198 protein-coding genes, 1 tRNA gene, 4 pseudogenes and 1 riboswitch are annotated in these 226,529 nt (G+C 71.6%); of the genes and pseudogenes, 89 read left to right on the top strand and 114 right to left on the bottom strand.

Annotated elements, in window-relative coordinates:
• The 3 genes from J4709_RS35175 to J4709_RS35165 all read left to right on the top strand — a co-directional run.
• On the top strand, positions 1–3,263 hold a 3,263-nt coding region (locus J4709_RS35175), incomplete at its 5' end, for a hybrid sensor histidine kinase/response regulator (protein ID WP_208247417.1).
• A gap of 86 nt (positions 3,264–3,349) precedes the next feature.
• A complete protein-coding gene (locus J4709_RS35170; protein ID WP_208247415.1) occupies positions 3,350–4,009 on the top strand; it encodes a response regulator in 660 nt (219 codons plus the stop codon).
• Positions 4,010–4,104: 95 nt separating this feature from the next.
• Positions 4,105–5,151: an urease accessory protein UreH domain-containing protein gene (locus J4709_RS35165; RefSeq protein WP_208247413.1), complete on the top strand. Its 1,047-nt coding sequence runs from the start codon at positions 4,105–4,107 to the stop codon at positions 5,149–5,151.
• A gap of 12 nt (positions 5,152–5,163) precedes the next feature.
• Here the strand turns inward: J4709_RS35165 and gltX are convergent, their stop codons facing one another.
• Positions 5,164–6,564, bottom strand: coding sequence for a glutamate--tRNA ligase (gltX, locus tag J4709_RS35160; RefSeq protein WP_208247411.1), 1,401 nt, complete (start codon positions 6,562–6,564; stop codon positions 5,164–5,166).
• A gap of 90 nt (positions 6,565–6,654) precedes the next feature.
• On the bottom strand, positions 6,655–7,233 hold the full coding sequence (locus tag J4709_RS35155) for a TIGR03086 family metal-binding protein (RefSeq protein WP_208247409.1): 579 nt from the start codon (positions 7,231–7,233) through the stop codon (positions 6,655–6,657).
• 96 nt (positions 7,234–7,329) lie between these two features.
• On the opposite strand from J4709_RS35155, the gene J4709_RS35150 reads away from it, so the two are divergent.
• The gene (locus tag J4709_RS35150; RefSeq protein ID WP_208247407.1) at positions 7,330–8,202 is read left to right on the top strand and encodes a helix-turn-helix domain-containing protein; all 873 of its coding nucleotides are present in this window, start codon (positions 7,330–7,332) and stop codon (positions 8,200–8,202) included.
• A complete protein-coding gene (locus J4709_RS35145; protein ID WP_208247405.1) occupies positions 8,165–8,809 on the top strand; it encodes an NUDIX hydrolase in 645 nt (214 codons plus the stop codon). The genes J4709_RS35150 and J4709_RS35145 overlap by 38 nt, the downstream gene beginning before the upstream one ends.
• Before the next feature lie 31 nt (positions 8,810–8,840).
• Here the strand turns inward: J4709_RS35145 and J4709_RS35140 are convergent, their stop codons facing one another.
• Positions 8,841–9,602: an SDR family NAD(P)-dependent oxidoreductase gene (locus J4709_RS35140; RefSeq protein ID WP_208247403.1), complete on the bottom strand. Its 762-nt coding sequence runs from the start codon at positions 9,600–9,602 to the stop codon at positions 8,841–8,843.
• Positions 9,603–9,855: 253 nt separating this feature from the next.
• Here J4709_RS35140 and J4709_RS55065 point away from each other — a divergent pair, with 253 nt between their 5' ends.
• Positions 9,856–10,509 carry an HNH endonuclease family protein gene (locus J4709_RS55065; protein WP_307801818.1) on the top strand — a complete coding sequence of 218 codons (654 nt, stop codon included), beginning with the start codon at positions 9,856–9,858 and terminating at the stop codon, positions 10,507–10,509.
• Positions 10,510–10,579: 70 nt separating this feature from the next.
• Here the strand turns inward: J4709_RS55065 and J4709_RS35130 are convergent, their stop codons facing one another.
• Positions 10,580–11,080: an HAD domain-containing protein gene (locus tag J4709_RS35130; protein ID WP_208247401.1), complete on the bottom strand. Its 501-nt coding sequence runs from the start codon at positions 11,078–11,080 to the stop codon at positions 10,580–10,582.
• A 136-nt stretch (positions 11,081–11,216) separates the two neighbouring features.
• On the opposite strand from J4709_RS35130, the gene J4709_RS35125 reads away from it, so the two are divergent.
• The 3 genes from J4709_RS35125 to J4709_RS35115 all read left to right on the top strand — a co-directional run bounded on the left by J4709_RS35125 (position 11,217) and on the right by J4709_RS35115 (position 14,466).
• Positions 11,217–12,671 (top strand): amino acid permease, encoded by a 1,455-nt coding sequence (locus J4709_RS35125; protein ID WP_307801817.1) that lies wholly within the window; start codon positions 11,217–11,219, stop codon positions 12,669–12,671.
• Between the two features lie 57 nt (positions 12,672–12,728).
• Complete coding sequence (locus J4709_RS35120) at positions 12,729–13,583, top strand: class II glutamine amidotransferase (RefSeq protein WP_208247399.1); 855 nt, start codon at positions 12,729–12,731, stop codon at positions 13,581–13,583.
• Positions 13,584–13,650: 67 nt separating this feature from the next.
• Positions 13,651–14,466 carry a PIG-L family deacetylase gene (locus J4709_RS35115; RefSeq protein ID WP_208247397.1) on the top strand — a complete coding sequence of 272 codons (816 nt, stop codon included), beginning with the start codon at positions 13,651–13,653 and terminating at the stop codon, positions 14,464–14,466.
• 99 nt (positions 14,467–14,565) lie between these two features.
• On the opposite strand, the gene J4709_RS35110 is transcribed toward J4709_RS35115, so the two are convergent.
• The 5 genes from J4709_RS35110 to J4709_RS35090 all read right to left on the bottom strand — a co-directional run bounded on the left by J4709_RS35110 (position 14,566) and on the right by J4709_RS35090 (position 19,760).
• A complete protein-coding gene (locus J4709_RS35110; RefSeq protein ID WP_208247395.1) occupies positions 14,566–15,732 on the bottom strand; it encodes an ARPP-2 domain-containing protein in 1,167 nt (388 codons plus the stop codon).
• Positions 15,729–17,177, bottom strand: coding sequence for a hypothetical protein (locus J4709_RS35105; RefSeq protein WP_208247393.1), 1,449 nt, complete (start codon positions 17,175–17,177; stop codon positions 15,729–15,731). The genes J4709_RS35110 and J4709_RS35105 overlap by 4 nt, the downstream gene beginning before the upstream one ends.
• A 170-nt stretch (positions 17,178–17,347) precedes the next feature.
• Entirely contained in the window at positions 17,348–17,710 is a 363-nt protein-coding gene (locus tag J4709_RS35100; RefSeq protein WP_208247391.1) for a VOC family protein, read from the bottom strand.
• Between the two features lie 86 nt (positions 17,711–17,796).
• On the bottom strand, positions 17,797–18,471 hold the full coding sequence (locus tag J4709_RS35095; RefSeq protein ID WP_208247389.1) for a TetR/AcrR family transcriptional regulator: 675 nt from the start codon (positions 18,469–18,471) through the stop codon (positions 17,797–17,799).
• On the bottom strand, positions 18,468–19,760 hold the full coding sequence (locus J4709_RS35090; protein WP_208247387.1) for an acyl-CoA dehydrogenase family protein: 1,293 nt from the start codon (positions 19,758–19,760) through the stop codon (positions 18,468–18,470). The genes J4709_RS35095 and J4709_RS35090 overlap by 4 nt, the downstream gene beginning before the upstream one ends.
• A gap of 117 nt (positions 19,761–19,877) precedes the next feature.
• Between J4709_RS35090 and J4709_RS35085 the strand changes: the two genes are divergently transcribed.
• The 3 genes from J4709_RS35085 to J4709_RS35075 all read left to right on the top strand — a co-directional run bounded on the left by J4709_RS35085 (position 19,878) and on the right by J4709_RS35075 (position 23,155).
• On the top strand, positions 19,878–20,942 hold the full coding sequence (locus J4709_RS35085; protein WP_307801814.1) for a phosphotransferase family protein: 1,065 nt from the start codon (positions 19,878–19,880) through the stop codon (positions 20,940–20,942).
• 129 nt (positions 20,943–21,071) lie between these two features.
• Entirely contained in the window at positions 21,072–22,613 is a 1,542-nt protein-coding gene (gene qcrB / locus J4709_RS35080) for a cytochrome bc1 complex cytochrome b subunit (RefSeq protein ID WP_208247384.1), read from the top strand.
• A 29-nt stretch (positions 22,614–22,642) separates the two neighbouring features.
• On the top strand, positions 22,643–23,155 hold the full coding sequence (locus J4709_RS35075; protein WP_208247383.1) for a GNAT family N-acetyltransferase: 513 nt from the start codon (positions 22,643–22,645) through the stop codon (positions 23,153–23,155).
• Positions 23,156–23,307: 152 nt separating this feature from the next.
• Here the strand turns inward: J4709_RS35075 and mctP are convergent, their stop codons facing one another.
• Both mctP and J4709_RS53895 read right to left on the bottom strand, forming a co-directional pair.
• Positions 23,308–24,942 carry a monocarboxylate uptake permease MctP gene (gene mctP, locus J4709_RS35070; protein ID WP_208247381.1) on the bottom strand — a complete coding sequence of 545 codons (1,635 nt, stop codon included), beginning with the start codon at positions 24,940–24,942 and terminating at the stop codon, positions 23,308–23,310.
• Positions 24,939–25,184: a DUF3311 domain-containing protein gene (locus J4709_RS53895; protein ID WP_208247379.1), complete on the bottom strand. Its 246-nt coding sequence runs from the start codon at positions 25,182–25,184 to the stop codon at positions 24,939–24,941. Before J4709_RS53895 ends, mctP begins: the two co-directional genes overlap by 4 nt.
• A 170-nt stretch (positions 25,185–25,354) precedes the next feature.
• On the opposite strand from J4709_RS53895, the gene J4709_RS35060 reads away from it, so the two are divergent.
• The gene (locus J4709_RS35060) at positions 25,355–26,344 is read left to right on the top strand and encodes a TIGR03621 family F420-dependent LLM class oxidoreductase (RefSeq protein ID WP_208247377.1); all 990 of its coding nucleotides are present in this window, start codon (positions 25,355–25,357) and stop codon (positions 26,342–26,344) included.
• Between the two features lie 25 nt (positions 26,345–26,369).
• Here the strand turns inward: J4709_RS35060 and J4709_RS35055 are convergent, their stop codons facing one another.
• From J4709_RS35055 to J4709_RS35045, 3 genes are read right to left on the bottom strand one after another with little or no spacing between them, the layout of a single operon-like run.
• Complete coding sequence (locus J4709_RS35055; protein WP_208247375.1) at positions 26,370–27,875, bottom strand: sugar ABC transporter ATP-binding protein; 1,506 nt, start codon at positions 27,873–27,875, stop codon at positions 26,370–26,372.
• 1 nt (position 27,876) lies between these two features.
• Positions 27,877–28,950, bottom strand: coding sequence for a sugar ABC transporter substrate-binding protein (locus J4709_RS35050; RefSeq protein ID WP_208247373.1), 1,074 nt, complete (start codon positions 28,948–28,950; stop codon positions 27,877–27,879).
• On the bottom strand, positions 28,947–30,020 hold the full coding sequence (locus tag J4709_RS35045; protein WP_208247371.1) for an ABC transporter permease: 1,074 nt from the start codon (positions 30,018–30,020) through the stop codon (positions 28,947–28,949). Before J4709_RS35045 ends, J4709_RS35050 begins: the two co-directional genes overlap by 4 nt.
• Positions 30,021–30,122: 102 nt before the next feature.
• Here J4709_RS35045 and J4709_RS35040 point away from each other — a divergent pair, with 102 nt between their 5' ends.
• The 5 genes and pseudogenes from J4709_RS35040 to J4709_RS35020 all read left to right on the top strand — a co-directional run bounded on the left by J4709_RS35040 (position 30,123) and on the right by J4709_RS35020 (position 35,677).
• Positions 30,123–30,878: an SDR family NAD(P)-dependent oxidoreductase gene (locus tag J4709_RS35040; RefSeq protein WP_208247369.1), complete on the top strand. Its 756-nt coding sequence runs from the start codon at positions 30,123–30,125 to the stop codon at positions 30,876–30,878.
• Positions 30,879–30,895: 17 nt separating this feature from the next.
• A complete protein-coding gene (locus J4709_RS35035) occupies positions 30,896–32,563 on the top strand; it encodes a thiamine pyrophosphate-binding protein (RefSeq protein WP_208247366.1) in 1,668 nt (555 codons plus the stop codon).
• A 53-nt stretch (positions 32,564–32,616) separates the two neighbouring features.
• The gene (locus tag J4709_RS35030) at positions 32,617–33,429 is read left to right on the top strand and encodes an IclR family transcriptional regulator (protein ID WP_208247364.1); all 813 of its coding nucleotides are present in this window, start codon (positions 32,617–32,619) and stop codon (positions 33,427–33,429) included.
• A 79-nt stretch (positions 33,430–33,508) separates the two neighbouring features.
• Positions 33,509–34,223 (top strand): annotated as a pseudogene (locus J4709_RS35025) (response regulator transcription factor).
• Positions 34,220–35,677, top strand: a complete 1,458-nt coding sequence (locus J4709_RS35020) for a HAMP domain-containing sensor histidine kinase (protein ID WP_208247362.1) — start codon at positions 34,220–34,222, stop codon at positions 35,675–35,677. Before J4709_RS35025 ends, J4709_RS35020 begins: the two are co-directional and overlap by 4 nt.
• Here J4709_RS35020 and J4709_RS35015 read toward each other — a convergent pair.
• The 9 genes from J4709_RS35015 to J4709_RS34975 form a co-directional block, all read right to left on the bottom strand.
• Positions 35,574–37,301: an ABC transporter ATP-binding protein gene (locus J4709_RS35015; protein WP_307801812.1), complete on the bottom strand. Its 1,728-nt coding sequence runs from the start codon at positions 37,299–37,301 to the stop codon at positions 35,574–35,576. The two genes, J4709_RS35020 and J4709_RS35015, sit on opposite strands and share 104 nt — an antisense overlap.
• Positions 37,302–37,709: 408 nt before the next feature.
• Positions 37,710–38,336 (bottom strand): TenA family protein, encoded by a 627-nt coding sequence (locus tag J4709_RS35010; RefSeq protein ID WP_208247358.1) that lies wholly within the window; start codon positions 38,334–38,336, stop codon positions 37,710–37,712.
• On the bottom strand, positions 38,333–39,079 hold the full coding sequence (locus tag J4709_RS35005) for a glutamine amidotransferase (RefSeq protein WP_208247356.1): 747 nt from the start codon (positions 39,077–39,079) through the stop codon (positions 38,333–38,335). The genes J4709_RS35010 and J4709_RS35005 overlap by 4 nt, the downstream gene beginning before the upstream one ends.
• Positions 39,080–39,133: 54 nt before the next feature.
• Positions 39,134–40,195, bottom strand: coding sequence for a phosphotriesterase family protein (locus J4709_RS35000; RefSeq protein WP_208247354.1), 1,062 nt, complete (start codon positions 40,193–40,195; stop codon positions 39,134–39,136).
• Positions 40,192–41,208: an ABC transporter permease gene (locus J4709_RS34995; RefSeq protein ID WP_208247352.1), complete on the bottom strand. Its 1,017-nt coding sequence runs from the start codon at positions 41,206–41,208 to the stop codon at positions 40,192–40,194. Before J4709_RS34995 ends, J4709_RS35000 begins: the two co-directional genes overlap by 4 nt.
• The gene (locus J4709_RS34990) at positions 41,208–41,963 is read right to left on the bottom strand and encodes an ATP-binding cassette domain-containing protein (RefSeq protein WP_173100694.1); all 756 of its coding nucleotides are present in this window, start codon (positions 41,961–41,963) and stop codon (positions 41,208–41,210) included. Before J4709_RS34990 ends, J4709_RS34995 begins: the two co-directional genes overlap by 1 nt.
• Positions 41,964–41,965: 2 nt before the next feature.
• Positions 41,966–42,982: a substrate-binding domain-containing protein gene (locus J4709_RS34985; RefSeq protein WP_208247351.1), complete on the bottom strand. Its 1,017-nt coding sequence runs from the start codon at positions 42,980–42,982 to the stop codon at positions 41,966–41,968.
• Positions 42,979–43,959 (bottom strand): carbohydrate kinase family protein, encoded by a 981-nt coding sequence (locus J4709_RS34980; RefSeq protein ID WP_208247349.1) that lies wholly within the window; start codon positions 43,957–43,959, stop codon positions 42,979–42,981. The genes J4709_RS34985 and J4709_RS34980 overlap by 4 nt, the downstream gene beginning before the upstream one ends.
• The gene (locus J4709_RS34975) at positions 43,956–44,831 is read right to left on the bottom strand and encodes a BtpA/SgcQ family protein (RefSeq protein WP_208247348.1); all 876 of its coding nucleotides are present in this window, start codon (positions 44,829–44,831) and stop codon (positions 43,956–43,958) included. The genes J4709_RS34980 and J4709_RS34975 overlap by 4 nt, the downstream gene beginning before the upstream one ends.
• A gap of 141 nt (positions 44,832–44,972) precedes the next feature.
• On the opposite strand from J4709_RS34975, the gene J4709_RS34970 reads away from it, so the two are divergent.
• Positions 44,973–45,992, top strand: coding sequence for a LacI family DNA-binding transcriptional regulator (locus tag J4709_RS34970; protein WP_208247346.1), 1,020 nt, complete (start codon positions 44,973–44,975; stop codon positions 45,990–45,992).
• A gap of 44 nt (positions 45,993–46,036) precedes the next feature.
• The gene (locus J4709_RS34965; protein WP_208247344.1) at positions 46,037–47,143 is read left to right on the top strand and encodes a M20 family metallopeptidase; all 1,107 of its coding nucleotides are present in this window, start codon (positions 46,037–46,039) and stop codon (positions 47,141–47,143) included.
• Between the two features lie 61 nt (positions 47,144–47,204).
• On the opposite strand, the gene J4709_RS34960 is transcribed toward J4709_RS34965, so the two are convergent.
• The 4 genes from J4709_RS34960 to J4709_RS34945 all read right to left on the bottom strand — a co-directional run bounded on the left by J4709_RS34960 (position 47,205) and on the right by J4709_RS34945 (position 50,338).
• Entirely contained in the window at positions 47,205–47,852 is a 648-nt protein-coding gene (locus tag J4709_RS34960) for an RlpA-like double-psi beta-barrel domain-containing protein (protein WP_307801809.1), read from the bottom strand.
• 794 nt (positions 47,853–48,646) lie between these two features.
• Complete coding sequence (locus J4709_RS34955) at positions 48,647–49,102, bottom strand: hypothetical protein (RefSeq protein ID WP_208247341.1); 456 nt, start codon at positions 49,100–49,102, stop codon at positions 48,647–48,649.
• A 297-nt stretch (positions 49,103–49,399) separates the two neighbouring features.
• Positions 49,400–49,711 carry a hypothetical protein gene (locus J4709_RS34950; RefSeq protein WP_208247339.1) on the bottom strand — a complete coding sequence of 104 codons (312 nt, stop codon included), beginning with the start codon at positions 49,709–49,711 and terminating at the stop codon, positions 49,400–49,402.
• Positions 49,712–50,068: 357 nt separating this feature from the next.
• Positions 50,069–50,338, bottom strand: coding sequence for a hypothetical protein (locus J4709_RS34945; protein WP_208247337.1), 270 nt, complete (start codon positions 50,336–50,338; stop codon positions 50,069–50,071).
• Between the two features lie 8 nt (positions 50,339–50,346).
• On the opposite strand from J4709_RS34945, the pseudogene J4709_RS56220 reads away from it, so the two are divergent.
• Both J4709_RS56220 and J4709_RS34940 read left to right on the top strand, forming a co-directional pair.
• Positions 50,347–50,553, top strand: a pseudogene (locus tag J4709_RS56220) (helix-turn-helix domain-containing protein); the annotation flags it as partial.
• Positions 50,554–50,907: 354 nt separating this feature from the next.
• Entirely contained in the window at positions 50,908–52,005 is a 1,098-nt protein-coding gene (locus tag J4709_RS34940) for a winged helix DNA-binding domain-containing protein (protein WP_232384502.1), read from the top strand.
• 13 nt (positions 52,006–52,018) lie between these two features.
• Here J4709_RS34940 and J4709_RS34935 read toward each other — a convergent pair whose 3' ends face one another.
• On the bottom strand, positions 52,019–53,542 hold the full coding sequence (locus J4709_RS34935; RefSeq protein WP_208247333.1) for a long-chain-fatty-acid--CoA ligase: 1,524 nt from the start codon (positions 53,540–53,542) through the stop codon (positions 52,019–52,021).
• Positions 53,543–53,782: 240 nt separating this feature from the next.
• On the opposite strand from J4709_RS34935, the gene J4709_RS34930 reads away from it, so the two are divergent.
• Both J4709_RS34930 and J4709_RS55860 read left to right on the top strand, forming a co-directional pair.
• Positions 53,783–54,052, top strand: a complete 270-nt coding sequence (locus tag J4709_RS34930; RefSeq protein WP_208247331.1) for a hypothetical protein — start codon at positions 53,783–53,785, stop codon at positions 54,050–54,052.
• 140 nt (positions 54,053–54,192) lie between these two features.
• On the top strand, positions 54,193–55,515 hold the full coding sequence (locus J4709_RS55860; RefSeq protein WP_208247329.1) for a DUF2786 domain-containing protein: 1,323 nt from the start codon (positions 54,193–54,195) through the stop codon (positions 55,513–55,515).
• Positions 55,516–55,611: 96 nt separating this feature from the next.
• Here the strand turns inward: J4709_RS55860 and J4709_RS34920 are convergent, their stop codons facing one another.
• Both J4709_RS34920 and J4709_RS34915 read right to left on the bottom strand, forming a co-directional pair.
• Positions 55,612–55,824: a helix-turn-helix domain-containing protein gene (locus J4709_RS34920; protein WP_173100683.1), complete on the bottom strand. Its 213-nt coding sequence runs from the start codon at positions 55,822–55,824 to the stop codon at positions 55,612–55,614.
• 166 nt (positions 55,825–55,990) lie between these two features.
• On the bottom strand, positions 55,991–56,929 hold the full coding sequence (locus J4709_RS34915; protein ID WP_372442182.1) for a class II glutamine amidotransferase: 939 nt from the start codon (positions 56,927–56,929) through the stop codon (positions 55,991–55,993).
• Positions 56,930–57,314: 385 nt separating this feature from the next.
• Between J4709_RS34915 and J4709_RS34910 the strand changes: the two genes are divergently transcribed.
• Both J4709_RS34910 and J4709_RS34905 read left to right on the top strand, forming a co-directional pair.
• Complete coding sequence (locus J4709_RS34910) at positions 57,315–58,268, top strand: hypothetical protein (protein ID WP_208247325.1); 954 nt, start codon at positions 57,315–57,317, stop codon at positions 58,266–58,268.
• 1,229 nt (positions 58,269–59,497) lie between these two features.
• Positions 59,498–60,277 carry a hypothetical protein gene (locus J4709_RS34905; RefSeq protein WP_208247323.1) on the top strand — a complete coding sequence of 260 codons (780 nt, stop codon included), beginning with the start codon at positions 59,498–59,500 and terminating at the stop codon, positions 60,275–60,277.
• Between the two features lie 102 nt (positions 60,278–60,379).
• On the opposite strand, the gene J4709_RS34900 is transcribed toward J4709_RS34905, so the two are convergent.
• From J4709_RS34900 to J4709_RS34890, 3 genes are all read right to left on the bottom strand, one after another.
• Entirely contained in the window at positions 60,380–61,210 is an 831-nt protein-coding gene (locus J4709_RS34900) for a hypothetical protein (RefSeq protein ID WP_208247321.1), read from the bottom strand.
• A 129-nt stretch (positions 61,211–61,339) separates the two neighbouring features.
• Entirely contained in the window at positions 61,340–62,563 is a 1,224-nt protein-coding gene (locus tag J4709_RS34895) for a cytochrome P450 (RefSeq protein WP_208247319.1), read from the bottom strand.
• Positions 62,564–62,725: 162 nt separating this feature from the next.
• Complete coding sequence (locus J4709_RS34890) at positions 62,726–64,009, bottom strand: citrate synthase (RefSeq protein WP_208247317.1); 1,284 nt, start codon at positions 64,007–64,009, stop codon at positions 62,726–62,728.
• 129 nt (positions 64,010–64,138) lie between these two features.
• Between J4709_RS34890 and J4709_RS34885 the strand changes: the two genes are divergently transcribed.
• On the top strand, positions 64,139–64,801 hold the full coding sequence (locus tag J4709_RS34885) for a thiaminase II/PqqC family protein (RefSeq protein WP_208247315.1): 663 nt from the start codon (positions 64,139–64,141) through the stop codon (positions 64,799–64,801).
• A 21-nt stretch (positions 64,802–64,822) separates the two neighbouring features.
• On the opposite strand, the gene J4709_RS34880 is transcribed toward J4709_RS34885, so the two are convergent.
• Entirely contained in the window at positions 64,823–65,731 is a 909-nt protein-coding gene (locus tag J4709_RS34880) for a serine/threonine-protein kinase (protein WP_208247313.1), read from the bottom strand.
• Between the two features lie 65 nt (positions 65,732–65,796).
• Positions 65,797–66,735, bottom strand: a complete 939-nt coding sequence (locus J4709_RS34875; RefSeq protein WP_208247310.1) for an aldo/keto reductase — start codon at positions 66,733–66,735, stop codon at positions 65,797–65,799.
• Between the two features lie 203 nt (positions 66,736–66,938).
• Between J4709_RS34875 and J4709_RS34870 the strand changes: the two genes are divergently transcribed.
• On the top strand, positions 66,939–67,841 hold the full coding sequence (locus J4709_RS34870; protein ID WP_208247308.1) for a hypothetical protein: 903 nt from the start codon (positions 66,939–66,941) through the stop codon (positions 67,839–67,841).
• A gap of 66 nt (positions 67,842–67,907) precedes the next feature.
• Complete coding sequence (locus J4709_RS53885) at positions 67,908–68,561, top strand: nucleoside triphosphate pyrophosphohydrolase (RefSeq protein ID WP_232384501.1); 654 nt, start codon at positions 67,908–67,910, stop codon at positions 68,559–68,561.
• A 63-nt stretch (positions 68,562–68,624) separates the two neighbouring features.
• Here the strand turns inward: J4709_RS53885 and J4709_RS34860 are convergent, their stop codons facing one another.
• The 3 genes from J4709_RS34860 to J4709_RS34850 all read right to left on the bottom strand — a co-directional run bounded on the left by J4709_RS34860 (position 68,625) and on the right by J4709_RS34850 (position 70,698).
• Positions 68,625–68,861, bottom strand: a complete 237-nt coding sequence (locus J4709_RS34860; protein WP_208247306.1) for a hypothetical protein — start codon at positions 68,859–68,861, stop codon at positions 68,625–68,627.
• Between the two features lie 456 nt (positions 68,862–69,317).
• On the bottom strand, positions 69,318–69,908 hold the full coding sequence (locus J4709_RS34855; RefSeq protein ID WP_208247304.1) for a DUF4291 domain-containing protein: 591 nt from the start codon (positions 69,906–69,908) through the stop codon (positions 69,318–69,320).
• Positions 69,909–69,942: 34 nt separating this feature from the next.
• Positions 69,943–70,698: a TetR/AcrR family transcriptional regulator gene (locus tag J4709_RS34850; protein WP_208247302.1), complete on the bottom strand. Its 756-nt coding sequence runs from the start codon at positions 70,696–70,698 to the stop codon at positions 69,943–69,945.
• Between the two features lie 93 nt (positions 70,699–70,791).
• Between J4709_RS34850 and J4709_RS34845 the strand changes: the two genes are divergently transcribed.
• Positions 70,792–71,700, top strand: coding sequence for a TIGR03620 family F420-dependent LLM class oxidoreductase (locus J4709_RS34845; protein ID WP_208247301.1), 909 nt, complete (start codon positions 70,792–70,794; stop codon positions 71,698–71,700).
• Positions 71,701–71,784: 84 nt separating this feature from the next.
• Here the strand turns inward: J4709_RS34845 and J4709_RS34840 are convergent, their stop codons facing one another.
• Together J4709_RS34840 and J4709_RS55060 are read right to left on the bottom strand one after the other, a co-directional pair.
• Positions 71,785–72,441, bottom strand: coding sequence for a response regulator transcription factor (locus J4709_RS34840; RefSeq protein WP_232384500.1), 657 nt, complete (start codon positions 72,439–72,441; stop codon positions 71,785–71,787).
• A 7-nt stretch (positions 72,442–72,448) separates the two neighbouring features.
• Complete coding sequence (locus tag J4709_RS55060) at positions 72,449–73,564, bottom strand: sensor histidine kinase (protein ID WP_208247299.1); 1,116 nt, start codon at positions 73,562–73,564, stop codon at positions 72,449–72,451.
• A gap of 157 nt (positions 73,565–73,721) precedes the next feature.
• Between J4709_RS55060 and J4709_RS34830 the strand changes: the two genes are divergently transcribed.
• From J4709_RS34830 to J4709_RS34820, 3 genes are read left to right on the top strand one after another with little or no spacing between them, the layout of a single operon-like run.
• Positions 73,722–74,627: an ABC transporter ATP-binding protein gene (locus J4709_RS34830; protein ID WP_208247296.1), complete on the top strand. Its 906-nt coding sequence runs from the start codon at positions 73,722–73,724 to the stop codon at positions 74,625–74,627.
• A complete protein-coding gene (locus tag J4709_RS34825) occupies positions 74,624–75,400 on the top strand; it encodes an ABC transporter permease (protein ID WP_208247294.1) in 777 nt (258 codons plus the stop codon). The genes J4709_RS34830 and J4709_RS34825 overlap by 4 nt, the downstream gene beginning before the upstream one ends.
• Complete coding sequence (locus tag J4709_RS34820) at positions 75,400–76,179, top strand: ABC transporter permease (RefSeq protein WP_208247291.1); 780 nt, start codon at positions 75,400–75,402, stop codon at positions 76,177–76,179. Before J4709_RS34825 ends, J4709_RS34820 begins: the two co-directional genes overlap by 1 nt.
• Before the next feature lie 52 nt (positions 76,180–76,231).
• Here the strand turns inward: J4709_RS34820 and J4709_RS34815 are convergent, their stop codons facing one another.
• The gene (locus J4709_RS34815; RefSeq protein ID WP_208247290.1) at positions 76,232–76,537 is read right to left on the bottom strand and encodes a hypothetical protein; all 306 of its coding nucleotides are present in this window, start codon (positions 76,535–76,537) and stop codon (positions 76,232–76,234) included.
• 135 nt (positions 76,538–76,672) lie between these two features.
• Positions 76,673–77,068 (bottom strand): PPOX class F420-dependent oxidoreductase, encoded by a 396-nt coding sequence (locus J4709_RS34810; RefSeq protein ID WP_208247288.1) that lies wholly within the window; start codon positions 77,066–77,068, stop codon positions 76,673–76,675.
• Between the two features lie 703 nt (positions 77,069–77,771).
• Between J4709_RS34810 and J4709_RS34805 the strand changes: the two genes are divergently transcribed.
• On the top strand, positions 77,772–78,638 hold the full coding sequence (locus J4709_RS34805) for a Sco1979 family transcriptional regulator (protein WP_208247452.1): 867 nt from the start codon (positions 77,772–77,774) through the stop codon (positions 78,636–78,638).
• A gap of 7 nt (positions 78,639–78,645) precedes the next feature.
• On the opposite strand, the gene paaI is transcribed toward J4709_RS34805, so the two are convergent.
• Positions 78,646–79,053, bottom strand: coding sequence for a hydroxyphenylacetyl-CoA thioesterase PaaI (gene paaI, locus J4709_RS34800; RefSeq protein WP_208247450.1), 408 nt, complete (start codon positions 79,051–79,053; stop codon positions 78,646–78,648).
• A 160-nt stretch (positions 79,054–79,213) separates the two neighbouring features.
• On the opposite strand from paaI, the gene J4709_RS34795 reads away from it, so the two are divergent.
• From J4709_RS34795 to J4709_RS34755, 9 genes are all read left to right on the top strand, one after another.
• On the top strand, positions 79,214–79,615 hold the full coding sequence (locus tag J4709_RS34795; RefSeq protein WP_208247286.1) for a nitroreductase family deazaflavin-dependent oxidoreductase: 402 nt from the start codon (positions 79,214–79,216) through the stop codon (positions 79,613–79,615).
• A gap of 149 nt (positions 79,616–79,764) precedes the next feature.
• Entirely contained in the window at positions 79,765–80,898 is a 1,134-nt protein-coding gene (locus J4709_RS34790; protein ID WP_307801807.1) for a phosphotransferase enzyme family protein, read from the top strand.
• Between the two features lie 169 nt (positions 80,899–81,067).
• Entirely contained in the window at positions 81,068–81,934 is an 867-nt protein-coding gene (locus tag J4709_RS34785; RefSeq protein ID WP_208247284.1) for an NAD(P)-dependent oxidoreductase, read from the top strand.
• 64 nt (positions 81,935–81,998) lie between these two features.
• A complete protein-coding gene (locus tag J4709_RS34780) occupies positions 81,999–82,388 on the top strand; it encodes a VOC family protein (protein WP_208247281.1) in 390 nt (129 codons plus the stop codon).
• 11 nt (positions 82,389–82,399) lie between these two features.
• A complete protein-coding gene (locus J4709_RS34775; protein WP_208247279.1) occupies positions 82,400–83,014 on the top strand; it encodes a class I SAM-dependent methyltransferase in 615 nt (204 codons plus the stop codon).
• Between the two features lie 68 nt (positions 83,015–83,082).
• A complete protein-coding gene (locus J4709_RS34770) occupies positions 83,083–83,913 on the top strand; it encodes a serine/threonine-protein kinase (protein WP_208247277.1) in 831 nt (276 codons plus the stop codon).
• On the top strand, positions 83,910–85,016 hold the full coding sequence (locus J4709_RS34765; protein ID WP_208247275.1) for a hypothetical protein: 1,107 nt from the start codon (positions 83,910–83,912) through the stop codon (positions 85,014–85,016). Before J4709_RS34770 ends, J4709_RS34765 begins: the two co-directional genes overlap by 4 nt.
• Before the next feature lie 7 nt (positions 85,017–85,023).
• Positions 85,024–86,496, top strand: a complete 1,473-nt coding sequence (locus J4709_RS34760; RefSeq protein WP_208247273.1) for a hypothetical protein — start codon at positions 85,024–85,026, stop codon at positions 86,494–86,496.
• Positions 86,493–87,845 carry an AAA family ATPase gene (locus J4709_RS34755; protein ID WP_208247271.1) on the top strand — a complete coding sequence of 451 codons (1,353 nt, stop codon included), beginning with the start codon at positions 86,493–86,495 and terminating at the stop codon, positions 87,843–87,845. Before J4709_RS34760 ends, J4709_RS34755 begins: the two co-directional genes overlap by 4 nt.
• A 12-nt stretch (positions 87,846–87,857) precedes the next feature.
• On the opposite strand, the gene J4709_RS34750 is transcribed toward J4709_RS34755, so the two are convergent.
• A complete protein-coding gene (locus J4709_RS34750) occupies positions 87,858–88,661 on the bottom strand; it encodes an ABC transporter ATP-binding protein (protein WP_208247269.1) in 804 nt (267 codons plus the stop codon).
• Positions 88,662–88,877: 216 nt separating this feature from the next.
• On the opposite strand from J4709_RS34750, the gene J4709_RS34745 reads away from it, so the two are divergent.
• From J4709_RS34745 to J4709_RS34735, 3 genes are all read left to right on the top strand, one after another.
• Complete coding sequence (locus J4709_RS34745; RefSeq protein ID WP_173100653.1) at positions 88,878–89,393, top strand: hypothetical protein; 516 nt, start codon at positions 88,878–88,880, stop codon at positions 89,391–89,393.
• Positions 89,394–89,479: 86 nt separating this feature from the next.
• Positions 89,480–90,169, top strand: a complete 690-nt coding sequence (locus tag J4709_RS34740) for a hypothetical protein (protein ID WP_208247267.1) — start codon at positions 89,480–89,482, stop codon at positions 90,167–90,169.
• Between the two features lie 146 nt (positions 90,170–90,315).
• A complete protein-coding gene (locus tag J4709_RS34735; RefSeq protein ID WP_208247265.1) occupies positions 90,316–90,531 on the top strand; it encodes a hypothetical protein in 216 nt (71 codons plus the stop codon).
• A 121-nt stretch (positions 90,532–90,652) separates the two neighbouring features.
• On the opposite strand, the gene J4709_RS34730 is transcribed toward J4709_RS34735, so the two are convergent.
• Both J4709_RS34730 and pip read right to left on the bottom strand, forming a co-directional pair.
• Positions 90,653–92,407 (bottom strand): coiled-coil domain-containing protein, encoded by a 1,755-nt coding sequence (locus J4709_RS34730; protein ID WP_232384498.1) that lies wholly within the window; start codon positions 92,405–92,407, stop codon positions 90,653–90,655.
• A gap of 107 nt (positions 92,408–92,514) precedes the next feature.
• Positions 92,515–93,474, bottom strand: a complete 960-nt coding sequence (pip, locus tag J4709_RS34725) for a prolyl aminopeptidase (protein WP_208247264.1) — start codon at positions 93,472–93,474, stop codon at positions 92,515–92,517.
• A 61-nt stretch (positions 93,475–93,535) separates the two neighbouring features.
• Between pip and J4709_RS34720 the strand changes: the two genes are divergently transcribed.
• Entirely contained in the window at positions 93,536–93,751 is a 216-nt protein-coding gene (locus tag J4709_RS34720) for a hypothetical protein (protein WP_208247443.1), read from the top strand.
• Between the two features lies 1 nt (position 93,752).
• On the opposite strand, the gene hrpA is transcribed toward J4709_RS34720, so the two are convergent.
• From hrpA to J4709_RS34695, 5 genes are all read right to left on the bottom strand, one after another.
• Positions 93,753–97,691, bottom strand: coding sequence for an ATP-dependent RNA helicase HrpA (hrpA, locus tag J4709_RS34715; protein WP_208247262.1), 3,939 nt, complete (start codon positions 97,689–97,691; stop codon positions 93,753–93,755).
• A 175-nt stretch (positions 97,692–97,866) separates the two neighbouring features.
• On the bottom strand, positions 97,867–99,351 hold the full coding sequence (locus J4709_RS34710; RefSeq protein ID WP_208247260.1) for an NADH-quinone oxidoreductase subunit NuoF family protein: 1,485 nt from the start codon (positions 99,349–99,351) through the stop codon (positions 97,867–97,869).
• On the bottom strand, positions 99,348–100,127 hold the full coding sequence (locus J4709_RS34705; RefSeq protein WP_208247258.1) for a ferric reductase-like transmembrane domain-containing protein: 780 nt from the start codon (positions 100,125–100,127) through the stop codon (positions 99,348–99,350). The genes J4709_RS34710 and J4709_RS34705 overlap by 4 nt, the downstream gene beginning before the upstream one ends.
• A gap of 210 nt (positions 100,128–100,337) precedes the next feature.
• Positions 100,338–101,246: an SDR family oxidoreductase gene (locus J4709_RS34700; RefSeq protein WP_208247256.1), complete on the bottom strand. Its 909-nt coding sequence runs from the start codon at positions 101,244–101,246 to the stop codon at positions 100,338–100,340.
• The gene (locus tag J4709_RS34695; RefSeq protein WP_208247254.1) at positions 101,243–102,010 is read right to left on the bottom strand and encodes an SDR family oxidoreductase; all 768 of its coding nucleotides are present in this window, start codon (positions 102,008–102,010) and stop codon (positions 101,243–101,245) included. Before J4709_RS34695 ends, J4709_RS34700 begins: the two co-directional genes overlap by 4 nt.
• A gap of 64 nt (positions 102,011–102,074) precedes the next feature.
• On the opposite strand from J4709_RS34695, the gene J4709_RS34690 reads away from it, so the two are divergent.
• The 4 genes from J4709_RS34690 to J4709_RS34675 are packed head-to-tail and all read left to right on the top strand — an operon-like array spanning position 102,075 to position 105,467.
• Entirely contained in the window at positions 102,075–102,821 is a 747-nt protein-coding gene (locus J4709_RS34690; RefSeq protein WP_208247252.1) for an enoyl-CoA hydratase family protein, read from the top strand.
• The gene (locus J4709_RS34685) at positions 102,818–103,678 is read left to right on the top strand and encodes a CoA transferase subunit A (RefSeq protein ID WP_307801803.1); all 861 of its coding nucleotides are present in this window, start codon (positions 102,818–102,820) and stop codon (positions 103,676–103,678) included. The genes J4709_RS34690 and J4709_RS34685 overlap by 4 nt, the downstream gene beginning before the upstream one ends.
• Complete coding sequence (locus tag J4709_RS34680; RefSeq protein WP_208247250.1) at positions 103,675–104,406, top strand: CoA-transferase subunit beta; 732 nt, start codon at positions 103,675–103,677, stop codon at positions 104,404–104,406. Before J4709_RS34685 ends, J4709_RS34680 begins: the two co-directional genes overlap by 4 nt.
• Positions 104,406–105,467, top strand: coding sequence for an NAD(P)H-dependent flavin oxidoreductase (locus J4709_RS34675; protein ID WP_208247248.1), 1,062 nt, complete (start codon positions 104,406–104,408; stop codon positions 105,465–105,467). Before J4709_RS34680 ends, J4709_RS34675 begins: the two co-directional genes overlap by 1 nt.
• Here J4709_RS34675 and J4709_RS34670 read toward each other — a convergent pair.
• A complete protein-coding gene (locus tag J4709_RS34670) occupies positions 105,464–106,078 on the bottom strand; it encodes a TetR/AcrR family transcriptional regulator (RefSeq protein ID WP_208247245.1) in 615 nt (204 codons plus the stop codon). The genes J4709_RS34675 and J4709_RS34670 overlap by 4 nt on opposite strands.
• A gap of 68 nt (positions 106,079–106,146) precedes the next feature.
• On the opposite strand from J4709_RS34670, the gene J4709_RS34665 reads away from it, so the two are divergent.
• The gene (locus tag J4709_RS34665; protein WP_208247243.1) at positions 106,147–106,722 is read left to right on the top strand and encodes a peroxiredoxin-like family protein; all 576 of its coding nucleotides are present in this window, start codon (positions 106,147–106,149) and stop codon (positions 106,720–106,722) included.
• 46 nt (positions 106,723–106,768) lie between these two features.
• Here the strand turns inward: J4709_RS34665 and J4709_RS34660 are convergent, their stop codons facing one another.
• The 4 genes from J4709_RS34660 to J4709_RS34645 form a co-directional block, all read right to left on the bottom strand.
• Positions 106,769–107,746 carry a quinone oxidoreductase family protein gene (locus J4709_RS34660; protein ID WP_208247241.1) on the bottom strand — a complete coding sequence of 326 codons (978 nt, stop codon included), beginning with the start codon at positions 107,744–107,746 and terminating at the stop codon, positions 106,769–106,771.
• Complete coding sequence (locus tag J4709_RS34655; RefSeq protein WP_208247239.1) at positions 107,746–108,747, bottom strand: aldo/keto reductase; 1,002 nt, start codon at positions 108,745–108,747, stop codon at positions 107,746–107,748. The genes J4709_RS34660 and J4709_RS34655 overlap by 1 nt, the downstream gene beginning before the upstream one ends.
• Positions 108,748–108,792: 45 nt before the next feature.
• Positions 108,793–109,551 (bottom strand): glucose 1-dehydrogenase, encoded by a 759-nt coding sequence (locus J4709_RS34650; RefSeq protein WP_208247236.1) that lies wholly within the window; start codon positions 109,549–109,551, stop codon positions 108,793–108,795.
• Positions 109,552–109,633: 82 nt separating this feature from the next.
• Positions 109,634–110,494: a helix-turn-helix transcriptional regulator gene (locus tag J4709_RS34645; protein ID WP_208247234.1), complete on the bottom strand. Its 861-nt coding sequence runs from the start codon at positions 110,492–110,494 to the stop codon at positions 109,634–109,636.
• An 80-nt stretch (positions 110,495–110,574) separates the two neighbouring features.
• Between J4709_RS34645 and J4709_RS34640 the strand changes: the two genes are divergently transcribed.
• The 4 genes from J4709_RS34640 to J4709_RS34625 all read left to right on the top strand — a co-directional run bounded on the left by J4709_RS34640 (position 110,575) and on the right by J4709_RS34625 (position 114,178).
• Positions 110,575–111,162 (top strand): hypothetical protein, encoded by a 588-nt coding sequence (locus tag J4709_RS34640; RefSeq protein WP_208247232.1) that lies wholly within the window; start codon positions 110,575–110,577, stop codon positions 111,160–111,162.
• Positions 111,163–111,235: 73 nt separating this feature from the next.
• On the top strand, positions 111,236–112,318 hold the full coding sequence (locus J4709_RS34635) for an ABC transporter substrate-binding protein (RefSeq protein ID WP_208247230.1): 1,083 nt from the start codon (positions 111,236–111,238) through the stop codon (positions 112,316–112,318).
• Positions 112,311–113,405 (top strand): FecCD family ABC transporter permease, encoded by a 1,095-nt coding sequence (locus J4709_RS34630; protein WP_208247228.1) that lies wholly within the window; start codon positions 112,311–112,313, stop codon positions 113,403–113,405. Before J4709_RS34635 ends, J4709_RS34630 begins: the two co-directional genes overlap by 8 nt.
• Entirely contained in the window at positions 113,405–114,178 is a 774-nt protein-coding gene (locus J4709_RS34625; RefSeq protein ID WP_208247226.1) for an ABC transporter ATP-binding protein, read from the top strand. The genes J4709_RS34630 and J4709_RS34625 overlap by 1 nt, the downstream gene beginning before the upstream one ends.
• Before the next feature lie 35 nt (positions 114,179–114,213).
• Here J4709_RS34625 and J4709_RS34620 read toward each other — a convergent pair whose 3' ends face one another.
• The 4 genes from J4709_RS34620 to J4709_RS34605 form a co-directional block, all read right to left on the bottom strand.
• Positions 114,214–115,425: a CaiB/BaiF CoA transferase family protein gene (locus tag J4709_RS34620; RefSeq protein WP_208247224.1), complete on the bottom strand. Its 1,212-nt coding sequence runs from the start codon at positions 115,423–115,425 to the stop codon at positions 114,214–114,216.
• A 7-nt stretch (positions 115,426–115,432) separates the two neighbouring features.
• Positions 115,433–116,608, bottom strand: coding sequence for an acyl-CoA dehydrogenase family protein (locus tag J4709_RS34615; protein ID WP_208247222.1), 1,176 nt, complete (start codon positions 116,606–116,608; stop codon positions 115,433–115,435).
• A 49-nt stretch (positions 116,609–116,657) separates the two neighbouring features.
• Positions 116,658–117,473 (bottom strand): enoyl-CoA hydratase/isomerase family protein, encoded by an 816-nt coding sequence (locus J4709_RS34610; RefSeq protein WP_208247220.1) that lies wholly within the window; start codon positions 117,471–117,473, stop codon positions 116,658–116,660.
• A 66-nt stretch (positions 117,474–117,539) separates the two neighbouring features.
• The gene (locus J4709_RS34605; protein WP_208247219.1) at positions 117,540–118,229 is read right to left on the bottom strand and encodes a GntR family transcriptional regulator; all 690 of its coding nucleotides are present in this window, start codon (positions 118,227–118,229) and stop codon (positions 117,540–117,542) included.
• Positions 118,230–118,391: 162 nt separating this feature from the next.
• Here J4709_RS34605 and J4709_RS34600 point away from each other — a divergent pair, with 162 nt between their 5' ends.
• Positions 118,392–119,543: an acyl-CoA dehydrogenase family protein gene (locus J4709_RS34600; protein ID WP_208247217.1), complete on the top strand. Its 1,152-nt coding sequence runs from the start codon at positions 118,392–118,394 to the stop codon at positions 119,541–119,543.
• A 13-nt stretch (positions 119,544–119,556) separates the two neighbouring features.
• Here the strand turns inward: J4709_RS34600 and glpK (J4709_RS34595) are convergent, their stop codons facing one another.
• A complete protein-coding gene (gene glpK / locus J4709_RS34595; RefSeq protein WP_208247215.1) occupies positions 119,557–121,083 on the bottom strand; it encodes a glycerol kinase GlpK in 1,527 nt (508 codons plus the stop codon).
• A gap of 117 nt (positions 121,084–121,200) precedes the next feature.
• A complete protein-coding gene (locus tag J4709_RS34590; protein ID WP_208247212.1) occupies positions 121,201–121,968 on the bottom strand; it encodes an IclR family transcriptional regulator in 768 nt (255 codons plus the stop codon).
• Between the two features lie 250 nt (positions 121,969–122,218).
• Between J4709_RS34590 and J4709_RS34585 the strand changes: the two genes are divergently transcribed.
• The 3 genes from J4709_RS34585 to J4709_RS34575 all read left to right on the top strand — a co-directional run bounded on the left by J4709_RS34585 (position 122,219) and on the right by J4709_RS34575 (position 126,435).
• On the top strand, positions 122,219–123,043 hold the full coding sequence (locus J4709_RS34585; protein WP_208247210.1) for an MIP/aquaporin family protein: 825 nt from the start codon (positions 122,219–122,221) through the stop codon (positions 123,041–123,043).
• A 102-nt stretch (positions 123,044–123,145) separates the two neighbouring features.
• Entirely contained in the window at positions 123,146–124,663 is a 1,518-nt protein-coding gene (gene glpK / locus J4709_RS34580; RefSeq protein WP_208247208.1) for a glycerol kinase GlpK, read from the top strand.
• 107 nt (positions 124,664–124,770) lie between these two features.
• Positions 124,771–126,435, top strand: a complete 1,665-nt coding sequence (locus J4709_RS34575; RefSeq protein WP_208247206.1) for a glycerol-3-phosphate dehydrogenase/oxidase — start codon at positions 124,771–124,773, stop codon at positions 126,433–126,435.
• Here the strand turns inward: J4709_RS34575 and J4709_RS34570 are convergent.
• The 12 genes from J4709_RS34570 to J4709_RS34515 form a co-directional block, all read right to left on the bottom strand.
• Positions 126,432–127,244: an HTD2 family dehydratase gene (locus J4709_RS34570; protein ID WP_208247205.1), complete on the bottom strand. Its 813-nt coding sequence runs from the start codon at positions 127,242–127,244 to the stop codon at positions 126,432–126,434. The two genes, J4709_RS34575 and J4709_RS34570, sit on opposite strands and share 4 nt — an antisense overlap.
• A 71-nt stretch (positions 127,245–127,315) precedes the next feature.
• A complete protein-coding gene (locus J4709_RS34565) occupies positions 127,316–128,302 on the bottom strand; it encodes an SDR family NAD(P)-dependent oxidoreductase (RefSeq protein ID WP_208247203.1) in 987 nt (328 codons plus the stop codon).
• 34 nt (positions 128,303–128,336) lie between these two features.
• On the bottom strand, positions 128,337–129,497 hold the full coding sequence (locus tag J4709_RS34560) for an NADH:flavin oxidoreductase (protein ID WP_208247201.1): 1,161 nt from the start codon (positions 129,495–129,497) through the stop codon (positions 128,337–128,339).
• A gap of 413 nt (positions 129,498–129,910) precedes the next feature.
• Entirely contained in the window at positions 129,911–131,065 is a 1,155-nt protein-coding gene (locus tag J4709_RS34555; protein WP_208247199.1) for an acetyl-CoA C-acetyltransferase, read from the bottom strand.
• 20 nt (positions 131,066–131,085) lie between these two features.
• Entirely contained in the window at positions 131,086–131,703 is a 618-nt protein-coding gene (locus J4709_RS34550; RefSeq protein WP_208247197.1) for a TetR/AcrR family transcriptional regulator, read from the bottom strand.
• A gap of 9 nt (positions 131,704–131,712) precedes the next feature.
• On the bottom strand, positions 131,713–132,492 hold the full coding sequence (locus tag J4709_RS34545; protein WP_208247196.1) for an SDR family oxidoreductase: 780 nt from the start codon (positions 132,490–132,492) through the stop codon (positions 131,713–131,715).
• Entirely contained in the window at positions 132,489–133,670 is a 1,182-nt protein-coding gene (locus J4709_RS34540; RefSeq protein WP_208247193.1) for an acyl-CoA dehydrogenase family protein, read from the bottom strand. Before J4709_RS34540 ends, J4709_RS34545 begins: the two co-directional genes overlap by 4 nt.
• Before the next feature lie 24 nt (positions 133,671–133,694).
• Positions 133,695–135,002 (bottom strand): glycosyltransferase, encoded by a 1,308-nt coding sequence (locus J4709_RS34535; protein WP_232384497.1) that lies wholly within the window; start codon positions 135,000–135,002, stop codon positions 133,695–133,697.
• On the bottom strand, positions 134,980–137,883 hold the full coding sequence (locus J4709_RS34530) for a bifunctional glycosyltransferase/CDP-glycerol:glycerophosphate glycerophosphotransferase (protein ID WP_208247192.1): 2,904 nt from the start codon (positions 137,881–137,883) through the stop codon (positions 134,980–134,982). Before J4709_RS34530 ends, J4709_RS34535 begins: the two co-directional genes overlap by 23 nt.
• 203 nt (positions 137,884–138,086) lie before the next feature.
• Positions 138,087–138,896 carry a CHAP domain-containing protein gene (locus J4709_RS34525; RefSeq protein WP_232384496.1) on the bottom strand — a complete coding sequence of 270 codons (810 nt, stop codon included), beginning with the start codon at positions 138,894–138,896 and terminating at the stop codon, positions 138,087–138,089.
• A gap of 12 nt (positions 138,897–138,908) precedes the next feature.
• Positions 138,909–139,063, bottom strand: a riboswitch (cyclic di-AMP (ydaO/yuaA leader).
• A gap of 481 nt (positions 139,064–139,544) precedes the next feature.
• On the bottom strand, positions 139,545–141,437 hold the full coding sequence (locus J4709_RS55055; RefSeq protein WP_307801799.1) for a PP2C family protein-serine/threonine phosphatase: 1,893 nt from the start codon (positions 141,435–141,437) through the stop codon (positions 139,545–139,547).
• A gap of 135 nt (positions 141,438–141,572) precedes the next feature.
• A complete protein-coding gene (locus tag J4709_RS34515) occupies positions 141,573–142,307 on the bottom strand; it encodes a serine hydrolase family protein (protein ID WP_208247191.1) in 735 nt (244 codons plus the stop codon).
• A gap of 47 nt (positions 142,308–142,354) precedes the next feature.
• On the opposite strand from J4709_RS34515, the gene J4709_RS34510 reads away from it, so the two are divergent.
• Positions 142,355–142,428, top strand: a tRNA-Pro gene (locus J4709_RS34510).
• A gap of 451 nt (positions 142,429–142,879) precedes the next feature.
• Here the strand turns inward: J4709_RS34510 and J4709_RS34505 are convergent.
• The 7 genes and pseudogenes from J4709_RS34505 to J4709_RS34475 all read right to left on the bottom strand — a co-directional run bounded on the left by J4709_RS34505 (position 142,880) and on the right by J4709_RS34475 (position 156,306).
• The gene (locus tag J4709_RS34505) at positions 142,880–144,502 is read right to left on the bottom strand and encodes a relaxase/mobilization nuclease domain-containing protein (protein WP_208247190.1); all 1,623 of its coding nucleotides are present in this window, start codon (positions 144,500–144,502) and stop codon (positions 142,880–142,882) included.
• A 213-nt stretch (positions 144,503–144,715) separates the two neighbouring features.
• Positions 144,716–145,048: a hypothetical protein gene (locus tag J4709_RS34500; protein ID WP_208247189.1), complete on the bottom strand. Its 333-nt coding sequence runs from the start codon at positions 145,046–145,048 to the stop codon at positions 144,716–144,718.
• Between the two features lie 1,028 nt (positions 145,049–146,076).
• A complete protein-coding gene (locus J4709_RS34495; RefSeq protein WP_232384495.1) occupies positions 146,077–147,321 on the bottom strand; it encodes a TIGR02679 family protein in 1,245 nt (414 codons plus the stop codon).
• Positions 147,308–151,369 (bottom strand): annotated as a pseudogene (locus J4709_RS34490) (TIGR02680 family protein); the annotation flags it as partial. The gene J4709_RS34495 and the pseudogene J4709_RS34490, both read right to left, overlap by 14 nt.
• Before the next feature lie 53 nt (positions 151,370–151,422).
• On the bottom strand, positions 151,423–152,652 hold the full coding sequence (locus J4709_RS34485) for a TIGR02678 family protein (protein WP_208247187.1): 1,230 nt from the start codon (positions 152,650–152,652) through the stop codon (positions 151,423–151,425).
• Positions 152,649–154,196: a TIGR02677 family protein gene (locus J4709_RS34480; RefSeq protein WP_208247185.1), complete on the bottom strand. Its 1,548-nt coding sequence runs from the start codon at positions 154,194–154,196 to the stop codon at positions 152,649–152,651. Before J4709_RS34480 ends, J4709_RS34485 begins: the two co-directional genes overlap by 4 nt.
• Before the next feature lie 61 nt (positions 154,197–154,257).
• On the bottom strand, positions 154,258–156,306 hold the full coding sequence (locus J4709_RS34475) for a UvrD-helicase domain-containing protein (RefSeq protein ID WP_307801797.1): 2,049 nt from the start codon (positions 156,304–156,306) through the stop codon (positions 154,258–154,260).
• Positions 156,307–156,485: 179 nt separating this feature from the next.
• Here J4709_RS34475 and drmD point away from each other — a divergent pair, with 179 nt between their 5' ends.
• From drmD to drmC, 7 genes are all read left to right on the top strand, one after another.
• On the top strand, positions 156,486–159,698 hold the full coding sequence (drmD, locus tag J4709_RS34470) for a DISARM system SNF2-like helicase DrmD (RefSeq protein WP_208247181.1): 3,213 nt from the start codon (positions 156,486–156,488) through the stop codon (positions 159,696–159,698).
• A gap of 59 nt (positions 159,699–159,757) precedes the next feature.
• A complete protein-coding gene (locus J4709_RS34465) occupies positions 159,758–163,936 on the top strand; it encodes an Eco57I restriction-modification methylase domain-containing protein (protein ID WP_307801795.1) in 4,179 nt (1,392 codons plus the stop codon).
• Between the two features lie 845 nt (positions 163,937–164,781).
• Positions 164,782–165,645, top strand: a complete 864-nt coding sequence (locus J4709_RS34460; protein ID WP_208247177.1) for a helix-turn-helix domain-containing protein — start codon at positions 164,782–164,784, stop codon at positions 165,643–165,645.
• The gene (locus tag J4709_RS34455; protein WP_208247175.1) at positions 165,605–165,874 is read left to right on the top strand and encodes a DUF397 domain-containing protein; all 270 of its coding nucleotides are present in this window, start codon (positions 165,605–165,607) and stop codon (positions 165,872–165,874) included. The genes J4709_RS34460 and J4709_RS34455 overlap by 41 nt, the downstream gene beginning before the upstream one ends.
• Positions 165,875–165,947: 73 nt before the next feature.
• A complete protein-coding gene (drmA, locus tag J4709_RS34450; RefSeq protein WP_208247173.1) occupies positions 165,948–169,481 on the top strand; it encodes a DISARM system helicase DrmA in 3,534 nt (1,177 codons plus the stop codon).
• Positions 169,478–171,316, top strand: coding sequence for an MrfA Zn-binding domain-containing protein (gene drmB, locus J4709_RS34445; RefSeq protein ID WP_208247171.1), 1,839 nt, complete (start codon positions 169,478–169,480; stop codon positions 171,314–171,316). Before drmA ends, drmB begins: the two co-directional genes overlap by 4 nt.
• Positions 171,313–172,110, top strand: a complete 798-nt coding sequence (gene drmC, locus J4709_RS34440; RefSeq protein ID WP_208247169.1) for a DISARM system phospholipase D-like protein DrmC — start codon at positions 171,313–171,315, stop codon at positions 172,108–172,110. Before drmB ends, drmC begins: the two co-directional genes overlap by 4 nt.
• On the opposite strand, the gene J4709_RS34435 is transcribed toward drmC, so the two are convergent.
• The 3 genes from J4709_RS34435 to J4709_RS34425 form a co-directional block, all read right to left on the bottom strand.
• Positions 172,107–173,240, bottom strand: a complete 1,134-nt coding sequence (locus J4709_RS34435; RefSeq protein WP_208247167.1) for a hypothetical protein — start codon at positions 173,238–173,240, stop codon at positions 172,107–172,109. The genes drmC and J4709_RS34435 overlap by 4 nt on opposite strands.
• The gene (locus tag J4709_RS34430) at positions 173,237–173,749 is read right to left on the bottom strand and encodes a DUF4365 domain-containing protein (RefSeq protein ID WP_208247427.1); all 513 of its coding nucleotides are present in this window, start codon (positions 173,747–173,749) and stop codon (positions 173,237–173,239) included. The genes J4709_RS34435 and J4709_RS34430 overlap by 4 nt, the downstream gene beginning before the upstream one ends.
• A 152-nt stretch (positions 173,750–173,901) precedes the next feature.
• Positions 173,902–176,565, bottom strand: coding sequence for a DEAD/DEAH box helicase (locus J4709_RS34425; protein ID WP_208247165.1), 2,664 nt, complete (start codon positions 176,563–176,565; stop codon positions 173,902–173,904).
• Positions 176,566–176,685: 120 nt separating this feature from the next.
• On the opposite strand from J4709_RS34425, the gene J4709_RS34420 reads away from it, so the two are divergent.
• The 5 genes from J4709_RS34420 to J4709_RS34400 all read left to right on the top strand — a co-directional run bounded on the left by J4709_RS34420 (position 176,686) and on the right by J4709_RS34400 (position 185,609).
• On the top strand, positions 176,686–179,670 hold the full coding sequence (locus J4709_RS34420; RefSeq protein WP_208247163.1) for a DEAD/DEAH box helicase: 2,985 nt from the start codon (positions 176,686–176,688) through the stop codon (positions 179,668–179,670).
• Between the two features lie 644 nt (positions 179,671–180,314).
• Entirely contained in the window at positions 180,315–181,583 is a 1,269-nt protein-coding gene (locus J4709_RS34415; protein ID WP_208247161.1) for an HsdM family class I SAM-dependent methyltransferase, read from the top strand.
• Positions 181,580–182,749 carry a hypothetical protein gene (locus J4709_RS34410; RefSeq protein ID WP_208247159.1) on the top strand — a complete coding sequence of 390 codons (1,170 nt, stop codon included), beginning with the start codon at positions 181,580–181,582 and terminating at the stop codon, positions 182,747–182,749. The genes J4709_RS34415 and J4709_RS34410 overlap by 4 nt, the downstream gene beginning before the upstream one ends.
• Entirely contained in the window at positions 182,740–183,663 is a 924-nt protein-coding gene (locus tag J4709_RS34405; RefSeq protein ID WP_208247157.1) for a hypothetical protein, read from the top strand. The genes J4709_RS34410 and J4709_RS34405 overlap by 10 nt, the downstream gene beginning before the upstream one ends.
• 83 nt (positions 183,664–183,746) lie before the next feature.
• Positions 183,747–185,609, top strand: a complete 1,863-nt coding sequence (locus J4709_RS34400; protein WP_208247155.1) for a DUF262 domain-containing protein — start codon at positions 183,747–183,749, stop codon at positions 185,607–185,609.
• A gap of 172 nt (positions 185,610–185,781) precedes the next feature.
• Here J4709_RS34400 and J4709_RS34395 read toward each other — a convergent pair whose 3' ends face one another.
• The 3 genes from J4709_RS34395 to J4709_RS34385 all read right to left on the bottom strand — a co-directional run bounded on the left by J4709_RS34395 (position 185,782) and on the right by J4709_RS34385 (position 188,726).
• Positions 185,782–186,810, bottom strand: coding sequence for a tyrosine-type recombinase/integrase (locus J4709_RS34395; RefSeq protein WP_232384492.1), 1,029 nt, complete (start codon positions 186,808–186,810; stop codon positions 185,782–185,784).
• A gap of 37 nt (positions 186,811–186,847) precedes the next feature.
• Complete coding sequence (locus J4709_RS34390; RefSeq protein ID WP_208247151.1) at positions 186,848–187,279, bottom strand: tyrosine-type recombinase/integrase; 432 nt, start codon at positions 187,277–187,279, stop codon at positions 186,848–186,850.
• Positions 187,280–187,811: 532 nt separating this feature from the next.
• Positions 187,812–188,726 carry a LysR family transcriptional regulator gene (locus tag J4709_RS34385; protein ID WP_208247148.1) on the bottom strand — a complete coding sequence of 305 codons (915 nt, stop codon included), beginning with the start codon at positions 188,724–188,726 and terminating at the stop codon, positions 187,812–187,814.
• Positions 188,727–188,844: 118 nt separating this feature from the next.
• Here J4709_RS34385 and J4709_RS34380 point away from each other — a divergent pair, with 118 nt between their 5' ends.
• From J4709_RS34380 to J4709_RS34365, 4 genes are all read left to right on the top strand, one after another.
• Positions 188,845–189,351 carry a nuclear transport factor 2 family protein gene (locus tag J4709_RS34380; protein ID WP_208247147.1) on the top strand — a complete coding sequence of 169 codons (507 nt, stop codon included), beginning with the start codon at positions 188,845–188,847 and terminating at the stop codon, positions 189,349–189,351.
• Positions 189,352–189,412: 61 nt separating this feature from the next.
• Positions 189,413–190,879: an MFS transporter gene (locus J4709_RS34375; protein WP_208247145.1), complete on the top strand. Its 1,467-nt coding sequence runs from the start codon at positions 189,413–189,415 to the stop codon at positions 190,877–190,879.
• A gap of 24 nt (positions 190,880–190,903) precedes the next feature.
• The gene (locus tag J4709_RS34370) at positions 190,904–192,211 is read left to right on the top strand and encodes an FAD-binding oxidoreductase (protein WP_232384491.1); all 1,308 of its coding nucleotides are present in this window, start codon (positions 190,904–190,906) and stop codon (positions 192,209–192,211) included.
• A gap of 191 nt (positions 192,212–192,402) precedes the next feature.
• A complete protein-coding gene (locus J4709_RS34365) occupies positions 192,403–193,320 on the top strand; it encodes a hypothetical protein (RefSeq protein ID WP_208247143.1) in 918 nt (305 codons plus the stop codon).
• 115 nt (positions 193,321–193,435) lie between these two features.
• Here J4709_RS34365 and J4709_RS34360 read toward each other — a convergent pair whose 3' ends face one another.
• Both J4709_RS34360 and J4709_RS34355 read right to left on the bottom strand, forming a co-directional pair.
• The gene (locus J4709_RS34360; RefSeq protein ID WP_208247141.1) at positions 193,436–193,900 is read right to left on the bottom strand and encodes a helix-turn-helix domain-containing protein; all 465 of its coding nucleotides are present in this window, start codon (positions 193,898–193,900) and stop codon (positions 193,436–193,438) included.
• 390 nt (positions 193,901–194,290) lie between these two features.
• The gene (locus J4709_RS34355; RefSeq protein ID WP_208247139.1) at positions 194,291–194,782 is read right to left on the bottom strand and encodes a pyridoxamine 5'-phosphate oxidase family protein; all 492 of its coding nucleotides are present in this window, start codon (positions 194,780–194,782) and stop codon (positions 194,291–194,293) included.
• A gap of 228 nt (positions 194,783–195,010) precedes the next feature.
• On the opposite strand from J4709_RS34355, the gene J4709_RS34350 reads away from it, so the two are divergent.
• Positions 195,011–195,217, top strand: a complete 207-nt coding sequence (locus J4709_RS34350) for a hypothetical protein (protein WP_208247138.1) — start codon at positions 195,011–195,013, stop codon at positions 195,215–195,217.
• Here the strand turns inward: J4709_RS34350 and J4709_RS34345 are convergent.
• Positions 195,201–195,578 (bottom strand): hypothetical protein, encoded by a 378-nt coding sequence (locus J4709_RS34345; protein ID WP_208247136.1) that lies wholly within the window; start codon positions 195,576–195,578, stop codon positions 195,201–195,203. The two genes, J4709_RS34350 and J4709_RS34345, sit on opposite strands and share 17 nt — an antisense overlap.
• A gap of 556 nt (positions 195,579–196,134) precedes the next feature.
• Between J4709_RS34345 and J4709_RS34340 the strand changes: the two are divergent.
• Positions 196,135–196,743, top strand: a pseudogene (locus tag J4709_RS34340) (IS110 family transposase); the annotation flags it as partial.
• 283 nt (positions 196,744–197,026) lie between these two features.
• Here J4709_RS34340 and J4709_RS34335 read toward each other — a convergent pair.
• From J4709_RS34335 to J4709_RS55855, 3 genes are all read right to left on the bottom strand, one after another.
• On the bottom strand, positions 197,027–197,968 hold the full coding sequence (locus tag J4709_RS34335) for a glycoside hydrolase family 113 protein (RefSeq protein WP_208247134.1): 942 nt from the start codon (positions 197,966–197,968) through the stop codon (positions 197,027–197,029).
• Between the two features lies 1 nt (position 197,969).
• On the bottom strand, positions 197,970–198,578 hold the full coding sequence (locus J4709_RS34330; RefSeq protein WP_208247132.1) for a TetR family transcriptional regulator: 609 nt from the start codon (positions 198,576–198,578) through the stop codon (positions 197,970–197,972).
• A 368-nt stretch (positions 198,579–198,946) separates the two neighbouring features.
• Positions 198,947–199,336, bottom strand: a complete 390-nt coding sequence (locus J4709_RS55855) for a DUF3761 domain-containing protein (RefSeq protein WP_208247131.1) — start codon at positions 199,334–199,336, stop codon at positions 198,947–198,949.
• A gap of 50 nt (positions 199,337–199,386) precedes the next feature.
• Here J4709_RS55855 and J4709_RS34320 point away from each other — a divergent pair, with 50 nt between their 5' ends.
• Positions 199,387–199,662 carry a hypothetical protein gene (locus tag J4709_RS34320; RefSeq protein WP_208247128.1) on the top strand — a complete coding sequence of 92 codons (276 nt, stop codon included), beginning with the start codon at positions 199,387–199,389 and terminating at the stop codon, positions 199,660–199,662.
• A gap of 146 nt (positions 199,663–199,808) precedes the next feature.
• On the opposite strand, the gene J4709_RS34315 is transcribed toward J4709_RS34320, so the two are convergent.
• On the bottom strand, positions 199,809–200,903 hold the full coding sequence (locus tag J4709_RS34315; protein ID WP_208247126.1) for a hypothetical protein: 1,095 nt from the start codon (positions 200,901–200,903) through the stop codon (positions 199,809–199,811).
• A 38-nt stretch (positions 200,904–200,941) separates the two neighbouring features.
• On the opposite strand from J4709_RS34315, the gene J4709_RS34310 reads away from it, so the two are divergent.
• Positions 200,942–201,235: a Rossmann-fold NAD(P)-binding domain-containing protein gene (locus J4709_RS34310; RefSeq protein WP_208247124.1), complete on the top strand. Its 294-nt coding sequence runs from the start codon at positions 200,942–200,944 to the stop codon at positions 201,233–201,235.
• A gap of 213 nt (positions 201,236–201,448) precedes the next feature.
• Here the strand turns inward: J4709_RS34310 and J4709_RS34305 are convergent, their stop codons facing one another.
• A complete protein-coding gene (locus tag J4709_RS34305) occupies positions 201,449–201,898 on the bottom strand; it encodes a nuclear transport factor 2 family protein (RefSeq protein ID WP_232384511.1) in 450 nt (149 codons plus the stop codon).
• A 328-nt stretch (positions 201,899–202,226) separates the two neighbouring features.
• Between J4709_RS34305 and J4709_RS34300 the strand changes: the two genes are divergently transcribed.
• Both J4709_RS34300 and J4709_RS34295 read left to right on the top strand, forming a co-directional pair.
• On the top strand, positions 202,227–202,796 hold the full coding sequence (locus J4709_RS34300; RefSeq protein WP_208247122.1) for an RNA polymerase sigma factor: 570 nt from the start codon (positions 202,227–202,229) through the stop codon (positions 202,794–202,796).
• Positions 202,789–203,919 (top strand): hypothetical protein, encoded by a 1,131-nt coding sequence (locus J4709_RS34295; RefSeq protein WP_208247120.1) that lies wholly within the window; start codon positions 202,789–202,791, stop codon positions 203,917–203,919. Before J4709_RS34300 ends, J4709_RS34295 begins: the two co-directional genes overlap by 8 nt.
• Before the next feature lie 65 nt (positions 203,920–203,984).
• Here the strand turns inward: J4709_RS34295 and J4709_RS34290 are convergent, their stop codons facing one another.
• Complete coding sequence (locus tag J4709_RS34290; RefSeq protein WP_208247118.1) at positions 203,985–204,185, bottom strand: hypothetical protein; 201 nt, start codon at positions 204,183–204,185, stop codon at positions 203,985–203,987.
• A 43-nt stretch (positions 204,186–204,228) separates the two neighbouring features.
• Here J4709_RS34290 and J4709_RS53865 point away from each other — a divergent pair, with 43 nt between their 5' ends.
• A complete protein-coding gene (locus J4709_RS53865) occupies positions 204,229–204,696 on the top strand; it encodes a hypothetical protein (protein WP_232384490.1) in 468 nt (155 codons plus the stop codon).
• Between the two features lie 119 nt (positions 204,697–204,815).
• On the opposite strand, the gene J4709_RS53860 is transcribed toward J4709_RS53865, so the two are convergent.
• The 3 genes from J4709_RS53860 to J4709_RS34275 form a co-directional block, all read right to left on the bottom strand.
• The gene (locus J4709_RS53860) at positions 204,816–205,016 is read right to left on the bottom strand and encodes a hypothetical protein (RefSeq protein WP_232384489.1); all 201 of its coding nucleotides are present in this window, start codon (positions 205,014–205,016) and stop codon (positions 204,816–204,818) included.
• Between the two features lie 408 nt (positions 205,017–205,424).
• Positions 205,425–206,774 (bottom strand): glycosyltransferase 87 family protein, encoded by a 1,350-nt coding sequence (locus J4709_RS34280; RefSeq protein WP_208247116.1) that lies wholly within the window; start codon positions 206,772–206,774, stop codon positions 205,425–205,427.
• Positions 206,775–206,828: 54 nt separating this feature from the next.
• On the bottom strand, positions 206,829–207,602 hold the full coding sequence (locus tag J4709_RS34275) for a class I SAM-dependent methyltransferase (protein WP_208247114.1): 774 nt from the start codon (positions 207,600–207,602) through the stop codon (positions 206,829–206,831).
• A 254-nt stretch (positions 207,603–207,856) separates the two neighbouring features.
• Between J4709_RS34275 and J4709_RS34270 the strand changes: the two genes are divergently transcribed.
• Positions 207,857–208,330: a GtrA family protein gene (locus J4709_RS34270; RefSeq protein ID WP_208247112.1), complete on the top strand. Its 474-nt coding sequence runs from the start codon at positions 207,857–207,859 to the stop codon at positions 208,328–208,330.
• Between the two features lie 203 nt (positions 208,331–208,533).
• Here the strand turns inward: J4709_RS34270 and J4709_RS34265 are convergent, their stop codons facing one another.
• From J4709_RS34265 to J4709_RS34255, 3 genes are all read right to left on the bottom strand, one after another.
• Positions 208,534–209,235, bottom strand: coding sequence for a class I SAM-dependent methyltransferase (locus J4709_RS34265; protein WP_208247110.1), 702 nt, complete (start codon positions 209,233–209,235; stop codon positions 208,534–208,536).
• A 223-nt stretch (positions 209,236–209,458) separates the two neighbouring features.
• The gene (locus J4709_RS34260) at positions 209,459–211,147 is read right to left on the bottom strand and encodes an MFS transporter (RefSeq protein ID WP_208247108.1); all 1,689 of its coding nucleotides are present in this window, start codon (positions 211,145–211,147) and stop codon (positions 209,459–209,461) included.
• 537 nt (positions 211,148–211,684) lie between these two features.
• On the bottom strand, positions 211,685–212,545 hold the full coding sequence (locus J4709_RS34255) for a class I SAM-dependent methyltransferase (protein ID WP_208247106.1): 861 nt from the start codon (positions 212,543–212,545) through the stop codon (positions 211,685–211,687).
• A gap of 157 nt (positions 212,546–212,702) precedes the next feature.
• Here J4709_RS34255 and J4709_RS34250 point away from each other — a divergent pair, with 157 nt between their 5' ends.
• On the top strand, positions 212,703–213,173 hold the full coding sequence (locus tag J4709_RS34250) for a SnoaL/DnrD family polyketide biosynthesis methyl ester cyclase (protein ID WP_372442184.1): 471 nt from the start codon (positions 212,703–212,705) through the stop codon (positions 213,171–213,173).
• 62 nt (positions 213,174–213,235) lie between these two features.
• Here the strand turns inward: J4709_RS34250 and J4709_RS34245 are convergent, their stop codons facing one another.
• Together J4709_RS34245 and J4709_RS34240 are read right to left on the bottom strand one after the other, a co-directional pair.
• Complete coding sequence (locus J4709_RS34245; protein ID WP_208247102.1) at positions 213,236–214,429, bottom strand: FAD-dependent oxidoreductase; 1,194 nt, start codon at positions 214,427–214,429, stop codon at positions 213,236–213,238.
• A gap of 54 nt (positions 214,430–214,483) precedes the next feature.
• Positions 214,484–215,305: an SDR family NAD(P)-dependent oxidoreductase gene (locus J4709_RS34240; RefSeq protein WP_208247100.1), complete on the bottom strand. Its 822-nt coding sequence runs from the start codon at positions 215,303–215,305 to the stop codon at positions 214,484–214,486.
• Positions 215,306–215,511: 206 nt separating this feature from the next.
• Between J4709_RS34240 and J4709_RS34235 the strand changes: the two genes are divergently transcribed.
• A complete protein-coding gene (locus tag J4709_RS34235; RefSeq protein WP_307801791.1) occupies positions 215,512–216,252 on the top strand; it encodes an SDR family NAD(P)-dependent oxidoreductase in 741 nt (246 codons plus the stop codon).
• Between the two features lie 56 nt (positions 216,253–216,308).
• Positions 216,309–216,749, top strand: coding sequence for an ester cyclase (locus J4709_RS34230; protein WP_208247098.1), 441 nt, complete (start codon positions 216,309–216,311; stop codon positions 216,747–216,749).
• A gap of 94 nt (positions 216,750–216,843) precedes the next feature.
• Here J4709_RS34230 and J4709_RS34225 read toward each other — a convergent pair whose 3' ends face one another.
• Positions 216,844–217,677 carry an NAD(P)H-binding protein gene (locus J4709_RS34225; protein WP_208247096.1) on the bottom strand — a complete coding sequence of 278 codons (834 nt, stop codon included), beginning with the start codon at positions 217,675–217,677 and terminating at the stop codon, positions 216,844–216,846.
• A 125-nt stretch (positions 217,678–217,802) separates the two neighbouring features.
• On the opposite strand from J4709_RS34225, the gene J4709_RS34220 reads away from it, so the two are divergent.
• Complete coding sequence (locus tag J4709_RS34220) at positions 217,803–218,237, top strand: ester cyclase (protein WP_208247094.1); 435 nt, start codon at positions 217,803–217,805, stop codon at positions 218,235–218,237.
• A 60-nt stretch (positions 218,238–218,297) separates the two neighbouring features.
• Here J4709_RS34220 and J4709_RS34215 read toward each other — a convergent pair whose 3' ends face one another.
• From J4709_RS34215 to J4709_RS34175, 9 genes are all read right to left on the bottom strand, one after another.
• Complete coding sequence (locus tag J4709_RS34215; RefSeq protein WP_208247093.1) at positions 218,298–219,584, bottom strand: NsdA family TPR-like regulatory protein; 1,287 nt, start codon at positions 219,582–219,584, stop codon at positions 218,298–218,300.
• 239 nt (positions 219,585–219,823) lie between these two features.
• The gene (rfbB, locus tag J4709_RS34210) at positions 219,824–220,822 is read right to left on the bottom strand and encodes a dTDP-glucose 4,6-dehydratase (protein WP_208247091.1); all 999 of its coding nucleotides are present in this window, start codon (positions 220,820–220,822) and stop codon (positions 219,824–219,826) included.
• Between the two features lie 10 nt (positions 220,823–220,832).
• Positions 220,833–221,159, bottom strand: a complete 327-nt coding sequence (locus J4709_RS34205) for an antibiotic biosynthesis monooxygenase family protein (RefSeq protein WP_208247088.1) — start codon at positions 221,157–221,159, stop codon at positions 220,833–220,835.
• Entirely contained in the window at positions 221,156–221,521 is a 366-nt protein-coding gene (locus J4709_RS55050; protein WP_208247086.1) for a hypothetical protein, read from the bottom strand. The genes J4709_RS34205 and J4709_RS55050 overlap by 4 nt, the downstream gene beginning before the upstream one ends.
• Entirely contained in the window at positions 221,518–222,432 is a 915-nt protein-coding gene (locus J4709_RS34195) for an NAD-dependent epimerase/dehydratase family protein (protein WP_208247084.1), read from the bottom strand. Before J4709_RS34195 ends, J4709_RS55050 begins: the two co-directional genes overlap by 4 nt.
• Positions 222,429–223,517, bottom strand: coding sequence for a glucose-1-phosphate thymidylyltransferase (locus tag J4709_RS34190; protein ID WP_307801790.1), 1,089 nt, complete (start codon positions 223,515–223,517; stop codon positions 222,429–222,431). Before J4709_RS34190 ends, J4709_RS34195 begins: the two co-directional genes overlap by 4 nt.
• 104 nt (positions 223,518–223,621) lie before the next feature.
• A complete protein-coding gene (locus tag J4709_RS34185) occupies positions 223,622–224,791 on the bottom strand; it encodes a glycosyltransferase (RefSeq protein WP_208247080.1) in 1,170 nt (389 codons plus the stop codon).
• A gap of 83 nt (positions 224,792–224,874) precedes the next feature.
• Positions 224,875–225,132: an acyl carrier protein gene (locus J4709_RS34180; RefSeq protein WP_208247078.1), complete on the bottom strand. Its 258-nt coding sequence runs from the start codon at positions 225,130–225,132 to the stop codon at positions 224,875–224,877.
• A gap of 35 nt (positions 225,133–225,167) precedes the next feature.
• Entirely contained in the window at positions 225,168–226,418 is a 1,251-nt protein-coding gene (locus J4709_RS34175) for a ketosynthase chain-length factor (protein ID WP_307801819.1), read from the bottom strand.
• Positions 226,419–226,529 lie beyond the last annotated feature (111 nt).

The raw sequence follows: 226,529 nt of genomic DNA, 5'->3' as shown, positions 1-226,529 counted from the left end.
TCACCGTCGACGCCCAGGGCGAGATCCTCGAACTCAAGGACACCGTCAACACGATGGTCGACACCCTCTCGGCCTTCGCCGACGAGGTCACCCGCGTCGCCCGCGAAGTCGGCACCGAAGGCCGCCTCGGCGGCCAGGCGAACGTGCCCGGCGCCGGCGGCGTCTGGCGCGATCTGACCAACAACGTCAACGGCATGGCGTCCAACCTGACCTACCAGGTGCGCAACATCGCGCAGGTCACCACCGCGGTCGCCGAGGGCGACCTGGGCAAGAAGATCACCGTCGACGCCCAGGGCGAGATCCTCGAACTCAAGGACACCGTCAACACGATGGTCGACACCCTCTCGGCCTTCGCCGACGAGGTCACCCGCGTCGCCCGCGAAGTCGGCACCGAAGGCCGCCTGGGCGGCCAGGCGAACGTCCAGGGCGTGAGCGGGGTCTGGAAGAACCTGACCGACAACGTCAACTCGATGGCGAACAACCTGACGGTCCAGGTCCGCGGGATCGCGCAGGTCACCACGGCGGTCGCGCAGGGCGACCTGACCCGCAAGATCGAGGTGGACGCGCAGGGCGAGATCCTGCAGCTCAAGGACACCCTGAACACGATGGTCGACACCCTGTCGGCGTTCGCCGACGAGGTCAGCCGGGTCGCCCGCGAGGTCGGCACCGAGGGCCGCCTCGGCGGCCAGGCGCACGTGCCCGGCGCGGGCGGCATGTGGAAGGACCTGACCGACAACGTCAACGGGATGGCCTCCAACCTGACCTACCAGGTCCGCAACATCGCGCAGGTCGCGACGGCGGTCGCGCACGGCGACCTGACCCGCCGCATCGACGTCGACGCGCAGGGCGAGATCCTCGAGCTGAAGACGACGCTGAACACGATGGTGGACACGCTGTCGTCGTTCGCGTCCGAGGTGACCCGCGTCGCCCGCGAGGTCGGCAGCGAGGGCCGGCTCGGCGGGCAGGCCGAGGTCGAGGGCGTCTCGGGCACCTGGAAGCGGCTGACCGAGAGCGTGAACGAGCTGGCCCGCAACCTGACCACGCAGGTCCGCGCGATCGGCGCGGTGGCCAGCGCGGTCGCCACCGGCGACCTGACCCGGACGATCACCGTGGAGGCGCGCGGCGAGGTCGCCGAGCTGTCCGACAACGTCAACCTGATGGTCGCCACCCTGCGCGAGACGACCCGCGCGAACGAGGAGCAGGACTGGCTGAAGACCAACCTGGCCCGGATCGGCGGGCTCATGCAGGGCCACCGGGACCTGATGCAGGTCGCCGAGCTGATCATGCGGGAGCTGACGCCGACGGCGAGCGCCCAGTACGGCGCGTTCTACCTGGCCGAGGGCGGCGAGGAGGCCGAGCTGGTGCTGATCGCCGGGTACGGGACGCGGCGCAGCCGGATCGGGACGGTCCGGTTCGCGCTCGGCGAGGGCCTGGTCGGGCAGGCGGCGCAGGAGCGCCGGCCGCTGCTGATCAACGACGCGCCGGCCGACTACGTCCGGATCGGGTCGGGGCTGGGCGAGTCGTCGCCGGTCAACATCATCGTGCTGCCGATCGTGTTCGAGGACGAGGTGCTCGGCGCGATCGAGCTGGCCTCGTTCGGCCGGTTCACCGACGTGCACCTGGCGTTCTTCAGCCAGCTGATCGAGACGATCGGGGTGACGCTGAACGCGATCCGCGCCAACACCCGTACCGAGGCGCTGCTCGGCGAGTCCCAGCGGCTCGCGCAGGAGCTGCAGGAACGCTCCGACGAGCTGCAGCGCCAGCAGGGCGAGCTGCGGCACTCCAACACCGAGCTGGAGGAGAAGGCGGCGCTGCTGGCCCAGCAGAACCGCGCGATCGAGATCCAGAACTTCCAGATCGAGCAGGCGCGGCGGACGCTGGAGGAGCGCGCCGAGCAGCTGGCGATCTCCTCGCGGTACAAGTCGGAGTTCCTGGCGAACATGTCGCACGAGCTGCGGACGCCGCTGAACAGTCTGCTGGTGCTGGCGAAGCTGCTGTCGGAGAACCAGGGCGGCAACCTCACCGACAAGCAGGTGGAGTTCGCGCGGACGATCCACGAGTCCGGCACCGACCTGCTGGAGCTGATCAACGACATCCTCGACCTGGCCAAGGTGGAGGCCGGGAAGATGGAGGCGCACCCGCAGCGGCTGTCGGTGCCGGCGCTGGTGGACTACGTGGACGCCACGTTCCGCCCGCTGTCGGTGGACAAGGGCCTGCACTTCGGGGTCGAGGTCGCGCCGGACGTTCCGCCGACGCTGAACACCGACGAGCAGCGGCTGCAGCAGGTGCTGCGCAACCTGCTGTCGAACGCCGTGAAGTTCACGGCGGAGGGCGAGGTCCGGCTGGTGATCGAGCGGGCCGGGGACATCGACTTCACGCTGCCCGCGCTGTGGAACACCCCGGACGTCATCGCGTTCCGGGTGATCGACACCGGCATCGGGGTGAGCGCCGACAAGCTGCAGGAGATCTTCGAGCCGTTCCAGCAGGCCGACGGGACCACCAGCCGCCGCTACGGCGGCACGGGCCTGGGCCTGTCGATCAGCCGGAACATCGCTCGGCTGCTGGGCGGGGAGATCCAGGCGGAGAGCCAGCCGGGCCGCGGCAGCGTGTTCACGCTGTACCTGCCGGCGCAGTACAGCGAGTCCGAGGGGCGGCGCCGGGCGGCGGCCCAGGAGGAGGCGGACGGCGCGGCGGAGGCCCTGCCCGCGCTGCCGGCGGCCGGCTCCGCGGACCGCGGCGCCGCGGCGGACGCGGCGGCCGGCCGGGAGAACGGGCTGCCCGCCGACCAGCGGCCCCCGGGCGAGGGCCAGGGGCGGCCCGAGCCCGCGCTGAACGGGATGCTGGCCGAGCCGCCGGCGGACTTCGTCGACCGGGTGCTGTCGGGCCGCAAGGTGCTGATCGTCGACGACGACGTCCGCAACGTGTTCGCGCTGACGTCCGTCCTGGAGGGGTACGGGATGGAGGTCCTGTACGCCGAGGACGGGCAGGCGGGGATCGACCTGCTGCACCGCAACCCGGACGTGGCGATCGTGCTGATGGACGTGATGATGCCGGGCCTGGACGGCTACGCGACGACGGCGGCGATCCGGCAGATGCCGCAGTTCGCCGAGCTGCCGATCATCGTGATCACCGCGAAGGTGATGAAGGGCGATCGCGAGAAGAGCCTGGAATCGGGCGCGTCGGACTACGTGCCGAAGCCCGTCGACGTGGATCATCTCCTTGACGTCATGAGGAACTGGCTGCAACCCTCCATCGTCCGCTGAGAGAGGAGTCGCCTGGCAGGTAGGGTCGCGGTGGGCACGGGCGTGGCCCGCGGCGGGAGGCCGGACCGGAATCGGAGAGACGACGCGTGGACGACAAGGCGAAGATCCTGCTCGTGGACGACCGCGAGGAGAACCTGATCGCGCTGGAGGCCATCCTCAGTTCGCTCGATCAGGACCTGGTCCGGGCGCGGTCCGGTGAGGAGGCGCTGAAGGCGCTGCTCACCGACGAGTACGCGGTCATCCTGCTGGACGTCGTCATGCCGGGGATGGACGGGTTCGAGACGGCCCGCGACATCAAGCGCCGCAAGAAGACCCGCGACCTGCCGATCATCTTCCTCACCGCGGTGAACAGCGATCCCGACTACGCGTTCCGCGGGTACGCGGCGGGCGCGGTCGACTTCATCTCCAAGCCGTTCGACCCGTGGGTGCTGCGGGCGAAGGTGTCGGTGTTCGTGGAGCTGCACACCAAGAACAAGCAGCTGCGCGACCAGACGGCCCTGCTGCGGGAGCAGGCCGCGCTGCTGCGCGAGCAGTCGACGCTGCTGAAGGCGCGGGACGAGGCCGGCTCCGGTGCGGCCGGGGACGCGCCGCGGGACGGGGACCCGCAGGTCGCCGAGCGGCTGGCCGCGGTGACGGAGCAGGCCGAGACGGTCGGCAAGCAGCTGCCGGCGGCGCTGCGCGGCGAGTACGACGAGCTGGAGCGCCGGCTGGCGGCGCTGCGCGAGGTCCTGGAGCCCGGCGGCTGAACCGCCGTCCCGTTCGAGATGATCGACTGGCCGTGTCCGGTCAGTGACGCTTTGCGCCCTTCGGTCCCGGGGATGGTTCCGCCGGGAGGTGGGCCGTGGACGTCGCGGGGCTGTTCCTCGCGGGCGCCGGGGCGGGGCTGCTGGCGGGCGGCACCACCTGCGCGGCGACGCAGATCGGCCTGCTGACCGGCGCGGTCGGCGGCGCGGCGGGCGGTGCGGGCGCCGGTGCTGCGGGCGACGGTGCGGAGGGCACCGGTTCAGGGGTGGCGCGTCCGATCCGGCAGGTGTCGGTGTTCCTGGCGGCGAAGCTGGTCTCGCATGTGGCGCTGGGTGCGCTGCTCGGGCTGGTGGGCGGTGCTGTGCAGCCGGGGCCGCGGGTGCGCGGGGCGCTGCTGGCTGCCGCCGCGGCGGCCCTGGCGCTGTTCGCGCTCGATCTGCTGGGGTTCCGGCCGGTGCGCCGCCTGCTGAGACGGGACGCGGCGCCCTCGTCCGGGGACGGGGAGGACGCCTGCCACCCGCCGCGGGCCGGCCGGTCGAGGCGGCCCGCCCTGCTCGGCGCCGCGACGATCCTGGTCCCCTGTGGGCTGACGCTGTCGGCTGAACTGCTGGCCGTGACGTCGCGCTCCGCGCTCGGCGGCGCCGTCGTGATGGGCGCTTTCGTGCTGGGGACCGCGCCGCTGTTCGGGCTCATCGGCGTCACCGTCGGGCGGACGATGGAGCTGCTGCGCGGGCGGCTGACCGCCCTGCTCGCCGTGGCGCTGCTGGCCGTCTCCGGCTGGACGCTGCTGTCGGGGCTCCGGCTCGGCGGGTGGCTGCCGTCCGGCGGCGGGGCCGCGGCGGCCGATTCGGCGCGGTTCGTCCGCACCGACGCGGCGGGCACCCAGGTCGTCACGATCTGGGCCCTCGACCAGGGCTACCGGCCCGCGCTGCTGACCGCGCGGGCCCGCGTGCACACCGTCCTCGTGCTGCGGACGCGGCACACCTCGGGGCACATGCGGGTGTTCACCATCCCGAGCCGCGACAGGGACGTCTACCTGCCCGCGACGGGCGAGACCCGCGTCGACCTCGGCGCCCCGGGGCCGGGCCGGATGCCGTTCATGTGCGCGTCCGGCCACTTCCCCGGGGCGATCACGTTCCGCTAGCCCCGCGCCGGGTCAGGCGGACGCGGCGAGCTTCGCGCGGGCGGCGGCGATCCGGGCGAGGGTCCGGTCGCGGCCGAGGATCTCCAGGGACTCGAACAGCGGCAGCCCCACGGTGCGGCCGGTGACGGCGACGCGGACGGGTGCCTGCGTCTTGCCGAGCTTGAGGCCGCGCTCGGTGCCGACCCGCTCCAGCCGGTCCTTCAGCTCGCCGGCGTTCCACGGCGCGTCCTGGTAGGCCGCCTCGGCGGCGGCGAGGATGTCGGCGGCAGGCTCCTTCATCGCCTTGTTCCAGGACTGCTCGTCGGCGGGCGGCTCGTCCAGGAACGCGAAGTCGATCATCTGGACGATCTCCGAGAGCTGCGCGACGCGGGTCTGCGCGAGCGGCGCCAGCTCGGCGAACACCGCGACGTCCACGTCGAACGGAGCCTCCTGCAGGAACGGCAGGCACTCGGCGATGAACTTCTCGACGGGCAGCGCCCGGATGTACTCGCCGTTGATCGCGCGCAGCTTCTTGACGTCGAAGAACGCGGGCGAGGAGTTGACGTCCTCGATGCGGAACTCGTCGACGATCACGTCCCAGGGGACGATCTCGCGGTCGCCGGACGGCGCCCAGCCGAGCAGCATGAGGTAGTTGCGCATGGCCTCGGCGAGGTAGCCCTCGGCCCGGTAGTCCTCCAGGGCGACCTTGTCGCGGCGCTTGGACAGCTTCTGCCGCTTCTCGTTGACGATCACCGGGACGTGCGCCCAGACGGGCGGCTCGCCGCCGAGCGCCTCCCACAGCAGCTGCTGCTTGGGCGCGTTCGACAGGTGCTCCTCGCCGCGCACGACGTGGGTGATGCCCTGGCTCATGTCGTCGACGGCGTTGGCCAGCAGGAAGGTGACCGACCCGTCGGCGCGGGCGATGACGAAGTCCTCCAGCACGGCGTTGTCGAAGACGGGCTTGCCGCGCAGCAGGTCGACGACGGTGGTCTGGCCCTCGTCGGGGGTGCGGAAGCGCAGGGCGCGCCCGGGGCCGGGCTCGAGGCCGCGGTCGCGGCAGAACCCGTCGTAGCCCTTGTGCTGGTCGCCGGTGCGGGCGATGACGGCCTCGCGGGTGCAGTCGCAGTAGTAGGCGCGGCCCTGCTCGCGCAGCGTCCGGGCGGCCTCGACGTGCTTGTCGGCGTTGGCGGACTGGAAGTAGGGGCCCTCGTACTGCTCGCCGTCCATGCCGAGCCAGGCCAGGGCGCGGATGATGCCCTCGGTCCACTCGGGGCTGTTGCGCGAGGCGTCGGTGTCCTCGATCCGCAGCACGAGCGTGCCGCCCGACTGGGCCGCCATCGCCCAGTTGAACAGCGCGGAGCGGGCGCCGCCGACGTGGAACATGCCGGTCGGCGACGGCGCGAAACGTACCCGGATCGAAGAGCTCGTTGACATGCCCTCAAGGGTAGAGCGCGCGGGCCCCCGCTCGCGCCCGGACAACGGCGCGGCGCGCCGCCCGCCGCGCCGTGCCGCGCCGGACGTCCGTCAGGGCTTCCAGTGCGGGTCGCGGCCGGCGAGCCCGAGCACGCGGTCGAGCAGCGGCGCGTCCTCGGGGACGGCGACCTCGGGACCGAACGCGCCGTACTTGCGGCTGATCTCCGCGGTGGGGACGAGCTGCTCCCAGGCGGCCTCGACGACCTCCGGCGGGAAGCCGGGCTCGCGGCCGGTGGCGACGGCGAGGTCCCATCCGTGCACGACGCACTCGCCGAAGACGATCCCCGCGATGAACTCGGCGGGCATCCCCTCCTTGTTGCCGGTGAGGCTGGTGCTGCCCTCCCACGCGGCCGGGTCGCTCCAGGCGTCGGCGGTCCTGCGGGCCTGCTCCGCGAACCGCTCGGCCCAGCCCGGCTCGGCGGTGAAGTCGTGGTCCTCGCCGGGCCCGGTGACGGGCTCCTTGCGCGCGGCGGTCTCGCCCCGCGCGTTCCAGAGGATCAGGTGGTCGACCAGCGCGCGCACGTCCCAGCCCGGGCACGGGGTCGGCGCGTCCAGCCGGTGGTGCGGTATCTCCAGGACGATCCGCGCCGCGGCGTCCGCGGCGGGCCGCATCCGGCTCCGGACATCCATGACGACTCCTTCGCTCATTCGTTCGACCATGGTCCCACGCTAGGCCGGGCGGCGACAGCCGGTCTTGAACAAACGCGACACCGCTAGCCTGGGCCGATGGGCCCATCCCTACCCCGCGGGACGCGCGGAATCGTGCACGCGCGGACGGGCCTGGAGCGCTTCCGTGTCGAGCGGATCGCGCCGGCGCCGAAGCCGGCGGCGTTCGTGGAGTTCTTCTGGGTGCTGCGCTGGGACCTGCGGGGACGCCCGCCGCACCGGCAGCGGGTGCTGACCCGGCCGTCGGTGCACGTGACCTTCACCAGCTACCTGACGAGCGGCGCGACGCGGGCGCGGATCGTCGGGGTGGTGCGCGACGACTTCGTCGAGGAGATCGCGGACGAGGGCCGGGTGATCGGCGCCGCGTTCCGCCCGGGCGGGTTCCGGCCGTTCCTGGACGGGCCGGTGTCCGCGCTGAGCGGCCGGTTCGCGGGCGTGCACGAGGTTTTCGGCGAGGCGGGCCTCGCCCTGGCGGCGGACGTCTTCGCGACGCCCGGCGACGCGGACGCCGTCGCGCGGCTGGAGGCGTTCCTCACCGGGCTGGGGCCCGAGCCCGATCCGGCGGCCGAGCGGGCCGCGGCGATCGTCGGGCGGATCGCGGAGCGGCCGGGGGTCGTCCGCGTCGGCGACCTGGCCCGGGACGAGGGCGTGAGCCCGCGCAGCCTGCAGCGGCTGTTCCAGGAGTACGTGGGGATCGGCCCGAAGTGGGTGATCCGCAGGTTCCGGATGATGGAGGCGGCCGAGCGGGCGGCGGCGGGCACGCGGGTCGACTGGGCCGGGCTGGCCGCCGAGCTGGGCTACGCCGACCAGGCCCACTTCACCCGCGACTTCACCGCCGCCGTCGGCACGCCCCCCGCCCGGTACGCGCGCGAGGAGGGGCTGGCAGGATCGGGCCATGACGGACCCCCGCCCGGCCCCCGGCCCCCTCGATGACCTGACGGCCTTCCGGCGGCTCGCCGCCGAGCGGCTGCGCCGGTTCGGGCACACCACCGTCCCCGACGCGCCGGGCCTGCGCCGCGCCGGGGTCGTGCTGTGCGCGGTGAAGGACGAGGGCGCCCCGTCGGTGATCCTGATCAAGCGCGCGTTCCGGGGCCGGAACGCGGGGCAGTGGGGCCTGCCAGGCGGCCGGCTGGAGGACGGCGAGACCGCCGAGGAGGCGGCGCTGCGGGAGCTGCGGGAGGAGATCGGGCTGGCCGCGGGCCCCGCCGACGTGCTCGGCCGGCTGGACGACTTCCCCGCCGCGTCCGGCTTCGCGATCACTCCGATCGTGGTCGCGCTGGACGATCCGGGGCCGCTCGCGCCGAACCCGGACGAGGTCCATTCCGTCCACTACACGAGCCTGCGCACGCTCGCCGCCGACGGCACCCCGAGGTGGGTGGAGAGCCCGGACGGCGGCAGCATGCTGCAGATGCGGCTCGCGCCGGGCTGGCGGGTGCACGCCCCGACCGGCGCGATGCTGTGGCAGTTCCGCGAGGTGGTGCTGTTCGGCCGCGAGGCCAGGGTCGCGGACTTCGCGCAGCCCGACTGGACCCGCAACTAGCGGGCCCGGCCGGGCGGCGCGGGCCGGCGGGCTAGAAGGTGCCGCCGTCGACGACGATGCGCTGCCCGGTCACGTAGGACGCGCCGTCCGACACCAGGAACCGGACGACGTCGGCGACCTCCTCGGGCGAGCAGACGTGCCCGTAGGGCGACGCCGCGTCCTGCTGCCTGATGTCCTCGACGCCCATGGTGGCGCGCACCAGCCGCTGCCCCATCTCGGTGTCGACCAGCCCGGGCGCGACCACGTTGACGTGCATGCCGTGGCTCCGCTCCTCCTTGGCGATGGTCTGCGCCAGCGCCTCCGCCGCGGCCTTGCCCATCGAGTAGGGGCCGCTGAACGCCGGCATCATGTCGGTGACCACGCTGGACACGAAGACGATGTCGCTGCGCTCGGCGCGCCGCAGCAGCGGGATCAGCGCCTGGCTGAGGTGGTGCGGGCCGAAGGCGTGCACCCGCAGCACGCGCTCCAGTTCCGCCGGGTCGGTGTCGGCGACGGTGTTGCCGCGGCTGGCGATCCCGGCGCTGTGCACGAGGATGTCCAGCTCGCCGAACTCCTCCTCGACCCCGGCGGCGAGCGCGCGGCAGGCGTCCAGGGAGTCGACGGACGCCTGGAACGCGTGGCCGCGCGACCCGGCGGCCTCGATGTCGGCGACGGTCTTGCGGGCCGCCTCCTCGTCGCGCCGGTAGGCGATCGCGACCCGGGCGCCGTCGGCGGCGAGGGCCAGGGCGATGGCGCGGCCGATGCCCCGGCTGCCTCCGGTGACCAGGGCCGTACGGCCGGCGAGAGAACTCATGGACACTCCTTCGTCAGGTCGCGGAACGCGGAGCACCATCCTGCCCGCCGCGCGGCCGGGCCCGTAAGCGGCCCCTGACAAGAGCCCGCCCGCGGGTCGTGCACCGGCGATGTGGCGCCGGGCGGCGATGTCGTGGCGCGATCAAGGGACGACCGTGACCTGATCGTGATCTCCGCTAACCAAACGGACATATCCGGTTTATGCAAGTATTCAAGACTTGGTGGCTCGTGCTCCCGAGCGAAAAGGAGTTCCCGTGAAACGCACGGGGATCACCGCCACCGCCACACTCACCACCGTCACCGCTCTCGCCGGCGCCTTCCTCACCGGCACCGTCCTGCTCGCGCCCGCCGCCGACGCCGCTCCGCCGCCCCCGCCCGCCGCGAGCACCGCGTCCGCGCACCTGGCCACGCTCACCGTCGCCCCCGAGGGGTCGGAGTCGGGCTACAGCCGCGACAAGTTCCCGCACTGGATCACCCAGTCCGGGACGTGCAACACCCGCGAGGTCGTGCTCAAGCGCGACGGCGTGAACGTCAAGACCGACTCCTCGTGCGCCGCCGTCTCGGGCACGTGGAAGAGTCCCTACGACGGCGCCACCTGGACCAAGGCGTCCGACCTGGACATCGACCACATGGTCCCGCTGGCCGAGGCGTGGCGGTCGGGCGCCTCGGCCTGGACGACCGCGCGCCGCCAGGCGTTCGCCAACGACCTGGACTCCTCGCAGCTGTGGGCCGTGACCGACAACGTCAACCAGGCCAAGGGCGACAAGGACCCCGCCGAGTGGACCCCGCCGCTCGCGAGCTTCGACTGCATGTACGCCCGCTCGTGGATCGACGTGAAGTACCGCTACGGGCTGACCGTCGACTCCGCGGAGAAGACGGCCCTGGGCCGGCTGCTCGGCACCTGCTGAGGCGCCCCGGCGGTGCGGGCCGCGCCGGCCCGCACCGCCCGGCCGTCCGCCCGCCCGCCCGCCCGGCGGATCAGCGGGCGAGGGCGCGCAGCCAGGCCGCGCCGCGCTCCATGTCGTCGTCGGTCAGGCCCACCATCGGGTCGACGGCGACGAGGAGGTGGTCGGCGACGCCCTCCTCCGCGGCGATGCACGCGGTCGCGTCGGGCTCGTCCTCGAACCACACGAACGGCCTGCGCTCGACCCAGGCCGCGACGTGCCGCGCCTTCCACGCGCCGAGGGTGCGGCCCTCCTCGATGCCCGGGAACCGCGGGATCGGGACGAACGGCAGCCGGGGCAGCCCGACCCGGGGCGAGATCCACTCGTTGGCGTTGTCGCACCAGTAGCTCGCCCAGGCCAGCTCGGCGCCGGCGGACTCGACGAGTTCGAGCAGCGCCGGCCCGTGCGCCGCGTTCAGCCAGAGGCGAAATGTGACGCCGTTCGGCGAGCAGCGATGCCGCCGGAACCCCCGGTGCGGCCTTTCGAACGGATTGAGCACCCCGTCAACGTCCAGCAGCACCAGCGGCGACCCCATACCCGAGAACCTACGGCATGCGGCCCGGAAGTTACATCAAGGTCATTTTGGGCAACGTTTTGACAGTTTTGGATCCATGACCGAAACTGCACCGGGCCCATCGAGGCGACACCCCGTGGAAAGGCGGTAACGAGGCGTGAGCGAGCAGGATTTGAGGACGGCACCGGCCGAGCCGTCGCACGTCGACGCGGGCGACGCCGGCTACCGCAAGTCCCTCAAGACCCGTCACGTCAACATGATCGCGATCGGCGGCGCCATCGGCACCGGGCTGTTCCTCGGCGCCGGCGGGCGGCTGGCCAGCGCCGGCCCGTCCCTCGCGATCGCCTACGCCGTCTGCGGGTTCTTCTCGTTCATGGTGGTGCGGGCGCTCGGCGAACTGGTCCTGCACCGCCCGTCCTCGGGGTCCTTCGTCTCCTACTCGCGCGAGTTCATGGGCGAGAAGGGCGCGTTCGTCGCGGGCTGGATGCACTTCCTGAACTGGTCCACGACCGGCATCGTCGACATCACGGCGATCGCGCTCTACATCCACTACTGGAAGATGTTCACCAGCATCCCGCAGTGGGTACTGGCATTGATCGCGCTCGCGGTCGTCGTCACGATCAACCTGATCTCGGTGCGGATCTTCGGCGAGCTCGAATTCTGGTTCTCCATCGTCAAGGTGGGCGCGCTCGTCGCGTTCATGTGCATCGGCATCGTGCTCGTCGTCAGCGGCCACAAGGTGGGCGCGCAGGACGCCGGGCCGCTGATGATCTTCCAGCACGGCGGGATCTTCCCCAAGGGCGTGCTGCCGGTGCTCGTGGTCGTGCAGGGCGTCGTGTTCGCCTACGCCTCCACGGAGCTGGTCGGCGTCGCGGCCGGGGAGACCGAGAACCCCGAGAAGGTGATGCCGAAGGCGATCAACTCGATCGTCTGGCGGATCCTGGTCTTCTACGTCGGCTCGGTGCTGCTGCTCACGATGCTGCTGCCCTGGAGCGCCTACAAGGACGGCGAGAGCCCGTTCGTCACGGTGCTGTCGAAGCTCGGCGTGCCCGCCGCGGGCGGCGTGATGAACCTCATCGTGCTCACCGCTGCGCTGTCCAGCCTGAACTCGGGGCTGTACTCCACCGGCCGGATCCTGCGCTCGCTCGGCGCCTCCGGCTCGGCGCCCCGGTTCACCATGGCGATGAGCCGGTCGCAGGTGCCCTACGGCGGCATCCTGATGACCACGGCGATCTGCGTGCTCGGCGTCGGGCTGAACGCGTGGGTCCCCAAGGACGCCTTCGAGATCGTGCTGAACTTCGCCGCCATCGGCATCCTCGGCACCTGGGCGATGATCATGATCTCGCACCTGCTGTTCGTGCGGCGGACCCGCACCGGCGCGCTGTCCCGGCCGTCCTACCGGCTGCCCGGCTCGCCGGTCACCGAGATCGTCACGCTGGCCTTCCTCGCCGCGGTCGTCGTGCTGATGTGGTTCGACTACGACGGCGAGGGCCACAAGACGGTGCTGGCCGTGCCGGTGATCATCGCCGCGCTGGTGGCCGGCTGGTTCTGCGCGCGGGGCCGGGTCGCGTCGATCGCGGCCGGGCGGACGGCGGACCCGGCCGAAGAATGACCGATCCCTGACCCGCCGGGATCGGTTCGGTCCCGGCGGGCCGGGCATCGTGCAGGCATGTGCCGACTGTTCGGGATGACGACCGGCGGGCCGCGCGTGCACGCCAGGTTCTGGCTGGTGGACGCCCCGGACAGCCTGTCCTCGCAGAGCCGCCGGATGCCCGACGGGACGGGGCTCGGCTGGTTCTCGCTCGGCGAGGAGCCCGTCCGCGACCGGGCGCCGATCGCGGCGTTCGAGGACGCCGACTTCAACGCCGAGGCCCGCGACGTCGTCTCGCACACGTTCATGTCGCACGTCCGGTACGCCTCGACGGGCAAGCCGCAGGTGCACAACTCCCACCCGTTCGTCATGGACGACCGGCTGTTCGCGCACAACGGGATGGTCCGCGGCCTCGACGTGATCGGCTCCTGGCTCACCGACGTCGAGCGCGCGCCGATCCAGGGGCAGACCGACTCCGAGCTGGTCTTCGCCTACGTCACGGCGGAGATCCGGCGGCGGGGCGACACCACCGCCGGCCTGATCGCGGCGGTCCGGCGGATCGCCGCCGAGGTGCCGGTGTTCGCGCTGAACGTCCTGCTCGCCGAGGCGGGGCGGATCTGGGCGCTGCGCTACCCCGACACGCACGAGCTGTGGGTGCTCAAACACGACCTCGGGGAGGAGGGGGCGGCCCGCAGCATGGCGTCCGACCGCGAGCCCGGCCGCGTGCACGTGTCGGCGCACCGCGAGCCGGCGGCCGCCCACGTGCTGGCCAGCGAGCGGATGGACGACGCCCCGGGCTGGCGGCTCCTCGACCCCGGGGAACTGCTGGTCGTGGACGGCACGGAGGCGGCCTCGCAGTACCCCTTCGATCCGCCGGCGCACCGGATCTCCCGCGACGATCTCTCGGTGACCGAGGCCACGTCGCAGACGTGATCTGCTTCACCGCCCGCCGCGTAGGGTTGGTCGGGTCGAACGAGCGCCCCCGAGGAGTCCCGGAGCAATGGAGCACGAACTCACCCTGATGGCGGTCCACGCCCACCCGGACGACGAGGTCCTCAGCACCGGCGGGCTGCTCGCGCGCTGCGCCGCGGAGGGGATCCGGACCGTGCTGGTCACCTGCACCAACGGCGAGCAGGGCGACGACTCCGGCGGCGTGAAGCCGGGCGAGCCGGGCCACGACGCGCAGGAGGTCGCGCAGCGGCGGCTGGCCGAGGTGCGCGAGTCCGCCGGGATCCTCGCGGTCGAGCACCTGGAACTGCTCGGCTACCGCGACTCCGGCATGGAGGGCTGGTCCACCAACGAGGACCCGCTGGCGTTCGCGAACGTCCCGCTGGAGGAGTCCGCCGGGCGCCTCGCCGAGCTGATGGAGAAGTACCGGCCGCAGGTCGTCGTCACCTACGACGAGAACGGCGGCTACGGGCACCCCGACCACATCCAGGCGCACCGCATCGCCGTCGGGGCCACCGAGAAGACCGGCATCCCGGACAAGCTGTACTACACGGCGATCCCCCGGTCCGGCATCGCGCAGATGTTCGAGTTCGCGAAGTCCGCCGGCGTGGACCTCGGCTTCGAGCCGCCGGACGACTTCGGCGTCCCGGACGAGATGATCACCAGCACGGTGGACGTCGCGCCCTACGCCGCCCGCAAGGTCAAGGCGCTGGAGGCGCACGCGAGCCAGGGCGAGAACATCTTCTTCCTGCGCCTGCCCGAGGAGGTCCAGCACATGGCCTTCGCGAGCGAGACGTTCATCCGGCACTTCAACCGCGTCGAGGCCGCCCCCGACCACGAGGACGACCTCTTCGCGGGCCTGCACTGACCCGCACTGACCCGTACTGACCCGCGCCGACCTGCGCCGCCCGGCGGGGAACGCCCCGCCGGGCACGGTTCAGGTCAGCACGGTTCAAGTCAGCACGGTTCAGGTGGACGCCGCGCGTTCCGCCTGGGCCCGGTAGCGGTCGAGGACGTCGGGGCGCAGCAGGTTGCCGAACCCGGCCTGTTCGAGCCGTAGGGCTAGGGCGTGCTCCTCGATGCCGAGGGCCTCGGCCGTCGCGTCCAGCCGCCAGGCGCGCGCGGCGAGCCGCTTCAGCAGGTAGCCCCGCCGCACCTGCGAGTCCGAGAGGCGGAAGCTCTTCAGGTAGGCGACGCGGCCGTCCTCACCGGTGATCGTCTCGCCGATGTGGTTCTCCTTGCGCAGCCCGAACGACGGCAGGAACCGCGACAGGACGAACCCGTGCAGGCGCTGCACCCGCTGGGTCACGCCCTCCTCGTCGAACAGGTCCCACGCCATGACCCGGTCGTGGAAGGCCGCCCATTCCTCCCGGTAGAGGGTGGCGGCGGCGCGCAGGTCCGCGAGCGACCGGATGCCGGCGCCGTCGATGCCCATCGTCAGGTCGCCGGCGGGGGCGCCGAGCAGCCCGTACTTGTAGATCAGCTCACCGAACAGGTCCTCGACCAGCGTGGCGTGCAGGGCCCGGTAGTCGTCCGGGTGCGGCACCACGAACGCGCTCGCCAGCGAGTCGGCGACGTAGACGAGCACGCCGCACTGCCCCGGATGGATCTCGAAGATCCGCAGCGCGTCCTCGAGCCCGCGCACCTGGAGCCCGAGGTAGGTCTCCTCGCTGCGCGGCGACAGGCCGCGCGACACCGCCCGCCGCGACCACTCCTCCCAGGCGATCTCGGGGCCGCCGAAGTGCAGCGCGAGGTAGCCCTCGACGGCCAGGTGCAGCGGCAGGAACCGGAGCCGGTCCTTCCCGGCCTTGCGCGCCATGCGCCGGGTGAACCGCACGGGCATGCGCGGTGGAGCGGCGGCGGTCTGCGCCGCCGTGTCCTGCTGCAGCAGGCGCGTCCCGTAAGCGGCCGCCTGCCCCTGGTCGCCGTCGTTCCACGTCGCGACGAACGCGTGCGGGACGAACGCGATGTAGGAGGTGCCGTCGCCGACGTCCACAGCCGACACCGGCTCCTCGTAGGCCTTCCGGTGCAGCCTCAGGTGCGGGACGGGCTCGTCCCGGATGAGGGGGACGAGCCGCACGGAGTTCCACAGCTGCGCGGGCCCCGTCTTCAGCCCGTCCAGGATGAACGTCATGCGCGCTCCTTCAGGAAGCGGGCGGTCCGGTCGTCCAGGTGGGCGCGCAGGCCGGCCAGGCCGACCCGTCCCTCGGCGAACCGGGCCAGCTCGACCAGCGTCGGCAGGTCCTCGGCGTTCCTGATGCCCGCGGTCGGCACGGCCGGCGAGAGCCGCCGCACGTTGAAGTCCTCGGCGTCGTACACGGGGTTGAGGTGCGCGATCAGCACCCGCTGGCCGGGCGCGTACCGGTGTCCGGGGTCGAGGCGCGTCCGCCAGATCCGCAGGACGTCCGCGGCGAGGCCGGGCGGTGCGTTGTCCCAGCCGTCGGAGACGATGAGGAGCCGCTCCGGCCCGGTCTCCAGCGCGTCGATGATCCGCTCCCCCAGCGGGGTGGGGCCGAACGGGTAGACCAGGAGTTCGTCGGTGCGGCCCGACGTCCACAGCGGCGTGTACTCCTTCGCCAGCGCCTCCAGCAGGTAGTGGGCGGCGAGCGCGACCGCGAGCGGCCGGCGGCGCTTGTGGCCGGAGCCCGTGGCGGAGTATCTGTCGTCCAGCACGGCCGCGACCTTGCCCCACGAGCCGCGCGCCGCTCCGGCCACGCGCCGGGCGGCGGTCCGCAGGGCCTCGGTCAGTTCCGCGCGGCGCGCGGCGCGGTCGTCGAGCGGGAGCGAGAGCACGTAGGACGCCAGGCGGGTCAGCGGCATCGTGGTCAGGTCCGCGGCGACGGCGACGGCGCCGGCCTTCGCCTCCCGCGCGCTCTCCTGCAGGCGGAGCCGCTCCAGCCGGGTCAGGCGCGGCGCGATGCGCTCGAGGAAGTCTTCGCGCGCGATGCCGTGCTTGGCGGCGAAGCCTTCGGCGACCGTGTAGGGCAGTTCGTACAGCGCGGCCTTCTCGTAGTGCGCGCGGCGCCACTGCTCGAAGATCGGCGTCTCGTAGGCCTTGACGCGGAACGGCGCGAACAGGAAGGTGCGCAGCTCGCCGCCGGGCTCGATGTGGGCGTGCCGGATCGCGGCCTTCACGCCGTTGCGGTACTTGACGGCGTCGAAGGCGGGGGCGGCGCGCCCGGCCAGCCAGTCGCGGACGATCGCGCGCGTGCGCCGGTTGTTGACCTTGAGCCGGCGCAGGTCGCGGAAGAGCCGGTAGACCCGCTGCTGCGGCATCAGGTCGAGGCGCCGCGCGATCAGCCGCCCCTCCAGCCGCCGCCGCTCAGCGCCGGCGTCGCCGGCCCGCACCAGCAGGTTGCGGACGATCATCGCGGCGTTGTGGTCGTTGACGTCGAGCGCCAGCGCCGCCGCGTAGACCTCCCGGTAGTTCTCGAGCATGTAGGAGTGCAGGAACTCCAGGGAGAGGCGCTGCCCGCCGGCGTCGTGGTGGAACTCCCGCTGCCCGGTGGAGGTGATCGCGGCGTTGACGAACATCAGCGCGTCCTCGCAGGCGATCAGGTCCGCGAACGTCTCGCTCATCGCATTCCACCGGAGGCAGGGGGTCGGGGGCGGGGGTGCCGGCCGGGGAAGGGGGGCGCGAGCAGCGAATCATCGCGTGAAAGGCAAGTTCCGGAAGTCGCACCGGAGTCCCGCGGCCGGCCCCCGCACCGTAGCACCGCGATACGGGGGCGGGCTCCGCATTTTCCGCGTCAGGGACGGTAGGTGCCGAAGTACCACTCGTTGCCGTCCAGGTCGCGGGCGGCGTAGTCGCGCGAGCCGTAGTCGGTGTCGGCGAGCTCGCGGAAGATCTCGGCGCCCGCGGCCTTCGCGCGGTCGTGGTGGGCGTCCGGGTCGTCGATCGCCACGTACACGGCCGCCTTGACCGACACGCCGGAGCCGAACATGAAGAGCCCGGTGTCGTACCCCATCTCGGCGTGCACGATCTTGCCCGAGTCGTCCCGGTACACCTCGCGCGGGACGAACCCGAAGGCCTTCTCCAGCCACTCCATCGACCTGTCCGGGTCGGCGGTGGCGATCAGCGGGTAGAACGTCCGCCGGATCTCACTGGTCATGTCGTCCTCCTCGGTCGCCGGTCAACATGCCCAGTCTCCGCCGCTCCTCCCCCGCCGGTCTTGGACGAATGGGAGGTCCGGGGAGGTCAGCGGCGTGCCGCGTCGCGCTCGTCGGCGAGGCGGCGGGTCTCGTCCGAGACCGGCGCGCCCAGGATCGCGGCGACGACGTCGATCAGGTAGCTGGTGAACAGCCGGTCGTCGGTGCGCGGCCCCGAGCGGGCGCGGCGGGCCAGCTCCGTCGCGGTGTAGAGGATCGCGGTGAAGCGGCGGTGCAGCCGCGCCGCGTCCTCCTCCAGAACGGGTTCCACGAGGTTCCGCCACCGGCACAGGCTGTCGGGCTTCGGCCAGGTCGCCTCTCCCCCGGCGGCGGGCTCCGGCGGGTCGTCCAGGACGGCGAACGTGACGAGCGGGCGCGGCCGGTTCACCGCGTCCGCCCAGACCTGCAGGAACGCGCGGCCCGACGCGTCGCCGAGGCAGGCCGCCATCGGGCGGACGAGCGCGCCGGCGAGCGCGCGCCCGCCCGGCACTCCGTCCGCCTCGTAGGCGTCGAGCAGCGCGTGCCGGCGCGCCTCGATCTCCGGGGCGTGCCGGGCGAGGATCGCGCGCACGATCCCCGCCCGGTCGCCGAAGTGGTACTGCACGGCCGTGGCGTTGCGGGCGCCGGCGGCCTGCACGATCTCGCGCAGGCTGACGGCGTCGAGGCCCCGCTCGGCGTAGAGCCGCTCGGCCGCGTCCAGCAGCCGCTCCCGCGTCTCGTTCATTCGTTACCTATAGCGTGTTCCAGGGCGTCGGCGAAGCGGGCGCGGGCCGCCTCGCGGCGGGTCGGCAGGTGGCCGGACGGCCACAGGCCCTCGACGGGCTCGACGTCGCGCAGCAGCTGCCGCGCCACGGTGATCTTGTGGACCTCGGTGGGGCCGTCGGCGATGGCCATCGCCTGCGCGCCCATCATCATGGCGGCGAACGGCATCTCGTTCGACACGCCGAGGGCGCCGTGCAGGTGCATCGCGCGCTGCGCGACGTCGTGGTACACCTTCGGCATCGCGGCCTTGACCGCGGCGATGTCCTTGCGGACCTTCTTGTAGTCCTTGTGCTTGTCGATCAGCCAGGCGGTGCGCAGCACCAGCAGCCGGAACTGCTCGATCTCGATCCAGCTGTCGGCGATCTTCTCCTGGGTCATCTGCATCTTCGCCAGCGGCCCGAACCGGGTCTGCCGGGAGACGGCGCGCTCGCACATCATGTCGAACGCCTTGCGGACCTGCGCGATCGTGCGCATCGCGTGGTGGATGCGGCCGCCACCGAGGCGCGTCTGCGCGATGACGAACGCGCCGCCCTCGTCGCCGAGCAGGTTCTCGGCCGGGACGCGGACGTTCTCGTAGCGCAGGTAGCCGTGCGAGCCCTCGCGCTCGCCGCCGACGCCGACGTTGCGGACGGTGGTCAGCCCGGGCGTGTCCGCGGGGACGATGAACATCGACATGCCCTCGTAGGCCGACACGTCCGGGTTCGACACCGCCATGACGATCAGGAACTCGGCGTGCCGCGCGTTGGAGGAGAACCATTTCTCGCCGTTGATGACCCAGCCGTCGCCGTCGCGGACGGCGCGGGTGGTGAACAGGGTCGGGTCGGCGCCGCCGTGCGGTTCGGTCATCGAGTAGGACGAGGAGATCTCGCCGTCGAGCAGCGGGCGCAGGTAGCGCTCCTTCTGCTCGGGCGTGCCGAAATGGGCGATGATCTCGGCGTTGCCGGAGTCGGGCGCCTGGCACCCGAACACCGACGGCGCCCAGCGGGACCGGCCGAGGATCTCGTTCAGCAGCGCGAGCTTCACCTGCCCGTACCCCTGGCCGCCGAGTTCGGGGCCGAGGTGGCATGCCCACAGGCCCTTCTCGCGGACCTGGTCCTGCAAGGGCCGGACCATCGTCTTGTAGCGGGGGTCGGACTTGTCGTAGGGGTCGCCGAGCACCAGGTCGAGGGGCTCGACCTCGTCGCGGACGAAGGCGTCCGCCCAGTCGAGAAGTTCCTGGTAGGCGGGGTCGGTCTCGAAGTCCCAGGCCATGGCGAGCCTCCTGCGGTCGGTGCGCTGCGTCCCGTGAATAATCGAGCCATCTGAATGAATAATGCAAGTGCATGACTGTTACTCTCCGGTAGACCGCCGTAGCCGAAAGGACCGCCCGTGCAGCCTGAGCAGATCGACGCCGCGCTCGTGGACTTCGCCGTCCTGGCCGCGTGGATGGACGGGCAGGGCCTGCCGGGCGGCGCGTTCGAGGACGTCGAGCCGCTGACCGGCGGCACGCAGAACACGCTGGTCCGCTTCCGGCGCGGCGGCCGGGACTACGTGCTGCGGCGCGGCCCGGCGCACCTGCGCGCCAAGACCAACGACGTGCTGCGCCGCGAGGCGCGGGTGCTCGCGGCGCTCGACGGCACCGACGTGCCCGCGCCCCGCGTGATCGCCGCCTGCCCGGACGAGTCGGTCATGAACGGCGCCGTGTTCTACCTGATGACGCCGGTCGAGGGCTTCAACGCCTCGGTGGCCCTGCCGGACCTGCACGCCGGCGACGCGTCCGTCCGGCACGCGATGGGCCTGAACGCGGCGCGCGCACTGTCCGCGCTGGGCGCGGTCGACCACGAGGCGGCCGGGCTGGCGGACTTCGGCAAGCCGGACGGGTTCCTGGAGCGGCAGGTCAGCCGCTGGCTCTCGGAACTCGACTCCTACGGCGCGCTGGACGGCTACCCCGGGCCGGAGATCCCGGGCCTGGACGACGTCGCGCGCTGGCTGGAGGAGCGCCGTCCCACGACGTGGCGTCCGGGCGTCCTGCACGGCGACTACCACCTGGCCAACCTGATGTACTCCTTCGGCGGCCCGGACGTGGCGGCGATCGTCGACTGGGAGATGTGCACGATCGGCGACCCGCTGCTCGACCTCGGCTGGCTGCTGGCGACCTGGCCGCAGCACGGCGACGAGAGCGCGCAGCTGGCCGGCCCCCTCGGCGCGGCGGGCGGCCTGCCGACGACGGGCGAGCTGGTCACCGCCTACGCCGAGCGCGCGGACGCCGTCGCCGGGCGCGACCTGTCGTCCATCACCTGGTACGCGGTGCTCGCCTGCTTCAAGCTCGGCATCGTCCTGGAGGGCACGCACGCGCGGGCGTTCGCCGGGAAGGCGCCGAAGGAGACCGGCGACCTGCTGCACGCCATCACACTCGGGCTGTTCCGGCGGGCGCAGGCGTTCATCGCCTCCTGACCCGCGGCCGCCGGAACGCGGCCATCCGATTCGCCACTCCTCGTAGTACTACCTCTTGTAGAACTACACGGCGTCGTACTACGTTCGGTCGTATTGGTCACCGGCGACCGACCCCCCTGGGAGTGGCGCATGTCCCTGACCGAACAGCGCGGTTTCACGACCCGACAGGCCCTGGACGCCCTGGACGACCGGCTCGGCACCACCGGCTTCGTCCGGCGCGCGGCCCGCAAGGCGTTCCCCGACCACTGGTCCTTCCTCATCGGCGAGATCGCCCTCTACTCCTTCCTCGTCCTGCTCGCCTCCGGCGTCTTCCTCACCTTCTTCTTCAAGCCGAGCATGACCGAGGTCGTCTACCACGGCTCCTACGTCCCGCTCCGCGGCGTCGAGATGAGCGAGGCGTACGCCTCGACGCTGCGCCTCAGCATGGACGTGCGCGGCGGCCTGCTCATGCGGCAGGTGCACCACTGGTCCGCGCTGATCTTCGTCTCCGCGATCCTCGCCCACATGCTCCGGGTGTTCTTCACCGGAGCGTTCCGCAAGCCCCGCGAGCTGAACTGGCTGCTCGGCATCGTGCTGTTCACGCTGGCGATGGCCAACGGGTTCACCGGCTACTCGCTGCCGGACGACCTGCTGTCCGGCACCGGGCTGCGGCTGGTGCTCGGCGCCGTGCAGTCGATCCCGCTCGTCGGCAGCTACCTGTCGTTCTTCCTGCTCGGCGGCCAGTTCCCGGGCACGGATCTCGTCCCGAGGCTCTACGTCGTGCACGTGCTGCTGGTGCCGGGCCTGATGGCGGCGCTGGTGCCGCTGCACGCGATCGTGCTCCCGTGGGTGCAGAAGCACACCGACTTCCGGCGCGGCCGCAGCACCGAGCGGACCGTCGAGGGCAAGCCGTTCTACCCGGTCTTCATGGCCAAGACCTCGGCGTACGTCCTGTTCACCGCCGGCGTGACCGTCCTGCTCGCCGCGCTGCTCCAGATCAACCCGGTCTGGCTGTACGGCCCCTACTCCCCCAGCGCGATCAGCGCCGGGTCGCAGCCCGACTGGTACCTGGCCTTCGGCGACGGCGCGCTGCGGCTGATGCCCGGCTACGACGTCACCGTCGCCGGGCACACGCTCTCCTTCGGCATCCTCGTCCCGCTGCTGGTCATCACCGTGTTCTTCGCGCTGCTCGCGCTCTACCCGTTCATCGAGCGGCGCGCGACGGGCGACGCCGCCTTCCACCATGTGCTCGACCGTCCGCGCGACGCCGCCACGCGGACGGGCCTCGGCGCCGCGGGGATCGTCTTCTACGGCGTGCTGTGGGCCGCTGCCGGCAACGACGTCATCGCCGACCGGTTCGACGTCTCCCTGTTCGCGACCACCTGGTTCTTCCGCGTCGCGCTCCTCGCCGGACCGGTCCTGGCGTTCGCGGTGACGCGGCGGCTCTGCCTCGGGCTCCAGCGGCGCGACCGGCTGCTCCTGGAGCACGGCGTCGAGACCGGGATCATCGTCCGCGACCCGTCCGGCGGGTTCCGCGAGCGGACCCGCCCGCTGCCGGCGGAGGCGGCGGAACGGCTCCGCGCGCGGAGGGCCGCCGCGCGGCCGCCGGGCGGGCCGCTGGCGCGGCTGTTCGCCGGAGGCGAGCCGGAACGCCCTGCTGAGGAGAACGAGCGCCGTCCGGTCCCCCGCTGATGCGATGATCACGGGTGGGAGGTGCCGCGATGGAGATCCGCAGCGGCGGACCGGACGACGTGCCCGTGATCATGGCGATGCTGGACGGCGCCGTCGCGTGGCTGGCGAGCAACGGCCGCACCGGCCAGTGGGGCGCGGACCCCTGGTCGCTCGACCCGCGCCGGGTCGAGCGGATCGCCGGCATCGCCCGCGACGACGAGATCCTGGTCGCGGAGGCGGACGGCCGCCCAGCGGGCGTCATGGCCGTCGCGCCGCGCCCGCCCTCCTACGTCGGCGCGGCCGACGAGCCGGAGCTGTACATCACGCTGCTGGTCACGGGCCGGGAGTTCGCCGGACGCGGCGTCGGCGCCGCGCTGATCGGCGAGGCGAGGCGGCTGGCGCGGGCACGGGGCGCCGGGCTGCTGCGCGTCGACTGCTACGGCGGCGGCGACGGGAGGCTCGTCGGCTACTACCGCGGCCAGGGGTTCGAGACCGTCGCCGAGTTCAAGGTCGGCGACTGGCCCGGGCAGGTGCTGGCGCAGCGCATCGACCCCGCCCGCTGAGCCCGCCTTGCGGATCGCGGCGGGCCGGGCGCAGTCTGGAAGGGACCGGTGGGAGCGGGGCAGTCGGTGACGCCCTTACGCCGCACGGACGGCGACCGAGCCGCTCGCCCCGTCCCACCGGTCTGCGCGGGTCCGCGGACCCGCGAGCCCCCTCAGGCGGACTGACCCGTAAGCTCGCCCGCCGGGTCCTCCGGCGCGGCCAGCCGGTCGCCCGCGTCCGCCGTGTAGTCGTCGGCGGTCGTCTCGTCCGTCCCGGACGGCACCTTCAGCGCCCGCGCCACGAGGGTGACCGCGACCGCGACGACCATGTTCAGGACGAACGCGGTCAGCGCGATGTAGCCGGTGTGGCCGATGAACGGGATGTCGGCGAGCGGCGACCCGAAGTGGCTCTGCGCCGGCGACGACTGGTCGTAGGCGGTGTAGGTGCCGTAGGCCATGCCCGCGGCCCAGCCGGCGAGCAGGCCCCAGCGGTCCAGCCACCGCGTGTACAGGCCGATGCCGATGGCGGGGAACGTCTGCACGACCCAGATGCCGCCGAGCAGCTGCAGGTTGATCGCCAGCGACTTGTCGAAGCCGAGCACGAACACCAGCGCGCCCAGCTTCACCAGCAGCGACACCAGCTGCGACACCCGGGTCTCCTCCTCGGGCGAGGCGTCCGGCCGGATGAAGGAGGTGTAGACGTTGCGGGTGAACAGGTTGGACGCGGCGATCGACATGATCGCGGCGGGCACCAGCGCGCCGACCCCGATCGCGGCGAACGCGACGCCGGCGAACCAGTCCGGGAACACCTGGTCGAACAGCTCCGGCACCGCCAGCTGCGGGTTGCCTGCGTGCTTGACGGCGGCGACGACGCCGGGGTGGGCGAGCGCCATGTAGCCGAGCAGCGCGAGCAGGCCGAGCAGCAGCGAGTACGCGGGCAGCAGCGCCGCGTTCCGGCGGATCACGTCGCGGCGCCCGGCGGCGAGCGCGCCGGTCACGCTGTGCGGGTAGATGAACAGCGCGAGCGACGAGCCGAGCGCCAGCGTCCCGTACGCCCAGTGCGTCATGTCGTTGGTGAACAGCGATCCGGCGGGCTTGCCGGTCGCCGGGTTCGGCTTGGCGAGCGCGGCGCCGGACTTGCTGAAGATGCCGTCCCAGCCGCCGAGCTTGGTCGGGATGTAGACGACCGCGACGATGATGACGATGTAGATCAGCGCGTCCTTGACGAACGAGATCAGCGCGGGCGCCCGCAGCCCCGAGGTGTAGGTGTAGGCGGCCAGCAGCGCGAACGCGATGAACAGCGGCAGGTCCTTGGCCCAGCCGGACCCGGACACGCCCATCACCGTCAGGACGGCCTGGATGCCGACGAGCTGCAGCGCGATGTACGGCATCATCGCCAGGATCCCGGTCAGCGCGACGGCGAGCCCGAGCGACCGCGACCCGTACCGGCCGCGGACGAAGTCCGCTGCGGTCACGTAGCCGTGCCGCTGCGCGACCGACCACAGCCGCGGGCCGATCAGGAACACGATCGGGTAGGCGATCGCGCCGTAGGGCACCGCCCAGAACCCCATCGCGCCGCCCGCGAACACCGCCGACGGCACGGCGACGAACGTGTAGGCGCTGTAGAGGTCGCCGCCGAGCAGGAACCAGGTGATGAACGTGCCGAAGCTGCGCCCGCCGAGGCCCCACTCGTCCAGGTGCATGATGGTCTGGCCGCGCCGCCAGCGGGCGGCCGCGAAGCCGACCACGGTGACCACCGCGAAGAAGACGATGAAGATGGTCAGCTCGACGCCGTTGACGTCCTTCACTTCGCCTCACCCCGCTTGCGGGTGAGCAGGTGCGCGCTGCCGATGCAGACGGCCGTCAGCACCACCCACAGCAGCTGCCACCAGTAGAAGAACGGGAAGCCCGCCACGTGCGGGCCGCCTTTGGCATAGGTCGGCACCGCCAGGTAGACGGCGAACGGGATGACCAGCAGGACGCCCGCCACCACCTTCCGCGCCAGGGACGGGCCCGGTGGGGATGTGGGGGCGGGGGACGTTTCACTCACGGACTGACCTCCAGGGCCGGGGGAACGAGCGGCCGGGGCGACTCTCGCCCCCGCAATATTGCGATCTTCGAACGGCGGGCACCAGCCCCCGGGGCCATTTGTTGACCAAGTCGAGCCCTGTGTCGTTTTCCTGCCAGCGGAACGGTCCACGGGCACGGCATGCTCGGCTCATGGACGAAGCCCGCAACGATCAGCACGGCACCGGCCCGGACGGCACCGGCCGGACGCCCCGCCCGTTCCGCTTCGGCGTGGTCGGCGAGTCGATCCGCTCCGGCGCGGAGCTGCTCGCGACGGCGCGCCGCGCCGAGGACCTCGGGTACTCCACGCTGGTCCTGCGCGACCACTTCGTGGCCGAGCCGTTCGGCGACCAGCTCGCCCCGATGGTCGCGCTGGCGTCGGCCGCCGCCGCGACGAGCACGCTGCGGGTCGGCACGATGGTGCTCTGCAACGACTACCGGCACCCGGTGATGCTCGCCAAGGAGGCCGCGACGCTCGACCACCTGTCGGGCGGCCGGTTCGAGCTCGGCCTCGGCGCCGGCTGGCTCCGCGAGGAGTACGAGGCCGCCGGGATGCCGTTCGACGCGGCGGGCGCGCGGGTGGGCCGGCTGGAGGAGTCGCTGCGGATCCTGCGGAGCCTGCTGTCCGGCGACAAGACGACCTTCGCGGGCGAGCACTACCGGACCGACGGCCTCACGGTGTTCCCGCGCCCGGACCGGTGCCCTCCCCTGGTCGTCGGCGCGGGCAGCCGCCGCATGCTGGGCATCGCCGGCCGCCTCGCCGACACGGTCGGCATCCTGCCGCGCGCACTCCCGGACGGGACGATCTCCGAGGAGATCACCGAGCGGCTGCCCGAGACCATCGAGCGCAAGGTCGGCTGGGTGCGGGAGGCCGCCGCCGGCCGCGACGTCGAGCTGAGCATGATGGTGACGCCCACGTTCGGGCCCGATCCGCGCCGCGCCGCGGCGAAGGTCGCGGTCACCCGCGGCTGGGGCACCGCGTCGGCCGGCCTGGTGCTGGACATGCCGTCGCAGTTCGTCGGGCCGCCCGAGCACATCGCCGAGCAGATGCTCGCGCGCCGCGACCGGTACGGCTTCACCTACTACCAGGTGTCCGACGAGGGGATGGACGCGTTCGCGCCCGTCATCACGCACCTGGGCTGAGCCGGGCGCGCGGGCGTGCGGCGCGTCAGCGGGCCGGTCCGGCGAAGCCCGCGTTCATCGCGACGCTGAGCTCGGGCTCGGTGAGCCGGGCGCCCGCGAGCGACCCGACGATGCGCCCGCGCTGGAACACCACCACCCGGTGGCAGAGCTCGACCAGCTCCGCGAGGTCCGACGACGCGATCAGCACCGCCTTCCCCTCCGCGGCCAGGCCGCGGACGATGGCGTGCAGTTCGGCGCGGGCGCCGACGTCCACGCCGCGCGTCGGATCGTCCAGCGCCAGGACGGACGGGGCGGCGTCCAGCCACTTGGCGAGGACGACCTTCTGCTGGTTGCCGCCCGACAGCCCGCCCGCGCCGGCGCGCACGTCGCCGCGGACGCGCAGCCGCTCCAGGTGGCCGCGCGCCCGGTCGACGAGGCGGGCGCGGCGCGGCAGGAACCCGCCGCGGCCCTGCCCGAGCCAGCTCACCGCCGTGACGTTCTCCCACAGCGGCTTGTCGAGCATCAGGCCGCGGCCCTTGCGGTCGCCGGAGACGAACGCGACGCCCGAGGTGACGGCGTGCCTGGCCGAGCGGGGCGCCCGTCCGTCCGGGAGCCGCACGGACCCCGACGCCGGCCGGACGCGCCCGCACACCGCGTCCAGGACGGCGAGGTGCCCGGCGCCCTGCAGCCCGGCGAGCCCGACGATCTCCCCGCCCGCCGCCGTCAGCGAGACGTCCCGCAGCCGGCCGGGCACGGTGACGCCGGTGAGGGAGACCGCCACCCCGCCGGGGCTTCGCGGGGCGGCGGGCATTGCGCGAGGCGCGGCGGCGAGGGCACCGGGCTCGCCGAGCATGGCGGCGACCAGGGAGTCGAGGCTGACGTCCGCGGCCTCGGCGCCCGGCCGCACGACCCGTCCGTCGCGCAGCACGGTGACCCGGTCGGCGATCCGCATGACCTCCTCGAGGAAGTGCGAGATGTACAGGACGGCGAGGCCCCGCCCGGCGAGGCGCCGGACGACGCCCGCGAGCCGCTCGGCGGCGTCGCGGGGCAGCGCGGACGTCGGCTCGTCGAGGATGAGCACGCGGGGCTCCTGGAGCAGCGCGCGGCAGATCTCCAGCATCTGCCGGTCGGTGAGCGGCAGGTCGCCTGCCCTGGCGTGCGGCGGCGGGTCGATGCCCAGCTCGCTGAGGACGGGCCGGGCGAGCCGCCGCATCTCGCGGGTGCTGACCAGCCCGCGGCGGCGGGGCGCGCCGTAGGGGAAGAGGTTCTCCAGCACGGTCAGGTCGTCGTAGGTCATCAGCTCCTGCGAGACGATCGCGACGCCCTGTGCGGCGGCGTGCCGGGCGCCGGCGAACCGTACGGGTGCGCGGTCCAGCGCGATGGTCCCGCCCTCGGGCCGCACCACTCCGGAGACGATCTTCACAAGGGTGGACTTGCCCGCGCCGTTCTCGCCGACGAGCGCGTGCACCTCCCCCGCGTCCAGGGTGATGCCGACCCCGTCCAGCGCGGTGACGCCGCCGTAGTGCTTGACCAGGCCGGAGGCGACCAGCATGTCAGCGGGCCTCCTTGAGCGGCCGGATGCTCCCGTTCGGGTTCGCCAGCAGCCTGTCGAGCTGCGGCTTGTACCAGGCGTAGGCGTTCTGCACCGACTGCTGCCGCTTGAGGATGTCGTCGATGTTGGCCGAGTCCATCACCAGCCCGGGTGTCTTGAACCAGCCCGACGGCAGCTTCCCCTTGCCGTCGCGGACCGCCTTGATCAGCAGCGCGGTGGCGATGTAGCCCTTGAGGTAGTGCTCGGGGTCGATGCCGGCGAAGTTGGTGCCGCGCTTGATGGCGTCCAGCGTCTTCGGGTCGACGTCGAACCCCGCGGTCAGGTACTTGCCGTGCCGCTGCTCCTTGAGCCGCGCGAGGTTGTAGCTGTCGGCGTCGCCGACGCCGAGGAACGCCAGCGCGTCCGGATGGGCGTTGACCTGCGACTGCCAGGCGCCGTAGTTCTGCGCCGGGTCGCTGTAGGTCTGGAACGGGCCGATGACGCGGATGCCCGGCGCCTGCTGCGCGAAGGCGTCCTTGATTCCCTTCGCGCGGCTGTCGAGGACGGGCGTGCCGGGATTCGGGACACCGACGACGACGGTGCCCTTGGCGTCCTTGCCGAGCTTCTTCACCGTCGCCTGCGCGAGCATCGCGCCGAGTTCGTAGTTGTCGTTGCCGACGTAGAAGCCGACCCTGCTGCCGTCGGTGGGCGCGGTGTCGAGCGCGACGACCGGGATGCCCTTCTGGACCGCCTGCGCGGCGGGACGGGTGAAGATCGGCGGGTCGAGGTTCTCCAGCACGATCCCGTCGGGATGGGTGACGGTGAGGTTCTGGAACAGCTGCTGCTCGGCGGGCCCGTCGGTGTTCGGCGGGCCGACCACCTTGAAGTCGATGTTCCCGGCCTGCTCGGACGCCTCCGTCGCGCCCTCGTACATCTCGCGGGCGAAGTTGAGGCTGTAGTTGGCGACGGCGATGCCCATCTTCAGCCGGCCGCTCTTGCCGCCCGTCCCGCCGCTACCGCAGGACGCGGTGGCCAGGGCGGCGCCGAGCATCAGCGCGGCGGCCGCGGCGAGGGGCCCGCGGGGACGCGGGGTCATGGGTTCCTCCCAGGTGGGCGCGGGTCGCGGTCCGCGCCCGGGGCGCGGGCCGGACGCAGGTCACGGACGCGGCGCAGCAGCGGCGCGGCGCCGACGGCGACGAGGATGACGCCGCCGGTCGCGAAGGTCGTCCAGTTGATGGGGACCTCGAAGAACACCAGCGCCGCGGTGACGGCGCCGAGGATGAGCGTGCCCGCCGCGGCGCCGAGGACGGAGCCGCTGCCGCCCTTCAGCGGGGTGCCGCCGATGATGGCCGCGGCGATCGCGGTGAGCTCGTAGCCCTGCCCGATCGTGGGGTCGCCCGCGATGAAGAACGCCAGCGCCAGCACCGCCGCCAGGCCGGCCATCAGCCCGGACAGCGCGAGCGCCGCGATCCGGGTGCGGGTGACGGGCAGCCCGCCGAACTCGGCGGCCTCCGGGTTCGAGCCGATCGCCCGGACGCGCGCGCCGAACCTCGTCCGGGTGAACAGCACGCTCAGCGCGGCGACGGCGAGGACGAACACCCACACCGCGTCCGGCACGCCGAGCAGCTCCCCGCCGCCGAGGACGCGGAACAGCGCGTCGCCCTGCGGCAGGTCGGTGATCTGCTTGCCCTCGGCGAGCGCCAGCCCGACGCCGCGCAGCAGCATCGCGGTGGCGAGCGTGACGATGAACGACGGCAGCCGCAGGTACGTCGTCACGGCGCCGTTGAGCGCCCCGACCAGCGCCGACAGCGCCAGCACGGCCAGCGCCGCCAGCCAGGTGTTCCAGCCGTCGCGGATCAGCAGCGCGCCCACGACGACGCCCATCGCGTACATCCCGCCGACCGACAGGTCGACCTCCCGCATCGCCAGGGCGAACACCATCCCGAGCGCCATCAGCCCGACGTAGACCGAGTTGTGCGCGGTGGTGAGCAGGTTCCCGGTGCGTAGGAAGTCCGGCTGGAAGAGCCCGACGCCGAGCACCAGCAGCACCAGCACACCGACGACGCCGGCCTCGTCGGGGACCGGGCGGCGCGTCCGGCGCCGATGGGCGGCGTCGCCGTCTTCGTTCGCCGGCGGCGCGGCGGCCGAGGGCTGTGGAACTGACATGCGGCGAGCATGTGACCGGCCGCTTCGCACGACAAGGACGCCGTTTCAATGAGTGAAAACGGCGCCTTGTCGGGGCCGCCGCGGTGACGCACGCTGCCGTCCATGACCGAGACGCCGTCCTTGGACGCAACGCAGCGGGTCGCCCTCGTCACCGGAGCCGCGGGCGGCCTCGGCCGGGAGTTCGCGGTCGCGCTCGCCGCGCGCGGCCACCTGGTCGCGGGGCTGGACCTGGCCGACCTGTCGGGCACCGCGGAGCGCATCCCCGCCGACCGGTTCCTGCCGGTGCGCGCGGACGTGACCGACCCGGACGAGGTCGGGGCGGCGGTCGAGGAGACCGCGGCCCGCTTCGGGGGCCTGCACATCGTGGTCAACAACGCCGGGATCTACCCGCCGCTCCCGTTCGAGAAGACGACGCTGGAGGACTGGCGCCGGATCATGCGGGTGAACCTGGACGGCCCGTTCCTGGTCTCGCACGCCGCGCTCCCCCACCTGCGCGCGGCGGGCTGGGGACGGATCGTCAACATCGTGTCGGCGGTGGTGTTCCTCGGGCCGCCCGACCTGGTCGCCTACACCACGTCGAAGGCGGGGCTCGTCGGTTTCACGCGCGCGCTGGCGAGCGTGGTGGGCGCCGACGGGATCACGGTGAACGCGATCGCGCCCGGCCTCACCCGCACCGCGACGGCCGCCCGCACGACGGGCGCGGACGGCGGCTTCGACCGGGTCCGAGGCCTGCAGGTCGTCCCGGCGACGGAGGAGCCGCGCGACCTGCTGTCGACGCTGCTGTACGTGGTCGACGAGGGCAGCGGGTTCCTCACCGGGCAGACCATCAACGTCGACGGCGGCTCCGCCAAGCACTGACTCCGGGAAGGCGGGACATGAGGCCGATCGAGGCGCTGCTGGAGATCGCCCGGGACGAGGGCGTCACGCGGATCTTCGGCAACCCCGGCACGACCGAGCTGCCGCTGATGGACGCGCTCGTGGAGGCGCCGGATCTGCGGTACGTGCTGGGTCTGCAGGAGGCGTCGGTGGTGGCGATGGCGGACGGGTACGCGCGCGCCACGCGGCGGACGTCGATGGTCAGCCTGCACGTCGCGGCGGGCGTCGCGAACGGGCTCATCGGGATGCTGAACGCGCTGCGGTCGCGGACCCCGATGGTGGTCGTCGCGGGGCAGCAGGACCGGCGGCACCTCGTGCAGGACCCGATGCTGTCGGGCGATCTGGTGGGGCTGGCGTCGGCGGCGACGAAGAGCGCGGTCGAGGTGCAGCACGCGCGCGACCTGCCCGTCGTGCTGCGGCGCGCGTTCGCGCTGGCCGCGCGTCCGCCGGCGGGGCCGGTGCTGGTGTCGGTGCCGATGGACCTGCTGGAGGAGGACTGCGACGTCACCGTCCCGGCCCGCTCCCCGGTGAGCGGCCCGGGACCGGCGGAGGTCGCGGACGCGGCGGCGCTGCTCGCGGCGGCGGAGCGTCCGGTCGTGATCGCCGGTGACGGGGTGGGGCGGGCGGGCGCGGTCGCGGAGCTCGTCGCGGTCGCCGAGCGGCTCGGCGCGGCCGTCCACCACCAGCCGATGAACGACGGGATCGACTTCCCCACCGGCCATCGGCTGTACGCGGGGATGCTGCCGCCGCGCAACGCGGCGATCCGGGAGGCGCTCGGCGCGCACGACGCGGTGCTGATCGCCGGCTGCCACGCGTTCATGCCGCACCACTACACGCCGGGGCCCGCCGTCCCGGACGGCCTGCCGATCGTGCAGGTGGACGAGGACGCGGCGGAGATCGGCCGCAACTTCGCCGCCCGGCACGGGCTCGTCGGCGATCTGCCGGGGACGCTGCGCGCGCTCACCGTCGCACTGGACGGGCGCGTGCCGTCCGCGCCCGAGCGGATCGAACGCCTCGGCGCGGCGCACGCCCGTGCCCGCGCGCAGACCGAGGAGCGGGCGCGTGCGGCGTACGGCCCCGCGCCGATGGACCCGGGCGCCGCGGCGCACGCGGTCGCCGCCGGGCTGCCGGACGGCGCCGTCGTGGTGGAGGAGGCGATCACCGCGGGGCTGCGGCTGCGCGCGGTGCTGCGCCAGGACCGTCCCGGCTCGTACGTGCACACCGTCGGCGGCGGGCTCGGCTGGGGCATCGGCGCGGCCGTCGGCACCCGGATGGCCGGCGGCGGCCGGCCGGTGGTCGCGGTCCTCGGCGACGGCTGCGCGATGTTCGGCGTGCAGGGGCTGTGGAGCGCGGCCCGCTACCGGGTGCCGGTCGCGTTCGTCGTGATGAACAACGGCGAGTACCGCACGCTCAAGGAGACCCTCGACGAGGGCGGCGGGGCGTCCGCCGAGCACGGCCGCTACGTCGGCATGGACCTGGCGCCGCCGGCGCTGGACTGGCAGGCGGCGGCGCGGCTGTTCGGCATCGCGTCGGTGCGCGCCGGGTCGGCGGCCGGCCTGGCGGAGGCGGTCGCGTCGGTGCGGGACCTGGCCGGGCCGCTGCTGATCGAGGCCCCGGTCGCCGGGCACGCCCCCTCGCCCGGCGACCGGTCTCCGGGCTCCCGGTGAGCGGCGGACCGCGGCCCCTTGCCGGGACGCGCGATCACGGTGACCATCGGGGCATGGACGCACAGGCCGCCGGATCCGGCCCGCCGGAGCAGGGACCGCCGAGGTCGGTGCTGGCGCGCGGGCTCAGCCTGCTGGACGCCTTCGGTTCCGCCGACACCGAGCTGACGCTGACCGAGCTGGCCGCCCGCACCGGGCTGCCCAAGCCGACCGCGCACCGGCTGCTGGCCGAGCTGGTGCGCTGGGGCGGTGTCGAGCGGACCGCGGCCGGCTACCGGCTGAGCATGCGGCTGTTCGTGCTCGGCCACCGGGCGCCGCGCCCGCGCGGGTTCCGCGAGGCCGCTCTCCCCCACATGGAGGACCTGTACGAGGCGACGCACGAGAACATCCACCTCGCCGTCCTGGACGGGGTCGACACGCTGTTCCTGGAGAAGGTGAGCGGCCGCCGGTCGATGCCGATCATCTCCCGGGTCGGCGGCAGGCTGCCCGCCTACTGCACCGCGACCGGCAAGCTGTTCCTCGCGCTCGGGCCGCCGGAGCGGCTGGACCGCGTGCTGGACGCCGGCCTCGCCCGGCACACCCCGCACACGATCGTGATGCCGGGGCTGCTGCGGCGCGAGCTCGCCCGCACCGCCGACCGCGGCTACGCGGTGAACCGGGAGGAGTCGGAGCCGGGGGTGTCGGCCGTCGCGGCGCCCATCCTCGACCGCCGCCGCCGGGTGATCGCCGCCCTGTCCATCACCGGCAACGTGTGCCGGCTGGACCTGGACCGCCTCGCCCCCGCCGTGCGGACCGCCGCGCTGTCGCTGTCGCGGGAGCTCGCCCGCGACGGCGCGGTCCCGCCGCTGCCGCGGTTAAGGCTCTCCTGAGCGCCGTCTAAGCGTCCTCTCACCCTCCGTTCACGATCGGTGGCCCACAGTGGTGGCCGGACCAACCGAGGGAGCGGAGATGACGGAGGCGGGCGCGCGCGCGCCGCGGATCCTGGTGGCCGACGACGACCCGGCGGTGCGCTCGGCGCTGGAGCGGGTCCTGCGCTTCAACGGCTACGAGGTGGAGCTCGCGGCGGACGGCCTGGAGACGCTCGAGGCGATCGACCGGGCCGCCCCGGACGCGGTCGTGCTCGACTGGATGATGCCGAACCTCGACGGCCTCGGCACCTGCCGGATGCTGCGCGGCCGCGGCGACGACCTGCCGGTGCTGCTGCTGACGGCGCGCGACGAGCTGGGCGACCGCGTCGCCGGCCTCGACGCGGGCGCCGACGACTACATCGCCAAGCCGTTCGAGCTGGAGGAGCTGACGGCGCGGCTGCGCGCGCTGCTGCGCCGCTCGCGCGGGTTCGGCGCGGAGCCCGGCGGCGACGAGGTGCTGCGGTTCGCGGACCTGGTGCTGAACGTCGACACCCGGCAGGTGCGGCGCGGCGGCCGGCCGCTGCACCTGACCCGCACCGAGTTCGACCTGCTGGAGCTGCTGATGCGGCGGCCGCGGCGGGTGCTGGAGCGGGCCCGGATCCACGAGGAGGTGGGGGTTCGACTTCGGCCGCTCGTCGAACTCGCTGCACGTCTACATCGGCTACCTGCGCCGCAAGACCGAGGAGCACGGCGGGCCGCGGCTGATCCACACGGTGCGGGGCGTCGGGTACGCGCTGCGGGAGGGGCCGGTATGAGGCTCCGGCCACGCCGGTGGGAGTGGCGGTGGCGCGGGCCGTCGCTGCGGGCCCGGGTGGCGGTGCTGGCCGCCGGGACGGTCATCGCCGCGATCGTGGTGACGTCGGCGGTGTCGTTCACGATGTTCACCGGGCGGCTGCGCAAGGAGATCGACCAGAACCTCATCGGGCAGGCGCAGACACTCGCCGACAACGTCAACGGCCGTCCCGGCGACCGGCACGACGGCGACCTGCTGGCGGCGCTGGACATGAGCGTCGCGACGGTCCGGGACGGCCGGGCGGTGTCGCCGCCCGGCACCCGGACGCCGCCGCCGGTCGACCGGTCCGCGGTGCGGCGGGTGTCGGCGCCGGACGGGCCGCCGTTCGTGCTGGCCGACGGCGAGGCCGGCGGCGTGCACATGCGGGTCATCACCGTGCGGGCGCAGGACGGGACGGTGATCGTGCTCGGCCGGTCGCTGACGATGGTCGACGAGACCGTCACCGGCTTCCAGTACATCACCATCGTGGTCGGGGCCGGTGCGGCGGTGCTGGCGGCCGGCGCGGGCATCGCGGTGGCGGGCGCGGGACTCCAGCCGGTGCGACGGCTCACCCGGGCCGTCGCCGCGATCGCCCGCACCCAGGACCTCAACACCGAGCCGATCCGGGTGACGGGCGACGACGAGATCAGCCGGCTCGCCGGCGGGTTCAACGCGATGCTCGCCGCGCTGAACCGGTCCCGGGAGCGGCAGCGGCGGCTCGTCGCCGACGCCGGGCACGAGCTGCGCACCCCGCTGACCAGCCTGCGCACCAACATCGACCTGCTGATCCAGTCGCGCGCCCATCCCGAGCGGACGCTCCCGCACGGCAGCATGGACGCGCTCCTCGGCGACGTGAAGGCGCAGCTGCGGGAGCTGACGAACCTCGTCGGTGACCTGGTCGAGCTGGCCCGCGACGACGAGCAGGCCGCGGTGCGCACCGAGGTCCGGCTGGACCGGGTCGTCCCGCTCGCGGTCGAGCGGGTCCGGCTGCGGGCGCCGGCGGCGACGTTCGAGACGCGGCTGGAGCCGTGGCTGGTGCGCGGCTCGGAGCCGGCGCTCGTCCGCGCGGTCACGAACCTGCTGGACAACGCGGTGAAGTTCAGCCCGCCGGACGGCACCGTCCGGGTCGTGCTGCGGGGCGGGGAGCTGCTGGTCGCCGACGAGGGCCCCGGCATCCCCCAGGAGACGCTCCCGCATGTGTTCGAGCGGTTCTACCGGGCGCCCGAGGCACGCGCGCTGCCAGGCTCGGGGCTGGGGCTGGCGATCGTCCGGCACACCGCCGAGCAGCACGGCGGCACGGTGTCGGCGTGCAACCGGCCCGAGGGCGGCGCGCTCATGCGCCTGCGCCTTCCTGGAACGCCGCGAGCGTCCGCGGTCCCGCCGGTCCGAGCGTCACGACCCGGTCCGCCTTCGGCGCGAGATGGAGGTCGTGGGTGATGAGGATGGTCGTCCGGCCCGCCATCAGCCGCCGCAGCGGGCCGAGGACGTTGCGGGCCGTGCGCGCGTCGAGGCCGGTGGTGGGCTCGTCGAGCACCAGGACGGGCGCGTCGCGCACCATGGCGCGGGCGATCCCGATCCGCTGCCGCTGGCCGCCCGAAAGCAGCCGCCCCCGCTGCCCGATCTCGGTGTCGTAGCCGTCCGGCAGCGCGCTGACGAAGTCGTGGGCGTCGGCGGCGACCGCCGCGGCGACGATCTCCGCCTCCGTCGCGCCGGGCCGCCCGTAGGCGATGTTGTCGCGGACGGTGCCGGAGAACATCAGCGTCTCCTGCTGCAGCACGGTGACGGAGTCGCGCAGCGCGGCGAGCGACAGCTCCCGCAGCGGGATCCCGTCCAGCCGGATCCCGCCGGAGTCGGGGTCGTAGAAGCGCAGCAGCAGCTTGGTGACCGTCGACTTCCCGGCGCCGCTCGGCCCGGCCAGCAGGACCAGCTCGCCCGGGCCGGCCCTGAAGCTCAGGTCCTCGACGGCGGGCCGTCCGGTACCCGGATAGCGGAACGTGACGTGGTCGAAGGCGACGCGCCCGCGCCGCGCGACGCAGGTGCGCGCCGCGGGGTCCTCGGCGACCGCGGGCGGGGTGCGCAGCACCTCCTGGACGCGGTCGGCGCCCGCCGCCGCCTCCGACGCGGTGAGCGCGACCTCCCCGAGGCTCTGCACGTTCGGGTACAGGTAGCCGAGGTAGGCAGCGAACGACAGCAGCCCGCCGAGCGTGACCCGGTGCTCCTGCAGCTCCCACGCGCCGACCCCGAGCACGACCAGCACGCAGACCGTCTCGACGACCTCGACCAGCGGCCCGTACATGCCGGACAGTCGGGCCTCCGCCATCTTCGCCGCGAGCCAGGTCCGCCCCTCGTCGTGCAGCCGCCGCGCCTGCGCCTCCTGCCGGTTGTACGCCTGGACGAGCGGCTGGTTCGACAGGCTCTCCTCGACGGTGCCGACCATCGCCCCGTTGCTCAGCCGCTCCCGCCCGGCCGCGGCCCGGAACCGTCCGGAGAACCCCCGCGTCACCAGCAGGAAGACCGGGACGAGCGCGCACGCCACGAGCGCCAGGTCCCACCGGACGGCGAACGCGGCGGAGGCGAAGAACACCGCGCTGACGACCGCCGTCACCAGCCGGACCAGCCCGGACGCGACCAGCTCCTCGATCGCCTCGACGTCGTCGGTCAGCCGGGCCATCAGGTCGCCGAGCCGCCCCCGGTCGAAGAAGTCCGGCGACAGCGTCTGGACGTGCGCGAACAGCCGGTCGCGCAGCCGCAGCAGGAACCGCTCGCCCGCCAGCGTCGTCACGTAGTCGCCGGCGAACGTCATCAGCGCGGCCGCCACCGCGATGCCGAGCCACTGGGCGGCCGGCGTCCAGAAGGCGGCCAGGTCGCGTGCGGCCAGCGCCCGGTCGGTGATCACGCCGAACAGCCGGATCGCCGCGACCTCGCAGGCCGCCGCGGCGACGGCGAGCGCGCCGCCGAGCAGCAGCAGCCTCCGGTCCCCGCGCATGAGCGGCCAGAAATGCCGGAAAGTGGTGCGCACCGACACGACGGGCGCGGCCTCGGAAAGAGTTGTACGGGCCACGTCCCCTCCCATCACTCCCGCGCGTTCCCGCGCATGAAAAAGGACGGGAGCCAGCGGGGCGAGTCCGCTCTCTCCCCCCGCCGGCTCCCGTCCGGCTCAAGTGCCGGCCGGTTACTTGCCGTGCGGCCGCGGGGCGCGCTTCGGGCGGCGGTGCTTCTTCGGCGGAACCGGCTTGACCGGGCGCTTGCGGGGCTTGGGAGTGATCTTCCTGAAGCTCATTTCGGCTTCCCCTTCGGTTTCTCCTCGCCGCCTTCGCGGCCTTGCAGAAATGAACTTAACGGGCCGACGCGAGGATAATCCGCAGGCGGAGCTGAATTGCGGCGAAGAGAAATATAAGAGAACGCTAAGCGCCATTCCGGACAGCAGGAGGCCCCCGGCGCGGCGCGCGCCGGGGGCCTCATGCCGCCGTCAGGCGTAGACGGCGTCGTGGAAGGCGATCTCCGCCTCCAGCATCCCGCCGAACCAGCGGATCAGCACGTCGTCGGGGACGCTCTCGGGCAGCGCGTCGACCTGGCGGGCCAGCGCGTCCACGCCCTCGCGGAACGCCGCGGTCGCATGCAGGGCGACCCAGTCGGCGATCGGTCCAGGCGGTGCGCCGCCCCCTTCGTGGGCGCGGGTGCACCAGGCGAGGTACAGGCTCTCGGCGGCGAAGAGCACCGTCGTCACCGCCCCGTAGCCGCCCTCGCGGGCGGCGGCCAGCGCGAAGTCGGACAGGATCCGCGCGCGCTCGACGGCGCCCGGCCGCGCCTCGGCGGGCCAGGCCGCGCGCGCGGCGCGGAAGTAGTCCGCCTGCTCGGTGGTCAGCGCATGGACGGCCCGCGCGTTGCGCTCCATCGCCGTCCAGTCCGGCGCGTCCCACACCGCGAGGCCGTGCAGCCGCGCCGCCGTCGCCACGAACGACGCCTCGATCTCCAGGTAGTCGGCGTACTCCTGGTCGCCGACGGCGCCCGACCCGACCTCCCGGACGAAGCGCATCGCCAGCGCCCGCTCCATCGTCGCGGAGCAGGCGTCGAGCAGCCGCTGGGAACGCGTCACTTCGCGAGCCACTCGACGAGGCCGCCGAACACGCGGGCGTAGCCGTCCCATTCCTCGCAGAACGGCTTCGGCGCCCAGTGCGGGGAGCAGTCGGAGGTGAACACCGCGGACCGGCCCTCGCCGTATCCGGCGACGGCGACCAGCGGGTCGCCGTTCAGCGTGGCGAGCACGTCGGTGCCGGGCCGGGGGCGGACGCGGTTGTAGCCGAGCAGCGCGGGCCACTCGCCCTCGACCCCGCCGAGCGCGGCATGGCCGGCGCCGGTGACCTCGGCGTTCGCGCCGGCGGGCAGCTCGACGCGGTCGTCCTCGGGGAGCAGCTCGACCGGCAGCACCTCGTGCAGCACGGTGTTGCGGAAGGCCGCCTTGGCCTCGAAGCCGGTGAACGACAGGTACCCGCCGACCATCAGCAGCCCACCGCCCGCGGCGACCCACGCGCGCAGCGCGCCGAGCCGATCCGTACCGGGCGTGGCCTGCTCGAACACCTGCGGGGCGAGCTGGATGGAGTTCGCGCCGATGTCGGACAGCACGACCACGTCGTAGCGTCCGAGCGCGTCCGCGTCCCCGGGGAAGTCGGCCGGCACCAGGTGCGCGGGCAGGTGCTCGACCTCGTGGCCGCGGCCCTCCAGGGCCCGGCGCAGCGGCTCGACACCGGTCACGTACGAGCTGGTGGTGAAGGAGTCCACCCCCTTGATGTGGGTGGACTGGGAGACCCAGCTCTCGCCGGCGATCAGGACGCGGCTCACTATCGATCCTCTCTTTCGGATGGGAAAACGTGGGGGACGGGGACGGGGGGCCGGTCAGGCCGCGGCCTCGAACAGCCGGGCGGGGTTGCCGCGCAGCAGTCCGTCGACGGTCTCCGGCGCGACGCCGAGCGCGGCGAGCCGCCGCGCGAACAGCAGCGGCACGTACTGGAAGCCGTTGCCCCCGTAGGTGGTGAGCATGCTCTTGAGGAACACGTCGTGGCTGAGCAGCAGCCGCCCGCCGTGCCCGCGCGCGATCAGCCCGGCGACCGCGCGGGCCGTCTCGTCCGGTGCGGGCGACTGCCCCTCCCCCGGATACAGGAACGGCATGCCGACCATGTCGAACTCGAGCCACACGCCCCGGTCGGCGACCGACAGCTGGTAGCCGACGTCGCCGCCGGACGGGTCCATGTGGCACAGCACCACCGCGCCCGGCGGGACGCCGTACTCGTCCACGACGATGTCGAGCACCTCGTGGGCGCGGCGCTGCCAGCCCGGCAGGTGGACGTACAGCGGGACGCCGGTCTCGCGCTGCGCGCGGGCGGCGGCGCGCAGCGCGAGGTGCTCGGCGGGGGTGAAGTCCGGCGACACCCCGATCTCGCCGATCACGCCGGGCCGGACGCCGGTGCCGTCCGCGCCGCCGGTGAACTCGGCGACCAGTTCGGCCGCCATCCGCTCCTCGCCCGCCGAGGCCAGGTGCGCGGGGTGGTACTGCTCCAGGTACCAGCCGGAGCCCATGACGATCCGCAGGCCGCTGCGCTCGGCGAGCGAGCGCAGCACCCCCGGGTCGCGGCCGAGGCCGCCGGGCGTGACGTCCACGACCGTGCCGCCGCCCGTCGCGGCGAACGCCCGCAGGTCCGACAGCATCGCCGCGTCGTCGTCGAGGACGCAGTGGTCGAGGCAGTCGTAGGGGCGTTCGCGCAGCAGCCACGCCAGGCCGGGCGTCGTCCGCGCGTCGCGCAGGAACGCCAGCGCCGGATCGGTGGCCGGCTCGACCGCCTTGCGGACGTCGTTGCGCAGATGCTCGTGGGTCAGGGTGAGCCCGAGCCCGTCGCTGGGGACGGGCCCGGACACCGTCATCACGGGCACGGCGCCCGGCCGGGACTCCGGGACGGTCATGTTCGTCCCAGCAGCTTGGCGCCCAGCTCGGAGAGCGTGCGGCCGCGCAGGTTCAGCCAGATCGCGGCGAGCAGCACCATGCCGGTGACGATCGGGGTGAGGAACGGGCTCACCCCGAGCAGCGTCAGCCCGTTGGCGATCACGCCGGTGATCACCGCGCCGATGATGCTGCCGATCATGGTGCCGCGGCCGCCGAACAGGTCGGTGCCGCCGAGCACCACCGCGGCGATCACGGTCAGCTCGAAGCCCTGCCCGGAGTTGGCCGAGCCGGAGCCGAGCCGCGCCGCGGTGAGCAGCCCGGCCACGCCCGCGGCGAGCCCGGCCAGCATCAGCGTGATCATCTTGATCCGGGCGGTGTTGACGCCCGCGCGGCGCACCGACTCCTCCTGCGAGCCGATCCCGTTGACGTAGTTGCCGAACCGGGTCCGGGCCAGCAGGATCCCGCCGATCACCACGGTGGCCAGCGCGATCCACGCCAGCGCGGAGAAGCCGAGGAACTTCGCCTCGCCGATCTTGGCGACGTACAGCCGCCGGTCGATCGGCACCGAGAACCCCTTGGTCCACAGCTGCGCGAGGCCGCGGATCACCGACATCGTCGCCAGCGTGACGATGAACGGCGGGATCTTCTGGTAGGCGGCGAGCCAGCCGTTGACCGCGCCCCAGAACAGGCCCGCGGCGAGCGCCGCGACGATCACGATCGAGGAGTCCCAGCCGGCCTTCAGCATCTCCGCCGTGCCGACCGCGACGAACGCGACCGTGGAGCCCACCGACAGGTCGATCTGCCCCGTGGTGATCACGAAGGTCATCGCCACCGCGACGATCAGCGTGATCGCCACCTGGGTCGCGAGGTTCGACATGTTGTCGAAGCTGAGGAAGTTGTCCGCGCCGATGCCGAAGCCGACGAACAGCGCGACGGTGACGCCGAGCATCGCCAGCGTCGCCTTGTTGGCGCGCTCCCAGCGGCTCGGGGTCTTGGCCAGGACGGTCGGGGCGGGCGGGGCCTGCACGCTCATCAGGCCACCTCCTCGGTGTGCTCGCTGCCGGAACGGGTGATCATGGCGACGAGCCGCTCGATGTCCAGGTCGGACACCGGCTCGTCCTCGACGCTGCGGCCCTCGTACATGACGGTGATGCGGTCGCAGACCTCGAACAGGTCCTGCAGCCGGTGGGTGATCAGGATGACCCCGACGCCCTGCGCCGCCACGTCCTTGATCATGGCGAGCACCTGGCGGACCTCGGCGACCGCCAGCGCGGCGGTCGGCTCGTCCAGGATCAGCACCCGCGGCTTGAACGACACGGCGCGGGCGATCGCCACGGCCTGCCGCTGCCCGCCGGACAGGTGCCCGATCTCCTGGTAGGTGGACTTGACCCGGACGTGCAGGTCCGACAGCGTCTCGGCGGCCTTCTCGTGCATCGCGCGCCGGTCGATGAAGGGCCCTTTGCGCGGCTCCCGGCCGAGGAACAGGTTGCTCGCGACGTCGAGGGTGTCGCACAGCGCGAGGTCCTGGTAGACGATGCCGATCCGCTCGCGGCGCGCGTCCGCCGGGCTGGCGAACCGCACCTCCCGGCCGTCGATCGTGATCTGCCCGGCGTCGTGCTGGACGGCGCCGGCCAGCACCTTCATCAGCGTGGACTTGCCCGCGCCGTTGTCGCCGACGAGGCCGAGCACCTCGCCCGGGGCCAGCGTCAGGTCGACGCCGCGCAGCGACTGCACCGCGCCGAACGACTTGGTGATGCCCTTCAGCGTGACCAGCGGTTGATCGCCCATGATCACTTCTCCAGGTAGTACAGGTAGTCCCCGACGTTCTCGGGGGTGACGATCTGGGTCGGGACGGGGACGTCCTTCGGCGCGGGGCGCTTGCACGCCAGGTCGATCGCGGCGTTCATCGCGTCGTAGCCGAACTGGAAGGTGTTCTGCTGGACGACGCCCTTGATCCAGCCGGCCTTCAGCCCGTCCACCGCCTGGCTGGACAGGTCCCAGCCGACGACCTGGAGGTTCTTGGTGCGCTGCTGGCTGACCACCGCGGCGGCCAGGCCGATCAGCGCGGGCTCGCCGGTGGCGTAGGCGTAGGGCAGGTCGGGGTTGCCGGTCAGCAGGTTCTCCGCCGCGGTCTGCGCGTTCTCCTGGATGTTGCGGCCGTCCACGACGTTCTTGATCTTCATGCCCTGGGCGGTGACCTCGTCGGTGAAGCCCTTCTGCCGCTCGTTCTGGATCGTGCTGTTGAGCGCGCCGACCACACCGATGTCGCCCTTGCCGCCGGAGATCTTCAGCAGCGCGTCCGCGAGCTGCTTGCCGCCCTCGGCGTTGGCGGTGCCGACCTGCGTGGACACCGCCGGGTCGCCGACCGTGGCGTCCACCGCGACGACCGGGATGCCGGCGTCCTTGGCGCGGCGGATCGCGGGCTTGATGCCCTCGGTGTCCACCGCGTCCACGATGATCGCGTCGTAGTGCCCGGCGACCATGTCGTCGATCGCGTTGGCCTGCGTGCTGGAGTCGTCGTTGCCGTTGACGACCTGGACCTGCGCGCCCGCCTTCGCCGCGACCATCTTGGCGCCCGTGTTGATCTGGTTGAAGAACAGCGCCTGCAGGTTGATCGGGACGAGCCCGATCTTGGGCGCGTGCCCCTGCACCTTGCAGGCCTGCGCGATCCGCTTCGGGGGCGGGGGCCCCTGCTCGGTCGCCTTCTTCTCGGCCGCGATCTCCTTGCGGGCCTGGACGTCGCAGGCGGTCGTCGCCGTCAGCAGCAGGCCGAGCGCGACCGCGGCCGACACCGTGCGTCGCATCATGTCTCCTCTCCATGGCGCCGCGCGAGCGCGGGTGACGCGTCCGGACGCGTTCCGGGGTGGGCCGCGTCCGGTTGAGCCGGATGTGCTTGAGCTGTGTGCGCCTGAGCGGCGTTCATGTAGGCGAGGACGGTGTCGCGATGCGGCAGCCCCGCGCGCGCCCCGGGCCGGGTGCACGACAGGCCCGCGGCGACGGCGGCGGTCCGCGCCGCCTCCAGCGGGCCGGCGCCCCGGTCCAGTTCCGCGCAGTAGGAGCCGGCGAAGCAGTCCCCGGCGCCGGTGGCGTCCACGGCGGTCACCTCGATCGCCGCCCCGGCGTGCCGGGCGCCGTCCGGCGTGAACAGCGTCCAGCCCCGGGAACCGTCCGTGACCACCAGGTTTACCCGATGTTCGGCAGCGCTCGCGGCGAGCGCGGCGTCGTCGCCGAGGAACACGGCGGCCTGCGCGCGGCCGACGATCGCGTGGTCGGCGGCGGCGAGCGCGGCGCGTGCCGCCTCGGCGTCCGCGCAGCCGTCGAGGTCGACGACGACGCCCGGCCGCCCCTGGCCGAGCACGCCGGCCGCCGCCGGGAAGCGGTAGCCGTCGAGGTAGAGCCAGTCCGCGCCCGCCGCGCGGGCCTTCGCGGCGACGGCGGCGACGTGCTCGGTGGTGACCCGGTCGTCCTGGCTGATGATGGAACGTTCCCCATCGGGGGTGAGCAGGACGACGGCGGTCGTGAGGACGCCGGTCCGGGACGTCCAGCCGGTGTCGACCCCGTCGGCGGCGAGCGATCCGAGGAAGGCGGTGCTCGCCGCGTCCGGCCCGACGACGCCCGCGAAGCGCACGTCGCCGCCCATCCGCGCGGCCGCCACCGCCGCGTTCGCCCCCATCCCGCCCTCGCCGCGGCGCACCGCGGTGGCCTGGACGCGGGCGGCGGGCCCCGGCAGCACCGGGACGGCGACCGTGAGGTCGACGTTGGCGTAGCCGCAGAACACGATCATGGCAGGACCACGCCCGCCTTCGCCGCGGCGGCGGTCAGCTCGCGCACCTTGGCGGCCTCGACCCGGCCCCACCAGCGGCCGTTGTCCTTCACCGAGGACGCGACGATCACCCCGTCGCAGGCCGGCAGCAGCTCACCGACGTTGCCGGCGCTGATCCCCGAGCCGATGACGACCGGCAGCGTGGTGTGCGCGGCGATGCCCTCGACCTCGTCCAGCGCGGCGGCGTCGCCGGTCCGCGAGCCGGTGGCGATCAGCACGTCGGCGCCGAAGAACTCGGCGTCCTCGGTCTGCTCGGCGAGGGTCCGGTCCGCGACGATCGCGTGCGCGCCGTGCTTGACGTGCACGTCCGCGAAGATCTTGACGGGGTTCGCGCCGATCCGGCTGCGGTAGCGGGTGGCGTGCGCGGCCTGCCCCTCGATGATCCCCTCGTTCGCGACGTAGGCGTTGGCCCACTGGTTGACGCGGACGAAACCGGCGCCGCCCGACCAGGCGGAGGCGATCGAGCACTCCGCGGCGTTCGACAGGATGCTGACGCCGACCCGCCCGGCGGTCGCGTGCCGGACCCGGTCGGTCACCACGGCCATCGCGGCCGCGGTCTCGTAGCCGTGCTCGCCCGGCTTGAGGAACGGGATGTCCCAGTGGTTCTCGACGATCACGCCGTGGGCGCCGCCGTCCAGGTAGGCGCGCGCCTCCTCGATCGCGAACGTGCAGATCTCGTCGAGCGGCACGCCCTCGTAGTGCGGGCTGCCCGGCAGCGGCGGCAGGTGCACGGCGCCGATGACGACCTTGGGAGTGCCGAACAGCTCCTCGACGGCGTTCGGCTTCGGCGGGAACACGCCCAGTGCCCGCTCGCTCCCCGTCGCCCTCACCATGTCGCCTCCTGTGTAATCGATTGCAGTCGTGTTGTCCTGCACCGTAAGTACAGATTCGCAGGCCGTCAAGGGGCTATCATCGGAGCAGCCGTCGACGATCCGCCCAGCACGGGGCTTCCGTGCAGCTGGAGAGGTAAACGATTGCAACGGGTCACGATCGCCCAGGTCGCCGAGCGGGCCGGGGTCTCCACCGCCACCGTGTCGCGCGTGCTGTCGGGCCGCGGCCCCGTGTCCGCGGGGGTCCAGCGCAAGGTCAGGAAGGCCGCCGACGAGCTCGGCTACCAGGTCAACTCCATCGCCCGGGCGCTGCGCAACAGCCGCACCGACACCGTCGGCATGGTCGTGCCGAGCATCTCCAACCCGTTCTTCACCTCGCTGGTGGAGAGCGTCGAGCACGCCCTCGGCCGCGAGGGCAAGGAGCTGCTGCTCTGCGACGCGCGCTCCGACCCCGAGGTCGAGGCCCGGCGGCTGGCCACCCTCGTCGCCCGCAACGTCGACGGCATCATCGTCAGCCCGAGCCACGGCACCCTCAGCGGCGCCGCCGTCCAGGAGACCGCCGGCCGGCTGCCGCTGGTCCAGCTCGACCGGTTCGTCGGCGGCACCAGCACCGACTGGGTCGGCGTCGACGACGTCGCCGCGATGCGCCAGGTCATGGACCACCTGCACGCGGGCGGGGCGCGGTCGGCGGCGTTCGCCGGCTCGCTGCTGACCAACTCCTCCACCGAGCAGCGCTTCGCCGGGTTCCGCCGCCGGTCCGAGGACCTCGGCATCGCCGTGGACCCGGACCGGATCCTGCTCGGCGACTACAGCGTGGAATGGGGCGAGACGGCCGCCGCGCGGCTGATCGCCGCCGGCGACCTGCCCGACGCGATCGTCTGCGCCGACGACCTGATCGCGCTCGGCGTGACCCGGGCGTGCCGCGCGCACGGCGTGGACGTCCCGGGCCGGGTCCAGGTCACCGGGTACGACAACATCGAGTTCTCGCGGCTCAGCGAGCCCGCGCTCACCACCGTCGACCAGCCGCGCGAGCGGATCGCGGCGGAGGCCGTGCGGCTGCTGGCCGCGGCCGCCGGCGAGGCCGACGGGGACCGCGGGCCCTCCGCGCACATCGCGCTCGTCCCGTCCCTGGTGGTCAGGGAGAGCACGCGGGCGGGGGCCTGAGACGTCCCGGCCGCCAGGCCGGGCCCGGACAGGGAGGTCAGGAGATGGGCGAGGCGCTCGAACTCGCGCGCCGGCTGGTGCGGATCGACACCCGCGGCGGCGGCGAACGGCGCGCCGCCGACGTCGTCGCGGACGTGCTGGACGGCGCGGGCTTCCACGTGCGGGTGGACGAGCCGGCCGAGGGGCGCGCGAACGTCGTGGCCCGGCACGGGCCCGCGGGGCCGCGCGTCCCGGTCACGTTCACCGGGCACCTGGACACCGTGCCCGCCGATCCGTCCGGGTGGTCGTTCGACCCGCTGAGCGGCGAGGTCCGCGACGGGCGGCTGCTCGGGCGCGGCAGCAGCGACATGAAGGCGGGCGTCGCCTGCCAGATCGAGGCGGCCGTCGCGGCCGTCCGAGAGGGCCTGCCCGCGCCGCAGCTGGTGTTCACCTTCGGTGAGGAGACCGGATGCGACGGCGCTGCGGCCCTGGATCCGGAGGCCCTCGCCGCCACGGACCTGCTGATCGTCGCCGAGCCGACGGGCAACCGGACGGTCCTCGGCCACAAGGGGACGCTCTGGCTGAAGGCCACCGCGCGGGGCGTCTCGGCGCACGGATCGCGCCCTGAGCTCGGCCGCAACGCCCTCGCCGCGCTGGCCGCCGCCGCGGTTCGCGTGCACGGCCACACGGGCTGGCCCGTGAGCCCGACGCACGGGCCCGCGACGGTGAACGTCGGCACCTTCCATTCCGGCGTGCAGCCGAACCTGGTGCCCGACCGCGCGGAGATGCGGTTGGACGTCCGCACCGTCCCCGGGTTCGGCGCGGACGAGGCGGTCGCGGCGATCTCCGCGCTGTGCGGCGAGGAGGTCGCGCTCGAACGGATCGTGGACCTCCCCGGCGTCGCCACCGACCCGGCCGCGCCCGGCATGCCGGAGGTCCTGGACCTGCTCGTTCCCGGCTCTTCCGGGGGCGCGCCCGAGTACGCGACGTACTTCACCGACGCGTCCGTGCTGGCGGGCCTGCTCGGCGGGCCGGACGTGGTGATCTACGGGCCGGGCGACCCCGAGCAGGCGCACGTGACCGACGAGACCTGCTCGGTCGCGCGGATCGGCGAGGCGTCCGAGGCGCTGTACCGCCTGCTCGCCGCCCGCGCTCGGCCCGCCGCGGGCTGACGCGAACGGGAACGCCCCGGCGACTCGTCCGAGTCGCCGGGGCGTCGCCGTCCCACGGGGGTCAGCCCAGGGGCTGGGGGTCGCCCTTGGTGCCCGCGCCGGAGCCCCACGACAGGACCTCCCACTTGACGTCCTGGAGGTGGCCCTCACCGGTGCCGGCGTCGTACTTGCTGGAGGGCTTGCCGCCGTCCAGCAGGTAGCGGAAGGTGTAGGTGTCGAGGTCGAGCATGACACCGTTGTGCGAGGGCGCACCGGGCCCGCGGTCGCCGACGAAGCCGGTGATGCTGCGGCCCTTGTAGGTGACCTTGACCTTGGTGTTCATCGGCCAGCTCGGGCTGGCGAACATGCCCTTCTGCATCGGCTTGCCACTGGCGGGGGCGCCGGTGTCGCCGTTGATGCCGGAGCCGTCGTCCCAGAAGTAGGACGCGGTGGTCGAGCCGCTGAGGATCGCCTTCGGACCCTTGTCGGCCTTCTTCTTCGTCTCCTTGGACGCCGAGGCCTTGGAGTCCTTGGCGGCGCTCTTCGAGCGCGACTCGGCCGGGGCCTTGGAGGCGGCCTTCTTCTCGGGGGCCTTCTGGTTCAGCGCGGCCATGTCCTGCTGCTGCGCGAGAAGCCTGTCGGGCTTGGGAGCGGAGTCGTCGTGGCTGGCGGCCGCCACGCCGCCCACCAGCATCCCGGCAAGAGCCGCGCCGGTGACACCGGTCAACACGCGATTGATCGTCCGCTGCTGCATGAAAATCCTTAGTTCGGCGTACAGGACAGCCGTTCCGGCGCCGGAGCACAGGGATGATCCGGGCATGCGGAACGGGTTCCGAGACTCGGGACTCGGGAATGCCGCCGCGGAAAGGGACCCCGCAGGGGACGGCCCGTGGACATGACGGGCCGGGCTCGCGCCGGAACGCGCGGACCCGTTGCGGGGCGTGCGTGACGCGGGCTTCTCAGAAGCGGGAGAGAGTGCCGACCGGGGGCTCGATGGCCCGCCCGGTCACGGCCGGTGCATGGTGCGGCCGTGGTTCGGCTGAGGGTTCCCGCCTGGCGGGCGGGAGGCGACGGCTATGCGATTGGCCAGGTCAACGGTACTTTGACCTCGACCTGGCGTTGACTATATCCGGCATTCCCGGACTTGAGTCAAATGGACGATTTCTTTACCTTTGCCAAGGTAGATCATTTCTTCTGCCGGGCGGCGGGATCGCCTTTCCCGCAAGGGATCCGGGCCGATCGCAGGGGCAGAGAAGATCTTAAAGAACGATCTTTATGTCAGCGGAGAACGATCTTTTATGCCGCCGGAACAGGGCGCGATCACCCTGGAAGTGAAGATCGGCAAAGGGCGCGCCGGGCACATCGGGGGCGGCGCACCGGCCTCGCATCACACGAAGCGCGGGCATGAGAAGACCCCGGCCGGTCATGCCGGCCGGGGCGCGTCGGGGGCGGCCGTCGGCCGCGAGACGACCCGGCGGCCACGAGGGCGGCGCCGGGCCGGGACCGCCCGCGGGCGGCCGGGAATCAGTGCGTGGGGTAGACCGACGGCACCAGCGGGGTCGGTCCCGTCCCGCCGGCGAACACCGGGTTGACGGCCGGCGCCTCGGCGAAAGGGGCCTGGGCGTAGGGGGCCTGCGCGTAGGCGGGCTCCGGGAACGGGACGGCCGCCACGATCGGCTGGTACGGGGCGGGAGCCGCCTGGGGGGCGCCCGGCGGGGGCACCGGCGGCGGGACGTGGGAGCCGTCGGCCCGGCGCGGTTCCGGCGCCGGAGGGGCCGTCCGGTCCGCGCGGCGCTCGGCCAGGAGGGCCATCAGCGCGCGGGCGGTCTCGGCGTCCATCCGGAGCAGGACGCTGGGCGTCCCTCCCTGGTCGACGAACGGGGATACCGACGGCGGGGAGGGGAGCTGGGGCAGAGCCGCCCGCATCTCCTCGCGGAGATCCTGGGCCAGCCGCAGCGCCTGTCGGTCACTGTCGCTCAAGTGTGCGGTCATCGCGATCTCCGGCGAGTTCACGTGCGGGGGTCCGGGGCAATCCTGCTAGGAATGGCGTGCAGGTGCAAGGGCTGATGCACGTGCATTTTACGAAATATCGCCCCGTAACCCCTGCCTCTGACGCTCGTTGACGATCACTCCATCCCGCCCCGGCCGGGCGCCCACTACGGCTTGACCTGCATGGATCCGCACAGCCGGCCCCGTTCGCGGACCGAGTGGGCGCGCACGGCCTGTACGGTGCGTGCTCCCCCGGCCACGCAGGCGAACCTCGACTCTCCGGGAAGCTCATCGGTCGGCGAGGCCGGTCCCCTCCGGCCGGTCCCGCCGGGAGAGTCCCGGGGCGATCAGGGCGACCACCCGGAAACCCACCGCCATCGCGTCGGTGAACGCCGAGACCACCTGGGCGTGCGCCCCCGCACCAGCGCCCGACGCGCCCGCCGCGGCGATCGCCTCACCCGCCGAGTGGGCGTAGGCGGCCGGCGCCGCCGGGAGGGCATCGGTGAAACGGCCGGTGAGCACCGTGCCCAGGACCGCGACGCCGACCGACAGCGGCGGCACGCACAGCCCCATGCCGATCGACATGACCAGCAGGTCCACCGCGTAGAACGGGTAGGGCGTGGACGCGTCGGCGAGGGAGAGCAGGCCGAGCCCGCCGGCGATGAGGAGCAGGCCCGAGGTGATGACCGCGCGGTTCCCGAACCACCCGGCCCGAGGCGCGGGCGAACAGGCGCGGGTCGAGCAGCGGGTGCGCGGCGCGCGTCGCTTGGACGGCGAACACCGCCAGCAGGACCGCGGCGCCCGCGAACCCGCCCAGCACCGGCGCGGACGTCCAGCCCCGCTCGGATCCCTCGATGATCCCGAAGAGAAGCGCGAACAGGGCCGCGGCGAGCAGCGTGGCGCCCGCCGCGTCCAGGTCGGCGTCGTGCCGCTCGCCCCGAGGGGCCGCCCAGGCCGTCAGCGCCGCCAGGGCAGCCACTCCAGCACCGCTCCCCCGGCGATGTTGCCGACGGCGCCCGCGGCGCGGGCGGGGATCAGCAGGCAGCCGAACACCAGGACGTAGGAGTCGACGATCCACAGCAGGCCGGTGGCGGACGGATGCAGGCCGCTCGCCGACAGCTTGGGGATCGAGAGGTTGATCGCCACGACCAGGACCACGCACGCCGACATCAGCGGCGCGACGGCGCGCCGGGCGGCGCGTCCCGGGTCCGGCGGCCCGGACGGCATCGATCGTCATGAGGGGTTCCTCGGAGTTGCTCGCGGGCGCGCCTCGAGCACGCCGGATGCTCGTCGCGCTCGACGTCCTGCTGGACGAAGGCAGCGTCACCGGCGCGGCCGAGCGCCTGCGCCTGTCGAGCCCCGCGATGAGCCGGAGCCTCGCGCGGATACGCAAGGCCCTCGGCGACCCCGTGCTCGTGCGTTCGGGCCGCGGCATGGTACCCACCCCGCGCGCGCTTGCGATGCGCGCGGAAGTGCACGACCTCGTCCAGCGCGCCTACACGTTGTTCTCCGCGGACGACGCCTTCTCCCCACGGACGCTGGAGGGCACCTTCACCCTGCAGGCGGAGGAGGGCGCCCCTGCGCCTCTCATTGGCCTGGCATGCGCGCTACGACGCCGACCCCGCGCACGCGTGGCTGCGCCGCTGCGTCCGAGAGACGGTCGCGGACGTGACCCGCGTTCAGGAGGCGTAGCCGGAGTCCAGGGAACGTCCGAGGGCGTCGGTAGTGTCGGGGTCCCCGAACCATCCCCGGCCTTCACCGTCCTGCTGCCGGGGCCCGGCGCAAAGGCGGACACGATGGCGGACACTCTCAGCGTCCAGGCTCTCAACAGGGCCACGTTGGCACGGCAGTTGCTGCTCGCGCGGGAGCGCGTCCCGGTCGCCGAGGCCGTCGGACGGCTGTTCGGGATGCAGGCGCAGGAGCCCAAGCCGCCGTTCGTCGGGCTGTGGTCGCGCCTGGACGGCTTCGACGCGACCGACCTGCACGCGGCCCTGCAGGACCGGACGCTCGTCCGCGCCACCATGATGCGCGCGACCCTGCACCTGATGACCGCGCCCGACTACCTGGCGTTCCGGACGTCGATGCAGCCGATGCTGACGGCGGCGATGCGCGTCCTCGGCGACCGCGCCGCAGGCCTCGACCTCGACGAGGTCGTCCCGGCCGCCCGCGCACTCCTCGACGAGCGGCCGCTCACGTTCAACGAGGTGCGGGCCCTGCTGCAGGAGCGGTTCCCGGACGTCAACGACCGCGCGCTCGGTTATGCCGTGCGCATGTGCGTGCCGCTGGTCATGGTCCCGTCCGAGGACAGGTGGGGTTTTCCGCGTTCCGCGCGGTTCGCGTCGGCGGAGGGCTGGCTCGGCTCCGGCCCGTCTCCCGACGCCGCCGACGACGATCTCGTCCTGCGGTACCTGGCGGCGTTCGGGCCCGCGTCCGCCGCCGATGCGCAGACCTGGTCGGGGCTGCGTGCGGCGGGCGAGGCTCTGGAGCGGCTGCGCCCGCGGCTGGCCGTTTTCGCCGACGACAAGGGCAGGGAGCTGTTCGACCTCCCCGGCGCGCCGCGTCCGGGCGAGGACGTCCCGGCCCCCGCGCGGTTCCTGCCGGAGTTCGACAGCCTGGTCCTCGCGCACTCCGACCGCCGGCGGATCATCGCCGACGCGCACCGGCCCTCGCTCACCACGAAGAACCTCCGCGTCCGCGCCGTGTTCCTCTGGGACGGGTTCGCGCGCGGCGTCTGGGAGACCGAGTACAAGCGCAAGGTCGCCACCCTGCGGCTGCGGCCGTTCGAGCCGCTTCCGGAGGCCGCCCTCGACGAGCTGACCGCCGAGGGCGAGGCCCTGCTGCGCTTCGCCGAACCCGGCGCCAAGGAGACCGTGGTGACCGTCGCCGAGGACTGACCGGGCCGGCCGGTCAGGCGATCGTCCGGCCGAGCCCCTCCCAGTACGGCGCCCGCAGGTCCTTCTTGAGGATCTTGCCGCTGGGGTTGCGCGGCAGCGCGTCCACGAAGTCGACCGAGCGCGGCCGCTTGAAGCCCGCCAGCCGCTCGCGGGCGTAGCCGATGACCTCGTCCTCGGTCAGCTCGGCGCCGGGCGCGAGGACGACGACGGCCTTGACGGTCTCGCCCCACCGCTCGTCGGGCACGCCGATGACCGCGACGTCGGCGATGCCGGGATGGGCCGCGAGGACCTCCTCGACCTCGATCGGGTACACGTTCTCCGCACCCGTGACGATCATGTCCTTGATCCGGTCGGTGAGGAACAGGTAGCCCTCGGCGTCGACGTAGCCGGCGTCGCCCGTGCGCAGCCAGCCGTCCCCCGCCAGCAGCCGGGCCGTCTCCTCTGGCCGGTTCCAGTAGCCGGGGGTGTTCTGCGAGGACCGGACCAGCACCTCGCCGACCTCGCCGGGCGCCCGCTCGGCGTCCCCGCCCGGCTCGACGATCTTGACCTCGACCCATGCGTAGGGCCGCCCCGCCGAGCGCATCAGGTGCGCGCGCGGGCCCTGCGGGTCGTGGTCCTCCGGCTCCAGCTGGACGATGGCGCCGGTCGTCTCCGTCATCCCGTACAGCTGGAACAGCGGGGCCTTGAACGTCTCGAGCGAGCGGCGCAGCACCTCGCCGGTGATCGGCGAGGCCCCGTAGGTGATCGCGCGCAGCGCCGAGTAGTCGCGGTCCGCCGCGCCGGGCACCTGGCACATGAACTGCAGCACCGCCGGAACGATGAACGCGTTGGTGATCCGTTCCCGCTCGAACGTGCCGACGAGCGCGACCGGGTCGATGTCGCGGACGAGCACCTGCCGGCAGCCGGCGTACAGGCCGGCGAGCGCCCAGCCGGTCCCGCCGATGTGGAACAGCGGCATCGGCACCAGGCTCACCGACGACCCGTCCAGCCGCCAGCGCCGCGCCATCCGCTCGCCGACCTCGAAGTTGGCGTTGCTGAGCTGCACGCCCTTGGGCACGCCGGTCGTGCCGGAGGTGTAGAGCTGCACGACGACGTCGTCCGGCTCGCCGGTGAACCCGGGATCGTCCGCGGGATGTCCCGCGAGCCACGCCTCGAAGTCCGCGCCGGTCACCACGGCGCGTCCGGGCAGGCCGTCCGCGAGCGCGGCGAACTCGGCGTCCACGAGGGTCACCGGCGCCTGCGCGTCCGCGACGATCGCGGCGATCTCGGCGGGGGTCAGCCGCCAGTTCACCGGCGCGGCCACCGCGCCGATCTTGGCGGCGCCGAACAGCAGGTCGAAGAACTCGGGCGCGTTCTTGCCCACGTAGGCGACCCGCGACCCGGGGCCGAGCCCGGCGGCCTGGAGGGCGCGGGCGGCCCGGCTGGAGCGCTCGTCCAGCTCGGCGTAGCTGATCGTCCGGCCGTCGCCCGTGATCGCGGGGGCGCTGCCCCGCTCCCGGGCGTGGTCGCGGACGATGGACACGACGCGGTAGTCCAACTCCGGCCCCTTCCGAATCGCATTCGGTCTGTGCGTCCGACCCTACCGACCGGATCCGCACGGATGAAAGCGTTCACTTGCCTCACGTGCGAACATGACGCTGCGCCCGTGCACGGCTTCGAATAGTGATCAATCCGAGACCTGTACTGATTGAAAGATCCACCAAATCAGCGCAAGCTGTCCCCGACGTCTGGAATGCCCCGCCCGTTCCTTCCGACCGACCGCCGACAGGACGCGACCATGTTCGAGATCTGGGAGACGAGTGAGCCGGCACGGCTCATCAGCGACGCGGGCAGCCTCAAGGTCGCGTTGGAGAAGGTCGACACCATGTGCCGGCTCCGCCACGACCAGGCCGTGGCGCACATCGGCGATGCCGCCGACGGCTACCACTTCGAGATCCGCGACCACGACGGCAAGGCCCTCGCGCGGCTGAGCTACGTGCCCGACACCACCCGCGCCTACACGAGCGTCGTGGTCGAGGAGATGCGCGGCGAGGGCCTCAGCAGGTAGCCGGTGGCCGCCACCGGCGCGGCGCACCCACGGTGAAATCTCCGTTTCGCACGGACTGTCCGCGCACGGGCACACACCCGTGCGTGGCAGTATGCCTCGTGGTCAGGTGACGTAGCCCTCGGACGACGACGGGAGTACCGGTGCGGAAGGCGTGGTGGCGGCCACGGCAGGCTGATTCCCCGGCCGAGGCGGGCCCCTGCGGCCCTGAGCCGTCCCTCCTCGACGACGCCGAGGCGCTGACGACCGAGGCCGTCCGCGCGCTGGCGCGCGGCGACACCGCCGCGTTCCGGCTCCTCGCCGCCGAGCTGGCCGGCCGCCCCGACCTGCCGGGCTGGCCCCTCGTCACCGGACGATGCCTCGCCGCGCGGCTGCAGCGCGGCGTCGCTCTCGCCTGGGAGCGCGGCTGGCAGCCCGCCGACGTCGTCCGCTACGCCTCCCGGCGCCGCACCGCCCGGCACAGCCGCCTCGCCGCCGACGCGATCGCCGCCGAGATGCGCGCCTACTCCGCCGCGACCGTGGCCGCGCAGTGGCGCGAGCAGCTCGCCCTCATCGGCGCCGAGGTCTGGTGGGAGGACGACGACGAGTACCCGGACGCCTGGTGCGAACGGGAGGAGACCGACCGCGCGGACTTCACCGCCTGCGCCGTCGAACTCGTCCACCTGCTGGAGGGCCTGCCGAGGCTGGCGAGCCTCGGCCCGCCGCCGGGGACGCCCCTGCGGGAGGCGCCCGTCCGGGACGGTTTCGAGGGCGTCGACCAGCGGATGCTCGGCAAGGTCCGCGCCCTGCTCGCGAAGGCGGAGTCAACCGAGTTCCCGGAGGAGGCCGAGGCGCTCAGCGCGCGCGCCCAGGAACTCATAGCGCGGCACAGCATCGACCACGCTCTGCTCGCCGCCGAGACCGGCGACCTCGGCGGGCCCGCGGGGCGGCGTGTCGCGGTCGACAACCCCTACGACGCACCCAAGGCGGTGCTGCTCACCGTGGTGGCGGACGCCAACCGGTGCCGTGCCGTCTGGCATCGGGAGCTGGGCTTCTCCACGGTCCTGGGATTCCCCGCCGATCTCGCGGCGGTGGAAATGCTGTTCACGTCACTGCTCGTGCAGGCGACTTCGGCGATGGTGCACGCCGGTCCTCGCCGCGACGCGCGCGGACGGTCACGAACGAGGTCGTTCCGCCACGCGTTCCTCAACGCCTACGCGGCGCGCATCGGCGAGCGCCTGCGGGACGCGGCGGGTGAGGCGGCCGATCGGGCGGCCGCGGACGCCGGCGGGAAGGATCTGCTTCCCGTCCTGGCCGCGCGCGACCTGGCCGTCGAGAAGGCCGTCGACGTGATGTTCCCCAACCTGGCCAAGGGCCGGGCGGGGTCGGTGTCCAACTACGAGGGCTGGGTCGCCGGCCGCGCGGCGGCCGATCTCGCCAGCCTGAACGGGCGCTCCGAGGTCTCCGGGGCGTCCCGCCGGTCCTAGCGCGCGGGGTCCCCCCGGGGGGCGAGGGGGACGTCCGGCCATGCTTCCTGCTTCTTTCTGCTCGTGCTCGGCTGTGCTATTGCGTCGGGAGCGAGGTCAGTCCTTCTTGCGCCGGGTGTTGCCGCCGCGGCCGCGCAGCGGGACGCCCGCCTCCTTCAGGACGTTGTAGATGAACCCGTACGACCGGCCGGTCTCGGCGGCCAGGTCGCGGATGCTCTCGCCGCCCGCGTAGCGGGGTGCGAGCTCCGCGGCGAGCCGGGTGCGTTCGGCACCGGTGACGCGGGTGCCCCTCGACAGCGTTCGGGTCACGGGGACCTCCTGTTCCGAAGCTGGGCTGTCGGGACCGTCCCCGCAGCTCACAGCAGTGTTGATCTACCCAACGTACACATTCCCCCTGAATCCGCCCCCGATGCGGCGCCAATCCACGCGAAATCGGCCGAAGCTGGTCTTTTCCATGGTCAACGGCGTGTCGGAACTAGACAGACGGCCCTCGAAGCGCCTTCGGTTGCGCGTTCCGCAGGATCAGCGGCCGGAGCGGGCCCCGGACCGGAACCGCCTGCGCCCCGGGCCGCGCCGCCGCGGCCTGGAACGAGGCGACCGCGACGCCCTGCCCCGCCTCCTCCTCGACCGCCGTCTGCTGCGACGCGGCCTCGCGCGCCGTCAGGTCCGACCGGCGCAGCGGATGCCTGGGCGGCTCGAACGGGAACAGCGAGGTCTCGGACAACCCGTCCACGACCAGCAGCTCGCCGGGCTCGAGCAGCCGCCACCCGGGCCGGTCGTCCATCGGCTCGCTGGCGATCACCACGGCGGGCACCGGGCCGCCCGCCGCGGCCGCGTCGCCGGGGCCGCTCGTCCCGCCCTTGTCCGGCGACAGCACCCACAGCTCGTTGCTCTCCGGGTAGCGCAGCGCCCACAGCCGCCCGGCCTCGGCGATCAGCAGGTTGACCGCGAACACCGGCAGCTCGGCCCCGATCCGCCGCACCGCCGCGATGATCCCCTCGGTCGTGTCGCCGCGCCGCCGGATCTCCGCGGTCACCAGCGCGAACACCAGCTCCGAGTCGGTCTCGCCCGCGACGTGCGCGCGCTCGACGTCGGTCAGCCACGTGCGGAGCGTGCCGAGCCCCTTCACCACCCCGTTGTGCGCGAACAGGCGGTCGTTCATGACGAACGGGTGGCAGTTGTGCACCGTCAGGCCGCCGACCGAGGCGTCGCGCACGTGGGAGACGAACGTGTGCGACGGGACGTTGCGGGCGTGCAGGTCGAAGTCGGCGTTCTCGAAGGCGGCGAGCGGCGCCCGGTCGCGGACGGGCTCGCCGCCGAGGGAGAACCAGCCGAGGCCCGCGCCGTGCGGCATCCGGTGGCTCTGCGCACGCAGGCTGGACGGCGCGTCCAGCAGCCAATGGGCCGCCCTCACGCGGGGCCCGCCCGTGCTCATCCCGAACAGTCGGCACATGCCGTTCGCCTTTCGATATCGGAAGTGATCCCGCGCCCCGGGTCCCCGGCCGGCGGCGCGAAAGGAAGATCATAACTGCGAGTGATGGAGATTTTACCCAACGTCGCATCGGGCGTCCGGCGATTCACGCCAGTCGGTCGCGGATGCGCGCCCACGCGGCGGGCCCGTCAGGAGCATCCGGCCGCGGCACACCCACCGGACCACGGCTCGGCGGCCGGCGGGCACCGATTTTACGCGCCGCTGTCCAGGCGTTGACCTGGTTATCCACAGAACGCAGTTTTGCTTCCGTGTGTTCCGGCGGGCCCGCAGGCTGGTCGGCGTCGGCCCCCTCCAAGCAGGAGAAACCATGATCGTCTTCCCGGTCCCCGCCACCACGACCTGCCGTTTCGCCGTGGCGGCCGAGCACGTCCCGCACGATCTCACCGGCCTGCTCCGCGACGCGGGCGGCCCCTACGCCGCGCACATCGCCGGCCGCCTCGGCTCACCCCAGCTCGAGGTCGTCCGCGAGGACGCCTCCGTCCTCCGCTGGGACCCGAGTGGGATCACAGCCTCCCGCCCGGAGGACCGGCGCCGCGCACGCGCGTTCCAGGACGCCGCCGAGTTCGCCGTCATCACCGCCTGCGCCCCGATCACCGACCAGCCCCGCGCCGTCCAGGTCGCCCGCGCCGCCGCCTTCCACCTGGCGGCCGCGCTCGGGGGCGTCCCGGCCGACCTGGTCACCGGCCACGTCCTGGCACCGCCCGCCGCGGAACGGGCCCGCTTCGTCCTCGCGGACCAGTGGCTCGGCGACGTGCTGCCGCCCTTCCGCGCCAACGGCCGCTGCACCGCGCCCGACCCCGACCGCGATCCCGACGGCGTGAACGGCTGCTCCTGCGTCCGCCTGCGGACCCGCGGCCTGCGCCGCTTCGGCCTGCCCGAACTGCAGATCACCGACGTCGCGTGCCCGCACGACCTGGCCGCGCTGAACGTCCTGCGCACCGCCGCCCGCCATCTCCTCACCGACCACTGGGCCTGGCTGACCACCGGCCCCGCCGACCGCGTCCGCGCCCTCGACACCGCCGTCCCGCTGACCGAGGCCGACTTCAGCGACTTCTGGGGCACCGGCCGCCGCGTCCACCTCACCCCCCCGGGCCCGTTCCACGTCCGCCTGACGCTCCTCACCCCGCGCCTCCTCGCCGTGTCCCCGCCGGACGACTTCACGGGCACGGTCAACGACTGGCTGTGCGGCGACACCCTCCCCCTGGGCATGTACGACCTCATCCACTCCCCCGCCGACACCCCCCGCCCCCAAGCCGCCTGACCCACCCACTACGCGACACGACCGCAACGCCGACCGGTCGGCGTTGACCTCCGCCAACCACCAGTCGACCTAACATCAACGTCCGCCGGTCGGCGTGACCTCCACCCCCGTCGGCGCAACCTCAACGCCCCGTCGGTCGGCGTGACCTCCACCCCCGTCGGTGCAACGTCGGCGGCCCACTGGTCGGGCGTAACGTCGAACCCTCGCTGGTCGGACGGAGACGCCGGGGAGCAGCGGCACGGCGCCGTCACCGGCCCGCGCGCCTGCCCGCGCCGCCCGCTTGCGCTGCGGACTCGCTCAGGCGGCCACGCGCCCTGACACGACCCGGCGCGGACGCCACAGGGCGTGGGTGGAGAGTGCGGGATCGCCGGGGCGGGCAGGCACACCCGGCCGGAGCCGTCACAGACCGGCGATCGGCGCGGGCAGAAGGGTCGATTACATGGGTTCGGTCAATGGGAGAGATTCGCCGGGCTTTGGTAGCTATTGATCACGTGTGTGGGAATTGATGGGGGAAGTTCCTCCGCGGCGGCCGGTGGACCTTACTTTCCGGTTCGCATGCGTGAACCTCGTCGTTGCCCAAGTGTGGCGGCATTCAGAGCGCCCGATCGGGCCGGTTATATCCAGACGATTGCGGATGTGCTGCACATTTACGCGGTGTGGTGATCGCTCGATCGGCGACTCGAGTGCGAGCAATGGTCAACGCTCCGTAGCCGAATTGACTACGATCGGCATTCCGACGGTGACCAACGCGATCCCCCGGGGCGAAGATGACCCGTTTCCTGGCAGATCCCAGGATGACAGACATATTTAGCGAAATCGTTCGCTGTACTTGCGGACTGCTCGGCTGCACCGCGGCGGCGGGCGTGATCTCCTTCAGCGCGGCCCCCGCCGACGCGGCGCCGGGGCCCCGGCCGGAGCCACGAAGATCGGCGGCTGCCCCCTGCCGCCACGTCCTCGACGGTGACCGGTACACCGCGCAGCTGTGCAGAGAAGCCTGGCTGGCCATGTTCGACGGCTCCAGGAAGAGGGGGGCGGGCCTCGGGGACGATGCCGCCCGCAGACGGGGACGGTTCGAGAAGGCTCCGAAGCGCGGACGGCGGCGGCCCGCACCGCCCGACCGGCCGAGTCCGCGTCCCGCCTTGAAGGCCCCGGACGGCATCCCCCCGGCCCCCGCGCCGACGCCGGTCCCGACGGCCGCTCCGTGGAGCGGAGAGAGCGAGCGGGTTCCCGTGCGCCTGCGCGAGCAGGCCGACGACGAACCGCAGATGCGTCCGGTGCAACCGGTTCTGCTGCTCGGCCTCCTCCTTCCCGCGGCCGCCGCGATCTGCTATCCGTTCCGGCACCGGATCCTCGCGGCGGCGACCGCCGGTATGCCGGTGATCGCCGCTTCGACGGGCGGGCCCGACCCACGGCCCGTCCCGTTCACCTACCGCCCCTCCCTCGACCCGTTCGCGGTGCCGGCGCTGGCGCTCGCCGGCAGCGGCGCCGTCGACAGCGCCCGGGTGCTCGCCCTGTCCGCGCTCGGCGAGCACGGGGACAGCTCCCTTGTGGTGATCCCCCGCCCCGATGCCACCCGGCTCTTCGGGCTCGCCGAGGACGAACTGCTCGACGAGAACGCCGCCGGCCTGTTCATTCCGGGCAACCTCGACGCCGCGCTGGCCTACCTGGAGACCGAACTGGCGATCCGGCGGAACACCGGTGCGGCCGTCGCCCGCCGCCTCCTGCTGGTGGCCGACTGCGCGGAGGAGGCCGGACGGATCGCCGCGCTCCTCGACCGCCACCCGGGCGCGTGGTCCACGGTGCTTCTCGGTCCGTGGCCGGGTCCCCGGGCCCGCGTGGACGACGACGGCCTGGTCGACGCCCCTTCCGCGCTGGCGGCGCATCTCCCCCAACGGCTTCCCGCGATGTCCCGGACGGAGGCGCGCGACCGTCTTCAGGCCGCCATCGCCCACCAGACCACCGACCGGAGGCGCCCGCCCGGACGGCGTTACAGCTCGCGGCGCACGTGATCGCGCGCGGAATCGCGCGCACCGGGCCGGGAGTCGTGCGGCCTCCCGTCGACGTTGCGGTCCCGCGTCGGTCTCTTCACACACCCCCCGGGGCTCTGCCGTTCACACGCTCTCGCGCTCGTATCCGGCGCTCTCGGCACGGGTGCCCACGAGGCTGCGGATCGCGCGACCGAGGAGCGCGGGGTCCGGAGGCTGGTCGGCGTCGCGGTCGAGGTAGGCGGTGCAGCGCAGCATCCAGCCCCGCACGACGTCCTCGATGTCGGTCTCGGCACGTCTGGACTTGGCCAGGGCCCGCCGGAGCTTCTCATCGCGGACCTCCTGGGCGAGATCTTCGTCCGCCGCGAGAGCATGTATGTCGGCTAGCGCGTAGCGTCCGAACCGGTCGGTCGCCAGCGCCCGTTCACCGGCGATGCGGTCGAAGGTCTTCCGCGGCCAGCCGAGGATCGCCACCGCCCCGCCGGCGTCGACGCTGTCGAACAGCGGCCCCTTCCTGGCGGAGACGACCTCGCGGACCGCGCGGGGATCGAGGGCGTCGAGGTCGCGCAGCAGATAGAGCGGATGGCCGCGGAAACTGCTGACGACGTCGAGGTCCTCCCGGGCCACCAGCACCTCGACGTCGCGGCGCTCGACGTCGAGGCCCGTCCGCACGGCCAGCCGGGAGGCGGCGCGGATCGCCCCGACCGGGGGTTCGTCTCCGAACCGGGCGGCCACCTGATCGCGCCGGTCCGCGCATTCGCCGGCGAGCCGGGCGGACCACCGTTCGCCGTCGAGGTCGGGCTCGGGGAGCAGGCCGTGCTCACGTCCGAGGCGCAACTGCCATCGGGTCAGTCCGAGCCGGACGGCGAGCTGGTTGGGGCCGAGGTCTCCGCGTGCGGCCTGGGCGGGCTTCGTCTGTGCAAGCTCGGTCTGGGCGGGCATGATCTGGGCGGGCATGGTCGCGCCTTTCCGTGTACCGGGATGTGACGCGTGACAGCCTCGCCCATCCGGCGCGCCCGCAATAGGGGAACGTCATTCTGTGGACAAGCCCCGTAAATTCGCGGCTAATGTCCTACTTTGTGGTGTTCAAAAGGCGCAGGGAAGGGACTTGATCCCGTTGATGAAGCTCGTCCGCTGCCGGACCGGGGCCGCGGTGGCGTGCAGATCGGGCAGGCGCGTGTAGAGCTCCCGCAGCAGGACCGTGACCTCGCGGCGGGCGAGATGAGCACCGAGGCAGAAATGCGGCCCTGGCGCCCCGAACCCGATGTGGGGATTCGGCGAGCGCCTGATGTCGAACGTGTGCGGGTCTTTGAACACCGTGTCGTCCCGGTTGGCCGAGTTGTAGTAGAGCACCACTCGCTCGCCGGTCCGGTACACGTGGCCCTGCAGGTCGTAGTCCTGGGAAAGCGTGCGGCGCATCCACGTCACGGGGGTCGCGTAGCGGACGACCTCCTCCACCGCCCCGGGAAGACGTCCCTCCACATCGGCCACAAGCAGTGCGTGCTGGTCCGGGTTTGCGGTGAGCAGGGCAAGCGCGTGCGACAACGCGTTGCGCGTCGTCTCGTTCCCCGCGACGACCAGCAGCGTGAAGAAGCGGGCCAGTTCGACGGTCGTGAGCGACTCCCCGTCCACGTTCGCGTGCATCAACGCCGTGACGAGGTCGTCAGCCGGCTCCTCACGGCGCAGCCGCCCCAGGTCGCCCATGAGTTCGTGCAGATGCGCGAACCGGTCGCGCAACGTCGTGATGCGGTCCTCGCCGGACGGGCCGACGTAGTCGGGATCGCCGATCGCCAGGATCATGTTCGTGGCGTCGATGACCCCGTCGTACTCCGAGTCCGGGATGCCCATCATCGAGCAGATGATCCGCAGGGGCATCGGCATGGCGACGTGCTCGACGAAGTCGCAGGGGCCCCGCTCGGCCAGTTCGTCGACGATCCGGCGGGCGAGGACGGTGACGTCCCCCGCGAACCGCTCGACCATGCGCGGGGTGAACGAGCGGGAGACGATCCGCCGGAGCCGCGCGTGCCGCGGGTCGTCCATGCTGATCATCGAGCCGGAGTACTCGGCGATCGCCTCCGGCGGATCCACGAGGCTCACCGCCGTGGGTTCCGAACTGAACACCTCGGGACGGCGGCTGGCCTCGGCGACCTGCTCGTACCGGGTGAGCGCGTAGAAGCCGGGCTCGTCCTGCAAGGGGCAGAAGACGGGATCCTTCGCGGATCTCAGGCCGGCGAACACCTCGTCGCGTTCGGCCTGCGGCGTCGCCCAGAAGTCCAGGCTGGACAGTCGCGTCTCGACTAGTGATGGCATCGGCCTGGGCCGCCTTCCGCCGGGGAATCGCCGCCCACAGGCTAACGCGGAGGCCCTGAGAATGCGATCAGCCGAGCGTCCCGAGGCCCAGCGGGGAAGGGACGTGTATCGCAAGCGCGCGCGGGCGGGCGTGAGCCCGCCCGCTGCGCACTCGGTCGTCGATCAGCGAGCGGACGGCTCCACGTAGTGGCGCTCGCCCGGGCCCACGTACACCTGCCGCGGGCGGCCGATCTTGGTCGTGGTGTCGTTCATCATCTCGCGCCACTGGGCGATCCAGCCGGGAAGCCGGCCGAGCGCGAACAGCACGGTGAAGGCGTTCGTGGGGAAACCCATCGCCTTGTAGATGACACCCGTGTAGAAGTCCACGTTCGGGTAGAGCTTCCGCTCGACGAAGTAGTCGTCGCTGAGCGCGACCTCCTCCAGGCGCATGGCCAGGTCGAGGAGCGGGTCGGCCTTGCCGAGCGCCTCCAGCACCTTGCCGGTGGCCTTCTTCACGACCGCAGCGCGCGGGTCGTAGTTGCGGTACACGCGGTGCCCGAAGCCCATGAGCTTGACGCCGGGCTCCTTCTTCTTGACCCGCTCCACGAACGACTCGATGTTGTCGCCGTTCTCGTGGATGCGCTCCAGCATCTCCAGGACGGCCTGGTTGGCGCCGCCGTGGAGCGGGCCGAACAGGGCGTCGACGCCCGCGGACACGGACGAGAACAGGTTCGCCTGGCTGGAGCCCACCAGCCGCACCGTGGAGGTGGAGCAGTTCTGCTCGTGGTCGGCGTGCAGGACGAAGAGCATGTCCAGCACCCGCACGATCTCGGGGTCGATCTCGTACGGCTGCGTGGGCAGCCCGAACGTCATGCGGAGGAAGTTCTCCACGTAGCCGAGCGAGTTGTCGGGGTACAGCAGCGGCTGCCCGTTGGAGGTCTTGTACGCGTAGGCCGCGATGGTGGGCAGCTTGGCGATGAGCCGGATGCTGGACTGGTCGACCTGCTCGGGGTCGAACGGGTCGAGGCTGTCCTGGTAGAAGGTCGACAGCGCGCTGACCGCCGACGACAGGACCGCCATCGGGTGGGCGCGGCGCGGGAAGGCGGAGAAGAACGCCCGGAACTTCTCGTCGAGCAGCGTGTGCTTGCGGACGCTGTCGGTGAACTCCTCCAGCTTGGCGGGCGTCGGCAGCTCGCCGTAGATCAGCAGGTAGGCCACCTCGAGGAAGGACGATTTCTCCGCCAGCTCCTCGATGGGGTAGCCGCGGTAGCGGAGGATGCCCGCCTCACCGTCGATATAGGTGATCGCCGATGTGGTGGACGCGGTGTTGGTAAATCCGGGGTCGAGTGTGACGTGCCCCGTCTCCTTCAGGAGGCTCCCCACCCGCAGTCCCGAAGGGCCCTCGGTCGACTCAGTGACCTCGAGGGGCATCCGGCCGCCCGCGTGGTTGAGTTCGAAATCCGACATATACGCTCGCTCCCAACTCCGTCCACACCTGCGTAGACGTTCCGGTCTTCATCGTATCGAGGTGATCACATGGGCTGATCGGCGCCCGTCTCGTTGACGCCGGAGCCGCGGGGATGTTGCGCTGGGTACATGACCGACAACAGTGCCGCGGAGTTGCTCGCGGGAGCGCGCCGGGACGTCGCGGCGAAGGCGGGCGGCAACCGCTTCCTGGACCTTCTGGAAGCGGGCGAACTGCCCCGGGAGTGCCTGGTAAGGCTGGCCGCAGAGGAGTATCGGATCGTCGGCAGCGACCAACGCAGTTTCGCGCTGCTGGCCGCGCGTTTCCCGGCACCGCCGGCCGGCGGCCTGTTCCTGGGGCTCGCGGAGGGCGAGGCGCAGGCACTCATACTGCTCGACCGTTTCGCCGACGCTCTCGGTAAAAGTGAGAAGAATCTCAGAGAGTACGACCCTCATCCGTTCGCCCAGGCTTATCCGGCGTACCTGGCACAGCGGGCCGCCTTCGGCACGTCCACCGAAGTGGCACTGGCCATGCTGGCCAACCTGGAGGAGTGGGGCGCCTACTGCGCCCGTACCGCCACGGCGCTTCGTGAGCGCTACGGGTTCGACGAGGAGGCCGTCGGGTTCTTCTCCTTCTTCGCCGAGTCGCCGCCCGGTTTCGAGGAGCAGGCTCTTTCGGTCATCGCCACGGGTTTGGCCTCTGGTGACGACCCTGTAGAAGCGTCCCGTGCGGCCCGTCTCTTGCACGCGTATGAGAACGCCTTCTGGGACGCGCTGGTGGACGACCTGCCCTGACCCCTCGAAGACGACCGTTGTCTAGGCCTGCTCAGGCTGCTCAACCAGGGTGGGCTGCTCGGCTGTCACTTCGATGAGTGTCTGTTCCGGAACGTCCATGAGGTCGACGATGCCTTCCACGAGTTCCTCGTCTCCATAGACGGCATCAAGGAGCGTGGAGAGGGCAGTGAGAACCTGCTCCGGTGTGGGCCGTTCCTCTGGATCCTTGACGAGGCAGCGTGTCACGAGGCCGCGCATGGGATCGGGCAGACCGTCGAGGTCGGGACGGCCGTACACGATGCGTCCGCGCACCTTGTGGCCGGTGCCGAACGGCGCGGAACCGGTCGCCGCGTAGACGAGCGTGGCTCCGAGCGAGAACACGTCGCTCTTCGGTGTGACGGGCTCGCCGAGGGCCTGCTCGGGTGACATGTAGGCGGGCGTGCCGACGATCTCCGATCGCGCGAGGGGCAGCGCGTCCAGCGGGCGGGCGATGCCGAAGTCGATGACGCGCGGGCCGTCCGAGGCCAGCAGTACGTTCGACGGCTTCAGGTCGCGGTGGACGATCCCCGCGCGGTGGATCGCGATCAGCGCCTCCCCCAGGCCCGCCCCCAGCCTGCACGCCGCCTGCTCGGGCAGCGGCCCCTTCTCCCGGACGACCTTGGACAGGCTCACCCCGCGGATGTACTGCGTCGCCAGCCATGGCCGGTCCGCGTCGGGGTCCGCGTCGACGACGGCCGCGGTGTAGAAGCCGCTGACCGACCGGGCGGAGGTGACCTCGCGGCGGAATCGTGCGCGCCAGCGCGGGTCGCCCAGCAGTTCCTGCCTGATGACCTTCACGGCGACCAGCCGGCGGCTCGGCGAGGCGGCGAGGAAGACCTCGCCCATGCCGCCCGAGCCGAGGCGGGCGACCACGCGGTAGGGGCCGATCGTCCGGGGGGCGTCAGGCTGCATGGGAACGGAATCCGATCTTGGTGGGCGCGCTTCATCGTGCCACGGGCGCCGCCCGCTCCGGCCGGTCAGACCCAGCGGAGCTCGCCGCGTTCCCGCCAGTAGCGTTCCGGCGTGATGCTCAGCGCGGCCAGCACGTCCTGCTCCTGCTCGTCCAGGGACACCCGCGCCGCCGCCAGGTTCGCGTCCAGCTGGCTCGGACTCACCGCGCCGATCAGGACGGTGTCCGCCCAAGGCCGGCTCAGCGCGGCGGCCAGGGCCAGCGCGTCGGTGCCGATGCCCTTCTCGGATGCCATGGCGGCCAGCGCGCTCGGGGGCCGTACCGCGAGGCGGCCGTTGGCGAGCACCTCCTTGAGCAGGACATGAAGGCCGGCCCTATGGGCTTCTTCTAGCGCCGCTCCTGCGGACGTCTCCAGGACGTTCCAGGTCGATTGCACAGTGCTGAAAAGCCGCGTGCCGGAGACCTCCAACTCCATGGCGCGACGGATGGTGGCGGCCTGCTCAGGTCCGGACGTGGAGAATCCCACGCGCACACCTTGGGCGGCCGCTTCGGCCATGGCCTCCTGCAGTTGGACGTCGTTGAAGAGCGGGCTGTCCACCGTGAGGGAATGCACCTGGTAGACCGAGAGACGCTCGCCGAGAAGCGCTCGTGTCTCCTCCCACTGGCCTCGATAGCGGACGAGGCTGTGTTCCTTGACCTCGTGCACCGGGGCGTCGAGCCTCCAGTCTCCGACGTACGTGTAGCCCCACTTACTGGAGATGGTCAGACCGGTCGGCATACGCTCGGCAAGCCATTCCCCAAGGAACTCTTCGGCGCGCCCATAGGACCGCGCGGTATCGACCCACCTAATGCCCGCCGCGTACGCGCTGTCCAGAAGAGCCCAGGTCGCATCCCGCATCTGCTCGACTCCGCGGTCAGCGGGCAGCTCAACCGTCCTGCCCACGTTGATATAGGCGGGGCGTCCCACCGCCGCCAAGCCGATGCCCAGCCGTTCCGTTGCGTCCATCCCTTCAGCGTCCCATGACGCTCGGCGCGTGTGCCGGGCGACCAGGAACGAACTCCCCATCCGATCATCACTCGGACATTTCGTCGGTTTTCGGCGGCAAATGATCGGCCTTATCCACAGAACGACGTTCTCGTTCCGTTTCCGCCGCCGCTCTCCGAGGCTTGACGGCGTCACGCGATCCCGCCAGGCCCGAGGAGGCCCCCTTGCCCATCACCGTCACCGTTCCCGAGGAGACCACCACCCGGTTCGTCGTCGCCGCCGACCGGACGCCCGACGACATCGCGGCCGCCCTCCGGCAGGGACTACCCGGCCGGCTCGGCGCCGCGATGTTCCAACGGCTCGGAACGCCCGCCCTGATGGTCGCCGTGCACAAGGCCGCGGTGTCTCCCTGGGACCTGCGGCCGGTGGCGAGCACCGATCCGGACGACGCCGAACGCGCCCGCCGCAGCGACTGGCACGTCGGGGTGACCTCGGTGCTGCCGGTCGCCGACCTGCCCATCGGCCCGCACATCACCCGCGCCACCGCCGAGGCGCTCGCCGAATCGCTCGGCGGCGTCCCCGTCGACCTCGACATCGACCAGGTCGTGCAACCGCGCTCCGCACCGCGACCGGAGGACTTCGCCCTCGCGGACGGCTGGACGGGCGCCGCGCTCCCGCCCTACCGGAACGCCGGCCGGTGCACGGCCGACGAGGACGAGATCGACGGCTGCTCCTGCGTCGGGCTCACCACTCGGGGCCTGCGCCGCTTCGGTCTCCCCGACCTGGAGATCACCAGTGTGGCCTGCCCGCACGATCTCGCCGCTCTGAACATCCTCCGCACCGCCGCGCAGAGGCTGCTGCCTCTTGGCAGGCACCGGGGCGAGCACGTCCTGCATTCGGAACTGGTGCTGACGAGCGCCGACTTCTCGGCGTTCTGGGGCAGCCATGAGCAGATATGGGACGATGGCCCCGTCCCCGTGAGGCTCGTCCAGACGGGGCCCCACCGGCTCGCCGTCCAGGCACCGGAGGACTTCCCCGGCTCGCTGAACGAGTGGCTCTGGGACGAACTGCCGCCCGTCCTGCATCACTACCTGAGTTGCGAGCCCGACGACACCGACCCGGACTGACCGTCCCGGCGACGTCACCGCCGAGCCACCGCCGGGAGGCCGCCGCGCCCGTTAGCGTCGGTCGGCATGCGGAACGAACAGGAGCCCGGTTCTCTGGAGAAGGTTCTCGCGGACATCGCGGTCGAACGCGCCGCGCAAGACCGGATGTGGGGTGTGCAGGAGTTTCCCGACGGCAGCGGGCCGGTGTTCACCGGCGATGCCGACAAGGCCAAGGGCGACTGCGCGGCCGCGTGGTCGCGCGGCGAGCTGACATGGCGGCACATCCTCGCCGAGGAGTTTCATGAGGCGATGGCCGAGGCCGAACCCGCGCCCTTGCGGAACGAACTGGTGCAGACGGCGGCGGTGGCCGTGAAATGGATCCAGGCTCTGGACCGCCGGAACGGCGCGAGCGAGCATCGCACCAAGGAAGGCGGCGGGCGGGCCGAGAAGCTCGTCCGCGATCGGATCCCCGATCTCATCCAGAGCGCGGGTCGACGACCGGAGACGCGGGTCGCCGATCGGGACGAGTACGCGTCCCTCCTCCGCGCCAAGCTCTACGAGGAGGCCGGTGAGTACGCGACGAGCGGGGACCCCGCTGAACTGGCCGACGTGCTGGAGGTCGTTCGCGCGCTCGCCGCGCTCCACGGCATGACCCCGGACGACCTGGAGGCGAGCCGCTCTGCGAAACACGCCGAGAGAGGAGGGTTCTCCGACCGCATCGTGCTGCGACTGAAGCCGTAGGCCGACCGGCCGGCGCGGCACGGTGCCCGGCACCGTGCCGAGGGGCCCGCCCGGGCGCAGGCGTCAGGACCAGATACGGCGAAGCGTCCAAGGGCCGGGCGCCCCTGCGGCCGGCCCCATCACCTCCGCGATCGCCGGTCCGTCCGGCGTCGTGACCTGCAGCCGGTAGAAGCGGGCCTCGCCGGGCTCCTGCCACTGTTCCAGCACCCGGCGCACGCGGAAGCAGCCGCGTGTCCCGGTGATCTGAGAAGGATGGCCCACCGGGGTGGTCTCCGCGGAGACGGGTTCATCGATCAGCACGAGACCAGACCCTAGCCCGAACATGTGTTCGAGCAAAGTGCGACAGGCCGCCCCGGCAGACGGCGCGCATCCGAACCTGGGACGCGTGACGGTGTCTCTGGGCGCGCCGATCGTGGCGCACGGCAGCGCATAAGGTTTCGTGACTCCAGAGCCAAATGTTTCGTGACACGCCGCGCCCCTCGGACGGCGGCGCCCCTCGGACGGCGGCGCCCCTCGGACGGCGGCGCCCCTCGGACGGCGGCGCCCCTGGGACGGCGGCGCCCGGAGGCGCCGCGACGGAAGTGCGGCAACGGAGGCGCGGCGGTGGTGGTGCGGCGGTGGTGGTGCGGCGCTGGTGGTGCGGCGGCGCTTGGTGGCGGAGGCGCGGCGGCCGCCCGAGGCTGAGGCGCGGCGGCGGAGGCGCGGCGGTACTTGGTGGCAGAGGCGCGGCGGCGCTCGGGGCTGGGGCGCGGCGGGTCAGTCGGCTCCGATGCCGTGGGCCAGGGCGGGAGGCAGCGGGTAGAGGCGTTCCTTGGGCAGCAGCGCCTTGGCCTGGGTCGTCCGGCCCGCTTGGAGGAGGCCGTGGATCCTGCGGACGAGCGGCGTCCGGTCCTCGATGCCGAGGATCCAGTCGTCGACGTAGCGGTCCACTATGTGGCGGCTCAGCCCCACCTGGATGCTCCGCGCCTCGAGCTTCCCTCCGTTCACCGAACGCTCGGGATCCCATTGGACGTGGACGTGGGCCTGCGCGAAGCGGCGGCGCCATTCGTCGGAGCTGCGGAAGACGCGACGGTCCGGGTCGGTCGGGACGGCCCGGGCGAGTGCGTCCTCCCAGCCGGCGCGGGTGATCCGGACGGCGAGCACGGTCTCCTGGCCGGGCTTGCGCGCCCAGTTGCTGCGGGCCATCAGCCACAGGAACGACGGCTTGATCCACGTCATCCGGGTGCGGGAGAACGGAGGGACGAAGGTGCCGTGCCGCGCCGCCGGAGCACCGATCTCGGGGCCGTACGCCTGGTAGACGGTGATCGAGTCGCGGTCGTGGAGGGCGCGGATCTCACGTGTGCGCATGGTGGGGCCACGGTGCCGCAGGCGCGCGGCGGGTTCAACCGGATTTCGGGGCCGCGGCCCGGCGGCGGTGGGCCTTCTGCCGGCAGGCGGCACCGCAGAACCGCGCCGGGCGCCCGGTGCGGGCAGCGGGCAGCGGAGTTCCGCAGACCTCGCAGCGACTTTCGTTACGGGACGGCGGTCGGGTTTCGTCACGAACTTTCGTTACGGCGGCGGGGCGGAGCGCGTCGCAGGCCAGCGCGGTCATGCGGCCGGGCGGCCCGTCGGCGCGCCGCATCCGCTCGGTGACCACGCAGCCGGCCATCAGGGCCCGCACATCCCGGAGGTCGACGTCCGCGCGCACGTCGCCGGCCGCCTGGGCCCGCCGGAGCAGTGCGCCGAGGGCCTCGTTGAACTCCTCCTCGACGCCGGGGGCCGCGAACGTCCTGCCGCCCTCTTCCAGCGCCAGCGCCTCGCAGAGGGCGTGGTTGAACATCGCGCGCTCGACGACCCACATCAGGAAGCCGTAGAACCGCTCCCCCGGGTCGTCGGCGTCGGCCAGCGACCTGGCCTCCTCGATGATGCTCTCGAAGCGGTCGGTGATGACGGCCGTGAACAGCGCCCCCTTGGTGGGGAAGTTGCGGTAGACCGTCCCGGCGCCGACACCGGCGCGGCGGGCGATGTCGTCCAGCGGGACGAGCCGCCCTTCGGCGGCGAACGCCTCCAGCGCGGCCTCGAGGATCCGCCGCCGGTTCCGGCGCGCGTCCGCACGGCGGGGCTCGGCGTCGGTGCGGCGGGACCGGTCGTCGGGCACGGGCGCCTCTTCCTCGTTGACAAGCGGGGCGAGCGTTCCGCTACGCTCCTAAGCGGGTTGATAGTTCCGATTGTACGGCCGAAGGAGACGGCGATGGGCGAGGAAGCGGTGCTCGAGGCGAGGCGGCGGCTGGGGCGGGTCGGGGTGGGGCTGATGACGCCCCTCGCCCCCGCGGACGAGTGGCGGCGGGCGGCCCGCCGGGTGGAGGACGCCGGCTACGGGTCGATCTGGGTGAACGAGGCGATCGGCGGGCGCGAGGTGTTCACGCAGCTCAGCGTCATGCTCGCGGCCACCGAGCGCATCGTGCTCGGATCGGCGATCGCGAACCTGTGGGCGCGGCATCCCGCCGCGATGCAGGGTGCCGCCTCGGTGCTGGCGGACGCCTATCCGGGACGGCTCGCGCTCGGCGTCGGCGTCAGCATGGGCGCGATCGTCGAGCAGAGCGGCCAGGCATGGAGCAGTCCGCTCACCCGCATGCGCGAGTACCTCGATGGGATGGACGCCGCCGTGGCGGCCGCGCCCGCGCCGGAGGTGCCGTTCCCGCGGCTGCTCGCGGCGCTGGGGCCGAAGATGCAGGGCCTGGCCCGCGACCGGGCGGACGGGATGCTGCCCGCGATGATGCCGATCGAGCACACGCGCCGTGCGCGCGAGCTGCTCGGCCCGGACAGGCTGCTGATCGCCCTGCGCCCGGTGATCCTCGAGACGGACCCCGAGAAGGCGCGGGGCATCGCCCGCCAGGTCGGTGCCTTCTCGATGCCGGGATCGCCCTATATCGACGCCCTCAAGAGGCTCGGCTTCTCGGAGGCGGAGATCGCAGGCGGCGGCTCCGACGAGGTCGTCGACGCCTGTTTCTCCTGGGGTGACGAGACCGAGATCGCCAAGGGCGTCCGGGCCCAGCTGGACGCGGGGGCCGACCACGTGTGCGTGACGGTCTTCCAGCCGGACCTCGCCTCCACCGCCGACCAGTTCGAGCGTCTCGCCCCGCACCTGCTGAACGGTTAGCCCGCCGGCCGCTCCCATCCCGCCGCCGCGCCACGGGTCCTCACCCCCGCCCTCGCGGGCTGCGCGGACGCCGAAGTGAGCAGGTCAGCGGGGGCGGACCAGGCCCGTCTCGTAGGCGGCGATCACCAGCTGGGCTCGGTCGCGGGCCTGGAGCTTGGCCAGCAGGCGGCCGATGTGGGTCTTCACCGTGGCGGGGCTGAGCTGCAGGTGATCGGCGAGTTCGGGGTTGGACAGGCCGCGGGCGACGAGGGCGAGGACCTCGCGCTCGCGGTCGGTGAGGACGTCGAGCCCGGCGGGCGGCGGCTGCGCGGGGGCGGGCCGGCGGACGAACTCGGCGATCAGCCGGCGCGTGACGGTCGGGGCGAGCAGCGACTCGCCGGAGGCGACCACGCGGATCGCCGACAGCAGGTCGGCGGGCGGGGTGTCCTTGAGCAGGAAGCCGCTGGCGCCCGCGCGCAGCGCCGCGTAGACGTAGGCGTCCAGGTCGAACGTGGTGAGGATGAGGACCCGGACGTCCGGCAGGTCACGGCCGATGCGCCGGGTCGCCTCGATGCCGTCCATCTCCGGCATCCGGACGTCCATGAGGACGACGTCGGGGCGTTCGCGCTCGGCGAGTTCGACCGCCTCCGCGCCCGTGCCCGCCTCGCCGACGGCGCACAGGCCGGGCGCGGTGTCGATCAGGACGCGGAAGCTGCCGCGCACCAGGGCCTGGTCGTCGGCGACGAGGACGCGCAGTTCCAACGGACTCCTAGGCTTCGTAGGGGAAGGCGGCGGCGACCGCGAAGCCGCCCTCGGCTCGGGGGCCGGCGGTGAAGTCGCCGCCGTACATCATGACGCGTTCGCGCATCCCGATGAGGCCGTGCCCGGGGGCGCCGGGCAGGACGCGGACGCCGGGCCCGTCGTCGTCCACCTCGATGCGCAGGCAGCCGCCGGAGACCTCGACCAGGACGCGGCAGCGCGCGGGGGCGGCGTGCTTGACGACGTTGGTGACGGCCTCCTGGACGATCCGGTAGGCCGCGAGCGCCATGCTCTCCGGCAGATCCGCCACGCGTACGTCGAGGTCGACGTGGACTCCCGCCATGGCCGCGCGCTCGGCGAGGCCAGGCAGGGAACCGAGGCCAGGTGAAGGGGCGAGGCCGGGTTCGTCCGCGCGCAGTACGCCGAGCAGGTGGCGCATCTCGGCGAGGGTTCCGCGGCTGGTGGACTCGATGACGCGCAGCGCGTCGAGGGCCTCCTGCGGGCGGGCCTCGGCGACGTGGACGGCCACCCCCGCCTTGACGGCGATGAGGCTCATGCTGTGCGCGACGATGTCGTGCAGTTCCCGGGCGATGCGGAGCCTTTCCTCGCCGACGGCGGTCTCCGCGAGCCTGCGGGCGGCCTGGGCGGTGTAGGCGCGCCGGTCGCGGACGGCGCGGCTGAGGGCCCAGGCCGCGCCGAGCACGCCGAGCCCCAGGGCCACCCGCCCGAGTTGTTCGGTGTGCCAGTTCTTGGGTCCGACCAACGCGCCGCCGAATATGACGATGGCGCTCAGGACGCCGATCACCCGTGTCGGGATCCAGCGCAGGCGCGGCAGGCTCAGCGCGAGCGGGTAGAGCGCGTACGCCGCCGCGGCGAAGAAGTCCCAGGGAAGGCCGAGGACCAGGGCCACGGTGGAGGCGGCGAGGACGGCGCCGAAGACCGGGACGGGCCAGAGCCGGCGGACGGCGAGGGGCAGGCCCATGGCGGCGGCGACGGGAACGGCGAGCAGCGCCGACGTCTCGTGGCCACCCGAGAACATCAGCAGGAACAGCGTGTAGACGACCGCGACCGCGGCGTCCAGTCGGATCCGCCGGGCGTACGGGGAGGCCGGCTCGGGTTCGTGCACGTCATGACGGTAGCCGGACGGCGCCGCCGGACGCGTCCTGCCAGGGGGCGTCAGACCACGGTCCGACGCGGCACCCCTTTCTCGGAGCACGGTCGGACCGGCAAGTCCGGACCTGGTTCCGATGTGCCGAGCGGGCTCCGGCGGAAGTGTCGACGATGTGATCGAAGTGAGGGAACTGACCAAACGCTACGGGCGGACCGTCGCCGTCGACGGCCTGTCGTTCCAGGTGCGGCCGGGAACGGTGACGGGCTTCCTCGGCCCGAACGGCGCGGGCAAATCGACGACGATGCGCGTGCTCCTGGGGCTGGACGCGCCGTCGTCGGGCGAGGCGCTGGTGAACGGCGGCCCGTACACGGCGTTGCGGCGGCCGCTGCACGAGGTGGGGGCGCTGCTGGACGCGGGCGCGGTGCACGGCGGCCGCCGCGCGTTCGACCATCTCGGCTGGCTGGCGCGCAGCAACGGCATCGGGACGAAACGGGTGGTGGAGGTCCTGGAGCAGGTAGGGCTGGCGGGAGTGGCGCGCAAGCGGGTGGGCGGGTTCTCGCTCGGGATGCGGCAGCGGCTCGGGATCGCGGCGGCACTGCTGGGCGATCCGGGTGTGCTGATGTTCGACGAACCGGTGAACGGGCTGGACCCGGACGGGGTGCGGTGGATCCGGGGACTGATGCGGGCGCTGGCCGCCGAAGGCCGGACGGTGCTGGTCTCCAGCCACCTGATGAGCGAGATGGAACTGACCGCGGACCGGCTGGTCGTCATCGGGCAGGGCCGGTTGATCGCCGACACCTCGGTGCGGGAGTTGACCGACCGGTTCGCGCGCGGGGTGCTGGTCCGGTCGCCGCGTCCCGAGGAGCTGGTCGGGGTGCTGGCGGCCGCGGGCGGCACGGTCGAGGCGGCGCCGGGCGGCGCGTTGTCGGTGGCCGGGCTGGACGTGGCGGAGATCGGCGACCGGGCCGCCGCGCACGGCATCCCGCTGTACGAGGTGACGCCGCGCAGCGCGTCCCTGGAGGAGGCGTACATGCAACTGACGGCGGGCAGCACCGAGTTCGGGGCGGTGGCGTCGTGATCGACGCGATGGCGGCGGAATGGCGGAAGCTGCGTTCGGTCCGTTCGACGTTCGCCGTCCTCGGCGTGGTCGCGGCGTTCGCGCTCTTGTGCGTGGCGTGGTCGCTGTACGCGGCCCACTACTGGGACGGCCTGTCGCAGGCCCGGCGGGCGACGTTCCGGTCCGCGCCGCCGGAGCAGCCGTTGTCGATCGCCCTGCCGGTCTGCGCGGTGTTGCTCGGCGCGCTGCCGACGACGTCGGAGTACGCGTCGGGGATGATCCGGACGAGCCTCGCCGCGACCCCACGGCATCCGATCCTGTTCTCCGCCAAGGCGGCGGTTCCGGGGATCGCGATGTTCGTCGCCGCGCTGGCGAGCCTGGCCGTCGGCGTCCTGGCGGGCAAGGCGGCCGCGGACGGCCGTCCGATCCGCGCGTTCGACGCCCCGTTCCTCGACCACGTCCCGTACCTGCTGGCCATGGCGGTGACGACCGCGGCCCTCACGCTCATGACGGCCGGCCTGGCGGCGGTGCTCCGCTCCACCGCGGGGACCATCACGACCGGGATGGCGGTGCTGTTCGTGGTGCCGCCCGTCGCGAACCTGCTTCCGGACCCGTGGAGCGAGCGGGTCTGGTCGGTGCTGCCCTCCGGCCTCGCCGACCAGATGGCGAGGCCACCAGGGGCGTCTTCCGCCCGGGACGGCCTGCCGCCGGCGGCCTCGGCCCTGCTTCTGGCGGCGTACGTGGTGGTCGCGCTGGGCGTCGGCGCCCGCGTGTTCGCGCGGCGGGACGCGTGATGCTCGACGCCGTCGCCGCCGAATGGTGGAAGCTCCGTTCCGTCCGGTCGACCCATGTGATCGTCTCGGTCGCCGCGGCGTTCGTCCTGTTCGTCGTGCTGCTTGCCGTCCAAGAAGCGCACATCTGGGACGGCCTGGACGCCGCCCGCCGCGCCCGCTTCCTCCTGCGGCCGCTGCAGGAACTGGGCGGATGGGTCGCCCAACTGTGTCTCGCGGTGCTCGGCGTGCTCGCGGCGACCTCGGAGTACCGGACCGGAATGGTGCGGACGAGCCTCGTCGCGGTGTCGTCCCGAACACGGTTCCTCGCAGCGAAGGCCGTGGTGGTGGGACTGACCGGCCTGGTCGTGGGCGAGGCGGTCTCCATCGGATGCCTCCTCGGCACCCGGTTGGCCGTCGGCGGGCGGCCGTTCCCCGACCAGCGCGCGTCCATCGCGCACGACCTGCCGGGCTTCGTGGCCTCGGGCGCCGCCGTGGCCGTTTTCGCCCTGCTCGGCCTGGCCCTCGGCGTCCTGCTACGGTCGGCGGCCGCCGCGATCGTCACGCTCGTCCTGGTGTGGCATGTGGTGCCGCTGCTGGTCTACCACCTGCCCGGCCCGTGGAACGAGCGGCTCGGATCGGTGATGCTGAGCGGCCTGCCGGCACAGATCGCCGGCCTCGGCGCGGACCACTCCATCTACGGCGAACTGCTACCGCCCGCGGCCGCCGCAGCCGTCCTGCTGGCGTACGCCGCCGTCCCGCTCGCCCTCGCAAGCGTGGCACTGACCCACCGGGACGCCTGAGACGGAAGCGGGGTGGGCGGCGGCTTGCGGCCGCCGCCCACCCCGGGGCGGGTCAGACCGCTCGTTGGTAGGACGCGCGGACGGCGATGCGGTGGCGGAGCAGGCCGATGGCCTCCTCCAGGCTCGGCGCGGCGGCCTGCGCGAGCAGGCGCCGCCCGTCCAACTCGGCGACGGCCCTGGCGAGGGCCGGCCTGGGCAGCGACGGGTCGGCCACGATGCTCAGCGTGACCTGCACGGACGTGGCACCGGTGCCGTGCAGCGCCGCGCGGACGGCGCGTTCGGCCTCCGCGCGCTGAGCGCCCGTGACCTCGCCCGAGGTGAGAAACCGGATCTCCGGTCGCTCGAGGGTCGCGTTCATGGTTCCCCCAGAGTGGATCTCGGTGATGGACCGGGAAGTGCCGGGCGCCGCCGCGTCACCGCGGTGCGCGGCGCCCTCCCGTCCAGTGAACGCCGTCCGGGACCGGGAGATCGTCCGATGGGGACGAGAGCTTGGTCACCCGCCCGCGCTGTAGAGAACCTGATCAGGCGTTATGCGGACGGTGAGGCGCACCTCACCCTCCTGGACGGGGTAGGTGTCGTTGCCGGTGTACTTCTTGGCGAGAGCGTTGATGACCTCTACGGCGCCCTCTTCCTCCAGGGTCGCCTCGCCTGAGACGCTGATCCAATGGAACGCGTCGTCGGGGTCGAGGACGCTGACCGAGACGCGCGCGTCCTTGCTCAGGTGCCGCTCCTTCGCGCGGCCCGCGGCGGTGTTGATGAGGATGTCGTCGCCGTCCAACCCGACCCATACGACGGTGTTGTGCAGCGAACCGTCCGGCCGGACCGTCGTGGCCCATCCGGGAAGCGGACGGTTCAGCAGTTCCTTGGCCTCGTCGGACAGCTTGGTCATGGAGTCCTCCTCATAGGGACGGGTACAGAGGGGACCTTCCCCGCCCGATGGCCCGCACCCGCGCACGCGGTAACCCGCGTGCGCGACCGCATGTTCCCGCGGAAGGCCCCCGGCACGCGGACGGCGGGAGGGCAGGGCTCGGGGTGTGGGGCTGAGGGGCGGGGTCGTCTGGAGGGGCTCGGATATTCATCGAACGGCGTGACCGCCGTCATTTACGCGTCATACGACGGGGTACGGAAAGCCGGTGCCGATTGGCGACCGGAAGGCCGCGAAACGCCAGGCAATTCATGTGTTCGCAGTGACTTCGGCGCCATGGAAATGACCTCCCGGTCAACGGGATCCTCACCCGACGGCCACGTTCCGCAGCCGGGCCGCCACCGACGGCACTGGTCACGGCCCGTGGTCACGGTCCAAAGCGTCGATCCGCCGCCCCGGCGCCGTCCCGCGTTCGATCCGGGGGCGTGGCGGGAGTATCCTCACCCGCGCCGATCGGCGGACGGACCGCCCGGTCCGGCCGTTCTAACACGGATGGGCCGTTTTGCCGAAGACGCGCTTTTTCATACTTCCCAAAAACGTGCTTCGATCCTCTAACATAGGGCGGTGCCGTTCCGCCCCAGAACAGACCCGTCGACTGGCTGGTGACCCCTTGCCCCAGGATTCAGCCGCCCCCACGCCTCCGGCCGAGGGCGATCAGCCCGGCAGACTGATCGACTACCCGCGGCGCGGCGGCCCCACGGTGCTCCGCATCCTGCTCGGCGCGCAGCTGCGCCGGCTGCGGGAGTCGCGCGGCATCTCGACCGAGCAGGCGGGCTACGAGATCCGCGGTTCGCACTCCAAGATCAGCCGGATGGAGCTGGGCCGCGTCGGGTTCAAGGAGCGCGACGTCTCCGACCTGCTCACGCTCTACGGCGTGAACGACGTGGAGGAGCGCGCGCCGCTGCTGGAGCTGGCCAAGGAGGCCAACACCCCCGGCTGGTGGCACCGCTACGGCGACGTCCTGCCGAGCTGGTTCGAGGTCTACCTGGGGCTGGAAGAGGCCGCGTCGCTGCTGCGGACCTACGAGCTGCAGTTCGTCCCCGGCCTGCTGCAGACCGAGGACTACGCGCACGCCGTGGTGCGGCTCGGGTACTCCGACGCCTCCGACGAGGAGGTCGAGCGGCGCGTCCAGCTGCGCACGACGCGGCAGCGGCGGTTCACCTCGCCCGGCGCGCCGACGCTGTGGGCCGTCCTGGACGAGGCGGTCGTGCGCCGCCCGCTCGGCGGCCGCGACGTCATGCGGCGCCAGCTCGAGCACCTCATCGCGATGTCGGAACTGCCGAACGTCACGCTGCAGATCGTGCCGTTCGGGGCGGGCGGGCACGCGGCCGCCGGCGGCCCGTTCACCATCCTGCGGTTCGCCGAGCCGGGCCTGTCCGACGTGGTCTACCTGGAGCAGCTCACCAGCGCGCTCTACCTGGACAAGCCGACCGACGTCGACACCTACATGCGCGCGATGAACAACCTGTGCATCACCGCAGCGCGCCCCGATGACACGGCCCGGCTGCTCACCGGCATCCTCAAGGAGCTCTGACCGTCGGCTAGGCGGGCGGCGGAGCCGCCTCGCCGAGGACGCTCTCCCTCCGGCTGCGGCTTCCGCCCCGGAACTCCGCGATGACGTCCCCGTCCGGGACGCGCCGGACCGTCACGTCGTAGACGCCGCTGCGCCCGTACCGGGTGCGTTCGACGGCCGTCGCCTCCAGGACGTCGCCGGCGCGGGCCGGTGCGACGAACACGACGTCGGCGGACGCGGCGACCGTCACGGCGCCGTGGGTGTTGCACGCGTAGGCGAACGCCGAGTCGGCCAGCAGGAACAGGTAGCCGCCGTGCGCGATGCCGTGGCCGTTCACCATCGCCGGGGTGAGCGTCATGCGCAGCACCGCCCGTCCCGGCGCGACGCCGGTGATCTCCATTCCGAGGTCCTGCGCGACCTTGTCGTCCGCGTACATCGTCTCGGCGCATCGCCGCGCCAGCTCGCCCGGATCGCTCACCGTCCCCAGCGTAATGAGCCCACGGGGATTGGGCCCCGGCGTCGGGGAAGGTCATTCTGGGTTCGGGGGTTCACACAGGTGGCCGTGGTACGGCCGGAGCCGGATTGAGGAGGACTCGATGCTGTACGGCAAGGAGCACGTCGAGCGTTACCGGGAGACGGACGGCGCTGAGGGGCACGACTGGCAGGGGACCATCACGCTGCTGCTCACGACGACGGGGCGGCGCAGCGGCAAGGAGTACACGACGCCGCTCATCTACCAGCCGGAGGGCGACGCGTATCTCATCGTCGCGTCCAAGGGCGGCGCGGACGAGCCGCCGGAGTGGTACCTGAACCTGGAGGCGGATCCGGAGGTGAAGGTGCAGGTGAAGGGCGACAGGTTCACCGCGCGGGCGCGCACCGCGACGGCGGCGGAGAAGCCCGCGTTCTGGAAGAAGATGGCGGCGACCTGGCCCGCCTACGACGAGTACCAGCAGAAGACGGACCGCGAGATCCCCGTGGTCGTCCTCGAGCGGGTCTGACCGCCGGGGTCTGAGCACCGGGGTCCGCCGGGCGCGGGCGCGAACCGCCCGGCCCGGCCGGTTCCCTTTCGCGGGAGCGCCGGGACGTGTAGCGTCGGGTGGGAACATCCGTTCGACCACCGTCCGTCCGAGGCCGCCGAGGTGCGAAGGTGCCGACGTCCCGCAGCGCTGACGAACCGAGCACTGGGCAACGCGGCGCCGCCGCGCTCGGTGCCGGTGACCGCTTCACCGCCGCGAACGGCGCGGACGAGGGTCCGCCGCCCCGGCTGCTGAAGCGCTGGGGGCTCGACGCGGTCGGGGCGCCCGAGGCGCTGGACGGTGCGTCCGGCCGGCGGTGCTGGCGGGTCGGGACGTCCGAGGGCCCGTTCTTCCTGAAGGAGTACGCCCCGCCCGAGCGCACGCGGGTCCGGTTCCAGCATGAGCTGACGGGTGCGCTCGACGCCGCGGGGCTTCCCGTGCTCGCGCCGCTGCCGGCGAAGTCCGGACGCACGCTCGTCACCGCGTCCGGGCACGCCTACGCGCTGTACCCGTGGGTCGCCGGCCGGCGGCGCGGCGGGCTCGAGCTGACGTTCCGGCAGTGCGCGGAGCTCGGCGAGCTGCTCGGCCGGCTGCACGCCGAACTGGAGCGGGTCACCGCGCCGGTGCAGCAGAGCCTGCTCGTGCCGACGCCGCGGGCCGCGGACGCCGCGGCGGCCGTCGAGGCGATGCTGGAGGCCGTCCCCGCGGACGGCGGCGGTACCGACTTCGACGCGCTGACCGGGCGCAGGCTGCGGGAGCGGCGCGCGCTGCTCGCCGAGTTCGCCGGGCACCAGCCGCCGGAGATCGAGGTCAGCACGGTCGGGCATCTGCACGGCGCCTTCCACGCGGGGCATCTGCGGTACGCGGGCGCCGGCAACGTCACGGCGGTGCTCGGCTGGGACGCGCTCACCACGGGCCCCGTCGCGGGCGAGGTCGTGCGCGCGGCGGCGCGGCTGTTCGCCTGCGAGGACGAGCGCGGGCTCGACATCGACCGGGTCCAGGCGTTCGTGCGGGGGCACCGCGCGGCGTTCCCGCTGGACGCGGGGCAGATCCAGTCGGCGGTGCACCGCGAGTGGTGGGAGCGGCTCTGCGACGTCGCGCCGCTGCGGTACCGCTACCTGGGCGAGGACGGTGCGGGCGAGCGGGGCGCCGCCGGGCTCGTGGCCTGGTGGTCCGAGCAGCTCGAACGCACGCTCGACGCGTTCGCCGCCCCGTACACCGACGCCTTCACCGAGGCTCCGGGCGACAACCCCGCCTACGGCTGAACGACCTCCTCACACACGGCTCACCCGCCGCGATGAGTGGAGCGAGCGCGCGGTGAATCCGCGACGGGCGGGTGAACGCGGGTAAGGGCCTTCCGGGATGCGCGGCGCGCGAGGGTGTGCCAAGCTCGTTCCGAGCGTTATGTATCGATCAGTTCAAAAGGAGCCGGAGATGACGCGGATCGCAATGCTCGGCACCGGGATCATGGGTGCCGCGATGGCCCGGAACCTGCTGAAGAACGGCCACGAGGTCACCGCCTGGAACCGCACGCGGGAGCGCGCCGAGCCGCTGGCCGCCGACGGCGCCGACGTCGTGGACACCCCCGCCGAGGCCGTCGAGGGCGCCGACGCCGTCATGACCATGCTGAACGACGGCGACACGGCGCTGGCCGTGATGGCCGACGCGGCGGACGGGCTGCGGGCGGGGCAGGTCTGGGCGCAGATGGGCACGGTCGGCGTCGACGACGTGCCGCGGCTCGCCGCGTTCGCCGCCGAGCACGGCACGGCGTTCGTCGACTCCCCCGTCCAGGGCACCAAGCAGCCCGCCGAGCAGGGCAAGCTGCTGGTCCTGGCGGCCGGGCCGCAGGACGCCCGGACGGTCCTGGACCCGGTGTTCGACGCGATCGGCAGCCGCACGCTCTGGCTGGACGAGGACGGCGCGAGCGGTGCGGGGACCCGGCTGAAGCTCGCCGCGGTGAGCTACGCCATCTCCCTGACCTCCGTGATCGCCGAGTCCGTCGCGCTGACCAAGGGGCTCGGGCTCGACCCGGCGCTGCTCGGCGAGGTCCTCACCGGCGGCCCGCTCGACAACGCCTACCTGCAGATCAAGATGAAGGCGATGCTCGCCGACGACTACACGACGAGCTTCGCCGTCCGCAACGCGGAGAAGAACACCCGGCTGATCCACGACGCGGCGGAGTCGGCGGGCGTCCGCGTGGACGTCAACGACGCCGCGGGCGACCGGTTCCGCCGCGTGATCGACCAGGGCCACGGCGACGAGGACATGGCGGCGACGTACCGGGCGAGCTTCGGCGGCTGATCCGTCCGGGGCCCGTGGGCGTGGCGGTGCGCCGCGGAGGCCGGCGCGGGGCGAGGATGTGCGCATGGAGGTACTGAGCAGCCGCGTCCTGCTGCGCCCGGCCGACCTCGACCGCAGCCGGCGGTTCTACCGCGACGTGCTGGGGCTCGCGGTGTACCGCGAGTTCGGGCCGCCGGACTCCCCCGGCGTCGTGTTCTTCCTCGGGTCCGGGTTCCTGGAGGTGTCGGGGCAGGGACCGGGCGGCGCCGGCCCGTCCCCGATGATCTGGCTGCAGGTCCGCGACGTCCGGGCCGAGCACGAGCGGCTCGCGGCCGCCGGCGCGCGGGTGGTCCGCGAGCCGCGCGAGGAGCCGTGGGGCCTGGTGGAGATGTGGCTCGAGGACCCGGACGGTGCGAAGATCGTCGTCGTGGAGGTCCCGGAAGGGCATCCGCTGCGACGCGACCCGCGATCCTGAGCGAAGGTGCGATGACCGAGACGCCCGCGGAGTACTGGAACCACAACACCCACTACCACGGCGTCGTGCTGCGCAACGTGCCGCGCGGCTGCGGCGAGGCGCTCGACGTCGGCTGCGGGGACGGCCTGCTCGCGCGGCGCCTGGCACCGCGCGCCCAGCACGTGACGGGGCTCGACCGGTCGGCGGAGATGGTCGTCAGGGCGAAGACGCTGAGCGAGGGCGTCGGGAACGTCGACTTCGTCGAGGCCGGGCTGCTGGAGTACGACCTGCCGGAGCGGTACTACGACTTCGTGTGCTGCGTCGCCGCGATCCACCACATGGAGTTCGCCGAGGGGATGGCGGCGATGCGCGACGCGGTCAGGCCGGGCGGCGCGCTCGTCGTGATCGGCCTGGCGAACAACGCGGGGACGAAGGACTTCCTCTACGGGGCGGCGGGCCTGCCCGGGCACCTGCTCCACAGCCGGGTCCTGAAGCGCGCGAGCGCGGGTGAACCGGGCGCGCCGCTCGCCGATCCCGACATGACCTGGGGCGAGGTGCGCGACGAGGCGGCGCGGCTGCTGTCCGGTGCGGTGTTCCGCCGGCATCTGCTCTGGCGGTACTCGGTCGTGTGGCACCGGCCGCGCTGACCTGCGCCTCCCGCCGCGAAAACTGGAAAACGCTGGAACTGTCTGGAAGCTGCTGTACTGTCTGCCGCATGCCCCCGCCCCCCGGCGTCCCGGCGCCCGACGCGCTGGAGGCGCGCATCGCCGAGCTGCGCGCCGGCGTGCGCCGCGCGATGGCCGCGGGCGACCGGCCGGCGGCCCGCGCGCTCCGCGCCGACCTGCGCCGCGCCGAGCAGGAGTGGGACGCCGCCGTCCTCGGCGACGCCGGCGAACCGGACGAGCCGGCGCCCGCCGACCGCGGGCTGCTGCCCGTCCGCGAGCAGGTCCACCAGGCGCTGACGCTGCTCGGGGTGCCCGCCGCGCCCAAGCTCATCGGGTCGGTGTACGCGGCGTTCTTCCCCGGCGAGATCCCCGGGACGCGGCTGACGAGCCTGCGCCGCGACGAGGAGCGCTCGTTCCGCACGGCGCCCTACGCTCGGCCCTACTACCTGTGCGCCGCGCTGACCGCCGACCTGCTCGCGCCCGCGCGCGGCCTCCTCACGGTGAGCACCTGGCCGCTGGAGCAGCGGATCGTCGGGCCGCTCAGCCCGCGCACCGACTTCCTCGCCTCCGCGGTCCGCCTCGCCGAGCACGCCGGGCGCACCGCGCCCTCGCCGGACGCGCAGCGGCTGCTGTGGCGGTTCGCCTCCAACATTCCCGGTGCGGTCACCGGTACGGTCGGTACAGTCGATCCGGCCGGGCTCGCCGAGGCCGCCCGAGCCGAGCTGGACGTGCACCGGGAACCCGACCGGCGGCGCCGCGCGTCGGCCGCCGGGCGCGCCCGGGCCCAGCTCGACGACGCGGAACGGCTGTTCGGCAGCCGGCTGCGGGCCCTGCAGGATTCCGCACGGCGACGTGCCAGCTCTGGAGAAACGGACCGATGACCGAGACCGCGCCGGACCTGGACCGGCTGCGCGGAAGCGCTCCGCCGCGCAACCACGACGCCCGCACGATCGCGGCCCTGACCGCCAATCCCGGCTGCGCCCGCCGCGGGCTGATGGACGCGGCGGGCGTCGACAAGGACGCGGTGGCGCGCGCGCTCGGGTTCCCCGCCCCGTTCGGCCAGTCGCAGTTCGCGATCACCCGCGGCAACGTGTTCGAGGCGCAAGTGAAGGCGGACGGCTGCGCGGAGCTGCTGACGCTGCTGCGCGACCGGATGGGCCTGGCGGTGTCCGAGGTCGCCTACGACGACCTGGAGGTCGTCGCGGGCAACGAGGGCCGGGAGCTGCGCCACACCCGGACCCGGCGGCTGCTCGCCCGCGCGCTCGGCACCGGCGAGGGCACCCTGTTCGACCATCCGCTGCTGCGGCTGGAGATCGGCGGGCAGCTCGCCTACCTGGAGCCGGACGTCATCGCGTTCCAGATCGCGGGCCGGCTGCACGTCATCGAGATCAAGTCGTTCGCGGTGGTGGACGGGCAGGCCGAGCCGGAGCAGGTCGCGGCGGCCGCCCGCCAGTCGGCGGTGTACGTGCTGGCGCTGCGCCGGCTGGTCGCCGAGCTCGGGCACGACCCGGAGCGGGTGTCGCACGAGGTGTTCCTGGTGTGCCCGGAGAACTTCTCCAACCGGCCGACCGCGACGCCGCTGGACGTCCGCCCGCAGCTGGCCGTGCTGGAGCGGCAGCTCGCGCGGCTGACCCGCGTCGACACGATCCTGGACGCACTGCCCGAGGACCTGACGTTCGAGCCCGGCGAGCACCTCGCCGACTCCGTCCGCACGGTCGAGGCGCGGTACGCGCCCGAGTGCATGGCGGGCTGCGAGATGGCGTACTTCTGCCGGGACGAGGCGCGCGGGTGCGGGGCGACGGGGGCGCTCGGCCGGTCCGTCCGCGACGACCTGGGCGGGGTGGACGCGATCGGCACGGCGCTGGGCCTCGCGGACGGGTCGCTCAGCCCGTCCGACGACCTCGCGGAGACGGCGGAGCAGCTGCGCGCCGCGGCGCGGCTGCGCGCCGAGGCCCTCGGCACCGGCGGCAGGGGCGTCGCGTGACGGCCCGATGAGCGCGCTGAGCTCGCTCGCGCGGCTGGAGGCGGTGCGGGCCGGGGCCGCGCAGCCGCTGGCGACGGTCCGGCACGTCCACGTGTCCGACGCGCCGCTGGTGCTGATCCCGCTGAAGCTCGCGGGCGAGGCGGCGGCGCCGCTGGCGGTCATGCTGGGGTCGGCGCCGGACGACCCGTCGCTGCTGGTGGTGCCGCAGCCGCGCAACCGCGACCTGCGGTTCGCGTTCGCGGCGGAGCTGGCCAAGCTGGTGCTGAACCACATCGAGACGAGCCGCGGCGAGGTGGAGGAGCTGCCACCGGGCAAGGAGGGCGACGAGCGGATCCGGTACGGGAACGCGCCGCAGCTGCTCGTGCCGAACCGCGGCGGGGTCTCGTTCCTGCGGCTGATGGGCCGCTCGACGCGGTTCCGCAGCACCGAGGGCCCGTACGCGGTCGACCCGGCGGTGCCGGTGCTCGGCCGGTGGCTGACCTGGTTCGCCGACCGGCACGACCATCCGGGGTCGTCGCTGCTGCGCGCCATGACGGAGGTGCTGCGGCTGCACTGGGCGACGGGGCAGAGCTCGGTCGAGGACGGCAACCTCGCCGCGCTGATGGGCTGGATCGACCCGCCGGACGGCCTCGACGGCCCCGCCGCCGCGGCGCGCGCCGAGGACCCGGTGGCCTTCCCGCCGGCCGGGCCCGCGACCGACCCGACGTTCGACAACGAGGTGCTCGCCCCCGCGATCACCGCCTACGACCGGTCGGGCGGCGACCCGCGCGCCGGGGACCGGCTCCGCGCGCTGATCGCCGGGCAGCTGACCCCCACCTGGGACCTGATGTGGCGCGCGGTGGGCCTGCTGCGCGCGATGCCGGAGGGCGCGAGCGTCCAGCGCCGCTGGGAGCGCGACCGGGACGCCTTCACCTATTACCACCAGACGTTCGGCGAGGCGTATCCTCAGGCGCGCCGCGACCCGCCCGTCCGGGCGGCGCGGCGGCTGCACGATCTCGAACGCGCCCAGGACGCCTACGAGGCGCAGCGGGCGTTCGACGACCCCCTGGTCATGGCCGAGCACCGGCTGGCCGGGCAGGCGTTCGGCGGGCCGGTCACCGAATGCGACCCGGCCCGGCTGGACGAGACGGGCAAACGGCCGAAGCTGCGCCCGCTGCTGCGGGTCCGCACCGAGGACCCCGTGCGGCTCGACATCGGGACGACCGTCTGCAACGCGGCGCGCCCGGCGCTGAAGGGGAGGATCGTGGAGATCGGCGACGGCGGCGTGCTGCTGGAGCTGACCGGCGGGATGGGCCGCAAGCTCACCCCCGAGCCCGGCGCCGTCCCCGAGGTCGGCGACCGGGTGTGCTTCACCTCGCTGTCAGAGGGCTCGTTCGGCGCGGCGAAGTTCCCCGACCGGGAGGACACGCCGTGGACGCACGGCGGGCCGCCCGAGGAGTACGTGCCGACCGACGAGGACGCCGAAGAGGACTGGTCATGACCGAACGCCACCTCGTCGCCCTCACCGAACCCGAGATCGACCCCGTCCTCGACCCAGGCGAGGCCGCGACGCGGGCCGTCGACGGCGTGCTCGCCGACCTCGGCGGCGGCCACCGCGGCGTGGTGGTCGACTCCCCGCCCGGCGCGGGCAAGTCGACGCTGGTGGTCCGCGCGGCCGCGCACCTCGCCGAGGCGGGCGAGCGGCTGATGATCGTGGCGCAGACCAACGAGCAGGTCGACGACCTCATCGAGCGGATCGCGACGAAGCACCCGCGGCTGACGCTGGGCCGGCTGTCGGCGTCGGGGTACCTGCCGTCCGAGCGGGTGCTGGCGCATCCGTCGGTGCGGGTCGCGCAGAAGGCCGATGACCTCGCCGAGCACACCATCGTCATCGCCACCGCCGCGAAGTGGGCGACGCTCTCGGACGGCTCATGGCCGTGGGCGATCGTCGACGAGGCGTACCAGATGCGCTCCGACATGCTGCTGCGCATCGCCGGCCGGTTCGAGCGCGCGCTGTTCGTGGGCGACCCCGGGCAGCTCGACCCGTTCTCCACCGTCGAGGTCGAACGCTGGGCGGGCCTGTCGTGGGACCCGATGCGCAGCGCCGTGTCGGTCCTGCTCGCGCACAACCCCGGGCTGCCCGTCCACCGGCTGCCGGTGTCGTGGCGGCTGCCCGCGTCCGCGGCGCCCGTCGTGTCCGACGCGTTCTACCCGTTCACGGGGTTCCGCGCCGGGACGAGCGACGGCGACCGGCGGCTGGAATACGGCGCGCGCGGCATGGGCACCACCTACGACCACGCCTTGGAGGAGGCCGCCGCGACCGGATGGGCGCTGTACGAGCTGCCCGCCCGGCACACGCTGCGCACCGATTCCGAGGCCGTCCGCGCGACCGCGGCGCTGGCGGTCCGGCTGCTGCAGCGCGGCCCGATCGCGCACTCCGAACTCGGATCCAAGCCCGTGGACGCGACCCGCGTCGCGATCGGCGCGGCGCACCGCGACCAGGTCACCGCGATCCGCGCGGCGCTCGGCGAGCACGGCGACGGCATCACCGTCGACACCGCCAACCGCCTGCAGGGACGCGAGTACGACGTCACGGTGATGCTGCACCCGCTGTCGGGGCGCCGCGACGCCACCGCGTTCCACCTGGAGTCGGGACGGCTGTGCGTGCTGACGTCCCGGCACCGGCACGCGTGCATCGTGGTGGCGCGGGCGGGCATCCCCGAACTGCTGGACGCCCACCCGTCCACCGAGCCCGTCCATCTCGGCGTGCCGGTCAAGTTCCCGGACGGCTGGGAGGCGAACCAGTCGATCCTCGCCCACCTCGCCCGCCACCGGGTCGCCGCGGACTGACGGCCGCGGCGGCTACGCGGGACCGGCGGTGGCGGCCCAGCGGCCGTTGTTCCGGGTGATCGTGATCGGGTGGTCGAAGCACGCGCTGACCAGCTCGGTCGTCAGCACCTCGTCCGCCGGGCCCGACGCCAGGACCTGGCCCTCGCGCAGCAGCAGCGCGTGGCTGGTGCTGATCGGCAGCTCCTCCAGGTGGTGCGTGACGAGCACCGTCGTCAGGTCGGGGCGCTCGCCGCGCAGCTGGTCGATGCTCGCCAGCAGCCGCTCGCGGGCGGCGACGTCCAGGCCGGTGGCGGGCTCGTCGAGCAGCAGCAGCGGCGGGTCCGGCATCAGCGCCCGCGCGATCAGCGCCCGGCCCCGCTCCCCCTGCGACAGGTTCGGCCAGCGCGCGTCGGCGCGCGCCGTCAGCCCGAGCAGCGCGATCAGCTCGTCGGCGCGGCGCAGCTCGTCCTCGGCCGGTGTCCAGCGCGGGACCAGCTCGATGGTGCCGGTGACGCCGGTCAGCACGATCTCCCGGACGGTCCGCGCCGACTGCAGCGGATGCCGCGGGTTGACCTGCCCGATCAGCCTGCGCAGCTCCTGCACGTCCACCCGGCCGAGCCGGCGGCCGAGGATCTCCGCGCCGCCGCGCGTCGGGTGGGTGTAGGCGCCGAGGATGCCGAGCAGCGTGCTCTTGCCGGCGCCGTTCGGGCCGATCAGCGCCCAGTGCTCGCCGCGGAGCACCGTCAGGGTGACCCGGTCGAGCAGGAGCCGCCGGTCCCGGACGAGGTCGATCTTGTCGGCGTTGAGCACGATGTCGGCAGGGGCGGGAAGGGACAACGGAACCTCCCTTTCGAAGGCTCGGCGGGACGGGGCTCGCGAAAGGAGCCCCGGAACGGGGTGGGGAGGCGCGCGGGGTGTGCGTCCGGACACCGGGCCGGGATTGCCGGAGCGGCGGGAGGATCTTCAACGTACCCGAACGTCCGCGCCGCCGGGTACGAGGGACCCGCCCGGACGGATACTGTGAGAGCCGTGCCTCAGCGATCAGGGAGGGACATGGAGGAGATCGGCTTCATGTGCGCCCGCTGCGGCGGCGAGGTGCACGACGTCACCCACAACCGCGAGGGCTCGCTGGACGGGGTGGGCTACCGGCACAACCGCCGGGTGGAGCCGTGGGACCACGAGCTGGAGCTCGCCGTCGGCGAGCCGTCCCCGGGCGAGCCCGCGTGCGACTTCTGCGGCGCCGACGGGCCGACGTGGCTCTACTACCCCACGCTCGACCCCGAGGACACCGACATGTTCGAGGTCGAGCTGGACACCACGCACCTGTCCGACGACGACACCGCCGTCGCCGTGCTGAACATGCTCTACCCCTGGTACGCCTGCGACACCTGCTCGGTCCTGGTCGCCGACCGCAAGGTCGACGTCCTCATCTCCCGGGCCCTGGAGCGCACCCCCGTGCCGGCGGACGCCGCCGTCGACGAGGACACCGTCCGGGCCCGCCTGCGCGGCTCCCTGTCGGTGTTCTTCACCACCCGCCCGGGCCGCCCCCAGCCGTCGCGCGCGGTCTAGGACCAGGGGCGACGGGCCGGCCTGTCGGTGCCGCTCATTATGATCGGTGCCGTTTTCGTGCGGCGGATGTGATTACGGGGGATCCAGTGATCATCGATAGGCGGTTCCACGGCCCGGACGGGTCGGGCAACGGGGGGTACACGGCGGGGCTGCTGGCCAGCCGGGTGCCGATCGACACGGTGACGGTGACGCTGCGGCTGCCGCCTCCGCTGGAGACCGAGCTGGCCGTCACCGTGGACGACGAGCGCGGGCACAGCGCGCGGATGTGGGACGGGGACGCACTGGTGGCCGAGGCGCTCGCCGGGGCGATCGTGGTGCCGCCGGTGCCGCCGGTCCCGATCGCGGAGGCGCGGGAGGCGGCGGAGAAGTTCCGGGCGATCGAGAACCATCCGTTCCCGCGCTGCTTCGTGTGCGGGCCGGATCGCGAGCCCGGCGACGGTCTCCGGCTGGAGCCCGGGCAGGTCGGCGAGGGCACCGTGGCGGCGCCGTGGGTGCCCGACCGGGTGCCCGAGCGGACGCTGGTGTGGGCGGCGCTGGACTGCCCCGGCGGCTGGTCGTTCGACGTGGCGGGCCGTCCGGCCGTCCTCGGCACGATGACCGCGCAGGTCACCGACGTGCCCGAGGCCGGCGAGGAGTGCGTGGTGATGGGCCTGGCGCGCAGCCGCGAGGGCCGCAAGATGCACGCGGCGACGGCGCTGTACGGCGCGGACGGGCGGCTGCTCGGCCGCTCCGAGCAGATCTGGATCGAGATCGACCCGGAGCGGTTCGGGCGGTGAGCGCGGGCGGGCGGCGGGCCGGTGATCCGGAGCCGCCGCCCGCCAGACCGTTTCCACCCGATCGCCGGAAATATGTCAGGCGACATGGTCCGGCGCCGGGGTTACGCTGTTCGATCTGACTTTCCGCGACAGCAGAGGCGGGTCAGATGAGCGGTACGGCGTTACTTCTCCTCGGGGTGGCGGCGCTCGCGGTGTACACCGGCAGGCACTGGGAGCGGGCGCGCCGCGCCGCCTCCGACATGCGGCTCAGCCGGCAGCGGGTCGCCGGCCTGCGGCGCACCGCGGTGCGCGAGCGCGGCCAGGCCACCATGATCGTCGCTGGGACGCTCTTCGTCCTGGTGCTCGTCGTCAAGTACGGCTGAGCCGCGGGCCCGCGCCCGTCACCCGGCCCGCGGCCATCACCGGCCCGTGCTCGTCACGGGCCGGTGCCCGTCACGGGCCGGTGCCCGTCACGGGCCGGTGCCCGTCACGGGCCGGTGCTCGTCACGGGCCGGTGAACAGCGGGTCCTCCCGGTCGGCGCCGTTGAGCGGGCGGCCGGGCACGGGCGGGCCGTCTGCGGCGAGCCCGCCCCCGGGCAGAGGGGTGCCGCCGGTCTGCGACGGCGGCGGCATCATGTGCCCGCCCGACTGCGACGATCCGGCCGGAGGGAAGCCGTGGGTCCCGTTCGGGCCCTGCGGACCGTTCGGGTCCTGCGTCCCGTTCGGCCCCTGGACACCGTGCGGGACGGGCGCGCCGAGCGGGGCGCCGGAGCCGTTGACCGGGCCGGCGGCCGCCATCGGCGGCTGGCCGCCGCCCGCGGCGTGCGCGTACCCCGGCGGCGGGACGGGGCTGCCGCCCTGCAGCCGGCCGCCCGGCGGGATGTTGGACGACAGCGTGTTGTGGGTGAGCTGGTCTATCTGGCGGCGGGCCCGGTCGGCCTCGGCGCGGGCGGCGTCGCGCTCCTCGGCGAGGGCCGACAGCGCGGCCTGCTGCTCGGCGACCGACTGGGACAGCTGGCGCAGCTGCACCGCCTGGTCGCCGACCTTCGCGGTCAGCTCGTCGCGCTCGGCGGTGGCGGTCTCGGCCTGCGCCCGCGCGGCGTCGCGGTCCTTGGCGGCCTCCTCGGCGCGGGCGTTGGCGCGGACGACCTCCGCCTCGGCCTCCGACTGGGCGCGCAGCGCGGCGGCGCGCTCCGCCTCGGCCTTGCTGGCGGCCTGCATGGCGTGCTGGCGCTGCGCCTCGGTGTCGCGCATGGCGTTGCGCAGGTCCTCGGCGCCCTGCTTGGCGACCGCGGCCTCGACCCGCTGCGACTCGGCGGCGCCCTCGGCCTCGGCGAGCTTGGCGTGCAGGCCGACCAGCTCGGCGCGGGCGGCCTCGAGCGCGGCGAGCAGCTCGGTCTCGCGGGCGGCGACGCGGTCGCGCTCGCTCTCGGCGGCGAGCTTGGCGGTCATCGACTGCTGCGCGATCTGGTGCGCCTCCTCCCACGCCTGCTGCGCGGCGTCGCGCTTGGCGGTGGCGAGCCGGGCCTCCTCGCGGGCGTCGGCGGCGGCCTTGTCGGCCTCGTCCGCGCGGCCGCGGGCCGAGGACGCCTCCTGCCACGCCTCCTCCGCCTTGCGCTGCGAGGCGTCCCGCTCGCTCTGCGCGATGGCCAGCTCGCGGGCGGCCTCGGCGCGCACCTCGGCGACCCGGCGCTCGACGCCGGCGACGCTCAGCTCGGAGGTCAGCGAGTCGGCGAGCAGGTCCGCGGCCTTCTCCAGCCGCTCGACCATCTCCCAGGCGGAGGCGACCTGCCCGGTGAGGCCCGGCGCGTCCCGGCCGCGCTCGCGGCGGTCGCGGGCCTCGCGGGCGCAGGCGCCGTCGTTGTCCTGGCAGTACCGGACGGCGCGGACCGCTCCGACCGGCTGCGGCACCGGCCGGCCGCAGTTCGCGCACGGCCAGACGGCGACCGGGTCGCCCATCCGCGCGATCACCGTCTCCGGTGCGCCGGCGGCCGCGATGTCGGTGCGCGGCCGCGGCGCGCCCTGCTCCTGTGTGCCGTGCTGCTGTCCGGTCTGCTGCTGTCCGGTCTGCTGCTGTGCGGTCTGCTGCGGCATGCCCTGCCGCGGGGCCCCCTGCTGCCCAGGCGAGCCCTGCCCGCCGTCCCCGTCGCCGTCCGCGGACGCGGCGTCCTGCGGACGCCCGCCCTCGGAGACCGCGCCCTCGGGAGCCGCGGCCTTCCCCTCGGGGCCGCTATTGTCGCGCTCTTCGCTGTTAGGCATGGAATGAACCATACGCACTAGTAGGCGGTACTGCAGTGACTTGCGAGGTACATGTGGGGCCTCCCACGTCGCACTGAAGTGAGTAGAACGGTCCCGGCGGGCCGGCGTCAGCGCGCGGCGAAGCGGTCGGTCGCCTCGATGAGCCGGTGCCGGGTGCCGGGCTCGGCGCCGCCGTGCCCCGCGTCCTCGACGATGTGGAACTCCGCCTCCGGCCACGCCTGGTGCAGATCCCACGCCTGGTCCGGCGGAGTCTTCATGTCGTAGCGCCCGTTGACGATGACGGCGGGAATGTGCCGGATCCGGTCGACGCCCGCGAGCAGCCCGCCCGCGGGCAGGAAACCGCCCGCGGCGATGTAGTGGCGGGTGATGCGCGCGAAGGCGAGGATCGTGGGCTCGTCGAGCTCGGGGGGCGTGGCGGGCAGCAGCGTGTTCGCGCACATCTCCCAGTCGATCCACGCCCGCGCCGCCGGCAGGTGGACGGCCGGGTCCGGGTCCTCGATGCGGCGCCCGTAGGCGGCGAGGAGGTCGTCCTGCTCGTCCGGCGGGATCGCGTCGCGGAACGCGGCCCACTCGGCCGGGAACAGATGGGCGGCGCCGGTCGGGGTGAACCCCCACGCCTCATCGGACGGGCGGACGAGGTAGACGCCGCGCAGCACCATCTCGGTGACCCGCTCGGGATGTGCCTGCGCGTAGGCGAGCGCGAGGGTGCTCCCCCAGCTGCCGCCGAACACCAGCCACCGGTCGACCGACAGGTGCTCGCGCAGCCGCTCGATGTCGGCGACCAGGTGCGGCGTCGTGTTGTGCTCGAGGGAGACGCCGTGGTCGCCGGCGTGCGGCCGGCTCTGACCGCAGTTGCGCTGGTCGAAAAGGACGATCCGGTACGCCTCGGGGTCGAGGAAGCGCCGGAAGGGGGGCACGATGCCGCCGCCCGGGCCGCCGTGCAGGAACACCGCGGGCTTGCCGTCCGGGTTCCCGCAGGTCTCCCAGTGGACGCGGTTCCCGTCGCCGACGTCCAGCAGGCCGGCGTCGTAGGGCTCGATCTCCGGGTACAGCTCCCTCAAGTCCATGCCCCCAGTCATATCCGACAATTGATCATGTTCGCACCGCGCTAGCATCGCGCGGGTGGAGATGACGTGCACGCAGTGCGGGGGCGGCGACTTCGAGGCCGGCTTCATCGAGGACGCCGGGCAGGCCAGCCAGGGGTACGCGCGCTGGATCGAGGGCGCGCTCGAGCTGGGCCTGTTCGGCGGCGCGAAGCGCATGGGCCGGCCCCGCCGGCAGATCGAGGCGTGGCGGTGCCGGCAGTGCGCGCATCTGGAGATGTTCGCGCGCGACCCCGCCTGAGCTACAGCTGGGCCATGGCCTTGCGGATGCGCTTGTCCGACACGGGGAAGCGGGTTCCGAGCTGCTGGGCGAAGAGGCTGACCCGCCACTCCTCCAGCATCCAGCGGATCTGCCGGGCGGGCTCCTCGTCGCGGCGCGACGGGTGCAGCCGGCGGAGCGCCTGCTCGTACTCCTGCTCCAGCACCTCGACCTGGTGCGCGAGCATCCGGTCGCGGCCCGGGTTCTCGGGCAGCTTGTCCAGCCGGATCTGCAGCGCGCGCAGGTAGCGGGGCAGGTCGGGCAGCCGCGCCCAGCCCGTCTCGGTGACGAACCCGGGATGGATCAGCTTCGCCAGGTGCCCGCGGATGCCGGTCAGCGCGGGCACGAGCGTGAGGCTGGCCGTGCCGCGCAGCCGCCGGTCCAGCTCGTGGGACTCGGCGAGGATCCGCTCGACCAGCCCGACGATCTGCGCGGTGGCGTCGTGCAGGTCGGCGCGGACCCGGTCGTACAGCGCGCGGAACCCGGCCTCGTCCCAGGCGGGCCCGCCGGCCTCGGCGATGAGCCGGTCGGCGGCGGCGGTGACGCAGTCGTCGAACAGCGCGGCGACCGACCCGTGCGGGCTGTGGCTGAGCGCGAGCTTGCCCTTGTTGGTCAGGCGGCCCTGGATGAGCTTCACCGGGGACGGCGCGTTCAGCAGGATGAGCCGGCGGGTGCCGAGCCACATGGCGCGGCGCTGCTCGGCCTCCGTCTCGTACATGCGGACGGCGACGCTCGCGCCCTCGTCGGTCAGCGCCGGGTACGCCTTGACGTCGTAGCCGGCCTGCTTGCGCTCGTAGGTGCGGGGCAGCTCGCCGATCGTCCACTCGGTGAGGCCGGAGCGCTCCACGTTGGACGCGGCCTTCGAAAGCGTGCCGCGGACCTTGCCCGCGAGCGCGCGTTTCAGCTCGTCGAGGTCGGTGCCCTCGCCGAGGGTGCGCTTGCGGTCGTCGACGACCCGGAACGTGATCCGCAGGTGCGCGGGCAGCCGCGCGGCGTCCCACGCCTCCCGCGCGACCGGGACGCCCGTCATCGCGGTCAGCTCGCGTTCCAGCGCGTCGAGCAGCGGCTCGGTGCGCGGCGCCACGCGGTCGAGGACCTTGCGGGCGTAGTCGGGCGCCGGGACGAAGTTGACGCGCAGCTGCTTCGGCAGCGACCGGATCAGCTCGGTGACCAGCTCGGTGCGCAGGCCGGGGACCTGCCACTCGAACCCGTCCGGGCGGACCTGGTTGAGGACCTGGACGGGGACGTGCACGGTGACGCCGTCGGCGTCGGTGCCCGGCTCGAACTGGTAGGTCAGGCGCAGCCGCAGCGGCCCCTGCTTCCACGAGTCGGGGTAGTCGGCCTCGCTGACGCCGCCCGCGGTCGCGTTGATGAGCATCGACTTCTCGAACCCGAGCAGGTCGGGGTGCGAGCGCCGCGCCTTCTTCCACCACGCGTCGAAGTGCCGCCCGGAGACGACGTCCTCGGGGATCCGCTCGTCGTAGAAGTCGAAGAGCGTCTCGTCGTCGACGAGGATGTCGCGGCGGCGGGCGCGGTGCTCCAGCTCCTCGACCTCGTCGAGCAGGGCGCGGTTGTCGTGGAAGAACTCGTGGTGGGTCTCCCAGTCGCCCTCGACGAGCGCGTGCCGGATGAACAGCTCGCGCGACAGCGCCGGGTCGATGGAGCCGTAGTTGACGCGCCGGTCGGCGACGATCGGGACCCCGTAGAGGGTGACCTTCTCGTGCGCCATGACGGCGGCCTGCTTCTTGGACCAGTGCGGCTCGCTGTAGTTGCGCTTGACGAGGTGCCCGGCCAGCGGCTCGATCCAGTCCGGCTCGATCTTGGCGTTGATGCGTCCCCAGAGCCGGGACGTCTCGACCAGCTCGGCCGACATCACCCAGCGCGGCGGCTTCTTGAACAGCGCCGACCCGGGGAACACGGCGAACTTCGCGCCGCGCGCGCCCAGGTACTCCTGGCCGCGGCGCGGCCTGTCCTTCTCCTTCTTGTCGGTGTCGACGAGACCGATGTGGGAGAGCAGGCCGGCGAGCAGGGAGACGTGGATCCGGTCGGGCGGCGCGTCGGCGGTGTTGAGGGTGACGCCGAGGGACTTGGCGACCTGCTTGAGCTGGCCGTGCAGGTCCTGCCACTCGCGGATGCGCAGGAAGTGCAGGAACTCGTTCTTGCACATCCGGCGGAACGCGCTGCCCGACAGTTCGTTCTGCTGCTCGCGCAGGTAGTTCCACAGGTTCAGGTAGGCGAGGAAGTCCGAGGTGGGGTCGGCGAACCGGCGGTGCCGGTCGTCGGCGGCCTGCTGGGCCTCGGCGGGCCGCTCGCGCGGGTCCTGGATCGACAGCGCGGCGGCGATGACCAGCACCTCCCGGACGCAGCCGTTGCGGTCGGCCTCCAGCACCATGCGGGCGAGCCGCGGGTCGACGGGCAGCTGCGCGAGCCGGCGGCCGAGCGGGGTGAGGCGCTTGCGCGGGTCCTTCTCGGCCGGGTCGACGGCGCCGAGTTCGTGCAGCAGGTCGACGCCCGCCTTGACGTTGCGGCGGTCCGGCGGCTCGACGAACGGGAACGCGGCGATGTCGCCGAGGCCGAGCGCGGTCATCTGCAGGATGACCGACGCGAGGTTGGTGCGCAGGATCTCCGGGTCGGTGAACTCGGGGCGGGACTCGAAGTCCTCCTCGGAGTACAGCCGGATGCACACGCCCTCGGACACGCGGCCGCAGCGCCCCTTGCGCTGGTTCGCCGACGCCTGCGAGACCGGCTCGATCGGGAGCCGCTGCACCTTCAGCCGGTGGCTGTAGCGGGAGATGCGGGCGGTGCCGGGGTCGACGACGTACTTGATGCCGGGGACGGTCAGCGAGGTCTCGGCGACGTTCGTCGCGAGGACGACGCGCCGCCCGCGGTGCGCCTGGAACACCCGGTGCTGCTCGGCGGCCGACAGCCGCGCGTACAGCGGCAGCACCTCGGTACTGCCCTTCTGCCGAGTGAAGTGCTTGGTCAGCGCGTCGGCGGTGTCGCGGATCTCGCGCTCGCCGCTGAGGAAGACGAGCACGTCGCCGGGCGCCTCGCGGCCCAGCTCGTCGACCGCCTCGATGATCGCCTGGATCTGGTCGCGGTCGGGGTCGGCGGACGGGTCGTCGGGATCGGTGACGGGCCGGTACCGGACCTCCACCGGGTACGTCCGGCCGGACACCTCGACGATCGGGGCGTCGCCGAAGTGCCGGGAGAACCGCTCGGGGTCGATCGTCGCCGAGGTGATGATCACCTTGAGGTCGGGACGCCGCGGCAGGATCTCCTTGACGTAGCCGAGCAGGAAGTCGATGTTGAGGCTGCGCTCGTGCGCCTCGTCGATGATCAGCGTGTCGTACTGGCGCAGCAGCCGGTCGGTCTGGATCTCGGCGAGCAGGATGCCGTCGGTCATCAGCTTGACGAGCGTGTCGTCGCTGGACCGGTCGGTGAAGCGGACCTTGTAGCCGACGGTGTCGCCGAGCTCGGTGCCGAGCTCCTCGGCGATCCGGTCGGCGACGGTGCGGGCGGCGAGGCGGCGAGGCTGGGTGTGCCCGATCGAGCCGAGGACGCCGCGGCCGAGCTCCAGGCAGATCTTCGGGATCTGGGTGGTCTTGCCGGACCCGGTCTCGCCCGCGACGATCACGACCTGGTGGTCGCGGACCGCGGCGAGGATGTCGTCCTTCTTCTGCGCGACCGGCAGCTCGGCCGGATAGGTGATCGCGGGCACGGCGAGGCGCCGCCGCTCGACCCGCCGCTCGGCGGCCTCGAGTTCGGCGGCGATCTCCTCGGCGACCTTCGCGCGCCGCGCCGCGTCCCGCATCTTCTGGCCGCCGTCGATACGGCGGCGGAGCCGGTGCTGGTCGCGCAGCATCAGCTCGGGCAGGCGCGCACGCAGGTCGGCGAGCGGCGATCTCACAGGCGTCCTCATAACCGTCGACAAGGATAGGGTTCCAGGCCGGCAGGTCCCGCTCACCCTCAAACCTTCGCACCGTAGCCGGATCCGCCCGCGCCGGGCGATCCATTTTCCGTCGGGCGCGCCGGTTACAACACCCGCCGCCCCGCCCGGCATTCCTGCGCCGCGAGGAGGCCGGCCCGCCTTGCCGCTAGGAGGCCCGGCCGGCCTTCTCGTGGGGCGTGCGCGGGACGAGGCGCAGGGCGAGGCCGGGGCAGATCGCGACGGCGCGCCGCGCGTCGGCCTCCAGCCGCACCGGGATGGGGTCGGTGGGGATCACCGGGTAGTTGTACTCGTCCATCCGGACGGTGCCGCGCAGCACGTCGGCGCACAGGCCGTGGCCGTCGCAGCGGCTCCAGTCCACCTCCAGCCGCAGCTCGGCCGCCTCCGCCTCGGCGGGCAGCACCCCGAGGACGGGCCGCCCGCAGCCGCCGCCCGAGGCGTGCCGGGCCACGTCGTCCGCGAAGACCTCCAGCGCGGACAGCACGAACCGGGCGGTGCCGTCGGGGTGGGCGCACGCGCCGCGCCCGGCGGCCATCCCGACGGCGCGGCGGACGGCCTCGCAGGCGGCCGCGACGCCCCGCCCGGCGGCGATGTCGGCGAGCGCGCCGGCGATGTCGGGCAGCCCGAGCCGGCACGGCCCGCACTGCCCGGCCGACTCGGCGGCCAGGTAACCGGCGACGCGCGCGCACTCGCCGAGCGGGCAGGTGCCGCGGCCGACCGGCATGACGATCCCGGCGCCGAGCGCGCCGCCCGCCGCGGCGAGCCCGGCGCGCGACACCACGGTCCGGCTCGCGACCTCGCCCTTCAGCCAGGCGCCGTGGTACCCGCCGACCAGCACTCCCTCGCCCGCCCGCGCGCCGCACAGGTCGAGCAGATGGCCGAGCGGCGCCCCGGCCGGCGTCTCCACCACGGCGGGGAAGCGGGCCGAGCCGGTCACGGTCAGCAGCACCGTGCCCGGCTCGTCGGGCGTCCCGATCCTGCGGTATTCGGCGGGGCCGAGCCCGGCGAGCACGGCCAGCTGGGCGTAGGTCTCGGCGTTGGACAGCAGCGTGGGCAGGCCGTCCACCCCGCGGGTCGAGGCGCGTCCCTTGCGGCCGGGCGGGATCGGGCGCTTGCCGTTGATGCCGCGCACCAGCGCGCCGCTCTCGCCGGTGACGAACCGCTCGGGCAGCAGCGCGACGCGGGCCCGGCCGCCGAGGTCGCGCTCGGCGATCGCGTCCCGCACCGAGCTCGCGGCCTGCCCGTCGGTCACGGCGACGATGATCTCCAGCGAGCCGAGCGCGGTCGCGGCGAGCGCGGCGCCGTCCAGGATCAGGTGCGGCGCGCCGCGCAGCAGCGCCTTGTCCTTGGCGCTGCCGGGCTCGCCCTCGGTGCCGTTGACCACCACGATCGTCCGCTTGCCGCGCCGGACGGCGCTGTCGGCGGTCGCCTGCACCTTGCGCGCGAACGGGAAGGCGGCGCCGCCGCGCCCGTGCAGCCGCCCCTCCTCGCACAGCGCGACGAGTTGGTCGGCGGTGAGAGGGCGCGGATGGGGATGGAGGGCTCGATGGGCGTCCCAGTCGAGGCGTCCGCCGTCCGCGAGCCCCTTGGTGAGGCGCGGCGGGCCGACGTGCCGGACGGCGAGCGCGCTCACGGCGTCCTCCTCTCCCGGGGCCGCAGGACGGGACGGGCGGCGAGCGCGAGCACGACCCCGGCCACGCACAGCAGGTAGCCCGCCGTCACCCACACGGCCGGGGCGCGGCCGGAGGTCAGGCCGTGCCAGATCCCGAGCGGCCACGCCGCGTAGGCGGTGAGATGCGTGGCCCGCCAGACCCACGGATGCCTGGTGCCGGCGAAGCGGCCGCGCGCGATGCCGCCGGCCACGGCGAGGAGCAGCAGGTAGAAGGCGATCACGCCGATGTCGTAGTCGGCGGCGTGCCGGCCGGGCAGCGGCAGGACCGCCTGGGCGATCCCGACCCGGTGCTCGGCGAGCTGCGAGCCGATGTGGACGGCCAGCATCGCCACGGCGAGGAACGCGGTGGCCCGGTGCACCGCCTGGGCCCGCACCCGGTGCCGGGAGGCGAGGATCGCGCGGTCGGTGGCCAGCAGCCCGATCATGACCGTCAGCGACAGCGCGACCAGCGCGAAGACCCCGCAGTAGAAGTCGAGGAACCGGCCGACCGGGTGCAGCACGGACGGCGCCCCTCCGGCCTCGGCGCCGAGGCCGAGGAGGGCGCCCGCCACGACGGCCGCCGCCGCCCCCGCGGCGATGCGGCCCCGGCGTCCGCTCCGCCCCCGCCGCGCGGGCGCGACGGCGGGCGCCGGCACGGGCCGGGGGCGTCCGCCGGGCCCGGCGAGGAACGCGCCGGTCATCTCGTGGGCGGGGCCGCGGCGCGGCACGTCCCCTGGCGGCGGTCCCTCAGGAGCCATGGCGGCACCCCCTGCCCTTCGCGTCGTCCGGGGAAGTCCCCTGGCGACTACGACGCGTGTTCGCCGCGATCCGGTTCGGTGACACGACCATCCCCCGTCCCCGCCGTTATCCGGAATGGTGGCAGGTCAGGACGGCTTCACCAGGTTCGCGACCGGAACCGGCCGCACCCGGCGTGCGCCGGATGCGGCCGGGAGGGCGGCGGGGGCGGGTCAGCCCGCGCCGTACACCGGCTCGGGCGCCGGGGACTTGGCGAGCAGGCCGGCGACGACCTCGCCGACCTCGGCCGCGTCCCAGCGGGCGCCCTTGTCGGCCGTGGGGCCGTGCCGGAAGGCGTCCATCACGCAGATCTTGCCGCCCTCGGCCTCGAAGACGCGGCCGGTGACGTCCTTGGACTGCGCGGAGCCGAGCCACACCACCAGCGGCGACACGTTCTCGGGTGCCATCGCGTCGAACTCACCTTCGGCGGGCGCGGCCATCGTCTGCGCGAAGACCTCCTCGGTCATCCGGGTGCGGGCGGCGGGCGCGATCGCGTTGACGTTCACCCCGTACCGGCCGAGCTCGGCGGACGCGACGAGGGTGAGCCCGACGATGCCGGCCTTCGCGGCCGAGTAGTTGCCCTGGCCGACGCTGCCGAGCAGCCCGGCGCCCGACGAGGTGTTGATCACGCGGGCGTCCACGGCGCGGCCCGCCTTGCTCTCGGCCCGCCAGTACTGCCCGGCGTGCTTGAGCGGCAGGAAGTGGCCCTTGAGGTGGACGCGCATCACCGCGTCCCACTCGTCCTCGGACAGGTTGATCAGCATCCGGTCGCGCAGGAACCCGGCGTTGTTCACCAGGGTGTCGAGGCGGCCGAAGGTGTCGACGGCGGTGGCGACGAGCGCGGCGGCGCCAGCGTCGGTGGCGATGTCGTCGGTGTTGGCGACGGCGCGCCCGCCGAGCGCCTCGATCTCCTTGACGACGTCCTGGGCGGGGCCGCCGGAGGCGTCTCCGCTGCCGTCGCGGGCGACGCCGAGGTCGTTGACGACGACCAGGGCGCCCTGGCGGGCGAACTCCAGCGCGTGCGCGCGGCCGAGCCCGCGCCCGGCCCCGGTGACGGCGACGACACGGTCCTTGCAGATCATCGCGACTCCTCCTTGTTGACGGTGGCGGCGTCCAGGAAGGCGGGGCGTTCTCCCCCGCCGTGCAGCAGCATCTGCGACCCGGTGACGTAGGACGCCAGGCCGGAGGCGAGGTAGACGCAGGCGGCTCCGACCTCGTAGGGGTCGCCGAGGCGGCCCATGGGGACGGTGCGGGCGACCGACTCGACGCCCGCCTCGTCGCCGTAGTGCAGGTGCGCCAGCTCGGTGCGGATCATGCCGAGGACCAGCGTGTTGACCCGCACCTGCGGCGCCCACTCGACGGCGAGCGACTGGGTGAGGCTGTGCAGCCCGGCCTTGGCTGCGCCGTAGGCGGCGGTGCCGGGCGACGGCCGGACCCCGCTGACGCTGCCGATGTTGATCACCGAGGAGCCGTCCGGCATCAGCGGCCGCAGCGCCCGCGCCATGATCAGCGGCCCGGTCAGGTTCAACTCGATGATCTTGACGTGCGTGCGCAGCGGCCCGTCGGAGACCGGCAGGAACGGCGCGCCGCCCGCGTTGTTCACCAGCACGTCGACCCGGTCGAGCCCGGCGGCGAACGCCTCCACGGCGTCGGCGTCCCGCACGTCGAGCGAGGCGAACGCCGCCGTGCGGCCGCCGGCCTCGGGCAGCGCGTCCGGCTCGCGCCGGGCCACCGCGATCACGTCGGCGCCCGCCTCCAGGAAGGCGCGGCTGATCCCCGCACCGACCCCGCGCACGCCCCCGGTGACCACGACGGTCTTCCCGGCCAGGTCCAGCGTCAGTGACATCCCGCCTCCTCCTAGCCCCTCTGCTACGGTCTGTTCTAACAAATGTTTGGTGGAAAGGTAGCGCATGGGAGTCTCCACCACGACCCTGGACGGGGTCGCCGAGATCGTCGTGGACGCGCCGCCGGTCAACGCACTGACCGTCGCGGGCTGGTTCGAGCTGGCCGACGCGGTGCTCGCCGCCGGCCGCGACCCGCAGGTCGGCGCCGTCGTGCTCCGGGCCGAGGGCCGGGGCTTCAACGCGGGCGTCGACATCAAGGAGATGCAGCGGACCGACGGCCACACCGCGCTGGTCGGGGCCAACCGCGGGTGCTTCGCGGCGTTCGCCGCCGTCTACGACTGCGAGGTGCCGGTCGTCGCCGCGGTGCAGGGCTTCTGCCTGGGCGGCGGGATCGGGCTGGCGGGCAACGCCGACATCGTCGTGGCGTCCGACGACGCCTTCTTCGGGCTGCCCGAGGTCGACCGGGGCGCGCTCGGCGCCGCGACGCACCTGGCCAGGCTCGTCCCGCAGCACCTGATGCGCGCGATGGTCTACACGTGCCGCAACGTGACCGCGGCCGAGCTGCACCACCACGGCTCGGTGCTGGAGGTCGTCCCGAAGGACGAGCTGCGCGCCAAGGCGCTGGAGGTCGCCGGGAACATCGCGGCCAAGGACAAGTACGTGATCCGGCGCGCCAAGGAGTCGCTGAACGGCATCGACCCGGTCGACGTCCGCCGCAGCTACCGCTACGAGCAGGGGTTCACGTTCGAGCTGAACCTCATGGGCGCGGGCGACGAGCACCGCGACGCCTTCGTCGCGAAGGGGGCCAAGTGAGCAAGGTTCGCTCCATCGAGGAGATCGTCGGGTCGCTGGAGAGCGGCATGACGATCGGGATCGGCGGCTGGGGCTCGCGGCGCAAGCCGATGGCCCTCGTCCGGGCGCTGTGCCGCTCCGACGTGACCGATCTGACCGTGGTGACCTACGGCGGCCCGGACGTCGGGCTGCTGTGCGCGGCGGGCAAGGTCCGCCGGCTCGTCACCGCGTTCGTGACCATGGACTCGATCCCGCTGGAGCCGCACTTCCGGCAGGCGCGGCAGTCCGGGTCGATCGAGCTGACCGAGTACGACGAGGGCATGTTCATGTTCGGGCTGTACGCGGCGGCGCACCGGCTGCCGTTCCTGCCCACCCCGGTCGGGCTCGGCTCGGACGTGATGCGGGTCAACCCGGACCTGAAGACCGTCCGGTCGCCGTACGAGGACGGGCAGGAGCTCGTCGCCGTCCCCGCCCTGACGATGGACGCGGCGCTGATCCACATGAACCGCGCCGACGCGCGCGGCAACGCCCAGTACCTCGGCGCCGACCCGTACATGGACGACCTGTTCGCCAAGGCCGCGGACCGGACGTACGTCTCCTGCGAGCGGCTGGTGGACACCGCCGACTTCGCCAAGGAGGGCCCGCCGCAGTCGATGCTGATCAGCCGGGCGCACGTGGCGGGCGTGGTGGAGACGCCGAACGGCGCGCACTTCACCGACTGCGAGCCCGACCACCGCCGCGACGAGGCGTTCCAGAAGCTGTACGCGAAGTCGGCGGCAGACCCGGAGGCGTGGGCGGCGTTCCGCGAGCGGTTCCTGTCCGGCGACGAGGCCGCCTATCAGGACGCCGTCCGGACCTGGCAGGAGGAATCCCGATGAGCGATGTGACGAGGGCCGAGGTCTGCGCGGTCGCCTGCGCGGAGCTGTTCCGGGGCGACGGCGAGATCGTCGCGGCGGCGGTCGCCGGGTTCGTGCCGATGCTGGGCTCGCGCCTCGCGCGGTCCACGTTCGAGCCGGACCTGCTGACGACCGACGGCGGGCCGACGCTGAGCGCCGAGCCCGTCCCGCTGGGCCGCACGGCCGAGGTGGCGGAGGGCTGGCTGCCGTTCCGCGACCACCTGTGGCTGGTGCTGAACGCCCGGCGGCACGTGGTGATGGGGCCGTCGCAGATCGACCGGTACGGCAACACCAACATCTCGTGCATCGGCGACTGGGAGCGGCCGGCGCGGCAGCTGCTCGGGTCGCGCGGCGGGCCGGGCAACACGCTGCTGAACCCGACGAGCTACTGGGTGCCGAAGCACTCGACCCGGGTGTTCACCGACAAGGTCGACTTCGTCAGCGGCGTCGGCTGGGACCGGGGCGCGCACGAGATCCGCGCCGTGGTCAGCAACCTGGCGGTGCTCGACTTCGACACCCCCGAGCACCGGATGCGGCTGCGCTCGGTGCACCCGGGCGTCACCGTCGAGGACGTCGTCGCCGCGACCGGGTTCGAGCTGGTCGTGCCGGACGAGGTGCCCGAGACGCGCCTCCCGGACGCCGAGGAGCTGCGGGTCATGCGCGAGGTGCTGGACCCGAAGGGCCTGCGCGAGCGAGAGGTCCCGGCCTGATGGAGCAGCGGCTCGACACCCCGCTGACCCGCCTCACGGGCGTGCGGCACCCGGTCGTCCAGACGGGCATGGGCTGGGTCGCCGGCCCGCGCCTGGTGACCGCGGTGGCGAACGCGGGCGGCCTCGGGGTCCTGGCGTCGGCGACGATGACGCTGGACCAGCTCGCGGACGCGATCCACGAGGTGAAGGACCGCACCGACGCGCCGTTCGGCGTCAACCTGCGGGCCGATGCCGGCGACGCGGGCGACCGCATCGACCTCCTGATCAAGGAGGGCGTGAAGGTCGCCTCGTTCGCGCTGGCGCCGAAGAAGGAGCTGATCGCCAAGCTCAAGGACGCGGGCCTCGTGGTGATCCCGTCGGTGGGCGCGCGGCGGCACGCGGAGAAGGTCGCGGGCTGGGGCGCGGACGCGGTGCTGGTGCAGGGCGGCGAGGGCGGCGGGCACACCGGCGCCGTCGCCACCACGCTGCTGCTCCCGCAGGTCGTCGACGCGGTCGACATCCCGGTGATCGCGGCCGGCGGCTTCTTCGACGGCCGCGGCCTGGCCGCCGCGCTGTCCTACGGGGCGGCGGGCGTGGCGATGGGCACCCGGTTCCTGCTGACCTCCGACAGCTCCGTGCCGGACGCGGTCAAGCAGGTGTACCTGAAGACGGGCGAGACGATCGTGACCCGCCAGGTCGACGGGATGCCGCACCGGGTGCTGCGCAGCGGGCTGGTGGACGGCCTGGAGTCGGCCGGCCGGGTCAGCGGCCTGGTCCGGGCGCTGCGCAACGGCGCCCGGTTCAAGAAGCTGTCCGGGATGTCGTGGCGCGCGATGATCGCCGACGGGAAGGCGATGAAGCACGGCAAGGACCTGTCCTGGTCGCAGGTCCTCATGGCGGCCAACACCCCGATGCTGCTGAAGGCGGCGATGGTGGACGGCCGTCCCGATCTCGGCGTGATGGCGTCGGGCCAGGTCGTCGGCGTCATCGACGACCTGCCGAGCTGCGCGCAACTGATCGACGGGATCGTGGGGCAGGCCGTCGAGGCCATCTCCGCGCAGCGGTCCCTGCTCGTGCGCTAGGCGCCTTCGAGGCCGCGCAGCACGGCCGCCAGTCCCCCGCGGAACTCCTCGCCGGGGCCGATGTGGCGGGCGTGCCGCGCGGTCTCCGCCATGTTCGGGAACCTCTCGGCGGGCAGCGCGGCGATGGCGGCCGTCCCCTCGCCCTCCAGCGGGCCCAGGTGCTCCAGCTGGATCGCGCCGATGATGTAGGCGATCAGCGTCCGCAGCGCGATGGCGGCGCGCGGCCCGGTGATGCCGGCGTCGTGCAGGATGCCGGCCACCGTCTCCCCCCAGCACAGCGACCCGGCCGAGTCGTGCCGGTGCGTGAGCGTCAGCGGCATGATCGCCGCGTGCGCGCCGAACGCGGCGCGCAGCCGCAGCGCCATGGTCTCGATCCGCGCCTCCCAGGGGCCGCCGGGCGGCGGCGCGGGGTCGACCTCGGCGTAGACCAGGTCGATCACGAGACCTTCGAGTTCCTCCCGGTCGCGGACGTACCGGTAGAGCGCCATGGTGCTGAGCTTGAGCTCCTTGGCGACGGCGCGCATGGACAGCCCGGTGAGGCCGTCCCGGTCGATGACGGCGAGCGCCGCGGCGGCGACCTGGTCCTGGGTGAGCGAGCGGGGTCTCGGCATGGCGCTTGACAGCGTACGGCATACGCTTACGATCGTTAGCGTATGTCGTACACCTAAGGAGCGCGCCGATGCGTCTCGTCCCCGGTTCCGACGTCCCCGCCCGCGAGCTGGCCCCGGCCGGCGGCCCCGCCGTCCCCGTGCCCGACCCGGACCGCCTCGTCCACCTGCAGTTCCGCCGGTTCGCGGGCTGCCCGATCTGCAACCTGCACCTGCGCTCGTTCGTGACCCGGCACGCCGAGATCGAGGCCGCCGGGATCCGCGAGATCGTGGTGTTCCACTCCACCGAGCAGGAACTTCGCGAGCACGTCACCGGCCTCCCGTTCCCCGTCGTCGGCGACCCGCGCAAGCGCCTGTACGCCGAGTTCGGCGTCGAGTCCGCGCGCCGCGCGCTGCTCGACCCCCGCGTGTGGGGCCCGCTCGTCCGGTCCTCGGCCGTCAAGACCTGGCGGGTGCTACGGAGTCGCGAGCGCCCGCCGGGCGCCCGCCCGACCGGCGGCCGGCTGGGCCTGCCCGGCGACTTCCTGATCGGCGCGGACGGGCGCCTGGTGGCGGCGAAGTACGGCGAGCACGCCTACGACCAGTGGTCGGTCGACGAACTGCTCGCCCTGGCCGCCGAAGCCCCCGACCCCTCGGCGCGGCCGTGACGGCGGGCCGGCGGCGCGAGGCCGCCGGCCCGCGGCCGGACGGTGCTCAGCGCACCGCGAGGACGAGCTTGCCGGTCGTCGCGCCGGACTCGATCCGCCGGTGCGCCTCCACGGCCTGCTCCAAGGGCAGTTCCTCCACCTGGACCCGCAGGTCGCCGGAGGCCGCGGCGGCCACGGCGCGGCGCAGCGCCCGGCCCGCGTCGGCCGGGAACGCGGCCGAGAACGCGGCGAGGTTGAACCCCGCCACGGACTTGTTGGTGAACCACAGCTCGTTCGCGGACACGCCCACGTCGTCCGCGCCGGACGCGTTGCCCATCACGATCATCCGGCCCATCGGCGCGAGCGCGTCGAGGCTGGCGCGGCGCGCGGGGCCGCCGACCATGTCCACGACGATGTCGAACCCGCGTCCGCCGGTGAGGTCCGCGACCCGGTCCGGCAGCTCGTCGCGGAGCACGACGTCGTCGTAGCCGAAGGCGCGCGCGGTCTCGATCTTCGCGGGGCCGCCGACGGTGCCGGCCACGCGGCCCGCGCCGAGCTGCCGGGCCGCCTGGCCGAGCTGGCTGCCCACGCCCCCGGCGGCGGCGTGCACGAGCACGGTCTCGCCCGGCTCGATGCGCGCCGCCCGGTCCAGGACGAGGAACGCGGTCGTGCTGTTGGACGGGATCGCGGCGGCGACGTCCAGGCCCAGGTCGAGGCCGTCCAGCGGCGCGACCAGGTCGGCGGAGGTGACGACGGCCTCGGCGTACCCGCCGCTGTCCACGATCGTCAGCGCGGCGACGGGCTGGCCGGGGCGCAGCCCCTCGACGTCGGGGCCGACCGCGCGGACGTGCCCGGACACCTCGATGCCGGGGACGAACGGCAGCGGCACGTCCACGACGCCCCGCCGGTACAGCACCTCGGCGAAGTTGGCGCCCGCGTAGGCGACGTCGATGGACACCTGGCCCGGCCCCGGCTCGGGGGTCTTGACCTCGTCGACGCGCAGCACGCCGGCCTCGCCGAACGCGGGAATGGTGACGGCCTTCATCAGTAACGCCCTCCAACGGCCGCGGGAACGGCGTCCAGCTCGGCCAGGTCGGTCTCGGTGAGGTCCAGGTCGGCGGCGGCGGCGTTGTCGCGCAGGTACCGCTGCTTCTTGGTGCCGGGGATCGGGATGACGTGGTCGCCCTGCGCGAGCGTCCAGGCGATCGCGACCTGCGCCGGGGTGGCGCCGTGCCGCTCGGCGACCGCCTTGACGACGTCGACGATCCGCAGGTTCGCCTTCAGCGCCTCCTCCTGGAAGCGCGGGTTGGCGCCGCGGAAGTCGGTGTCCTCGAAGTCGGCGGCGGTGACGGTCCCGGTGAGGAACCCGCGGCCGAGCGGCGAGAACGGCACGAACACCGCGCCGTTGGCGGTGCACCAGCCGACCACGTCGCCCGCGTCGCCGGCGCCTCCGACCGACCCGCCGCCGACCTGCGCCCCCGGCTGCCCCAGCGCGTCCCGCGTCCACAGCGACAGCTCCGACTGGATCGCCGCGACCGGGTGGATCGCGTGCGCCTCGGCCGCCTGCGCGACGCTCACCTCCGACATGCCGAGCCGCCGCACCTTGCCCTCGGCGACCAGCTCCGCCATCGCGCCCCAGGTGTCGGCGAGCGGCACGTCCGGGTCGACGCGGTGCAGGTAGTACAGGTCGATGACGTCGGTGTCCAGGCGGCGCAGGCTGTCCTCGGCGGACGCCTTCACATGCTCCGGCCGCCCGTTCCGGACGATGTTCCGGGTGGCGAGCGACTCGACGACCAGGCCCGTCTTGGTGGCGAGCACCGCCTCGTCACGGCGCCCGGCGAGCGCCCGCCCGACCAGCGTCTCGTTGTGGCCGTCGCCGTAGGGCTGCGCGGTGTCCAGGAACGTGACGCCCAGGTCGAGCGCCTCGCGGATCAGCGCCACCGACGCGTCGTCGTCGCGCTCGGACTCGGTGTAGGCCCAGCTCATCCCCATGCAGCCCAGCCCGACGGCGCCCACCTGCGTGCCCGCGAAATCGCGCTTCCTCATGGTGATCGGTTCCTTTCGTGAGCGGTTCGTACTGAAATGGGGGGTTCAGGCGGGGATGGCGGTGACCAGGCCGCCGTCGACCAGCAGGTCCTGGCCGTTGACGTACCCGGCGTCCGGTGAGGCCAGGAAGGCGACCGCGGCGGCGACGTCCTCCGCGGTGCCGAGGCGGCCCGACACCACCTGGGCGCCGTAGGCGGCGGCCTCCTCATCGGTGGGGGCGGCGCCGCGGAACATCGGGGTGTCGATGAAGCCCGGGCTCACCGAGTTCACCCGGATGCCGCGCGGTCCCAGCTCGGCGGCCAGCGTGCGGGCCAGGTTGTGCACGGCGGCCTTCGTCGCCGAGTACACCGCGGCGACCGGCAGGCCCCGGTGCAGCGTCCAGGACGCGTTGATCACGATGGCGGCGCCGTCGTCGAGCAGCGGCAGCGCCTTCTGCACGGTGAAGAACACGCCTTTGAAGTTGACGCCGGTGATCCGGTCGAAGTCGTCCTCGGTGACGTCCGCGGCCGAGGCGAACGCCCCGACGCCCGCGTTGGCGAACACCACGTCCAGCCGCCCGAACCGGGTGCGGATCTCCGCCATCAGCGCGTCCAGGTCGGCGAGGCTCGCCGCGTCGGCGCGCACCGCGAGGACGCGGTCCCCGCCGTCCAGGTCCTTGACGGCGGCGTCCAGGCGCCCCTGGTCGCGCCCGGTCACGACGACCCGGGCCCCCTCGTCGAGCAGCCGCCGTGCGGTGGCGAGCCCCATCCCGCTGGTGCCGCCGGTGATCAGAGCGGTCTTGCCCGCGAATCGTTCGTTCTGCATGCCCCGATCATGTCGGCGGGGCGGGAGCGCGGACAGACTCCGTTCATCCTGGGTCTGCCAACACCACCCTGGCGGGCGCGGGTCAGCTCGCGGCGGCCAGCCCGCGCCGCGCCATCAGCCGCTCCAGGCGTTCCATGGTGCCGGTGCCGGGACGCGGGTTCTGCAGCACGAGGCTGGTCCCCGGACGGTCGGCCAGCGGCAGCAGCGTGCCCTCGAAGACCAGCTCGCCGGCCTCGGGATGGCGGACGCCCTTCACCGCCTGGGTGGCCCCGCTGACCTCGTGCCGGGGCCACAGCTCGGCGAACTCCGGGCTGGCGGCCATCATGTCCCCGGCGATCCGGCCGAACTCGGGGTCGTCGGGATAGCGGGCGGCGTCGGCGCGGAACCGGGCGACGACGTCCGGCGCTGCCGCGGCCCACTCCAGGTGCATGTCCCGGTAGCGGGCGTTGGTGAAGAACGACACCAGGCAGTTGTGGTCTGTGTCGCCGAACCCGAACACCGCGCGGGCCGCGTCGTTGATCGCGACGAAGTTCCAGTGCCGGTCCCGGACGTAGGCGGGCCGCGGCGACCAGGCGTCCAGCACCCGGTGCAGCTCCGGGGTGATCGGGACGGCCGGGCCGGCCTCGGCGCGCGGCGGGTTCAGCCCGGCCAGCAGGTACAGGTGCTCGCGCTCGGCGGCGTCGAGGCGCAGGGCGCGGGCGATGGCGTCCAGCACCTCGCCGGAGACCTTGATGTCGCGGCCCTGCTCCAGCCAGGTGTACCAGGACACGCCGACGCCGGCGAGCACGGCGACCTCCTCGCGGCGCAGGCCGGGCGTGCGGCGCCGGCCCGCGTCGGGCATGCCGACGTCGGAGGGCGTGAGACGGGCGCGGCGGGTGCGCAGGAAGTCGCGCAGTTCGTCGCGGCGGCGGCCGGGGGCGGCGGCGGGGGTCGTACTGGCCATGCCGCCACGATATCCGGCGGCCGGGTCATGATCGCCGGGGGCGGCGGCGGGGCCCGGAGACCCGGCTCTAGGCTGGCCACGTGATCGGCTCGGGGACGGCGGCGGCGCGCTGGGCGCGCGGCGGGTTCCTCGCCGCCGCCTGCACGCTGCTCTCGCTCGCCGGCCACGCCCTGGGCGGCGCCTGCTGCCTGCCGCCGCTCCCGGCGGTCCTCGCCACCGGCGGCGTGGTGGGAGTCCTGTGCGTCGGGCTCGCCGGCCGGATGATGTCGTTCCGGCGGATCCTGGCCGTCGTCGGATGGGCGCAGGCCGCCTTCCACCTCGCTTTCACGGTGTCCGCGTCGTCGCCCGCCCACCACATGGCGCCCGGCGCCGAGCCGATGGCGGCGCCCGGCCTCGCGATGGGCCCGCAGATGCTGGCCGGCCATGCCGCCGCCGCCCTCGCGGCCTCGGTCCTGCTCGCCTACGCCGAGCGGGCCCTGTGGTGGCTGTACGGGGCGGTCTTCGCGACCGTCCTCACCCGGCTGATCGTCCGCTGGCCCGCCGTGTCGCACCGTCCGCCGTGGCCCGTGGTGGTCGCGGACGACCCCGCGCCGCGCCGCGGCGTCCTGCTCGCCCGCGCCGTCCGGCGGCGCGGGCCTCCTCCGGTGGTCCTGCCGCACGCCGCCTAACCGCGCCGCATCGCGCGGGTGGTTCGGCGTGCCTTCGCCATGCCCTCATGACCACCGGAAACAAGGAACTCCCATGTTCGAAGGCAACCCGTCCCGGCGGGCCGCGCTGGGCGCGCTGGCCGCCGGGACACTCCTGGGCGCCGCCGCGTGCTCGGGCTCCCCCGCCCGCGATGCGTCCGACGTCCCCACCGGAGCCCCAAGCAAGACGGCCTACCCGCTGACCGTCCGCAACTGCGGGCAGAAGGTGACGTTCACCGGGCCGCCCCGGCGCGTGCTGATCCTGAACGGGACGTCGGTCGCGGAGTCGGAGAGCTTCGTGCTGCTCGGCCTGCAGGGCCGCGTCCTCGCCAACGCCCAGTCGTACGGGGTGTCGGACGACCCGTCGATGGTCGCGGCCGTGAAGGCGCTGCCGACCGGCGGGCTCACCATGAACCGGAACTTCGAGGTGCCGGCCGAGCAGGTCCTCGCCGCCAAGCCCGATCTGGTGATCTCGACGTGGTCGGGCGGGTTCGACGCCAAGCGCGGCCTCGCGACCCGCGAGCAGCTCGCCGCCGCCGGGATCAACACCCTGGTCAACCCGGTGAACTGCGCCTATGGGAAGCCGAACGCGTCGGGTGAGGAGAAGCGCGCGTACGAGCGGATCTCCATCGCGTCGTCCTACGACTTCCTGGCCCTGCTCGGCCGGGTCTTCGACGTCCAGCGGAAGGCGGCGGACGTGTCGGCGGGGCTGCGGCGGCGCGTCGACGCGGTCCGGGCGCGGGTCGCCGGCAAGCCTGCGCGCAAGGTGCTGATCGTCTATCCCGGCATGTCGATGATGAACGCCGCCGGGCTGCCCGCCGTCATGACCGGCCGCATCACCGACGAGGTGATCCGGGCGGCCGGCGGCGTCAACGCGTTCGCCGGACGGTCGCGGGACGTCACCGCCACGCTCACCAAGGAGCAGCTGGCCATGGCGCACGTCGACGTCCTGGCCGTCGGCGCGTTCACTCCCGGCGAGGACCCCGCCGCGCAGGCGCGCAAGCTGTTCGCCGAGTACCCGCAGTGGCAGGCGTCCAAGACGCGCTCGTACGCGACCGTCGCGGACGGCGCGTTCCTCGGCCCGCTCAACGCGTGGGCCGTCGAGAAGCTGGCGAAGGCGGTGCACGGGAATGGCTGAGGGCACGGCGGTCACGGAGCGCACCGCGACCACCGAACGCGCGGGGCGGCGGCGGGGACCGCACCTGGTGCCGGGCCGGATGGTCGCCGTCCTGCTCGGCGGGCTCGCCGCCGCGCTCGCCGCCGTCGCGATGGCGGGCGTCACCGTCGGCTCGGTCGACCTGCCGCCGGGCGCGGTCTGGCGGGTGATCGGCTCCCACCTCACCGGCGCGGCGTCCCCGGACCCGCTCCGCGACCAGGTGATCTGGGAGCTCCGCACGCCGCGCGTCCTGGTCGCGGCGCTCGTCGGCGCGGGGCTGAGCGTCGCCGGCGTGGCCCTGCAGGCGCTCGTCCGCAACCCGCTCGCCGACCCGTACGTCCTCGGCGTCTCGGCGGGGGCGTCGCTGGGCGCGGTGCTCGTCGTCTCGTTCGGCGCGACCGCGTTCGGCGGGCTCGGCGTCACCGGCGCGGCGTTCGTGACGGCGCTGCTCAGCGTCCTGGCCGTCTACGCGCTCGCGCAGCGCGGCGGCCGGCTGCTGGACTCGCGGCTCGTGCTGGCCGGGGTCGCCGTCGGGTACCTGTGCTCGGCGGCGACGAGCTTCGTCCAGCTGCGGCTCGACCCGTCGGAGCTGCAGGGCCTGATGTTCTGGCTGATGGGCAGCGTCGCGGGCGCGACCTGGTCCGACCTCGGCGTGCCCGCCGCCGTGATCGCGGCGTGCACGGTGCTCCTGCTGGTGCAGGGCCGGAGCATGAACGCGCTGCTGGCCGGGGACGACGCGGCCGCCGGGCTCGGCGCGTCCGTTCCGGCGCTGCGGATCGCGCTGCTGGTCGTCGCGTCGCTGCTGACCGCCACGTCGGTCGCCGTGGTCGGCGGGATCGGGTTCGTCGGGCTGATGGTGCCGCACGCCGCTCGCTTCCTGGTCGGCGCCGACCACCGCCGGGTGCTGCCGGTCGCGGCGCTCGGCGGCGCGGTGTTCCTCGTCGCGGTCGACATCGTGGCGCGCACCGCCGACCGGCCGAACGAGCTGCCGATCGGCATCTTCACCACGGGGCTCGGCGTCCCGTTCTTCCTGTGGCTGCTGCGGCGGCGCCCGGGGGGCGCGGCCTGATGCGGCTGGACATCGCGGGCGTCACCGCCGAGATCGACGGCACCCCGATCGTGTCGGACGTGGACCTGGTCGCCGAGCCCGGCGCCTTCGTCGGGCTCATCGGCCCGAACGGCAGCGGCAAGTCGACGCTGCTGCGCACCGTGTACCGGTCCCTGCGGCCGTCCGCCGGGGCCGTCTCGCTGGACGGCGACGACCTGTGGCGGATGCGGGCGCGGCAGGCGGCGCGGCGGCGGGCGGTCGTCACCCAGCACGGCGACCTCGGCGGCGAGTTCTCCGTCGCCGAGGTGGTCGCGATGGGGCGGGCGCCGCACAAGGGCGTCCTCGAACGCGAGAACGCCGCCGACCGCGCCGTCGTGGCGGACTCGCTGGAACGGGTCGGGCTGGCCCACGCGTCCGATCGGCTGTTCTCCACCCTGTCGGGCGGCGAGCGGCAGCGCGCGCTGGTGGCGCGGGCCCTCGCGCAGGAGGCGCCGCTGCTGATCCTCGACGAGCCGACCAACCACCTGGACGTGCGCGCGCAGCTCGGCCTGCTCGACCTGGTCCGGTCGCTCGGGCTGACGCTGCTGGCCGCGCTGCACGACCTCGACCACGCGGCCGCCTACTGCGACCGCGTGGTCGTCCTGCAGCACGGGCGCGTACGGGCGTCCGGTCCGCCGCTGGAGGTGCTGACGCCGGAGTTCGTCGCGGACGTGTTCGGGGTGCGCGCCCACATCGGCGCGCATCCGATCACCGGCCGCCCGCACATCGCGGTCGCCTCGGCGAAGCCGTGGTGATCCGCTACGGCGGGTGATCTCCGGGGCCGTGCCGGTCAGGAGGCGGGCGGCGCCGCCTCGTGCAACCGCACGGTCCCGGAACCGCTCAGGCGGGCGATGGCGGCGTCGTCGCGCCCCAGCTCGCGCAGGACGGCCTCGGTGTGCTCACCGAGCGCCGGGACCGGGTCCATCCGCGCCTCGACGTCGGTGAACGTGATCGGCGGGCGGATCGCCCGGATCGCCCCGACCGGGGAGCCGACCTCCCGCCAGCGGTCGCGCTCGGCGAGCTGCGGGTGCGCGATCAGCCCGTGCCCGTCGTTCAGCGACGCGTTCGCCACGCCGGCCTCGTCCAGCCGCCGCAGCAGCTCCTCGCGGTCCATCGCCGAGGTGACGCCGGAGACGATCGCGTCGACCTTCTCGCGGTTGCGGACCCGCGCCCGGTTCGTCGCGTACTCGGGGTCGGTGACCAGGCCGGGACGGTCCAGGACGCCGTTCGCCAGCGCCGCCCAGCCGCGGTCGTTCTGCACGCCGATGACCACGTCCACGCCGTCGGCGGTCGGGTAGGCGTCGTACGGGGAGATCACCGGATGGCTCAGCCGGGTCCGCGGCGGCACCGAGCCCGTGTAGAGGGTCGTGTACATCGCCTGGCCCATCCATTCGGCGACCGCGTCGAACATCGTGACCTCGATCGAGGCGCCCTCGCCGGTGGTGCCGCGCCGGACGAGCGCCGCCAGCGTCCCGGAGAACGCGTACATCCCGGCGGCGATGTCGGCCAGCGGCGAGCCCGCCTTCACCGGCGTCTCCGGGGTGCCCGTCACCGAGATCAGCCCGGCCTCGGCCTGGACGAGCATGTCGTAGGCGCGCTTGTCGCGGTACGGGCCGCGCGTCCCGTACCCGGACATGTCGACGACGATCAGGCGCGGGTCGCGGGCGCGCAGCTCGCCGGCGCCGAAGCCGAGGCGTGCGGCGGCGCCCGGCGCGAGGTTCTGCAGGAACACGTCGGCGCCCGCGACCAGCTCGGTGAGGATCGCGCGGCCCTCGTCCTGCTTGAGGTCGAGCGCGACCGACTCCTTCGACCGGTTCAGCCAGGCGAAGTGGGTGCCGAGGCCGCCGCGCACGTTCGCGTCGTAGGCGCGGGCGAAGTCGCCGCCGTCCACGCGCTCGACCTTGACGACGCGGGCGCCGAGGTCGGCGAGCTGCCGGGTGGCGAACGGCGCCGCGACGGCCTGCTCCAGCGCGACGACCGTGATGCCTTCGAGGGGGAGCATCGCGGTCTCAGTCCTCCAGCAGCCGGCGGCCGATGATCATCTTCTGGATGTCGGCGGTGCCCTCGCCGATCAGCAGCATCGGCGCCTCCCGGTAGAGCCGCTCGATCTCGTACTCCTTGGAGTAGGCGTAGCCGCCGTGGATGCGGAACGCGTCCTCGACGACCTCCTTGCAGTACTCGCTGGCCAGGTACTTGGCCATGCCCGCTTCGAGGTCGTTGCGCTCGCCGGAGTCCTTGCGGCGCGCCGCCATCACCATCATCTGGTGGGCGGCCTCGACCTTCGTCGCCATCTCGGCGAGGCGGAACATGACGGCCTGGTGCTCGGCGATCGGCCTGCCGAACGTCTCGCGCTGCCGCGCGTAGCCGAGGGCCAGCTCGTAGGCGCGGCGGGCGACGCCGCAGCCGCGCGCCGCGACGTTCACGCGGCCGACCTCGACGCCGTCCATCATCTGGTAGAAGCCGCGGCCGGGCGTCCCGCCGAGGATCTGCGCGGACGGGATCCGGTAGGAGTCGAAGAGCAGCTCGGTGGTGTCGACGCCCTTGTACCCCATCTTCTCGATCTTGCCGGGGACGGTCAGCCCCGGCGCGACCTCGCCGAACCCGGGCGTCTTGTCGACCAGGAACGTCGTCATGCCGCGGTGGCCCGCGTCCGGGTCGGTCTTGACGAGCGTGGCGACGAGGTTGGCGGAGCCGCCGTTGGTCAGCCACATCTTCTGACCGTCGATCACGTGGTGGTCGCCGTCGGGCACGGCGCGGGTCCTGATCGCCGACACGTCGGAGCCGCAGCCGGGCTCCGACATCGAGAACGCGCCGCGGATCTCGCCGGTCGCCATCTTCGGCAGGTAGTGCGCCTTCTGCTCCGGCGTGCCGTGGTGGGTGATCATCCAGGCGACGATGAAGTGGGTGTTGACGATGCCGGACACGCTCATCCAGCCGCGCGACAGCTCCTCCACCGCGAGCGCGTAGGTCAGCAGCGACTCGCCGAGCCCGCCGTGCTCCTCGTCGATCATCAGCCCGAACAGGCCGAGGTCCTTCATCCCGTCGACGATCGCCTGCGGGTATTCGTCGGCGTGCTCCAGCCCCGTGGCGACCGGGAGGACCTCCTTGTCGACGAACGCCCGCACCGTCGCGACGATCTCCCGCTGCTCGTCCGTCAGCCCGTAGGTCTGCTGCAGCCTGCTCACGTTCCGTTCCTCCCGGGTCGGACCTCTGCGCTGGACATGTGGGGGCGGCTCAGCGGCCCTCGAAGCGGGGCGCGCGGCGCTCGGCGAACGCGGCGCGGCCTTCGGCGAAGTCGGCGGTGCCGAACAGCGCGGCCTGCTCCTCCCGTTCGGCCTCCAGCAGCCGCTTCAGGCTGTGGTCGGCGCGCGCGAGCAGCCGCTTCGCGGCGGCGACCGCGAGCGGGGCGAGCGACGCCGTCCCGGCGGCCAGCTCCAGCGCCGCGTCCAGCGCCCCGCCGGGCGGGGCGAGCGAGTCGGCGAGCCCGATCTCGCAGGCGCGCGGCGCGGGCACGGTCCGGCCGAACACGAGCATCTCCTTGGCGCGTCCCATCCCGACGCGCTGCGGGAGCGTCCACAGCAGCCCGCCGTCGGCGACGAGTCCGACCTTGCCGAACGCGGCGACGAACCGGGCGTCCTCGGCGGCCACCACGTGGTCGCAGGCGGCGGCGAGGGACACCCCGAGCCCGGCGGCGGCGCCCTCGACGGCCGCGATCACCGGCGTCCCGCAGGTCGCGATGATCCGGACGGCCCGGTGCACCGGCGCCAGCCGCTCCCGGACCTCCTCGGGGCCCGCGCCCTCCATCGACCGCAGGTCGCCGCCCGCCGAGAACGTGCCGCCCGCGCCCGTCAGCACGATCGCGCGGACGGCCGGGTCGTCGGCGGCGCGGCGCAGCTCGTCCAGGAGCCGCAGGCGCATCGGGATGTCGATGGCGTTGCGCGCGGCGGGCCGGTTCAGCGTCAGGACCCGCGTCGCGCCATGGTCGGCCGCCTCGACGACGTCGCCGGTGGAGCCACCCGCCGCGCCCGCTCCGGAGTCCCGGTCGTCCATCGATCCCTCCTCGCAATTTTTTATACGATATGGGGAGATGTTCGCCGCAGGCTAGGGGACCCCCGGTCAGTCGGCCTGCTCGGCCCAGAACCCCTGCGCCTCCAGGTGCACGACCAGCAGCGTCCCGGCGTGCCTGATGTGCGCGCGCATCGCACCGCGCGCGGCCTCGGCGTCCCGGGCCCGCAGCGCCGCCAGGATCAGCCGGTGGTCGTCCACGGACGCCTGGCTCCAGCCCTGGATGCTGGAGTAGAAGCGACGCGGCGCGTACCGCACCACCAGCTGGAGCAGCCATGCCGTCTTCGGCGACCGGGCGCAGAGGTTGATCGCCCGGTGGAACTCGTGGTTGGCCCGCTCGATGCCGTCGGCGTCCGCGGCCTTCGACGCCCGCACCAGCAGCTCCTGCCGCTGGTCGAGCGTCTCCAGCTCGTCGTGCGTGATCTTCTCGGCGGCGCGGGAGGCCAGCTCCCCGGCGAAGTACGCCTGCGCCTCGAACAGGTCCTGGACGTCCTGGCGCGACAGCGGCGCCGGCATGAACCCGCGGCGCGGCTCCAGCGTCACGAACCCCTCGCCCCGCAGCGACAGCAGCGCCTCGCGGACCGGGGTGACGCTGATCCCGAGGTCGTCGGCGATCCGCTCGAGCCGCAGGAACTCCCCGTGCCCGACCTGCCCGGACATGATCAGCTCGCGGACGTACGCGGCCACCTCGTCGCTGAGCTGGCGGCGCCTGCCGAGGGCCTGGCCATCGGAAATCGCCACTGTCATCGTCTCCCCGTGCGCCTGCGCGATCACCACATTATGTACGGGACGCCCGTCACGCCCCGCCGTTCCAGGGCCTCCCGCACGTTGACATCGGGTATTTTCAAATCAAATATATAAAAAGGCGTCCGCAGGCGCCAGGGCAGGAGGAGAGCGGCAGCCGTGATCACGCTGAACGACGAGGAGCGCGCCATCGTCGAGGTCGTCGCGGACTTCGTCGACAGGGAGGTCCGGCCGGTGGCCCGCGACCTCGAGCACGCGAACACCTACCCCGAGCACCTGATCGCCCGCATGAAGGAGCTGGGCGTCTACGGGCTCGCCGTACCCGAGCCGTACGGCGAGGTCTCGGTCTCCAAGGCGTGCTACGCGCTGGTCACCGAGGAGCTGGCGCGCGGCTGGATGTCGCTCGCGGGGGCGTTCGGCGGGCACACGGTCGTCTCGCACCTGCTCGCGGTCTTCGGCACCGAGGAGCAGAAGCGCCGCTACCTGCCCCGGATGGCGACCGGCGAGCTGCGCGCCACGATGGCGCTGACCGAGCCGTCCGGCGGGTCCGACCTGCAGGCGCTGAGCACGTCCGCGCGCCGCGAGGGCGACCGGTACGTGGTCGACGGCGCGAAGATGTGGATCACCAACGCGCGGATGTCCGGCCTGATCGCCCTGCTGTGCAAGACCGACCCGGACGCCGAGCCCCGCCACCGCGGCATCAGCATCCTGCTGGTGGAGAAGGGCCCCGGCCTGACCGTCTCCCGCGACCTGCCGAAGCTCGGCTACAAGGGTGTGGAGAGCTGCGAGCTGTCCTTCGACGGCTACGAGGCGCCCCTGGACGCGGTGCTCGGCGGCGAGGAGGGCCGCGGGTTCGCGCAGATGATGCGCGGCCTGGAGGTCGGCCGGATCCAGGTCGCGGCGCGCGCGCTCGGCGTGGCCCGGGCCGCGCTGGAGGACTCCGTCCGCTACGCGCAGGAGCGCGAGGCGTTCGGCAAGCCGATCTGGAAGCACCAGTCGGTCGGCAACTACCTCGCCGACATGGCCACCGAGCTGCGCGCCGCGCGGCTGCTCACCCTCGACGCCGCCGAGCGGCTCGACGCGGGCGAGCGCTGCGACATGGAGGCCGGCATGGCCAAGCTGTACGCCTCCGAGGCCGCGATGCGGATCGCGCTGAACGCCGTCCGCATCCACGGCGCGGCCGGGTACTCCACCGAGTTCGACATCGAGCGCTACTTCCGGGACGCCCCGCTGATGATCGTCGGCGAGGGGACCAACGAGATCCAGCGCAACGTGATCGTCAAGCAGCTCATCGGGCGGAACCGGATCTGAACGCGCGGCGGGTTCAGGGGGCCTCGCCGGGCTCCTCGCCCGCCCTGATCCAGTCGAAGGTGCGTTCCACGGCGCGCTGCCAGTTGCGGTACTCGTGGTCGCGGCGGCCCGCGTCCATCGCCGGGACCCAGCGGGCCGCGCGGTGCCAGTTGCGCCGCAGCCCCTCCAGCCCGGCCCAGTAGCCGACGGCGAGCCCGGCCGCGTACGCGGCGCCGAGCGAGACCGTCTCGACCACCATCGGCCGCGCCACCGGCACGTTCAGCATGTCGGCGACCATCTGCATCAGCAGGTTGTCGGAGGTCATGCCGCCGTCGGCCTTCAGCTCCTTCAGGCTGAGCCCGGAGTCGCGGTTCATCGCGTCGACGACCTCGCGGGTCTGCCAGCCGGTCGCCTCCAGCACCGCCCGCGCCAGATGGCCCTTGGTGATGTAGGAGGTCAGGCCGACGATGATGCCGCGGGCCTCGCTGCGCCAGTGCGGTGCGAACAGCCCGGAGAACGCCGGCACGATGTAGCAGCCGCCGTTGTCGCTCACCGTCCGGGCCAGCGTCTCGATCTCCGGCGCGGTGCCGATCAGCCCGAGCCCGTCGCGGAACCACTGGACGAGCGCGCCGGTGATCGCGATCGAGCCCTCCAGCGCGTACACGGCCGGCTCGTCGCCGATCTTGTAGCCGACGGTGGTGAGCAGCCCGTTCTCCGACCGCACCGGCTTGGTCCCGGTGTTCATCAGCAGGAACGCGCCGGTGCCGTAGGTGCACTTGGTCTCGCCGGGCGCGAAGCACGTCTGGCCGAACAGCGCGGCCTGCTGGTCGCCGAGCGCCGCGCCGACCCGCACCCCGGGGAACACCCTGCGGGCCGTCCCGTAGGTCTCGGTGGACGATCGGATCTCCGGCAGCATCGCCCGCGGCACCCCGAAGAACGCGAGCAGGTCGTCGTCCCAGGACAGGGTGTGCAGGTCCATCAGCAGGGTGCGGCTGGCGTTGGTGACGTCGGTGACGTGCACGCCGCCGTCGACGCCGCCGCTGAGGTTCCAGATCAGCCAGCTCTCCATCGTGCCGAACAGCACCTCGCCGCGCTCGGCGCGCTCGCGCAGGCCGGGCGTGTGGTCGAGCAGCCAGCGGATGCGCGGCGCGGAGAAGTAGGTGGCGAGCGGCAGGCCGCTGCGCTCGGTGACGATCGCGGCGCCCGGGGCGCGGCCCAGCTCGTCGACCAGGGTCCCGGTCCGCATGTCCTGCCAGACGATGGCGCGGCCGATCGGCACGCCGGTCAGCCGGTCCCACAGGACGGTGGTCTCGCGCTGGTTGGCGATGCCGACGGCGGCGACCTGGTTCGCGGTGACGCCCGCCTGCGCGAGGGCCTCAGGAGCGATCCGCTCCAGGTTCCGCCAGATCTCCATGGGGTCGTGCTCGACCCAGCCGGGCTTCGGGAAGTGCTGCCGGTGCTCGCGCTGCGCCACCGACACCAGCCGGCCGCCGTGGTCGAACAGGATGCACCGGGTCGAGGTGGTGCCCTGGTCGATCGACATCACGTAGCGTTCGGTCACGTTGCGCCCTCTCCCCCGCCGTGCCCCTTCCCCGTCTCCCGCTCCGGCCCCGCCTTGCGCTCCGGCCGCGTGCCGCCCGGTACCGCCGTCCGCGATGTCACCGGCATCCCCCGCGGGTCACCACCGCGAGCCGCCGAGGTCCCGGGAGACGGCGCGGGCCGCGTCCCGCACGAACGCCACCAGCCGGGGCTCGGGGACGCGGCCGGTGTCGCAGATCCGCTCGACCGCGCCGGAGATCCCGATGGCCCCGACGACGAGTCCCCCGTACCCGCGGATCGGGGCGGCGATGCCGGCCTCGCCGATGGACAGCTCCTCGATCTCGGCCGCCCAGCCGTTCTCCCGCACCCGGGTGGCGGCCCGTGCGAGCAGGCGCGGATCGGTGATCGTCCGGCGGCAGTAGGACTCCAGCTCGGTGTCGCGGATCGAGGCCGCCGCGTTGGCGTCGTGCGCCAGCAGCGCCTTGCCGAGCGCGGTGGCGTGCAGCGGCAGCAGCGACCCGACGTCCAGCGCCTGCAGGGTGTCGTCGGGCCGGAAGACGTGGTGGACGACCAGGACCTTCCCGTCGAGCAGGGTGCCGATGCGGACGGCCTCGCCGCTGCGCGAGGCCAGCGCGTCCGCCCAGTTGATCGCCCGGGAGCGCAGCTCGTTGACGTCCAGGTAGCTGGTGCCGAGGTGCAGCAGGGCGGCGCCGAGCTGGTATTTTCCGGTGCCGCCGTCCTGCTCGACGAAGCCGACCCGCTCCAGGGTGCGCAGGATGCCGTGCGCGGTGCCGCGGGCCAGGCCCAGCGAGCCGGCGATCTCACCGACGCCGAGCCGGCCGGAGCTGGCGGCGAGCAGCCGCAGGATCGCGGCGGCCCGCTCGATCGACTGCACAGGTCCGGGCATGACTCCGATGCTAGTTCTGGGGCCAGGGTGCCGACAATGTCGGCACCCGTCGTCATCACCGCCGTTTCCGTCCCGAACTGCCCGGATTCTGTGATCTGGTGCACAGGGGGGAGCGTAACCGGCGCCGGGCGGCGGGGAAAGTGTTCGACATTGTCGGCAGCCTCCCGTTGTTTCCGGGTCATCCCCGTCTTACGTTCTGGCCAGCCTCATGGGGCTTCGCGTCCACCCCCGCAGCCGAGGAGCACACGACATGGCGGAACGCCGGAAATTCCCACCGCTGGCCGGGGAGCTCGCCGCCGAGTTCGCCGGGACCATGATCCTGATCCTGTTCGGAGTCGGCGTCGTGGCGCAGGTCGCCGGCGCCGACATCGGCGACCACGACAGCATCGCCTGGGCCTGGGGGCTCGGCGTCACGCTCGGCGTCTACGTCGCCGCGCGGATCAGCGGCGCCCACCTCAACCCCGCGGTGACGGTCGCGCTCGCCGCGTTCAAGGAGTTCTCCTGGCGGAAGGTGGCGCCCTACATCGCCGCCCAGACCGCCGGGGCGTTCATCGCGGCGCTGATCGTCCGCTGGAACTACAGCGAGATCCTGGCCAAGGTCGACCCCGGCCACACCATCAAGACCCAGGGCGTCTTCTCGACGCTGCCGGGCAACGGGTCCCTGCCCGTCGGCACCTGGGGCGCGTTCCGCGACCAGGTCATCGGCACCGCCATCCTGCTGTTCGTCATCAAGGCGCTGACCGACGCGCGGAACGCGCCGCCGCTGGCCAACCTCGGCCCGTTCCTGATCGGTCTGCTGGTGGTCGCGATCGGGATGGCGTTCGGCTCGGACGCCGGCTACGCGATCAACCCCGCCCGCGACTTCGGGCCGCGGCTCGCGCAGTTCATCACCGGCTACGGCGGGGCCTGGAAGGACCAGCACGGGGACCTGTACTTCTGGGTGCCGATCGTCGCGCCGCTCATCGGCGGCGTGCTCGGCGCCGGGCTGTACAAGCTGCTGATCGGCTGGTTCCTGCCGTCCGACGACGTGGAGCCGGACGTCGCCAAGCCCGAGCCCGAGTACGAGACCGCATGAGCGAAGCGAACCGGGGGGCGCGGGGGGTCGTCCCCCCACAGGCGACCGGCATGATCGGTCCTCGTCCCCGTCCGCAGGCCCTTCCCACTGGAGATTCCGCACATGGCTGACTTCGTCGGAGCGCTCGACCAGGGCACCACGAGCACCCGGTTCATGATCTTCGATCACGGCGGCAACGAGATCGCCCGCCACCAGCTCGAGCACGAGCAGATCCTGCCGCAGGCCGGCTGGGTCGAGCACAACCCCACCGAGATCTGGGAGCGCACCCGGGCCGTCATCCAGAGCACGCTGAACAAGGCGAACCTGTCGCACACCGACCTCGCCGCGTTCGGCATCACCAACCAGCGCGAGACGACGCTGGTGTGGAACCGCCGCACCGGGCGGCCCTACTTCAACGCGATCGTCTGGCAGGACACCCGCACCGACCGCATCGCCTCCGCGCTCGAGCGCGAGGGCAAGGGCGACGTCATCCGCCGCAAGGCCGGGCTGCCGCCCGCCACCTACTTCTCCGGCGGCAAGATCCAGTGGATCCTGGAGAACGTCGACGGGGTCCGGGAGGCGGCCGAGCGCGGCGAGGCGATCTTCGGGACGACCGACAGCTGGGTGCTGTGGAACCTGACCGGCGGTCCCGACGGCGGCGTGCACGTCACCGACGTCACCAACGCCAGCCGCACCATGCTGATGGACCTGGAGACCCTCGACTGGGACGACGAGCTGCTGTCGTTCTTCGGCATCCCGCGGCAGATGCTCCCGGAGATCAAGCCGTCCTCGGCGCCCGGCGGCTACGGGGTCACCCGCGCCGACGGCCCGCTCGGCGGCGAGGTCCCGCTGACGGCCGCGCTCGGCGACCAGCAGGCCGCGACGGTCGGCCAGGTGTGCTTCTCGCCCGGCGAGGCCAAGAACACCTACGGCACCGGCAACTTCCTCCTGCTCAACACGGGCAACGAGCTGGTCCGGTCGAAGAACGGGCTGCTGACCACGGTCTGCTACCAGCTCGGCTCCGACAAGCCGGTGTACGCGCTGGAGGGCTCGATCGCGGTGACGGGCTCGGCCGTGCAGTGGCTGCGCGACCAGCTCGGCATCATCTCCGGCGCCGCGCAGAGCGAGGCCCTCGCCCGGCAGGTCGAGGACAACGGCGGCGTCTACTTCGTCCCCGCTTTCTCCGGCCTGTTCGCGCCCTACTGGCGATCGGACGCGCGCGGCGCGATCGTCGGCCTGTCCCGGTTCAACACCAACGCCCACCTGGCCCGCGCCACCCTGGAATCGATCTGCTACCAGTCGCGGGACGTCGTCGAGGCGATGCGCGAGGACTCCGGCGTCGCCCTCGACACGCTCAAGGTCGACGGCGGGATCACCGCCAACGAGCTGTGCATGCAGATGCAGGCCGACATCCTCGGCGTCCCGGTGTCGCGCCCGGTCGTCGCCGAGACCACCGCCCTCGGCGCCGCCTACGCCGCCGGCCTCGCCGTCGGCTTCTGGAACACCACCGACGAGCTCCGGCAGAACTGGAACGAGGCCAAGCGCTGGCAGCCCACCTGGGACGACGCGCAGCGCACCGCCGGGTACGCCGGCTGGAAGAAGGCCGTCAACCGCACGCTCGACTGGGTCGACGTGAACTGACCAGTGTTCCGCCACGTCGACCGGCGGCGTGTCGTCCTTCACCGGCCGCTCACGAGGACGACACGCCGCGGGCCGACGATGGAACCCCTACACCTCGGGAGCATGCAGTGACATCCGTAGCCCTCGGCCCTCGGTACCGCGAGGACACCCTGCGCGCCCTGGCCGGGAACGAGTTCGACGTCCTGGTCGTCGGCGGCGGCATCGTCGGCGCGGGCGCCGCGCTCGACGCGATCTCCCGGGGCCTGTCCGTCGCCCTGGTGGAGGCGCGCGACTGGGCGGCCGGCACCTCCAGCCGCTCCAGCAAGCTGATCCACGGCGGGCTGCGCTACCTGGAGCAGCGCGACTTCGGGCTGGTCCGCGAGGCGCTTCGGGAGCGCGCCCTGCTGCTGCACCGGCTCGCGCCGCACCTGGTGCGGCCCGTCCAGTTCCTGTATCCGCTGCGGAACCGGGTGTGGGAGCGGGCTTACGTCAGCGCGGGCGTCACCCTCTACGACACGATGGGCGGCGCCCGGTCGCTGCCCCGGCACCGGCAGCTCACCCGCCGTGGCGCGCTGCGGGAGGCGCCGGCCCTGCGCTCGGACGCGCTCGTCGGCGCGATCCAGTACTACGACGCGCAGGTGGACGACGCCCGCTACACGATGATGGTCGCCCGGACCGCCGCGCGGTACGGCGCCAAAGTCGCGACGCGCGCCGAGGTGACGGGGTTCCTGCGCGAGGGCGAGCGGGTCACCGGCGCGCAGGTGGTGGACCTGGAGGGCGGGCGGGAGATCACCGTCCGCGCCCGCCGGGTCGTCTGCGCGACGGGCGTGTGGACGGACGGCGCGCAGGCGATGACCGGCGCCCGGGCGACGTTCGCGGTGCGCGCGTCCAAGGGCGTCCACCTGGTGGTGCCGCGCGACCGGATCCCGATGGACACCGGCCTGATCACCCGGACCGAGCGCAGCGTGCTGTTCATCATCCCGTGGGGCCGGCACTGGCTGGTCGGCACGACCGACACCCCGCACGACGACGGCCCGGACGAGCCGGTCGCCGACCACACCGACATCGGCTACCTGCTGGAGCGCGTGAACGCGGTGCTGCGCACGCCGCTGACCATGGACGACGTCGAGGGCGTGTACGCGGGGCTGCGGCCGCTGCTGTCCGGCGAGATGGACGACACCGCGCGGCTGTCCCGCGAGCACGCCGTCGCCGAGCCGGTGCCGGGGCTGGTCGTCGTGACCGGCGGCAAGTTCACCACCTACCGGGTCATGGCGCGCGACGCGGTCGACGTGGTCGCCGAGGGCCTGGACGAGGCGGTGCCCGCGTCGGTCACCGGGCGGCTGCCGATCCTCGGCGCGGACGGGTTCGAGGTGCTGTGGAACGAGCGGCGCCGGCTCGCCGCCCGCTCCGGGCTGCACGTCGCGCGGATCGAGCACCTGCTGCGCCGGTACGGGTCGTGCGCGCAGGACGTCCTCGACCTGGTCGCCGCCGACCCGGAGCTCGGCGCGCCGATCCCCGGCGCGGAGGACTACCTGTGCGCCGAGGCGGTCTACGCGGTGACGCACGAGGGCGCCCTGCACCTGGAGGACGTCCTCGCGCGGCGGCTGCGCGTCTCGATCGAGGAGTGGGACGGCGGCCTCGCCGCGGCGGAGCACGTCGCCGGCCTCCTCGCGCCCCGGCTGGGCTGGAGCCGCGAGGACGCCGCCGACGAGGTCAAGCGGTACGTCCTGCAGATCAGGGCGGAGCGCCGCGACGGGCCGGCGGTCGTGGAGCCGCCCGTCACCGCGGCTTAGGCGGCGGAGAACGTCGCGGTCATCGCGGTGACGCCGCCGGGCGCCTCGATCGACAGCTCCCCGTCCGGCGAGCCGGCCGCCGCGAAGGGCTGCCGCGCGTAGACGGGCCTGCGGGCGCGGAACGACAGTTCGTTCACCTTCAGGCCCGCCCTGCGCGGCAGTTCAAGGCAGAGGATCGCCAGCAGCGGACCGTGCACGACGAGGCCGCCGTGCCCCTCGACCTCCGTCGCGTACGTCTCGTCGTAGTGGATGCGGTGGGCGTTGTAGGTGAGCGCGCTGAACCGGAACAGCAGCACCGGGTCGGCGGTCACCGGCAGCGTCCACGGCGCCTTCACCTCGGGAGCCTCGAAGGACACCTCCGGCGGGCGGGACGCCGCGTCGCCGCTGCGGTAGACGAGGTCCTGCTCCTCGACCGCGATCTCGGCGCCGTCCCGCAGGAAGGTGTGCCGGACGGTCACGAACAGCATCTCGCCGCTGCGTCCCTGCTTGACGGCCGTGGACGCCAGCTCGGCGCGGCGCGTGACGGTGTCGCCGACGCGCAGCGGCTCGCGGACGCCGAACCGGCCGCCGGCGAACATCCGCCGCCGGTCGGGGATCGGCGGCAGGAAGTGCCCGGCGAGGGGGTGGCCGTCGGGTCCGAGTTCGCGCTGCGCGGGCCGGTCGAGGAAGTGCAGCCAGTGCCACAGCGGCGGCAGCTCCTCCCCCGGCGGCTCGACGTCCAGCACCCCGGCCAGCGCGGCAGACGGCGCCGCGCCGATGACCTCGACCGCCTCCACCGGTCCCGGCGACCAGCCGCCCACGTCGATCATCGCTTCACCTCTCGGCCGTCCGCCACTCCCCAGGGATTATGCCGACGGCCGGGAACGGTGCCCTGCCCGGCCTACTTCGCGAAGGCGTCGACGCCGGTCAGCTCCGCCGAGTACGCCCACAGCCGGGTGGCCTCGTCGGGGTCGGTCGCGTAGGGACGGACGCCCACGGGCGCGGGCGCACCCGCCTTGCGGCCGCGGACCTCCGGCACGTCGTCCGGTGTGGGCTCGGCGATGTCGCAGTCCATGCAGTAGACGCCGCCCATCCCGTCGAGGCGCGGCGACGTCGCCGCCCACACCGCCGTCGCGGCGCCCTGCTCCGGCGTCTTGAAGCCCTGGGCGATCTCGTTGCCGTCCTCGTCGATCCACCCGTACGCGATCTTGTCCTCCGTCGGGATGTGCCGCTGCAGCGGCGTGAGGATGCTGCCCGGATGGAGGGAGAACGCCCGCACCGCGTCCTTCGCCAGCGCGTCCAGGTGCACGGCGAACAGCACATTCGCCGTCTTCGCCTGCCCGTACGCCTCCCACCGGTCGTAGCCGCTCGTGAAGTGCGGGTCGTCCCAGCGCATCCGCGAGAAGTGGTGCCCCTGCGAGGAGACCGCGACGACCCGGGCGCCGGGCCGGACCGCCGGCCACAGCCGGTTCACCAGCGCGAAGTGGCCGAGGTGGTTGGTGGCGAACTGCGCCTCCCAGCCCGGCCCCACCCGGGTCTCCGGGCAGGCCATGACCGCCGCGTTGCCGATGACCATGTCGATGCCGCGTCCGGACTCCAGGAACCGGTCGGCGAACCCGCGCACGCTCTCCAGGTCGCCGAGGTCCAGCTCGTCCACCTCGATGTCGCCGACGCCCGCGAGCGCCTCCTTCGCCACCGCGGGGCGCCGCGCCGGCACCACCACGTGCGCACCTGCCCCGGCCAGGGCCCGCGTCGTCTCCAGCCCGAGCCCGGAGTAGCCGCCGGTCACCACGGCCAGCCTCCCCGACAGGTCGATGCCCGCCAGGACGTCGCGCGCCGTGCTGCCGAACCCGAAACCCGAATCGATCCTGCGTTGCGGAGTGATCATGCACCGTACGCTACGAGTTCGAGCGCACTCCAGGTCAAGCCGGGATCTCGGGGCAGTGCGTGCCGGTGTAGATCGTCGGCATGCAGCGGTTGCAGTGGATGCACAGCGACCGTGTCGAAGGATCCTCCGCGATCCTGTTCACCAGGTCGGGCTCGCGCAGCAGCGCCCGCCCCATCGCGACGAACTGGAAGCCCTCCGCCATCGCCTTGTCCATCGTCTCGCGGTTGGTGACACCGCCGAGCAGGATCAGCGGAAGGTCCAGCTCAGCCCGGAACTTACGGGCGTGCTCCAGCAGGTACGCCTCCTGGTACGGATAGGCGTGCAGGAACTTCGTGCCGGACATCCGGATGCCCGTGCGCAGCGGCTGCTTGAAGTTCGCGGCGAACTCCTTCACCGGCGCCCCGCCGCGGAACAGGTACATCGGATTGAGCAGCGAACTGCCCGCCGTCAGCTCCAGCGCGTCGACGGTGCCCTCCTCCTGGAGCCACCGGGCGACCTGAAGGCTGTCGTCGATCTCCAGCCCGCCCGGCACGCCGTCCCGCATGTTGATCTTCGCGGTGACGGCGATACGGTCGCCGACCTCCTCGCGCACCGCGCGGGCGATGCCGAGCGCGACCTTCGCGCGGTTCTCGATCGGCCCGCCGTAGGCATCATCGCGCTTGTTCAGCCGCGGACTGAGGAACGAGCTGGCCAGGTAGTTGTGCCCGAAGTGGATCTCGACGGCGTCGAAGCCCGCCTCGATCGCCAGCCGCGCGGCCTCGGCGTGCGCGCGAGTGACGCGCGCGATGTCCTCGGCCGTCGCGGGCTTGGTGAACCGCATCCCGATCGGGTTGAAGAACCGCCCGGCCGACAGCCCCCGCATCTTGTTGGACGCGGCATCGGCGACCGGCCCCGCGTGCCCGATCTGCGCCGACGCGGCCGCACCCTCGGCGTGCACGGCGTCGGTGAGGCGCCGCAGCCCGGGCACGACCTCGGGCCGCATGAAGATCTGCCGCCGCTCCGTGCGCCCCTCGGGGGCGACCGCGCAGTACGCGACGGTCGTCATCGCCACTCCCCCGGCGGCGGGTCGCCGGTGGTACTCGATCAGGTCGTCGGTGACGAGGGCGTCCGGCGTCATGCCCTCGAACGTGGCGGCCTTGATGACCCGGTTCCGCAAGGTGACAGGCCCGAGCTCCGCACTTTCGAAGACGTCCACACCGACCTCCGATCGAGGATCTTCCCAGCTCAGCCACGGGTCACGGGCAGGCACGCGGAGCGAGTGCAGCGAGCGGAGCGGGCCTGCCCGACGACGGACAATGCGTTTCGCGCGGAGCGCTAGCGGAGCGGGAAACGCCTTGTCCGTCGTGACGGGGGTTCCAGGGGGTCGCCCCCCTGGGATAAGTGGGCGTTTCGCGCGGAGCGCTAGCGGAGCGTGAAACGCCTCGTCCGTCGCAACGGGGGTTCCAGGGGGTCGCCCCCTGGGCAAAACGGGCGGGCACGCGGAGCGAGCGCCAGCGAGCGCAGCGGGCCCGCCCGACGACGGACGAGGCGTTTCGCGCGGAGCGCCAGCGGAGCGGGAAACGCCTTGTCCGTCGTGACGGGGGTTCCAGGGGGTCGCCCCCCTGGGAATCACAGCCTTTCGAGGATGGTGACGTTGGCCTGGCCGCCGCCTTCGCACATCGTCTGGAGGCCGTAGCGGCCGCCGGTGCGCTCCAGCTCGTGCAGCAGGGTCGTCATCAGGCGGGCGCCGGTGGCGCCGAGCGGGTGGCCGAGGGCGATGGCGCCGCCGTTGGGGTTGACCTTGGCCGGGTCGGCGCCGGTCTCCTTCAGCCAGGCGAGCACGACCGGCGCGAACGCCTCGTTGATCTCGACGGCGTCGAAGTCGCCGATCGTCATGCCGGTCTTCTTCAGCGCGTACGCGGTGGCGGGGATCGGCGCGGACAGCATCCGGATCGGGTCCTCGCCGCGCGCGGAGATGTGGTGGATGCGGGCGCGCGGGGTGAGGCCGTGGTCCTTGACGGCCTGCTCGGACGCGATGAGCAGCGCGGCGGACCCGTCGGAGATCTGGGAGGCGAGCGCGGCGGTGAGCCGGCCGCCCTCGACGAGGGTCTTCAGCCCGGCCATCTTCTCCCGGGTGGTGTCGCGGCGCGGGCCCTCGTCGGCGGTGACGCCCTCCAGCGGGACGATCTCCCGCTCGAAGCGGCCCTCGTCGGTCGCGCGGATGGCCCGCTGGTGCGACTCGTAGGCGAACGCCTCCATCTCCTCGCGGGAGATGTCCCAGTCGCGGGCGATCATCTCGGCGCCGTTGAACTGCGACACCTCGGCGTCGCCGTAGCGCGCGGTCCAGCCCTTGGAGCCGGCGAACGGGCCCTGCGTGAAGCCGAGCGGCTCGGCGGCGGTCATCGCGAACGAGATCGGGATCTGCGACATGTTCTGCACGCCGCCCGCGACGACGAGGTCGGACGTCCCGGCCAGGACGGCCTGCGCGGCGAAGTGCACGGCCTGCTGCGAGGAGCCGCACTGCCGGTCGACGGTCACGCCGGGGACCTCCTCGGGCAGCCCGGCGGCCAGCCAGCAGGTGCGGGCGATGTCGCCGGCCTGCGGGCCGACGCTGTCGACGTTGCCGAACACCACGTCCTCGACGGCGGCGGGGTCGACCTTCGCGCGGTCCATCAGCGCCTTCAGCACGTGGGCGCCGAGGTCGGCGGGGTGGACGCCGGCGAGCCCGCCCTTCTTGCGGCCGACGGGGGCGCGGACCGCTTCGACGATGTAGGCCTCGGCCATGGGGGGTGTCTCCTTCGGGACTAGCTCGCCTGGATGCCTTCGAGGACCATGGCGAGGTACTGCTTGGCGATGTCGTCGGCGGACAGCCGCCCGCCGTGCTGGTACCAGTTGGCCGCGACCCAGACGGTGTCGCGGATGAAGCGGTAGATCAGCGTCCGGTCGAGGTCGGCGCGGAAGGCGCCCTCCTCGACGCCGCGGTCCAGCAGGGCGAGCCACATCTTCTCGAAGCGCCGCTGCGATTCGAGCAGGTAGTGGAAGCGCTCGCCGGCCGCCAGGTGCTTGGACTCGTTCTGGTAGAGGACGACGGCGGGCCGGTGCCGGTCGATCGAGCGGAACGACTCGACGATGACGCCCTCCATGGTGTCGCGGGCGCTGAGGCCGGCGGCGAGGACGCGCTCGTAGGCCGCCCACATCTCGTCCAGGAAGGTCGACAGGATCTCGTCGGCCATCGCCTCCTTGGAGTCGAAGTGGTAGTAGAGGCTGCCGCCGAGGATGCCGGCGGCGTCGGCCACCTTCCGGACGGTGGTGGCGGAGTACCCCTGCGAGGCGAACACCTCGGCGGCGGTGGCGAGCAGTTCGGCCCGCCGCTCCGCGCGGGCGGTCGCGGTGCCCTCGGCGTCGCGCCGTCGTGGACTCATGGTCGGTTCCTATGCGTGCTGGGAAGACACGGAGACGACCTCCCCGGTCATGTACGAGGAGTAGTCGCTGGCCAGGAAGACGATAACGTTGGCCACCTCCCACGGCTCGGCGTAGCGGCCGAACGCCTCGCGCCGCGTCAGCTCGTCCAGCAGGTCCTCCGAGGTCACCTTGACCAGGTGCGGGTGCATGGCGAGCGAGGGCGAGACGGCGTTGATCCGCACGCCGAACTCGGCGGCCTCCAGCGCGGAGCAGCGGGTGAGGGCCATGACGCCGGCCTTGGCGGCGGCGTAGTGGGACTGGCCCTTCTGCGCGCGCCAGCCGATCACCGAGGCGTTGTTGACGATCACGCCGGCGCCCTGGTCGCGCATGATGCGCAGTGCGGCGCGGGTGCAGCGCATGGTGCCGTTCAGGGTGATGTCGAGGACGCGTCCCCACTGGTCGTCGGTCATGTCGACGAGGTCGGCGGTGCCGCCGAGGCCGGCGTTGTTGACGGCGACGTCGATGCGGCCGAAGCGTTCGACCCCGAGCGCGTACAGCGCCTGCACCTGCTCCTCGTCGGTGACGTCGCAGGCGAGGGAGGCGACCCGGTCGGCGCCGAACTCCTTCTCCAGTTCCTGCGCGGACGCGGCGAGCCGCCGCTCGTGCGCGTCGGAGATCAGGACGCGGGCGCCCTCCTCCAGGCAGCGGCGGGCGGCGGCGCCGCCGATCCCGGCGCCGGCGGCGGCGGTGATGACGACGGCGCGGTCCTTCAGCAGGCCGTGCCCGGGGACGTAGGGGGGCGGCGTCATCCGCGAGCCTCTCTGGGGAGGCCGAGCACGCGCTCGGCGATGATGTTGCGCTGGATCTCGTTCGACCCGGCGTAGATCGTGTCGGAGCGGGAGAACAGGAACAGCCGCTGCCAGTCGCTGAGGTCGTAGGGCTCGCCGTCGGCGATCATCCCGGCGGCTCCGAGGACGTCCATGGCGAGTTCGCCGAGCTCGCGGTGCCAGGTGCCCCAGACGAGCTTGGAGATGGACGACTCGGGGCCGGGTGCGCCGGACGCGACGCCCGCCATGGTGCGCACCGCGTTCAGCCGCATGACCTCAAGGCCCATGTAGGCGCGGGTGAGCCGGTCGCGCAGCAGCGGGTCGTCGACGGCGCCGGTGCGGCGGGCGAGGTCGAGGACGCCCTCGAACTCGCGGCGGAACCCGACCTGCTGGCCGAGGGTGGCGACGCCGCGCTCGAAGCCGAGCGTGGCCATCGCGATCTTCCAGCCCTCGCCGGGCGCGCCGACGATGTCGCCGGCGTCGGTGCGGGCGCCGTCGAAGAACACCTCGTTGAACTCGGAGGTGCCGGTGAGCTGGACGATCGGCCGGATGTCGACGCCGTCCTGCTTCATCGGGACGAGCAGGTAGGACAGGCCGTGGTGGCGGGACGAGCCGGGCTCGGTGCGGCAGACGACGAAGCACCAGTCCGATTCGAGGGCGTTGGACGTCCAGACCTTCTGCCCGTCGACGGTCCAGTGGTCGCCTTCGAGCACGGCACGGGTCTGCACGTTGGCGAGGTCGGAGCCGGCGTTGGGCTCGGAGTAGCCCTGGCACCAGAGCTCCTCGACGGCGACGATCGGGGGCAGGAACCGGGCCCGCTGCTCGTCGGTGCCGAACGCGATGATGGTGGGGCCGAGCAGGTTCTCGCCGATGTGCCCGACGCGGGCGGGGGCGTCGGCGAGCGCGTACTCCTCGTTGAAGATCACTTGCTGCCGGACGGTCGCGCCGCGGCCGCCGTGCTCCTCGGGCCAGCCCACGCACGTCCAGCCGGCGGCGGCCATGTGGCGCTCCCAGGCCAGCCGCTCCTCGAACGCCTCGTGCTCGCGGCCGGGCCCGCCGAGGCCGCGCGCGTGCGCGAACTCGCCCGACAGGTTGGCCTCCAGCCAGCCGCGGACCTCGGCGCGGAACGCCCGGTCCGCAGGGGACTCGTTCTGGTTCACGCCCGGAACTCTACCAAACAGTTGTTAGAAAGAATCGGCCTCCAGGGCCGGTTCCACCTCGCCCGCCTGCGCGGCCTGCGGCGCGGGCTCCGCCGCGGGCACCGCGGCCCGCTCCCCCGCCGAGCGCTCCCGCACCGCGGGCAGGTCGCGGTGGAGCAGGTCGAACAGCCGGTCCCAGCGGGCCAGCACCGTCTCCGGCTGGAAGCGCTGCACCGACGCGCGGGCCTCGGCGCCGAGCGCGCAGCACAGCTCCGGGTCCTCGATCAGCCGCCCCAGCGCCTCGGCGAACGCGGTGGTGTCCCCCGGCCGCACGAGCAGGCCGCCCGTCTCCTCGCCCCGCTCCCCGAGCAGCATGCGGACGCCCGGCGCGCAGTCGAACGCCACCGTCGGCAGCCCGTACGCCATCGCCTCCATCACCGACATCGGCAGGCCCTCGGCGCGCGACGGGAGCGCGAACACCGACGCCTCGACCATCGCCTCCTCGACGTCGGCGACGACGCCGCGGAACTCGACCGTCCCGCACAGGCCGGCGGCGGCCGCCTGCTCGCGCAGCGCGTCCTCGTCCGGCCCGGTCCCGTAGATGTGCAGCCGCCAGTCCGGATGGTGCTCATGCACCCGCTGCCACGCCTCCAGCAGCAGGTCAACGCCCTTCTCATAGGACAGCCGCCCCACGCAGGCGACCGCGGGCAGGTTGAGCGTCGGGTACACCGACGGCGTCACGTGCAGCGCGTTCGGGATGTGGTCGGCGTTCGTCATGCCGTCCCTGGCCCAGGCGTCGGCGTCCTCCGGGGTCAGCGTGAGGAACCGGTCGGCGTCCGCGAAGTGCCGCTTCACCCGCCGGTACCGGGAGGACTTGCGGCTCGCCTTGTACGACTCGTGGCTCATCCCGACCACCCGCAGGCCCGCGGTGCCGGCCCGCCGGACCCACTCCATCGCCCACACCTGCGGCACGATCACCACGCCGCCCGGACGGGCCGCCGCGAACATCCGCGTCAGGCGGGCGGCGCCGCGCCGCTGCGCGGCCGAGCGCCACACGTCGCGTCCGCGCGCCCCCGCGTTCAGCCGGTCCCGCAGCCGATCGGGCCGCCACTCCAGCACCGGCGGACGCCACGTGTCGTGCAGCACCTCCACGGCGTAGGACCCGTCGCGGCCGTGGTGGTGCGGCGGCGCCTCCCCGCGCGTGACGCCGACGAGGGTGACGCGGTCGCCGCGCTCGGCGAGCATCCGCGCCATGTGGTGCGCCCAGCGCTGCAGGCCACCCAGTTCGTCGACGTTGTTGCACACGATGAAGACGTCGCGCGGCATGTGCTCAGCGGTTCCGGTGGGAACCATGGGCGCTCCTTTCTCCGAAGTAACGGTCCACGACGGTGCGCGCGGCGGTGCCGCGGTCGTGCTCGCCGAACCGCGCGGCGAACGCGCGGCGCCGCGCCGCGTGCGCGGCCCCGGCGGCGTCCAGGTCCGCGAGCGCGGCGATCAGCTCGTCCTCGGTCCGGGTGACCGGGCCGGGCGCGTGCTCCTCCAGGTCGAAGTAGCCGGTGGCGTGCTCGCCGTCCGGCGGCAGGTGCAGCACGATCGGCCGGTCCAGCAGCGCGTAGTCGAACATGATCGACGAGTGGTCGGTGACGAGGGCGTCGGCGAGCAGGAGCAGCAGTGTCACGTCCGGCACTCCCCCGACGTCCCGCATGACCCGCGCGGCGGACGGCGGCAGGTTCGCCCGGCACAGGTAGTGCGGGCGGACCAGCAGGACGATCTCGTCGCCGAGTTCGCGGGCGAACCGCACCGGGTCGACGGGCGGCTCCATCGGCGTGACCGGCCCGCCCGTCGGCTCGGTCCGGAAGGTGGGCGCGTAGAGGACGGTGCGGCGGCCGTCGTCCAGCCCGAGGGTGCGGCGCAGCGCGGCGACCTCGGCGGCCAGCTCGGCGTCGCCGTCCGTCCCGTTGACCAGCGGGTCGTTGCGCGGGTACCCGGCCGGCACCAGTTCCGCTCGGACGCCGAGCCCCTTGGCCAGGGTGTCCACGTCGTGGCCGGACCGGACGAGGAAGCAGTCGAAGCGGTCGACCATCCGCGCGAGCCGGGCCCTGCAGGAGACGGGCCCGCTCTTCATCCGCGGCTGGTCGAGCCCCATCAGCTTGTACGCCGACCCGTGCCAGGTCTGGATGTAGGTGGTCTCCGGCCGTTTGCGGAGGCGGTCCGGGTAGCCCTGGTTGTCGACCCAGAACTCGGCGCGCGCGAGCGCCAGGTGGTAGCGCCACGACTCCCGCCTCACCAGCTTCGCGTCGGCCGGGAAGCCCTTCGCCGACGACGCGTACGACCACACGGCCTCGACCGGGCGGCCGGAGCGGCGCAGCTCCCGGTAGATGTACTTCGGGTTGTCGGAGTAGTGCAGGCCGAGATGGCTCTCGAACACCACCAGGCCCGTGCGGACCGGCAGCCGGGTCAGGATCCGGTTGAACACCGCGGCCTTCGTCCTGCTCGAAGCGAGCGTGCGGCGCATGGACCGCTCCAGCCGGCGCGCCCGGCGCCAGCCGAGCCGCGCCGGCGGGCTCCCGGCGACGCGCGCGACGGCGGTGGCGGCGCGCCGCGTCCTCGGGTCGCCGGTCTCGAGCGTGAACGACAGATGCCCGCCCTCGGTGATGTACGAGCGGAGCGTGTCGCCCGCGAGGCGCGTCAGGCGGGGCCGGACGGGCAGCCCGACGCCGCGCAGTCCGGGTTCGCTCCCCGGGCCCGCGCCCGCCCCGGCGGGCTCGCCCGGGCGGATGGCCATCGCCTCGCCGTCCACCTTCACCAGGAGCCGGACGTCCCACACCGGATCGACGAACCCGAACGGCCGCACGCGGGTGCGCGGGTCGAACTCGGCGCGCCACGCGAGCCGGTCGCCCTCGTGGACGATCTCGGCGGGCACCCGCGCCCGGCCGGCGCCGCGCCGCCGGTCGCGGAACTCCAGCGAGGCCGACAGCCGCGCGCCGCGCGGGATCCGGCCCAGCGGGTTCAGCACGTGCCCGGCCAGGTGCGCGCGGCGGCCGCGCATCTCCAGCCGGGTCACGGTCGCGGCCGGCAGCAGCTCCCCGAGCGGGCGCTGGTGGAAGCCGAAGTCGGTGACGTCCAGGACGCGGCGGCCGAGGTCCCCGCGCGGCGCGCCCGCACCCCAGAAGATCCGCCCGTCCCGCTCCACCAGCCGGGCCTGCAGCTCCGAGGCCCGGCCCGGCAGGTACTCGGCGGCGGCCAGCGCCCCGGCCCGGTCGCCCTCCCTGACCAGGAACGCGGCGATCGCGGCCAGCGGGTTGGCCGTCTCGAACACCACCGGGTCCAGCCCGGCCAGGTAGCCCGCCGCCAGGTCCAGGAACCGGGCCCGGTACACCGGGTCGCGGTCGCGCAGTTCGCGCAGGTAGAGCAGCAGGTCGTGGTTGACGAACTTGGCGTCCTTGGCGCGCTTCAGCGCGTCCGCGCCGCGCAGCTCGAACAGCATGTCGATGCGCCGGTGGATCTCCAGCCGGTCGGCGAAGTTGGCCAGCTCGTCCCGGCGGTTGGAGATCGACGGCATCGCCCGCCGGTCCTGGACGAGCCAGTTGTAGACCCGGTGCGGGATCAGGGCCGTGCGCGCGGCGGCCATGTACGCCTCCGCGCTGAACAGCAGGTCCTCGTAGTGCAGCCGCTCGACGAAGCGCAGCGCGCCGTCCTCCAGGAGCCCCCTGCGGTAGAGCTTGTTCGTCGACAGGGTGTCGTAGAGCAGGTCGGGGTTCTCCTCCAGCGACCCGTACACGGCGCTCTGCTCGTAGAGCCACGGATACCAGGGCCGGACGCGGCCCTTCGCCTCCTTGGGCAGGTCCAGGAAGATCCGGTCGCAGCGCCCGGAGACCAGGTCGGCACCTGTCTCCTGCGCGGCCGACAGCAGGTTGAGGCAGGCGTGCCGGTCCAGCAGGTCGTCGCTGTCGAGGAACATCACGTACCGGCCCTCGGACCGCTCGACGCCGACGTTGCGCGGGCGGCCGCAGCCCCCGGAGTTGACCGGCAGGCGGACCGCCCGGACCCGGCCCGGATGCGCGGCGGCGAGCCGTTCCGCGGCCTCGCCGGTGCCGTCGGTGCTCGCGTCGTCGACGATCACGGTCTCGACGCCGCCCAGCGACTGCGCCAGCGATGAGGCGACCGCCCTCGGCAGCCGCGCGGCGTCGTTGTAGGCGATCACCACGACGCTCACATCCGGGCGCACCCGCATGGGCATCCCCTTCCGCTCCTCCGGCGTGCCAGGGATTCCTTTCCATCAAGGAGGCGTCAAGGGCCAACCCAGATCAAAAGGTGTCAATGCTTAGCATTACCCGCCAGCACGCGGCAGACCACCAGGGAACGCCAAAGGCGCCCGGCCGGGGCCGGGCGCCTTCACTCCGCACGAACAACTCGTTCTCCGTGCGGATCCGACGATCAGGACTTGGCGTAGTCGGGGTATCCGTAACCCACGACTTCGGACTTGTCGCGGATCTTCTCCTGGACGGAGTTGCCGGTGTTGCCCTCGACCGTGGTGATCGTCCCGTTGCCGTTGTCCTTGACGACGAGGCCGACGTGGTCGATGCCGTCGATCCCGCCGCTGGACCCGTTCTGCCAGTCGAAGAACACGACCGAGCCGGGCCGGGCCTTCTGGCCCCACTTGCCCTCGTCCTTGAACCAGTTGGCGTGCGAGACGGTGTAGGCGTCCCAGCCCATGTTCTTCACGCCGGTCTTGGCGCTGAGCCACGAGACGAACATGTCGCACCACTCGGCGCCCCGGTAGTCGCCCACGCTGCCGCCGTCGCGCCGGGCGGTCACCGCGGCGTGCGGGGTGGAGGCGTACCAGTCGGCGTACTTGGTGGAGCCGTCGCGGTTCGGGCCCTCGCCGATCTGCGACTTCGCCAGCTTGATCACGGTCTGCGCGTCAACGGAGCGGGCCGACTTGGCCGCGGCCGCGCGGCCCGGGCGCTCGGCCTTGGCGTGCACCGAGCGGCCGGCGCCCGCGTCCTCGCGGCTCGCCGCGGCGGCGGCCTGCGCGGGGGTCTCGGCGGACGCGGTGCCGCCGGTCAGCGGGTTGAAGATCGACAGCCCGATCGCCCCGGCCATCACGCCCGCCACGGCGACGCCCACGGCCCGGTCCTCGGGGCTCATGCGGGCGAGCGCGGCACGGGGGGCGGCGCCGGACAGGCGCAGCGCGCTCAGTCGGGGGGCGATGTTCTTGGTAAAACGATCGAAACGACCGGTCATGCAGGGAATCTCCTTGTCTCCCATGACGCCTACCGGGTTAGCTGACGGATTCGGGCATGGAAGAGCCCTACGGCGCGCCCTGCGGACGCGCCGATTCACCCCTGGAACCTTGGGTCCCCGGCTCCGTCCGGTCGGATGGACCTGGACGGACTCGGCCTCGCACCGCGGATCGCGGTGCCGGATATTCGGATGTATCTCGGCGACTGATCTCGAGGGGGCGCGCATCGTGTGGCGCGCGTCGCGTGCGGATTCCGCTCAGCGACCCTCGGCCGCGCATGGAAGCGGCCGGCGTGCAACGCATGGAACGCGCTGCGTGATTCGTGCAAGAAGGTACCAACCATCACCGGAAAAGCAAACCGGCCGCAAAAGGATCTTTTGCCTGGTCAACGCCATGGGAACCCCGGTTCAACGACCGCCCGTCGCCATACCTTCCCGATCTTTCCCCGGCCGCCCGGAAACCCTTACGGCATCGGGGATTCCCGACCTCGCCCCTTGATCGGGAAAAGGTAAAATGATCAAATGCGGGACGGCCCTCGCGCCCTTCCCGAAAGGCGCACTCATGGCGGCGCAGGTCACAACGCGCCCGCCATCCCACTGGAGAGGTGCTCTACGTCACACCCGATCAGAGGGCGCCTGACCTGCCGGTGATCACTCCACGTGCAGGGCGAACATCGTGGTGTCGTCGGCCGCCCGGTCGTGCTCCATCCGCGCGAGCACCTCGTCCAGCGCCAGCTCCGGCCCCGCCGACGACTCCCGGAGAATGCCGGTCAGCCGCGCGATCCGCTCGTCGAGATCGGTGTCCCGGCGCTCCACGAGCCCGTCGGTGTAAAGGAACAGCAGATCCCCCCGCCGCAGTTCCGTGGAGATCGTCGCGTATTCCCAGTCCGGCAGCGCGCCGAGCATCGGGTCGCGATAGACCTCCAGCGGCTCGGCGTGCCCGTCCCGCACCAGGATCGGCGGCAGATGCCCCGCGCACGTCCACTCCATGACCCGCCGGTCCGGCCGGTAATAGCCGACGATCGCGGTGCCCGTCGCCGGCGGGTCCATGCTGCCGACCAGCTCGTTCAGCCAGCCCACCAGCTGCCCCGCCGGCTCGCCCGTGCACGACAGGCCGAGCAGCCCGTTGCGGCTGCGCGCCATCGACGCCGCCGCCGGCAGCCCGTGCCCCGCCGCGTCCCCGATCGCGAACAGCGCCCGCCCGTCCGGCATCGGCCGGGTCGCGAACCAGTCCCCGCCGATCCGCGCGGTGCTCTCCGCCGCCAGCGCCCGGATCGCCACCCGCAGCCCGGGCAGCGCCTCGACCTCCCCCTCGTCCGGCAGGATCGCCCGGCGCAGCGTCACCGCCACCTTGCGCTCCTGGGCCGTGCGCGCCTGCTGCTTGAGCATCTGCCGGCGCGTCTCCGCCAGCGCCCGCTCCACCCCGCGGCGCCGGGTGATGTCCTGCGAGACGATGTTGATCGACACCGGCAGGCCCGAGTCGTCCAGCACCGGCTCGGCGAACACCCACAGGTGCCGCGGCGCACCGTCCTTGCCGATCACCCGGTGCTCGGCCTCCACCGGCTCCCGGCGGGAGAACATCGTCTGGACGGCCTCCTCGACCAGCGGCAGGTCGTCGTCGGCCACCACCTTCGGCAGGTCGTGCGGCGCCGGCGGCACCTCGTCCGGGGCCAGCCCGTAGTTGGCGAGCATCTGCGGCGTCCAGTCCGCCTGCCCGGTGACCAGGTCCCACTCCCCGAACCCGATCAGCGCCAGCCGCTCCACCCGCTCCAGCCGCCGCGCGCTGCGGTCCTCGCCCGTGTGATACCGCCAGCTGATGCCGACGCCCGTCGGTACCCGGACGCACCGCACGCTCATCCTGGACGAGCGCGACAGTCCGCCCTGGACGGTCGAGTACATGATCGAGTCGCGGTCCAGGGTCGCCCCCTCCTCGAGCACCGCGACGTACTCGTCGAACAGCCCGCTGAGCGCCGCGCCCGGATCCGTCCGCAGCAGCCGCTGCCCCTTCAGGTCCTCGGCGCCCCGCCCGAACAGGTCCCGCGCGGCCTCGTTCAGCTCGGCGTACAGGAAGTCCTGCACGTCGCCGTCCGGGCCCCGCACCGGCACCAGGTGCGCCGCCGAGTCCAGCGCCCCCTCCAGCAGGCCCCGGGCCACCGGATCCTCGGGCAGCCCGGCGATGATCTCCGGATCCCCCTCGGTGTCCTCGGCGGCCAGCTGGTGCAGCAGGTCCTCGGCCTCGGAGACCATGCCCCGCCGGGCGGGGCCCTCCGAGCGCGGCGGCCGCCGCCCGGCCACCACCGCGCCCTCGGTCCCCACACCGCCGCCCTGGACGACCATGGCCGCCGCCTCGGGCAGCTCCATCTCCAGGTCCCGGGCGAGCCAGATGAGGTGCTGCAGCGCCTCACCGGGCGGCACTCCGAGCCGCCGGGCCAGCATCACCCGCGCCTCGGCCAGCACCGCACGGTCGTGCGCCGCGCCCCGCAGGCCCTCGAGGTCCGCCGCGTGCACTCCAGGCGGCCCCCACGTGCCGTCCGCTTCCGACACCCCAGTCCCCCGTTCGGCGTTTCATGCCCTGGGAGAAAAAAGCTACATACGTCGACGAAGGTCCGTTGGCCGCCATCTTCGTTACCAGTCCGGATCTTTACCCGGCTTTTTCTTTTCGCCCCGATAAGACCGCTTTCACTGACCTTTCGGGGACGAACCCATGGCCACCTCTGTGACCCGCATCACACCCTTTGCCAGGGCCGTCACGCACGCCGCCGCCCGCTCGGCGGACGTCCCCTCCGGATGCAGCGTCAGCACCGCGACGGCCTTGCCATCCACCACCCCCGTGGTGTGCAGCGCGGGCCGCCCGAGCCCCAGCTCAGCAGGCGCCGGCCGCCGATCAGGCACGTCCTCGAACCCCGACCACCCCTGCTTGACCGCCCCCACCAGGCCAAAGACCTGATCGAACCCGTCAGCACCCCGATCCGCCATCCTCCGCAACCACCCCAGCACCAACCGCCCCTCCGGCACCCCCACCGCATACCGATAGACCCGCACCACGTCCCCCGCGCTCATCCCCACATACCCCCACCACCCGGGCATGTCCGCCGGCGGCGGCACGGTCTCCCTCAACCCGGCCCGCCGCACCATCCGCTCGACGATCTCGCCCTGCCCGCCCCGGTCCCACAACTCCGACGCCGCCGCGTCATCGCTCACCCGCAGCATCGCCTCGGCCAGCTCCAGGTCCCGCCCCCGGACCACCCTCCCCCGCAGGAAGTCGAGCGCCAGCAGAACCTTCACCACCGAAGCCGCCCGGAACACCTCGTCCGGCCGCCGCTCCGCTCGCGCACACCCGCGCGCCAGATCGAACACGGCCCACGAGGCCCGCACCCCCGGCGGCACCTCCACGCCCGAGAACCCGGTACGCACGACCCTCCAGACTGCGCTAGAGTAATCACGCCCGCTGCAGCGGGCACCGGGACGTAGCGCAGTTTGGCAGCGCACTTGACTGGGGGTCAAGGGGTCGTGGGTTCAAATCCCGCCGTCCCGACAGAGAAGTACCAGCTCAGAGGCCGTTTCCTCCACACGGAGGACCGGCCTCTTGATCGTTTGTTAGCCGTTCGTTAGTGAACCCAGCCGCCCCTGGCGGCACTCACCCGGTTCACACAGGACCAGAAGAACCGGCCCCGGCCCGCTCCAGCCCACCGGATGTTCACACATCCGGTCCCCACCCGCTCCCCCATGATCCTCATCCGATCCGGAGCGCCGCCGAGCATCAAGGCCGGGCAACCCGGGCAGCAGTGCCCTCGCGACGATCGACAAGCCAGCGCCCTGCCAGCAAGTCCGGATCCTGATCTCCGTATCCGACCTGGACGACATGCTGAGCGTGCTCCGCATCGCCGACTCCGAAGCCGTAACGCGCGATCCACCAGCTAGAAGAGCCCGACGGGCAACTGGGATGAAGTAGTCCCCCATGTTGACGATGGCCGCTGGGCGGTCGCTCACGGCCCTCGTCGCCTCGGTCGGGCTTGGGGCGCGGGTTCGGACGGCGCCGTCCGGGTTGGTGCATGCTGTGGCAGTGGAGCCCACGCGTTCGGGAAAGCCGCCATGGCCAGGCGCGCTTGTGCGCTGGGCTCAGGCGGCTGCGGCACAGGACGCTCGGCCGCGGGCCTTGCTTCTCTGGCATGGGCGGCGGCTCTTCGCGCGGCGTCGGCCTGGGCTTGGCGCTGCTGGAGATGGCGGAGTTCGGCGATGGTGTCGAGCAGGGTGACGAGGTTGGCGATGAGCAGCACCGTGGACACCACCGTCCGGTTCTTGATGACGCCGGTGCGTGCGAGCAGGCGGGCTGCAGTGCGCAAGGCGTCCCCGGCAGGAGTCGGAGTGGGAATGCGCCCATAAGGTGCGCGCGCAGCACGGTCGTAGGTGACGGCGGCGCGATGCAGATGACGGTTGCCGGTGACTTTGGCCGCGACGTGAAGGGCGTCGGACGCCGCCCAGCAGGCGTCCTGCACCGCATACGGGCTGACCGCCAGGTACCGGCGGATCTGAGCGGTGGCGTAAGCAGCGGCCCGTGCCGCATCGTCGTAGAACCCCTGACGTTCCTCCTGCGTCAGTTCGTCATGCTCGACAGCCTGTGCATGCGGCGGCCCCGGCGAGGCCCAACGCCTGAGAAGGCGGGACAGTGACAGGTCGTCGGCAAGGCGGCTGCCGGGATACCAAGTCGGTTCCACGCCAGCGCGATCGACGGGAAACGCGACCGCGTATCCGGTCACTTGCCTAGGGCTGGTCTGGCTGTGGCGGGCCTTTACCAGGAACCCGCCCTCTTGCAGCCGGTCGAAGAATTCGGTGGTCGTCCCGGACTCGTCCGCCGCGCGGCGGACGGCGGTCCGCAGCAGGACTCGTTTCGTCCGCGTGGACATGTACCGTCCGTCCAGCGGACGGACGCCGGACCGCGCCGGATCAAAGTCGTCCGCACCGGTCCACCGGCGGCGAAGCTTGGGCAGCGTGAGGTCGTCGGCGAGCTTGCCGCCGCCGAACCACACGGGTCGGCCGTCCCCGTTCACATCGCCGCGGACCGCCACCGCGTAGCCCGTGGCCTCACCGGCCGTCCGCTGACTGAAACGCCGGCGGACCAGGACACCATCGTCTTGCAGACGCTGGAAGAACTCCGCCTCACTGCTCGCCCCGGCCGCCGCCGTCTGGACTGCACGCTGCAGAAACGTACGGGACGGTACTTCCTGGCCACGGCGGACGGCCTTCTCCATCTCGCCCCGGCTCGACCGCCGCGCCGCCGTCCGGTCCGCTGGCGCCGTCCCCCGCAACCCGTACCGCCGCTCGACCGCCCGACAAGCGTCCCGGACCCGGTAACCGTCATTCCACACATCAGGCCGCCCTCCGTCCTGGCGGGCCAAGGTCGCCACGATGTGGACATGGTCGGCGGCATGCCGGACCGCCACCCACCGAACCGCCCCGAAGTCCCCCTCCCGGGCAAGCCCGACCCGGTCCATCACCTCGCAAGCGATCCGGGCCCACTCCCCATCGGACATCACCGGGTCCTCGGGCGCCGCCCGCAACGGCAGATGCCACACCGGCTGCCGATAGTTCCGCTCCCCCAACAGCGCCAACGGCTGAGTGAGCAGCGCGTCCAGGCGCCGAAAGTCCCGGCTCCCGTTTGCCCGCACACCGGGCTCCAACTCCGACGGCGTCCGAAATCCCGCGACGATACGAGGATCGCGATGCTCCTCGTTCCGCCCAGGACCGTACAGATAACGGAGCAAGCCCTGCACACGCCGCCCACGCCGTATCTTCCCGATCAACCACGGCCCCCGGCCGGCCGCTCAAGGCAGCCGATGCCGCAACTCCTGAGCCAGATCATCGAGCCGCTCAATAGCGCGCGCCGCCGCCTGGGCGTACCAGCGAAGCTGCTCGACCAGCTCACCAGAGTTCAACGCCGCAACAGCCTGATTGAGATTCACCCCGACCCGCTGCACCTGCCCGGCAGCCAGCAACACCGCCGCCAGCGCCTCCCGCAACACGGCGTACTCCGACACCACCCGTCCCTGCGCCGCCGCCAAACTCGCCTGCGCCACGAACGCCCCCAACGCCAACCCCTCGCTCGCCGCCGCAGCCGCCATCACCGCATGCTCCTGCTCCGATAAGGCGATCCTCACCGACCGGTTCCGCTGCGGCGACCGAAGCGACCGACGCCTCCGCACCCCCGAATCCGACACCGACTTGCCTACCTCAGGCGTATGCCTCACCCCCTCGGGGGATCGTGCCCGATCCCCCCTACCCGTGGCTGGACCGCGCCCGGTCCAACCACCACAAATGAACGATCTCTATTACTTGCTCCGCCACGGCGAGGCCCGGCGAGCCCGCAACGGCTTCACGCCGCCCGCCGCCTGACCGCCACCCCATCGGCGCTCCGAACCGGGGCGTTCAGAGACGAGCGCTGCCCACAGCGGCGCACCACCTCGCCCAGCCCCGCATGCAAGCAATCACAAGCAACATTCGTGGTAGTCAGCGTCTAAAGTTGCTCGCACTTTATACTGCCTGCCCCGAAGGCCGGGCATCAACTTCACGACCGGCGCGCCGCGACATCGCCACCCCCGCGATCACCTACCGGGAGATGGTGAGCGGTGTTGGGCGGGTGCTGCGGCCAGTAGCCGCCGGACATACCGGCGCCGACGTAGATGTAGTTCACCGGTATGGCGGCCAACGCCGCGCTCGAGTCTTTCCTTCTCGTCGAACAGCTCGCGATCCGCGGTGTTGCCGCTGGGGAACGTGAACCACATCTCGATCGAGCCGGGCGAAGTCTGGACCTGGTCGTCGAGAGGCAGTCGCACAAACCACGAGGAGTCTGCGAACGCGGCCAACGTCGCGTCAGGGAACGGCCCGGCCGTCCTGGGGGGTGATGTTGGAGTACCGGGAATTCTCCGCGTCGAACCCATCGAGCGCCTGGGGTGCACAGGCGACCTCCCCAACCCGCAATAGGTGACCAATGGCGACTCGGTACACCTGCAAGAAGCCGGTCGCCTTCGGCGCCGCCAGGCTCCAAGACCCGCCGTTGTCATCGCGACATGCGTGACCGTGAAGGTCACTGGATAGCAGGTCACATGGCAAGCGAGTTGGAGGGGCCGGGACCGTCACATCGGCAGACACGGAAGCTGCTCCGTATTGCCGACTCTGTGGGTCACGGCTAGCGATCGATGACCCCAACGGTGCCCGCTGCTCTCTCCAGATCGCCCAGGAGGGACTCGGCCAAGGCCTCCTCCGCGATCGCGACGTCGTGAGTGGTGAGAGACCGGGCGAGTTCGGTGTCCCAGGGACTGTCCGAGACGCGGCCCGCGGAAGAGAAGGGCCCCGACGCGTCGGCCAAGGCGGCCAGGTAGTCCGCTACGGACATCCGCCAGGGCAGCGCCCCCGTCCTGGCCATGACATAGGCGGCGATGCGCAGGCCCTCACCGTCGAAATCCCCGTGATACCGGAGCACGCGGCCGGAGGCGGCGAGGCCTCGGAGGAGACGGACGGCAGCACTGTTGGGCCAGCCCGACGAACAGACCATCGGTGGGCATCGCTTACCCAGGCGTTGGACGGCAAGAGCGACGATCGTGGGATTCTCCGTCACCCATACGGGAGATCCGACGCCTTCCAGGTCGGAGGCCTCGACGAGTTGCGCGAGCGTGACAACGCAGGCCTGTCCGGCATCCGCCCAGAGATTCAGCGAGCGCGCAAAAGGGTCTGAGCCGCTCGGACGCAATCCTGCGACGAGCACCGTGGTGGACAAGGAGTCACAGGCGATCCCGGCCCTTTCCCAAAGCGCTCGGCGTTCGGACGCGTCGCTGGGAGGGTCGATGCCGTACAGGCAGGCGAGCGCCTTCAAGACGGCACCGGACACGCGACGCCCAACGTCCAGCGCGTGCGGATCGCCGAGTGTGTCGTTCGCGAAGGCGGCGAGCGGGCGGCCGTCGGCGGGCAGCGCGACGAGCACCGAGAGAACCTGCTCCAGCATGCTACGGGTGTCTTCGAGGGAGCCCGCGACGAGGCCGCGCCGCCGGACGTCGGCGACCCAGTCGAGGAGCGCCGGCTCGGCGGCGACGACCGGATGCCCGGCCAGCCAACTCCAGAGTGCGGCGCGCTCCCGTTCCCGGTCACGGCGCTCGGCCGCCCGGTCTCCGATCGGTCCGATGATCGCTTCGGTGGCGGTCCGAGTGTCGCAGCCGGCGATCTCGCCCAGCACGGCGTTCAGCCGGACGACCGCGATGGTCAGAGTGGACGGCGGGTACCTGTCCATGCCGAGCAGGTCCGCGAGCGCGGCACGGTGATGCTCGCCAAGCCCGCTGACCGTGACTCTGCTCACCGCGGCGCCTGAGGAGAACCGTCGGTGCAGTTCCTTCCACAGTGGGAGGAGGTCGGAGGAGTGCAGCCGATCAGGAATCGCCATCGAGGTCCTCGATCGGGAACAGTCCGTCGTCGGCGGGCAGGGTGCGGTGCCCGTCCCAGATGAAGCGGGCGGTGGTGACCGCGTTGTCACCATCACCGTCGGCGCCGGTGATGAGCTGGTGGATCGCGATGCCGTCGAGCTCCTGGTAGTCGCACCACTCGTGGTCCGAGGTAAGGACCAGGTCGAGGCCCAGGCTGACCAGGAGGTCGAACACTTGACCGCGGTTGGTGGTGTCCACGCCGACGAACACCTCGTCGAGGAGGATGAACCGCGGGCAGTGGGGGTCGGTCTGGTAGTGGGCGGCCACGGCGGCGAAGAGCGGCAGGTGAAGCGCGATCGCCTTCTCTCCGCCGGAGAGCGCTCCGTGGAGTTTGCGGGTCAGGTCCTGCCACCCTTTCCCGTCGGCGCGTTCGAGACGCACGGTGAAACGGTGCCAGGCGGTGTAGTCGAGCACCTCCATCAGCTGTTCTTCCCAGCTCGCGGCGGTGTTCGCCGCTCTCGCCTCTTCAACCCGATCTCGGAAGAAGCGGTACAAGGCCTCCTTGTCCTCGTTTCCCAGCCCGGCCGGGTCGCGGAGAAGGAGTTGACGGGCCGTGCGTATACCGGCCGACTGCTGTGGGTCGACCTCCCAGACGAGTCGCACGGCAACCTGGGACGCGGTCCGCACGCGCGCGAGGCGGCGATTCATGCCGTCCACGAGGTCACCGGCCTGCCGGATCCGGTCGGCGAGATGGCGGCGGGTGTCGCCTGCGAGGGTGCGGTCGAACAGGTCGCGTTCCTTGTCCGTGATGTCGGTGCGTCGCCGATCCCGCTCCTCGGCCAGGGCGGTGCTCAACTCGGCCGCTCCGACGCGGACCCCGCTCATCGTCGCCGTGAGGATCTGAACGTCCTCATCCGGTACGAGTTCCAGGTCGGCCTGGTCCGCCAGGACGTCCCGGGCGTGGTGCATGGCCTCGGACAGGCGAGCTCCGGCATCTCTCACATGCTGGGGTTCGTGCGGCGTCCGCTCAAGCGTCGCCGCAACCGCGCGGGCGTTCTCCAAGGTCGCTTTGACACCGTCGTCGGGCGACGGCTTCGCGCCGAGGCCGGCATCGGCGGCCAGGTGCCCTGCGGCGAGATGGCGGTAACGCGTGGCCGCCCGGTCCCTGGCGGCTACGGCGTCGTCGCGTGCCTGCTCCGCGGCGGTGACCGACTCCTTCAACACGCCGATGCGCTCGCGCAGGTCGGACAGCTCGGTCCGGATGTTCTGGCAGGTGCGGCGGCATTCGCCGTGCTCCTGCCTGGTCATCGTGAGCCGTTCGAGGACCTGACGATGCTCGACCCCTATCGATGCGTCGATCGTGTCGACCCGCTCGGCGAGCGCCTCGGCTCGTTCCGCTGTTTCCGCAGCCCTCTCGGCGGACTCGGCGGCTGTATGCGCGTAGTCGTCCGACGCTCGGGACGTGGACCGTGCTCTGGCGTCGGCGGTCAGCAGAGCCGTGCAGTGCTCGATCCAGACGGTGCCGCCCTCACGCGCGTCGCGCACCGCGTCGGCGAGACCGTCGAGGACGCCGGCCTGGACGGGCAGATCGTGCTCCGCCCCCAGAAGGGCGAGTGCGTTCAGCGCCGACTTTAAGCGCGCCTCCCGATCGCCGAGCCGTTCCTCATCTCGCTTCAGCTGATCGCCATGGTCGGCGACCTTGCGTTCTTTCTCGGCCAACGCCTGGGCTGCTGTGTTGAGCGGCCGGTGGGAGGGCCTGTCGCCGAGCTCGGCGTCGAGCGCTGCCTTGGCCGCCCGCAGGCGCCCGAGGAGCCCGTCGATCTCGCTGATCTGCGCGGTCAGCTCCTCGATCTCGGCGGCGAGTTCCTGGATGCGGCGGCGCCGCGTCCGTTCCCGGGCGGTCGCCCCGATGAACGCGGGCTCGGGTTTGTTCCACCGGCCCGACGCGGGTCCGAGCCGCCAGGACCCGTCCGTCCCCACGACGGCCGGGTGATCGATGTCCGGCGCACTGGTCTCCAGGGCAACGGCGGAGAGTATGGTCCGCAACACCCCGGGTGAGACGGCGGTGCCCGGTTCGGCGACGAGTACGTCGGCGAGGCTCATGCCAGGGGTGGGGGCGGCTGGACGATCGGACAGGAACGTGTCCGGTTCGTCGGTCAGGACGGCACCGTCCGGCATCACCCATGCGTCCAGCAACCCCGAGGCCTCCAGCGCGGCCTCGATTCCGGCCTGGGCTGGCAGTGGAACCCCGTCGGCGAAGGCCACGAGCCGCCAGAGCGGTCCGCCCTGCCTGGACCTTCGGTCGGCGGTGTGCGTGTACCGGGGCTCGGGTGCGACCGCCGTCTGCCCCGCGAGAACGGCGCGGCGGTGAACGCGGACGTCCAAGGCCTTGGCTTCCTCGCCCCGTCGGGTTCGGAGTGCGTTCTCTTCTGCGGCCCTCCTTTCGATCGCGGTCGCGCGAGCCGCGAAGATGATCTCGTCGCAGTCGCGTTCGTTCTCGACGGCGGACGCGAGCGCCTCGGAGTCGAGCGGGGCGAGGTGTCGGCAGGCGCTCGCCCACCGGGCCAGTTCGGCCGCCAGGTCCTTCCGGATCGCCGTGTACTCGCGTCGCGCCGTCTCGCGCGCTTCCACCGATCTCTCCAGCCGGGTCCTGCTCCGGTCGCGCTCGGCCTCGGCCTCGTCGCGGCGTTCGCAGGCGCGTTCGTGGGCCTCGATCGCCTTCCGCACTTCGGCGATCTGCTTCTCGCGGCTGGTCGTCGCCGCGCGCAGGAGTTCGCGTGCCCGGCTCGTCGCGCCTGCGGCATCGTCCGGATCGACGGTGGACGACGAGCGTACGAGCGGAGCCAGACAGTCCGCCGCCTCCTGGTGAGCGGCGGCGAAGCCGGCGCGCTCCGCGGCGCGGGCGGCTTCTTCGCGGGCCCTCTCGGTCAGTGCCCGTCGGTGGGACGCATCGGATGCCGCTTGCTCGGCCTCTTCCCGCCTGCGTCGCGCGTCGGCGGCATGACGCGCAGCGATCTTGCGCGTCTCCTCGGCGGCCTCCTCGGCCTTGCGCGCGTTCTCCCGCAGCTCATCGAGCTCGTGGCCGGCCTGGTAGGCCGGGCTCGCGAGGAGCCCCTCGATCCGGGCTCCGAGGGTCTGTTCCCGATGCTCCTCCGTTTCCAGGCGTGCGCTGGAAGCGGCGTGCTCGGCGACGGCACGGGCCTGCTTTTCCTTGTCCACACGGGCCGTGCCGGTGAGCCGGTCCATGGTCGTCGTCGCCGAGATGAGGGATGCGGCCGCGGCGCGCAGCACTCGCTGGGCGTAGGTTCGCTGCCGCGCCGCGAGCCGTCCGGCCTCCGCGACGTGCTCGTCGAGCCGGCGCAGCTCCTCCCGCTGGCGGTCCAGCCGCTCGAAACCCTCGGCGATCTCGTGGATCTCACCCTCGCCGAGCGGTGGCAGGGCACTGGACAGCAGCTGGGAGAGCAGGCCGGGATCGAGCCGTTCCGAGAGCTTGGGCGTGCGGAGCTGCCGCAATGCCGTCAGCAATGCGTCGTAGCGCTGTTCGGTCAGCCCCCGGTAGAGGGTCCGGCGCACCGTCGTCCGGTATTCGTCGGCCGACTCGTGAACCTTTCCCAGGGTGCCGAGCGCGTCATCGAGGGCGGCTCGCGTGAGGGGCTGACCGTTCTCACCGGTGAGGCTCAGGCCGCCGTGGCCTCCGACCCGTTGCCCGCTGGTGAAATAGGCGGTGGTGACGCTCTTGGTGTTGACCGTCGCCTGCAGGCGGGCACCGCAGGTGAACCAGCGCGGCTCCTCCCCGTCGCCTCCTGGATGCGCGAACTCCAGCCAGACGTACCCGACTCTCGTACTGCCGGTATGGCCGTCGCCCATGAGGTTCCAGTGCATGGTCCGCTCGCTGCCGCCGAACGTGGACAGCCGGTTGGGCTTGAGGCTGGCGTCCAGCAGGTAGGGCAGGAGCAGCTCCAGGACCTTGGACTTCCCGCTCCCGTTCGGGCCGCGCAGAAGCAGGCGCCCGCGGTGGAACTCGAAGACCTCGTCGTAGTAGCGCCAGACATTGAGGATGCCGGCCCGCGTGGGCTGCCATCAGGCGGGGCTCGCCTCGTCCTCCCCGGATACGGTAACGATCATGTCTCCTTGCGGTCGACGGTATAGCGGAGGGCCGCGGGCAGCAGCTGGACGGATCCGTTCGCCCCGCCCGAGTGGCGCGCCAGCCCGAAATCGCAGAGCACCGCGACCGAGTCGTCGGTGAGACGTCCGGCTCCTCCGTCCGACTGGTACGCCCTGGCCCACCTCGGAAAGCGCTCGAGGAGCCGGCCGGACTCCTCGACCAGGCCGTTGAACGCGCGGGTCCCGGACGACGCCGCTAGCACGTCGAGCAGGAGCAGCGCGGCCACCTTGGCGTGGGCGCCCTCGTCGGGGAACTTGCCATCGGAGGCGAGTGCGTCCGGGTCGATCAGGAGGTAGCCCTCGGCCCGTTCTTCGAGTTCGAAACCCGCCTCCTCGGCCGCGCGGCGGAGGATCTGCCGGCCGGTCAGTGAACCTGCGTAAGCGAGCTGCGCGGCGGTCATGTCGGCCCGGTACACAACCGGGTCGTCGAGCAGCCTGCGCAGCAGTGAGTGCCTGGCCCAGAGGTTGCGCTGGGTTTCCGAAGCTCCGTCGGCAAGACCGAGGGCCGCAGTGCTCCCGTACCTGCGTTCGACGGTCAGGTCCCGCAGGTCGTGCCAGGCCACGGGGTCGTCTGAGGATTCCGCCACCGCCGATGGCGCCACCGGGGCCGCGAGCAGGCGGAGCAGGCGAGTGGTGTCCACCCTGTACAGCACCTTGGCCTCGGCACTGTCGACGTAGGAGTCGGTGGCGCCGTCGACGGCCGTCACCGCTCCGTAGTGCTCGAGCAGCCGCAGAGCGTCCACGAACGCCGCGCGTTCGTCACCCCGCACCGGATCGAACCCGGGGATGTGCTCGTCGGCGGCCGCGGCCTGAACGACGCGTTGCGCGAGCATCCCGATCGTGGTCACGGGTGTGGCGAGGGCCTCGCCCGCGATCAGGCAGAGCAGGGTGTAGCGGCGCCGGTCGAACGGGGCTCGGGTCGAGCGCCGTCGTCTGGCCGGACGGCTCGGGTCCGCCGTCTCCCTCACCTTGACCAGCCGCGCGTAGCCGAGGCGGGGTTCCACGAGCAGCCGCCATCCGCAGTAGTAGTCGAACCAGCGGGCGAGAGCCTGGTGGCGCCTGCGGACCAGGTCGAAGTCCTCGGGGTCGGTGTGCAGGGAGATCAGTGGCCGCCCGAGCAGAACCCGGATCGCCCTGGCGAGCTCCTCTTTCTCGGCCTTGACGAGCTGGTTCGCCAGAGTGCTCATGCGCGAGACGCCTCCCGTGCCGCTGCAGGGCCGCCACCGACGAAGCGGATCTCCACTGGGTAGTCCGTGGTGGTGAACCGTCCCCGTGTGGTGTGCAGTTCGACACCGGGACCGTCGGGAGCGGGCCAGAGCATGACCTCGATCCGTCCGTCGGTGGTGACGGCGCGACGAAGGCCGCTCGCGTCGGGGCCTGCCGCCAAGGCCCGGCCGAGGAGATCGAGGAGCCGCCGGAACGTGTCGTGCTCGAGCGTGCCGAATGCGGACAGCTTCACCCGCCCGCCGGTGGAGAGCCGCCGCCACGCCGTCTCGAGTTCCGCCCGTTCGCGGCGCGCGCGTTCTCGCCGCGCGGCGCGGACCGCCGCCACATCGCGCACCTTCGCGGTACGGCCGATGTGCTCGGTCCGGCCGCTCGTGCGCAGATGTGCGGAGACATGGACGGGTGCCGCCTCCGCCCACGGGGCGCCGGTGGGGATCAGTTCGGCGTCCTCGTGGGCGAGGTGGGCGTGCCGGGCCGGTGCCAGCCCGAAGGCCGTTCCCCACAGCCGGTGGGCGTCCTGCTCCGACGGGGCGTTCGCGAACCAGCGGGCGAGCGCCCGGAAGTCCGCGGCCGCGCTGGACGAGCGCCGTCGCGACTCGGTGATGCGGTCGAGCACCTGGAGCAGCGAGACGATCGCCCGGCGTGCCACGTCGTGCAGTTGGCGGATGCGCGGGATGCCGTCGCCCTCGGGCAGGAACCAGAGCCGCAGGCCGTCCCATTTGGCTCGGCGGGCGGTCAGCCACGGTGCCGCCGGATCGGCACCCGGACTCGGCGGCAGCTCAGCTCCGAGGAGCGCCCTCTGGTGCAGGACGCTGACGCCCCTCAGCTCGACCTGCGCGAGAACGGTCCTGACCGCTTCGGCGCGCGAGTCCAGGTTGATGACGAACTCCTGGAGGTAGACGATGGTCGCGCTCTTGACCTCGTGGAAGGTGGCGAGGTCGGCTCCTTCGGCCCGCATCAGCCGTTGCAGTTCGCCGTTGAACTGCTTGGTGTTGTTGCGCAGCGCGTCCAGGTGGCCCTCCAGTTCTTGGAGCGTCGTGAAGATCCGGCGGTTCACCGCGGCGTCGCCTGTACCGAGCAGTGTGTCGAGCTCGCCGAGCCGGTCGGCGATCGCGTCCAGGACGGCAGTCTGCAGGGCGCCGGAGGACTCGAGGATGGTGAGGGCGTGCTGGACTCCCGCGAAGGCCGCCTCTCCGCGGCGGGTCAGCGAGTACTGCAGGTTCTTGCGTTCGTACTCCTCGGCGGTGGCGTAGGCGCCGGCGTGGTTCTGCACCACGTCGAGGAGCTTCCATTGGACGAGCTGCCCGAGCGTCCGGTTCAGGCCGGCATCGTCCAACGGGGCGTACCAGCCGATCGCCCGCAGCCGTTCGCGGACCTGGTCAAAGGTTAAGAAGGTCTCCAGCCGCTCGTTGGCGTCTCCGAACGCGTACATGACTGCGGTGTGCAGATCGCCGCGTTCGGTGGTGGTGAACTGGAACATCTCCGCTGGAATGCGCGGCGGCGCCATCACTGCCCCTTCCGCCGATACGACTTTCCTCAGCCCTCACACGAACCGGCCCCCGCCTCGCTCAGACGGCACGGTGGGGCAGGAACGGGCTCGGTACACCGGTGTAGGAGACATACAACGCGTCACGTGCCCGCGTGCAGGCGACGAAGAACAGGCAGCGTTCCCGCTGGAGATCGTGGTCGTGCGCCGTCGGGTCCTCGTCCTTGTCGGTGAGCGCGCCGGCGGCGGGAAGAGCCTCGGCGTCCGCCCCGGTCACAGCGACGCAGCGGAACTCCAGTCCTTTCATGCGGTGCATCGTGCCGACCCGCACGCATTCCTGTGCCGACCCGCTCGCGGCCAGCGACGCCGTGCCGATCCCCGCGGCGGCGAACGCCTGCTCGATCTTGCCGACGCCGCTGACGAAGCGGGTCGCGATCCCTATGGCGTGGGGTTCGACCTCGGCGTCAAGCCAGGACCTGACCTGCTCCACCAGCGCGTCGAGCTCGGTGTCGCGGTCGGTGAACGCCTGGACGACCGGGCGCCGTCCATGGAGGGACGACCGGTACCCCGCCAGGCTGTCCTGCGCGTCGTCCAGCCCCGCGACCGGCTCGACGCCCAGCAGGCGGACCGCCCAGTTCAGGATCTCCGCGGTGGTGCGGTAGCTGAGCTTCAGCTTGTGGCTGCGTCCGGTGACGTTGATTCCCAGGCTCTTCAGCGAGACGCGGTGGTCATAGATGCGCTGGTGCGGGTCGCCGACGATGAACAGGTCGTCCGGCCCCGCCGCGACGGCGGCGCGCAGGATCCGCCACTGCGCCGGATAGAGGTCCTGTGACTCGTCGACGATGATGTGCCGGTAGCGCGGGGCGGCATCGGCGGACAGGATCCGCGCCGCATCCGCGGCGATCTGCATGTGAGTGCGAGCACCCGTTTCCGACAGCAGCGCCAGGAACCGGGCGATCGCCGCCCACGCCTTCTCCCGCTGAGCGGGGCTGAGCTGCTTCCCCCGGCCACGGCGGACGCAGCCGAGATACGCCTCTCGGCCGGTGAGGTCCTGCGCGAGGATGACCTGCTCCCACTCGCGTTGGAGGAATGCAGGCGAGAACGGTGCGGCCGTCTGCGCGATCGCGATGTTCCAGAGAGCCTGGACCTCCGCGTTTCCCGCGATCTTCGGATTGTGCCCGCCGGCGCCCTTGACAGTCCGGTAAGCGAGTTTGTCGATATTGGTCACCTCGACCCGGGCACGGACCTCCGGGTCGTCGATGAGCAGGTCGAGCTGGCGGTCGAGGGTCTCGGCGAGCGTCGTGGTGAAGGTGGTCACCAGGACGGGCGCACCCCGCTCGGCGAGGTGGCGGGCGCGGTGCAGGGCAGTGACGGTCTTCCCTGTCCCGGCTCCTCCGGTCACCTGCACGGGGCCGTTGTAGGAGTCGCGCCGAGCGAGTCTGCGCTGGGCGGGATGGAGGAAGACGCGCCAGAGTTCGAAGGGGTGGGCGAGCATCTGCTTCAGGTCGTCGGGACCGGAGATGAACGCCACGTCACCGGGCGAGCGTTCCATGGCCGTGACCAGGTCGGAGGTGTCCACGGCCTGCGGTGGCGTGGAGTCCGGGAGCAGCTGGCAGATCTCCTCCCAGACCTCCTCGGGGGTCATTCCGCTCGCGAGGCCGGTGAGCGCGAGGTGCTGCGGCTGGGGGAGCATGCTCTCCAGCGCCGCGAGGTGGTCGTCACTGGTCAGCAGCCGGACGATCGGGAGGACTTCGGCATCCAGCCCGAGATTGATCAGCGCGCCGTCGTCGTAGGCGGCGAAGAGCCGTTCGGGCTGCGCCTCCGCCAGCGCGTCGAGTGCGGGCCTGACCTGGGCGAGCGCGGTCGCATCGCGGACTTCCAGGACACCCAGCTTCTGGTTCACGCTGAACTTGCGGCTCTTGGCATACTTGATGGCGGCGTCGTGCTCCATCACCGCGATGAGGCAGTACACGTCGCCGGACTCGGGTTTGAGTACGACGCCGCGCCGGCCGCCGTCGATGCGTATCGTGCGGACGTTGGGGTCTTCGGCGCCGTGCAGCTTCTCCAGGTGGAGGCCCGCGAAGGTGTGGTGCTCGAATCGGTCGATCGCCTCGTCGACCGACTTGCGCACCGTTTTCTCCAGGCTTGCATAGCCTGTCAGAAAGCTCTTCGCGATCGCGAGTCTCGGCACGCTTGTTCGCCTCCGTGGTATCCGGCTCAAAGGACACGGCGTTGCGGGCGGTTCACGGTGAATTCTCGTGATTGATAGGGCACGATGTCCACCTGAACGGAACGGGGAGCGGAGAGCGCATGACGGATACGGTGGCACCCGACAGTGACGTTCCGGCTCACGGGCAGCTCGTCACGGTGCGCAATCGCGTGTGGGTCGCCGCCAACGTCGTGCCTGGGACGGTCAGCAGCGCCACCGACGGCGTGCTGACCGGCCGGACGCCCCATCTGGTGGAACTCGTCAGCATCGAGGACGACGCCCGCGACGAGCGTCTGGAGGTGGTCTGGGAGCTGGAGCCCGGTGCGGTGGCCCACGACCAGCACGCGCTTCCCCACCCGGGCAAGGGCTTCGACGACCCGCGCGAGCTCGACGCGTTCCTGGACGCGGTCCGCTGGGGCGCCATCGCCTCCGCCGACCGCACGGTGCTCCAGGCGCCGTTCCGCTCGGGCGTGCAGATCAAGGACTACCAACTCGACCCAGTCGTGCGGGCTCTGTCCATGCCCCGCACGAACCTGCTGATCGCCGATGACGTCGGGCTCGGCAAGACGATCGAGGCCGGGCTCGTGATGCAGGAGCTCATGCTGCGCCACCGGGCCCGGACGATGCTGATCGTCTGCCCCGCCGGCCTAACGCTGCAGTGGCAGGCGGAGATGCGCGACAAGTTCGGCCTCGACTTCGTCGTGCTGGATTCGGCGCTGCTGAAGCGGCTCCGCAGGTCCCGCGGCCTCTACGTCAACCCCTGGGAGCACTACCCGCGGATCATCGTCAGCATCGACTGGCTCAAGCGCGACCGTCCGAGGCGCCTGCTGCGCGACATGCTGCCCGAGGCTCCCAAGTATCCGCGGACGTTCGACATGCTGGTCGTCGACGAGGTCCACACGTGCGCGCCGACGACCCGGGGCCGATACGCGGTGGACTCCCGGCGGACCGAGGCGATCCGGCTGCTCGCGCCGCACTGCGAGCACCGGCTGTTCCTTTCCGCGACCCCGCACAACGGGTATCCGGAATCCTGGACGGCCCTCCTCGAACTCCTCGACGACCAGCGGTTCGCCCGCAACGTCCCGCCGAGCGAGGAGCAACTCGCCCAGATCATGGTCCGGCGGCTCAAGCGGGAACTGCCCAGGCGCTGGGACGGGTCACCGGAGTTCCCCGAGCGCGTTACGTCCTACTTGGAGACCGCCTACTCCGACGAGGAGCGCCAGGCGCACGCCAAGCTCGCGGCCTACGCGGCGAGCCGCCGGAAGGCCGCCTCGTCCGAGAGCGGCCGGACCGCCGCCGACTTCGTGACGATGCTGTTGAAGAAGCGCCTCTTCTCCTCTCCTAAGGCGTTTCACGAGACGGTCGGAACGCACCTGCGCACCATGGCCGAAAGGGAGCGCGCGGCCGACCGGCCGGACGAGCTGGAACAGGCCGCCGAGAAGGCGGGAGAGCGCGTCCTACGCCCCCTCATCGAGCGCCTTGAGGAGACGGCCGAGCAGGACGACACCTATACCGAGACCGAGGCCGAGGCGCTCGGCGCGGCCCGCCGCGTCATGGCGCCGCTCAGCGCCGACGACAAGCGGCTGCTCAAGGAGCTCCACACCTGGGCGGGCGACGCCATGGACCGGCAGGACGCCAAGTTCAAGGCGTTCCTGAAATGGCTGGAGCCGATCGTCCGCACGCCGGACGGCGGCTGGACCGACCAGCGCGTCATCGTGTTCACCGAGTACCTGGACACGCAGCGCTGGCTGCGCGACCGGCTGATCACCGCGGGCTTTCCGGCGGCGCGGATCGCGCAACTCTACGGCGGCCAGGACGTCAAGGAGCGCGAGCACGTCAAGAACGTCTTCCAGGAGGACCCGCGGATCAAGGGCGGCGAGATGCGCCTCCTCCTCGCCACCGACGCCGCCAGCGAGGGCATCAATCTGCAGAACCACTGCCATCGGCTGCTGCACTGGGAGATCCCCTGGAACCCGAACCGGCTGGAGCAGCGCAACGGCCGCATCGACCGGCACGGCCAGACCGCCGACCGGGTCGAGGTGTTCCACTTCGTCCCCGAGGGATGGGAGGGGACGCGGCCGCGCGAGGACGGCTCGCTGGAGGACGAGCTCCACTTCCTGTACGTGGCGGCCAAGAAGGTCGAGCAGATCCGCGAGGACTTGGGCAGTGCGGGCGACGTCATCGCCGTCCAGGTCGAGCAGAAGATGCTCGGCAGACAGGCGGACTGGCAGACGGCGGACGCCGAGATCTCCACGCGCAGCGGCCGAGCCGCCCTTAAGGTCAAACACGACCTGGCGAGGGACCTCCAGCGGCTCGCCGACACCCTGGCCGGGAGCCGCACCGAGCTGAACCTGTCTCCCGAGACCGTCGAACGGGTCGTGCGCACCGCCTTGCGGCTGGAGCACAACAAAGACCTGGTCCCGGCGCTGTCGCCGCCGGACTTCGCAGCGGCCTGCTTCCGGCTGCCCGCGCTGTCCGGCTCGTGGGCCGACGCGCGCAACGACGGCCTGCATCACCCGCTCACCGGTGAGGAGCGCGTGGTGACGTTCGACGGCGACGCGGTCGGCGGGCGCACCGACGTCGTCCTGCTGCATCTCGGCCATCGGCTCGTCCAGATGTGCCTGCGCCTGCTGCGCGCCGAACTGTGGTCCAGCGCGAACGACATCGCCCGGCGGACGCGGCTGAACCGGGTGACCGCCCGCGTCGTCCCCGGCGACCTCCTGCGGACGCCCGCCATCGCCGCGCACATGCGGGTGGTGGTGACCGGCGCCGAGGGGACCCGCCTGCATGAGGAGATCATCGTCGCCGGCGGGGTACTGGAAGGCGGCAGGCTCGTCCGGGTGAAGGCCGAAGACCTGGAGGCGTGGCTGGCCGCCGCGTCTGAAGAGCAGCCGCCCGCGCACGTGCTGGACCGGCTGACCGCCCTCTGGGACGAGGAGCTGGACCCGCGCCTCGCCCGCATCCTGGAGACCCGCGCCAACCAGCGCAAGGGACGGCTCGGCGCCGACCTCGACACCCGCTGCGACCAGGAGATCTCCGCCATGGAGCGGGTCCTGGCCGAGCTGGAGCAGTCGATCCGCGCCGCCCTCGACGACGAGGATCAGTGGGAGCAGCCAAGTCTGTTCGAGGTCGAGCAGCGGCAGCTGCGGGCCGACCGGGACGCCCTCCGCAGCCGGCTCGCGACGATTCCCGCCCAGCTCCAGAATGAGACCGACGCCCTCCGCCGCCGCTACGCCGAGCCAAAGGCGCGGTGGTTCCCCGCCGCGGTGACCTTCCTCGTGCCCGCTTCGATCGCCCACGGGAGCAACCAGTAATGCCGCCGCGCGGAAGAAGGCCGAAGGCCCCCTCCATCGCCCAGCAGCACGCCGCCTGGGTGCGGCTGCTGCCGACCGAAGGCCCGTTCATCGCCGTCCCCGTCCTCACGGCGGCTTTCGGGCAGGGACTGGACACCGTTCCCGGACCGGTGATGGACCGCCTCCGGATCGCGTGGAAGGAGGTCCAGGATGCACCGGACCTCCTCAACGCGGCCTGGTGCGACTTCATCCTCCGGGAGGTCCTGCGCCTCACCGGCGGGGTCATCGCCGAGGGCGCGGCCCTGCCGGGCGCGCTGCGCGCGGCGCCCGGAGACCAGCGGGCCCGGCCGGACGGCGTCCTGTACGGCCCCGACGGCAAGGGCGGCCGGGCCGAGCGCATGCTGCTGTACCGGCGACCGTGGACGGAGGCGCTCGACAGGCCCGGACGCGCCATCGGAACACCGATCGAGCACGCGGCCGATCTGTGCCGACGCCGAGGGACGCCCCTCGCCCTGCTGACGAACGGCCGGTCGTGGGTCCTCGTCCACGCGCGCCCCAACGAGCCGACGACGGTCGCGCATTTCGACGCCGACCTGTGGCTGGAGGAGACGGACCTCCTGCGGGCTTTCGTGACGCTGCTGTCGGCGCAGCGGGTCCTCGCGCCTGCCACGGGCCCCGACGGCGGCCACTCCACCAGCCTCGCGGCCCTGTTCGCCCGCAGCGCCGAGGCGCAGGCCGAGATCACCACCACGCTCGGCGGCCAGGTGCGGGACGCGGTGGAGCTGCTCGTCGCCGAGATGGGGCAGCTCGACCGGGCCGTCGGAGGCCGCCTGCTCGCGGACGTGGAGCCGCGCGACGCCTACCGCAGCGCCCTCGTCGTCATGATGCGGCTGGTCTTCCTCCTGTACGCCGAGGAGGCCCGGCTGATGCCGGTCGGCACCCGCCTGTACGACCTGTCGTACTCGGTCAGCAAGCTGTTCGACCAGTTGGAGGACGACCGCTCCCGCCACGGCGAGGGAGTCGGCGACCGCAGGGCGGCCGCGTGGCCCCGCCTGATCGCCACCTTCCGCGCAGTGCACGGCGGCTCGCAGCACGACGCCATGCGCATCCCCCCGTACGGCGGACGGCTCTTCGACCCGGAACGCTTCCCCTGGCTGGAGCACCTCCCCGTCTCGGACCTGGTGGTGCACGCCGTCCTCGAAGCGCTGTTGTTCCTGAAGAAGCGCGGCGAGCGCCTGTCGTACAAGGGCCTCGGCGTCGAGCAGATCGGCCACGTCTACGAGGGCCTGCTGGAGTTCTCCTGCACCATCATCGACGAGCCGTATGTGCGGCTCATAGGCAAGCAGGAGGCGAAAGTCCCGCTGTCGGCGCTGGAAGCCGCGGCCGACGGCGAAGAGTCTTTCAAGGAATGGCTGACCGAGCAGGGCGGCGCGACGGCGTCCCAGCTCACCAAGGCCTTTTCCGCCGAGCCCGCCCAGGCCGACATCGACAGGCTCGACGCGGCTTGCGACAACGACCACGACCTCGCGGCCCGCGCACGCCGCTTCTGGGGGCTGTACGAGAAGGACCTGCGCGGCCGTCCGGCGGTGTTCCCCGCCGGTTCGCTCATCATCAGCCGGGTCGGCGACCGCCGCGCGACCGGCACCCACTACACGCCCCGCGAGCTCGCCGACGAGGTCGTCGAGCACGCCCTCGCCCCGCTCTGCTTCTCCCCCGGCCCCGCCCAGGGCGCCGAGCCCGCCGCCTGGCGCGCCAAGTCGGCGGACGAACTCCTCGACCTGAAGGTGCTCGACCCCGCGATGGGCTCGGGCGCGTTCCTGGTGTCCGCGTGCCGCTACCTCGCCGAACGGGTCATGGACGCCTGGGATCGCGACGGCCTGCCCGACGACGTCCGCACGGCGGTCGGCCCCGGCCACGACCGCGAGGACCTCGTCCTGGAGGCCCGCCGCCGCGTCGCCGCCCGCTGCATCTACGGCGTGGACCGCGACGAGATGGCGGTCGAGCTGGCGAAGCTGTCGATGTGGCTGGTGACCCTTGCCAAGGATAAGCCGTTCTCGTTCCTGGACCACGCCCTGCGCACCGGCGACTCCCTCGTCGGCCTGACGTCGATCGACCAGCTCCTCGCCTTCCACCTCGATCCGCAGGAGGGCTATCGGGTCAACACTCGGCTCACCAACACGCTCACCGACACCACCCAGGTGATCGTGAAGCAGGTCGAGCGCCTGCGCCGGGAGATCGAGGCCGAGCCCGTCCGCGACGCCGTCCACGGCGAGGAACTGGCGAGGAAACTCGCCCTGGCCGACCGCCTGGTGGACGACCTCCGCTTCGCCGCCGACGCCGTCGTGGCCGCCGCCCTCACCGCCGCGCTCGACAAGAAGCAGAACCGCAGGCCCCACTGGGAGAAGTCGGACGAGGACGAGGACCACTACGGGCGGCGCCTCGCTCGCCTCGCCGAGGACGTCGAGACGGCCCTCGCCGGCGTCGCCGCCGCCCTGCGCTCCCTCGAAGACGAGAACCTCGACCCGACCGAATACGCCGCGCGCCTCGACGGCCTCCTGCACGGCTGGGCCGGAAGCGCCGACCTCGTAGCCCTCCAGGAAGAATCCGAACGCGCCGCCGAAGAGGTCCGCGAACTCATCACCCCGATGCTCAAGGGCCCCCGCAAGGACCCCATCCGCCCCCTGCACTGGCCCCTGGAATTCCCCGAGGTCATGGGCCGCGGCGGCTTCAACGCCGTAGTCGGCAACCCACCTTTCATCGGCGGCCAGAAGCTAACTGGAAATATCGGCGATGACGTCCGCGAGTACCTGGTCAACTGGATCGCTCGAGGCCAACGCGGCAGCGCGGATCTCTGCTCCTACTTCCTTCTGCGCGATCTAAGCCTTGCGCCCCTGGGAAGAGTGGGGATCATTGCAACCAAGTCGATTGCAGAGGGTCCAACGCGCGAGGTCGGCCTCGATCAGGCATACAAATCAGAATGGGACATATTTCGAGCCGTCAAATCAAGGGCGTGGCCAGGGTCCGCTACCCTCGAAATATCCATTCTTTGGCAAGGACATCTACAATCGATCGAACCACGCTTCCTTGACGGAGCACTCGTATCCAGAATTACCTCATCCCTAGAGGAACAAACTCGAGTGCCCGGAGCGCCCTACAACCTAAAAAGCAACAAAGATAAAGCCTTTCAGGGGTCAACAGTAAGCACTAACTTCATAGTCACCGACGAAGAGGTTGCCGAACTGGAGCAAGCGGAGCCGGAGTGCAGGCGGGTGATTTTCGGCTACCTTGACGCCAAGGACATCACCGAATCAAGAGACCTACATCCCAGCCGCCAGGTCATTAATTTCTTGGACTGGCCCATTGCTGAAGCTCGCAAATACCCCAACACCCTGGAACTTCTCGCGAGCAAAATAGGCCATGATTCGACATCTAACGACGCCAAAGCATGGTGGATTTACGAACGCCGCCGCCCAGAACTGTACAAGAAACTCGAAGGCAAGGAAACGTGCCTTGCAATTTCTCGCCACAGCAAGCATGGCATCGTTTGTCGAGTCGAGACCGGTCCCGTAATGGGAGGGGCGCTCGTCATATTTCCTGACGACTCGCCGGCAGACCTCGCGATCCTGTCAAGCAACATTCATTTCTACTGGTGGACAGTGAAAGGCCAGTCCACCTTAAGAGTCGATTTGAGATACACCCCTTCAAGGGGGTTCGGCACGCTACCTCTCCCAATCATCTTTGATCGAATCGGTCAGGCAGGAGCCTCGCTAGATCAACACAGACGTACTCTACTGAAGGACTCGACTACGAACTACGAGGGATTCACCGACATCTACAACTCTTTTCACGATGAATCTGCAGTCGATAGATCCATAATCCGGCTACGAGATATTCACGTGGAGGTCGATGAGGCAGTTCGGGAGGCTTATGCGCTTGATGAGGAGCGGGAGCCTGCGATCCGGGAGTTCGAGGAGCGGATCGCGTCTGCGCCGCTGCCCTCGTGGCGGGAGATCGATCTTGGGCATGGGTTCCACGAGACCCGGCAGGGTGTGCGGTTCACAATCAGCCCGCAGGCGCAACTTGATGTGCTCGACAAGCTCTTGGCGTTGAACCACTACAGGTACGAGCAGGAGCGGAAAGAGGAGCTGCACGCTCCGAAGAAGCGAACTCCGAAGCGTGCGCCGTCCTCAAAGCCCAAGCCCGCGTCACAGGCGCCGATTGACGATGGGCTCTTCGCGCCGCCCGACGCGTTGTTCTGACGTCCCGCCGAGCACCGTCAGCGCGAAGGGCGATGGGGGTTCGTGCGTTTCTTCAGCGCTATGGCGACCCATGGAGCGAGCAGGAAGTGAATCGCCTCGGCGGCTCTTTGCGGGTCAGTGCACGGGCCGAAGAGCACGCCCGTCGAGGACTTGAACCACGGGACCTGCTTCGCGGATGGCACGTTCGCATCCCGGACGAGCATGACGCTCTCTCCTATGTACGGTACCCGAGGGTCGATGACTCGGAGGAACTTGGGCGAGATGTCGAACTGAGGGAGCGTCATCCATCCCCGGTCTTCGAGGATCAGAGCGAGTTCACTCAGGCATGTCTCCGTCGCCACCGGAGTCGGAAGCGGAACCCAGTAAGACGGGTTCGGCGCGGGCGCTGACTGCGTTTGGTCATTGTGCGCCAGCCGCGTCCATAGACGGCGTTGGCGCCGGCGTCGCGTCATGGCCTGCGGAGGTGCGTCGCGGCCGCCCGGCCACGCTCGCGGACGAGCGCCTCGCGCAGCTCCGTGGCCGTATCCGCGAAGACGGTGGGGTCAACGCCCGCCGCCGGATCGTGCAACGTCGCCACCCAGCCGCCGAGTCGCCCGTCCCAGCGGGTCGACCGCCAGATCCGGTGACCGGTGAAGTCCGCGCGGAGCTGGCTCAGCGCTTGATCGTCATTGTGAGCTTTTGTGTTCATTTCGGATGGCCTCGCATCGGTGTCTTGCTGTATGCCGTGACCAACCTTGTGCAGCGAGTTACCATCGCGCTACGTACCGATGCCACCCCATCCGCCCCCCACCTGAGCCGGTCCTCCCACCACCGATCCTCAGGTCACCCTCGGAAGGGTCGTCCTCATGTCCGCAGACACCGGTGACTTCACGCGGGATCCGCTGATCAGGGCCTACGCCGCCCTGCTGCGCTCCTACCGGGAATCGATGTCCCTGTCACGAGCCAAGTTCGCCGAGGCGCTCGGCTGCTCGCCGGGATGGATCGAGAAGCTGGAGAACTGCGAGAAGCCGCCGTCCGAGGCGACGTCCGACGACCTCGACACCTTCTTCAAGCTCCCCGCCCGCACCTTCCACACGATGTGGGCCGAGATCAAGAGGGAAGGCAAGCAATCCGTCGGCCCGCCCGGCTTCCAGGAGTACGTACGTCGCGAAGCGAAGGCGTCAATGCTAACCCTCTTCGCGGCTATGGTCCTGGACGGTCTCTTCCAAACTCCGGAATACGCCCGCGAAGTTCTTCGAGTAGGACGCAGTGCCGAGGAGGCCGAGGAGCTGCTCGTGACACGCCTCGCCCGCCAGGAGATCTTCCAGCGTCCGGGGCTGGCACAGATTTCCATCGTTATCGACGAGGGCATTTTACATCGCCCGACTGGCGGCCGTGCCGTCATGAAAGAGCAGCTCGAGCATCTGATCGCCCGTGCCGAGGATCCACGGGTAACCTTGCAGATCGTTCCAATTAGCAAGGGCGCCTATCAAGGGAACATGGGGGCCTTCAACATGCTCGGCTTCGAGCATGCCCCAGACGTCGTCTATGTGGAAGGACACACCTCCGGGCAGCTCCTGGAAGACCCTCGTGAAGTCCGCGGACACACGCTAGCCTTCAACTTGATCAGGGGAGCTGCTCTGTCCGCAGACCAGTCCCTGGAACTGCTGCACGAAATGGTGGAGAGCTATGGGCAAGGCGAGCGAGACGGTTCTGATGTGGCGCACTAGCAGCTATAGCGGCAGCAGCGGAGGCGCGTGTGTCGAGGTGGGGGCGATATGGCGGAAGAGCAGTCACAGCAGCGGCACCGGCGGTGAGTGCATCGAGGTAGCGGTGTTGAGTCCATCGATCGCCGTTCGCGACTCCAAGGACCCTGATGGCCCGATGCTGTCCTTCGATGCCGCTGCGTGGGCGTCCTTCACCAGCGTGATCAAGGCGGGGTTGCACGACCTGGGTTGAGCCGGTTGCCGGTGACCGTGCTTTTCACCGTCGATGACGGCGGGGTGTCAGTGGGCGGCGCTACTGTGGCGCCGTGAGCGACGACACGGTGCTGCGGGTGCCCCGGCCCGCCGAGATCCGCGACGAGTTGCTGGGCCTCGTGCTGAAGGATCTGCACGGGCCGCTCGCCGGGGAGCATGAGGAGTTCGCGGAGCGGCCCACCGACCGCTACATCCTCGGACGGCTCGCGCCCGACGGCGAGGTGATAGAGCCCGACGAGCAGGACGAGAACGCCGACGGGTCCGGCGGCGACCACGGCGAGGACGACCAGGACCGCAACGCCCCGAACATGGTCAGCCTGGCCCCGTCGTCGCTCGGCTGCACCATCTACGTGTCCGGCGATGTCCAGGAACTCATGGTGGACGCGGACTGGGCCTACCACGAACGCGTCTACCCCGAGGACGAGGAGGCCACGGGGCCGGTGTGGCGCCGTGTGCCCGAGCGCGGGTCCGCGCACCTGAAACTCCGGGAAGGGATCCTCGCGCCGGAACAGCTCAACGCCGACCATCCGGAGGTCGTGGTGAGCGGCCGGGCACGGCTGCTCGACGGCAAGTGGCTCGTGTCGGTGTTCCTCATCAACGGCAAGCCGAAGCCGTCCCACCTCGCCGAGTCCGCGTGGATGTTCCAGGTCCGCATGAGCGTGACGGCCCCCGGCGGCGCGGCGGTGTTCCTGCCCCGGCCCGCGATCATCAGCGGCGGCGACAAGGCCGACAAGGCCGAACAGAAACGCCTGATGATGGCCTACCGGTTCACGCCCGAGTTCGCCGTCGGCCACGGCACCGGTGTGCACGTCACGCCGTCGCCGGACGACCCGATGCGCGCGGTCCGGATCGAGACGGTGGCCGTCCCGGACCACGAGCTGCCCGCCACCGGCGTCCCGGACGTGCGGACCGACCCGGACCTGCCCGAGCTCGCCGACCTCGTACTGGACATGCGCGACCTCGCCGGCCTCGCGACCGGCCCCGCAGAGGGCCTCCGCGACGCGCTGATGCCGCTGGTCACCGGATACCGCAACTGGATCGACCGGCAGCGTGCCGGTATCGCCGATCCCGCGCGGCACCTGTCCGGCTACACCTCGGAGGTCGACGAGACGCTCCGCAAGGCGTCCCGCGCCGCCGACCGCATCGAGGCGGGCATCGGGCTGCTGGACGACCCGGCGGTCCGCCGGGCCTTCGCGTTCGCCAACCGGGCGATGCATCTCCAGCGGGTGCACACGATGGCCGCCGACATCCGGACCAAGAACCCCGACCGGGCGTTGGACGACGCGATCGCCGCCGTCGATGTGGCGAAGAACCGCAGCTGGCGTCCCTTCCAGCTGGCGTTCGTCCTGCTGAACCTGCCGTCGCTGGCCGACCCCGCGCACGACGAGCGGGCCGACGGCCACACGGCACTGGCGGATCTGCTGTGGTTCCCCACCGGTGGCGGCAAGACGGAGGCGTATCTCGGGCTGACCGCGTTCACGCTGGCAATCCGTCGGCTCCAGGAGCCGCTGGGCGGTCTCGACCCGCGCGCAGGCGTCGCGGTCCTCATGCGGTACACGCTGCGGCTGCTGACCATCCAGCAGTTCCAGCGGGCCACCGCGCTGATCTGCGCCTGCGAGAAGCTCCGCCGCGACGACGAGGCGGCGTGGGGCGGTGAGCCGTTCCGGATCGGCTTGTGGGTCGGCGCTCGGGTGACGCCGAACCGCACCGACCAGGCCGCCGAATGGCTGAAGCAGCACAAGGGCAACAGGAAGCGCCCGGTGGTGCGCCAGGGCTCCCCGCATCAGCTCACGAGCTGCCCGTGGTGCGGCAGCCGGATCGAGCCCGGGCAGGACGTCCACGTCGACATGGTGCGGCGGCGCACAACCGTCGTCTGCCCGGACGTGTTCTGCCCCTTCGGGGCGTCCGCGGGCCCGGACGGGATCCCGATCGTGGTGGTCGACGAGGAGATCTACCGGCTGCTGCCGAGCCTGGTCATCGGGACCGTCGACAAGTTCGCACAGCTGGCCTGGAAGGGCGAGACCGTCACCCTGTTCGGCCGCGTCGCCCAGCGGTGCGAACGGCACGGCTACGTCACCGAGGACCTCCGGAACGCCGACTGGGAGCTGTCCGGGACGACCGCCCCGCATCCGGCGAAGGGCGACGCGCCCGCCGCGCGGATCGTCTCGGCGGGGCGCCTGCGCCCGCCCGATCTGATCATCCAGGACGAGCTGCACCTGATCTCGGGGCCGCTCGGTTCGATGGTCGGCCTGTACGAGACCGCGGTCGACAAGCTCGCGACGTGGGAACGAGGCGAGGGGCGCCAGGTCAGGCCGAAGGTCATCGCGTCCACGGCGACGATCCGCCGGGCCGAGAAGCAGATCGGCGCCCTGTTCGACCGGCGCACCGAGCTGTTCCCGCCGCCGGGGGTCGACATCGGCGACGGCTTCTTCGCCCGGCAGCGTCCCACGACCCCCGGTGCGCCCGGGTACGCGCCGGGCCGGCGGTACGTCGGCGTCTGCGCGCACGGCACCCGGTTGAAGTCCACGCTCATCCGCGTCTACGTCTCGGTGCTGGGCGCCGCGCAGGCCCTCCACCTCAAGTACGGCGAGAACGAGGTCACCGACCCCTACATGACGCTCGTCGGCTACTTCAACAGCCTCCGCGACCTGGCGGGGATGCGGCGGCTGGTCGAGGACGACGTGTCCACCCGTCTGATGCGGGCCGACGAGCGCGGCCTGGCCAGGCGCCACGACCCGCTCCCCCAGGAGCTGACCTCGCGGCTGTCGTCCCAGCAGATCCCCGAGGTGCTCGACCATCTCCAGGTCCCGTTCCGCGGGAACCGGGCGAAAGGCGAGCGGCGCCCCATCGACGTGCTGCTGGCCACCAACATGATCGCGGTCGGGGTGGACGTGTCCCGGCTCGGCGTGATGGCGGTGGCGAACCAGCCGAAGTCGACCGCCGAGTACATCCAGGCGACGAGCCGCGTCGGGCGGGCCGCGCCCGGCCTGGTCTTCACCGTCTTCAACTGGGCCCGCCCCCGGGACCTGTCCCACTATGAGGCGTTCGAGCACTTCCACCAGACGATCTACCAGCACGTGGAGGCGCTGTCGGTCACGCCGTTCGCCGAGCGGGCCGTCGACCGCGGGCTGACCGGCGTCCTCATGTCCCTGGTCCGCGACCTGGAACTGCACTACAACGGCAACCTGAAGGCCGCGGCGTTCGACCGCAACAACAGCCTCGCCGACCACGTGGCCCGATCGGTGCGGCGCCGCGCCACCGACGTCACCGGCGACAACGGGGTCGGGCGGAGCGTCGAGCACCTCCTCGACGCGCGCCTCGACCAGTGGCACAGGGAACGCCTCGTCCCCGGCCGCAGGCTCGCCTACGACAAGCCGCTCGGCGCGGGAGACGACGTCGCGGGGCTGCTCCGCCGCCCCGAAGAGGGCAAATGGAAGCCGATGACGTGCCCCACCTCGCTGCGCGACGTGGAGCCCGGCATCAGGCTGCTGCTGCTCCCCGAGGACGACGGGCTCTCGATCGTCGATGAGCCGCCGCACGTCCCGGTGGAGGTCGACGACGATGACGAGGAGGTGGCGACGCCATGACGGTCCAGCCGCTACGGGTCGGCGAACTGCGGCCCAACCAGCTCCTGCACACCTTCGGGGTCGGCGCGGTCGCCGACCTGCCGAACCTGTCGGTCGTCATCGGCGGCCTCGACGACTGGGACCTGGCCAAGTCGCAGCCGGTGCGCGAGGACCGGCTGCTCGCCGCCGTGCGCAGGGAGCTGGGCGACCAGGTGGAGGCGCTGCGCACCCCGCCGCACATCCCGGAGACCAGCGACCCGTTCGCCGAGTGGAGCCGTGTCGGCGTCCCCGTCCGCCTCTTCCCGCGCTGGCTGCGCTGCTCGGCCTGTAACAGGCTCGCCCCGGTGGAGAGCGGGCTGTTCAAACTGCAGCCGCACGCCTACTCGCCGGAGCGGATCAGATACATCCATGAGTGCCGCGGGCGCGGCGGTAACCGGCCCGTCGTGGTGCCGGCGCGGTTCGTCCTGGCCTGCGAGCGCGGCCACCTCGACGACTTCCCGTGGATGTTCTGGGTGCATGGCGGCGCCGTCCCCGAAGGCGGCGAGCACACCCTCAAGCTCCAGGAACGCGGCACGACCGGCGAGGCCGCGAACGTGTACGTGACCTGCTCGTGCCGGAAGGACAACCCCGGCGGCCGGTCCATGGCACCGGCTCTCGGCCCGGACGCGTGGCGCAGGCTCCCGGCCTGCCGGGGACGCGACCCCCACCTGGCGTCGTTCAGCGAGTGCGGGGAACGGACCCGCACCCTCGGTCTCGGCGCGACCAACTCCTGGTTCGCGATGCAGCTGCAGGCGTTCACGCTCCCCCGCGCGGACGACGAGCTCGCCCAGAAGGTCATCGAGAACTGGGGTGACCTCAGCCTCCTGGTGCCGCTCCCCGACGAGAGCGCCAGAGGGCTGCTCCCCAAGCTAAATTGCTGGCAGGACCTCGAGTCCTTCGGCGTCGACAAGGTCCTACAGGCCGTCCGCAGGCGGGCGGCCGAAGCCGACGACGACGAACCCGCCGACGAACGCGATCTCGACACCCCCGAATGGGAGGCGCTGACCCGGCCCGACCCGGTGGACCTTCCCGACTTCACCATTCGCAAGGAACGGGCGCCGCAGGCGACCCGGTCCTGGCTGAACGAGGTGGTCCTCGCCCCCCGGCTGCGGCGGGTGTCCGCGCTCTATGGCTTCACCCGCATCGACGCGCCGGAATGGGACGTCCAAGCGACCGACACGAGCCGGCGCGTCCGGCTGTCCCGGGAAGCCCCGACCTGGGTGCCCTGCGCCGAGACGCGCGGTGAGGGCATTCTCCTGCGCTTCCACGAGGGCAGGATCGCCGCGTGGGAGCAGCGGCCGGAAGTCCTGGACCGGCAGAGCATCCTGCGGCTCGGGCATGAACGCTGGCGCGCGCAACGGAAGATGTCACCGGGCGACTGGCCCGGTATGCGCTACGTCCTGCTGCACACCTTCGCGCATGTGCTCATCCGGCAGTTCGCGCTGGAATGCGGCTACAACGCCTCGGGCATCGCCGAACGAATCTATGCCCGCTCCGGTGACCGCCCCATGGCCGGCATCCTGCTCTACACCGCGGCGCCCGACAGTGAAGGGACGTTCGGCGGCCTCGTCTCGCTGGGCCGCCGCGACCGGCTCGGCGACCTCATCGGCCAAGCGCTCGACGCGGCCCGGCTGTGCAGTTCCGATCCGCTCTGCGCGCAGCACGACCCGCGCCCCCACGGCCGCTTGTTCGGCGCGGCCTGTCATGCGTGCCTCTTCGCGGCCGAGACGTCATGCGAGCACGGCAACCACTACCTCGACCGCGCGCTGCTCGTCGACACGGTGACCGACGCGGACATCGGCTTCCTCGCCCGGTGACCCCGGAGCTGGCCCACGTCATCGCCAGGCTGGCCGAAGAACTGCCGGCGGGGCACATCGAGGCGTGGGCACGGGTCCTGCACGGTTACCGGGCGCCCGGCGACGACCTCGAGGTACGGCTCATCGAGGCCGGTTCAGGAGACGCGGTCGGTGCGCGGGCCGCGCGGCTCGCGCAGGCGTGGCGCGAATCCTCGCCGCAGCCCGCGGGCGAGGCGCTCGCCCTGGCGCTGGAGACGGGAGCCGTCATGCACGCCCGGCATGCGGAGAAGCAGACCGACGTCGTCGTGAGCGGGCCCCTCGGCGACCGTCCAGCGGTCAGGCACACCGGCGCCGTCGTCACCGAGATCATCAGGGGAAGCAGATCGGTCCTGCTCGTCGTGAGCTTCGCCGCCTTCGGCGTGAGCGAGGTCGTCCGTGAACTCCGGGACGCCGCAGGGCGTGGCGTGCGCATCGACTTGGTGCTGGAGAGTCCCCGCCAGGAAGGTGGAACGCTCAGGGGCACCGGCGCGGCGACGGCCTTCGCCGCGCTGCGAGACTCGGCCACCTTCTGGACCTGGCCGTCCCGCCACCGCCCGGCCGTCGGCGCGTCGCACGCCGCACTGCACGCCAAGCTCGTCGCGGCGGACGACCGGGTCGCCTTCCTCGGCAGCGCCAACCTCACCGACCGCGCGCTCGGCGACAACATCGAGCTGGGCGTGGTGGTGCGGGACCCGGCAGCGGTGCGCCGCATGGTCGGACACTTCCGCGGCCTTATGCGTCCAGGCCACGGCCCTCTGGAGCCCGTTCCGCACTAGTCGGTAGAGGTGATGGAGAAGTCGCGGACGAACGTGAACTCGGTGCGTCTGCCCGTACGGGCCAGGGTTCCGATGATCCTGACCGGGCGGCCGTCCCGGCTCGCCTGCAGGGCCTGGTTGAAATCCTCCGGCGGCAGCGGCACCCTGACCAGCCGCCGCTGACGGTCCTCGCTCGCGGTGTTGGTGCCGCGCACGATGATCCAGCCGTCGTCGGTCGGCCGTACCCGCTGCAGGCGCCAGACCGTCCCGACGACCACCGCGTCACGGTCGACCCGATCCGTCGCTCCGAGATCTTCACCGGCCTGGGCGAGAACCGAGGCCATGGCCGCGTCGAAGCGGACCGGCGGAGTCGCGATGCCGGTCGGAGTTCGCAGCGCCCAAGCGAACCGCATCTCGAACGGATGATCCTGTTCGGCGCCGCCGAACCGGCCCAGCGCCCTGCAGAGCTGCGCGGAGATTCCTTCGCCGACCCTGTCAGCGAACGGATCGAGCTCGGAGGTCTCCAGGGCTTCGGTCGACGCCGCATGGGCCGCTTGAATCGCGCTGTACAGCCGCAGCATGACCCGACGCCCCAGAGGCTGGGCGACGCTGAACAGCGCGCCGTCCTCCTCTTCCAGCGGAACCTCGATCGAAATGATGTAGCTGCCCGCTTCCGCGGGCCCCAGCCTCGCCTTCTTCGGGAACTCTTCCACCTGGGCGAGCTTGCGCCGCGGTAGGCGGATGGCGGGTTCGCTCAATACCGCATAAGCGCCGGCTATGAGCAGTTCCCTGACGCCCTCGTAAGCCGCCGCCCCATCCGCCACCGAAATGCTGCCCGACGGAGCCGGCGGCTGGGTCCGGAGGTGGTTGCGGTCGACGTTGACCGTCGTCAGATCTCGAAGTATCTGCCCGCGCGACCGGCCCTCGGCCTCGGTGAGCACCTGGAGGAGGTTGATCATGCGGAGTTCATAGTCACGGGCGTCCCGGTCCTGCGGGACCACCACCTCGAAATCGCGTTCGCCCTCACTGACCGCCCAGAGACGCGAGGACCCGATCCGGTCGTAGGCCGCCCAGCCGTTGTTCGAGAGGTAGGCCCGCACATCGTCCGGCGGGAGGGCGCCGAGCGTCTCGCGCAGATCCCCGACCGTCATGAGGCCTCCAGCGACGCGACCGGCTTGATCATGAGTTCCAACAGCGAGTCGGCGGTGACCAGGTTCTTCTTCGGGACCTCGACGTCGACCTTCTGGTCCCGGGGAACCTCCCATGCGGGCTGGACACCGCTGAAGGAGGCCCAGTAGCAGGCCTGATAGACCCTGAGGCACTGGTCATCGGCCTGAGTGTAGGCCCGTACATCCGCCGGCACCACGACCAGGAACAGGAACCTGGGGATGTCGAAAGCCCCGGCCAGCTGATTGAAATGCCTGGCCTTCATCGAGTAGTCCCAGGTGTCCCCCGTGCCGGCCGGATCGCGCCACGACTTGACCTGCACGTCTATCTGTGGCAGGTACTCCGTTCCCCTCGCCCCCGGATACTTGAAGGAGAAATCCACGCCGTCATAGTCGGGGTCAGGTTGCGAAATAAGAAGTCCAGAGGCAGCGGCAACCGTTCGAACGAAGGCTTCACCGAACTTCCCCTGGTGGTTGTTATGGTCGAGTGCCAGCGCTGACCTCCCGGAGCCTCATCGGTCCCCCGACCGGACTACTCGCCATTCAAGCACTATCACTACGATACGTACCGGCAACCACTGAATAGCCACTTTGGCCCCAGCTGGCCGTTCGCGCTACCCCCAGGCGCTCCATCCGGCGAACACGATCAGACGGCCTCCTCGCCCTCGGGCGGGTTCGCGGAGTCCCGGGAGAACAGGCGCTCCCGCTCGGCGGCGATCACCTCACGGGTGAGTTCGGCCTCGGAGACGTCGAACGCCTCGGGCGCGCTGTCCGCGGTCTCGCTGACGCGGGCGAAGTCCTCGAACAGCTCTCGCTTGCGGGCCAGGATTTCCGTAACCCGCAGGTCGACGCCCTCCTCGGAGAGGAGCCGGTGGACCTGTACGGATTCGAGCTGTCCCATGCGGTGGGCGCGCGCGATGGCCTGCCATTCGGTGGTCGGCTTGAGCTGGGGCTCGCAGATGACGACCACCGAGGCCGCCTGGATGTTCAGACCGACGCCGCCGGCCACGATCTGGGCGACCAGCACGGCACCATCCCCGGCGGCGGAGAACTGGTCGACGATGGCCTGCCTCGCCGCGGCGGGTACCGAGCCGGTAAGGGGCCCGAACACGTGACGAGGCAACGCCCGGACCACGTGATCGAGCACGTCACGGAAGTGCGAGAAGACGATCACCCGGCGCCCGTTGTCCTCAGCCTCCTCGACGATCTCGACGAGTCGCTGCATCTTCTCGGAATTCGAGCCCTGCAGCATCGCGGCCTGTCTCATCGCCATGAACTTTCCGGCTGCCACGGCGGTCCGATAGGCAAGGAAGTCCTCGCGCGACAGCGGAAGCCACTCCTCAACCTCGACGAGTTCCGGCAGCTCCGTCAGCACGTCCTCCTGGTTGCGCCGCAGGTACGCGGGCGCCACCTGTCTGCGGAAGCGTCCAGGCGCGAGCTCGTCGGCGTCCACGATCAGGTCCGGGCGCAGATAGCTCACGAGGTTGCGGAACTCATCGATGCGGTTCTCCAACGGCGTTCCGGTGAGCAGGATCGTCCGGTCCGCGGCGTCCAGGACCCGCCTCGTCCGGCGGGTTCGGAGCGCGGTCGGATTCTTGATGTAGTGGGCCTCGTCCACGACGGCGCAGCCCAGATCCTTCACCGCACGTATCTGATCCTCGAACCAGCCCAGCGTCTCGAACGTTGTGACGGCGACTCCGCCGTTGCGGACCCAGTTGCGTGCCGCAGCCTCGCGTCCCGGACCGTGCACGCGGTGAGGACGGAGGGAGGACTTGGAGGAGATCTCGCGGACCCAGTTGGTCACCACGGCCGCCGGGCAGACCACCACCGAGTGGTGATCACCGTTGGCGCGCAGATGAGCGAGGACGGCCAGGGCCTCGACGATCTTACCCAACCCCATCTCGTCGCCGATGATCACCTTGCGCTGCACGAGCGCGAAGCGCGCGCCGAAGCTCTGGTAGCCGCGCAGCGATGCCGACAGGTACTCGGTGTCGAGCTGGAGCCGCCGAACCGCTTCAACGATTTCGTCGGGGAGGTCACCGTGGGTCTTCTGCTCGTCTTCGGTCAGGAAACCCAGCTCGGAGAGCATGGCGAAGTAGTCGGCGGGCCGGCTGAGGAAGTCGTCCCAGGGGTCGCCGGAGGCAGCCTCCCCGCTCGCGCCGTCGATGGCCCGGGCACGGCGGCGGACCACCTCGACCGCTTCCCTGAACTCCGGGACCTGCGTGTCTACGGCGAACACGACGAGGTGGCTCACGTCCCGGTGGAGGACATACGCGAGCGGCGCCAGCTCTTGGGCGAGCGTCAAGTCGGTCGTGGCGCCTTTCGTCTTGCGCATCGCGTCCCATGCCCGGAGGCATCGGAGCAGTTCGGTGGTCTCGGCGGTGCGCTTCTTGATATCGATGCGGACCGGCATCTCGTCGTAGGTCATCTGCCACAGCGTGTGGGCAGCGCCGCGCATCCGGGTGGCCGTCGTCGCGCCGATTCCCGGCAAGTATTCGAGCCGGGCCCCATAGTCGAGAACGGCCTGGACCGTGGTGATGCCCGCATCGGTCAGGGGACCGATACGGAGCCGGTCCCGAGTGGCTTCCTTGAGCCGCTCCACCGGCATTTCGACGAGCATACGCCGGACCTCAGAGTTCCGCACGGCCTGACCGGCGGACAGGGCGGCGGCACGGTAACGGACCTCGTCCTGGAGCGCCTTCTCTATCGTCCTGATCGCGGCCGGAAGGTCCGCGACGACCGCACTGGAGATGACCTCCGCCGCTCGTCCCAGATCGGCGACCCGCGCCCCGAAGCCGACCCAGTCGCTGAGGACATCGGAGACACCGACCTCGAACATCCTGTCGTCGTGGCTATTCAGGCGGTGCAGAAGCTGTGGTAGTCCGGACGAAACTCCCCACTCGCGAAAATCGGCGACGAACCGCGCTGCGGCCTGACCGGCGTCGCGCCTTGCGCGGCCGGCGAAGAAGCGCCGAGCGCCGATCGCCGACCTGGCGTCGTGCAGAGATCTGGCGACCTGCGTGGTCAGATGCCTCAGCGTACGGTCCTCGGCGGGGGCGATGGACGGTAGGTGCGCATGCCTCGCGACCCGCCCCAGGAGCCGGCCGTCTCCGGGGCTCAGCGGCAGCGCGCCCCAGTCGACCGTGCCGTCTCGCCGGAGAGCGACGACGGCACGACGCAGTGAATCGACGGCCTCGTCGGCCGCCCTCGCGACCTCGTCACGGTGCGCCAGCGCAGAATGGGCCTGATGGACCCAGCCGGTGACATCGGCGGTGATGCTGCGTAACTGTTGTTGTTCGTATCGTTCCATGGGCCTGACGGTCGGTCGGAGTTGCTGCAAAGATTAACCCGGAGCACCGACATGGGGGTCAGGAACCGACACGTCGGTTCCGAAAAGAAGATAGGTGCGCTGCGGATCAGGAGGTCGTCAGTGCTGCTCGAGGGACTCAAGCCCGGCCTGCGCATCGAGGGACTCATCCCCGCAGAGGTGCTCACGGTCATTGCCGTGCAGTGGCATGGTGCCCACGCGCTTGAATTGACCTACAAGACGACGGCGGGCTCTCTCGGGCAGCAAGTGGTCTTCCGTAAGGACGAAGGCAAGCTTCGCATCGCGCAGTCCGGCAGCCGGGCTTTCGACGCCGCGGCCTCAGAGTTCAAACTGGCGGCAGAGGCCCAGCGCATCACGTTGGCGGGCCTCTTCGACCCGATGATCGCGGTCGCCACCAGTGACGTGAGGCCGCTGCCGCACCAGATCCAGGCGGTATACGGCGAACTGCTGCCGCGCACACCGCTGCGGTTTCTTCTCGCCGACGACCCCGGCGCCGGAAAGACGATCATGGCCGGGCTCTACGTCAAGGAACTGATCTTGCGCGACGACGTGGAACGATGCCTGATCGTCGCGCCGGGCGGGCTGGTCGAGCAGTGGCAGGACGAGCTGTTCTTCAAGTTCGGCGTCCGGTTCGACCTGCTGACCAACCAGCTTATCGACGCCAACGCCAACTTCAACGTCTTCGAGACCTATCCGCTGCTGATCGCGCGGATGGACCAACTCTCCCGCAACGAGCGCCTCCAGACCCAACTCCGAGAAACTGAGTGGGACCTGGTGATCGTGGACGAGGCACACCGCATGGGCGCCCACTATTTCGGAGGCAAGCTGGAGAAGACCAAGCGGTTCCAGCTCGGCGAGTCCCTCGGTGAAGTCACCCGCCACCTGCTGCTCATGACCGCGACCCCGCACTCGGGCAAGGAAGAGGACTTCCAGCTCTTCCTCACCTTGCTGGACAGGGACAGGTTCGAAGGCAGGAGCAAGGTCACCGCGGACACCAGCGGGATCATGCGCCGAATGATCAAGGAGGACCTGCTCACCCTAGAAGGAAGAAGGCTCTTCCCTGAGCGGATCGCCGAGACCGTCCCCTACGAGCTGACCAGGTTGGAATACGAACTCTACGAGCAGGTCACCAACTACGTCCGCGAGGGCATGAACCGAGCCGAGCGGATCGGCGGCAAACGAAGGAACACCGTTGGTTTCGCGCTCACGGTACTCCAGCGACGCCTCGCCTCCAGTCCCGAGGCCATCTACAAGAGCCTCGTACGCAGAACGAGACGGCTGGAACGCAAGAAGCAAGAGATCCTCAATGGCACCTACAGGGAAACCGAGCCGACGCTCGACCTGGAAGGCTTGGATGCCGACGACTTCAGTGCCGAGGAGATCGAGCAGGTCGAGGACGAACTTCTCGACGCCGCCACCGTCGCGCAGACGGTCGATGAACTCAACACCGAGCTGCTCGAACTCGCCGAGCTGACCAAGGTCGCCGGGCAGGTCCGCGATCTCGGCACCGATCGCAAATGGAGCGAACTGTCCGCGATCCTTCGGGACAACGCGCTGACCACGGACGCCAACGGCAGGCCCCGAAAACTCATCGTCTTCACCGAGCACCGTGACACCCTCGACTACCTGAGGGTGCGAATCGGTTCGCTGATCGGCCGCCCCGATGCCGTCAAGACCATCCACGGCGGCGTACGCCGGAGCGAGCGCCGTCAGATCACCGACGATTTCACGAACAACCCCGACTGCCAGGTCCTCGTCGCCACCGATGCCGCCGGCGAAGGGCTGAACCTCCAGGCTGCCCACCTGATGGTCAATTACGATCTGCCTTGGAATCCCAACCGCATCGAGCAGCGTTTCGGACGCATCCACCGCATCGGCCAGCAAGAGGTCTGCCGCCTGTGGAACCTTGTCGCCTCCAACACGCGCGAAGGCGAGGTCTTCACCCGGCTCCTGCTCAAGATCGAGGAGCAGCGCAAGGCGTACGGCGGCAAGGTCTTCGACGTCCTCGGCGAAGCCTTCACCGGCATCCCGCTTCGCACCCTCCTCATGGACGCCATCCAGTACGGCGAGCGCCCCGATGTGAAGGCCAGGATGCACAGGGTCATCGATCAATCGGTCGGCGACGGACTCAAGGAGTTGCTCGACGAACGGGCACTGGCATCCCAGCGCTTCACCGAGGCCGACCTCGCCGCGCTGCACGCCGTCATGAACGACGCCCATGCCCGCGGGCTCCGGCCTCACGACATCGAAACGGTCTTCAAGACGGCGTTCACCCGGCTCGGAGGTCGTATCGTCCAACGCGAACGGGGGCACTACGAGATCACCACCGTGCCCGCGCACATCCGAGCCGGAAAGCATGGCCCGATCGCCGCCCGCTATGGCAGGGTCACCTTCGACCTTTCCCTTGTGCCATCCGACGATCCTGCGCACGCGGAACTACTCGCCCCCGGGCACCCCCTCCACGACGCGGTCATGGACGAAACCCTCAGGCGGTTCGGCGGCGCCCTCAACGCCGGCACCATCCTGGTCTCCCCGACACTGACACAACCGCACCTTCTCGTCGGCGCCATCGAGGAGGTGGCCGACGCCACCGGCGCATCCATCGCCCGGCGCTTCGGCTATGCCTACGTCGACAGCCTCGGCACTGTCACACCCGCCGAGCCGGCGCCGCACCTCACCCATGCCGCAGCCCCCGATTCTCCGGAGGTGAACGCGGCGAAGGCACTGCCGTGGCTGGCGGACGCCGAAGACAAAGCCACGAGCTGGATCATCTCGCACCGGTTGCCCGGCTACCTCGCCGAGGTCCGGTCTCGACGGTCGACGGAACTCGCCAGGACCCGCGAACTCGTCATCAACCGACTCGCAGGCGAACGCGACCGGCTCATGTTCGATGCCACCGCCGCGAGCAAGAAGGAACTTCTCGGCGAAAAGCCCAAGGAATCATCCGATAGTCTTCGCCGCAAGGCTGTTGAACTCGACCACCGGCTTCGCAAACGCCTGGAGTTGATCGACCAGCAGGCACTGATGTCCGCCAAGCCACCGCTGATCTCGACCGCGGCCCTCGTTCTGCCCGCGGCACGAGGGTGATGAGTACCCGCGCCACGACGTCGAGCGGTGGCCCAATGCACAGCGGCGCCCCTCCTCCAAACTCTTCCAAGCGATCACCACATGGCCGAGAACTCCCGCACCTTGGCCGGACGGTCGCGACCTCGGTGCTGCTGCGGTTCCGCCTGTCGGCGAGTTCCTCGAGCCTCCACTTCGCCTGCCACGCAGGCCACTCTCTCGATCGAAAAGACCGATCGAGACGGAGCGCTGACCATGAACTTCCTGGCAATCGCCCTGGGATGGGCCGTCCGGACCACCAAGACAGAACTCGTCGGCCCCCACTGGCCCCCACAACGCGGCCGCAGCATACATCGAAGACTTCCGCAACCGAACCCGACATCATTCTACGTCTGGATGGAAGGCACCAGAATAGCCTGAACAGCACCACCAGCCCCGAGCCACCGACTCGTCATGCGCGTGACCGGAAGATTCGAGGAACGCGCAAAGTCCGCGCCATCGGGACGTGAACTCAGCTACGCTTGGCGATTGAACGAACGAAGACATCGTGCTCGGCCGAAGTCCTCAGCAAGGAACGACATGCCGCTTGACCCGCATAGAATTAAATCTCGACAAGCACAGGGCCGATGCCGAGGAAACGTGCGCCACATAGAGAACACAAATCAATCATGAGTAATGCATCGATCCGCGGCGCCCTCATCGCAGCCGGATACGAGTTTGTGCAGTTCGAGCCCAAGATCCCTGGTATGTGGAACTGGCGACCCGATGCCGTCGCCTGGGCAGCCAACTCACACGGCGCCCTCGTACCTTGGACCGTGGTGGAAGCACAGACATCCTCTGATGCCATCCGCCCTGAGGTGGGGTTGTCTGTATTGGCCCGCGCGCGGGACATGCTGGGCACCGCTGATCACTACATCGTAATGAATGGAACCGACTGGTACCGGGCCGATGCCGGTCTGCAGCGACTGACGGCAGTGGACGGTCCGGTGTCACCGCCTAACGGAGGGGATGGCGAAATTGTCGATGTCGATCTGGTGACGACGATGCTCGCTGACGAACTCTGGAAAGCAGCGGCGCGCTCGCATGATAAAGGTACGTCGGAGGCCTTTCGCTCCAACTCCGACGTCGTCCTGGGCTTGACCAGCTTCCGCACGGCCACAAACTCCTTGGTGCCGGTAAATAAGGAGACGCTCTGGCAAGCGCGCCGTCACGCGGTCGTCGACTTCGAACGTCGAGGCACGGAAGCTGGGTTTCTTACCAGCCATAAGACCGTGGCGCAGGCCGTGGCTCAGCTGGCTGGCCCGAAACTCTCCGGGCGCATCCTTGATCCATTCTGCGGAACGGGCTCATTTCTATGGGAAGCCATCGACTATGCTCGAAAGCGCGGCACAGGGCTGGGAACTGCGCTCGGCTGCGACGTCGACCAGAGGATGGTTGACCTCGCCGGATCAATTGGCGCTGTCTCGCCAGTTCCAGTTGAGATCGTTAGGACTGATGCCTTGTTGGGGGAAGGCCTACCACTCACAACCAGCATAGTCTCTGCGCCACCTCTCGGCCTCCGGTTGCAGGAGCATCACCAGCTGCTCGATGGGACCACCACACGCGATGGCGACCTGGTAGCTCTTGACCGGATCGTACGGCTTCTCGTTGACGACGGCCGAGCAGTTCTGCATCTACCTGCCGGTATCACCTTTCGTCGAAGCGCCGACCGCTATCGGCGCTTTTTGGCGACGCACTTGCGAGTTGCGGCGATTCTTGGACTTCCAGCAGGGGCTGTGCCTCGAACTGGTATTCGCTCGGTTCTATTAGTGATCGACAATGCAGAACCATCGGACACATTCATTGCTCAACTAGGAGAGGACTGGGAGGCGCAGTTAGCGCCAGGCGGTGCAGCGCTCGAAGCGGCGTTGACTCAGATCGATGGGAGCCAGCAATGATCACGTCGACGGTGGTATCACTCCGCGATGCACACACTTGGAATCCTGCGGCGCTGATGAGAGATGCGCTGAACTGGCCGGGGAAGAGTCCACGGACATTGCCGCTACGCGCCTTGGCGACACCTCTTCTTACGGACGGCTGGGTCGAGAAAGACGTCCCTGTAATCACCCCGGCAAGCCTCGATCCGGTTGGTGGCGGCGTCCGCAAACGCAGCCACAGGTACCGCGGCGCTGTATTTCAGGTCCGGGAATCCGAAAGGGGGCTTCATCCGGGAGATCTCCTGGTTCCGATGCTCCCCGATCTCCCACTCCTGCTGCTGCGCCCTGACCACGTCGGATCACTCGTCTCATCGGCCTTCCTTGCGCTTCGGCCGCAGGAAGGCGTCGGGCTATGGATCTGGGGTGTTCTCACAAGCCGCACGGGCCGTTCCTTCCGCGCTCACATCTCCACAGAAGCTTTCGGGCGAGCCACTAACAAATCAGCGTTGCTCGATTTGGAAATTCCCGTGCTACCACCAGTCAAAGCTGGACCAATCTGCAAGCGACTTGAGGGCATCGAGCGGAGGACGCACCGAGAGGAGGAAGAGGCCGCCGAAACCTGGTGGCGCGTTGCTGATCTTTCGAGTGGAGAGTGGGCGCCCGCGCTCGCGACGCCGAACCCTCAGGTACTCGACGCCGGCATACCGCTGGGAGATCTCTGCGAGGAGATCACCAGAGGTCGTCCCGTGCCTCGTGAGGCATACCGCACTGAACCAGGACCCAAACTTATGTCGGTGACTGACATCGCGGTGCTCGGCGGAAAGCCCGCTCGCCGCTGGGTCCCGTTGCACGCTAGGCCTGTAGTGAGCAAACCGGGGGATGTTTTCGTAGCCGCCGTGGGCGCACGGCCACACGCTGCACTCGCAACCGACACGACAGCCGTCGACCGAAATGTGTTCCTACTACGTCTGCGTAACCGCGCGAATGGGTTTGCCATCGTGCACTACCTCAATGGACAAGCGGGTTACGGATTGAGACAGATTCTTCTAACTGGAGACTTCATCCCTGGGATGCGAAAAGATCATTTGGCCCGCTTGCCAGTACCGCCCGAAGCGCTCGATCTCACAGACAACGACGGGCCGCCCATGCCGCTCGATCTCGAGCTGGAGCATGCGCTGTGGAGCTGAGCTGCGAACTGTCGCCGCTGGTGTTCGCGGAGCTCTACCGGATGCTCGCCGCGGACAACGAGCGCGTGGAGTTGTTGAAGGACCGCCTTGCCGAGATAGGACACGAGTGGTCGTGGTTGAGCGAAGCCGCCGAACGGTACGAGGCGACGTGGCGGGGCAACCAGAAGGCCGCTGACAGGGTCGAAGACCTAATCGCCCTTGGTACTGATCATTCGCTCCTTGCGAGCTGGGTGCTCGCCGCTCTCCGGGGAAGCGGTTCAAGCTATTATTTTGGCGAAGAGCTACGAAAGGCAGTTACTCAACGGCTACTCTCGGAGGTTCTCTATGTCCCGGCAGATATCCCCAGCCGCTGGAGACCAGTTGTAGTGGGTTGGACCCTTGGCATGGTGGTCGGAAGTGTGGATCAAAGTCTCCCGGTGGCGCCGGCCATGCTTCCGGCGGATGAGAACGTTCGAGCCGCATATGAAGGCTTGGTAGAGCACGTGCTGCACCTCGGAGACTTGAATCCACCATGGCCAGAGATGGTTGGCACCTCTACCTTCTGGCGAGGGACTGGCCTGGCGGAGGGATTGCAGCCTGAGGCCGCCGATGGCCGGACAGCCATCAAACAAATGGTCATCGAAGTCCGACGCATCTTGCCAGAGCATATGGGCAAGCTGATCGGACAACATTTCTCGCAATTCGCAGAGCGGCGTATCACTCTATCGCACGTAGCCAACATGCCCAATCGACCGCGCTTCGTTGACGTCAAAGAGCAGGCTCGAAATTGGAGTGAAATACGTTACACTATTATGGGAATAACACAGTTCCTGGGCTCGCAAATATCCTCAGAGCTAATGGATTTGGCGGCGCGTGCAGTCCGCGAGGAAACCTGGAGCGAAATCGCTTGGGATCTTTTCGCATTTGACGAGTGAACTCGTTCTTCTATTCCAGAGTAACTAATCATTTGATAAACCGAGATCGGCGAACTCAACGCTGAGGCAACAGGAGGATCCGAGTGAGCGATATCGACCGCAGCATCGACGGCGTGGCCAAGACAATCGCCGAGGTGTTGGAGAAGAAGAAGTATTCCATCGATTACTACCAGCGGGAGTACAAGTGGGAATCCAAACAGATGGCCGAACTCGTGGCCGACTTGACCTCGAAGTTTCTCGAACTCCACGGGCCTGACCACGCCCGCAGGGACGTCGCAAAGTATCGTGGCTATTACCTTGGGTCGATTATCGTCTCTCAAAAGGGCAGCCAGCCTTTTATCGTCGATGGCCAGCAGCGTCTCACCAGCTTGACCCTCTTGCTCACTTATCTGCGGCGGCTGCAACATGGTCGCGAGGACGTGGTTGACATCGACCAATTGATTTTTTCCGAAAAATTTGGCGAAAAATCCTTCAACCTTGACGTCCCCGACCGCAAGGACTGCATGGAGTCGCTCTTTGAGCGTGGCGAGTATGAGTCTCCGGCCGACGCACCGGAGTCGGTCCACACTTTGGTCGGACGGTACACCGAGCTGGACCGACTTTTTCCCGATGAGATCAAAGGAAGCGCGCTTCCGTTCTTTATCGACTGGCTAAAGGATCGGGTCCAGCTCGTTCAGATCACTGCCTATACCGATGATGACGCCTACGCGATCTTCGAAACGATGAACGACCGTGGCCTCAAGCTCACCCCGTCCGACATGCTTAAGGGCTATCTGCTTGCCAACATGGAAGGCGGCAAGCCGCGCACCGAGGCTAACGAGCTTTGGCGTAAGCGACTCCGGACCTTGGATGAGCGTGCCGACGACGCCAGCTCGGACTTTCTCAAGACATGGCTGCGCAGTCAGTACTCAACCAAGATCCGTGAGCGTAGGAAGGGCGCTCGCCCGGAGGATTGGGATCGTATCGGCACCGAGTTTCATCGCTGGCTGCGCGGCGCTCACGAAAGAATCGGCTTGACTTCCCGCGAGAACTTTTACCAGTTTGTTGCCCGGGACCTAAATTTTTATAGCTACCAATATGAGCGGATTCTTGAAGCATCATCATCTCGCGCCTTTCACTCTGGAAGCCCACTGCGCTACATTCGCTACAACGCTGATATGGGGTTCACGCTGCAGGACCAACTGTTGCTCGCACCCTTGCGAGTCGAGGACAGCCAGAAGACTATCGATCAGAAACTGGAGATTGTCGGCAGGTTCGCAGACATTCTACTCGCCTGGCGTATTTGGAACTTCCGCGCTACCGCCTACTCGACGATGCAGTATGCCATGTTCAATGTCATGCGCGATATCCGAGGTCTCGGTGTCGACGACTTGGCGAAGGTGCTCCGCGAGTACCTACTCAAGATCGACGAGGACTTCGATAGCAACGATGACCTGTATGTCCATCAACAGAATCGCGGGCAACTTCATAGGATCCTCGCCCGGATCACCGACTACATTACTGTCGAGTCTGGCCAGGCCTCCCTGTACATCGAGCTGACCAACGGCGAAGACGTGAAGTATGAGGTAGAGCATATTTGGGCCGACCACTACGAGCGCCATACAAGTGAGTTCAGCCATGAAGCCGACTTCGCCCGCCACCGAAATCGGATCGGGGACCTACTGTTGCTCCCCAAGCAGTTCAATGCGAGTTATCGCGACGACCCTTATGAGCAGAAGCTGCCACACTACTACGGGCAGAACATTCTTGCAGCCAGCCTCAATACACTGAGTTATCAGAAAAGCCCCGGCTTCGTCTCTTTTATCGAGTCCAGTGGGCTACCGTTCAAAGCATACGAGGAGTTCAAGGCCGCCGACGTCATCGAGCGAGGCAACCTGTACCGCGAGATCGCGAAGAAGGTCTGGAATCCTGACGACCTCCTCGCTGCCACGAACGACAACGGCTAAACAGGTCCTCACCTGTATGTCATGAGGTGGCCCCGATGGCGGGGATCTCGCAGGTTGGGCATACTTCTATCTAAATAGGAGATCACCTCGATCGTAAATCACCCACCCGCCGGCGACTATTTTGGCTCGCTGGCGTGATTAATATGCGCAACCCAGTGCCGGAACGCCTAGTTTATTGATCGGTCCGGCGGCGGCTGCGGATCTTGTCGAAGGCTGCGAGGGCGGTGTCGTCGGCGTCGTCGAGGGTGTGCAGGTAGCGCTCGGTGGTGGAGATGGATCCGTGGCCGAGGCGTTCCTTGACGACCTGGAGGTCGGCGCCGCCGGCCAGCAGCCAGGACGCGTGGGCGTGGCGGAGGTCGTGAATGCGGACCTTGGGGTCCAAGTCCGCCTTCTTGAGGGCGGGCTTCCAGATCCGGTTGCGGAACCAGTTCGCGGGGACGTGGCCGTCGGTCTCGCGTCGGCGGGGTTCGCGGGGGCTGTCCTTGCCGTCGGCGCGGCCGCGGGCGCGGTATTCAGCGAAGGCTCGCCTGCAGTGGTCGCAACGGCACTTGGCGGCGTTGTAGGCGCTCCGCGTTCCGTGCCGGTATCGGCGTCCCTTGGCGTTCTCTTCGGTCCAGCCTAGTGCCTCGGGGTCGAGAGGGGCAGGTCGCTCCTCGTTCGCGGCTTCCGGCAGGTAGACGAATAGGAGCCCGTCGGTGCCGAGTTTCTCTTCGATGATGTGGTCTTCGAGTTTGGCAACGATCTGGTCACTGAGCTTGAAGCGACGCCACTCTTTGTCTTTGGGGTAGTCCTTGACCAGGAAGCGTTTGCCCTCGGGGTGGAACTTCGGGTTGAGCTCCACGACGACCCGGCTGACCGTGAGGAGGCGGGAGCGGGTTTTCAGGTCTCGGCCGCGGAGTTCGGTGAGTTCGCCCCAGCGCAGGCCGGTTTCGATGGCGGTTTCGACCAGGAGTTTGGAGTCGGCGTCCGGGAGGGCGTGGTAGAGGTCGTCGAACTGTTCGGGGCTGATGATTTCCAGCGGCTTCTCGGGGACGGTGGGGGTGCGGACTCCTTTGCAGGGGTGGATGTAGGTCACCTGGTCGTTCAGGGCGGTGGTGAAGATGGCGCTGAGGGTGAACGAATGCGGTTCGTACGACTCAAGGTGGCCGCGCCGCGCATGTAGCCACCAGAACGAGGCCACAGTGAATACCAGCGCGCACATGGCCACAACGACAGCCCAAGTCATAGGCAGCAGAATCTCACGAGATGCTGATCTGGCTGTGTCGGAGGATCTGCATCGCGGTGCGCGGGTGCACGTCCAGCGCGGCCAGCAGACGGCCGCAGATGTGCCGGGTGTCATGCATCCGGATGGCCCGCACACTGGCGCGCTCGCATCGGTAGGCGAAGCTGCGGTTGACGTTCCGCGCCTCGATCGGCCGACCCTGCCGGGTCGTGAAGATGAGCCCCTTGCCAGTCCAACTCTCCTTGCGCGCGACGCATTCGGCTTCCTGACGTTTGTGGCGGATCCGCAGGGCGGTCACGCAGATCGCCGGGAGCAGCATGACACCGGACGATTCCTCAGTCTTCGTCCGCTCCTTGTGAATGAGCTGGCCCCGGACACGCTGAAGCTGCATGCTCACCGTCAACTCGTCGGCGTCCAGGTTGACGTCTTCCCAGCGAAGTCCGAGCACCTCGCCTTTCCCGGGGGTAGGCGTACCTAGCAGGCGGGGACGCGGAGGGGGACCGTGCACATCCAGCGTCCCGTCACGCCCATGGCCGCGGCGAACTCCGACGTCATCCCCGACGAACACGCCTGCCCGGGCGGCTGCCGGTACGAGCCGAACAGGCGGAACGGACACCCGTCCTTTCCATTTGGACGTGTCGGTGTTCGGTCTTCCTGTCGGTGCGGGTGTCGGTGTTCAGGGTTGGTTGTCGAAACCTGCTCCGCGGCTGACCGGGAAGGCGGAGAATGTCGCCCCGTGACGAGGTTGGGAGCCGTACCTCGTGGGCTCGGGGAGCCTCTTGCGGAGCGTGAGTTCGAGGTCCGGCACGTCGCCGAAGACGGGTCGCGGCGGGTGCCGTGGACAGAGGCGTGCCGGGCGGCATTCGAGGCCGCCTCGCTCGCCCGCATCGCCGGAGTGGAGGCCCTGGCCAGGGGAGCCCAGCGCACCATGCCCGGCTACTTGTCGGATCGCAGGTCAGCGCAGCCCGCCGCCGACGGGTTCAGCTGGAACGGACGGCGTCCGGCTCCGGGTTGAGGAGGTCGCGGGCGGCCTCGGCGAAGGCGAGGACGCGCGCCGTGGCGTTGTCGGCCCGCCACAGCAGGCCCCAGCGCAGCGGCGGGGCGTCACCGAAAGGGACATAGGCGACATCGGGGCGGGCGTAGTAGCGCCTGGCCTGGGCCCCGACCGGGAAGACGCCGCGGCCGGCGCCGATGAGGGTGAGCGCCTCGTTGAAGGTGGCGGCCGAAGGGCCGTGGGCGATCGGCCGTCCTGACGGCGTGGCGTGCGGGGTGCGGTCTAGGCGCAGGGACTCGGGCAGCGTGCCGGGAAGCTGGAGCAGGGGCGCCCGCGCCAGGTCCTCCAGGCTGACGGACGAGCGGCGCGCGAACGGGTGCCCGACCGGCACGGCGAGCATACGCGCCTCCGACACCAGGACCGGGCCGGTGGCGATGCCGGGTTCGTCGATGGGGAAGGTGCCGAGGGCCAGGTCGGTCTCGCCGTCGCGCAGCCACGGCATCAGGTCGGCCATCTGCGCCTCGCGGAGCCGGACATCGCAGTCGGGGTGGCGCCCGCGGAACACTTCGGCGGCCCCGGCCAGCAGCTGCCCGCCCGCCGCGCCGACGAACGCGACCCGCAGGGTGCCGGTCAGGCCGCGGCCGGCGGCGACGGCCTCCTCGAAGGCTGCGGTGATCTGCTCCCAGGCCGGGCGCAGCCGCTCGTCCAGCCGCCGTCCCGCCTCCGTCAGCTCCACCCGGCGGCTGGTGCGGTCGAACAGCGGCACCCCGACGCGGCGCTCCAGCTTGGCGATCGTCTGGCTGATCCGGGCGGTGGACACGTGCAGCCGCTCGGCGGTGCGGCCGAAGTGCAGCTCTTCGGCGAGGGTGAGGAGCGCCTCGATCTCATGCCGTTCCAGCACGTCTCCCCAATCGTTAAGTCAGGCTTGACGATTGTTGCACAGCGGCGCGTTGATCCGCCGTGTTCCCCGGTCGAGAGTGGAACCACCCATCCCCCCTCCGACCTGCACGGGAGCACGCATGTACTGCATCGATGGACACGCCGTGTCCGCCCCGGCCACCGACTCCGCCGCCGTCGCGCGGGAACTGCGCGACCGAACCGAGATCGTGGACGCGCTCTACCGCTTCGGCCTCGGCCAAGACCTGAAGGACAAGGACCTGTTCGCCTCCGCCTTCGCCCCCGACGCCGAACTGGACTTCCGTCCTGCGGCGGCCCGATGGGGCGGGCGCCCGCCCGTGATGACCGGGCGTGACGCCATCGTCACTACCATCCTGGCCATGTTCACCGGACGGGTGGACACCACCCACCAGATCACCAACCCCCGCATCGCCGTCGACGGCGACACCGCGCGCCTGACCGCGCTGGTCGAGGCCCAGCACCTGCTGACCGCCGACCACGCCACCTTCGCCCTGCTGAAGAACCCCTACGACGTCGAGCTGATCCGCGACGGGGACCGCTGGGTGATCCGCCGCATGCGCATCGACAACACCTGGTACACCGGCGACCCCACCGCCATCTTCGGCTGACCCCCGCAGGCCCGGCGACCCGACCGTCCATTCTCCCGATGCCCGACGAAGGCGAGTTCCCATGTCCACCGTCCCCCCGGCCCGAGCCGGGTTCCCGCACCGGCGGCTCGCGCTGGCGCTGCTGGCGTTCGCGCAACTGATCATCTCCCTCGACTACAACATCGTGTACGTGGCGCTGCCCGAGATCGGGGGCGCCCTGGACTTCTCCGCGCAGTCCCTGCAGTGGGTGATCAGCGCCTACGCGGTGGCGTTCGGCGGATTCCTGCTGCTGGGCGGCCGCGCCGTGGACCTGTTCGGACCGCGGCGGGTGTTCCTCGGCGGGCTGGCGCTGTACGCGGTGGCATCACTGGCCGGCGGGCTGGCCGGCGATCCCGGGCCGCTGGTCGCGGCCCGCGCCGTCCAGGGGCTCGGCGGCGCGCTGCTGTTCCCCGCCACGCTGACGCTGGTGTCCACCGGGTTCGCCGAAGGCCGGGACCGCAACCGCGCGTTCGCGGTCTGGGGCACCGCCGGCGGCAGCGGCATGATCCTGGGATCGCTGCTCGGCGGCGTGCTCACCCAGGTGTTCGGCTGGGAGGCGGTGTTCTACGTGAACGTTCCGCTGGCCGCCGCGGCCGTCCTGGCGACCCCGCCGCTGGTCCCGCGGGACGCCGCGCGGACGACCGGCCGCCGGTTCGACCTGGCCGGCGCGCTCACCGCCACCGCCGGAACCACCCTGGTGGTGTTCGCACTGGTGCAGGGACCCGAATCCGGCTGGGACGCCCCGGCCGTCGCGGGTGCGGCGGCGCTGGGCGCGCTGCTGCTGGCGGGCTTCGCGGTGATCGAGTCCCGCAGCGCCGACCCGTTGCTGCCGCCGCGGCTGCTGCGCGGCCGCGACCTGCGCACCGGTGTGCTGGTGACGTTCCTGTACATGGCCACCTTCGGGACGCTGCTGTACTTCCTGACCGTCTACTTCCAGGTCGTGCACGGCTACGGCGCGCTGCGCACCGGCCTGGCGTTCCTGGTGCCGATGGCCGCCATCGTCGCCGGCTCCCAGCTCGCCGGGCGGCTGGCCACCGTCCGCGGCACCCGCACCGCGATGATCGCCGCCCTGGCCGCCGGCGGCCTCGGCGCCACCGTCCTGGGGGCGACCCTCACCACCGGCGGCTCCTACGCGGCGCTGCTGCCCGGCCTGATCATCCTCGGCGTCGGGCAGGGCGCCGGCTACACGCTGATGTTCGGCGCGGCCACCGCCGGCACCCCGGCCCACCAGCAGGGCGTCGCCTCGGCGGTCGCCTCCACCGCCCAGCAGACCGGCGGTGCGGTCGGCCTGGCCGTCCTGGTCGCGATCGCCAACCACGGCACCGGCGGCCTGACCGGCGTCGCGCTGCGCGCCGCCACCGCCGGCGGGCTGCGCACCGCCGTGTTCGCCGCGGCCGCCGGGATCGCGCTCACCGCCCTGGTCGCCGCCGGGTTCGGCCCCGCGCGCCGCCGGACGCCGTCCACCGACACCGACACCGACACCGACACCATCGAGCACGCCGTCGCCTGAGCTTCGGCACCGACCTTGAGGAAGATGATGAACGACCTGAACACCCTGCGGTCCGCCGTCCACGGGCGGGTGTGGCTGCCCGACGATCCGGGGTTCGACGCCGTCCGCCGCCCCTGGAACCTGGCCGTGGAGCAGCCGGCCGCGGCCGTGGTCGAGGCGGCCGGCGCCGACGACGTCGCGGCGCTGGTCCGGTTCGCCCGCGCCGAGGGGCTGGGCATCGCGACCCAGCCGAACGGGCACGGCGCCACCGGCCGCACCGGCGGCACCGTCCTGCTCCGCACCGCCCGCCTCGATTCGGTGCGGATCGACGCCGCCGCGCGCCGCGCCCGCGTCGGCGCCGGCGTGCCGTCCAGACGGCTGCAGGCCGCCGCCGCGCCGCACGGGCTGACCGGGCTGCCCGGCAGCTCTCCGATCGTCAGCGTCGCCGGGGTCGCCCTCGGCGGCGGGCTGAGCTGGTTCGGCCGCGCCCACGGCTGGGTCGCCGACGGCGTCATCGCGTTCGACGTCGTCGACGCCCGCGGACGGCAGCGGCACATCACCGCCGAAACCGACCCCGACCTGTTCTGGGCGCTGCGCGGCGGAGGCGGCGACTTCGCCATCGTCACCGCCCTCGAACTCGCCCTGCACCCCGCCCCGCGCCTGTACGGCGGGCGGGTGCTGTGGGAGGCCGGGCACGCCCCCGACGTGCTGGACGCCTACCGGGAGATCACCGCCGCCGCCCCCGATGGGCTGACCGTGTGGTTCGATCTGCTGCACTTTCCCGGCGCCGACCCCATGGTCGCCATCGACGCCACCCACCTCGGCGACGCCGAGGAGGCGCGCGATCTGCTGGCCCCGCTGGACCGCCTGCCCCGGCCGCTGTCGGACTCCAGGCGGATGATGGAGGTCTCCGAACTCGGCGGCATCACCGCCGAACCCACCGAGCCAGGCCCCGGCCTCTCCCGCGCCGAACTGCTCACCGGCCTGGACGACACCGCGGCCAAGGCCCTGCTCGCCGAATCCATCGCCCCGCTGCTGAGCGTCCAGCTCCGGCATCTCGGCGGCGCGTTCGCCCGTCCGTCCGACACCCCGCACGGTCCGCTGACCGAGCCCTACGCCCTTTACCTGTTCGGCGTCCCCGCCGACCCGGCCACGGCCCGCGCCGTCGCCGGCAAGCAACGCGGCCTCGCCGAGGCGCTCCCCGCGAGCGGCCGCAAACCCCTCACCTTCCTCAACCCCGGGGAGACCGCGGCCGACGCCTTCAGCCCCGCCGCGCTCAGCCGCCTGCGCCGCATCAAGCAGCACCATGATCCGCACAACACCTTCCACGGCAACTTCCCGGTGGGAGGCTGACCGATCCCTTCAGCAGGGACGGACGCCGGCGACCGTGCGGCCTCCGTCCCGCTCATGGGCGACGACCCGGACGACCGGCAGGCGGGCCGTCTCCCCGGGGGTGAGGCGGTCTGCGGGATCCCCGTGCTCGTAGGACTGGAAACCTGAGGCGCGGGCGTGTGGCGCGGTGCCGCTGCTGGCAGGATTCGGGCATGCCCACCACGGATCCCGACGACCCGGTCAACGATCCGGAGGTCCGCGGCCTCGCCGCCGCGTTGCATTCGGTGATCGACTACGCGGCGCAGGCGGCCGAGTCCGCTGCTGACGCCGATCCCGGCAAGCTCGATGTCACCGGTGACTACCTCGCCGCTCTGGACGAGTTGAACGCGTCGCTGAAGCTGCGCGTGCCGGAGGAGGCCCAGGATGCCGCGTTGCGGTTCCAGGCCACCGTCAGCACCGGAAGCCAAAGCCCGATTCCCCGACGCCGACGACGAGCCGGCCGGGGCCGAAGACGACGGCGCAGGCCCAATGGCATGACCACCTCGCAGGGCGGCTCCTCGCTCCCCCACCACGAAGAGCTGCTGCGCCGCTACCTGCGCCTGTTCCAGGGGTGCCACGTGGCGGCCGGCCGCCGCTACGGATCCCTGTTCGACCTGATCCTCGAGCAAGGGCAATGGAACCGCCCCGCACTCTTCCCTGAGCAGTCGGCGCACCTGCGCGGACGGCCCGGCCGGTGCTTCGACAACGCGGCCCGGCTCGCTCGCCTCACCGGGCTCCGCTACACCGAAGCGTTCACGCTGCCCGACGTCGCCCTCGTCCCACTGCCTCATGCCTGGTGCATCACCGACGACGGAACCGTTGTCGATCCGACCTGGCCGACGCCGGGCCTTGCCTACCTGAGTGTCTCGCTCACCCTGGCCTACCGCGCCGCCGTCCTGCAGCGCCGAGTGCCAGGGCCCGGGGGCAGGGCGCCGGCGGTGTTCGACGACGCAGACCGGGCGCTGCTGTATGACGGGATCCCTCCGGACGCCCTCGCCCTTCCCGGCGAGAGCGAACCCGCTGGGTGCGGCGGTGGCGGGGGTCGGCGAGCATGTGGCTTGCCGCGGCGTTCCGGGCTTGTTCCCCAATAGAGCTGTCAGCGACCGTGCGGCCGGCCCCCGAGCACGTGCCGGCCCCACCTGGCCGATTCGGTTCGCGCGGCTCCCTTGATCGCACGTGCGGCCAGGGGAGTAACACGCGCGCGAGCTACATGCCGAGGATGTGTCGTGCGAGGAGGGCGCGGAACTGGGCGCGGCGCAGAGCGCCCAGCACGATGCCGTTGGGCCGGGCGTAGATGGCGGCCGCCATGGCGACGAAGTCGTCTGGGGAGTGGAACATGGGGAGTCTGCCGATCTTCTCGGCCCTCAGCAGCGACCAGCGTGAGAACCCGAAGTGGGGGGCGGCGAGTTCGGCGGTGAGGCCGGCCCAGTGCCGTAGATCGGCCAGGTCGGCGCGGTAGGGCTTGATGCAGGCGAGGTACTCGGGTGGCACCTGCGGCGCCTCGGCAAGGGCCACCAGCCGGGGCGGGTCCGGGCGGCGCGCACCGGATTCGTCGTCGATGAGTTGCTGTCGGGTGACGGCACCGCCGACCGTGGCCGCCAGCGCGTCGAGGCTGGCTCCACGAGCCAGCCGCGCGCCGTAGGGCCTGCGGGTCCAGCTGCGGCAGCCCATGCAGTCGCGATCCCCTCCTGAGCGGGAATCTTCCCGGGGCGCGTCGCTCCGCTAACTACACGTGCGGTCAAGGGAGTACAAGCGCCGCAGAACGAGGGTGGGAGGGCCGTTGCGGCATCGGGCGCGGCCCGGCCGGTCGTTTGCGGGGAGTGCGGCGTTCAGCGATGACTCCGACCATGGCCGCGTCAGCGCCGTCGTGCACGGCGCGCTACTCGGCTCGGGCCGTGCCCTCGAGAGCCCGAACGCGTTGCTCAGCGGCGGCGACCAGCTCGGCCCCGGCGGCCGCGCGGCCGCCGCGTCCCGTTCCTACTTCGCACTCTGGAGCTCTTCGGCAAGGCGACCGCCGGGCGGAGGAGCCGCCCGGCGGTCTGGCGTGTCAGCGCGGGGGCTTCAGGGGCGATGGAGTGTCCGCAGTCCTTGTCCGGACCGCCAGAGGTCCATGACCATGTTCGGCCCTTCGATCCGGGTGAGGACGACCTCGCTGATATCGGCCGTGAAGAAGTGGGAGTCGCTGAAGGAGTCAGGGGCCAGCCCGCGTCCGGTCAGCATCGCGGCGCGTCGCTCGGGGTCGGTAACCTCGAGCGCGCGGCCGGTGACCTTGGCGTCACCCGGTGCCGCGGCGGGGTCGTCGGCGCTCAGGATGACCGGTGGCCCGTGGAGCGCGAAGCGCGGGTCGCGCTGCAGGTCCCGGGCCTTCAGCGCGCCGGGCATCGAGCCGAACCACAGGTCGTCTCCGACGAAGTACGCCTCGATGCCGCTGACCCGCGGCGTCCCGTCTTTGCGGAGCGTCGCCAAGGTCTTGTGCTTGTGCGCCTCGAACGCGTCCCTGACCCGGGCGGCGAACTCCGGTACCGATTCAGCGATCTCATGCCAACGGGCCAACGAAACCTCCTGTGCATCGCCTACGCGCGGAAGGCGTCCATCCTGCCTTGCGGGTCCGACAATCCGGGATCTGTCCCGCTGGATCCTCCACGCCTGGCTGCGGTATGTATGGAGGGCGCCCCTGGACAGCAGGTACGCGGCCGAATCGCGAGTCCGCGAACGGCCGCTCGTACTGCGCACCTTCTCTATTTCCTGGGCGGCGTCCTCTTCGGCGTGCCCGTGCGCGTAATGAAGCCGGACGTCTCCTGGACCGTGGCGGTCCTTGCTGGCCTGGCCTTCGCCGTCTTCTACGGCTTGATCTTTAATGCCTGCTACAGATGGAGCATCTTCCGGCAGGACCTGGAAGACGACATGGGTGAACCCGGCTCGATGATCGCCCGGTCGGAGGACCTCCCCTCGACGGCCCCGCGAGCGCGGATCATGCGGGCAGCGTGAACACCAACGCCAGCACCAGCAACGGCGGCATCAGCGACGCCAGTGCCGAGCACACCCGCGCGGCCGACCAGCGACGCCGCCACGGCAACAGCCACGCGGTGGCGATGGCCGCGAGCACAACGGGCCAGCCGAACTTCAGAATGCTGTAGATCAGGTCCAGGTGCCTCATCAACGCCGGCGAGCAGTCGTCGGGGCCGCAGTTATCGGTCGCCATGGCAGAAAGCCCCCCGAGAATCAGAGCGGCTGGGCCGAGCAGTAGTGCGAGCACCGTCGCGAGGAGCGGCGCCACCCAGGCATGAGGATCGCGGTCGCGTCCAGCGGCAGCCGAGTTGAGGGCTGCCGGAAAGTGCTGCGTCGTCATAGGAAGAGTGAATCGGCCAGGAGGAGCCGGGGCATGGGTGCACGTGCTCATCCGGTTCGGGCCATGTACTCAGTTGGACTCTCGACCTTCAGCCATCACCTGGACCCGCCAAGCATGATGCGAGACACCGTCAAGCAACTCCCGGAGACACTGGGGCAAGCATCTCCCCGGACCACACTCCGACGGGCCGAGCCGTTAGCCGGGCGGGAGCGCGCCATCCCCAGCGGTGGCCTGGCCGAGCATGGTGCGGGCCGCCACCGCACAGCGGGAAGCGGTCGCGGCGCAGACCGCTTCGGGTTCAGCGTCCCCTCGGCCTCCCCCCGTTACCTTCTTCGTGGCTCCGCAATGGGGCCTCCGGCCTTCGTGCCCGGCATGACTTCCCCCTTGTTGTTCATGATCCGGGGGGTGGTGTCACAGGGCCCGGAGGCATCGACGGACCGCTGATGAGGGGCTTGAGCACCGGCTTCACCCGAGCCGGAAGAGCTCTCCGTAACGTGGATGTGGCAGCTCGATGCCGAGGCAAGGCCGGACGAAAGCGTGATGGAGGGGCCTGCACGTGATCGACACCGGCGACATCGACGTCTTCCTCGGCCTGGACGTCGGCAAGGGCGAACACCACGCCACCGCTGTCACCCGGGCCGGAAAGAAGGCGTTCGACAAGCGCCTGCCCAACACCGAACCCAGGCTCCGTGAGCTGTTCGCGAAACTCCAGGCCAAGCACGGAACGGTGCTGGTCGTGGTCGATCAACCGGCCTCGATCGGGGCCCTGCCGCTGACGGTCGCCGTCGACATGGGCTGTCCGGTCGCCTATTTGCCTGGTCTGACGATGCGGCGGATCGCCGACCTCTATCCGGGCGAGGCCAAGACTGACGCGAAGGACGCGTTCATCATCGCGGATGCAGCCCGCGCGATGCCGCACACGCTGCGGGCGATCGATGTTGAGGACGAGACGATTGCCGAGCTAGGGATGATCGTCGGCTTCGACGACGACCTGGCCGGCGAAGCCACCCGGGTCGCGAACCGGCTCCACGGGCTGCTGACACAGATCCACCCGTCGTTGGAGCGGGTGTTGGGGCCGCGGTTGCAGCACCCGGCCGTCCTGGCTCTGCTGGAGCGGTTCGGGTCACCGGCTCAGATCCGCAAGGCCGGACGGCTGCGGCTGGTCACAGGACTGTCCGCCCACCGACGACGGGTTCCCCCGGCACGCCGGCAGCTCGGCCGTGATCGTCCCCTCCCGGATCCCACGGTTGTAGCACCGGTCGGGCGGCTGGAATGAGCGTGAGCAGAGGACTTCGGAAATCGACAACTGGGGCCGGGATCGCTGCGTGACGAGAATCGAAGATTTTCTGAAGATCGCCGAAAGCCCTGTCGACCACGTACACGCCTTGGCTGGAAGACGGATTCGCCTCGCACGACCGTTGGCGCGGTCTGCGGCGTTGTCCTGTCTTTCAGCTGCGGCGGTACCTGGCCGCCATCGCGTGAAATACCTTCTTCGGTTCCCAACGGGTCTCGTCGAGCATGCGGACCACGCCGTAGGAGCCTAGATCCGCCCTTCCGGGCCTGCTGTAACCGGCGAAGGTGAACCAGAGCGCCGTGTCCACCCCTTCCTCTTCGAAGGCGTCCAGCAGCTCGGTGAGGTAGCGGACCTGTTCGTCCTCGTCCGGCACCGCATCGTGCGGCACCTGCCAGGCCGAGCCTCCCCGCCCGCCCGCGCCCCGGTAGGCACAGGTTCCGTACTCGGTCACCGCGACGGGCTTGCCGTGTGCGAGGTGTCCCTGCAGTTCGGACCGGAAGGTGTCGACGTTGTAGGCGGCACGGTAGGCATCGATGCCGACGAGGTCGAACGGACGCCAGTCAACGAACTCCCAGGGAGCCGAGGCGTAGGTGATGCGCCCGCCGAAGCGGGCACGCACCGTCTCGGCGGCTTGTGCGAGGAAGACGTTGAGACGTTCCTGCACCGAGGCGAGGCCGTTCCACCACTCCATGTCCGCCTCGGCCATGGCCCGCAGACGGTCGCCGTAGGTGTCGCCCGGGATGAAGCCACCGCAGAACGCGCTCATCTCACAGCCGGCGACGAACACCACTTCGGCACCGCTCCGTCGTAGGGCTTCGGCCCGGCGGGCACAGTCGGCGAAGAACGGCAGCAGCCGGTCGGTGGGAAGGTCGACGGGGAACGGGGCGAACCACACCTCGAGGCCGACGGCCGCCGCATGGCGGGCGGCGATGCTCAGCCGTTCGGGATCACGGCCGGAGACGCGTACGGCATCGCAGTGCAGCTCGTCGGATATCACCGCCATGTCATGCCGGACCGTTTCGTGGGTGAAGGTCTTGCGGGAGAGATCCTGTCCGGGGAGGAACCCGGTGTCGTAGTTGATGCCCCGTGCGCGCACGTCACCGCCCCTTCAGGTGCTGGACGCCGTGCTCCAGCAGGGCGAAGGCGATCTCGGTGTCCTTAGCCAAGGCGCGGACCGCATCCCGTGGCGGTACGCCGTCGGCCAGGAGGTGGAAGAAGGACTCCCGGAGGGTGAGCGCGGTCGCAGCGATCTGAGCCGCCACCAGTGCGGCCGCCGTCTCCCCGTACTCCTGCGCCAGTACCTCGGCGAGCGCACGCCGTTGCTGGTAGAGCAGGGCGTTCGCGGCCCCGCTGAGCGCGGGGCTGTCGAAGATCACGCGCATCTGGGCGAGCACCTGGTCCCGGTCCATCGCTGCCATCTGCCCGTCCGCGAACGCCTCATAGTGAGCTTGCAGCGCCTGAAGCGGGGAAAGCCCTGCGGGCCGCCGGGCGACGATGTCGGCCAGGCTCTCCTGTCCCACGCCCTGCAACGCGAGCGACTCCTTGCTGGGGAAGTACGAGAAGAGGGTGGCCCTGGCGACTTCGGCGGCCTCGGCGATATCACTGACCGTCACGGCATCGAAGCCGCGCTCGGCGAACAACCGCAACGCCACAGCAGTGATCCGCTGCCTCGTCTGTTCCTTCTTGCGCTCGCGAAGCCCTGTCATACGATGACTATAACCAGACTCGGTTCACAATTGAACCGAGTCTGGAGATGGAGTGAATCGCCACCGTGGTGAGGAGCGATCAGGAACACAAGAGAAGCGCCTTGTATGCGGCGGGATGCCTCTTCTTCCGCCCTGCCGCTACTCCTCGTCGTCGGGCGCGTCCGGGGATCGGATGGGCACAGGCCGTGGCCGAGGCCGCTGGCCTTGATGTCGAACTGGTAGCGGCCCAGGAAGTTGGTCAGGCGGGGCCGCCGACGGGCAAGCCACAAGATCACCAATGTCCATGTGGGCTCAGCTGCGGCTCGCTGGCCGCAGCCGACAAACTGGCGCCCGCTCGAGATGCCGGGGGGACGCCGAGACCGCTCAAGTCACAGCCAGCGGGCGACCCCTCTGTGATGCGAGCAGGTACCGCGCCGGTGCGCCGAATAGGACAGCGTCCCGTCACGGCACACCGCGGACGCCCCGGCTGGATAGGTCGGCCTGGCAGGGACGGCCTTCTTCGGTAGGTCAGCAGCGCCGCCGACGCCGCGAACGACACGGCGTTCAGCGCGGCGCCCGTGGCCGGGCCGACCGCGGCGACCACTACCCCGGGCAACGCCAGGCCGATGATTCAGCGTCGCATCTGAATGGGACGCAGGTCTCGCCGTCGCCGGACGGCGCGCGGCATCCAGAGCAGCTCGTCGGAGCTTGTCCGCAATACGTAATGCTGTCTCATCGCCTGCTCGCTGCTCACGGGCGATCTCACCGCTGCCTGCCACTGATCAAGCGTCGCCTGTCTCATGTCCGCGCCCGGGGATAAGATCACGCGGTGCGAACCAGCCTGCTCGTCATCGCGATTCTCCTGGCGACCCTCACCGCCTGCGGGACGCCAGAGGAAGACAAGATCGTCGTCAAGAATCTGAAGCAGTCCGGATCATCGGCGACCTACGCCAAAGTTCGCGATGGCGCAGCCAACACTAAGAGGGAGACCGGAGCCTACGACTGCGCCGAGTTCGCCGCCTCGATCGCCCATGACGTTGAGTTCCCGGCTGGCAGGGACCTCTACATCAAAGCCTGCGAAGAAGGCCAGAAGCAGGTGAACTGACCCGCAGCCTCACCGCGCGCCCGGTCGGCCGGCATCTCGGCCGGACGTCCAACGCCACCCGGCCGACCCAGCGAGCGCGCCCGGAAGGGCGCACGCCAGCCCCGTCGTCCGTTCACGGGTAGCATCCGCGTCCCGCCTGCGGTGTCTCAGTTGGTGTCCTGCGGCCAGATCTGGATCCAGTGCCGTTCCGCGTGATCCGGCGTAGCCGTTGCGGGCGGCGCGGAGGCTTCGGGGGCGAGCTGAGCGGCATCGTGGCCGCGTGCGGAGACCCGCACCCGGTATGGGCGGGTCTGGCCTGGGTCGGCGGGCATGTCCTGGAAGGTGTAGGGGCTGGTCTGATCGTCCAGGAAGTTGCAGCGGACGGCGGGCCCGGTGAAGATCATGCCGGCTTCTTCGGTGGTGTCCCAGGCGTCGCGGCTTTCGTCCGCGGCTGGTTCGTGGTCGAGGATGTCCAGGACGACCTCGACGGAGCTCTCTGGCTGGGTGGTGAAGATCGCGGCCATGTGCCGGTCGGCTTGCGGGACGATGAGTCCGCGGTGGTTGCCGGCGGTGTCGGCGGTGTCGGCGGTGTCGGCGGTGTCGGCGGTGTGGCGGTTGCTGCTGCGGTCGGTCAGCCAGTACTGCCCGCACTGTGTCTCCACAATGAAGTCGGTGCGCGGCGCGTCTGCGTCCGGGGAGCAGGTGGGCCAGTTGAGTTCCTTGAGCCACTGCGCCGGCTCGATGGGTGCGGGCCACAGTTGGATGAGGTGCCGCTCGATCGCTTCCTCGCCGCCATCCGAGCCGTCGCCGACGAAGACGTGTTCGATCTCGGCGGCCTGCTGGCGGCCGACGGCGTGCAGGCGGATGCGGTACTGGCCTTGCTGTTCGGTTTCGGTGAGAGGCAAGGCGAAGCTGAGACCACCTGCGGGTCTGGTGAGCGACTCGATGCCGGCGCTGCCGTCGAGCCGCAGGCTGAATTCCAGTACCTCTTCCCAGTCGGCGAGGTCCGGTTCGGGGCGGTGCTGCCACACCTGCACGGTCACGGGTAGATCGCACCCGTACATGCCGGTGTGCACACAGGCCAGATGCCCGCTGTCATCCAGGGCCACCAGTGGCTGAGGGCCGGGCAGATCGTTGTCGTACAGGGTGGTCACGTCGGGGGCGACACCGTCTCCCAGCCAGTACTGGTGATGCTCCACCGCGATCATCCCGCGGTAGACGATCGGCACCTCCGTGCCGTCCGCTTTCGCTTCGCCCTTCATGACACCCCGAGCCTCTCAGACCTCGTGCCATCAGCATCGTGTCGGTGTTCGAACCGGGCTGGAGGCCCGGCACCGCGCTCGGCCGTAGCGCCCCGAAGGCGTTCCAGACGATCAGCCGCGTCCTAGCCCGGATACCCGGCATGTCGACACCCCGACGTTCAGGGCCGCTGCCGGCAGCGATGGCTCTCGACGACCAGTGGGCACACCTGCGCGACGGCGCGTTCGTCGTGAAGACCAAGCTGACGGAGGTGCAGCCGGTCGCGAACGACCGCGAGCGACGCCTGTGGCAGGCGACCACCGAACTGCTGGAACGCGCACGCACGTCGCGTTAGTACATACATAACCACCCAGGCCGCGACGCGGGCCGCCGGAGAGGCCGGTGGCCTGTCCGGAGTCTGATCCGCAAAGGCCTCGGTCTTCTCTGGACCAACTCTGTCGTCGGCAGAGCCGCGAATCGCGGCAAGAGAGTTTCTCGGCGGCCTGCACGGGGTGTTGATCGATCGTGGTGTTGCGGCGTCGTCTGGATCAGTGCCGGGGCGGTCTGCTCAGTGGCCGTTGGTGTCGTCGCTGGTGCTGGAGGGCTCGTTGGTCAGGAACATGGCGTGCGCTGCGATGATCTTCCAGCCCATCCGGTCGGAACGGGTCCAGGTGCGGGTGTAGCGCATCCGGGCGGACATCGGCCGGCCGCCGACGGCGCCTTCCAGGGTGCCCAGGAACCAGGTGACACCGATGTGCTCGGTGGCGAGCACCCGCAGTTCTTCCTCCTCGACGCGGCTCAGCACCTGATGGCCGGTCTGGTGCGCGCTCAGGTCGTCCTGCTTGGAGTACAGACCCCCGTCGGGGCCGGTGAACCACGCCTCGTCATCGATCAGCTCGGTCAGCGCATCGACATCGGAGGCCAGCTGGGCGGCCTGAAGACGCCGTTCGGCGTCGCGGAGGCTTTCGGTGTGATCTTGGTTCGACATCCCCTCACTATCGTCGGCCGCCGACAGCATCGCCACGGCGTTTCACCCGTGGCGTAGCGCTGGGGCGGGGTCGATGATGTGTCGCGGCGGGACGGCACGAGTTGACCGATGCCGTGCGGCGGCGGATCGAGCCGCTTTGCCCGCTCAGCCCATCCGTGGTGACCGAGGACCGAGCACCGCGGCCACGGCCGTCGAGAGCCACCGCGTCGCCGCGTCCCCCGGCGGCCGTCCGCACGCAGCCGCGCATCCGTGGTCTCCGACACCGTTCCCGGGCGAGCGGAGGATCATCTTCCTGTCTCTGGTGATATCGGGCTGGTTTTGCTCACTTCTCAGTGTGACGGGATTGGACGAGCGTGGCGTGAGCAGTCGGGAGCCTCGCGCCGAGTGCGCGGACCGGGGGTCGACCGAATGGTTCGACGAGCTGTTCGGCCGCTACTTCGCCCGCGTGTACGCCTACGCGGTGACGCGGGTCGGCGGCGCGCTCGCCGAGGAGGTGGCCAGCGAGACGTTCGTCATCGCGTGGCGGCGGCGCGACGTGGTGCCGGAGGTTCCGCTGGCCTGGCTGATCGGCGTCGCGCGCAACGTGATCCGGGAGCAGTGGCGGCAGGCGGCGCGGCAGGAGCTGATCGCCGCGGAACTGCATGCCTGGGCGACGACCTCGCCACCGGTCGCCGGGGACGTCGCCGAGCTGGTCGTCGACCGGAACGTCCTGCTGCGGGCGCTAGCCGCGCTGCCCGAACGGGACCGCGAGGTCCTGATGCTGCTCGGCTGGCACGGGCTGTCGCCGCGCGAGGCCGCCGAGGTCCTGGGCTGTTCCCGGCCCGCGCTCACCATGCGCGTCCACCGGGCGCGCCGCCACCTCGACCGCCACATCGACGACGCGACGCGCGACGCGGATCCGGGAAGTAAAGGTGACACCGATGAGTAGGAAGACCGATCTGCTGGCGACGATGGCGGCCGTCCGGCCGGACCGGCTCGACCCGCCCGCCGATCCCGGACGGCTTGAACGCATCCGCGCCCTTGCGATGTCGAAACCGGAACCGGAACCGGGCCGTGTCCCCGCCCGCGCGCCCAGACGGCGCATCCGGTACGGCGGCACCACCGTCGCGGCGGCGGCCCTGGTCGCCGGGTTGATCGTCGTGGCACGCCCGACCGGCCAGGACACCGATCCGCCGTCGGCACGCCGGACCCTCCTCGCCGCCGCCACGACGCTCCAGGAAGGCGACACGGCGGCAGGACGGTACTGGACGGCCGACCTCAGCACCTACACCACGGCGAGCTACCTGGGCGACACCGCCGCGAAACCGCCGCCCCCCACCGCGAAACCCCTGTACCGCTTCTCCTCGACGTGCCGCGCCCGGCTCTGGGCAGCCCGATCCGGGCGCGACACCAGCTGGCTCGTCGTCGATGCGGTCACCGACCGGAGACTGAGCGGCGCCGACGAACGCGCCTGGCTGCGGGCCGGCGCACCGCGTCCCCGCACGTGCGAGATCCACGGCATGAGCGTCGGCCTGCGGGCGGCCCCACCTGCGGCGCTCGCCCTGCAACGCACCATGCGCACGACCCGGCGAGAAGAGCCGACCTATCCGAGCGCGGCGGGCGTCCCGATCACCCTCGATCAGATCGCCGCGCTGCCCCCCGATCCCACAGCGCTCAAGACGGCGCTGGACGAGCTGTGGCTCGGCTCCACCGCCTCGGCGACGGAACCGAAGGCCGGCCGGACTCCCCCGCCGGACGTCACCTTCCAGCAGATCACCGATCTGCTGGTCGGCGCCCCCGCGCCGCCCGCCGTCCAGGCCGCCCTGTACCGGGTGCTGGCCGGCCTTCCGATCGACCGAAGCCATGGAATCGTCACCGACCGCCTCGGCCGCCACGGGGTCGCCTTCTGGACCGCTACCGGCGCCATGAACATCAGGCTGATCATCGACCCGCGGACGGGACGCCCCCTCGCCGTGGAGAGCCGCCTCGCGGGCGAGCTCGACGGGTACACCCTCGTCCTCCGGCAGGGCTGGACCGACACCGTCCCCACCCTGCCCGCCCACCGCCTCTGAGACAGGGGCTGGTGTCGGCGGTGGCCGCCTTGCCTGATCGGCAACGATGAGAGGCAGGAGCCGGGTCAGGTGAGGGCCAGCAGGCTGACCGCGACGGCGGTGGTGCCCAGTCCTGCGATCTGGCCGCAGCCGATCCGCTCGCGCAGGACGCCGCGGGCGAGCAGGCCCGTCCCGGCCGGGTACAGGGCGACGCTCAGCGCCAAGACCGACAGGTCGCCGCTGCGGTCGGCGAGCGGGAACAGCAGGTTCGCGATTGAGACGAGCACCCCGGCGGACGCCGACAGCGCGTAGGCGGGCCTGTTCCCATTGTTGGATCCGTTCGGGCGTCCAGATCAGCGCCTTGGGGCATTTGCCGGGTGGGAGTTCGATCAGGGAGGCGACGTTGAGGTCGATGCGTCGTTCCCGGATCGCTTTGTTGAGCGCAGCGCGCAGGGTGGCGCGGATCCGGTGCTTGGTCGCCGCACCGACCACCCGGCATCCCATCACGCGGGCAGGCAGGGCGGGGTCGCCGGTGGTGCGGGCGCAGGTGATGAGTTCGTTGTGTTCGTCGATGGCCTCGAACACCGCCTCCACGTCGGCGGCGCGCAGCCGGTCCAGGCGGATGCGGCCGATGGCGGGGATCAGGTGGTCGTGGATGTGGGTGTGGTAGCTGCGGATGGTGCTGGCGCGCAGCCCCTTGCGGCCGGCCAGCCACAGGGTGAGCCACTGCCCGACGGTGATGGTGGTGTCCAGGACTTGGCCGGTGCGGATCTTGCGGCGCACCTCCTCTGGCTCTGACAGCCGCTTGATGGTTTTGAGGGTGGTGGTGATGAGGTCGATGATGCATGGCGGTGGTCGGGGTCGTCGGTGACGGCCAGCAGTTCGTGGAGTTTGCCGATCTCGGCTTCGGCGTCGTCCTAGAGGAGGTTTCCGCCGCGGCGGATGGGGTTGCGGCGGGTCCCGTCCGGGCGGGGCGGGAGTTCGTACTGGTAGTACCAAGTGCCGTGGGTCGGGCTCCACGACCCGCTCTTGCGGCGCAGTTTCGGGCATTTCCTGCCCAGCAGCCGCCCCTCGGGGGTGCGGCATCCGCAGGTCTTGTAGGTGGTTCCGGCAGCCAAGACGGGCAGCACACGGATCTCCGCCGCAGTCAGCCCCCCGCATCACCACCAACCCCCAGCACGCAACCCCGCTCGGCGGCCTACCGGCCACCGCAGGGAACCGCCTGCCGGGACGCTGATGGAACCGAAGCCCGTATGCAGCACGAACAAGATCCCGCACACAACCGGCGGTCCTCCAACCGCTTCCGTCCGGCATGGCGCTTACGGCGCTCCACCTCCGGCAGCAGCGGCTCGATCCGCTCCCCCAGGCTGTCAGGCACTATCCACGGGGGTACTCGCCCTTACGGACCCACCCACACCACACCGATCATCACTACATGTCATGCTGACATACACATCTTGGTATGACCTCTTATCCGCGGCGGTCTCGGTCATGTGGCATCTCTTCCTTAATCGCCAGATCCGCCGTTACTTGTCCAGTCCGCTTCCCCTGTTCGGCTCCGGTGCGGGCCGGAACTCGCGCGCGGTGACCACGACCGTGGCGACCAGGGCGACCAGGATCGCGGTGGCGAGGATCTCGTAGCTGATCACCGGGTGGAACAGCCGGCGCAGCACCTTCAGGGGGTCGGAGGCATCGCGCATCGCCGACGCCAGCCAGCCCGTTCCCGGCGGGGGGTCGGTGAACCCGGAGCCGTTCGCGACATGCCGGTCGCCGGTGAGGTCGCGGAGGCGGTACGGGAGCAGCAGGTACGGAATGTAGGCGAACAGGGAGGCGAACTGGGTCAGGATCGGCACGTACCAGAGCCGGCGCGGGAGCCAGAACGCGGTGATGACCGTCAGCACGTCCGCGAGGTAGAAGTAGCGCTCGTGCATGTTGGGCAGCAGGAACGGCACCAGCAGCACCGACGCCGTGGCCGCCAGGAGCACGCGGAGGTCGGTGAGTTCGACCCTGCGCAGCGCGATCAGGGCGATCAGGGCGAGCACCAGGAGACCGGTGAAGACGGTCGCCGACTTCTGCAGCGTCTCCGAGTTCCAGGAACCCAGGTACTGGAAGGCGCTGGGGGCGGTGACGATGAACTTGCCGCGGAGCAGGGACGCCTGGTCGTAGTAGACCCTGAGCAGATCGACGGGCTTGGCCCCGAGCAACAGGGCCGGCACGTCGAGCAGCAGGTAGACGCCGGGAACGGCCGCCAGGGTCCGCCACGGCAAGCGCTTGCCGACGGCCAGGAGCAGCAGGACCGGGAACAGGAATACCACCTGGAGTTTGAACGCCAGCGCGAGCCCGAAGAACGAGCACGCCGTCCAGTGCCTACGTTGCAGCAGGTAGTACAGACCACCGATCGAGAAAGCGGCGTAGGACGAGTCGCACTGGCCCCACATGGAGCTGTTCACCACGACCGTCGGCAGCAGGACGACCACCGCCGCTCCGGCCGGCGCGGCCCAGCCCGACGGGTACCGCATCCGGAGGATCCGGTACGAGTACCAGCCGAGCACGATGTCGAATACGACCGATATCAGCTTCACCGCGACCAGGGGCGGAATCCGCAACTGGACGGTGACGGCGAGCAGATAGAGGTACGGAACGTTGTAGGCGGAGAACTTGTGCTGAAGCGCGCCGAAGCCGCCGTTGTGCTCGATGAACGCGTACCACAGGCGGTAGAAGTCGACATAGTCCTCCGACCTGTAATCGAAGAAGAACAGCCGCACGGCCAGGGCGGGGACGGCGATGGCCGCTACTACCAGCAGGGATGTCCCCGGCAGTGGGCGGCTCGCGGGAGGGGCCCCCGGCTTGGCCACGCCTTCATCCAGATTCGTCATTTCGACCACATTTCAACGTGAGTGTTGCCGGGACGGAGAGAGCCCCGCCCTTTCTCAGGAAGCACGGCACAGCGCGATCAGAGAGACCCCGAAGGGCGGATCGACGTGGGGCAGCATCCGCGCCTCGGAGGCGAAGACGCCGTACAGGAGGCGGTTGGTCCGCGGCGCGGGCAGCGCCAGGTGCGGGTCGACCCGTTCGGCCTCGCGCGGCACGACCCGCCGCCGCAACCTGCCCGCCGTGCGGGCCGCGAACGCCGGCAGGAACAGCAGCGAGTTGAAGTAGGCGATCCGGTCTGCCTGGAAGCCGCCCGCCTGCCGCAGCAGGTCGCGCAGGTGGTGGCGGCGGTAGCGCCTGACGTGCCCCGCGTACACGTCATGGTGGCTCCACAGGACCGGGAAGGCCGGGACGGTGAGGACCAGTCGGCCGCCCGGCGCCAGCACCCGCCGGAACCCCCGCAGCGCCGCGACGTCGTCGTCGATGTGCTCGACCACGTCGAACGCCGTGACCAGGTCGAACTCCTCGTCTTCGGCCAGGTCGTCGGGCACCAGGCCGCGCCGTGCCGAAACGCCGGTCGGATGCCGCTGCCGCAGGTACTCGATGGCGTGCTCGGAACTGTCCATCGCCGTGACCCGGCCGAACGCCCGCAGCATGTCGACCATCTCCCCCATCCCCGACCCGACGTCGAGGACGCGCAGCCCGGGCACCCCCGAGGCGCGGTGATCGGCGAGGTAGTCGCGCAGCATCGTCGCGACGATCCGCCGCCTTCCCTGGAACCACCAGTGCGAGCTCTCGACGGCGGCGAGTTGGTGGTAGATGGGAGTTTCCACAGGCGTCACCCCAGCCATTCCGAGGACGGGACAGCAACCGAAGGCGGACCGAGCGTTCCGTTCCCCTGCACCATCGCAGCGCCGCCTCGAATCGGGCTCGATATAGGCCGGAGGAGACCGGCCTATAGGACGGTGGCGCCGTCGGCATGGAGGCATGGGACGGTGCGGCCCTCGACCGGAGATCGAGGTGGGCTCAAGGCGCGAATGCGAGGCTCCGATGGACGCGTCTGTCGCGAATTCGGAGGGGCGGCCGGATGTCCGAGGAGCCACCAACGCGGCGCGAGCGACTCGCCCGGCTGACCGCGGAGCTGTCCAAATTCGGGGTGATGGCCGTGGTCAGCACCCTGCTGGCCGTCTTCGGGACGATCGGCCTGCACCTCGGCCTGCGCCTCGGGCCGCTCGCCTCGAACGCGATCGCCACGGTGGTCGCCGTGTCCGTGTCATTCGCCGGCAACCGCTGCTGGATCTTCCGCGACCGCAGGCGCACCAACCTGGCCCGCGAGTATCTCGCGTTCTTCGTCCTGAACGGCCTCGCGCTGCTGATCCAGCTCTTCTCGATCGGCTTCACCGTGTGCGTGCTGGACCTGCACGACACGGTGTCCTACGACGTGTCCCTGCTGGTCGGCGTGACGCTCGCTTCGCTGGCCCGCTACCTGACCTACAAGAAGTGGGTCTTCCTGCCCGCCGACGAGCCGCGGGCTCCCTCGCACGACCGCACCCGCGTCTGACAGGCGGGCGCCCCACCGGCGCCCGGAAGGACGAGGCCGCGATGAGCGGGCGTCTCGGAGCAGCGTGTCAGCACGGCATCCCAACGCGAGACGGGGCTCCTCCGGCACTGCGCGCCCCGGCGGGCGGATTCCCCGGCGGGCGGAAGCGCTGGAGGAGCCCCGTCAGGCGGCGAGACTCGCGGCGGTGTGCGGCCGCGGTGCCCTCAGAACCGCTTCTGTCCGAGGACGCAGTAGTTCAGCATCAGGGAACGCAGTCTCTGCAGATTCCCGTCACACCACCTCGAGCGCTCGTGCATACCGAACTGGAATGGGAAGATGTGCAGCCCCTTTTCCCGGAGGATGATGACGCCGTGCTCCTCCAGGGGCCCCTTCAGCGTCCGCCACGTACTGAAATTCTCAAAGCCGTCGAAGGGACGTAGCTTCAGCGCGGTCGCGAGCTTGACGATCGGGCTCCAGAGCAGGTTCGGCGTGCTCACCGAGATGTGGCCGCCCGGCTTGAGCACCCGCGCCATCTGCCGCAGCACCTCGGGCGGGTCCGGGGTGTGCTCGATGCACTCCGACGACACCACCAGGTCGAAGCTGTCCGGGCCGAAGTGCTCGACCAGCCGGAGCGCGTCGACGACCTCGCCGTCGCAGCCCACCCGCCTGCGGGTGGTCTCGACGAGGTTCGGTCCCAGGTCGATGGCCGTGACCTTCGCACCCCGCTCGTGCAGCCGCGCGCTGAAGTAGCCGAGCCCGCAGCCGACGTCGAGCGTCTTCTTGCCGGCCACCATCTCATCGGACAGGAACTCGTCGATGAGGGTCTCTACCCGGCGGGCGGTGTCGTAGGACGATGTGGCCTGCTCGAAACGGTCTCCGAGCCGTTCATGGACGTACTCCTTTTCATCCGGAACGCGCGGACCCACATGCACTCCTTTCCTGCGGTTCGACAATTAATGCCGACCGGCAGTCGAATGCAATTATCATGACAAGAGCCCGCACGGAATCGCAAGGGCCGCCGCAGAATTCGGACGTATTGCGAGTGCGATTCGACCGCACCTCAAGGGAATCTCGTGCTTTTCCGCCGAGTGACCGGAAACGGCGGCGGGCATGCCCGCCGGCATGCCCGCCGCCATCGTTCCCCGGTCGCTACCCCCGGCCGGGTTCCGACTGCTCGCCGAGGCCGCGCGGCCTCGGCGCGGTCTCCTCGCCCTTCTCCTCCTTCTGCGGCCTGGTGAACAGCAGGCAGCCGAGGGCGGAGAGCACGAGCGTCACGGCGGCGACGACGAGGGTCGTGTTCATGGCGCTGGAGAACCCGCCGGCGAAGGTCTCGCTGGTGAGGTGCTTGTAGAGCGCGCCGGTGGCGGCATCGAGGTTGCCGGGGACCGCGGCGGGCGCGTAGTGCCCGGCGCCCTGGGTCACGTCATTGACGAACCTGTCCCGCAGCTGCTCAGGCAGCCGCCCGGCCCGCCGCTCCGCCTCCTGATGAAGGGTGGTGGAGAGCCGGCTGGTCAGCAGGGCGCCGATCACCGCGGTGCCGAGCACCCCGCCGATCTGCCGCGTGGTGCTCGAGACACCGGACGCTGCGCCGGCCAGCCCGCGGTCGACGCCGTCCATGGTGGCCTGCTGGAGCGGGGTGAAGGTGGCGCCGCTGGCGGCCCCCATCACCAGCAGCGCGGGCATCAGCGTCCAGATGCTCGTGTGCGGACCGACGAGGGCGACGAGCAGGAACAGGCCGACGGCCAGCAGCCCCAGGCCCGCCATGAGGATGTACTTGCCGCCGAACTTGTCCGACAGCTTGCCCGACAGCGCCGACCCGAAGGCCGTGAGGACGGCCATCGGCAGCAGCGCCAGACCCGTCTCCAGTGCGCTGTACCCGCGGGCGAACTGAAGGTAGAGCACCAGCACGAAGGCGATGCCGATCATGCCGAGCTGGAAGACGAATCCGACGACGTTGCCGACGGAGAAGTTGCGGACGTTGAACAGGACGAGCGGCATCAGCGGCTCTCCCTGGCGCTTCTGCTGCCACGCCTGCCAGAGCACGAACGCGATCAGCAGCACGACCCCCACGGCGATGACGGCGCCGATGCTGATCGGGCCCGTGATGGTGCCCCAGTCGTAGCGCTGCCCCTCGATGAGGCCGAACACGATGCCGGCGAGGCCGAGGGTGGCCAGGGCGACCCCGGCCGGGTCGAGCTTGTGCCGCTGCTCGGTGCGCGCCGCCGGGACGATCGTCAGCGCGAGGATCGCGGTGACGATGCCGATCGGGACGTTGATGAAGAAGATCCAGCGCCAGCTCAGATGGGCCAGCAGCAGCCCCCCGCCGACGGGGCCGAGGATCGGGGCGAAGCCGACGATGATCCCGAACACGCCGAAGGCGCGGCCGCGCATCCGCGGCGGGAAGGTCGTCAGGATGACCGAGATGACCTGCGGGAACAGCAGCGCCGAGCCGAGCCCTTGGAGCACCCGGGCGGCGAGCAGTGCGCCCGGCGAGCCGGCGAACCCGCACAGCGCCGAGGCCACCGTGAACGTGACGATGCCGATCACGTACATGCGCCGGTAGCCGACGATGTCGCCCAGCCGGCCGGTGGTGATCAGCAGCACCGAGAAGACGAGCATGTAGGCGTCGATGACCCACAGCACCTGGTCGTAGGAGGCGTTCAGGCTGTGGATGAGAGTCGGGATCGCGATGTTGACGATGGCGCCGTCGAGCAGCGACATGAAGAACCCGATGCACATGATGCACAGCACGATCCAGGGCCGCTTCGACCCCGGCCCGGAGCCCGGCGATCCCGGTGGCGGTCCGGTGGGCCGCTTGGTGGAGGTGGATTCTGACACTTCGATGACCTCTCCGAATCTGCGACCGGCGTGATTCGGGCAGGGTCCGGGCTTCCGCATCGGCGTGCGGATACGCGGGGAGCCCTGGGACCGGTCGCGGAGACATGGATCCGCCCGGCGGCGGCGCCATCGGGCGCGCCGCGGTGCCCGATGGTTTCAGCGTCCGGCGAATGCCCAGGCCATGGGTGCGTTACCACCCGAATTGCCGTCTCGCGGGCCATCCGCCCGCGGGGAGAGATCGGGGCGCGCCGCCCCGGGTGCATACGACAGGCCTTCTCGCCGAACCGCCACCACCATCGAAGGACACCTTTCCAGGACGTGGTGGACGACTCCCACCTTCCCCGTGTCATCCGGACCCGGAGAAGCTGATTGGCGAGGCGAAGCCCGACGGTGAGAAGTCGTGGTCACTCTAACACAGAGCGGCCTTGCAGCAGGGTCCTGTTCTCATCACAACCATTTGTCCGGCTTGCCGGGAGACGACGCCGAGATGGCTCCGCGGCGGCACATCCGAACCGGCCGTGAAGTGCGTTGGCCGCGTCAGGAAATGATCTCGGCGGTGACGAAACGCACCGGGGTGTCGATCACCAGAGAACCGTCTTCGGCGGCCAGTTCGGTCAGCCCGGCGACCAGCGAACGGCGCAGCTCGCCGGCGACCGGAACGGGCAGCCGGTCCCACAGCAGCCGCATCCCCTGGGTGTGCGACCACTCGACCCAGGCGGACGGCGACTCGGCGGTCATGGGGACCGTCTGGTCGCGCACCTCCACCCCTGTGAAACCGGCCGCCTCAAGGACCGCCTCGAGCTCGGCGACGTCGGAGAGCCAGCCGTTGTAGCGGCGGCGCAGCTCGTCCGGCTGCCAGTCCGGCGGAAGCGCGGCGAACACCGACGGGGGGAACATCGGGGTGAACACAGGGGGCAGGAAGGGGAAGGAGCCGGGGACGAACAGCGGGCAGGTGAACGCCAGCCGTCCGCCGGGCGCCATGATCCGCGGGTACCGGGCGAGCGCGGCGGGGGCCTCGGGCAGGAACAGGATGCTGTAGCCGCCGAGCACCAGGTCGAACGAGGCGTTCGGGAAGTGCGGCCGTTCCGCGTCCATCACCAGCAGCTCGACGTTCCCGGCGCCGATCCGCCGCACCTCCTCCCGGGCCGCCTCGATCATGGTCGCGGCGATGTCGATGCCCACGGCCCTCCCCCCGGGGCCGACCGCCTCGGCCGCCGGGAACAGCGCGGCGCCGCGTCCGCAGCCGACATCGAGCACTCTCTCACCCGGTCGCGGCGCGGCCAGCCGGACCAGCTCACGCCCCATCGGAGTGAAGAACCCCACCCCGCCGCGGTCGTAGGAACCAGCGGCCCGGGTGAACGCATCGGTCACCCCGGACTTGTAAGCGGTCGAATCCATCTGCGCCTCCCACGGGTTCGCTCCACCCCATGCCTACAGGGCCCCGCTAGAGAAACGCATGAGCCGCTGTCGACACTTTCACGCAAGTAGCCTTGAATTGCACTCAATTGAGCATGATAATCCTTGTTCGCGATCCCCGGAGCCGTCATCATGGCGCATGAATGGGCACTGTTTCACAGGTCGACAGAGAGGCGGAGAGATGGGGGATCCAATCGGCCCGGTGCGCCGGATGATCCAGGCGTTCACCAGTGGGAAGACGCAGGACGTGGACGAATACATTCACCCGGAATACATGAACCCGGCCACGCTGGAGCGCTGCGACAAGCGCGGCCCCGACGCATTCGTTGAATCGGTTGAATGGCTGCGCGACGTGTTCTCCGAGTTGCATCTGGAGGAGATCGACTACCAGGAGGGCGGCGGCTTCGTCACCGCCTACCTGCTGATGAGCGGCCGGCACACGGGGAACCTCGTCGGCCTGCCGCCGACCGGCCGCCGGTTCGCGGCGGAGCAACTCCATCTCTGCCAGGTGGTCGACGGAAAGGTCCGCATGCACCGCGAATGGCGTGACGACCTGGGCTGCCTGCGGCAGCTGGGCCTGCCCGAGCTGCCCGGCCCGGCCTCCGGCTGACCGGCCGGCGGGCCGCCGAGGGCGGCGGGCGCGGTCTCACACCGCGCCCGCCGCCCTTCTCCTCATCCGAGTTTCGCGAACAGGAGACGCCGCAGCGGCGGCACCGCGGGGAGGACGCGCAGCGCCGTCTTGAACGCCACACGCCGGACCCGGCTCTCCGAGGAGAACATCCGGGCGGCCCGCAACGACTCGGAGACCGCGCGGAACCCCTCCGCACGCATCCGCTCCTCATATCGGCGGACCGCGGCCCACGGCCTCTCCCCCGGAGCGAGGCCGGTGAGCTCCCGCGCGAGGATCGCCGCGTCGTTGAGCGCCATGTTGGCTCCGACGCCCCGCAGCGGGGTCATGCTGTGGATCGCGTCGCCGAGCAGGGTCACGTTCGTCGTCGGCCACGGCGCGGGCGGGATGGACGTGCGGATCGGCACGGCGGCGACGGTCGTCGGGTCGGTCTCGCGCACCATCTCCCGCAGCGCCGGATGCCAGGACCGGGTCAGGCCGGTCACCAGGTCACGGAGCTCCGCACCGTCCAACCCGGCAAGGTCGGGCGGGTAGCGGCGCTCCCCCGCGCCGTACGCCCACATGACGTATCCGGCGTCGTCGCCGGGCTCGTGCGGGGCGACGAACATCCCGCAGCCGCCCGGTGCTACCACCGAGTTCGGCCGTATCCGCAGGCGGTCCGGCAGCACACGCCGGGCGGCCTCCAGCTCCAAGCGGCCGACGACCGAGACCATGCCGACGTCCGTGCGCCGGGCGTGCGGCAGGTACTGGGCGCGGACCCGGGAGTTGGCCCCGTCCGCTCCGACCAGGAGGTCCGTGACCACCTCGCTCCCGTCGGCGAAGTGGCAGACGATCCCGCCGCTGGGCCGCCGTTCGTACCGTTCGAAGCACGCGTCGAACCGCACCGTGTCCCTCAGCCCGGTCAGCAGGACCTCGCGCAGCATGCTGCGCTCCGCCGAGTAGTGCGGCTCCGCGGACGGGCCGCCGTCGAGGACGGCCAGCTCGCGGAGCCCCTCGGTGAGGAACCCGAACTCGTGGCCGATGCGGCCGGCCCGGGAGCCGAACCCCTCCCACACCTCCGGCGGGAGGGCGCGCAGCGCCCGGGCGCCCATCGGGTCGATGCGGACGCGGTACCCGTGCAGCGCGTCGGCCGGGGAGCGGTGCCGTTCGAAGACGGTCACCCGCATCCCGGTGGCGCGAAGGCCCTGGGCCAGGCAGAGCCCACCCGTGCCGGCCCCGATGATCGCTACGTCCGTCAAGGTGCTCCCCCTCTCCGGGGGCGCACGGGGACGCGGCCGGCGGCGGACCGGCCGTCAGTAGACACCGAAGCCGCCGCACACGTTGAGCGCCTGGCCGGTGACCGAGGCCGACCTGGCGGAGGCGAGGTACGACACCATCCAGGCGACCTCCGCCGGTTGGCTGTACCTGCCGATCGGGATCTCGGACGCCACCCGGGCGAGCGCCTCCTCCTTGCTCACCTTCCAGATACCGGCCTGGCAGTCGCGCACGTTGACCGACATCGGCGTTTCCACGTAGCCGGGGCACACCGCGTTGACGGTGATCCCCGAGGTCGCCAGCTCCAGCGCCAGGGACCGGGTGAAGCCGACGACGCCGTGCTTGGCGGCGGCGTACGGCGCGCCGGCCGGCACGCCCTGCTTGCCCCAGACCGAGGCGATGTTGATGAGCCTGCCCGAGGGGCGCTCCCGCATCCGGCCCTCGTTCAGGACCGCCTTGGTCATCAGGAACACGGCGTTGAGGTTGGTGTCGATGGTGGAGTACCACAGCTCCTTGTCGATCTGCGCGGTGATGCCGCCGCCGGGCCGGCCCGCGTTGTTCACCAGGACGTCCACCGGGCCGTCCCGCTCGACGCACGCCGCCACGAACGCGCTGACCTGGTCGGGGTCGGTGACGTCGCAGGCCCCGCCGCGGACCTCCAGGCCCTCCGCCCGCAGTTCCGCGACCGTCTTGTCGATGGTCTCGGCGTCCCGGGCACAGATGTGGACCCGGACGCCCTCCGAGGCCAGCGTGGCGGCGATGGCGCGCCCGATCCCGTTGCTCGCGCCGGTGACAATGGCCGTCCGTTCCCTGTCCGCTGCGTCTTCGATGGCGCTGCCGGCCGCATTGTTGGTCGTCATGCCCGCACGGTCGCAGCGCGGCCTCGCGACGGGCTCGAGTAAAAGTGGAAACGTCGCCGCTTTCATGGCCGCACGGCCTGACCCGGCCAACGTGAAGGGCCGAGCCCACCTCGAGTCGTTCTCAAGGAACCGCGTGGATGCTGCACCCGCGAATACCGACGGCCGGGCCGGTGCGTTCCGGCGGGATTCACCATGGGAGGGCATCCGTGCGGGGAATCGTCATCACGGGCGGCGGCTCGGGCATCGGCCGCGCCACGGCGCACGCGTTCGCCGACGCGGGTGAGGCGGTGCTGATCGTCGGCCGGTCGGCCGAGGCTCTCGCCGAGACCGCCCGGGGACGGGACCACATCCACGTCCTTCCCCTCGACATCACCACACCCGGGGCGGCCGCCGCCGTCGTCGAGACCGCGCTGCGCGAACTCGGCCGGATCGACGTCCTGGTCAACAACGCGGGGATCGCACGGTACGCGGACCTGCCCTCCCTGGAGCGCGAGGCGGTGGAGGCGCAGATCGCCACGAACCTCGTCGCGCCGGTCTTCCTCACCCAGCGGGCCCTGGACGCGCTGACGGACACGAAGGGCGTCGTGGTCAACCTCAGTTCGTCCGGCTCGGTCGGCCTGCGCACCATGCCCGGCAACGCGGTGTACTGCGCGACCAAGGTCGCCCTCGACGCGCTCACCCGCAACTGGTCCGTCGAGCTGGCGTCGCGCGGCATCCGGGTCGTCGCCGTCGCGCCGGGCGTCGTCGACACCGGCGTCGCGCTGCGGGCGGGGATGCCCGAGGCCGAGTACGACGCGTTCCTGAAGCGGATCAGCGCGCAGATCCCCTCCGGCCGGGTCGGCACTCCCGAGGACATCGCGTGGTGGATCGTCACGGTGACGGCTGCCCCCAGCGGCTATCTCAACGGCGCGCTGCTGCCGGTCGACGGCGCGCTGTCCCTCACCTGACGCCGGCGGTGTCCCGCGCGGAGCGAACGCCCGCCCCGACTCGTGAAAGGAATCCCGTGAGCGACAACATCGACGCCGTCCGCAGGATGGTCCGCGCCTACAACACCGGTGACACCGGTGACGTGGACGAGTACATCCATCCCGAATACTTGAACCCGGCCGCCCTGGAGCACATGGCCGACAAGGAGTGGCGCGGCCCAGCGGTCTTCGCCATGGCGGTCAAGTGGCTCCGCGTGACCTTCTCCGAGGAGGCGCACCTGGAGGAGATCCGCTACGAGGAGAACGGCGACTGGGTGCGCGCCTATCTCACGCTCTACGGCCGCCACGTCGGCGACCTCGTGGGAATGGCGCCGACCGGGCGGCGTTTCTCGGGAGAGCAGATCCACCTCGTCCGGATCGCGGACGGGAAGATCCGCGACCACCGCGACTGGCCCGACTACCTCGGCACCTATCGCCAGCTCGATGAGCCGTGGCCGGCGAGAACGTGGCATCGCTGACCCGTCCCCGACCATCGCGCCCACCGGCGCCGCGCTCATGGCCACGGCTCCGGGCCGTCCCCGCCGTCCCGGCGGGGACGGCCCGGGGCCGCCGTCATCCGGCGAACTCCGCCGCGTGGTCACGCGCCCACCGCTCGAACGGCGTGCCGGGACGTCCGGTGACCTTCTCGACGGTGGGCAGCACCGGGGCGGGCGTCTCGCTCGCGTCGGCCAGGTAGCCGAGGACCATGTCCACCACGACCTCCGGCATGAACCGCACCAGTTCCCTCCGCGCCTCCTCCGGAGCGACCTCCTCGAATCGGATGTCGGCGCCGATGGCCTCGCCGATCCGGGCGGCCTGCTCCCGCTGGTCCAGTAGTTCGGGGCCGGTCAGTTCGTAGCATGCCCCGGCATGGCCGTCCTCCGTCAGGGCCGCCGCGGCGACGGCGGCGACGTCCGCCTCGTGGATCAGGGCGCGGCGTGACTCCGGATAGGGCGCCCGCACGGTCCGCTCGGTGCGGATCGACTCGCCCCACTTCCACACCAGGTTGGTGGCGAACTCGTCCGGACGCACGAAGGTCCACTCGACCCCGCTCCGCTCGACCGCGTGCTCCACGGCGCGGTGGTGCGAACCGCTGTGGGTCGTCTCGTCGTGCACCGAGCTGGAGGACAGCACCACGATCCGCCGGACGCCGGCGCGCGCCGCCCGTTCGACGACCTCGGTCACGGTGCCGGGAACCGGGAACAGGTACATCCGCTCGACCCCGCTCAGCGCCGCGGTGAGGCTCGCGGGCCGCTCCAGATCGCCGGGCACGACGCGGACGCCCTCCGGCGCCACGAGCCTTCCGGGCGTCCGGGACATCGCCCGCACGGCGCATCCGGCCTCCGCCAACAGCTTCACCACATTCCTGCCGACATGCCCCGAGGCACCGGTCACCAAGAATTCCATGACGTCTGCGTCTCCTCTCGCGGACCGCATTCTGGTCGCGATTATCGCGACCCGCCCTTGACGAGTTCTCAAGCCGCGGTCGGAAGAATGTGGAATGACCGACCACCGAAGGAGTGCGAACGACTATGTCACCGGCCGAGAACAAGGATCGCTGCCAGAAGATGGTCGACGCGTGGAACCGCGGGGAACTCGAGGGCGTCATCGTGCATTGGGCGCCGGACATCGTCCACCACTCGGAGGGCGCGCTGGTCCCCAACGAGGAGATGATCGAGCGCATGCATTCCGGGCTCAAGGCGTTTCCCGATGTGCGGCTCCGGATCGAGAGCATGGTCGCCGAGGGGGACCGGGTCAGCGTGCGCATCAGCGTGTCGGCCACGCACTCCGGGCCCTTCATGAACATCCCGCCGACCGGCCGACGGGTGACATGGCTCACCGCCGAGGAGTTCCGGTTCTCCGACGGCCGGGTCGTGGAGCACTGGGACGTGATCAACTACATGCCCATGCTGCGCGAGCTCGACATGGTCGAGTCGGACGTCCGCGGCTGGGGGACGGCCGAGTAGCGGCCCCTCTCCCCGCACCCGCAGGCCCTGGTCCCGAAAGCCCGGAGCGCGCTTTCGGGATCAGGACCTCGAGTACTCGGCGATGCGCTCCGCGGCCTCGCGCGCGGCGGCGCCATCGATCTGGAGGAACCGTCGGCGCAGCGCCGCGAACCTGATGTGCGCGCGGTGGGAGGTCATCGTCTCGGCGAGCACCAGCGCCCGCTCGGCGGCCTCGGCGGCGCCCTCGGCCTCCCGGCGCCCGAGCCGCGCCGCGGCGAGCGACGCCAGGTGCAGCATGCGGTCACGGGGCCGGCTCTCCCCGAGCAGCGCGATGCTCCGCTCCAGGCACTGCTCGGCTTTCTGGAAGCGGTTCAGATCCAGCCAGGACCGGCCGGCGTCACCCACGATCACCGCCGGCGTCACCCAGCGGACCCAGGGCGGGACGGCCCGCCGGTCGGCGCTCGCCCCCGGCGGCTCGGCCTCGTCGAGGGCCCGGTCGCATCCCGCCACGTCCCCGAGGGCCGCGCGGATCCGCGCCTCCCTGGCGGCGAGGAGCGCCTGGACGGTGCCGCGCCCGTCGCCGTCGATCCCGTTGCGCGCGATGCCGATCAGCCGCAGCCCCTCCTCCTGGCGCCCCTCCCACAGAGTCTGGTACGCCATGCACGAGATGATGTACGCGGCCAGCGGGCGGTCGCGGGCGGTACGCGCCGCGGCCAGCGCGGTCATGTAGCAGGACCGGCTGGGCTGACGCAGCCCCAGTTCCGCGGCCAGCCACCCGCCGAGCCGCCCGAGCTCGGCGACGATGCGGTGCAGATAGGCGCCCACCTGCTCGTCGTAGGAGCACTCCAGGATCAGCATGCGGGCCAGCCTGCACTCTTGCATCGCCCACTCCGCCCCGACCTGGATGTTGCCGATGTCCTCCATGCCGCGAAGCTGGCGGACCCGGACCGACAGCATTCGGATCATCACCTCGGGGACCCGCTGGCCCTCCGCGCGGACGAGCGGGCCGGGATCGTCGTCCACCAGCCAGTCCACGGCGGCGTTGACGAGGGCCTTGACCGTCACCGGCCCGCGCGGCCCGCCCTGGGAGGCCGACGCGAAGGCGGCCGGGATCGGCGCCTCTCCCCCATGCGGATGCCGGGGCCAGAGCGCCTCCGCCGAAATGGGCTCCCCCAGGCATTCGGTGAGGACCTCCGCGACCTGGTAGGGAAGGCGCCGGCGCGGTCGTGCACCTTTCAACCAGTTATAGGGGGCCTTACTGCTGATCGTCCCCGCTCCGAAGCGCTTGTTGAGCTCGCCGGCCAGCCGTTCGGGCGACCATTGAAGTCTGTCCAGGCAGACGGCCAACAACGAGAATCTTTCTTCCATCACAGGAATGGTTCGGCCAGTATTGACAACCCTCTTCACTCTGCCCCAACCTCCCCACGAGACTCAACTCGACCGTACCGCCTCCACTATGCAGAAAGGTGATCATTATTTGCCAAATTTCCTCACCTTTCCGCACGCTGGGTGACGGTTCGATCACCTCGCGCGGGAACAGGTGAGCCGGGATCGGGCGGGACCGGGATCGGGCTGGAGCGGCCGGCGGGAGCCCGGCTCCCCCGGGCTCACCGCCCCATCAGCCGGTAGCCGGCTTCGACCTCCTTCTTCGAGGGCCGCCACCACCACTCGTTCTCGCGGTACCAGTTCACGGTCGACGAGAGACCGTCGCGGAGGTCCGGGTAGCGGGGCCGCCAGCCGAGTTCCCTGCGCAGTTTCGAGGAGTCGGTCGCGTAGCGCAGGTCGTGCCCGGGCCGATCCGGCACGGTCTCGTACCAGGAGGCCGGCCTGCCGAGGACTTCCAGCACCGATTCGACCACCTCGCGGTTGCTCACCTCGCACCCCGAGCCGATCAGGTACGCCTCGCCGATCCGCCCACGGTCCAGGATGAGATGGACGGCGTCGTTGTGGTCGTCCACGTGCGTCCATTCGCGGATGTTGCGGCCCGATCCGTACAGCTTGGGCCGATCCCCCAGCAGCACGTTGGTCACCTGCCGCGGGATGAACTTCTCGGCGTGCTGGAACGGCCCGTAGTTGTTGGCGCAGTTCGACAGGGTCGCGGCCACGCCGAAGGAGCGCGCCCATGCCCGCACCAGCAGGTCGGCCGAGGCCTTCGTCGCGGAGTAGGGGCTCGACGGGTCGTACCGGCTCCGCTCGGTGAACCCGCCCTGCGCCGAGGCCCCCAGATCGCCGAAGACCTCGTCGGTGGAGATGTGGTGAAGCCGCCGGTCATGCCGCCGGACCGCCTCGAGCAGCACGTAGGTGCCCTGCACGTTGCTCCGCACGAACGGGGCCGGATCGCGCAGCGAGTTGTCCACGTGCGACTCGGCGGCGAAGTGCACGACCACGTCGGACTCGGCGACCAGGCCGTCGACGAGCCGCTGGTCGCAGACGTCACCGTGGACGAAGCGGATGTCCCCGGCCACCGCTCTGAGGTTGTCGAGGTTGCCGGCATAGGTCAGCGCGTCCAGCACGCGGATCTCATACTCGGGGCGCTTCGCCAACGTCCGGTGAACGAAGTTCGCCCCGATGAACCCCGCACCGCCGGTCACCAGCATGCGTGTCATGTCCACGGCTTCATCGCGTCACGTTCGCGGCGGGCTCACCGCCGGTCGGGCCGGCGGGCCCGGTCACCGGCTCGTAGAAGGTCTGCTCGCTGCGGGCCAGCGCACGGAGCCGTCGAGCGTGCTCGTCGAACTCGGCGGCGCGGGTCGCGGCGCGCAGGGCGTCCGCGCTCTCCCATTCGGCGATGTTGGCGTAGGAGGCCGCGTCGTCGAGCGCCCGGACCAGCCGGTTGCCGATGTACCCCGGCCACCGGGTGAAGTACGCGGCGGTATCGGCGAAGGCCCGCTCGAAGTCCGCCGGGTCGCCGTGGACGACGAAGCGGTTCACAAAGACGATCATGAATTCTCCTCCCCGGCCCGGCCGGACCGGGCGGCCATCATCCGATGCACCAGCGACGTGGTGCGGCGGGCGTCCCGCTCCAGCCGGCTCCGGAACGGCAGCAGGCCGGTGAAATCGATCGGGTCCTCCACCGTCGGGCGCGCCCTCAGATACCGCACGGTGCTCGGATCCAGGAGGGTCGCGATCCACTGCGGCGCGGTGAGCGGGCCGTGCCCACCGCAGATCTGGCACACGTTGAGGTTGCGGGCGTAGGCCTTGCCGTAGACCAGCTCCCCGCACCCATCGCAGCGGACCCACGGCACGGCGGGGACGAGCCCGCCTTCACCGCGGCTCCACGCGGCGAGGTCTTCCCCCACAGTCACGACTTCTCCTTCGTCCGGATCACCGTGGCCCACGCCCGTTCGAGCCCGACCGAGAGCGGTGTGCGCGCTCGCCAGCCGAGCAGCCGCCGGGCCCGGGCCACGTCCAGCAGCGCGACCGGATGGTCGAACCCCCGCCCGGGCCGGAGGCGCACGGTCAGCTCCCGGTCGGCCACGTCCCGGATGGCGCTGAGCAGCCGCCCCAGCGACGTCCCGGCACCGGTGGCGATGTTGAACACGCCGGCGGGCAACTCCGCGGTCGCCGGACCGAGCCCCGCGAGCGCGTCCACCGCGTCGTCGATGTAGAGGTAGTCGCGCACGGTGTCCGCGTCGCCGTACAGGTCGAGAGGGCGGCCGTTCGCGGCCGCGTCCAGCCAGTGCGCCACCACGCCGTAGCCTCGGCGGAGCCCGTGCCCGGGGCCGTAGACGTTCGACATCCGCAGGACGACTCCGGGCACCCGGGCGGTGCGGGACAGCAGATCGTTCTCCATCGCGAGCTTGGCCTTGGCATACGCCGACTTGGGGGCGGCGAACGCGTCCTCCGTGCACGGCACGGCGTCGGCGGACTCGCAGACCGTCAGGCCGGTGCTGTTCAGCACCACCACCGGTGGCCGCTCCGTCGTGGCCAGCGCGTCCAGCAGGCCGTTGAACCGCTCGCGGTCGGCCGCCACCAGCTCGGGGCGGGTCTGGGCGAGAGCTGGGGTGACGCTCGTCGCGAGGTAGTAGAGCACCTCCACGTCGCGCAGCTCCGGCAGCGGCGTCCCGTCGGGGCCGATGGGCCACCGGGTGTCCCTGGTCACCGGCATGACCTGCGCGCCCCCGGCCCGCAGCCGGCCGCAGAGCGCACGGCCGATGAAGCCGCCCGCGCCGATCACCGCGCGGCGGCCGGGGCCCACATTCGATCGGGTTCTCATGGCCCCAACACCACCTCGCTGCTGTCGCCCAGGATCAGCAGCGGCCCCTCCGTCCCCCGGCGGACGCTGGCCGCCTGGCCCACGATCGAGCCGGTCAGCCCGCCGACACCCTGCACGGTGGCCTCGTCGAGCAGGATGGAGTCCGCGATCTCGGCGTCGGCGACCCGGCAGTTGGGGCCGACCGCGGTGTGCGGGCCGAGCGTGCTGTCGCGCACGACCGCGCCGCTCTCCACCAGGACCGGCCCGACCAGTTCGCAGCGGCTGACGACGGCGCCGCGCGCCACGACGACCGGGCCGTGGATCGTGGAGTCGGCGTCCACCGTGCCGGCGATGTCGGTGGACAGCCGGTCGAGCAGGGCACGGTTGCAGGCCAGCAGGTCGGCGAGGCGGCCCGCGTCCTTCCAGTAGCCGGGGCATTCGTAGCCGACGACGCGGCGCCCGGTGTCCACCAGCCACTGGATCGCCTCGGTGATCTCCAGTTCGCCGCGCCCGCTGGGCCGGATCGCCCGCACCGCGTCGTGGATGGCGGGCGAGAACACGTAGGCCCCGACCACGGCGAGGTCGCCGACGAACGTCTCCGGTTTCTCCACCAGCGACTCGACGTTCCTGGCGTCGCCGACCACGGCGACGCCGTACTCCGACGGGTCGTCCACCTTCCCGAGCAGCAGCATCGCGTCCGGCCGGTTCGCCTCGAACTCGTCGACGAGAGGGCCGATGCCCTCGAGGACGATGTTGTCCCCCAGGTACATCAGGAAGTCGTCCGCGCCCAGGAACTCCTGGGCGATCAGCACGCAGTGCGCCAGGCCGTCCGGGCGTTCCTGGTCGACATAGGTGATCCGGATTCCCAGGTCGCGGCCGTCGCCGAACCGTTCCCTGAATTCGTCGCCGCGTTCCCCGACGACGATGCCGACGTCGGAGATCCCCGCGTTCCGGATGCTCTCCAGTCCGTAATGAATTACGGACTTTCCTGCCACCGGTATCAGCTGCTTCGGCCGGGAATGAGTGAGCGGGCGCAGCCGGGTACCCACCCCACCGGCGAGAACCAATGCCTTCAAAGCGGCTCCCTCACCGAGCGTCGGGACCACGTGATTTGCACGTTTCCTGTCATGCACCCATGCTCGGCGAACCGGCTTGAATTTCCCTCGTACGCAGATCGGAGGACGGCCTGCGAAATGACACGGGCGTCGAATCAGCACACCCGTTTTCCGGAACGCGCGGGCGTCCGCGCACCCCGCTCCGAGGAGAACCGTTCGACGTCGCGCGCGACCTCGTCCAGGGAGGGCGCGATGGCGATCTCCGTGCCGACGGCCTGGGCGGCGCGGGCGTAGCCCGGTTCGGCGAGGACCCGCCGCACCGCGGCCGCCACTGCGGCGGGCTCGCGCTCGTCCCGCCCCAACCCGATCGCCACGCCCGCGGCGGCCAGCCGGTCCGCCGTGACGTGCTGGTCGCCCATGAACGGCAGCGCCACCTGCGGCAGGCCGAAGGTCAGCGCGGTCAGCGCGGTGCCGATGCCGCCGTGGTGGACGACCGCGTCGCAGCGCCCGAGGACCAGGCTCAGCGGCAGCCGGCCCGCCGCGCGCACCCCTGGCGGGAGCGGGCCGAGGTCGCCGGCGAACCGGTCCGGGACGGCGATCACGACCTCGGTGTCCTCGCCCGCCAGCTCGGCGGCCAGCCCCTTCAGCAGCCCCACGCCGTGGATCTGCGGCACGACGCTGCCCACCGTCAGGCAGATCCGGCGGCGGCCGGCGCTCTCCAGTGCCCAGCCGGGAGCGGACCCGGAGCCGTTGTAGGGGATGAAGCGCATCCGCCGCACCGGACGGGGGTCCGGCACCTGGACGGCGGCCGGGCAGATGTCGATGCTCAGCTCGGGCGCCGCCGGCGCCGGCAGGCCGAGCCGGGCGAGGGCGGGCGCGAGCTGGTCGGCGGCGATCTCGTCCACCGCGGCGGGAACCGCGATCCCCCAGCCGTGCCGGACCAGCGGAACGCCGCGCGCGGCCGCGACGACCGCGCCGGAGTACTCGGCCGGTTCGGAGATCACCAGGTCGGGCGACCAGCCTTCGGCGAGGGCGGCGGTGCCCTCGACCGTCAGCTCGGCCAGCCGGCCGAAGCCGCGGCCCATGTGCTCGGCCGAGGCGTCCCCGGCCCCGGCCCGCTGGGACGGGTGCGCGCCGCCGCCGGGCGCCATCGCCGCCCGGACGTCGATGGCCGGGGAGACCGCCACCGCGGGCAGGCCGGAACGCCCCACCTCCGCCACCGACTGCTCGGGGGTGGCCGTCAGCACCTGGTGACCGCGAGCGCGCAGCGCCCAGGCGAACGGCACCAGTGGGAAGAAGTGCCCCGATCCGGGGGTCGTCGTCATCAAGATCCGCAAGGGGTCCTCCAGGGTTTGCCGGGTCCGCGGGGCACGGCGTCCACCGTGCCCCGCTCGACCGCCCGTACGGCTCAGGCCACCTTCGCGAGCTCGCGGTTGACCAGTTCCAGCAGAATCCGCGGCGTCGCGGCTTCCACGATCTCCTCGTCCTCGAACCGGATCCCGTAGTCGCGCTCCAGCCGGGCCGCGGTCTCCATCAGGGCGATCGAGTCGTAGCCGAGGACCTCGAACTCGACGTCGTGGATATCCCCCGCCGGCGCCGCGCCGCCGGCCTCGCCCGCGCACTCGACCAGGATCCGGTTCAGCTCGTCCAACGTCAGACCTGCCACTGCTTCCTCATTTCTCGGTTGTGAAAACCGGGGACTCACCGGCGGGCGCTCGGGGCCCGCACGACCATCGCGGAGTTGAAACCGCCGTGCCCGCGCGCGAGCACGAGGGCGGTGCGAAGCCGGGCCGGACGGACCTCGGTCACCAGATCGAGGGCGTAGCCGGGCGCCGGCTCCGGCACGTTGACCGTCGGAGGGATGACGCCGTCGCGCAGCGCCAGCAGGGCGGCGGCCAGGTCCAGCGCGGCGCCGCCGGAGTACAGCCGGCCGGTCATGGTCTTGGGCGCGGTGACGGGCACGCCGCGGGCCCCGAACACCGCCCGGATCGCGTCGGCCTCCGCGCGGTCCGGCTCCGGCAGTCCCGCGGCGTCGGCGAAGACGACGTCCACGTCCGCCGGAGCGGCCTCGGCGTCCGCGAGCGCGAGCCGGACCGCCTCGCGGAGCCGCGGCGGGCGGCCCGCTCCCGGACGCGGGTCGAACGTCGCGCCGTAGCCCGCGATCTCGCCGTAGGGCGCGTCCGGACGGCGCCGGGCGGCCGCCGCCTCGTCCTCGACGATGAGGATCGCGCCGCCCTCCCCGGCCACGTATCCGTTCGCGGCCGCGCTGAAGGGCAGGTACGCCGACGCGGGGTCGTCGCGGGTGCTCATCCTGCCGGTGCTGAGCTGGGCCGCCCAGCCCCAGGGGCACAGGCCCGCGTCGACGCCGCCGGACACGACCAGCTCGACCCCGGCGCGCACCTGGCGCCGCGCCTGGGCCACCGCGTCCAAGCCCCCGGCCTGGTCGGTGACCAGCACTCCACTAGGGCCGCGCATGCCGTGGCGGATGGAGATCTGACCGGTGTTGACCGCGTAGAACCATGCGAACGACTGGTAGGAGCTGACGTAGCGACTGCCCTTGCTCCAGAGTTTCTCCAGCTCGCGCTGCCCGAACTCGAAACCTCCGGACGAGGCCGCCGTGACCACGCCCATCGAGTACTCCTCGAGCCGGTCCGTCTCGACCCCGGCGTCCGCCAGCGCCCAGTCGGCCGCCACCAATGCCATCCTGGTCATATGGTCGGTCTGCGGCATCAGCCGGCTCCGCAGGTGCTCGGCCGCCTCGAAGCCGGAGACCTCGCCGCCGAGCCTGGACGGATACCCGGACGCGTCGAACCGCGTGAGCGGGCCGATGCCGCTCTCGCCGCGCAGCGTCGCCTTCCAGTACTCGCCGGTCCCGAGTCCGTTGGGCGCGGTGACGCCGAGGCCCGTGACCACGGCCCTGCGGACCGTCGCGCCGTCCGCCGCGCCGCTCACCGCGCCGTCCGCCGCGCCGCTCACCGCGCCGTCCGCCGCGCCGCTCACCGCGCCGCCCGCCGCGCCGCTCACCGCGCCCCCCGCCGCGCCCCCCCCCGCCCCGGACCGCGC

The sequence above is a fragment of the Actinomadura violacea genome, from assembly GCF_017573465.1.
Taxonomy (GTDB): Bacteria; Actinomycetota; Actinomycetes; order Streptosporangiales; family Streptosporangiaceae; genus Spirillospora; species Spirillospora violacea.
This window is presented reverse-complemented; position numbering and strand designations above follow the sequence as displayed.

Coding starts and splice junctions, on each gene's coding strand:
- gltX (WP_208247411.1), bottom strand. CDS start 6,564: ATGTCAACGAGCTCTTCGATCCGGGTACGTTTCGCGCCGTCGCCGACC.
- J4709_RS35155 (WP_208247409.1), bottom strand. CDS start 7,233: ATGGATGTCCGGAGCCGGATGCGGCCCGCCGCGGACGCCGCGGCGCGG.
- J4709_RS35150 (WP_208247407.1), top strand. CDS start 7,330: ATGGGCCCATCCCTACCCCGCGGGACGCGCGGAATCGTGCACGCGCGG.
- J4709_RS35145 (WP_208247405.1), top strand. CDS start 8,165: ATGACGGACCCCCGCCCGGCCCCCGGCCCCCTCGATGACCTGACGGCC.
- J4709_RS35140 (WP_208247403.1), bottom strand. CDS start 9,602: ATGAGTTCTCTCGCCGGCCGTACGGCCCTGGTCACCGGAGGCAGCCGG.
- J4709_RS35130 (WP_208247401.1), bottom strand. CDS start 11,080: ATGGGGTCGCCGCTGGTGCTGCTGGACGTTGACGGGGTGCTCAATCCG.
- J4709_RS35120 (WP_208247399.1), top strand. CDS start 12,729: ATGTGCCGACTGTTCGGGATGACGACCGGCGGGCCGCGCGTGCACGCC.
- J4709_RS35115 (WP_208247397.1), top strand. CDS start 13,651: ATGGAGCACGAACTCACCCTGATGGCGGTCCACGCCCACCCGGACGAC.
- J4709_RS35110 (WP_208247395.1), bottom strand. CDS start 15,732: ATGACGTTCATCCTGGACGGGCTGAAGACGGGGCCCGCGCAGCTGTGG.
- J4709_RS35105 (WP_208247393.1), bottom strand. CDS start 17,177: ATGAGCGAGACGTTCGCGGACCTGATCGCCTGCGAGGACGCGCTGATG.
- J4709_RS35100 (WP_208247391.1), bottom strand. CDS start 17,710: ATGACCAGTGAGATCCGGCGGACGTTCTACCCGCTGATCGCCACCGCC.
- J4709_RS35095 (WP_208247389.1), bottom strand. CDS start 18,471: ATGAACGAGACGCGGGAGCGGCTGCTGGACGCGGCCGAGCGGCTCTAC.
- J4709_RS35090 (WP_208247387.1), bottom strand. CDS start 19,760: ATGGCCTGGGACTTCGAGACCGACCCCGCCTACCAGGAACTTCTCGAC.
- qcrB (WP_208247384.1), top strand. CDS start 21,072: ATGTCCCTGACCGAACAGCGCGGTTTCACGACCCGACAGGCCCTGGAC.
- J4709_RS35075 (WP_208247383.1), top strand. CDS start 22,643: ATGGAGATCCGCAGCGGCGGACCGGACGACGTGCCCGTGATCATGGCG.
- J4709_RS35060 (WP_208247377.1), top strand. CDS start 25,355: ATGGACGAAGCCCGCAACGATCAGCACGGCACCGGCCCGGACGGCACC.
- J4709_RS35055 (WP_208247375.1), bottom strand. CDS start 27,875: ATGCTGGTCGCCTCCGGCCTGGTCAAGCACTACGGCGGCGTCACCGCG.
- J4709_RS35050 (WP_208247373.1), bottom strand. CDS start 28,950: ATGACCCCGCGTCCCCGCGGGCCCCTCGCCGCGGCCGCCGCGCTGATG.
- J4709_RS35045 (WP_208247371.1), bottom strand. CDS start 30,020: ATGTCAGTTCCACAGCCCTCGGCCGCCGCGCCGCCGGCGAACGAAGAC.
- J4709_RS35040 (WP_208247369.1), top strand. CDS start 30,123: ATGACCGAGACGCCGTCCTTGGACGCAACGCAGCGGGTCGCCCTCGTC.
- J4709_RS35035 (WP_208247366.1), top strand. CDS start 30,896: ATGAGGCCGATCGAGGCGCTGCTGGAGATCGCCCGGGACGAGGGCGTC.
- J4709_RS35030 (WP_208247364.1), top strand. CDS start 32,617: ATGGACGCACAGGCCGCCGGATCCGGCCCGCCGGAGCAGGGACCGCCG.
- J4709_RS35020 (WP_208247362.1), top strand. CDS start 34,220: ATGAGGCTCCGGCCACGCCGGTGGGAGTGGCGGTGGCGCGGGCCGTCG.
- J4709_RS35000 (WP_208247354.1), bottom strand. CDS start 40,195: ATGACCGTCCCGGAGTCCCGGCCGGGCGCCGTGCCCGTGATGACGGTG.
- J4709_RS34995 (WP_208247352.1), bottom strand. CDS start 41,208: ATGAGCGTGCAGGCCCCGCCCGCCCCGACCGTCCTGGCCAAGACCCCG.
- J4709_RS34990 (WP_173100694.1), bottom strand. CDS start 41,963: ATGGGCGATCAACCGCTGGTCACGCTGAAGGGCATCACCAAGTCGTTC.
- J4709_RS34985 (WP_208247351.1), bottom strand. CDS start 42,982: ATGATGCGACGCACGGTGTCGGCCGCGGTCGCGCTCGGCCTGCTGCTG.
- J4709_RS34980 (WP_208247349.1), bottom strand. CDS start 43,959: ATGATCGTGTTCTGCGGCTACGCCAACGTCGACCTCACGGTCGCCGTC.
- J4709_RS34975 (WP_208247348.1), bottom strand. CDS start 44,831: ATGGTGAGGGCGACGGGGAGCGAGCGGGCACTGGGCGTGTTCCCGCCG.
- J4709_RS34965 (WP_208247344.1), top strand. CDS start 46,037: ATGGGCGAGGCGCTCGAACTCGCGCGCCGGCTGGTGCGGATCGACACC.
- J4709_RS34945 (WP_208247337.1), bottom strand. CDS start 50,338: ATGCCGTCCGGGCCGCCGGACCCGGGACGCGCCGCCCGGCGCGCCGTC.
- J4709_RS34940 (WP_232384502.1), top strand. CDS start 50,908: ATGGCGGACACTCTCAGCGTCCAGGCTCTCAACAGGGCCACGTTGGCA.
- J4709_RS34930 (WP_208247331.1), top strand. CDS start 53,783: ATGTTCGAGATCTGGGAGACGAGTGAGCCGGCACGGCTCATCAGCGAC.
- J4709_RS34910 (WP_208247325.1), top strand. CDS start 57,315: ATGATCGTCTTCCCGGTCCCCGCCACCACGACCTGCCGTTTCGCCGTG.
- J4709_RS34900 (WP_208247321.1), bottom strand. CDS start 61,210: ATGCCCGCCCAGATCATGCCCGCCCAGACCGAGCTTGCACAGACGAAG.
- J4709_RS34895 (WP_208247319.1), bottom strand. CDS start 62,563: ATGCCATCACTAGTCGAGACGCGACTGTCCAGCCTGGACTTCTGGGCG.
- J4709_RS34890 (WP_208247317.1), bottom strand. CDS start 64,009: ATGTCGGATTTCGAACTCAACCACGCGGGCGGCCGGATGCCCCTCGAG.
- J4709_RS34885 (WP_208247315.1), top strand. CDS start 64,139: ATGACCGACAACAGTGCCGCGGAGTTGCTCGCGGGAGCGCGCCGGGAC.
- J4709_RS34880 (WP_208247313.1), bottom strand. CDS start 65,731: ATGCAGCCTGACGCCCCCCGGACGATCGGCCCCTACCGCGTGGTCGCC.
- J4709_RS34875 (WP_208247310.1), bottom strand. CDS start 66,735: ATGGACGCAACGGAACGGCTGGGCATCGGCTTGGCGGCGGTGGGACGC.
- J4709_RS53885 (WP_232384501.1), top strand. CDS start 67,908: ATGCGGAACGAACAGGAGCCCGGTTCTCTGGAGAAGGTTCTCGCGGAC.
- J4709_RS34855 (WP_208247304.1), bottom strand. CDS start 69,908: ATGCGCACACGTGAGATCCGCGCCCTCCACGACCGCGACTCGATCACC.
- J4709_RS34845 (WP_208247301.1), top strand. CDS start 70,792: ATGGGCGAGGAAGCGGTGCTCGAGGCGAGGCGGCGGCTGGGGCGGGTC.
- J4709_RS34820 (WP_208247291.1), top strand. CDS start 75,400: ATGCTCGACGCCGTCGCCGCCGAATGGTGGAAGCTCCGTTCCGTCCGG.
- J4709_RS34815 (WP_208247290.1), bottom strand. CDS start 76,537: ATGAACGCGACCCTCGAGCGACCGGAGATCCGGTTTCTCACCTCGGGC.
- J4709_RS34810 (WP_208247288.1), bottom strand. CDS start 77,068: ATGACCAAGCTGTCCGACGAGGCCAAGGAACTGCTGAACCGTCCGCTT.
- paaI (WP_208247450.1), bottom strand. CDS start 79,053: ATGTACGCGGACGACAAGGTCGCGCAGGACCTCGGAATGGAGATCACC.
- J4709_RS34795 (WP_208247286.1), top strand. CDS start 79,214: ATGCTGTACGGCAAGGAGCACGTCGAGCGTTACCGGGAGACGGACGGC.
- J4709_RS34785 (WP_208247284.1), top strand. CDS start 81,068: ATGACGCGGATCGCAATGCTCGGCACCGGGATCATGGGTGCCGCGATG.
- J4709_RS34780 (WP_208247281.1), top strand. CDS start 81,999: ATGGAGGTACTGAGCAGCCGCGTCCTGCTGCGCCCGGCCGACCTCGAC.
- J4709_RS34775 (WP_208247279.1), top strand. CDS start 82,400: ATGACCGAGACGCCCGCGGAGTACTGGAACCACAACACCCACTACCAC.
- J4709_RS34770 (WP_208247277.1), top strand. CDS start 83,083: ATGCCCCCGCCCCCCGGCGTCCCGGCGCCCGACGCGCTGGAGGCGCGC.
- J4709_RS34765 (WP_208247275.1), top strand. CDS start 83,910: ATGACCGAGACCGCGCCGGACCTGGACCGGCTGCGCGGAAGCGCTCCG.
- J4709_RS34760 (WP_208247273.1), top strand. CDS start 85,024: ATGAGCGCGCTGAGCTCGCTCGCGCGGCTGGAGGCGGTGCGGGCCGGG.
- J4709_RS34755 (WP_208247271.1), top strand. CDS start 86,493: ATGACCGAACGCCACCTCGTCGCCCTCACCGAACCCGAGATCGACCCC.
- J4709_RS34745 (WP_173100653.1), top strand. CDS start 88,878: ATGGAGGAGATCGGCTTCATGTGCGCCCGCTGCGGCGGCGAGGTGCAC.
- J4709_RS34735 (WP_208247265.1), top strand. CDS start 90,316: ATGAGCGGTACGGCGTTACTTCTCCTCGGGGTGGCGGCGCTCGCGGTG.
- J4709_RS34730 (WP_232384498.1), bottom strand. CDS start 92,407: ATGCCTAACAGCGAAGAGCGCGACAATAGCGGCCCCGAGGGGAAGGCC.
- pip (WP_208247264.1), bottom strand. CDS start 93,474: ATGGACTTGAGGGAGCTGTACCCGGAGATCGAGCCCTACGACGCCGGC.
- J4709_RS34720 (WP_208247443.1), top strand. CDS start 93,536: ATGACGTGCACGCAGTGCGGGGGCGGCGACTTCGAGGCCGGCTTCATC.
- hrpA (WP_208247262.1), bottom strand. CDS start 97,691: ATGAGGACGCCTGTGAGATCGCCGCTCGCCGACCTGCGTGCGCGCCTG.
- J4709_RS34705 (WP_208247258.1), bottom strand. CDS start 100,127: ATGGCTCCTGAGGGACCGCCGCCAGGGGACGTGCCGCGCCGCGGCCCC.
- J4709_RS34700 (WP_208247256.1), bottom strand. CDS start 101,246: ATGATCTGCAAGGACCGTGTCGTCGCCGTCACCGGGGCCGGGCGCGGG.
- J4709_RS34695 (WP_208247254.1), bottom strand. CDS start 102,010: ATGTCACTGACGCTGGACCTGGCCGGGAAGACCGTCGTGGTCACCGGG.
- J4709_RS34690 (WP_208247252.1), top strand. CDS start 102,075: ATGGGAGTCTCCACCACGACCCTGGACGGGGTCGCCGAGATCGTCGTG.
- J4709_RS34680 (WP_208247250.1), top strand. CDS start 103,675: ATGAGCGATGTGACGAGGGCCGAGGTCTGCGCGGTCGCCTGCGCGGAG.
- J4709_RS34675 (WP_208247248.1), top strand. CDS start 104,406: ATGGAGCAGCGGCTCGACACCCCGCTGACCCGCCTCACGGGCGTGCGG.
- J4709_RS34670 (WP_208247245.1), bottom strand. CDS start 106,078: ATGCCGAGACCCCGCTCGCTCACCCAGGACCAGGTCGCCGCCGCGGCG.
- J4709_RS34665 (WP_208247243.1), top strand. CDS start 106,147: ATGCGTCTCGTCCCCGGTTCCGACGTCCCCGCCCGCGAGCTGGCCCCG.
- J4709_RS34660 (WP_208247241.1), bottom strand. CDS start 107,746: ATGAAGGCCGTCACCATTCCCGCGTTCGGCGAGGCCGGCGTGCTGCGC.
- J4709_RS34655 (WP_208247239.1), bottom strand. CDS start 108,747: ATGAGGAAGCGCGATTTCGCGGGCACGCAGGTGGGCGCCGTCGGGCTG.
- J4709_RS34650 (WP_208247236.1), bottom strand. CDS start 109,551: ATGCAGAACGAACGATTCGCGGGCAAGACCGCTCTGATCACCGGCGGC.
- J4709_RS34645 (WP_208247234.1), bottom strand. CDS start 110,494: ATGGCCAGTACGACCCCCGCCGCCGCCCCCGGCCGCCGCCGCGACGAA.
- J4709_RS34635 (WP_208247230.1), top strand. CDS start 111,236: ATGTTCGAAGGCAACCCGTCCCGGCGGGCCGCGCTGGGCGCGCTGGCC.
- J4709_RS34630 (WP_208247228.1), top strand. CDS start 112,311: ATGGCTGAGGGCACGGCGGTCACGGAGCGCACCGCGACCACCGAACGC.
- J4709_RS34625 (WP_208247226.1), top strand. CDS start 113,405: ATGCGGCTGGACATCGCGGGCGTCACCGCCGAGATCGACGGCACCCCG.
- J4709_RS34620 (WP_208247224.1), bottom strand. CDS start 115,425: ATGCTCCCCCTCGAAGGCATCACGGTCGTCGCGCTGGAGCAGGCCGTC.
- J4709_RS34610 (WP_208247220.1), bottom strand. CDS start 117,473: ATGGACGACCGGGACTCCGGAGCGGGCGCGGCGGGTGGCTCCACCGGC.
- J4709_RS34590 (WP_208247212.1), bottom strand. CDS start 121,968: ATGCCCGGACCTGTGCAGTCGATCGAGCGGGCCGCCGCGATCCTGCGG.
- J4709_RS34585 (WP_208247210.1), top strand. CDS start 122,219: ATGGCGGAACGCCGGAAATTCCCACCGCTGGCCGGGGAGCTCGCCGCC.
- glpK (WP_208247208.1), top strand. CDS start 123,146: ATGGCTGACTTCGTCGGAGCGCTCGACCAGGGCACCACGAGCACCCGG.
- J4709_RS34570 (WP_208247205.1), bottom strand. CDS start 127,244: ATGATCGACGTGGGCGGCTGGTCGCCGGGACCGGTGGAGGCGGTCGAG.
- J4709_RS34565 (WP_208247203.1), bottom strand. CDS start 128,302: ATGATCACTCCGCAACGCAGGATCGATTCGGGTTTCGGGTTCGGCAGC.
- J4709_RS34555 (WP_208247199.1), bottom strand. CDS start 131,065: ATGGCCGAGGCCTACATCGTCGAAGCGGTCCGCGCCCCCGTCGGCCGC.
- J4709_RS34550 (WP_208247197.1), bottom strand. CDS start 131,703: ATGAGTCCACGACGGCGCGACGCCGAGGGCACCGCGACCGCCCGCGCG.
- J4709_RS34545 (WP_208247196.1), bottom strand. CDS start 132,492: ATGACGCCGCCCCCCTACGTCCCCGGGCACGGCCTGCTGAAGGACCGC.
- J4709_RS34535 (WP_232384497.1), bottom strand. CDS start 135,002: ATGGTTCCCACCGGAACCGCTGAGCACATGCCGCGCGACGTCTTCATC.
- J4709_RS34530 (WP_208247192.1), bottom strand. CDS start 137,883: ATGCGGGTGCGCCCGGATGTGAGCGTCGTGGTGATCGCCTACAACGAC.
- J4709_RS34525 (WP_232384496.1), bottom strand. CDS start 138,896: ATGACCGGTCGTTTCGATCGTTTTACCAAGAACATCGCCCCCCGACTG.
- J4709_RS34495 (WP_232384495.1), bottom strand. CDS start 147,321: ATGGCGATTCCTGATCGGCTGCACTCCTCCGACCTCCTCCCACTGTGG.
- J4709_RS34485 (WP_208247187.1), bottom strand. CDS start 152,652: ATGAGCACTCTGGCGAACCAGCTCGTCAAGGCCGAGAAAGAGGAGCTC.
- J4709_RS34480 (WP_208247185.1), bottom strand. CDS start 154,196: ATGGCGCCGCCGCGCATTCCAGCGGAGATGTTCCAGTTCACCACCACC.
- drmD (WP_208247181.1), top strand. CDS start 156,486: ATGACGGATACGGTGGCACCCGACAGTGACGTTCCGGCTCACGGGCAG.
- J4709_RS34460 (WP_208247177.1), top strand. CDS start 164,782: ATGTCCGCAGACACCGGTGACTTCACGCGGGATCCGCTGATCAGGGCC.
- J4709_RS34455 (WP_208247175.1), top strand. CDS start 165,605: ATGGGCAAGGCGAGCGAGACGGTTCTGATGTGGCGCACTAGCAGCTAT.
- drmB (WP_208247171.1), top strand. CDS start 169,478: ATGACGGTCCAGCCGCTACGGGTCGGCGAACTGCGGCCCAACCAGCTC.
- J4709_RS34435 (WP_208247167.1), bottom strand. CDS start 173,240: ATGACGGTCGGGGATCTGCGCGAGACGCTCGGCGCCCTCCCGCCGGAC.
- J4709_RS34425 (WP_208247165.1), bottom strand. CDS start 176,565: ATGGAACGATACGAACAACAACAGTTACGCAGCATCACCGCCGATGTC.
- J4709_RS34415 (WP_208247161.1), top strand. CDS start 180,315: ATGAGTAATGCATCGATCCGCGGCGCCCTCATCGCAGCCGGATACGAG.
- J4709_RS34410 (WP_208247159.1), top strand. CDS start 181,580: ATGATCACGTCGACGGTGGTATCACTCCGCGATGCACACACTTGGAAT.
- J4709_RS34395 (WP_232384492.1), bottom strand. CDS start 186,810: ATGTGCGCGCTGGTATTCACTGTGGCCTCGTTCTGGTGGCTACATGCG.
- J4709_RS34380 (WP_208247147.1), top strand. CDS start 188,845: ATGTACTGCATCGATGGACACGCCGTGTCCGCCCCGGCCACCGACTCC.
- J4709_RS34375 (WP_208247145.1), top strand. CDS start 189,413: ATGTCCACCGTCCCCCCGGCCCGAGCCGGGTTCCCGCACCGGCGGCTC.
- J4709_RS34370 (WP_232384491.1), top strand. CDS start 190,904: ATGATGAACGACCTGAACACCCTGCGGTCCGCCGTCCACGGGCGGGTG.
- J4709_RS34365 (WP_208247143.1), top strand. CDS start 192,403: ATGCCCACCACGGATCCCGACGACCCGGTCAACGATCCGGAGGTCCGC.
- J4709_RS34360 (WP_208247141.1), bottom strand. CDS start 193,900: ATGGGCTGCCGCAGCTGGACCCGCAGGCCCTACGGCGCGCGGCTGGCT.
- J4709_RS34350 (WP_208247138.1), top strand. CDS start 195,011: ATGAAGCCGGACGTCTCCTGGACCGTGGCGGTCCTTGCTGGCCTGGCC.
- J4709_RS34345 (WP_208247136.1), bottom strand. CDS start 195,578: ATGACGACGCAGCACTTTCCGGCAGCCCTCAACTCGGCTGCCGCTGGA.
- J4709_RS34330 (WP_208247132.1), bottom strand. CDS start 198,578: ATGACAGGGCTTCGCGAGCGCAAGAAGGAACAGACGAGGCAGCGGATC.
- J4709_RS34315 (WP_208247126.1), bottom strand. CDS start 200,903: ATGAAGGGCGAAGCGAAAGCGGACGGCACGGAGGTGCCGATCGTCTAC.
- J4709_RS34305 (WP_232384511.1), bottom strand. CDS start 201,898: ATGCTGTCGGCGGCCGACGATAGTGAGGGGATGTCGAACCAAGATCAC.
- J4709_RS34295 (WP_208247120.1), top strand. CDS start 202,789: ATGAGTAGGAAGACCGATCTGCTGGCGACGATGGCGGCCGTCCGGCCG.
- J4709_RS34280 (WP_208247116.1), bottom strand. CDS start 206,774: ATGACGAATCTGGATGAAGGCGTGGCCAAGCCGGGGGCCCCTCCCGCG.
- J4709_RS34270 (WP_208247112.1), top strand. CDS start 207,857: ATGTCCGAGGAGCCACCAACGCGGCGCGAGCGACTCGCCCGGCTGACC.
- J4709_RS34255 (WP_208247106.1), bottom strand. CDS start 212,545: ATGGATTCGACCGCTTACAAGTCCGGGGTGACCGATGCGTTCACCCGG.
- J4709_RS34250 (WP_372442184.1), top strand. CDS start 212,703: ATGAATGGGCACTGTTTCACAGGTCGACAGAGAGGCGGAGAGATGGGG.
- J4709_RS34240 (WP_208247100.1), bottom strand. CDS start 215,305: ATGACGACCAACAATGCGGCCGGCAGCGCCATCGAAGACGCAGCGGAC.
- J4709_RS34225 (WP_208247096.1), bottom strand. CDS start 217,677: ATGGAATTCTTGGTGACCGGTGCCTCGGGGCATGTCGGCAGGAATGTG.
- J4709_RS34220 (WP_208247094.1), top strand. CDS start 217,803: ATGTCACCGGCCGAGAACAAGGATCGCTGCCAGAAGATGGTCGACGCG.
- J4709_RS34215 (WP_208247093.1), bottom strand. CDS start 219,584: ATGGAAGAAAGATTCTCGTTGTTGGCCGTCTGCCTGGACAGACTTCAA.
- rfbB (WP_208247091.1), bottom strand. CDS start 220,822: ATGACACGCATGCTGGTGACCGGCGGTGCGGGGTTCATCGGGGCGAAC.
- J4709_RS34205 (WP_208247088.1), bottom strand. CDS start 221,159: ATGATCGTCTTTGTGAACCGCTTCGTCGTCCACGGCGACCCGGCGGAC.
- J4709_RS34195 (WP_208247084.1), bottom strand. CDS start 222,432: ATGAGAACCCGATCGAATGTGGGCCCCGGCCGCCGCGCGGTGATCGGC.
- J4709_RS34185 (WP_208247080.1), bottom strand. CDS start 224,791: ATGACGACGACCCCCGGATCGGGGCACTTCTTCCCACTGGTGCCGTTC.